Origin of the sequence: Prevotella ihumii (assembly GCF_900155655.1) — a bacterium.
Taxonomy (GTDB): Bacteria; Bacteroidota; Bacteroidia; order Bacteroidales; family Bacteroidaceae; genus Prevotella; species Prevotella ihumii.
Map to the genome: position 1 here is coordinate 1,771,836 of NZ_LT706987.1, position 230,686 is coordinate 2,002,521.

The 230,686-nt window shown below is 44.4% G+C and carries 201 protein-coding genes, 10 tRNA genes, 3 rRNA genes and 4 pseudogenes (1 of these 218 running past the window's edge); 120 read left to right on the plus strand and 98 right to left on the minus strand.

Features of this window, described 5'->3' with window-relative positions; all coding sequences use genetic code 11:
* The 5 genes and pseudogenes from CZ367_RS14520 to CZ367_RS16445 form a co-directional block, all read left to right on the plus strand.
* Positions 1–667: pseudogene (locus CZ367_RS14520) on the plus strand (hypothetical protein); the annotation flags it as partial.
* Positions 668–1,670: 1,003 nt separating this feature from the next.
* A pseudogene (locus tag CZ367_RS16750) lies at positions 1,671–1,928 on the plus strand (IS1380 family transposase); the annotation flags it as partial.
* Between the two features lie 63 nt (positions 1,929–1,991).
* The gene (locus tag CZ367_RS08075) at positions 1,992–2,288 is read left to right on the plus strand and encodes an IS66 family transposase (RefSeq protein ID WP_262500744.1); all 297 of its coding nucleotides are present in this window, start codon (positions 1,992–1,994) and stop codon (positions 2,286–2,288) included.
* Positions 2,289–2,699: 411 nt separating this feature from the next.
* A complete protein-coding gene (gene ppdK / locus CZ367_RS08080; protein WP_077196432.1) occupies positions 2,700–5,420 on the plus strand; it encodes a pyruvate, phosphate dikinase in 2,721 nt (906 codons plus the stop codon).
* Between the two features lie 217 nt (positions 5,421–5,637).
* A complete protein-coding gene (locus CZ367_RS16445) occupies positions 5,638–5,772 on the plus strand; it encodes a hypothetical protein (protein ID WP_262500727.1) in 135 nt (44 codons plus the stop codon).
* Positions 5,773–5,829: 57 nt separating this feature from the next.
* Here CZ367_RS16445 and CZ367_RS08085 read toward each other — a convergent pair whose 3' ends face one another.
* On the minus strand, positions 5,830–6,882 hold the full coding sequence (locus CZ367_RS08085; RefSeq protein ID WP_077196433.1) for a helix-turn-helix transcriptional regulator: 1,053 nt from the start codon (positions 6,880–6,882) through the stop codon (positions 5,830–5,832).
* A gap of 186 nt (positions 6,883–7,068) precedes the next feature.
* On the opposite strand from CZ367_RS08085, the gene CZ367_RS15415 reads away from it, so the two are divergent.
* A tRNA-OTHER gene (locus CZ367_RS15415) sits at positions 7,069–7,183 on the plus strand.
* Between the two features lie 463 nt (positions 7,184–7,646).
* Positions 7,647–9,914 (plus strand): TerD family protein, encoded by a 2,268-nt coding sequence (locus CZ367_RS08090; RefSeq protein WP_077196434.1) that lies wholly within the window; start codon positions 7,647–7,649, stop codon positions 9,912–9,914.
* Here CZ367_RS08090 and CZ367_RS15420 read toward each other — a convergent pair.
* Entirely contained in the window at positions 9,877–10,035 is a 159-nt protein-coding gene (locus CZ367_RS15420) for a hypothetical protein (protein WP_154669303.1), read from the minus strand. The two genes, CZ367_RS08090 and CZ367_RS15420, sit on opposite strands and share 38 nt — an antisense overlap.
* 181 nt (positions 10,036–10,216) lie before the next feature.
* Between CZ367_RS15420 and CZ367_RS08095 the strand changes: the two are divergent.
* From CZ367_RS08095 to CZ367_RS08115, 5 genes and pseudogenes are all read left to right on the plus strand, one after another.
* A pseudogene (locus CZ367_RS08095) lies at positions 10,217–10,425 on the plus strand (helix-turn-helix domain-containing protein).
* Positions 10,426–10,451: 26 nt separating this feature from the next.
* Positions 10,452–13,250, plus strand: a complete 2,799-nt coding sequence (locus tag CZ367_RS08100; RefSeq protein WP_077196435.1) for a helicase-related protein — start codon at positions 10,452–10,454, stop codon at positions 13,248–13,250.
* Between the two features lie 2,063 nt (positions 13,251–15,313).
* Complete coding sequence (locus CZ367_RS16755; protein WP_449421166.1) at positions 15,314–18,340, plus strand: Eco57I restriction-modification methylase domain-containing protein; 3,027 nt, start codon at positions 15,314–15,316, stop codon at positions 18,338–18,340.
* A 136-nt stretch (positions 18,341–18,476) separates the two neighbouring features.
* Positions 18,477–24,620: a DEAD/DEAH box helicase gene (locus CZ367_RS08110; protein WP_077196436.1), complete on the plus strand. Its 6,144-nt coding sequence runs from the start codon at positions 18,477–18,479 to the stop codon at positions 24,618–24,620.
* Position 24,621: 1 nt separating this feature from the next.
* The gene (locus CZ367_RS08115; RefSeq protein WP_077196437.1) at positions 24,622–26,724 is read left to right on the plus strand and encodes a UvrD-helicase domain-containing protein; all 2,103 of its coding nucleotides are present in this window, start codon (positions 24,622–24,624) and stop codon (positions 26,722–26,724) included.
* An 82-nt stretch (positions 26,725–26,806) separates the two neighbouring features.
* Here CZ367_RS08115 and CZ367_RS08120 read toward each other — a convergent pair whose 3' ends face one another.
* The 4 genes from CZ367_RS08120 to CZ367_RS08130 form a co-directional block, all read right to left on the minus strand.
* Entirely contained in the window at positions 26,807–27,331 is a 525-nt protein-coding gene (locus CZ367_RS08120) for a 3'-5' exonuclease (protein ID WP_077196438.1), read from the minus strand.
* A gap of 5 nt (positions 27,332–27,336) precedes the next feature.
* Positions 27,337–27,822 carry a helix-turn-helix transcriptional regulator gene (locus CZ367_RS08125; RefSeq protein WP_077196439.1) on the minus strand — a complete coding sequence of 162 codons (486 nt, stop codon included), beginning with the start codon at positions 27,820–27,822 and terminating at the stop codon, positions 27,337–27,339.
* Positions 27,823–27,949: 127 nt separating this feature from the next.
* Positions 27,950–28,108 carry a hypothetical protein gene (locus CZ367_RS14975; RefSeq protein ID WP_237581626.1) on the minus strand — a complete coding sequence of 53 codons (159 nt, stop codon included), beginning with the start codon at positions 28,106–28,108 and terminating at the stop codon, positions 27,950–27,952.
* 245 nt (positions 28,109–28,353) lie between these two features.
* Positions 28,354–28,428, minus strand: a tRNA-Arg gene (locus tag CZ367_RS08130).
* A gap of 620 nt (positions 28,429–29,048) precedes the next feature.
* Here CZ367_RS08130 and CZ367_RS15890 point away from each other — a divergent pair.
* The 3 genes from CZ367_RS15890 (at position 29,049) to CZ367_RS08140 (ending at position 29,517) form a co-directional block, all read left to right on the plus strand.
* Positions 29,049–29,207 (plus strand): hypothetical protein, encoded by a 159-nt coding sequence (locus tag CZ367_RS15890; RefSeq protein ID WP_154669304.1) that lies wholly within the window; start codon positions 29,049–29,051, stop codon positions 29,205–29,207.
* 120 nt (positions 29,208–29,327) lie between these two features.
* A tRNA-Ser gene (locus tag CZ367_RS08135) sits at positions 29,328–29,414 on the plus strand.
* A 31-nt stretch (positions 29,415–29,445) separates the two neighbouring features.
* Positions 29,446–29,517 (plus strand) — tRNA-Glu (locus CZ367_RS08140).
* Positions 29,518–29,718: 201 nt separating this feature from the next.
* Here the strand turns inward: CZ367_RS08140 and CZ367_RS08145 are convergent.
* From CZ367_RS08145 to CZ367_RS08175, 7 genes are all read right to left on the minus strand, one after another.
* On the minus strand, positions 29,719–30,162 hold the full coding sequence (locus CZ367_RS08145; RefSeq protein WP_077196440.1) for a nucleoside 2-deoxyribosyltransferase: 444 nt from the start codon (positions 30,160–30,162) through the stop codon (positions 29,719–29,721).
* A gap of 480 nt (positions 30,163–30,642) precedes the next feature.
* The gene (nqrF, locus tag CZ367_RS08150; RefSeq protein ID WP_077196441.1) at positions 30,643–31,911 is read right to left on the minus strand and encodes an NADH:ubiquinone reductase (Na(+)-transporting) subunit F; all 1,269 of its coding nucleotides are present in this window, start codon (positions 31,909–31,911) and stop codon (positions 30,643–30,645) included.
* Positions 31,912–31,916: 5 nt separating this feature from the next.
* The gene (nqrE, locus tag CZ367_RS08155; RefSeq protein WP_077196442.1) at positions 31,917–32,543 is read right to left on the minus strand and encodes an NADH:ubiquinone reductase (Na(+)-transporting) subunit E; all 627 of its coding nucleotides are present in this window, start codon (positions 32,541–32,543) and stop codon (positions 31,917–31,919) included.
* 2 nt (positions 32,544–32,545) lie between these two features.
* Positions 32,546–33,175, minus strand: a complete 630-nt coding sequence (locus CZ367_RS08160; protein WP_077196443.1) for an NADH:ubiquinone reductase (Na(+)-transporting) subunit D — start codon at positions 33,173–33,175, stop codon at positions 32,546–32,548.
* A 40-nt stretch (positions 33,176–33,215) separates the two neighbouring features.
* Positions 33,216–33,926 carry an NADH:ubiquinone reductase (Na(+)-transporting) subunit C gene (gene nqrC, locus CZ367_RS08165; protein WP_077196444.1) on the minus strand — a complete coding sequence of 237 codons (711 nt, stop codon included), beginning with the start codon at positions 33,924–33,926 and terminating at the stop codon, positions 33,216–33,218.
* Positions 33,927–33,937: 11 nt separating this feature from the next.
* Positions 33,938–35,092, minus strand: a complete 1,155-nt coding sequence (locus tag CZ367_RS08170; protein WP_077196445.1) for an NADH:ubiquinone reductase (Na(+)-transporting) subunit B — start codon at positions 35,090–35,092, stop codon at positions 33,938–33,940.
* A gap of 56 nt (positions 35,093–35,148) precedes the next feature.
* Positions 35,149–36,498, minus strand: coding sequence for a Na(+)-translocating NADH-quinone reductase subunit A (locus tag CZ367_RS08175; protein WP_077196446.1), 1,350 nt, complete (start codon positions 36,496–36,498; stop codon positions 35,149–35,151).
* Positions 36,499–36,622: 124 nt separating this feature from the next.
* On the opposite strand from CZ367_RS08175, the gene CZ367_RS08180 reads away from it, so the two are divergent.
* Complete coding sequence (locus CZ367_RS08180) at positions 36,623–41,056, plus strand: translocation/assembly module TamB domain-containing protein (protein ID WP_077196447.1); 4,434 nt, start codon at positions 36,623–36,625, stop codon at positions 41,054–41,056.
* 37 nt (positions 41,057–41,093) lie between these two features.
* Here CZ367_RS08180 and CZ367_RS15895 read toward each other — a convergent pair whose 3' ends face one another.
* The 3 genes from CZ367_RS15895 to CZ367_RS08190 are packed head-to-tail and all read right to left on the minus strand — an operon-like array spanning position 41,094 to position 45,136.
* Entirely contained in the window at positions 41,094–41,234 is a 141-nt protein-coding gene (locus tag CZ367_RS15895) for a hypothetical protein (protein ID WP_154669305.1), read from the minus strand.
* Between the two features lie 40 nt (positions 41,235–41,274).
* A complete protein-coding gene (locus CZ367_RS08185) occupies positions 41,275–43,845 on the minus strand; it encodes a DUF5686 family protein (protein WP_084793546.1) in 2,571 nt (856 codons plus the stop codon).
* Entirely contained in the window at positions 43,829–45,136 is a 1,308-nt protein-coding gene (locus CZ367_RS08190) for an inositol-3-phosphate synthase (RefSeq protein WP_077196449.1), read from the minus strand. The genes CZ367_RS08185 and CZ367_RS08190 overlap by 17 nt, the downstream gene beginning before the upstream one ends.
* A 69-nt stretch (positions 45,137–45,205) precedes the next feature.
* Here CZ367_RS08190 and CZ367_RS16450 point away from each other — a divergent pair, with 69 nt between their 5' ends.
* A complete protein-coding gene (locus CZ367_RS16450; RefSeq protein ID WP_262500728.1) occupies positions 45,206–45,331 on the plus strand; it encodes a hypothetical protein in 126 nt (41 codons plus the stop codon).
* On the opposite strand, the gene CZ367_RS08195 is transcribed toward CZ367_RS16450, so the two are convergent.
* The 4 genes from CZ367_RS08195 to CZ367_RS08210 form a co-directional block, all read right to left on the minus strand.
* A complete protein-coding gene (locus CZ367_RS08195) occupies positions 45,315–46,016 on the minus strand; it encodes an HAD family hydrolase (protein ID WP_077196450.1) in 702 nt (233 codons plus the stop codon). The two genes, CZ367_RS16450 and CZ367_RS08195, sit on opposite strands and share 17 nt — an antisense overlap.
* A 23-nt stretch (positions 46,017–46,039) precedes the next feature.
* Positions 46,040–46,993, minus strand: coding sequence for a CDP-alcohol phosphatidyltransferase family protein (locus tag CZ367_RS08200; RefSeq protein WP_077197403.1), 954 nt, complete (start codon positions 46,991–46,993; stop codon positions 46,040–46,042).
* A 68-nt stretch (positions 46,994–47,061) separates the two neighbouring features.
* Complete coding sequence (locus tag CZ367_RS08205) at positions 47,062–47,841, minus strand: ATP-grasp domain-containing protein (protein ID WP_077196451.1); 780 nt, start codon at positions 47,839–47,841, stop codon at positions 47,062–47,064.
* A 7-nt stretch (positions 47,842–47,848) separates the two neighbouring features.
* Complete coding sequence (locus CZ367_RS08210; RefSeq protein ID WP_077196452.1) at positions 47,849–48,577, minus strand: nucleotidyltransferase family protein; 729 nt, start codon at positions 48,575–48,577, stop codon at positions 47,849–47,851.
* A gap of 129 nt (positions 48,578–48,706) precedes the next feature.
* Between CZ367_RS08210 and CZ367_RS15435 the strand changes: the two genes are divergently transcribed.
* The gene (locus tag CZ367_RS15435) at positions 48,707–48,850 is read left to right on the plus strand and encodes a hypothetical protein (protein WP_154669306.1); all 144 of its coding nucleotides are present in this window, start codon (positions 48,707–48,709) and stop codon (positions 48,848–48,850) included.
* A gap of 90 nt (positions 48,851–48,940) precedes the next feature.
* Here CZ367_RS15435 and secA read toward each other — a convergent pair whose 3' ends face one another.
* Positions 48,941–52,294, minus strand: coding sequence for a preprotein translocase subunit SecA (secA, locus tag CZ367_RS08215; RefSeq protein WP_077196453.1), 3,354 nt, complete (start codon positions 52,292–52,294; stop codon positions 48,941–48,943).
* A gap of 9 nt (positions 52,295–52,303) precedes the next feature.
* On the opposite strand from secA, the gene CZ367_RS14990 reads away from it, so the two are divergent.
* Positions 52,304–52,486 (plus strand): hypothetical protein, encoded by a 183-nt coding sequence (locus CZ367_RS14990; RefSeq protein ID WP_144005960.1) that lies wholly within the window; start codon positions 52,304–52,306, stop codon positions 52,484–52,486.
* Here the strand turns inward: CZ367_RS14990 and CZ367_RS08220 are convergent.
* Positions 52,429–52,785 (minus strand): hypothetical protein, encoded by a 357-nt coding sequence (locus CZ367_RS08220; protein ID WP_077196454.1) that lies wholly within the window; start codon positions 52,783–52,785, stop codon positions 52,429–52,431. The two genes, CZ367_RS14990 and CZ367_RS08220, sit on opposite strands and share 58 nt — an antisense overlap.
* Before the next feature lie 31 nt (positions 52,786–52,816).
* On the minus strand, positions 52,817–54,127 hold the full coding sequence (locus tag CZ367_RS08225) for an Lnb N-terminal periplasmic domain-containing protein (RefSeq protein WP_237581628.1): 1,311 nt from the start codon (positions 54,125–54,127) through the stop codon (positions 52,817–52,819).
* A 311-nt stretch (positions 54,128–54,438) separates the two neighbouring features.
* On the opposite strand from CZ367_RS08225, the gene CZ367_RS08230 reads away from it, so the two are divergent.
* Complete coding sequence (locus tag CZ367_RS08230; protein ID WP_077196455.1) at positions 54,439–57,900, plus strand: SNF2-related protein; 3,462 nt, start codon at positions 54,439–54,441, stop codon at positions 57,898–57,900.
* A gap of 234 nt (positions 57,901–58,134) precedes the next feature.
* On the opposite strand, the gene CZ367_RS08235 is transcribed toward CZ367_RS08230, so the two are convergent.
* The 4 genes from CZ367_RS08235 to CZ367_RS08250 all read right to left on the minus strand — a co-directional run bounded on the left by CZ367_RS08235 (position 58,135) and on the right by CZ367_RS08250 (position 62,404).
* A complete protein-coding gene (locus CZ367_RS08235; protein WP_077196456.1) occupies positions 58,135–59,433 on the minus strand; it encodes a hypothetical protein in 1,299 nt (432 codons plus the stop codon).
* Positions 59,430–59,915, minus strand: a complete 486-nt coding sequence (locus CZ367_RS08240; RefSeq protein ID WP_077196457.1) for a T9SS type A sorting domain-containing protein — start codon at positions 59,913–59,915, stop codon at positions 59,430–59,432. Before CZ367_RS08240 ends, CZ367_RS08235 begins: the two co-directional genes overlap by 4 nt.
* Positions 59,916–60,670: 755 nt before the next feature.
* Complete coding sequence (locus tag CZ367_RS08245; RefSeq protein ID WP_077196458.1) at positions 60,671–61,180, minus strand: isoprenylcysteine carboxylmethyltransferase family protein; 510 nt, start codon at positions 61,178–61,180, stop codon at positions 60,671–60,673.
* Positions 61,181–61,372: 192 nt separating this feature from the next.
* Complete coding sequence (locus CZ367_RS08250; protein ID WP_144005961.1) at positions 61,373–62,404, minus strand: hypothetical protein; 1,032 nt, start codon at positions 62,402–62,404, stop codon at positions 61,373–61,375.
* A gap of 332 nt (positions 62,405–62,736) precedes the next feature.
* Between CZ367_RS08250 and CZ367_RS08255 the strand changes: the two genes are divergently transcribed.
* Both CZ367_RS08255 and CZ367_RS15440 read left to right on the plus strand, forming a co-directional pair.
* The gene (locus tag CZ367_RS08255; RefSeq protein WP_077196460.1) at positions 62,737–63,375 is read left to right on the plus strand and encodes an alpha-amylase; all 639 of its coding nucleotides are present in this window, start codon (positions 62,737–62,739) and stop codon (positions 63,373–63,375) included.
* A gap of 48 nt (positions 63,376–63,423) precedes the next feature.
* Positions 63,424–63,609 carry a hypothetical protein gene (locus tag CZ367_RS15440; RefSeq protein ID WP_154669307.1) on the plus strand — a complete coding sequence of 62 codons (186 nt, stop codon included), beginning with the start codon at positions 63,424–63,426 and terminating at the stop codon, positions 63,607–63,609.
* Here CZ367_RS15440 and CZ367_RS08260 read toward each other — a convergent pair.
* Positions 63,553–65,262, minus strand: coding sequence for a family 10 glycosylhydrolase (locus CZ367_RS08260; protein ID WP_077196461.1), 1,710 nt, complete (start codon positions 65,260–65,262; stop codon positions 63,553–63,555). The genes CZ367_RS15440 and CZ367_RS08260 overlap by 57 nt on opposite strands.
* Before the next feature lie 262 nt (positions 65,263–65,524).
* On the opposite strand from CZ367_RS08260, the gene CZ367_RS08265 reads away from it, so the two are divergent.
* The 7 genes from CZ367_RS08265 (at position 65,525) to CZ367_RS08295 (ending at position 69,093) form a co-directional block, all read left to right on the plus strand.
* Positions 65,525–66,019 carry an outer membrane beta-barrel protein gene (locus tag CZ367_RS08265; protein WP_077196462.1) on the plus strand — a complete coding sequence of 165 codons (495 nt, stop codon included), beginning with the start codon at positions 65,525–65,527 and terminating at the stop codon, positions 66,017–66,019.
* A gap of 27 nt (positions 66,020–66,046) precedes the next feature.
* Complete coding sequence (gene recR, locus CZ367_RS08270) at positions 66,047–66,655, plus strand: recombination mediator RecR (protein ID WP_077196463.1); 609 nt, start codon at positions 66,047–66,049, stop codon at positions 66,653–66,655.
* A gap of 9 nt (positions 66,656–66,664) precedes the next feature.
* Entirely contained in the window at positions 66,665–67,129 is a 465-nt protein-coding gene (locus CZ367_RS08275) for a hypothetical protein (RefSeq protein ID WP_077196464.1), read from the plus strand.
* Entirely contained in the window at positions 67,126–68,325 is a 1,200-nt protein-coding gene (locus tag CZ367_RS08280; protein ID WP_077196465.1) for a glycosyltransferase family 2 protein, read from the plus strand. The genes CZ367_RS08275 and CZ367_RS08280 overlap by 4 nt, the downstream gene beginning before the upstream one ends.
* A complete protein-coding gene (locus tag CZ367_RS08285; RefSeq protein WP_077196466.1) occupies positions 68,322–68,834 on the plus strand; it encodes a GNAT family N-acetyltransferase in 513 nt (170 codons plus the stop codon). The genes CZ367_RS08280 and CZ367_RS08285 overlap by 4 nt, the downstream gene beginning before the upstream one ends.
* A gap of 87 nt (positions 68,835–68,921) precedes the next feature.
* Positions 68,922–68,995 (plus strand) — tRNA-Asp (locus tag CZ367_RS08290).
* A 24-nt stretch (positions 68,996–69,019) separates the two neighbouring features.
* Positions 69,020–69,093 (plus strand) — tRNA-Asp (locus CZ367_RS08295).
* A gap of 241 nt (positions 69,094–69,334) precedes the next feature.
* On the opposite strand, the gene CZ367_RS08300 is transcribed toward CZ367_RS08295, so the two are convergent.
* The 4 genes from CZ367_RS08300 to CZ367_RS08305 all read right to left on the minus strand — a co-directional run bounded on the left by CZ367_RS08300 (position 69,335) and on the right by CZ367_RS08305 (position 72,680).
* Positions 69,335–70,117 carry an ASCH domain-containing protein gene (locus CZ367_RS08300; protein WP_077196467.1) on the minus strand — a complete coding sequence of 261 codons (783 nt, stop codon included), beginning with the start codon at positions 70,115–70,117 and terminating at the stop codon, positions 69,335–69,337.
* 662 nt (positions 70,118–70,779) lie between these two features.
* On the minus strand, positions 70,780–70,923 hold the full coding sequence (locus tag CZ367_RS15900) for a hypothetical protein (protein WP_154669308.1): 144 nt from the start codon (positions 70,921–70,923) through the stop codon (positions 70,780–70,782).
* 405 nt (positions 70,924–71,328) lie between these two features.
* Positions 71,329–71,475: a hypothetical protein gene (locus CZ367_RS15450; RefSeq protein WP_154669309.1), complete on the minus strand. Its 147-nt coding sequence runs from the start codon at positions 71,473–71,475 to the stop codon at positions 71,329–71,331.
* Between the two features lie 32 nt (positions 71,476–71,507).
* On the minus strand, positions 71,508–72,680 hold the full coding sequence (locus tag CZ367_RS08305; RefSeq protein ID WP_077196468.1) for an MFS transporter: 1,173 nt from the start codon (positions 72,678–72,680) through the stop codon (positions 71,508–71,510).
* A 57-nt stretch (positions 72,681–72,737) separates the two neighbouring features.
* Here CZ367_RS08305 and CZ367_RS16455 point away from each other — a divergent pair, with 57 nt between their 5' ends.
* Positions 72,738–72,860, plus strand: coding sequence for a hypothetical protein (locus CZ367_RS16455; protein WP_262500729.1), 123 nt, complete (start codon positions 72,738–72,740; stop codon positions 72,858–72,860).
* A 68-nt stretch (positions 72,861–72,928) separates the two neighbouring features.
* Here CZ367_RS16455 and CZ367_RS08310 read toward each other — a convergent pair whose 3' ends face one another.
* The 3 genes from CZ367_RS08310 to CZ367_RS15455 form a co-directional block, all read right to left on the minus strand.
* Complete coding sequence (locus tag CZ367_RS08310) at positions 72,929–73,318, minus strand: hypothetical protein (protein ID WP_077196469.1); 390 nt, start codon at positions 73,316–73,318, stop codon at positions 72,929–72,931.
* Positions 73,319–73,438: 120 nt separating this feature from the next.
* On the minus strand, positions 73,439–74,257 hold the full coding sequence (panB, locus tag CZ367_RS08315) for a 3-methyl-2-oxobutanoate hydroxymethyltransferase (RefSeq protein WP_077196470.1): 819 nt from the start codon (positions 74,255–74,257) through the stop codon (positions 73,439–73,441).
* Between the two features lie 34 nt (positions 74,258–74,291).
* Positions 74,292–74,453, minus strand: coding sequence for a hypothetical protein (locus CZ367_RS15455; protein WP_154669310.1), 162 nt, complete (start codon positions 74,451–74,453; stop codon positions 74,292–74,294).
* A gap of 287 nt (positions 74,454–74,740) precedes the next feature.
* Here CZ367_RS15455 and CZ367_RS08320 point away from each other — a divergent pair, with 287 nt between their 5' ends.
* The gene (locus CZ367_RS08320; protein WP_237581630.1) at positions 74,741–75,337 is read left to right on the plus strand and encodes a hypothetical protein; all 597 of its coding nucleotides are present in this window, start codon (positions 74,741–74,743) and stop codon (positions 75,335–75,337) included.
* A 152-nt stretch (positions 75,338–75,489) separates the two neighbouring features.
* Here CZ367_RS08320 and CZ367_RS08325 read toward each other — a convergent pair whose 3' ends face one another.
* Entirely contained in the window at positions 75,490–75,912 is a 423-nt protein-coding gene (locus CZ367_RS08325) for a transglycosylase SLT domain-containing protein (protein WP_077196471.1), read from the minus strand.
* A gap of 4,649 nt (positions 75,913–80,561) precedes the next feature.
* Between CZ367_RS08325 and CZ367_RS08340 the strand changes: the two genes are divergently transcribed.
* The 14 genes from CZ367_RS08340 to CZ367_RS15465 all read left to right on the plus strand — a co-directional run bounded on the left by CZ367_RS08340 (position 80,562) and on the right by CZ367_RS15465 (position 89,187).
* Positions 80,562–81,278: a hypothetical protein gene (locus CZ367_RS08340; protein ID WP_144005962.1), complete on the plus strand. Its 717-nt coding sequence runs from the start codon at positions 80,562–80,564 to the stop codon at positions 81,276–81,278.
* A 284-nt stretch (positions 81,279–81,562) separates the two neighbouring features.
* Complete coding sequence (locus CZ367_RS08345) at positions 81,563–82,222, plus strand: hypothetical protein (RefSeq protein WP_077196475.1); 660 nt, start codon at positions 81,563–81,565, stop codon at positions 82,220–82,222.
* An 87-nt stretch (positions 82,223–82,309) separates the two neighbouring features.
* On the plus strand, positions 82,310–82,972 hold the full coding sequence (locus tag CZ367_RS08350) for a ParA family protein (RefSeq protein ID WP_077196476.1): 663 nt from the start codon (positions 82,310–82,312) through the stop codon (positions 82,970–82,972).
* Positions 82,973–83,121: 149 nt separating this feature from the next.
* Positions 83,122–83,697, plus strand: coding sequence for a hypothetical protein (locus CZ367_RS08355; protein WP_077196477.1), 576 nt, complete (start codon positions 83,122–83,124; stop codon positions 83,695–83,697).
* A 64-nt stretch (positions 83,698–83,761) separates the two neighbouring features.
* Entirely contained in the window at positions 83,762–83,962 is a 201-nt protein-coding gene (locus tag CZ367_RS15905; RefSeq protein ID WP_202613119.1) for a hypothetical protein, read from the plus strand.
* Positions 83,963–84,293: 331 nt separating this feature from the next.
* A complete protein-coding gene (locus CZ367_RS08360; protein ID WP_237581632.1) occupies positions 84,294–84,719 on the plus strand; it encodes a D-Ala-D-Ala carboxypeptidase family metallohydrolase in 426 nt (141 codons plus the stop codon).
* Between the two features lie 148 nt (positions 84,720–84,867).
* Positions 84,868–85,341: an HU family DNA-binding protein gene (locus CZ367_RS08365; protein WP_077196478.1), complete on the plus strand. Its 474-nt coding sequence runs from the start codon at positions 84,868–84,870 to the stop codon at positions 85,339–85,341.
* A gap of 179 nt (positions 85,342–85,520) precedes the next feature.
* Positions 85,521–85,613, plus strand: coding sequence for a smalltalk protein (locus tag CZ367_RS15460; protein WP_154669311.1), 93 nt, complete (start codon positions 85,521–85,523; stop codon positions 85,611–85,613).
* 327 nt (positions 85,614–85,940) lie between these two features.
* Positions 85,941–86,013: transfer RNA gene (locus CZ367_RS08370), tRNA-Thr, on the plus strand.
* 75 nt (positions 86,014–86,088) lie between these two features.
* Positions 86,089–86,159, plus strand: a tRNA-Gly gene (locus CZ367_RS08375).
* A gap of 6 nt (positions 86,160–86,165) precedes the next feature.
* Positions 86,166–86,306: a hypothetical protein gene (locus CZ367_RS16265; protein WP_237581634.1), complete on the plus strand. Its 141-nt coding sequence runs from the start codon at positions 86,166–86,168 to the stop codon at positions 86,304–86,306.
* 28 nt (positions 86,307–86,334) lie between these two features.
* Positions 86,335–86,883, plus strand: coding sequence for a four helix bundle suffix domain-containing protein (locus CZ367_RS08380; protein ID WP_077196479.1), 549 nt, complete (start codon positions 86,335–86,337; stop codon positions 86,881–86,883).
* 269 nt (positions 86,884–87,152) lie between these two features.
* On the plus strand, positions 87,153–88,925 hold the full coding sequence (gene rpsA, locus CZ367_RS08385; RefSeq protein ID WP_077196480.1) for a 30S ribosomal protein S1: 1,773 nt from the start codon (positions 87,153–87,155) through the stop codon (positions 88,923–88,925).
* Between the two features lie 94 nt (positions 88,926–89,019).
* Positions 89,020–89,187, plus strand: coding sequence for a hypothetical protein (locus CZ367_RS15465; protein ID WP_161942330.1), 168 nt, complete (start codon positions 89,020–89,022; stop codon positions 89,185–89,187).
* 47 nt (positions 89,188–89,234) lie between these two features.
* Here the strand turns inward: CZ367_RS15465 and CZ367_RS08390 are convergent, their stop codons facing one another.
* A complete protein-coding gene (locus CZ367_RS08390; protein ID WP_077196481.1) occupies positions 89,235–89,732 on the minus strand; it encodes a ferritin in 498 nt (165 codons plus the stop codon).
* 197 nt (positions 89,733–89,929) lie between these two features.
* On the opposite strand from CZ367_RS08390, the gene CZ367_RS16270 reads away from it, so the two are divergent.
* A complete protein-coding gene (locus CZ367_RS16270; RefSeq protein WP_237581636.1) occupies positions 89,930–90,070 on the plus strand; it encodes a hypothetical protein in 141 nt (46 codons plus the stop codon).
* On the opposite strand, the gene CZ367_RS08395 is transcribed toward CZ367_RS16270, so the two are convergent.
* Positions 90,067–90,576 (minus strand): pyridoxamine 5'-phosphate oxidase family protein, encoded by a 510-nt coding sequence (locus CZ367_RS08395; RefSeq protein WP_077196482.1) that lies wholly within the window; start codon positions 90,574–90,576, stop codon positions 90,067–90,069. The genes CZ367_RS16270 and CZ367_RS08395 overlap by 4 nt on opposite strands.
* 15 nt (positions 90,577–90,591) lie before the next feature.
* Between CZ367_RS08395 and CZ367_RS15015 the strand changes: the two genes are divergently transcribed.
* The 6 genes from CZ367_RS15015 (at position 90,592) to CZ367_RS08420 (ending at position 95,240) form a co-directional block, all read left to right on the plus strand.
* Entirely contained in the window at positions 90,592–90,801 is a 210-nt protein-coding gene (locus CZ367_RS15015; RefSeq protein WP_144005963.1) for a hypothetical protein, read from the plus strand.
* A 296-nt stretch (positions 90,802–91,097) separates the two neighbouring features.
* Positions 91,098–91,751, plus strand: coding sequence for a rubrerythrin (rbr, locus tag CZ367_RS08400; protein WP_077196483.1), 654 nt, complete (start codon positions 91,098–91,100; stop codon positions 91,749–91,751).
* Between the two features lie 244 nt (positions 91,752–91,995).
* Positions 91,996–92,727, plus strand: a complete 732-nt coding sequence (locus CZ367_RS08405; RefSeq protein WP_077196484.1) for a (Fe-S)-binding protein — start codon at positions 91,996–91,998, stop codon at positions 92,725–92,727.
* A gap of 16 nt (positions 92,728–92,743) precedes the next feature.
* Complete coding sequence (locus CZ367_RS08410) at positions 92,744–94,141, plus strand: lactate utilization protein B (protein ID WP_077196485.1); 1,398 nt, start codon at positions 92,744–92,746, stop codon at positions 94,139–94,141.
* Between the two features lie 27 nt (positions 94,142–94,168).
* Positions 94,169–94,744: a LutC/YkgG family protein gene (locus tag CZ367_RS08415; RefSeq protein ID WP_077196486.1), complete on the plus strand. Its 576-nt coding sequence runs from the start codon at positions 94,169–94,171 to the stop codon at positions 94,742–94,744.
* Between the two features lie 61 nt (positions 94,745–94,805).
* On the plus strand, positions 94,806–95,240 hold the full coding sequence (locus tag CZ367_RS08420; protein ID WP_077196487.1) for a hypothetical protein: 435 nt from the start codon (positions 94,806–94,808) through the stop codon (positions 95,238–95,240).
* A 170-nt stretch (positions 95,241–95,410) separates the two neighbouring features.
* Here the strand turns inward: CZ367_RS08420 and CZ367_RS08425 are convergent, their stop codons facing one another.
* The 3 genes from CZ367_RS08425 to CZ367_RS08435 form a co-directional block, all read right to left on the minus strand.
* Positions 95,411–96,553 carry a cytochrome d ubiquinol oxidase subunit II gene (locus tag CZ367_RS08425; protein WP_077196488.1) on the minus strand — a complete coding sequence of 381 codons (1,143 nt, stop codon included), beginning with the start codon at positions 96,551–96,553 and terminating at the stop codon, positions 95,411–95,413.
* Positions 96,550–98,085: a cytochrome ubiquinol oxidase subunit I gene (locus CZ367_RS08430; protein WP_077196489.1), complete on the minus strand. Its 1,536-nt coding sequence runs from the start codon at positions 98,083–98,085 to the stop codon at positions 96,550–96,552. Before CZ367_RS08430 ends, CZ367_RS08425 begins: the two co-directional genes overlap by 4 nt.
* A gap of 97 nt (positions 98,086–98,182) precedes the next feature.
* Entirely contained in the window at positions 98,183–98,401 is a 219-nt protein-coding gene (locus CZ367_RS08435) for a DUF4492 domain-containing protein (protein WP_077197407.1), read from the minus strand.
* 392 nt (positions 98,402–98,793) lie between these two features.
* Here CZ367_RS08435 and CZ367_RS08445 point away from each other — a divergent pair, with 392 nt between their 5' ends.
* The 5 genes from CZ367_RS08445 (at position 98,794) to CZ367_RS08465 (ending at position 104,828) form a co-directional block, all read left to right on the plus strand.
* Positions 98,794–100,278 (plus strand): TolC family protein, encoded by a 1,485-nt coding sequence (locus tag CZ367_RS08445; protein WP_077197408.1) that lies wholly within the window; start codon positions 98,794–98,796, stop codon positions 100,276–100,278.
* 114 nt (positions 100,279–100,392) lie between these two features.
* Positions 100,393–101,379: an HlyD family secretion protein gene (locus CZ367_RS08450; RefSeq protein WP_077196491.1), complete on the plus strand. Its 987-nt coding sequence runs from the start codon at positions 100,393–100,395 to the stop codon at positions 101,377–101,379.
* A 107-nt stretch (positions 101,380–101,486) separates the two neighbouring features.
* On the plus strand, positions 101,487–102,650 hold the full coding sequence (locus CZ367_RS08455) for an ABC transporter permease (protein ID WP_077196492.1): 1,164 nt from the start codon (positions 101,487–101,489) through the stop codon (positions 102,648–102,650).
* A 119-nt stretch (positions 102,651–102,769) separates the two neighbouring features.
* Positions 102,770–104,029: an ABC transporter permease gene (locus CZ367_RS08460; protein ID WP_077196493.1), complete on the plus strand. Its 1,260-nt coding sequence runs from the start codon at positions 102,770–102,772 to the stop codon at positions 104,027–104,029.
* Between the two features lie 196 nt (positions 104,030–104,225).
* Positions 104,226–104,828, plus strand: a complete 603-nt coding sequence (locus CZ367_RS08465) for a DUF4738 domain-containing protein (RefSeq protein WP_077196494.1) — start codon at positions 104,226–104,228, stop codon at positions 104,826–104,828.
* Positions 104,829–105,318: 490 nt separating this feature from the next.
* Here CZ367_RS08465 and CZ367_RS08470 read toward each other — a convergent pair whose 3' ends face one another.
* The 4 genes from CZ367_RS08470 to CZ367_RS15030 form a co-directional block, all read right to left on the minus strand.
* Positions 105,319–108,285: a thiol protease/hemagglutinin PrtT gene (locus CZ367_RS08470; RefSeq protein WP_077196495.1), complete on the minus strand. Its 2,967-nt coding sequence runs from the start codon at positions 108,283–108,285 to the stop codon at positions 105,319–105,321.
* 45 nt (positions 108,286–108,330) lie between these two features.
* Entirely contained in the window at positions 108,331–108,483 is a 153-nt protein-coding gene (locus CZ367_RS15470) for a hypothetical protein (RefSeq protein ID WP_154669313.1), read from the minus strand.
* 10 nt (positions 108,484–108,493) lie between these two features.
* Positions 108,494–108,685 (minus strand): hypothetical protein, encoded by a 192-nt coding sequence (locus tag CZ367_RS15475; protein WP_154669314.1) that lies wholly within the window; start codon positions 108,683–108,685, stop codon positions 108,494–108,496.
* Positions 108,686–108,751: 66 nt separating this feature from the next.
* A complete protein-coding gene (locus tag CZ367_RS15030; RefSeq protein WP_144005965.1) occupies positions 108,752–109,009 on the minus strand; it encodes a hypothetical protein in 258 nt (85 codons plus the stop codon).
* 831 nt (positions 109,010–109,840) lie between these two features.
* On the opposite strand from CZ367_RS15030, the gene CZ367_RS08485 reads away from it, so the two are divergent.
* Complete coding sequence (locus CZ367_RS08485) at positions 109,841–110,347, plus strand: DMP19 family protein (RefSeq protein WP_077196498.1); 507 nt, start codon at positions 109,841–109,843, stop codon at positions 110,345–110,347.
* Entirely contained in the window at positions 110,344–110,823 is a 480-nt protein-coding gene (smpB, locus tag CZ367_RS08490) for an SsrA-binding protein SmpB (protein WP_077196499.1), read from the plus strand. The genes CZ367_RS08485 and smpB overlap by 4 nt, the downstream gene beginning before the upstream one ends.
* Here the strand turns inward: smpB and CZ367_RS15910 are convergent.
* The 3 genes from CZ367_RS15910 to CZ367_RS08500 all read right to left on the minus strand — a co-directional run bounded on the left by CZ367_RS15910 (position 110,771) and on the right by CZ367_RS08500 (position 111,892).
* Positions 110,771–110,974 (minus strand): hypothetical protein, encoded by a 204-nt coding sequence (locus CZ367_RS15910; RefSeq protein WP_144005966.1) that lies wholly within the window; start codon positions 110,972–110,974, stop codon positions 110,771–110,773. The two genes, smpB and CZ367_RS15910, sit on opposite strands and share 53 nt — an antisense overlap.
* A 73-nt stretch (positions 110,975–111,047) precedes the next feature.
* Complete coding sequence (locus tag CZ367_RS08495) at positions 111,048–111,644, minus strand: OmpH/Skp family outer membrane protein (RefSeq protein WP_077196500.1); 597 nt, start codon at positions 111,642–111,644, stop codon at positions 111,048–111,050.
* A 53-nt stretch (positions 111,645–111,697) separates the two neighbouring features.
* Entirely contained in the window at positions 111,698–111,892 is a 195-nt protein-coding gene (locus CZ367_RS08500; RefSeq protein WP_077196501.1) for a hypothetical protein, read from the minus strand.
* 78 nt (positions 111,893–111,970) lie between these two features.
* Here CZ367_RS08500 and CZ367_RS08505 point away from each other — a divergent pair, with 78 nt between their 5' ends.
* Positions 111,971–113,422, plus strand: coding sequence for an aminoacyl-histidine dipeptidase (locus tag CZ367_RS08505; RefSeq protein ID WP_077196502.1), 1,452 nt, complete (start codon positions 111,971–111,973; stop codon positions 113,420–113,422).
* Between the two features lie 191 nt (positions 113,423–113,613).
* Here the strand turns inward: CZ367_RS08505 and tnpC are convergent, their stop codons facing one another.
* The 8 genes from tnpC to CZ367_RS15485 form a co-directional block, all read right to left on the minus strand.
* Positions 113,614–115,356, minus strand: coding sequence for an IS66 family transposase (tnpC, locus tag CZ367_RS08510; protein WP_077196503.1), 1,743 nt, complete (start codon positions 115,354–115,356; stop codon positions 113,614–113,616).
* A 63-nt stretch (positions 115,357–115,419) separates the two neighbouring features.
* Positions 115,420–115,764: an IS66 family insertion sequence element accessory protein TnpB gene (gene tnpB, locus CZ367_RS08515; protein WP_077195478.1), complete on the minus strand. Its 345-nt coding sequence runs from the start codon at positions 115,762–115,764 to the stop codon at positions 115,420–115,422.
* Positions 115,765–115,812: 48 nt separating this feature from the next.
* A complete protein-coding gene (locus CZ367_RS16460; RefSeq protein WP_262500730.1) occupies positions 115,813–115,935 on the minus strand; it encodes a hypothetical protein in 123 nt (40 codons plus the stop codon).
* A 72-nt stretch (positions 115,936–116,007) separates the two neighbouring features.
* Complete coding sequence (locus tag CZ367_RS08520) at positions 116,008–116,823, minus strand: hypothetical protein (RefSeq protein WP_077196504.1); 816 nt, start codon at positions 116,821–116,823, stop codon at positions 116,008–116,010.
* Positions 116,824–117,176: 353 nt separating this feature from the next.
* Complete coding sequence (locus CZ367_RS08525) at positions 117,177–119,324, minus strand: M3 family metallopeptidase (protein ID WP_077196505.1); 2,148 nt, start codon at positions 119,322–119,324, stop codon at positions 117,177–117,179.
* 121 nt (positions 119,325–119,445) lie between these two features.
* Positions 119,446–119,607 (minus strand): hypothetical protein, encoded by a 162-nt coding sequence (locus CZ367_RS15480; RefSeq protein WP_154669315.1) that lies wholly within the window; start codon positions 119,605–119,607, stop codon positions 119,446–119,448.
* Positions 119,608–120,100: 493 nt separating this feature from the next.
* Positions 120,101–120,613 carry a hypothetical protein gene (locus tag CZ367_RS08530; RefSeq protein ID WP_077196506.1) on the minus strand — a complete coding sequence of 171 codons (513 nt, stop codon included), beginning with the start codon at positions 120,611–120,613 and terminating at the stop codon, positions 120,101–120,103.
* Positions 120,614–120,659: 46 nt separating this feature from the next.
* A complete protein-coding gene (locus CZ367_RS15485; protein ID WP_154669316.1) occupies positions 120,660–120,863 on the minus strand; it encodes a hypothetical protein in 204 nt (67 codons plus the stop codon).
* Between the two features lie 13 nt (positions 120,864–120,876).
* Here CZ367_RS15485 and CZ367_RS08535 point away from each other — a divergent pair, with 13 nt between their 5' ends.
* The 3 genes from CZ367_RS08535 to dapA all read left to right on the plus strand — a co-directional run bounded on the left by CZ367_RS08535 (position 120,877) and on the right by dapA (position 128,504).
* The gene (locus tag CZ367_RS08535; protein WP_077196507.1) at positions 120,877–126,471 is read left to right on the plus strand and encodes an alpha-2-macroglobulin family protein; all 5,595 of its coding nucleotides are present in this window, start codon (positions 120,877–120,879) and stop codon (positions 126,469–126,471) included.
* Positions 126,472–126,610: 139 nt separating this feature from the next.
* On the plus strand, positions 126,611–127,522 hold the full coding sequence (locus tag CZ367_RS08540) for a 4-hydroxy-3-methylbut-2-enyl diphosphate reductase (RefSeq protein WP_077196508.1): 912 nt from the start codon (positions 126,611–126,613) through the stop codon (positions 127,520–127,522).
* A gap of 94 nt (positions 127,523–127,616) precedes the next feature.
* A complete protein-coding gene (gene dapA, locus CZ367_RS08545; protein ID WP_077197409.1) occupies positions 127,617–128,504 on the plus strand; it encodes a 4-hydroxy-tetrahydrodipicolinate synthase in 888 nt (295 codons plus the stop codon).
* A gap of 30 nt (positions 128,505–128,534) precedes the next feature.
* Here the strand turns inward: dapA and CZ367_RS15490 are convergent, their stop codons facing one another.
* Positions 128,535–128,765, minus strand: a complete 231-nt coding sequence (locus CZ367_RS15490; protein WP_154669317.1) for a hypothetical protein — start codon at positions 128,763–128,765, stop codon at positions 128,535–128,537.
* Positions 128,766–128,948: 183 nt separating this feature from the next.
* On the opposite strand from CZ367_RS15490, the gene CZ367_RS08555 reads away from it, so the two are divergent.
* From CZ367_RS08555 to CZ367_RS15500, 4 genes are all read left to right on the plus strand, one after another.
* Positions 128,949–129,896 (plus strand): glucosaminidase domain-containing protein, encoded by a 948-nt coding sequence (locus tag CZ367_RS08555; RefSeq protein WP_077196510.1) that lies wholly within the window; start codon positions 128,949–128,951, stop codon positions 129,894–129,896.
* 61 nt (positions 129,897–129,957) lie between these two features.
* The gene (locus CZ367_RS15495) at positions 129,958–130,146 is read left to right on the plus strand and encodes a hypothetical protein (RefSeq protein ID WP_154669318.1); all 189 of its coding nucleotides are present in this window, start codon (positions 129,958–129,960) and stop codon (positions 130,144–130,146) included.
* Positions 130,147–130,194: 48 nt separating this feature from the next.
* Positions 130,195–131,847 carry a hydroxylamine reductase gene (gene hcp / locus CZ367_RS08565; RefSeq protein ID WP_077196512.1) on the plus strand — a complete coding sequence of 551 codons (1,653 nt, stop codon included), beginning with the start codon at positions 130,195–130,197 and terminating at the stop codon, positions 131,845–131,847.
* Positions 131,848–131,863: 16 nt separating this feature from the next.
* On the plus strand, positions 131,864–132,094 hold the full coding sequence (locus CZ367_RS15500) for a hypothetical protein (protein ID WP_077196513.1): 231 nt from the start codon (positions 131,864–131,866) through the stop codon (positions 132,092–132,094).
* Here CZ367_RS15500 and CZ367_RS08575 read toward each other — a convergent pair.
* Complete coding sequence (locus tag CZ367_RS08575) at positions 132,069–133,817, minus strand: phospho-sugar mutase (RefSeq protein WP_077196514.1); 1,749 nt, start codon at positions 133,815–133,817, stop codon at positions 132,069–132,071. The genes CZ367_RS15500 and CZ367_RS08575 overlap by 26 nt on opposite strands.
* Positions 133,818–134,163: 346 nt before the next feature.
* Between CZ367_RS08575 and CZ367_RS08580 the strand changes: the two genes are divergently transcribed.
* The 5 genes from CZ367_RS08580 to CZ367_RS15045 all read left to right on the plus strand — a co-directional run bounded on the left by CZ367_RS08580 (position 134,164) and on the right by CZ367_RS15045 (position 137,019).
* Positions 134,164–134,472, plus strand: a complete 309-nt coding sequence (locus tag CZ367_RS08580) for a DUF4491 family protein (RefSeq protein ID WP_077196515.1) — start codon at positions 134,164–134,166, stop codon at positions 134,470–134,472.
* Positions 134,473–134,479: 7 nt separating this feature from the next.
* A complete protein-coding gene (gene rlmH, locus CZ367_RS08585) occupies positions 134,480–134,950 on the plus strand; it encodes a 23S rRNA (pseudouridine(1915)-N(3))-methyltransferase RlmH (protein WP_077196516.1) in 471 nt (156 codons plus the stop codon).
* A 357-nt stretch (positions 134,951–135,307) separates the two neighbouring features.
* Positions 135,308–136,252 carry a cation diffusion facilitator family transporter gene (locus tag CZ367_RS08590; RefSeq protein WP_077196517.1) on the plus strand — a complete coding sequence of 315 codons (945 nt, stop codon included), beginning with the start codon at positions 135,308–135,310 and terminating at the stop codon, positions 136,250–136,252.
* A gap of 132 nt (positions 136,253–136,384) precedes the next feature.
* Positions 136,385–136,729 carry a hypothetical protein gene (locus CZ367_RS08595; RefSeq protein ID WP_077196518.1) on the plus strand — a complete coding sequence of 115 codons (345 nt, stop codon included), beginning with the start codon at positions 136,385–136,387 and terminating at the stop codon, positions 136,727–136,729.
* Positions 136,730–136,800: 71 nt separating this feature from the next.
* A complete protein-coding gene (locus CZ367_RS15045) occupies positions 136,801–137,019 on the plus strand; it encodes a hypothetical protein (RefSeq protein WP_144005968.1) in 219 nt (72 codons plus the stop codon).
* Here the strand turns inward: CZ367_RS15045 and CZ367_RS08600 are convergent.
* The 3 genes from CZ367_RS08600 to CZ367_RS08610 all read right to left on the minus strand — a co-directional run bounded on the left by CZ367_RS08600 (position 136,979) and on the right by CZ367_RS08610 (position 138,626).
* Positions 136,979–137,359 (minus strand): hypothetical protein, encoded by a 381-nt coding sequence (locus CZ367_RS08600; RefSeq protein WP_077196519.1) that lies wholly within the window; start codon positions 137,357–137,359, stop codon positions 136,979–136,981. The two genes, CZ367_RS15045 and CZ367_RS08600, sit on opposite strands and share 41 nt — an antisense overlap.
* Positions 137,360–137,370: 11 nt before the next feature.
* Positions 137,371–137,847 carry a 6,7-dimethyl-8-ribityllumazine synthase gene (gene ribH / locus CZ367_RS08605; protein ID WP_077196520.1) on the minus strand — a complete coding sequence of 159 codons (477 nt, stop codon included), beginning with the start codon at positions 137,845–137,847 and terminating at the stop codon, positions 137,371–137,373.
* A gap of 104 nt (positions 137,848–137,951) precedes the next feature.
* Positions 137,952–138,626 (minus strand): tetratricopeptide repeat protein, encoded by a 675-nt coding sequence (locus CZ367_RS08610; protein WP_077196521.1) that lies wholly within the window; start codon positions 138,624–138,626, stop codon positions 137,952–137,954.
* Between the two features lie 233 nt (positions 138,627–138,859).
* On the opposite strand from CZ367_RS08610, the gene CZ367_RS08615 reads away from it, so the two are divergent.
* Positions 138,860–139,039 (plus strand): hypothetical protein, encoded by a 180-nt coding sequence (locus CZ367_RS08615; protein WP_077196522.1) that lies wholly within the window; start codon positions 138,860–138,862, stop codon positions 139,037–139,039.
* Positions 139,040–139,079: 40 nt separating this feature from the next.
* Here the strand turns inward: CZ367_RS08615 and CZ367_RS08620 are convergent, their stop codons facing one another.
* The 4 genes from CZ367_RS08620 to rpsO all read right to left on the minus strand — a co-directional run bounded on the left by CZ367_RS08620 (position 139,080) and on the right by rpsO (position 142,849).
* A complete protein-coding gene (locus tag CZ367_RS08620) occupies positions 139,080–140,150 on the minus strand; it encodes a zinc ribbon domain-containing protein (RefSeq protein ID WP_144006026.1) in 1,071 nt (356 codons plus the stop codon).
* A 73-nt stretch (positions 140,151–140,223) separates the two neighbouring features.
* Complete coding sequence (locus CZ367_RS08625) at positions 140,224–142,137, minus strand: peptidase U32 family protein (RefSeq protein WP_077196524.1); 1,914 nt, start codon at positions 142,135–142,137, stop codon at positions 140,224–140,226.
* 180 nt (positions 142,138–142,317) lie between these two features.
* On the minus strand, positions 142,318–142,458 hold the full coding sequence (locus CZ367_RS15915; RefSeq protein ID WP_154669319.1) for a hypothetical protein: 141 nt from the start codon (positions 142,456–142,458) through the stop codon (positions 142,318–142,320).
* A gap of 115 nt (positions 142,459–142,573) precedes the next feature.
* Complete coding sequence (gene rpsO, locus CZ367_RS08635; RefSeq protein WP_077196526.1) at positions 142,574–142,849, minus strand: 30S ribosomal protein S15; 276 nt, start codon at positions 142,847–142,849, stop codon at positions 142,574–142,576.
* A 208-nt stretch (positions 142,850–143,057) separates the two neighbouring features.
* Between rpsO and typA the strand changes: the two genes are divergently transcribed.
* Positions 143,058–144,860 (plus strand): translational GTPase TypA, encoded by a 1,803-nt coding sequence (gene typA, locus CZ367_RS08640; RefSeq protein WP_077196527.1) that lies wholly within the window; start codon positions 143,058–143,060, stop codon positions 144,858–144,860.
* A 229-nt stretch (positions 144,861–145,089) separates the two neighbouring features.
* On the opposite strand, the gene CZ367_RS08645 is transcribed toward typA, so the two are convergent.
* From CZ367_RS08645 to CZ367_RS08655, 3 genes are all read right to left on the minus strand, one after another.
* A complete protein-coding gene (locus tag CZ367_RS08645) occupies positions 145,090–145,878 on the minus strand; it encodes a porin family protein (RefSeq protein ID WP_077196528.1) in 789 nt (262 codons plus the stop codon).
* A gap of 26 nt (positions 145,879–145,904) precedes the next feature.
* Positions 145,905–147,020, minus strand: a complete 1,116-nt coding sequence (locus CZ367_RS08650; RefSeq protein ID WP_077197410.1) for a PCMD domain-containing protein — start codon at positions 147,018–147,020, stop codon at positions 145,905–145,907.
* Positions 147,021–147,702: 682 nt separating this feature from the next.
* Positions 147,703–148,884 carry a penicillin-binding transpeptidase domain-containing protein gene (locus CZ367_RS08655; RefSeq protein WP_077196529.1) on the minus strand — a complete coding sequence of 394 codons (1,182 nt, stop codon included), beginning with the start codon at positions 148,882–148,884 and terminating at the stop codon, positions 147,703–147,705.
* A 43-nt stretch (positions 148,885–148,927) separates the two neighbouring features.
* Between CZ367_RS08655 and CZ367_RS15920 the strand changes: the two genes are divergently transcribed.
* The 7 genes from CZ367_RS15920 to CZ367_RS15515 all read left to right on the plus strand — a co-directional run bounded on the left by CZ367_RS15920 (position 148,928) and on the right by CZ367_RS15515 (position 155,888).
* Positions 148,928–149,107, plus strand: coding sequence for a hypothetical protein (locus CZ367_RS15920; protein WP_144005969.1), 180 nt, complete (start codon positions 148,928–148,930; stop codon positions 149,105–149,107).
* A 75-nt stretch (positions 149,108–149,182) separates the two neighbouring features.
* The gene (locus CZ367_RS16465; protein ID WP_262500731.1) at positions 149,183–149,308 is read left to right on the plus strand and encodes a hypothetical protein; all 126 of its coding nucleotides are present in this window, start codon (positions 149,183–149,185) and stop codon (positions 149,306–149,308) included.
* Positions 149,309–149,336: 28 nt separating this feature from the next.
* Positions 149,337–150,197, plus strand: coding sequence for a GLPGLI family protein (locus CZ367_RS08660; protein WP_077196530.1), 861 nt, complete (start codon positions 149,337–149,339; stop codon positions 150,195–150,197).
* 134 nt (positions 150,198–150,331) lie between these two features.
* Complete coding sequence (locus CZ367_RS08665; RefSeq protein WP_237581641.1) at positions 150,332–152,830, plus strand: carboxypeptidase-like regulatory domain-containing protein; 2,499 nt, start codon at positions 150,332–150,334, stop codon at positions 152,828–152,830.
* A gap of 175 nt (positions 152,831–153,005) precedes the next feature.
* Positions 153,006–155,489, plus strand: coding sequence for a TonB-dependent receptor (locus CZ367_RS08670; RefSeq protein ID WP_077196531.1), 2,484 nt, complete (start codon positions 153,006–153,008; stop codon positions 155,487–155,489).
* Between the two features lie 43 nt (positions 155,490–155,532).
* The gene (locus CZ367_RS15510) at positions 155,533–155,718 is read left to right on the plus strand and encodes a hypothetical protein (protein ID WP_154669320.1); all 186 of its coding nucleotides are present in this window, start codon (positions 155,533–155,535) and stop codon (positions 155,716–155,718) included.
* Positions 155,719–155,741: 23 nt separating this feature from the next.
* Positions 155,742–155,888, plus strand: coding sequence for a hypothetical protein (locus tag CZ367_RS15515; RefSeq protein WP_161942331.1), 147 nt, complete (start codon positions 155,742–155,744; stop codon positions 155,886–155,888).
* Positions 155,889–155,969: 81 nt separating this feature from the next.
* Here CZ367_RS15515 and CZ367_RS08680 read toward each other — a convergent pair whose 3' ends face one another.
* Both CZ367_RS08680 and CZ367_RS15065 read right to left on the minus strand, forming a co-directional pair.
* On the minus strand, positions 155,970–158,483 hold the full coding sequence (locus tag CZ367_RS08680; RefSeq protein ID WP_077196533.1) for a YfhO family protein: 2,514 nt from the start codon (positions 158,481–158,483) through the stop codon (positions 155,970–155,972).
* A 129-nt stretch (positions 158,484–158,612) separates the two neighbouring features.
* A complete protein-coding gene (locus CZ367_RS15065) occupies positions 158,613–158,831 on the minus strand; it encodes a PDDEXK family nuclease (protein ID WP_144005970.1) in 219 nt (72 codons plus the stop codon).
* A gap of 315 nt (positions 158,832–159,146) precedes the next feature.
* Between CZ367_RS15065 and CZ367_RS08685 the strand changes: the two genes are divergently transcribed.
* Positions 159,147–159,845 carry a 5'-methylthioadenosine/adenosylhomocysteine nucleosidase gene (locus tag CZ367_RS08685; RefSeq protein ID WP_077196534.1) on the plus strand — a complete coding sequence of 233 codons (699 nt, stop codon included), beginning with the start codon at positions 159,147–159,149 and terminating at the stop codon, positions 159,843–159,845.
* 14 nt (positions 159,846–159,859) lie between these two features.
* Positions 159,860–160,342, plus strand: coding sequence for an S-ribosylhomocysteine lyase (locus CZ367_RS08690; protein ID WP_077196535.1), 483 nt, complete (start codon positions 159,860–159,862; stop codon positions 160,340–160,342).
* A 365-nt stretch (positions 160,343–160,707) separates the two neighbouring features.
* Here the strand turns inward: CZ367_RS08690 and lipA are convergent, their stop codons facing one another.
* From lipA to htpG, 6 genes are all read right to left on the minus strand, one after another.
* Entirely contained in the window at positions 160,708–162,528 is a 1,821-nt protein-coding gene (gene lipA, locus CZ367_RS08695) for a bifunctional lipoate--protein ligase/lipoyl synthase (protein WP_077196536.1), read from the minus strand.
* A gap of 227 nt (positions 162,529–162,755) precedes the next feature.
* A complete protein-coding gene (locus CZ367_RS08700; RefSeq protein WP_077196537.1) occupies positions 162,756–164,096 on the minus strand; it encodes a bifunctional folylpolyglutamate synthase/dihydrofolate synthase in 1,341 nt (446 codons plus the stop codon).
* A gap of 12 nt (positions 164,097–164,108) precedes the next feature.
* The gene (gene dnaJ / locus CZ367_RS08705; RefSeq protein WP_077196538.1) at positions 164,109–165,266 is read right to left on the minus strand and encodes a molecular chaperone DnaJ; all 1,158 of its coding nucleotides are present in this window, start codon (positions 165,264–165,266) and stop codon (positions 164,109–164,111) included.
* Positions 165,267–165,501: 235 nt separating this feature from the next.
* Positions 165,502–166,083, minus strand: coding sequence for a nucleotide exchange factor GrpE (locus CZ367_RS08710; protein ID WP_077196539.1), 582 nt, complete (start codon positions 166,081–166,083; stop codon positions 165,502–165,504).
* Between the two features lie 165 nt (positions 166,084–166,248).
* Positions 166,249–167,871, minus strand: a complete 1,623-nt coding sequence (locus CZ367_RS08715) for an ABC-F family ATP-binding cassette domain-containing protein (protein ID WP_077196540.1) — start codon at positions 167,869–167,871, stop codon at positions 166,249–166,251.
* A 326-nt stretch (positions 167,872–168,197) separates the two neighbouring features.
* The gene (htpG, locus tag CZ367_RS08720; protein WP_077196541.1) at positions 168,198–170,252 is read right to left on the minus strand and encodes a molecular chaperone HtpG; all 2,055 of its coding nucleotides are present in this window, start codon (positions 170,250–170,252) and stop codon (positions 168,198–168,200) included.
* Between the two features lie 204 nt (positions 170,253–170,456).
* Here htpG and CZ367_RS16470 point away from each other — a divergent pair, with 204 nt between their 5' ends.
* From CZ367_RS16470 to CZ367_RS15925, 12 genes are all read left to right on the plus strand, one after another.
* The gene (locus tag CZ367_RS16470; RefSeq protein ID WP_262500732.1) at positions 170,457–170,588 is read left to right on the plus strand and encodes a hypothetical protein; all 132 of its coding nucleotides are present in this window, start codon (positions 170,457–170,459) and stop codon (positions 170,586–170,588) included.
* Positions 170,589–171,802: 1,214 nt separating this feature from the next.
* A 16S ribosomal RNA gene (locus tag CZ367_RS08725) occupies positions 171,803–173,333 on the plus strand.
* A 169-nt stretch (positions 173,334–173,502) separates the two neighbouring features.
* Positions 173,503–173,576, plus strand: a tRNA-Ile gene (locus CZ367_RS08730).
* 233 nt (positions 173,577–173,809) lie between these two features.
* A tRNA-Ala gene (locus tag CZ367_RS08735) sits at positions 173,810–173,883 on the plus strand.
* Positions 173,884–174,081: 198 nt separating this feature from the next.
* Positions 174,082–176,992 (plus strand): 23S ribosomal RNA (locus tag CZ367_RS08740).
* A 156-nt stretch (positions 176,993–177,148) separates the two neighbouring features.
* Positions 177,149–177,261, plus strand: a 5S ribosomal RNA gene (rrf, locus tag CZ367_RS08745).
* The 16S, 23S and 5S rRNA genes sit together here with 2 tRNA genes alongside, the layout of an rRNA operon.
* 219 nt (positions 177,262–177,480) lie before the next feature.
* Positions 177,481–178,254 (plus strand): polysaccharide biosynthesis/export family protein, encoded by a 774-nt coding sequence (locus tag CZ367_RS08750; protein ID WP_077196542.1) that lies wholly within the window; start codon positions 177,481–177,483, stop codon positions 178,252–178,254.
* Positions 178,255–178,308: 54 nt separating this feature from the next.
* Complete coding sequence (glmS, locus tag CZ367_RS08755) at positions 178,309–180,156, plus strand: glutamine--fructose-6-phosphate transaminase (isomerizing) (protein ID WP_077196543.1); 1,848 nt, start codon at positions 178,309–178,311, stop codon at positions 180,154–180,156.
* Between the two features lie 26 nt (positions 180,157–180,182).
* Positions 180,183–182,075, plus strand: coding sequence for an amidophosphoribosyltransferase (locus CZ367_RS08760; RefSeq protein ID WP_077196544.1), 1,893 nt, complete (start codon positions 180,183–180,185; stop codon positions 182,073–182,075).
* A gap of 341 nt (positions 182,076–182,416) precedes the next feature.
* The gene (carA, locus tag CZ367_RS08765; RefSeq protein ID WP_077196545.1) at positions 182,417–183,493 is read left to right on the plus strand and encodes a glutamine-hydrolyzing carbamoyl-phosphate synthase small subunit; all 1,077 of its coding nucleotides are present in this window, start codon (positions 182,417–182,419) and stop codon (positions 183,491–183,493) included.
* Complete coding sequence (carB, locus tag CZ367_RS08770; RefSeq protein WP_077196546.1) at positions 183,493–186,717, plus strand: carbamoyl-phosphate synthase (glutamine-hydrolyzing) large subunit; 3,225 nt, start codon at positions 183,493–183,495, stop codon at positions 186,715–186,717. The genes carA and carB overlap by 1 nt, the downstream gene beginning before the upstream one ends.
* A 71-nt stretch (positions 186,718–186,788) precedes the next feature.
* On the plus strand, positions 186,789–187,028 hold the full coding sequence (locus tag CZ367_RS15925; protein ID WP_202613122.1) for a hypothetical protein: 240 nt from the start codon (positions 186,789–186,791) through the stop codon (positions 187,026–187,028).
* A gap of 527 nt (positions 187,029–187,555) precedes the next feature.
* Here the strand turns inward: CZ367_RS15925 and CZ367_RS15070 are convergent.
* The gene (locus CZ367_RS15070; RefSeq protein ID WP_202613123.1) at positions 187,556–187,693 is read right to left on the minus strand and encodes a hypothetical protein; all 138 of its coding nucleotides are present in this window, start codon (positions 187,691–187,693) and stop codon (positions 187,556–187,558) included.
* 424 nt (positions 187,694–188,117) lie between these two features.
* Positions 188,118–188,510, minus strand: coding sequence for a hypothetical protein (locus CZ367_RS08790; RefSeq protein WP_077196550.1), 393 nt, complete (start codon positions 188,508–188,510; stop codon positions 188,118–188,120).
* A gap of 293 nt (positions 188,511–188,803) precedes the next feature.
* Here CZ367_RS08790 and CZ367_RS15520 point away from each other — a divergent pair, with 293 nt between their 5' ends.
* Together CZ367_RS15520 and CZ367_RS08795 are read left to right on the plus strand one after the other, a co-directional pair.
* A complete protein-coding gene (locus CZ367_RS15520) occupies positions 188,804–188,941 on the plus strand; it encodes a hypothetical protein (RefSeq protein WP_154669322.1) in 138 nt (45 codons plus the stop codon).
* A gap of 275 nt (positions 188,942–189,216) precedes the next feature.
* Positions 189,217–190,242 carry an IS110 family RNA-guided transposase gene (locus CZ367_RS08795; RefSeq protein WP_077196551.1) on the plus strand — a complete coding sequence of 342 codons (1,026 nt, stop codon included), beginning with the start codon at positions 189,217–189,219 and terminating at the stop codon, positions 190,240–190,242.
* A 93-nt stretch (positions 190,243–190,335) separates the two neighbouring features.
* Here CZ367_RS08795 and CZ367_RS08800 read toward each other — a convergent pair whose 3' ends face one another.
* Together CZ367_RS08800 and CZ367_RS08805 are read right to left on the minus strand one after the other, a co-directional pair.
* Positions 190,336–190,734 (minus strand): BamJ family beta-barrel-assembly machinery protein, encoded by a 399-nt coding sequence (locus CZ367_RS08800; RefSeq protein WP_077196552.1) that lies wholly within the window; start codon positions 190,732–190,734, stop codon positions 190,336–190,338.
* 45 nt (positions 190,735–190,779) lie between these two features.
* On the minus strand, positions 190,780–191,187 hold the full coding sequence (locus CZ367_RS08805) for a sugar 3,4-ketoisomerase (RefSeq protein ID WP_077196553.1): 408 nt from the start codon (positions 191,185–191,187) through the stop codon (positions 190,780–190,782).
* A gap of 14 nt (positions 191,188–191,201) precedes the next feature.
* On the opposite strand from CZ367_RS08805, the gene CZ367_RS15930 reads away from it, so the two are divergent.
* Positions 191,202–191,381 carry a hypothetical protein gene (locus tag CZ367_RS15930; protein ID WP_144005971.1) on the plus strand — a complete coding sequence of 60 codons (180 nt, stop codon included), beginning with the start codon at positions 191,202–191,204 and terminating at the stop codon, positions 191,379–191,381.
* 26 nt (positions 191,382–191,407) lie between these two features.
* On the opposite strand, the gene rfbB is transcribed toward CZ367_RS15930, so the two are convergent.
* From rfbB to CZ367_RS08830, 5 genes are all read right to left on the minus strand, one after another.
* Positions 191,408–192,556: a dTDP-glucose 4,6-dehydratase gene (gene rfbB / locus CZ367_RS08810; protein ID WP_077196554.1), complete on the minus strand. Its 1,149-nt coding sequence runs from the start codon at positions 192,554–192,556 to the stop codon at positions 191,408–191,410.
* Positions 192,557–192,583: 27 nt separating this feature from the next.
* Entirely contained in the window at positions 192,584–193,111 is a 528-nt protein-coding gene (locus CZ367_RS08815) for a metallophosphoesterase family protein (protein ID WP_077196555.1), read from the minus strand.
* 5 nt (positions 193,112–193,116) lie between these two features.
* Entirely contained in the window at positions 193,117–193,731 is a 615-nt protein-coding gene (locus CZ367_RS08820; RefSeq protein ID WP_077196556.1) for a cytidylate kinase-like family protein, read from the minus strand.
* 38 nt (positions 193,732–193,769) lie between these two features.
* Positions 193,770–195,251 carry an MATE family efflux transporter gene (locus CZ367_RS08825; protein WP_084793498.1) on the minus strand — a complete coding sequence of 494 codons (1,482 nt, stop codon included), beginning with the start codon at positions 195,249–195,251 and terminating at the stop codon, positions 193,770–193,772.
* Positions 195,252–196,224: 973 nt separating this feature from the next.
* Positions 196,225–196,830: an HAD family hydrolase gene (locus CZ367_RS08830; protein ID WP_077196557.1), complete on the minus strand. Its 606-nt coding sequence runs from the start codon at positions 196,828–196,830 to the stop codon at positions 196,225–196,227.
* 67 nt (positions 196,831–196,897) lie between these two features.
* On the opposite strand from CZ367_RS08830, the gene CZ367_RS08835 reads away from it, so the two are divergent.
* From CZ367_RS08835 to CZ367_RS08855, 5 genes are all read left to right on the plus strand, one after another.
* Complete coding sequence (locus tag CZ367_RS08835; protein ID WP_077196558.1) at positions 196,898–197,665, plus strand: RsiV family protein; 768 nt, start codon at positions 196,898–196,900, stop codon at positions 197,663–197,665.
* A gap of 10 nt (positions 197,666–197,675) precedes the next feature.
* On the plus strand, positions 197,676–198,302 hold the full coding sequence (gene rsmG, locus CZ367_RS08840; protein ID WP_077196559.1) for a 16S rRNA (guanine(527)-N(7))-methyltransferase RsmG: 627 nt from the start codon (positions 197,676–197,678) through the stop codon (positions 198,300–198,302).
* A 14-nt stretch (positions 198,303–198,316) separates the two neighbouring features.
* Positions 198,317–198,961, plus strand: a complete 645-nt coding sequence (locus tag CZ367_RS08845) for an MBL fold metallo-hydrolase (RefSeq protein WP_077196560.1) — start codon at positions 198,317–198,319, stop codon at positions 198,959–198,961.
* Positions 198,962–198,964: 3 nt separating this feature from the next.
* The gene (gene ruvC, locus CZ367_RS08850) at positions 198,965–199,546 is read left to right on the plus strand and encodes a crossover junction endodeoxyribonuclease RuvC (protein WP_077196561.1); all 582 of its coding nucleotides are present in this window, start codon (positions 198,965–198,967) and stop codon (positions 199,544–199,546) included.
* 72 nt (positions 199,547–199,618) lie between these two features.
* Positions 199,619–200,143 carry a hypothetical protein gene (locus tag CZ367_RS08855; protein ID WP_077196562.1) on the plus strand — a complete coding sequence of 175 codons (525 nt, stop codon included), beginning with the start codon at positions 199,619–199,621 and terminating at the stop codon, positions 200,141–200,143.
* A gap of 80 nt (positions 200,144–200,223) precedes the next feature.
* Here the strand turns inward: CZ367_RS08855 and CZ367_RS16475 are convergent, their stop codons facing one another.
* The 5 genes from CZ367_RS16475 to CZ367_RS08875 form a co-directional block, all read right to left on the minus strand.
* Positions 200,224–200,352: a hypothetical protein gene (locus tag CZ367_RS16475; protein ID WP_262500733.1), complete on the minus strand. Its 129-nt coding sequence runs from the start codon at positions 200,350–200,352 to the stop codon at positions 200,224–200,226.
* Positions 200,353–200,845: 493 nt separating this feature from the next.
* Positions 200,846–201,049, minus strand: a complete 204-nt coding sequence (locus CZ367_RS16275; RefSeq protein WP_077196563.1) for a hypothetical protein — start codon at positions 201,047–201,049, stop codon at positions 200,846–200,848.
* A 10-nt stretch (positions 201,050–201,059) separates the two neighbouring features.
* Complete coding sequence (locus CZ367_RS08865) at positions 201,060–202,250, minus strand: hypothetical protein (protein ID WP_077196564.1); 1,191 nt, start codon at positions 202,248–202,250, stop codon at positions 201,060–201,062.
* Entirely contained in the window at positions 202,247–204,781 is a 2,535-nt protein-coding gene (locus CZ367_RS08870; protein WP_237581644.1) for a DNA cytosine methyltransferase, read from the minus strand. Before CZ367_RS08870 ends, CZ367_RS08865 begins: the two co-directional genes overlap by 4 nt.
* 29 nt (positions 204,782–204,810) lie before the next feature.
* Complete coding sequence (locus tag CZ367_RS08875; protein ID WP_077196566.1) at positions 204,811–205,101, minus strand: helix-turn-helix domain-containing protein; 291 nt, start codon at positions 205,099–205,101, stop codon at positions 204,811–204,813.
* A 212-nt stretch (positions 205,102–205,313) separates the two neighbouring features.
* Here CZ367_RS08875 and CZ367_RS08880 point away from each other — a divergent pair, with 212 nt between their 5' ends.
* The 8 genes from CZ367_RS08880 (at position 205,314) to CZ367_RS08915 (ending at position 218,095) form a co-directional block, all read left to right on the plus strand.
* Positions 205,314–205,844, plus strand: coding sequence for a transposase (locus CZ367_RS08880; RefSeq protein WP_449421156.1), 531 nt, complete (start codon positions 205,314–205,316; stop codon positions 205,842–205,844).
* Between the two features lie 135 nt (positions 205,845–205,979).
* Positions 205,980–208,400: a TonB-dependent receptor gene (locus CZ367_RS08885; protein WP_077196567.1), complete on the plus strand. Its 2,421-nt coding sequence runs from the start codon at positions 205,980–205,982 to the stop codon at positions 208,398–208,400.
* A gap of 64 nt (positions 208,401–208,464) precedes the next feature.
* Positions 208,465–209,910 (plus strand): hypothetical protein, encoded by a 1,446-nt coding sequence (locus CZ367_RS08890; RefSeq protein ID WP_077197412.1) that lies wholly within the window; start codon positions 208,465–208,467, stop codon positions 209,908–209,910.
* Positions 209,911–210,075: 165 nt separating this feature from the next.
* The gene (locus CZ367_RS08895; protein WP_077196568.1) at positions 210,076–211,533 is read left to right on the plus strand and encodes a hypothetical protein; all 1,458 of its coding nucleotides are present in this window, start codon (positions 210,076–210,078) and stop codon (positions 211,531–211,533) included.
* 57 nt (positions 211,534–211,590) lie between these two features.
* Complete coding sequence (locus tag CZ367_RS08900) at positions 211,591–212,976, plus strand: hypothetical protein (RefSeq protein WP_077196569.1); 1,386 nt, start codon at positions 211,591–211,593, stop codon at positions 212,974–212,976.
* 131 nt (positions 212,977–213,107) lie between these two features.
* Positions 213,108–214,214, plus strand: coding sequence for a DUF4876 domain-containing protein (locus tag CZ367_RS08905; protein ID WP_077196570.1), 1,107 nt, complete (start codon positions 213,108–213,110; stop codon positions 214,212–214,214).
* Positions 214,215–214,307: 93 nt separating this feature from the next.
* Positions 214,308–215,297 carry a leucine-rich repeat domain-containing protein gene (locus tag CZ367_RS08910; protein WP_077196571.1) on the plus strand — a complete coding sequence of 330 codons (990 nt, stop codon included), beginning with the start codon at positions 214,308–214,310 and terminating at the stop codon, positions 215,295–215,297.
* A gap of 443 nt (positions 215,298–215,740) precedes the next feature.
* Positions 215,741–218,095 (plus strand): C10 family peptidase, encoded by a 2,355-nt coding sequence (locus CZ367_RS08915; protein ID WP_237581649.1) that lies wholly within the window; start codon positions 215,741–215,743, stop codon positions 218,093–218,095.
* A gap of 115 nt (positions 218,096–218,210) precedes the next feature.
* Here CZ367_RS08915 and CZ367_RS16280 read toward each other — a convergent pair.
* The 6 genes and pseudogenes from CZ367_RS16280 to CZ367_RS08940 form a co-directional block, all read right to left on the minus strand.
* Positions 218,211–218,377: pseudogene (locus tag CZ367_RS16280) on the minus strand (IS5/IS1182 family transposase); the annotation flags it as partial.
* A 25-nt stretch (positions 218,378–218,402) separates the two neighbouring features.
* Positions 218,403–218,762 carry a MarR family transcriptional regulator gene (locus tag CZ367_RS08920; RefSeq protein ID WP_077196573.1) on the minus strand — a complete coding sequence of 120 codons (360 nt, stop codon included), beginning with the start codon at positions 218,760–218,762 and terminating at the stop codon, positions 218,403–218,405.
* A 5-nt stretch (positions 218,763–218,767) separates the two neighbouring features.
* Positions 218,768–219,253 carry a thioredoxin gene (gene trxA / locus CZ367_RS08925; protein WP_077197413.1) on the minus strand — a complete coding sequence of 162 codons (486 nt, stop codon included), beginning with the start codon at positions 219,251–219,253 and terminating at the stop codon, positions 218,768–218,770.
* 406 nt (positions 219,254–219,659) lie between these two features.
* Positions 219,660–220,058, minus strand: a complete 399-nt coding sequence (locus CZ367_RS08930; protein WP_077196574.1) for a hypothetical protein — start codon at positions 220,056–220,058, stop codon at positions 219,660–219,662.
* A complete protein-coding gene (locus CZ367_RS08935; protein ID WP_144005972.1) occupies positions 220,025–220,864 on the minus strand; it encodes a tetratricopeptide repeat protein in 840 nt (279 codons plus the stop codon). The genes CZ367_RS08930 and CZ367_RS08935 overlap by 34 nt, the downstream gene beginning before the upstream one ends.
* Positions 220,824–221,153 carry a 2-amino-4-hydroxy-6-hydroxymethyldihydropteridine diphosphokinase gene (locus CZ367_RS08940; protein WP_077196576.1) on the minus strand — a complete coding sequence of 110 codons (330 nt, stop codon included), beginning with the start codon at positions 221,151–221,153 and terminating at the stop codon, positions 220,824–220,826. The genes CZ367_RS08935 and CZ367_RS08940 overlap by 41 nt, the downstream gene beginning before the upstream one ends.
* A 203-nt stretch (positions 221,154–221,356) precedes the next feature.
* On the opposite strand from CZ367_RS08940, the gene CZ367_RS08945 reads away from it, so the two are divergent.
* Both CZ367_RS08945 and CZ367_RS08950 read left to right on the plus strand, forming a co-directional pair.
* Positions 221,357–222,025 carry a DUF4230 domain-containing protein gene (locus CZ367_RS08945; RefSeq protein ID WP_077196577.1) on the plus strand — a complete coding sequence of 223 codons (669 nt, stop codon included), beginning with the start codon at positions 221,357–221,359 and terminating at the stop codon, positions 222,023–222,025.
* The gene (locus CZ367_RS08950) at positions 222,012–222,665 is read left to right on the plus strand and encodes a DUF4230 domain-containing protein (protein WP_077196578.1); all 654 of its coding nucleotides are present in this window, start codon (positions 222,012–222,014) and stop codon (positions 222,663–222,665) included. The genes CZ367_RS08945 and CZ367_RS08950 overlap by 14 nt, the downstream gene beginning before the upstream one ends.
* Positions 222,666–222,669: 4 nt before the next feature.
* Here the strand turns inward: CZ367_RS08950 and CZ367_RS15525 are convergent, their stop codons facing one another.
* Both CZ367_RS15525 and CZ367_RS08955 read right to left on the minus strand, forming a co-directional pair.
* Complete coding sequence (locus tag CZ367_RS15525) at positions 222,670–222,813, minus strand: hypothetical protein (RefSeq protein ID WP_154669323.1); 144 nt, start codon at positions 222,811–222,813, stop codon at positions 222,670–222,672.
* 86 nt (positions 222,814–222,899) lie between these two features.
* Positions 222,900–224,276, minus strand: coding sequence for a tryptophanase TnaA (locus CZ367_RS08955; protein ID WP_077196579.1), 1,377 nt, complete (start codon positions 224,274–224,276; stop codon positions 222,900–222,902).
* 559 nt (positions 224,277–224,835) lie between these two features.
* Between CZ367_RS08955 and CZ367_RS08960 the strand changes: the two genes are divergently transcribed.
* From CZ367_RS08960 to CZ367_RS08990, 7 genes are all read left to right on the plus strand, one after another.
* Entirely contained in the window at positions 224,836–225,456 is a 621-nt protein-coding gene (locus CZ367_RS08960; protein WP_077196580.1) for a TetR/AcrR family transcriptional regulator, read from the plus strand.
* 41 nt (positions 225,457–225,497) lie between these two features.
* Positions 225,498–226,244, plus strand: a complete 747-nt coding sequence (gene fabG, locus CZ367_RS08965; protein ID WP_077196581.1) for a 3-oxoacyl-[acyl-carrier-protein] reductase — start codon at positions 225,498–225,500, stop codon at positions 226,242–226,244.
* Positions 226,245–226,252: 8 nt separating this feature from the next.
* Entirely contained in the window at positions 226,253–226,921 is a 669-nt protein-coding gene (locus CZ367_RS08970; RefSeq protein WP_077196582.1) for an RluA family pseudouridine synthase, read from the plus strand.
* Between the two features lie 303 nt (positions 226,922–227,224).
* Positions 227,225–228,532, plus strand: coding sequence for a BamG family beta-barrel-assembly machinery protein (locus tag CZ367_RS08975; RefSeq protein ID WP_077196583.1), 1,308 nt, complete (start codon positions 227,225–227,227; stop codon positions 228,530–228,532).
* Between the two features lie 64 nt (positions 228,533–228,596).
* The gene (gene lptC / locus CZ367_RS08980; RefSeq protein ID WP_394334141.1) at positions 228,597–229,253 is read left to right on the plus strand and encodes an LPS export ABC transporter periplasmic protein LptC; all 657 of its coding nucleotides are present in this window, start codon (positions 228,597–228,599) and stop codon (positions 229,251–229,253) included.
* Between the two features lie 5 nt (positions 229,254–229,258).
* Positions 229,259–230,518 (plus strand): hemolysin family protein, encoded by a 1,260-nt coding sequence (locus CZ367_RS08985; RefSeq protein WP_077196585.1) that lies wholly within the window; start codon positions 229,259–229,261, stop codon positions 230,516–230,518.
* A gap of 147 nt (positions 230,519–230,665) precedes the next feature.
* Positions 230,666–230,686 carry the 5' portion of a peptidylprolyl isomerase gene (locus CZ367_RS08990; protein WP_077196586.1) on the plus strand. Its footprint extends 2,127 nt past the window's final position, so 21 of the gene's 2,148 nt are visible here — the first part of the coding sequence; it begins with the start codon at positions 230,666–230,668; its stop codon lies beyond the right edge, outside the window.

Consider the following 230,686-nt stretch of genomic DNA (forward strand, 5'->3'; position numbering starts at 1 on the left):
TGCTGATTGCTTAGAAGATATTAACACGCTCGTTGCTCAGTTTTCATTATCTCCCAAATGTACACTTCCTGGGGCAGACACCGTTGGTCGTGGTTTAAAAGAACTTAAGGAAGCAAATGTGGTTTACACTTGTGATAAATCCAAGCACGCCTATAAGTTCAATAAGGCTGAGAAATTAAACCAACGATTTCGTTAAGCCAGACGAAGCATGCAAATGAGCAAAGCGAAATTTGTACATGCTCGTGGCGAGAAATCGCACTTTGAAAAAGAACTTCTTCTGACGATGGTTAAGCATCTTGGCTTAATACACGAAGGAAGCAGCGTTGATTTGGACTTTGACCACCAGTTTATTCCTGCACACAAATACGATGCAACATATTCTTATAAAGGCGATTACGGTTACTTTCCAGGTTGGGCACACCTGCCTTTCTCCTTTCTTGAGCAGAACACCGTCTTTATGCTCGTTACAGCAATGCCGAAGAACTTCTACCTCTTTCTCATTGATAAATTGTCTCAACAAATAGAACCTCTAAAGAAAAGCAGTCGTTTGAAGAAGTTCATATTACACTTCATCAACGTACCTGCCAAATGGATTAAGACAGGAAGGAGATACGTCTTAAACCTATACACACCCAAAAAGTATTATATCAAGATTTTTAAAGAATAGCTTCAAACTCTTTACTGAATTTTATCTTCCCCATTCCCTATGGGTAAGGGAGCTTGTGTCCAATAACCAACCTATTCGTAGTAAGTTGAGCAAAAAATGACAAATCGACCTTTCTCGTAGGGTTAAATGAGACGCAAGCAAGTTTTGAAACAAACAAGGAAATTATTTGCGGAAATAAGGTTCTGTAGTTAAAACACCAAATTTCTTCTCGTAAATTTCCCCTGTGCTACTCAAAATACAAAGATAAACACTATCTTTGTGCACGTCAAGACCAGATACCGTTCTCATAAGCCTCAATATTTTGGGTTAGACATGAATTTATCACCCCAAAGATACAAAAATGTGACGTAAGAGCACGATAATAGGCGAAAGAAGGTAGTGGTCTTGACATTTTTCAATCTCGAAGGAACTGTGTGGGGAGATTTCTTTCCAGTTTTTATCTACACTGGCTTATAAATCGAGATTTTTATGTAAATTTGCCTATGATTTGGTAATGATTTTTGTTTTGTCGCAGCAAAATTACCAAAAAGGGCTGACTCCTCGAGTAGGAATCATCCCAAATTTTTATTCTTGGAAGCTTGCATACACATGCATACGCGCGTACCCGAGCTTTGAAGTTTTAGCGGACAACAATAAATAAAAATATTGCTGTCCGGTAAAACTTTTTGGTGGCTATCTGTGCTAGTAAAAATAGACTTAAATGTCTTTCCCTAGAAAAAGTTGACTCGCAAAATCAACAATTATGTGGAAGTACAATTGTGAGAAACGTAACAAGTATTACGATGAAGTAATTCGTCTTTATACCCAAGAGGGTTTGGGGCGCACAAAAATTTCTCGAATCATTCCTGTTGGAGAGACAACAATTTCAAGATNGACGATGGTTAAGCATCTTGGCTTAATACACGAAGGAAGCAGCGTTGATTTGGACTTTGACCACCAGTTTATTCCTGCACACAAATACGATGCAACATATTCTTATAAAGGCGATTACGGTTACTTTCCAGGTTGGGCACACCTGCCTTTCTCCTTTCTTGAGCAGAACACCGTCTTTATGCTCGTTACAGCAATGCCGAAGAACTTCTACCTCTTTCTCATTGATAAATTGTCTCAACAAATAGAACCTCTAAAGAAAAGCAGTCGTTTGAAGAAGTTCATATTACACTTCATCAACGTACCTGCCAAATGGATTAAGACAGGAAGGAGATACGTCTTAAACCTATACACACCCAAAAAGTATTATATCAAGATTTTTAAAGAATAGCTTCAAACTCTTTGCTGAATTTTATCTTCCCCATTCCCTGGTTTCTACGAAAGGCTCGACAGACTGCTTGAAGAAAGCACCAATCACTTACACAAGGACTTCAACGCCTTGAAAAAAGGACTCTACAAATGCCATGACTACATCTTCACCTTCCTCACCGATAAGCGAGTTCCATATGACAACAATGCCAGTGAGAGAGGCGTAAGGAACATAAAAGTCAAGCAGAAAGTAAGTGGTTGCTTCAGAACAGACGCTGGTGCTGACATCTACATGAAACTGCATTCGGTGACTGACACCGCCAAGAAAAACGGCAATTCCAAATTTGACGTACTGCTCGCCCTTGCTAATTTGCAAGGGTAAAGGCAGCATACCTATTTCTATAGGGGTACTGAGTAGTTACCAAATCATTACCTCCATTGAGGTGAAACACTCATAAATCGCTCATTTTAAGCTATTCTGAATATTTTGGCAGAATTTTTGACAAAAATGCTTGTGGGGGTAACGTAGGGGCGTATCAAGCAGCATCGTCTCTTATTATTTATATCCGTTATAAATAACACCCAAGAAAAGGCGTCACTAAAATTGCACGTTTTAAAATATTTGTGCGATAAATATTTGACTATTTATGAAGTTTTTAGTGAAAAATGTCTGTAAAAACAAGAAAATGTAATGTGTGGTTAACAATTTGTAGGGTAAAAGCTTGCAATATCATTATAAAAGAGTTATATTTGCACAAACGAATTTAGATAACAATATTTTATAATAATTTTTATGACTGAGAAAAGAGTTTATACCTTCGGAAACGGTAAAGCCGAGGGTAAAGCTGATATGAGAAATCTCTTAGGTGGCAAGGGTGCTAACCTCGCAGAAATGAACCTCATCGGCGTACCGGTTCCTCCTGGTTTTACAATTACAACAGACGTTTGTAACGAATATTTTGAGAAGGGAAAAGAAAAGGTTGTCGATTTATTGACTGCTGAAGTTAAGAAAAGCGTTGAGCACGTTGAGAAATTGATGAATTGCAAGTTTGGCGACCCAACCAACCCATTGTTGGTGAGTGTGCGTTCGGGAGCTCGTGCGTCAATGCCCGGTATGATGGATACAATCCTTAACCTTGGTTTGAATGACACCGTTGTTGAAGGTCTTGCAAAGAAGACGGGCAACGAGCGTTTCGCATACGACAGCTACCGCCGCTTTGTACAGATGTATGGCGATGTTGTATTGGGTCTGAAGCCTGTAAACAAGGAAGACATCGACCCATTCGAAGCTATTATTCAGAAGGTTAAGGCTGAAAGAGGCGTAAAGTTGGACAACGAAATGACTGTTGACGACTTGAAGAAGCTCGTAACCTTGTTCAAACAAGCTATCAAAGAACAAACAGGTAAGGACTTCCCTACCGACCCAATGGAACAGCTTTGGGGTGCTATCTGCGCTGTATTTACCTCTTGGATGAACGAGCGTGCTATCCTTTACCGCAAGATGGAGGGCATTCCACAAGAATGGGGTACAGCTGTTACGGTTCAAGCAATGGTGTTCGGAAATATGGGCGACACCTCTGCAACAGGTGTATGTTTCTCTCGTGATGCTGGTAATGGCGAAAACATCTTCAATGGCGAGTACCTCGTAAACGCACAAGGTGAAGACGTGGTAGCTGGTATCCGCACTCCACAACAGATTACACTCGAAGGTTCAAAGCGTTGGGCTAAGCAACAGGGCGTTTCTGAAGAGAAGCGTGCAGCAAAATATCCTTCAATGGAGGAAACTATGCCTGAAATTTTCGCTCAATTGAACGAAATACAAGACAAACTTGAAAAGCATTATCACGATATGCAGGATATGGAGTTCACCGTTCAAGATGGCAAACTTTGGTTCTTGCAGACCCGCAATGGTAAGCGTACAGGCACAGCAATGGTTAAGATTGCTATGGACTTGCTCGCTGAAGGCGAAATAGATGAAAAGACAGCATTGAAACGTTGTGAACCAGGCAAGTTGGACGAATTGCTCCACCCTGTATTCGATAAGGAAGCATTGGCAGAGGCTCGTGTATTGACACGTGGTTTGCCAGCATCTCCAGGTGCAGCTTGTGGCCAGATTGTATTCTTTGCTGACGATGCTGCAAAGTGGCGCGAAGATGGTCGCAATGTCGTAATGGTACGTATCGAGACTTCACCTGAAGACCTTGCAGGTATGTCAGCTGCCGAAGGTATCTTGACAGCTCGTGGCGGTATGACCTCGCACGCTGCCGTTGTGGCACGTGGTATGGGTAAGTGCTGCGTTAGTGGTGCAGGTGCTATTATGATTGACTATAAGAAGAAGACTGTTGAGATTGACGGTGTAGTACTCCACGAAGGCGACTACCTTTCTATCAATGGTTCTACTGGTGAGGTTTACTATGGTGAGGTTAAGACTAAGCCAGCTGAGGTAACAGGCGACTTTGCTAAGTTAATGGCTCTCTGCGAAAAGTACTCTAAACTCGTAGTTCGCACCAATGCTGACACCCCTCGCGATGCAGAAATAGCACGTTCATTCGGTGCTGTGGGTATCGGTCTTTGCCGTACAGAACATATGTTCTTCGAAAACGAGAAGATTAAGGCCATGCGCGAGATGATTCTTGCTGACACCGTTGAAGGTCGTGAGACGGCACTCGACAAGTTGTTGCCATACCAGAAGCAAGACTTCTACGGCATCTTGAAGTGTATGGACGGAACACCTGTCAACATTCGCTTGCTCGACCCACCTTTGCACGAATTCGTACCACACGACTTGGAAGGTCAGGAAATAATGGCTAAGGAAATGGGCGTAAGCGTTAAGTTTATCAAGCAGCGTGTCAACTCATTGTCAGAACACAACCCAATGTTGGGTCTCCGTGGTTGCCGTCTTGGTAACACTTTCCCTGAAATTACAGCTATGCAAACCAAGGCTATCCTCGGTGCAGCAGTTCAGTTGAAGAAGGAAGGTTTCAACCCAATGCCAGAAATTATGATACCACTCGTAGGTATCGTAAACGAGTTGGACGCACAGGAAGCTATTATCCGCAAAACTGCCGCAAAACTCTTCAAGAAAGAAGGCGTAGAGGTAGACTTCAAGGTGGGTACAATGATTGAAATTCCACGTGCAGCCCTCACAGCCGACTTGATTGCTAACAAGGCAGAATACTTCAGCTTCGGTACAAACGACCTTACACAGATGACCTTTGGTTATAGCCGTGACGACATCGCAAGCTTCTTGCCAAGCTACTTGGAAAAGAAAATCCTCGACGTCGATCCATTCCAAGTATTAGACCAAGACGGTGTAGGTCAGTTGATAAAGATCGCTGTTGAAAAGGGACGCAATACTCGCAAGAACCTCAAGTGCGGTATCTGTGGCGAGCACGGCGGCGAACCACATTCTGTGAAGTTCTGCCATCGTGTAGGTCTCAATTACGTCAGCTGTTCACCATTCCGTGTGCCTATCGCACGTTTGGCAGCTGCACAGGCAGCAGTGGAAGAATAAACTTTGAATGCTGAAAATTAGTGAAATACGAGGCAAGCACTTAAAAATAAAGTGCTTGCCTTTATTCTTTTCAACACGTTTTGCATGTAATAAAAGCAGTCCATAATGCCTCTGGTTTACAGATAGTTTACAATTTTCTGGAGGGTGGTTTACAATAAAAAATGTACTGTAAAATCGAGAACTATAAAGAATATAGATATTCACTAATTTCAAAAGTATGGCAATTTTAAAAGCTACAGTTAGATTTAGAAACAAAAGCGGACTTTACCCAGTATACATCCGCTTTACCCAAGTAAAACAGGTTTCTTATGTGAAAACTTCTTGGGTGGTTAATGACAAAGCTAATTTATAGAACCAGCCATAATCGATGAAGGGGAAGTCCGCTCATAGTGAGTAGACTTCCCCTTTATCATGTGGTACTATCATCTTCTTTTGCTTCGCCAATATAAGTATCATATAGATTGGCTGCCTCTCTGAGTTTATCCTTTATGTAGCAGACTGCCTGACGTGGATAGATTACCTTGATACCCGGGCCATAGCTCATGAATACAGAATACATCTCAAAGTTGATGACAACCTCAATCTGGAAGATGCAGCTGCCGTCTTCAGCATTCTTACTGAGCAATTTCTGCGAAGGGTGAAGGGGCTTTGTCTTGATATACTGCGATTGTTCTCGATTTGCCCAGAATTTTATCCGTCGTGGTGTATCTTTGATGTTTTTACTTACCCCGATTACATCATCGAAGAAGTGATCTGAATCAAAGTCAGGATTCTCGCGGAAGGGTATGTCGACAGGCTCGATGCTGACAATTCTGTCTAAAGCCAGATTGTAGAGCAGCAGATTGTTCTGCTTGCTTCCAAAAAGGAACCACCGGTTGCGGAACTCCTTCAGCAGATAGGGACAGAAAATGAACTCATGAGGTTGGCGTGCGGAGAACGACTGGTACATAATCCTGAGCGTCTGCTTGTGAGAGATGTAGTTGTACAAAGGATTGAGTAACTTTAAACCTTTCAAATCAGGCACATTGTCGAAGTGAATGATCGGCTTGCGATGATTCTTTGTGACCGACAAGTTATCCTGCAAACGGCTCACCACATCACTCACCTCAGAGAATTGATCGAAGTCCTGCAGTTGGCGAAGCATCTCAACAGCCTCTTGCATCACCTCATAATCGTTCTGGGACAGGGGCATGTCGGTAATCGAAAAGTCGGGTTCTGCATATCGGTAGTACTTATGCTCATAGACTTCAATGGGCGCGTTATAGCCTAACTTGTCTGAGCGCATCATCTGAATATCACCTTGCACGGTACGCAAGCTGACCCCTTTGCTGATACCCTCCAGGTCATAGAGCGCATCGGAGCAGGCGTCAACGAGGTCTTCAAGTGTCCAACGGCGATATTTGTTGCGAAGACAGTTGTCTATAGTCTTATAGCGGATAAGCGCATTTTTATTTGCTGGCATGGCTCTTTTGTTTGATAATCCGAGTTGTTGTTTCTTTTATGATGCAAAGATACCAAATATTTACGCAATCTATTTGCGTAGTTGTAGATAATCACATATTTTTCATAATTTTTCCGAAGTTTTTTGCAGTTACGCAAAAAGATTGCGTAGTTTGTATCTACCTTTGCATCACGATTTTGAAAGAAAGCCGCGATAGCTCAGTTGGTAGAGCATTAGAATGTGATGGAATTTCCATTAGGACTAACGCTCACATACTTCACAATGAGTGTAAGGGTCGCAGGTTCGAATCCTGCTCGCGGTACAATTGTATAGGTCTAAGACTGACATACTCCATCGCTCCCCCCTATGAGGCAGAATTTTCGCGACCCTGCCGCCGCCAGTCAATTACCTTACAAAAATAAATATAGGCCAAACGAGACATACTTCATGATGGATCGTAATTCTCTTGTTTCGTAATTGCCTATTATGGCTGGTTCTATAAATTAGCTTTGTTAGATTTTGAGCTTATTTTTGAGGTCAAAATGCAAGAGCGTGAAGGAGTGTAGCGAGCTACACGACTGAACGAACTTACATTTTGAACAAAAAAGAAGCCAAAAGATAACAAAACGTATGTCATAAAAATGTAATGACGATATGCGGTGGTAATTTATAGAACCAGCCATTGATCAGTATTAACAGGTCAAAGAGTGGCATACTTCTTAGCTCACCAGAGCAACAGTTTGATAAATTGTCTTGCCACTCCATTACCTTTAAAATTAAAAACGATGAATAAACTAATTCTCAATGCAGTAGCTCTCAGATATAGAGCTTTGTACCTTGGAATCAATCGTGAGGACATCAACATGACCTCAGAGGTTTCAGCACCAGTCATTGCTTTTGTTGCAAGACTGAAAGAAAATGGCTTCTCCGTAAGCGAAGAATTATTACATGCTCTTTGCGCAGTTTCGGCAAATGACTTGTCTGACATTACAGACACCATTAACGATATTATGGGTGTAAGCCTTAACTGGGCACCACTTGTAAAGGGATGGAATGTGCCTACCGGAGAATCACATATCGATCATCTCGTTACGCTGTTTGCTAACCTCCTTGGTGGCGAGAAAGCTGGTATAAAGGGCGAGAAGCTCGCATGCGGCTGTTTCATTCCAGAAGGAATCTTTCCATTGGAGCGATACAATGGCTGTCCCTTCTGCGGCAAACCCTTCAAAACTGCCAACTATGTATTCAAAGGACAAGGTAGCAAACTGAAAGAACTCCGTCTGTTTACCGATAAGGAGATGAAAAATGTGTTCGAGTCACTTCTTTCATCGGCTACACCGCTCGACGGCACCCAAAAGGACTCCTTGCAAAAACTGTTAACCATCTATCCCATTCCTGAGAATATTCAGATTGGCATGAAAGAAACTGCCATGCTTGTAGTGAAGTCGCTTATTGATGGAGGCAAAGCTATAGAGGCAGGTGCATTGATGACGACTCCTACAGATATTCTTCGCTATCTGTGGTTTGAGAAGACGGGCAACGTGCAGATTATCGAGCCTAAAACGCTTGTAGCGCATGCTCGCAAACTCTACTTCCACATGTGGGGACCACTCGACCGTGGTGTTGAAGCATCTACAGAAATGAAGAAGAAGCTACAGCTGAAGTACAACCGCCAGATGTGTCGTATTGTAGCTGAATGGCTGAATGGCGTGAAGCTGTCGGCAGAGCATGCAGCAGAGAATATGAATCCTAAACGCAGTATGTGGGTACGCATGATTCGTGCGCTTCGTCTTGGCGAATACGCTCGTAAACCTGGTTTTGAACGCCTCGCAAAACTGCTTGATGTATTCTATCATCAGAATTACACCACATGGCAAGGTCAGGTGGACGAAGCACGTATCAACAATGAGGCAGATGCCGTGATCGGTATGCTCAAACAACGACCCGGCATGTTTGCCCGCTGCCTGTTTGCCACTATGCTTCGTTTCGGAAAGGATAAAACATTGGCAGCCTTCGACGAGGTTGCAGACAAGCTGCCAGCACGTCTGTTACTCTCTTTAGGCAATGCAGCCGATTTCTATTTCGACATCAAGCAGACACGTATAGCTCGTCCTATTACCGGAGGCACGAAGGAGATCCCCGCCAACAAACTTCTCAATCTCTATAGCGAGGACTACCGCAAGGAGATGGCTGCGGCTGTAAACGAGTTGTACAAAGCATCTATGAAGAGACGTTATGCGGCTGTGAAGACAGCGAGCAAAACTATCTACATCGACCCCATGTTTTACCATATACCTGTCAGTGTTGGCGATAGAGCAACGACCATTCAGGACACCTCTTGTGCGTTGATGGGAACCCGTTTCGCTGTTGAAGGTGATGCTGTCCGTTTGTTCCTCCAATGGGGCAAAGGCTTGCACGCCCAGCACCTCGATATGGATTTGAGCTGTCGCATTGCCCTTGGGGACGGTAAGGTAGACGAATGCGCTTACTACCATTTGAAGGCTGTTGGAGCAAAACACTCAGGTGATATCCGTTCTATTCCTGAGATGGTGGGTACTGCCGAGTACATCGAGTTGTCCATACCTGAACTGATTCAGGCAGGAGCCAGCTATGTGACTTTCACCTGCAACGCTTACTCATGGGGAGAATTATCTCCAAATCTTGTTGTCGGCTGGATGGATTCTACCCATCCGATGAAGATTTCCGAGAAAGATGGAGTTGCCTACGACCCGTCATGCGTTCAGCATATGGTTCGCATCAACGAGAGCAACCTTGCCAAGGGATTGGTCTTCGGCATTCTTGATATAGAGAAGCGAGAGATTGTATGGCTCGAAATGCCATTCACCTATCAGACGCTGAAGGGTTGCAATAGCACTGCTGTAGAGGCATTACTCCAACGACTTGAGAACAAGCTCTCTGTCGGCGAACTCCTCTCCCTTAAAGCATCAGCTCAAGGTCTCGCCTCCGTCGAATCAACTGACGAAGCTGATGAGAGTTACACTTACGAATGGGCACTCAATCCTGCAGCAGTAGCAAATTTGTTACTTGGCTAATAAGATGAAACAAAAGTGATGGCTTTAACCCAAATCGGTCGTCAGACTGGTCGGACTGGTCTGACAAGTCGGACTGGTCTGACGACCGATTTGGGTTAAAGCCATCTCTTTTTTCGAGCAATTTATGCACGATTTACATACAAATTGGGTATATTTGCAAGGAAAAATAATCATGATACGATGGAACAACGTGTCAATAGAATAAAAGTTGTGGTGGCCGAGAAACTGTGAACTAACAAATGGTTGGCCGAGAAACAGCGAACTAACAAATGGTGGCCGAGAAACTGTGAACTAATAAATGGTTGGCAGAGAAACAGCGAACTAACAAATGGTTGGCGAGAATTTAGGCAGAGCGTACGCTACTATCTCAAAGTGGTGTACGAATACAAATCAGCCAGATCTTATCACGCTGAAAAAAATTGCACACCTTTTAGAGGTGGATATACGCAAACTTTTAGTGAGCGGAAGACCCACGTTGAAGGATTCGGATTTTACATCCGGTAATACGTAGTACGCATTAAATGAAGTAGTAGAAATATGACAAATTATTCTCCGGGACAACGCATCACGGTGCGTGGTGAGGACTTTCTGATAACAAATGTCGATCGTAACTATAACGGTGGACATTTGCTTTATGTCATGGGGGTAAGCGAATTGGTGCGCAACCATAGCTTCATCTTCGACACCGACCTTGACAACAACATTGAGGTTGTCAGCCCAATGAATGCACATTTGGTCAGTGACGCAGACCCTCGCTGGCGTAAGACGCGCCTGCTTATCGAAACCGCCTTACGTAGCAACGCTTATTTCTCTCAAAAAATAACCGTTGCCCAAGGTGGCGCTTTTGATGTAGCCGAATATCAGATGACACCTACCCTAAAGGCCTTCGAATTGCCTCGTCCCCGTCTGTTGATTGCCGATGGTGTAGGTTTGGGTAAAACCATTGAGGTGGGCATCTTCCTGGCAGAAATGATTCGCCGTGGCCGTGGCAAGCGCATATTAGTGTGTGCGTTGAAGAGCATACTGGCTCAGTTCCAGGAAGAAATTTGGAATCGCTTTGCCATACCTTTGGTTCGTCTGGACAGCCTTGGTGTGGCGAAAATTCAAAACGAAATTCCGCTAAACAAGAATCCATTCGACTACTACGACAAGACCATCATCTCTATTGATACGTTGAAAAATAACGGTCGTTTCCGTGCTTGGCTCGAAAAGACGCATTGGGATATTATTGTAATTGACGAATGTCATAAGGTAGCTAATGACAGCAGCCTTCGTGGCGATCTGGCACAGTTCTTAGCCCAGAAATGCGACTCGATGATTCTCACCTCTGCCACTCCTCATAACGGCAGTGCAGCGTCATTTGCCAACTTGATGCGAATGCTTGAGCCCATTTCCATTCCCCGTAATGGCGAATATACCAAAGAAGACATTTTGCCTTACTATGTCCGTCGTTTCAAGCATGATATAGCCGATGCACACATCCGCAGTCAATTCCAAGAACGCGAAATTCGTAAGATTGAGGTTGCGTTGACTGATGAAGAAGAGCAAATATTAAGCAAGGAGCATACCAAGTTCCGATCGCTAAAAGATGAGTGCAAAAATGATGCGCTCTTCGCATTGACTGTATTCAAGAGCTTTATGTCATCCCCTATTGCTGCCTTAGGTACACTTGAAGAGCGTTGCAAAAAAGACGATAGCGAAGATTTGGCAGAACTCACCAAGCAAGTACGCAATTTAGTAGAAAACTGCGAAGACAGCCGCTATGATGCTTTCAAGAAAGAATTGACTGGTCTTTGGAACAAAAATCCCAAAGAACGTATTGTCATCTTCACGGAGCGTATAGCTACCATGAAGTATCTGGAGGATCGTATCATGCGTGAGTTTAAGCTTAACAAAGATCAAGTAGTACGCTTTGACGGTTCACTCTCGGATACCGAACAGGAAGAAATGGTAGGCAACTTTGCCAAGGAGGACAGTAAGATACGTGTCTTTATCTCCAGTGATAGTGGTTCTCAAGGTGTCAACCTGCACTACTATTGCCACATCATGTTCAATTATGATATACCTTGGAGTCTGATTACTTTGGAGCAACGTAATGGCCGTATCGACCGTTATGGCCAGAAGCAACGTCCTATTATCTACTACTTGGTGAACCAGACCAATGATGCGGGGCTTCGATCCGACTTCACCATCATTGACAAGTTGCTTCATAAAGAACAAGAAGTACATGACACCCTTGGCGATGCTATGAGTGTGATGGAGCTCTACAAGGCTCAAGACGAAGAAAAGGCCATCGGTGATGCCCTCATGACCGGTGATACAGAAGTTGTGGAACAAACCGCTTCTCGCCGTCGTCAGCGAGGAGGATTCAAACGTGCGGACGCAGTGGTATCTACACCTGCCGTAGAACGCTTGAATGATAAAATCTTCGAGAAACGCTTCTCACTCTATGCTGATGACATGAGTTATTATCGCGACCTCTTCGCCGAATTGGAAGCTACGGGTAGTATTCATCGTGGCGATGTAACTATGGTGGAAGAGGCTACCGTACCCTACGTAGAAGTGAAGAACAACGAGGAACTTCGTGACGTGTTGTATGACATTCCCCGTGAAGCCTTCCCCGCTGATAACATTTTCCGTCTCGCTATGGACAAAGCATGGTTGAACCGCTCTATTGCTGAATCAAGAAAGAGCACGAATAGCGAATGGAGCAAGTTCCTACCGCTATACGATATTCATCCCATCATTAGCTACCTGCTCACCAAGTTTACAGCCTCATTGCCCAAGTCGCAAGCCATGGCCGTGCGTAATCCTGAATTACCCCAAGGTATGAGTTACTACTTGTTCTATGGCAGTCATGGCAATGGCCTGGGACAAAACCTTGTGAGCAAGTTCTTTGTGGTACCATTAGCTAAAGATGGAGCCCTACGTGAACGCCCTGTGTCGTTCTACGATTTCACCCAGAAGTACCCCATCACCAGCAAATTCATGCAAGGTGCTTCTGAAGCGGATATTCAGATTTTGCAGGCCAACCTCCAAAATGCGATAGATGAAGGCTTGGTGAAATACATGTATGATGCGCAAGCAAAAGTAAGTGCCGAAATGGAAAAACAGCTGAAAGCTTACAAGCATAAGCTACAAGTCTGGGCTGATACGGCTAATACGCTTTTTGCCGATGATACAGACATCACCATCACTCGTAACAATATATACAAAAAAGAGCAAGAAGAAGTACAGAAGATTACTGACCAATCCAGTCAGTTCTATCAGGACCTCTTCTCACTCGATAATGCTGAACCCTATATGCGCCTTCTGGCCGTATTCCATAATCTATAAGACCTATGGCAGACAATATAACATACCGATTTATACAAAACGTAGGCGACTACTTCCCTTCGGGCTATTTCACCGAGGACTTTGTAAATAAGGTGCAGAAATGTGCCGGTCGTACTGCCGACGAAATGAAAGAACTGAATAAGCCTTTCACAGCCCTACGTGCCCAATATGAAGACTATAAGAACTTCATCATCAATGCTCATCCTCGTGTTAAGGATGCCATTCGTCGCACCCATGAATGGCATACGGCGCTTCTGAAAGTGCTTGGCTACGATACCAATCATGCTTATCAAGAGCCCTATGTGGTCAGCGACAATGGTGAAGTAGTCGAAATGATTCCTGTACGCCATATCCTGCGGAGTGGCGACAACATAAGTATGCTCATCATGGAGATGCAGCATCTGATTTCGGTAGATGAGCAATCGCCTGCCGGACTCTTTGAACAGCAGTATGAGAGTGAACCCGATAAGAACACACGCCAGCAACGCTATTATGCCGGACAGTGGGCAGACGTGATTCCTGCTCAATACTTGAACAAGGAAAGGTATCATTTCTCTCCGGCTATCATCAACAAGGCCGTGACGCAGATCTTCCTGATGCCCGAAGAACGTCGCCCGCATTTCATCTTGATGTTGGCAGGGAATACAGTGTTCCTCTTCGACAAGGATAAATGGGCACGTGGCTCTTACCTCCAGTTCTCTATCGACGACCTTTATACGCAAGGACAGCTCAAGTCTTCACGCAACCATTATGCACTGTTCCAACTGTTAGTGGACAAGAATGCTTTGGCTGCCGATGGACAGACGGTGTTGATGGACAGTTTGATTGAGGAGAGTTACAAGAATGCCTACGAGGTGACCAAAGACTTGAAGGAAGGTGTTATCTTGGCTGTAGAATCCTTGGCCAACGAGGCGCTTTACTACATGAAGCATATCGCCCATCGACCTTTTGGCAAGAAGCACATCGAGGCAGATGGCACTGTTGTTTATGATGAGACCGATGATGATTTTGAGGCAGAAGTGAAGGACGATTGTTTGACCATCGTCTATCGTCTGCTCTTTATCCTCTTTGCTGAGAGTCGTCCTGAATTGGAGATTCTCCCCACGGGTGATGAGGTCTATAAGCGTGGCTACAGTTTCGAGGCTTTGCGCGACTTGGAACAAGTGCGCCTCATTAGCGATGAGGCACGTAATGGTTACTTCTTCGACGATAGTATAAAGCATCTGTTTGCGGTATTGTCCAAAGGTTTTCACAAGGATGACGAAGCGCACAACAAATCATTCCGTGTGCGCCCTATCGACTCACCGATGTTCAACGACGGTCGTCTGAAGCAGCTCTGTGATGTACGCATTCGCAATGTAAAGTGGCAGGAGATTATCCGTGCCCTCTCGCTCTCTCGGAGTAAAAAGTATTGCGGTCGTATCTCGTATGCCGACTTATGCGTGAAACAAATAGGTTCNCACAACAAATCATTCCGTGTGCGCCCTATCGACTCACCGATGTTCAACGACGGTCGTCTGAAGCAGCTCTGTGATGTACGCATTCGCAATGTAAAGTGGCAGGAGATTATCCGTGCCCTCTCGCTCTCTCGGAGTAAAAAGTATTGCGGTCGTATCTCGTATGCCAACTTAGGTGTCAACCAGTTAGGTTCTGTTTATGAGTCGTTGTTGGCTTATCGCGGCTTCTATGCCGAGGAAGATTATATTGAGGTATGCAAAGCCGGTGCTCCTGAAGATGGCACTTATTTGGTTCCCTATTCGCGTATGGAGGCTTTCGACATCCGTGAGGTGATTTGCGATGAAGAGACGGGCGAACCTCGCCGTTTGCCCCGAGGCACCTTCGTTTATCGACTGAATGGTCGCGACCGTCAGAAGTCTGCCAGTTACTATACGCCCGAAGTACTGACACGTAGCACCATCAAATACACCATCAAGGCTATTGTGGATGACGTACGTGAGGGCAAGCGCAAACCGACGGAACTGCTCGACTTGAAGATATTGGAACCTGCCGTGGGGGCTGCCGCCTTCCTCAACGAGGTAATCAACCAGCTGGCAGAAGCCTACATGACGTATGTGGAGAAGAAACCGGCTCCCGACCGCTATCGTGATGAGTTGCAAAAGGTGAAAGCCTACATCGCCACGCACAACGTGTATGGCGTGGACTTGAATCCTACCGCCATTGAGCTGGGTAAGCTCTCGCTTTGGCTGAATGTCATTCATAAGGACATGGAGACGCCTTTCTTTGCCAACCGTCTCACGGTGGGTAATGCTGTAATTGGTGCCTGGCTCAAAGTATATAGTCACAACGAGGTAGTGGGCAAAAAGGGAGGACATAATAAGTTGAAGGTCAATGAGTGGTGGACTAAAGCACCGCATAAGGTGAAGTTTGGTCGCACCCATGTAAAGCGCACTGTCAACGAAGTGTATCATTTCCTTCTGCCCGATAAAGCCATGTTGGCTGCCCTCGGCTTGAAGGATATGAAGAAGGGATATGCCACAGAAGCTAAAGTGATGGCCGACCGCTTAAAGGATTGGACGGCTCCTGTGGGTGAAGAACAGTTTCGTACGCTTCAGCGACTTTCTGCTAAGATAGACTTGCTGCTGCGTGAAGCCATGGAAACTCAGGTGAACATTGAGCACCTCACCAACAACCGGCGCGACATTTGGCCACATGAGGTTCCGCAAGGGGGTATGCTCTTCCGTGCCTACGAACAGGCAGAGAAGTACGCTGAGAAGGAACGCATCTTCGACACTCGTTACCGTCACGACAATGCTTACTATAAGCTGAAGCTCGTGATGGACTATTGGTGTGCCCTTTGGTTTTGGGAATACCAAGATGCTGCCGCACTGCCTACTCGTGAGGAATATTGGCGCGAGATAGAGAACTTGCTTGATGTAAGCAATGACAAACTCGACCGCAACACCCAGCGTGCTATGGCGGACGCTAACAGGGCATGCGAAGAAATAGAATCCGAATACGGCAGTGAGCGCATGACGGAGGAACAGGCCCAGATTGTGGCTAAGAGCAAAGAGGAGCTGTTGGAAAGCACCACTGCACAGACGACGCTCTTTGCTGATAAAGAGCCTGAACGATTCAAAATAGCCAAACGTTTGGCAGACCGTTACCACTTCTTCCACCCTATGTTGGAGTTTATCGAAGTGTTCTGGCTGCGTGATGGTTTCGATGTGATTTGTGGTAATCCACCTTGGTTGAAACTCCAGTTTGACGATAAGGCTGTGTTGAGCGAACGCTATCCAGAAGTGATGATACATAAGGTGTCAGCCCCAGAGGCTCGTGCCATGCAGACTCGTTTTATGGAAGATGCGTCTATGCGTCGTATCTACGAAGAAGAGCAAATGGAAGTGCAGTGTTCCAGCGTATTTATGAATGCGTTTGCCAACTATCCATTGCTCATTGGGCAGCAAACCAACCTCTATAAATGCGTATTAACCAATACTTTCGACTTGGCATCTGCCGAGAATGGATATATTGGTATTCTATGTCCTGAAAGTATCTATGATGATCCGAAGGGACAGCCGCTTCGTCGTGAAGTTTATAAACGCCTCCGTTACCACTTCCAGTATCAAAATGCATTTAATCTTTTTGCAGAGGTAGCCCATCGTGCTAAATATGGTAGCAATATTTTCAGTTCATGCAAAGAGTGCATTGGTTTTAAATCTATTAATAATTTGTTTCACCCGAATACAGTTGATGCTTGCTTTGCCCATGATGGACATGGAAAATGTGGAGGTATAAAAGATAGTAACAACGAATGGAATACAAGTGGTCATTCTAACAGAATTGTATCTTTCGGAAAAGATGAATTATTAGTATTAGCACAAACATTTGAAGATTGTAATGAATGGGAAACAGCTAAACTTGTAGGAATTCACAATAATGAAATTCTTAAAGTTCTTATAAAGTTATCTTCCTTTACAAACCATCTTTGTGATGTTAAACATATTGTTAGTGAGTGCTTTCATGAAACAGGTGCAGTAGATAATGGTTGGATTATTAGGAATACGACATTTCCTTCATGGAATAAACAAGAGATGTTATTTAATGGACCACACATAAATGTTAGTAACCCATTATATAAAACACCGCGTTCAATATGCAAAGAGAAAGCTGACTATGATATAATTGCCTTAGAGCGTATAGATGACAATTTCTCGGCAAGAACAAATTACATACCATGTACCTCCCTTGAAGAATATAATACATTGATAAAAGGCTTTCCAAAAGGTCAAGATGAAGATGGTAATACAATCTATGAAAACTGGATGGATTACTATAAAGTAGGGTTCCGTAAAATGTTAAGTCAAGCAGGAGAACGAACGTTGATATGTGCACTCTTGCCTCGCAAGAGTGCACATATCAACGGAGTAATCTCCGTTGCGTTCCGCAACGGAGATTACTCCGTGGATATGACCGCCATGTGTTCTTCTATTGTTATGGACTTCTATATGAAAACTGTAGGAGCATCTAATCTTCAATCCAGCCGTATGGATTCGTTTCCATTGGTTGTTGAAGATAAATATAGAAAAGCGTTACATGCTCGCACCCTCCGTCTCAACTGCGTCACCAATCGTTACGCTGACCTATGGTCGGAGGTTTGGGATGACTCCTATAAGCAAGAGCAATGGAGCATCAAGGACAAACGCCTTGCTCCATGGGATACCTTGACCGAGGAGTGGAACCACGACACGCCCTTACGCAACTACTTCGAGCGACGCATGGCCTTGGTAGAGATTGACGTATTGGCAGCGATGGCACTCGGATTGACCCTCGATGAACTCATCATGATGTACGAAATCCAGTTCCCCGTGCTCCAGCAAAACGAGAACGACACTTGGTACGACCGCCACGGCCGCATCGTCTTCACCTGCTCTAAAGGCTTAATTGGTGTCGGTGTAGATCGCCCCACATGGAACCGCATTCGTGAGATGCATCCCGGTGAAACCTATACCCACACCCTCACCAGCGAGCTATATGCCGGCCAAACCCTCACCTACGAAGCCCCCTTCACCTGCTGCGACCGCATCGCCGACTACCGCAACGCTTGGGCATTCTTTGAAAAGAGATTATAGCAGACGTCCGACCAATCCGACCAGTCCGACTTGTCCGACCAGTCCGACTTGTCTGACCAGTCTGACCAGTCAACTGGAAAAGGAAATCAGAGAACTGAAGAAATATTAGCCAATTCTTCTCTAAAATTAGAATAATATGTTACCACTACAACAAGCCCGCGAGGTACGCGACTCGGTTATCGAGTATATCAAAGCTACGTTCCGTTTTAAGGAGAAGGACGTGAGCGATGCGTTCTATCGCTTCATAGAAGATAAGCAGGAAGGCCTGTTTAAGGGACCTTATATATCACTGAAGACACCTTTTGTCTCAGCAACAGCAGAAGAAAGCGCAGATATACCCTTGGATATTGCACCCAACTTCGCTCCCTACAAACATCAGCTGCAGGCGTTTAGGCAGTTGACGATGAAGGATGGCCATCAGCCTGAGCCAACCTTGTTGACCACGGGTACAGGTTCGGGTAAGACGGAGTGCTTCCTTTATCCTGTACTCGACTATTGCTACCATTGCAATCAGTTTGAGCATCAGGTAGGTGTGAAAGTCATCATCATGTACCCCATGAATGCGTTGGCCAGCGACCAAGCCAAGCGTTTAGCTGAAACCATTTGGGAAGACGACCGATTGCGTGGTAAGGTTACTGCGGGTCTGTTTGTGGGTGAAGGTATCAATGCGAAGGATTACCCTCGCGATATGGGACCTGATCATATCATCGAAAACCGTGATGCAATACTCGATACCGTTCCCGACATCTTGTTGACCAACTTCAAGATGCTGGACTATGGTCTGATGCGGCAACGCTTTATGTCGCTCTGGAGAGGAAATATCGATACCGATAATAAGGCTTTGCGCTTCATAGTACTTGATGAGCTACATACTTATGATGGCGCACAAGGCACAGATGTGGCCAATTTGCTTAGACGACTGAAGCTGAAACTTTCGTTGCCTAAGCACAGCTTATGTCCTATTGGCACATCGGCTACCATTGGTAATGGCGCTGATAGTAAAATGCGCTTGTGTGAATATGCCACCAATGTGTTTGGCGAGACTTTTAGTGAAGCACATGTCATAGAAGAGCACCGCATTCCCGTGGATGAATATGTGGTACCGAGAATTGTGGGGCTTCCTGATGGACGACTGCTTAAAGATTGTGCTTTTGGCAATACCGATACTGTGGCATCCTATCTCAAACGTCTTTGTAAGATTTGGCTCAAGAAGCGTGACGCCACTCCCATTGAAGCTGGCGAGATGTTACGCCAAATGGGCATCGTTGGCGATTTGCTCCATGCTTTGGAAGATGGTGTGCATACCTTGGAAGAACTACAGAATAGGCTGGAAGACAATAAAGAATTTCGTCGCTTACGTCAGCAATATTCCGATAAGACTTGTCTGACAGCTATTGAAAACTTGTTGGCACTCATTGCTTATGCCAAGCGTCCGATGCCAAACGGGAAGTTGATACCAACACTTTATTTGCAAGTACAACTTTGGCAAAGAGAGTTGAGTGGCATTCTGCGCTATGTGCAGAAAGATCCAGCATTCACCTGGCGCGGTAGCATCAAAAACGATGAAGACCGAGTGGCCTTGCCTATGTACTTCTGTCGTGATTGTGGTGCCAGTGGATGGCTGAGTCGTAGATTGGCTACAGACGATCGTTACTGTTCGGACGTGAAGACCATCAATACTTCGTTTATGAACCGTGACAAGGAAGTAGCGTTGCTTAATACAGAGTCGAAGCGTCATGAAGCGGTAGAAGAATACATGTCAGAGGGCAGTATCAATGTGACCCACTATGTAAAGGTAAAAGACCTTACAGAAGCAAGTAGTAGCGATGAAGGTACCCTCCGTCTGCGCGTTTGCAGTAAGACGGGGAAGAATAGGAACGGTAATCAGAAATTTGCCCGCAACTGCCCAGAATGTAATGGTAATGACACAATCTGTGAGATAGGAGGTCGCACCTCTACGCTATCGAGTGTGGCTATCAGTCAGGTGCTATCAAGTGATTTTGACCATGCCGAAGCTGTAGACCGTAAAATTTTGATGTTTACCAATAGTGTGCAAGATGCAGCGCATCAAGCAGGGTTCTACGAGGCACGAACGTTCCGATTCTTGTTCCGTCAGTCTATGCAGCAGTATATCAAAACCTTGAAGGGTCCCATCAACTTGGTAGAACTTCAAAGCGGATTTAAAGCATATTGGCACACACACCTCTCTGAGGAAGAGTACTATCATCGTTTTCTTCCAGCCGATTTGGCATCTCATATTGACCTCACCTGCAACTATCGTGAAGGTGATGGCAGCTTTATGTCTAACTTCAAGGAAGAGTTTGAAACTCGTGTAGATTGGGAAATAACCAGTGAGTTTGGTTTGACAGCTCAACTCGGTCGCACACTCGAAAAGACTGGTGCTTCAGCTTCATTCTTTAAACAGGAAAAGATAGAAGAGGTATATCGTGCTATGGTGGATTGGATGAATAGCAACAATATGGAGCAGATGGCAGATAAAGAACGAGAATTCTGCCATTTCATATACGGCATTTTGCAGCGTATGCGCACGCATGGTGCGGTAGACCATCCTTATCTGGCAAAATACAGAGAGGAAGCACTGACCGGGTGGGCCTTGAACTGGAATAGAGACGGCCGCCACTTCCTAAATAAACGCTTAGGAGGAAGTATGCAGTTCCCTAAATTGGTCGGTGCTTGGTTTACAGATAAAAATGCTGATATGCTTGACATGGTCGTGCTACGCCGTGAAGGCAAGCAGAATTGGTATAGCTTATACTTCTTCAAACAATTCAACGATACAGGGATAAGCAACAATATGGGACTCTTTAATGAGTTTATGCGTCAACTGCTGGATACCATGGTAGAAGTGGGCTTGCTGAACAAACAACCTCAAGGCGGTGGCAACTATGCTATTTGCCCAGAGCAGATATGGATTAGCAACAAGGTAAAGCATATTCAATGCGAGTATTGCCAATCCAGATTGTGTGTAGCCGATGATGATGAGTTGGCAAAAGGTACCAACTGCTTGGATTACAAATGTCGCGGCACCTATTCGGACGAGACACGACCAGAGCCGAACTACTACCTGCAGGTGTATAACCGCGATATTTCCCCTCGTGTATATGCTGATGATCATACAGGCTTATTGGAGAGAAACAAGCGAGAGCAGCTTGAAATAGACTTCAAAAAGCATCCTTCGCCAAGTTCTACCAATGTGCTTGTGGCCACTTCTACCTTGGAAATGGGTATCGACATTGGCGATTTGAATGTGATGGGCAATGCAAATGTCCCACCCAAGCCCAGTAATTTCTTGCAGCGTGTAGGTCGTGCCGGACGTAAGGAAGGTTCAGCTTTGGTACTCAACTATGCGCATGCCAGCGAACCACATGATATGTATTACTATACCTACCCTGTGGAAATGATGCAAGGAGAAGTAACTACGCCAGGTTGCTTCTTAGAGGCAAAAGACATACTTCGTCGCCACTTTTTAGCGTATTGTATAGACACATGGACGAGTAGCGACGTACAAAATATGCTGCCTGCACGTATTGCCGATCTGAAGTTGACGCAAGAAGATGTATTCAGTCAAGAAGGCTTTATTGTAAACCGACTGATTACGTTTATCAAGAAGAATAAAGCTATACTTGAGTCGGAATTCAGATCCGTTTACGAGGAACGTACACAAGAAGCACTGTCACGCTTGTTTGAAACGCTCAACGATGGCACATTTTATAATCATATCATCAGTGAATTTAGTACGTTACAAGCGCGTTTGTTCCATTTGGGCAAAGAACTTGACCAATACAAAGATCAGGAAGACCAGATTCAAGCAAATGACCCTATGATCGCCCAAATAGAAAATCTGATTAAGGCTACAAATAAACAATACGCTCAGATTGTGGGTGAGAACGTGATTGAATATATGACCAATGTGGGCTTATTGCCTAACTATGCCTTTCCGGAAACAGGCGTTAAACTACAAGCCAGTGTTTATGCATCGCATGAGAAGGAAGACAAAGAGTACAAAAAGGTGGAACCAAAATCTTTTGAACTCATGCGTTCTGCTTCGCAAGGTATTAAGGAGTTGGCACCAGGAAATAATTTCTATACGCAAAAATTCAAGTTGAATATCAGTGGTATATCTACCTTCGATTGGAAAGAGGCATTGACAGAAATGCGTTTCTGCTCAAAATGCGATTGTATAGCACTAAAGGGTGAGCCTGGCTATGATTCTGCTGCTTGTCCAAAGTGTAATGACCCATCTTGGGGCGTAAACAAGCATCAACTGTTGAAGTTTACCAATTCACGAAGCATCATGCACAATAATGACGCTGCATTGGACGATTCTAATGAAGACCGTGATTCAGAAAACTACATCATCAAACGTCACTATATGTTCCACCACAATGGTGCTACTACCTCGTATGCTATGCGCAGTGTGGGGTTTGGTATTGAGTTCTGCAACAATATGGAGTTGTATGAAGTAAACTATGGGATGCAGATGCAATCTGGAGCAAAGCTTGAGGTGGACAATGATGCTACCATACCTCAGAATGGTTTTGTTACCTGTAAACATTGCGGAAAATCAACCCATCTCTTAGCTGGCGTAAGCCAGACTCAAGACTTCCATTATCGATTCTGCAATCACAAGGACATAAGCTTTGCTGATGATGTAAAGAATGAGGTATTCGAAAAGCTTTACCTATACCGTCATATGCAAACGGAGGCCATCAAGATATTGCTACCCGTGCAAATTATGGATGCAAATGCTGCTATTGAGATGTTCAAGGCCGGTATAGAACTGGGATTGAAGGCATACTATAAATCATCGCCAGAACATATACGCATTGACTCCTATAGTGAGATGAATATGGCAACGATGAGCAAAGACCATTACCTTGTGATGTATGATACCATCCCAGGCGGTACGGGCTATTTGTCGAAACTATATGACACAGAGGAATTTACCACGCTTCTGCAATATGCCTATGACAAAATTCATGAATGTACTTGTCAATGGGAGGGAAAAGATGGCTGTTACCATTGCATTCTTACCTATGGCAACCAATATAAACGCGACTCTTTCAGCCGAGAATATGCAGATAGTCTCTTTGAACAACTGATTAGTCATGCCAAATCGTGGGAAGCACTTCCTGGATCAGTAGGCACCATCTCACAGTCTGGTGTAGCAGAGGATAGCGAATTGGAATTGAAATTTGTTAATGCCCTAAAGGTCATTGCGAGAAATAACAACTGGGAATTTGAGAAAATTCCAGATGTAAATACTTATCGTTATGAACTCCGTCTCATAGATGAAGAGAACGATACGGACATTAAATATTATATCATTCCTCAGTTTGCCCTTGGTGGACCTTATGGCGTTCGCCATTATACGGTTGCCGACTTCCAAATTATCTGTATGTCGGCAAAAATTGAAGGCCAAGATATTGCACAACCAGAAAAAATGCCTATGTGGGCCATTTTCCTTGATGGTTACAGTTATCACGCCAAAGCGCCTAATATGCGATTCTATGGTGACATAGAAAAGAGAGACGGCATCCGTGCATCAACCACGCATAACCTATATTCATGGACAATGACGTGGGAGGATATTCAATTGTTTGAGCGTGGACAGGAGGATAGCCTCGGGCTTAATTCTGTAACGCGACTTATCGAACTATTGAAAAATCCTCAACAAGGTCATATCACAGAAACGGCATTTGGCTGTATTGCTGATGCTGACGGATTTATGGCTCATGGGGGTTCTTTGTACAATGGAAGTATAACGATAGATGATAGCGGCTATGATTTATTGACAGACAACTCGACCGATGAGGAAGTAGCTGCTGCATTACAAGATGGCATTCACTATGAATGGAAGCTACAATCAAACTTGCTCTCAATAGACAACGATGAGTGGACTGGCTTTTGGCGGCGATACAATCTACTTCAATTCTTCTCAAACAAAACCAATGTGGTCGTTTCTACTTCTACTTCAACAGAAGAGGTAGTAGATCGTGATGAAGTGAAGATGTATTACCCTGGCCTTGAGGACATCGTTGACCAGTTATTGGATAACAATATTTCCTTTAGCCATGAAGGAGATGTGGATTTAACAGATGATGATGGAATCGTAATAGCAAGCGCTCAAATGATTCTTAGTGAATTGAAAATCGCTATCGAACCGGTTGACGAACAATCTATTGAAACATTTATCAGTTGTGGTTATCAAGTAATTTCCGCTTCTGACTTCAATATTAACAACATAATAAATTCATAATATGAGACTATTTCTTTCTGACACATTCTATGAAGCGGTACTTTCACTGCCGAAGAAAATACAAAGTAAAGTGATAGCATTCCAAAAGAAGTTCCGTGAGAACAACGCTGCTAACGGCATTCATCTGGAACCTATTGCTCAGTTTAAGGACAATGCTTTACGCTCAGCTCGTGTGGATGATGATTATCGTGCCATTATTGGTGTATTGGGTGATGATGCTTACCATTTGCTTTATGTAGGGAAACACGAAGATGCCTATAACTGGGGAATGAGAAAACGCTTTGCTTGGAATGAGCATACGCAATCATGTCAGTTGATTACTGTAACAGAGGCTGAAGAAGTCGTATCAAAGGCCACTCCAGATTCGGCAGAGAACGCCTTTTTTAAGGATGTAACTGACGAAAAGCTACTGGCCATCGGTGTGCCTCAAGAACTATTGGGCAAAGTAAGAGCCATTCAAACACTCGATGATTTGGACCCATTAGATGACATGTTGCCGAATGATGCCTATGAGAATATTTTCAATCTAATGGATGGCGAGAACATAGACGACATCATTGCAGACATTGAGTCTGGACGTGCCAAAGCTGATGAGGATGAATTGCTTAGTGACAACAATAAACGTCGGTTTGTAGAACTGACCGATGACGATGAGTTGCAACGTATCATCGATAAAGATATGGATATATGGCAACTTTTCCTTCACCCTTCACAGCGCAAATTGGTGAATGCAGATTATAAGGGAACAATGAAGGTAAGTGGCGGTGCTGGTACAGGTAAAACGGTGGCAGCTCTACACCGTATGAAATACCTTACCTCTAACCCTAATGCCAATGTGTTGTTCACTACTTATACACGCACGCTCAAGGAAAACTTGGAAGGTTTGGTTCAGAAGATGGAAATAAATCGTAGTCGATATGTCTTGAACAATATTGATCAGGTTTTGATAGAATGCGCTCGCCAATACCATATTAAAGATGGCTTTAAAATTTTGGATTACTCTGGAGACGAGGAGTCGTTGAAGCTATGGCGAGAGGTCCTTGAAACAGAAGTTACTGGGTTTGATGAACATTTCCTTTATGATGAATACATTGATGTAATAGTCTATTTTGGAAATGCAGACGCACGTAGTTACATGATGCAGCAACGTGTTGGCCGTACCAAGGCTTTAAGCCGCAAACAGCGCATTGAGATATGGAAGCTTGTTGAAAAATATGTGGCACTGAAGCAGGAACGTAAATATGTCGATCGATTAGAGTTGTTCAATGAGACCACCAACTATCTCAACGAACACAATGTTCGTCCTTTCACGAATGTAATTGCTGACGAGTTCCAGGACTTCTCTAATCCAGAACTGAAGTTTTTACGTGCGCTGGTTGCGGAAGGGCGTAATGATTTGTTCTTAACAGGCGATCCGATGCAACGTATTTATAGTGGACGCAAAATCAATTTTAGTGCTGCTGGCATTAATGTACGTGGCGTTCGTAGCCGCCGATTGAAAATCAACTATCGTACTACCGAACCAATCAAGCGTGTGGCTGTATCAATCATTAAAGGTCAAACATACGATGACATGGATGGTGGTACCGAATCAACAAAAGGCTACGTGTCTTTAATTCATGGTGGAGAAAAGCCACAATACATTACGGTGTCCAATGCTACAGAGGAAGTTACCCAAGTGGCCGAATGGATTGAAGCATGTAAAAACGCTGGTATCTCTTTAAAGGACATTTGTATTGCTGCCCCCAGTATGGGATTGATGAAAGAGTTACAAACTCGTCTTCATACTGATGGTACTGCTTATAAAGTACTTAAAGGTACAAGTAAGCAAGGTGCAAGTGATGGCGTCTCTTTGTGTACTTTCCATTCCCTCAAAGGTTTAGAATTTAAAGCTGTTATCTTGATGGGTGTAAATGAACGCAATGTTCCATCGAAAGCCACTGAAGCATATCCGTTCAATGGTATGGATGCTTTGGAAAAGAAAGAGTACCTTTCAAGTAAGCGATCACTATTGTATGTAGCTATAACTCGTGCAAGAGGATTGGCTTACATGGTAGGATATGGTGAACCTTGTGGACTTGTTGAAAACTTAATTGAAGGATAATACATAGTCTCCCCCTCCCCTCAAAAAGGCGATGTCGCCTTTTTGAGGGTCGACTAATTATATCAATTAAATTCATACTATTCTAAATGTAAGATTGTAAAAGTTTCATTTCTCTCAAATACAGCCGTGCGCACATCTCAGCATCATCGCCAGCGCGGTGATGTGTCCCTTCAGGTATGCCAAGTTGCTCGCAAAGATAACCAAGCGTGTTACAGCCGAAATCATACACTTGTCGGGCAGTCTTCAAAGAGCACTGCCAATTAATATCTGGTAGATGCAAGTGATACAACTTGGCTGAGTGTTCGAGACAACTGCGGTCAAAAGGAGCATTATGTGCCACGAAGGTGTTAAACTCATCAAGGTACAAGCGCTCTATCTCTTCCCATACTTCGGGAAACGAAGGTGAGTTTTCTGTATCTTCCGGACGAATACCGTGGCATTGTATGTTCCAATAACTATAGAGATTTTCTTCTGGCTGCACCAACCATGAGCGCGTTTCTACCACTTCACCATTGCGCACCACGCAGATACCGACCTCGCAGATGGAAGCACGCTTCGGTGTGGCCGTTTCAAAGTCGATGGCTATAAAATTTAATCCGTCTTTCATTGTTCTTAATCTTTATAGTACAACATTAGGTTTTTGGCAAAGTTGCGCATCTCATTGCGTACCGATGCCGGCTCAAGCACCTCTATTTGGTCGGCCTGTGCCAACAGTGATTGATACAAGTCGAAGGTTGGACAAACGGTCAACTCGAAATAAGATGCTTCGTCATCTTTCAACTCCACAAGCTCGCGTTGAGATTCGTGTATTGGCAGCGTGCGTAGATAATCGGGGCCACCATAGTAGGCTTTTAGCACCAATTTTACTGGCTCTTCTTTAGAATGAATGATGCCACAACATCCACGGAAGTATTCATCAATGTCGAAATCTTCCTTCATTTGGAAAGTTGCACAAGTAGGATGGCAGTCGAGGATGCGGTCAAGGGCATAGACCATATAAACATCTTCTGGGCGATTGCCACCATCTTCTTTGTTCTTTTGGCAGTTGCGATTAGAGTAATACGGACTTCGTGCCAGTACATACCAACGACGCTTCACTACTTTAACCCAAGTTTAACACCTATCATCGTAGAATCTTGCTATTATTATACTTTTTCAGTTTTGGCTATGGACTCTGTGTCCTACAAATTTTTATTTTTCTGAATGGTGCATCTTTCAGTTTTAATTAATGAATACGAAAGTTCTTGTGATAGTTATTATCACCAAGAGAAATATATTTTCTCTCGGTTCTACTGATATAGACTCGTACTTCGACTTTTCCTTTGCCGCGTTTGGCAGCAACCTTTTTCCGATCATAGATGACCGCAACTTCCTGTTTTGCCATATTAACAACATTTTAGTGTGGATGGAGAAGAGTATTGGAAGTGGTAACACTTTCTGTGTTCTGGTAACACAAATTGGTAACACATTTTATTCCCAAGAGTTCCTTTTTGCTCCCATTACTTCCCATTAGCCACGGGATTTAAAATTAAGCATAAACTCCTCTAAATGTGCTAATTAGTCCACAAGTGGCTCGATCTAAACGCAAAAGAGGATATTGTTTCCAAAATCCTCTTTTTACATGGTTTGTGATTCCGTTGGGGTTCGAACCCAAGACCCACAGCTTAGAAGGCTGTTGCTCTAATCCAACTGAGCTACGGAACCATTAAAAATCGGGTGCAAAAGTACTGAAAATATTTGTTTTGACCAAATAAATAGGCAAATATTTGTTTTAACTAAATAGGCGGGGGCAGACGTAGAGTCAACCAGTAAGTGCAAAATTACAATATCTGTTTGAAGAACTCTCTCTCTTAGGAGTTGAAAAGTCTAACTTTTCCCTTGGTCTTCTATTCATTTTTTCTGAATACTCATATTTTAATCCTCAACCATCAATCCTTACAATCTGAAACATATATCTCTTGGGGTGCAAAACATCAACTTTGACAAAGCCAAACATATATGTTTGGGGTGGTAAAACATATATGTTTCAGAATGCAGCGATAAGTTGTTTGTTATCAAATAGTTATAATTCTTATTTTTAAATATTCGGCTCATTAGGCGATTGTTCTAATTGTCGGATAGGCAAAAAGCCATATTTCCTCCTCCTTATTTTTGTCATATAAACCCTATTTTCAGATTTAAAAATCTAAATTACCAATTTTCTTACAAAGGTGTGCCGCAATTTGGCACAAGTTCGTCTTAACTTTGCACTTGATATACGGTCTCCCCTCAGCCCCTCTACTGGGAGAAGAGTACAAATTTGCTACAATTAGCAAAGTGCAGCTTTGTCAGCCAAGTCGGACAGGTCAGACAAGTCGGACAGGTCCGACAGGTCCGACAGGTCTGACTCGTCCGACAAGTCCGACCTATCCCAAAACGACACCAAAAGAAATAAATTTGAAGATTATGATATTAAAAGAACTCTTACACAAAGTAAATTTTGATATATTCTGACGTATAAGCAGTAAAAAAAACAAGAAAAACTTTGTGCAATTAGAAAATAAATAGTACCTTTGCAGCGCATTTCTAAAATGCTTGGCAACTCGGTTAACCGAGCCCTGACTGGAAGGATGGGTGAGTGGCTGAAACCACCAGTTTGCTAAACTGACGTGCGGGTTACCGTACCGGGGGTTCGAATCCCCCTCCTTCCGCTGCCTTCGGGCTTACTTCTTAAAGCAAGAAGGTCGGTTCATCTAACGGTTAGGATACAAGATTCTCAATCTTGGCATACGAGTTCGATTCTCGTACCGACTACTCTAAAAGTTCTGCATCAATCGATGCAGATTTTTTTTATTTAAAAGTTGACTAAACTGAATTGATAAGCGGAGCCCAAAATTTTAAGTTGGATCTACCAAACAATAGGAACTTAATAAAAAACAGTGAAAACTCGCAAGAAATTTCCACCGTTTTTTAACCCAAATCGGTCGTTAGATTTCTTCGGGATTTTTTTATCTTCTATTTCAAATTAGCCAATATCTTATCTATTTCGGTATAAATTTCGTCTTCGGTTTCGTAAGGGATAACGTGGAAATACTCGTCACCGCCTAACATTGCCGACAATACACTTTTGGTGCGGTCGTAGAATATGTAGCAAGGTTTGTGAAGTGCCTCGGCGTATGCCAATTCGTAGCCAACACCCAACGATGGGCAGCTACATTCGGCAATGACAAGGTCGCACTCCCTAAGCCACGCTGTGTCACGCTCATAGATAAGAACGTCTATCTTGTGGGTTTGTGGTTTCAAACTCATATTTTGCTTGCCTATATGCTCGGTAAGCACGTTAGCCGACTGCTTGATATGCTCAATAAGTCGTTTGTACAACGCTGCATCTACTCTGCCTCCACGAATAGAAGCAGAGAAATATACTTTGGGTGCATCGATGATGTTTATAGAATCCATATTTTAAAATTTAGCGTAAATGTGTAAGCTAACTGCCTTGCAAATAATTAGTTACGAATAATTGAAATGAGCCCAAAACAATTCTTAGCACAAGAAAACTATTGTATTTCCGCTTTATGGAAAACGGCTTTTAGATTTCTTTTTCGGATGTGCTGAATTGCTTTTAGTGACGCGAATAACCGCTTGGGGTTTATTCGCGAGCTTGTTGTAGGTTGACCGTTCGTGGTTTTGTCAGACAAGTCGGACAAGTCGGACAAGTCGGACGGGTCAGACAAGTCGGACGGGTCGGACTGGTCGGACAAAACTGCAGAAAACAAAGGTAATAGCTTTTAGCTTCCCCCTTAACTCCATTAACTTCCCTCTTAGCTCCATTAACTTCCCCTTAATTCCATTAACTCTGAAAAATAACTCCAAAAAAGCCTTCTTTCAACTTCTGCAAATAGAAGTTGAAAGAAGGCTTTATAAGATTTGGTGTTATTTTTATCCGAAGTCATCGAAGCGGATAGCGTCTTTTTCTACGCCGATGCTGTCGAGATAGTCGGTGACGGTCTTGATAAGCATAGGAGGACCACAGAGGTAGTATTCGCAATCTTCTGGTGCTTCGTGGTCTTTAAGATAAGTGTCACGAATACAGTTTACAGCGAAACCTGTGTAATACTTCACACCTTGTGCATCTGCTACTGGGTCTGGCGCATCGAGCGAGAGGTGCATGTGGAAGTTAGGATATTCCTTTTCCATTTTCCAGAAGTCTTCCAAGAAGAATGCTTCGTTCAATGAACGTGCGCCATAGAAGAAGTGCATCTCACGGTCGCGAGTGTGGAGAGTCTTGAGCATATGCATAATCTGACTGCGCAGAGGTGCCATACCTGCACCACCACCAATCCATATCATTTCCTTGCCCGAAGTGAAGTTAGGTGCAAATTCACCATAAGGTCCACTCATCATAACCTTATCGCCAGGCTTCAGACTAAAGATGTAAGACGAACCGATACCTGTTGGTACGTTTTGGAAACCTACCTGTGGACGTGGCAAGAATGGTGTTGTGGCAATACGCACGGTAAGGGTGATGATGTCGCCCTCGGCAGGATAGTTTGCCATTGAGTAAGCACGCACGGTATCTTCAGGGTTGTGTGCCTTGAGCGAAAGTATATTGAACTTTTCCCAAGGACCCATATATTCCTTGCCAATGAGTTCTTTGTCGAAATCCTTATCGTAATCGATGCAATCGTACTTTGGGATACGGATTTGAGCATACGAACCTGGAACGAAATCCATGTGTTCGCCAGGAGGAAGAGCTACCTTAAACTCTTTGATAAACGAAGATACATTCTTATTAGAGATAACTTCGCACTCCCATTCTTTCACACCCATTACCGACTCTGCTACCTTGATAGAAAGGTCGCTCTTGATCTTTGCTTGGCAGCCCAATCGCCAATTCTCTTTGATTTCCTTACGTGAGAAGTGAGGGCGTTCAGAATCTAAGATTTCGCCACCACCTTCAAGCACCTGACACTTACATTGTCCGCAACTTGCTTTACCACCACAAGCCGAAGGCAAGTAAACACCATTTTCGTTGAGCGTACCCATAATGGTGTTGCCCTGTTCTACCTCAAGTTTTTTATCGCCATTTATCGTAATGGTTACCTTTCCACTTGGGCTGAGGTACTTCTTTGCCACAAGAAGAATTACCACCAAAAGAAGAATGATTACCAAAAAAACTGCTATACTATATAAAATAAATTGTGCCATTTGTATTAAATTTTAAGTCCTGAGAAACACATCATAGCCATGGCCATAAGTCCTACAGTAATAAAAGTAATGCCAAGTCCTTGCAAAGGCTTTGGAACATTTGAATATTCCATCTTTTCACGGATAGCACCCATCAGCACGATGGCAAAGAGCCAACCTATACCCGACCCCAAACCGTAGATGAACGCATCGCCCACAGAACCAATATACTGAGAGCTTGCAGGGTCTAAGCCAATGCGCTGTTGCATAAAGAGCGATGCACCCATAATAGCACAGTTTACAGCTATCAATGGAAGGAAGATACCCAACGCACCATAGAGCGAAGGTGAATACTTCTCGACAGCCATTTCTACCAACTGCACCATACCTGCAATAACGGCAATGAAGAGGATGAAGCTAAGATAAGAAAGGTCGACACCTTCCACCAAACAGTCAGGACCTAAGACCTTAGTTTGTAAAAGGTAGTTCACAGGTACAGTAACACTCAATACGAAAGTTACAGCAGCACCGAGTCCGAACGAAGTCTTAACGTTCTTAGATACAGCCAAGAACGAACACATTCCAAGGAAGAATGCGAATATCATATTGTCCACAAAGATGGACCTAAAGAATAAACTTAGTAGATGTTCCATAATTAATTCTTATTCTCTTTATAGAAATATGCACGATGAATCCAAATCACACTGCCTAAGAGTATCAAAGCCATAGCAGGCATGGCCATCATACCATTGTCGACATAACCCATATCGTAAAGTGCTTGTGGGATTACCTTGAAACCTAACAATGTGCCACGACCAAAGAGTTCGCGGAAACCGCCAACAAGGATTAAAATCATAGCATAACCCAAGCCGTTGCCGATACCATCGAGGAAACTTGGCCAAGGCTTATTGGTCATAGCAAAAGCCTCCAAACGACCCATAAGGATACAGTTGGTAATGATAAGACCCACATACACTGAAAGCTGAACGCTAACATCGTATGCAAATGCTTTCAATACTTGGCTTACGATAGTTACAAGCGCAGCTACTACAACGAGCTGCACAATGATACGAATACGATTTGGAATGGTGTTGCGAATAATCGAAACAATAACGTTAGAAAACGCTGTAATAACGGTTACCGCAAGTCCCATTACGATAGAAGGCTTCAACTGTGATGTTACTGCCAATGCAGAACAAATACCCAATACCTGTATCAAGATAGGGTGATCCATATTCAATGGATTGATGAATACCTCTTTATTTTGTTTTGAGAACAAACTCATAATCTTTTTGTTTTATAGTTATTTATTTCTCAATTACTATTTATTTGCTTGTGAGAAACTTTGTATAAGGTGCAAGTCCGCCCTTGTCCGATTGGAACATTTCTGTCACACCATTACTTGTAAGAGTAGCACCTGTTACAGCATCGACCTGTGTCTTAGGGTCGTCCACCTTCTTTGTAACAGCAAAGATTATATTTTGCTTCTGTGCATCAAAGATGTTCTTCCCCTTAAACTTGTCTTGCCAAGGTTTGCTATCCTTGATTTCAGCACCAAGACCAGCGGTTTCGCTTTCGTGGTTGAAATAAACGCCAAAGATAGTTGCCTTATCCTCGTTCAAGGCAACGAAACCATTGATAGGTCCCCAAAGACCGTTGCCATATACAGGGATAACATATTTATCCTTGCCGTCCACTTTACAGCGGAACAATGCCAACTTTCCTGCCTTAGCATCAGCACTATTGAGCTTAAAGCCAGCCTTTACGCCACCTTGTTCGCCCTTTTCTATTACCTTACCGCTTGCATCTATCACATCATCAGCAATAATAAGTTCACCCCAAAGTTTTTGTGCCTCTTCGTTGGTCATCTCACGGTCTTGGTTCAATGCAAAGAGAATTTGCTTCTGGTGGTCGAGCTGTACGTTTATATCCTGTGTAGGTTTCAATGCTTGGAACACGAATGCCAATAAGAAAGCCACTACAACTACAAGAACCACCGAATAGATGATGGTATATGAATTTGAATTAGTTTTCATCTTACGCCTCCTTACATTTTAGCACGCTTTGCACGCTTGTTAATATTAGACTGAACCACGCAATAGTCGATGAGTGGTGCAACCATATTTCCGAACAAAATCGCCAACATCATTCCTTCAGGATAACCAGGGTTCATTACACGAATGATAACAGCCATAGCTCCGATAAGGAAACCATAGAACCACTTGCCACACGCTGTGCGAGCTGAGGTTACAGGGTCGGTTGCCATAAACACTGCACCAAAGCAGAAACCACCCAACACGATGTGCTCGTACCACTGCAAAGGAGTAGCACCTGTAGACTGGAACAACAATGCCATAGCACCACCGCCAAGGAAAACGCTAAGCATAGTTTTCCAACTTGCAATGTTTGTCCAAATCAAGATGATGGCACCAATAGCGATAGCGATAACCGATGTTTCGCCCACCGAGCCTGGAATTAGGCCTACAATCATATCGTACAATGAGGCATTTGCAGCCGCACCTTGTGCTATTTCGCCCAAAGGAGTAGCCATAGTAAAGCCATCAGGAAGGGTATAACCCAAACCGAAGATCTGCTCTTTTTCCACCCAAATGGTGTCGCCAGTCATACTACCTGGGTACGAGAAGAAGAGGAAAGCACGTGCAGCAAGGGCAACATTAAAGATGTTCATACCCGTACCACCAAAGATTTCCTTTGTAAAGATTACCGCAAAAGCTACTGCCAATGCCAACATCCATAACGGAAGACTTACAGGCACGATAAGCGGAATAAGGAAACCACTTACCAAGTAGCCTTCCTGAATTTCTTCGCCTTTCCATTGCGCCCAAGCAAACTCAATGCCGAGACCCACAAGGTAAGAAACCACAATTTTAGGCAATAGGGCTATCGCACCATAAAGGAACATTCCCATAAAGGTAGCTTCGCCGAGCTTGCCGGCAGCCATCGCATTTTGATAACCGATGTTGTACATACCGAACAACATTGCAGGAATCAAGGCGATAACCACCATACTCATAATTCGTTTTGAATCGATAGCGTCGTGGATAGATGTACCGCTCTTTGATGTCTCGTGTGGGACATAAAGGAACGTATCAAAGCCATCGTAGACACTCTTGAAAGCGTGCAATTTTCCACCCTCTTCAAAGTTAGGGCGCAGCTTATCAAGATAATTTCTTAAGCTCATAAAATTATTATCACTTAATGTTTATTATTCTATTATTATATAAGGTGTAATTCGCTTTACGAATTTTCCTTTCTCAGAAGGTTCAATCCGTTGCGCACAATTTGTTGCAATGGTTGCTTAGAGCTGTCCACAAATTCTGCCAACGCAAAGTCTTCAGGGCTCACTTCGTATATACCGAGCTGTTCTTGCTTGTCAATATTTCCCGAAATGATAGCCTTAATAAGGAATTCGCCATAAATATCCATTGGCAACACCTTATCATACTCGCCGCTCATAATGATGTTGCGTTCGCCACCCTTGATACGTGCATCAAGGTCGTACTCTTTCTTACCCATCAGCCAACTGAAGTAGCTGCGTGAGGTAGAAAACTCGTTGAAGCGAGGCATAATCCAACCTGCCATCTCGTCCACATCGTCACCCTCAGGGATAGCTGTTATCTCCGAGGTGTGTGCGCCGAGGAATGCAGTGCCGCTTACGATGCTACCTGTGAGCGGATTACCATTAATAATTCGTGTATGGTTTTTCTCAGTAAGATTATTTTCAATAATTGTAGCGATAGGAGTTCCCACAAGTGCCTTCACGTATGCAGGCTCTTTCACACGGCTTCCTGCCACTGCTACAATGCGTGTAAGGTCTACCTTACCTGTATTGAACAAGCGACCAAAGAAGATTACTGCCGTTGGGTCTACCGTCCACACCACTTCCCCACGGTTCACAGGGTCAAGGTGGTTTACCTGTACACCCACGTTTCCAGCAGGACAAGGACCGTCAAACACGGTTACTTCCACGTCCTTAGCCGAAAGCAAAGCACTGCTTGTTTGTTTGCCACCCACTGACAGATACACCTTTGCCATCTTAGCAAGTGCGCTCAAACCTGTCTGAAAATCTTGTTCTTGTCCTTTGAGTTCGTACTCGAAATCGCCCTGAAGTGGCATATCTCTAAGTGCCGAAACAAAGATTGCTTTTGGAGTGGTGTCGGGAGTGGTAGCTACAGCATAAGGCAACTGGTTGATATAACCAAACAAGCCTGCTTTCAACAAGGCTTCCTTTACGCCATCTGCATTTAGTTCAGCAACATTCTTTACGCCAAAGTCCACATACGCTTGCTCGGCATCAGCCTCAACAGTAACGTAAAGAACCTTTCTACGCTCTCCTCTAACAATTTCTTTTACAGTTCCGCTTACAGGCGATGCAAACCCTAAATCCAAGAAATGCTTGTTCACAAACAATGGTTCACCCACTTTCACCTTGTCGCCTGCTTTCACAACGACTTTAGGTGTCATACCAACAAAATCGTCTGGAACTAAAGCAAAAGTTCCCACCGACTTCAAAGGCAATGTTTGTTCCTTAGCACGCCCCTTAAGGTTTATATCCAAACCCTTACGCAACTTAATTACATTTGCCATATTTTATTTAATAAATCTAACGCTAAATTTTAGACTGCAAATGTACAAAAATTTTAAGGACTTTAGAAACTTTTTAAGGTATTAATTTCATCATAAGTAGGAAAATTTGTAGTTTTGCATTGCTTTGAAGAGATTTAAGACTTTTATATTATGGCTGTTTTGGGCATTGGTAGGACTTTTTCTTACCATTGTCGTATTGAGCTATCTTCCACCTACCCAACGGTTTATAGGCGAAAAAGTAAGCCAAATCATTGCCAAAAAATTGGGTACAAAGGTCGAAATTGGGAGCGTACACATAGGCTTGCTCAACTATTTTGTTATCGATAACGTTGTTATTCTTGACCAGAAGAACAAGAATATGCTCGATGCCGCTCGTATTGCTGCAAAAGTAGACCTTATGCAGCTTATTAAGGAACAAAAGATACGCATTTCTTCGGCACAGATTTTTGGACTTCAAGCCCAACTCTACAAAGCTCAACAAGAAGGAAATACCAATTTCCAATTCGTCCTCGACTCCTTGGCTTCGCACGACAACACGAAGCAAACACCCTTAGACCTCAATATTCAATCGCTCATCATTCGCAATAGCAGCGTAAAATACGATGAGTGGTACAAACCCGTAACACGAGGAAAACTGAACACGCACCACCTTGATGTGCGAAACATATCGGGACACATCAATCTCGATTCGCTCACCGACAACGGTATTGAGGCAGAAATACGCAACCTTTCGTTTATAGAGACATCGGGCTTAGATGTTAAAAAACTCGTACTAAAACTTGTTGCCAACAAAGCGCAAGCCACTGTCAGGGACTTAAAGTTAACGTTGCCCCAATCGCAAATCAACATACCGCTATATACAGCCTCATTCGGTTCAAAACAGCAAAAGCCCAACATAGCAACGGCACAATCGGAAATCAAGGTAGAACGCTCCGTCGTAACCCTCTCCGACCTTGCCTTTCTTGCACCCGCTCTGCGCCGTTTCCACGACAAAGTGTACCTCCAAACGCACGCTAAGGGCAATGCACAGCGCATAGCCATACCTCAACTCAAGGTATTCACCGAAAAGGGCGACCTTAACATCAATCTCCAAGGCAATATTCTCAGCACCCAAAAACCCATAGCTTGGAACGCAAAGGCGAAAGCCATACACATCAACGGCAACACCTTGGAAAAACTTGCTAAGGCTCTGAAAATCAACATACCTACACAGGTATTGGGCTTAGGCAATATCCACTATACGGGAACAGCCAAAGGCCACGGCAACAACATAGCTGCACAGGGAAAACTGCTGTCGAGCATAGGCAATGCCAACGTGGCAATAGACATAAAGGGAAAGCACATAAAGGGCGAAATTCACACCAAGGGTTTCAGAATAGGCAATGTGCTAACAGCCTCAAAGTTGGGAATGATTGTGGCAGACCTTAAAGTGGAAGGCGAAACCGACCTTAGCACCATCTCGGCGCACGGCACAATACCACAATTCGACTACAACGGATATTCGTACCGCAATATAAAGGTGGACGGAAGTTTTGCGCACGACATCTTCAACGGACTACTTGCCCTAAACGACCCCAACGGATCGCTCTACATCAATGGTCGGGTAGAAAACATTCGCAGCTTCATAGCCCATCAAAAGCCAATAGCCGTGGACGCAAAGATAAACGCAAAGGGCGTAAATCTCAACAAACTAAATCTTACCAAGGCTTTGGGCAACCGCCAGTTCTCGTTCGCTTCAACACTCAAAGGAAGCGGAACATCTATCGACAACCTTATCGCTGCATTAGACCTCCGCAACTTCGCACTCTTAGGGCAAGGAAACCCTATCAACATCAACAACTTACAGCTAAAGGTGAACAACGGATTGATGGGCAAATCGATAGACCTTGCCTCCGACTTTGGTACACTCAAAATAGATGGCAAATTCGATTATCCATCACTCCCACAAAGCATTCTCAACATTCTTAGTCACTACCTGCCTACACTGCTTCCCTCGCATAGCAGTCTAAGCAAACAGAAAAGCCGAAACGCCTTTGCCCTAACTGCCAACATCAGCAATGCCAACTTGCTGAAAACCCTCTTAGGACTCAAGGTGGACATAGGCAGATATATAGACCTCACAGCTTATGTAGACGAGCCCCAACACAGATTGGAAGTGTATCTCGATGCACCACAGGTGATGTATGCCAATCAGCATATCCAAAACTTGCAAGCTACAGTAGCTACCGTCAACGATGAATTGGCTGTAAACCTCTCTGGAGCAAGGGTGGACGATGCAGGCAGACACATCACTCTAAACCTCAACGGCGAAACCCAAAATGGCGTGTTTACCGCCAAAAGCCACTTCAATGCTGAGGGCAGAAATCAGCTCTTCGGCGACATCAACTGCCAAGCTACCTTTGCACGACAGCAAGGCAAATTAGCAACACTCATACACTTCCACCCCTCAATCATCGAGATAGACACCATAAGTCTGCAAGTGCAACCATCGGACATGGTCTATGCACGTAACACATTGGACATAAAGCACTTCGAAATATCAAACAAGGATCAACACATCATCGTCAACGGACAAACAACGGGCAGTGCCAACGACTCGCTCACCGTACAACTAAAAGACCTTGATGTGCCTTACATTCTCGATATTGTCAATTTTCACAGCGTAGAGTTCGGTGGTTATGCGTCAGGAAATATCGTCCTCAAACAGGCTTTTACCAATCCACAAGCCACAGCCTCGCTCAACGTTACCGACTTCACTTTCGAAGAGGGTCATCTCGGTACGCTCTTTGTAGATGCCAACTACAAGCACAGCGAAGGCCGAATAAACATAGAGGCACACGCCGACGAGGGCGAAAACCGCACCAACGTGGGAGGCTATGTAGACCTGAAGCGCAGCTACATCTCACTACCTATCGATGCGTACAACACTAATTTAGACTTCCTCCACTCGTTCTGTGGCTCGTTTATGGACAATATCAGTCTTCGTGGCACAGGCTGGTGCAAGGTAGTAGGACCATTGAACAAAATAAATCTTGAAGGCGATGTATATGCCACAGGCAGCGCACGAGTAAAAACACTCGGCACAACTTATAATATGAACGACTGCCGTGTACGACTTATACCAAACGAAATAATATTCGACCGCGACACCATTTCCGATGATGACCAGCACATAGGTATCTTAACAGGAGCGCTGCACCATCAGGCATTGAAACATCTCACTTTCGATATTAACATTGAGGCGCAAAACCTATTGGCCTACAACTTCCCCAAACCTAACGGCAAAGACGTGTTCTGGGGAAAAGTCTATGGCACAGGCAATTGTATGATAATAGGACGTGACAACGAAATAACAATGAACGTGGATATGAAACCCAACAAAAACTCGTTCATCACTTACAATGCTGCCAAAAACTCGGTAGACGAAAACTCGTTTATACGTTGGCGCAACGTAACGCCCGACTCGCTCTTGTACAGATTTAATGAGCGTCTTTGCATCAAACCGCAAGAGCCTGAAGAAACCCACAACGACGATGCTTTCTCGTCAGACCTACATCTTAATATGTTGATCAATGCCAACCCCGACTTCACCCTCCGTGTACTGATGGACGAAGCCACAGGCGACAACATATCGCTAAACGGCAACGGCGTGATACGTTCCACCTATTATAATAAGGGGGCATTCCAACTCTTCGGCAACTACAACATCACACGAGGAATGTACGACTTCACCATTCAGAACGTCATCAAGAAGCAGTTTGCCTTCCAAAACGGCTCGTCAATAACCTTCGGAGGCGACCCATTCACGGCTGCACTCAATCTGAAAGGCATCTACTCTATAGCCTCTGTACCTATGAGCGACCTACAGATGGGACGCTCGTTCCGTGCCAACAACACACGTGTAGACTGCCTACTCAACATAGAAGGTACACCTGGTGCACCCTCGGTAACGTTTGGGCTCGACCTGCCTATGCTCTCCTCTGACGCCAAACAAATGGTACACTCGGTACTCAATTCCGAACAAGACCTCAATCAGCAAGTACTCTATCTGCTTGCCGTAGGACGATTTTACCCACAAGCGTCCAACAACGCCATACCCAACTCGCCCAACCAGCAAGGACAAGCCTCGTTGGCAATGCAAAGTATCCTCTCTGGAACGCTTTCACAGCAAATCAACACCGTCCTATCCAACGTTATAAAGGACAACCATTGGAACTTTGGCGCAAACATAGCCACAGGCAACGAAGGCTTTAGCAATGCCGAATACGAGGGCATACTATCGGGTAGCCTGCTCAACAACCGATTACTCATCAACGGACAGTTTGGCTATCGCGACAACGTAGCCACCAACACCTCATCGTTTATTGGCGACTTCGACATCAAGTACCTCCTCTTACCAAGTGGCAACATAGCCCTCAACTTCTACAATCGTGCCAACGACCGCTACTTCACCCGCAACTCGCTCAACACACAAGGCATAGGCGTGATAATGAAGAAGGACTTCACCACCATACGAGAACTCTTCCGCCTCAAACCAAAAAAGAAAAAGAAGAAGTAAGATCTTTTTTTAGGAGTTAGAAGGAGTTAGGAGGGGGTTAAGAGCCATTACCTTTATTTTCTATAGTTTTGTCAGACTGGTCAGACCTGTCGGACAAGTCGGACAAGTCGGACCTGTCGGACCTGTCGGACGCGTCTGACCAGTCCGACCAGTCCGACCCGTCCGACCCGTCCGACAAAAACTATAGAAAATAAGGGTAATGTTCTAACCTTGTGAGGTTAGAACACTACATTAAATCCGAAACGAATACCGTGCTTAGAAGCACCAGGTAAGTCGGTGTAGGTAAGACGGCGTACATAGTCTACTTCGAACATCTTGAGGATATTGTGTACACCTACAACCAATTCTAAGTAAGGTTGGTTGGTCATTATGTGTGTATCAACGGGGAATTTAAACAATGTTGGGTCGGTCGCATTTTGCTCCAACATAGGATTGTTCTTGTCGGTAAGGTTTCCCCACATACCTTTGAAAGCAACGTATTCGCGCCATTTTAGTTTCTTAATCAATGGTATGCGATTGAATATTTTTCCTTCCAAGTTCCACGCAAGGTTGAATTGTGCATAGCGGTCGTTGAGAAATTCCAAATCTTGCATCAAGTTGAATGTGCCTTGATGTTCGAAGAAAGAAGTATTCACTGGAGGTTGACAAAGCAACATATAAGGCACTTTGTTCCATTGCGCACCAGCCATTAATCGCACGTCGAACTTGCCCCAGCTGCCCAACCAGAAGCGTTTATAAATAGATGCTTCGGTGAGGTTGTATTTATAATTGCCACCCAACACATTTTTCAATCCTACGGTGTGGGTCAATGTGTATTGTGGTGCATCAAGATTTACTTTGAAACGTTGTTGTTTCGAATTGATGTAGCTTTGTCCAGGTCGATAGTCTAAACCAAATTTGAACGATGTCATACGCACCTTGTCTACCCTACTGCCGTCCATTCGCTCGTAAGTGAGGGTGGCTACGGGGATATTCTTCTCGGTGTTGAGCATTGCATTAATACCCAATCCATCCTCGGTTTCCCACGTGAAATTGATGCATTGGCGGTTGTAACGATACATTTTTTCCACCTTTACGGGCTTTATTACCATAAAGATGTTATCCTTGTTGTGCTTTAAGAAGCGGTCTGAAGGCGACTCGATGTCACGATACGACTCGAACGAGATGGTGCGCATAGGGTATTCCATTGGTTGATACTCAGGCTTTCGGAACGAGTAGATAACCTTTGCACCATAATAATGCTCTTTCGACTTTGTGCCGTAAGCGTAGTAACCATCAAAGAACCAATGCTTATTAAAGTTGGCTGTGGTGCGTGCAGCTGCTCTTAGGCGCAATCCATCTACATAGTTTTTTGATATAAAGGTGTTGACTGGACCTATATCTACTTTGCTTGGTGTTTTAGAAGAGCCCGTTTCAACAAAGTTTTCTACAAATGCTTTCACGACAAACATTACCCATTTGAAGTTCTTGGTTTCGCCCATTCGCTTGATGAAATTGCCCATATCCTTCTCGCTCTTAGTGAGTTCGGTAGTTCGATGTTGCTGCCAAAAGTCTTCGTTTCGCATCTTGGCATTTGGTTCGTAGGCGATGTCGGTTTTTCCTTTGAAGAGCTGATTGTTAATAGGATTGAAAGCATAGTTTTGCAATCCCGTAGAGCGAATAACGATGATGCGGCGGAAGAGGTCTGTAACTTGAAATTCTGCTACCATCTCGTCCTTTGTTAACACCCAATCACCATTATCCAACTTGGTAAACTCTTGTTTGAATTTCATTGCGTCTACCCAGTTTACACCTGTATTGGCTGGCAACTGCATATCGCATCGGCGCACGTGTAACGAGCTGTCGTTGAGTACATAAAGTTCGCCACGGAAGCCAAAGTCTTGTTGATTGGCAGGCATAAACTGTAGGCGTATGCACTCATCGTTGTCCACCTTTACTGTATCGTCAATATAGAAATGGTAGAACGAGATGGCTGTTGATCCAATAGGCGATGGAAAGCGCGATTGGAGCAATTCTATTTGGTCATCGTAGAGGTTGATGTCTTTGAATAAGTCCTTTACGATGGTATTCAGTGCGCCACCTGTCTGTATGAGTTGGGATATTCCTTTAGTGGATTGCCCTTTAATAATATCTTTTGTATCGTGTGGTTTTTTTCGATAAACGTGTTGTGTTACTGTTTCGTCCACGGAGAAAGGCAGTATCATTTTATTGTTGTAAGGGCAAGTTTCCACCTGTTCCCTTAGCCACGGCGACTTCTTAAACATTCCTTTTTCCAATTCTTCTTGGGTAAGGTTGTTGAGTGCCATCGTTACTTTTTGGTACTTGTCGTACTGATAGAAGTCGTGGTTTTCCAAATGCGTCTGCTTTTTGGCTGCAATTACTCTTCGCATAAGTTCCACTGCTGGGTTATCCTTTCTTGAATACTTATGGCGACGCTTCGCCTTTACAACAACTCCTTCCAATTGCTTTGTATCGTTGATGAGTGTGATAAGCAATGGGTTAGGTGTCTTCTCTGTTATCTTTACCTTACGTGTTTTATAGCCTACTGCGCTCACTTCTAAGACTTCACCATTGCGGCGAACGATGGTAAATTCTCCATCTATATTGCTCGAAGTGGCTATCTTTGAAGCTCTGTATCGTGCGTTGGCAAAGGCTACGCTGTCGCCTTTTTGTGCGTCTACCACTATACAGCGCAAATTCTGTGCATTGGCAGCAATTGCCAATACACAGAACATGAATATGGTAACTATACAACGTGCAGTTTGGTTTTCTTTAATCAATTTCTTCATCAGCTTCATAACCGCCCATCTCACGAATAGCATTCTTGAGCATTGTGTATTGCTCGAAGAGGTTGTTTACTGCTTCTTCGCCCTGTGTGAAGTCGTGCATAGGGCTTTTGAGATAAAAACTTAGGAAACGTTGTATGCCGTAACGTCCGTCACGAGCTGCAAGGTCGCTCAGCAAAGCAAGGTCGAGCAAGAGCGGTGCAGCAAGAATAGAGTCGCGACAAAGGAAGTTTATCTTTATCTGCATAGGGTATCCCATCCAACCAAAGATGTCAATGTTGTCCCATCCCTCTTTGTCGTCGTTGCGTGGAGGATAGTAGTTGATGCGCACTTTGTGGTAGATGTTGCCATAAAGGTCGGGTTGGTCGTCTGCCTTGCAGATGGTTTCGAGGGTTGATAGCTTGCTCACTTCCTTTGTGCGGAAGTTGTCTGGCTCGTCAAGCACCAATCCGTCACGATTGCCAAGAATATTGGTTGAGAACCAACCAGCCAATCCCAACGAACGAGTCTTGATGATAGGAGCGAAGCCCGACTTCACCAAGGTTTGTCCTGTCTTAAAGTCCTTACCCGCAATAGGCATCTTTGTTTGTTCTGCCAACTCCCACATAGCGGGAATGTCTACAGTTGTGTTAGGCGCACCCATAATGAATGGGCAACCTTCTACCAATGCTGCGTAAGCATAACACATAGATGGTGCAATGTGTTCGCGGTCGTCGTCTTTCATAGCCTTTTCAAGTTGAGCCAATGTCCTGTGATATTGCTCATCGTAAGGCACATAGATTTCGGTTGATGCAGCCCAAAGCACTACCACACGTGACACATTCTTCTCTTTCTTAAAGTTCTGAATGTCTTTGCGCAATGCTTCTACCATCTCCCAGCGAGTTTTGCAATCCTTTACGTTGTCGCCGTCCAATCGTTTTGCATAGTTCTTGTCAAAAGCAGCCTTTAAGGGCTTGATAGCTTCCAATTCGTCACGTACGGGCTCTATATCCTTAGCTTTCAGCACTTCTGCATATACAGCAGCCTGATAAGCGTTTTGAGGATATACGTCCCAAGTTCCAAACTCGATGTCGTTCAAGTCGGCAATAGGTACGATGTCTTTGTAGTGTAGGTACTTTTTATCAGCACCCTTGCCTACACGAATTTTATCGTACTGTGTCATCGAGCCAATTGGCTTAGCCAATCCCTTGCGTGCCATAAGCACACCAGTCATAAATGTAGTTGCTACGGCACCACATCCTACGACCATAATTCCAAGTTTGCCCTCTGCTGGGGCAACTCCTTCCTGTTTCATTTTCTTACAGTTTTGAGTTTTATTTCTTTGATAACGTTTTATTTCTTATATTATTGCATCTTTCAACAGATGATAGCGTTCTTAAACCCCAATCGGTCGTCAGACCAGTCGGACCAGTCAGACCAGTCGGACCAGTCGGACGTGTCAGACGTGTCCGACTGGTCCGACTTTATTCCAACTAAGTTAGTTCTGTGAGCAATTTTATCACCTTGTCTGCCACACAAGTAGTAGGTTCTTCGTTGGTCCACCCTTTGCCTTTTAGCCATATTGTGTTACAGCCTATGGAGTGTGCAGGCACAATATCCTTATCGTAACTATCGCCTACTACGGCTACTTCATTGGCTTTCATTCCCAAGGCTTGCACGCCGAGGACGAATATCTGTGGGTCGGGCTTGCGAACCTTTACCACAGCACTTTCTATTACCTTATCGAACAGCTCGTTGAGTTCGAACTCTTCCAACACTACGTTCATATTGCCATAGAAGTTGGATACCAATACCAATGGATATTTCTCTTTCAGTTTCAGCAATACTTCTTTGCTTTTGGCTATGATTGTTTTCACTTCGTCGTAGAGTTGTTGTAACACAGCACTGCGCAAACTTGCCAATACAAAGTTTGAGTTTACCAATACGCCTTGCTCGTTGAGATACATAAACTGTAGCCAAAGTTTCTGTTCTAATGTTTCGTAGAATGTGTAGTCGGGCATAATGATGGGTTTCTTTCCCATTGTGCGTTCAGCGTAGACGTATGCTTCTCTGAACATCTCTTCTGTTACGGGCACTTTTTGCTCTTGGTAGGCTTGCCACATCTTCCTACCCCAATGGCAACCTGCGGTATCTATAGTTCCGCCGAAATCGAATATGTATCCTTTAATCTTCATGTTGGTAATTGCATATATTGTTTTTAATCCATCAGTTGCGCTCTCATACGCTTGCACAAGTCTTCGTGTCGCTTGTGCATATACATATAGATAAGGTTGTAAACAACGATTTCTATTAGGAAGTATAGCCAAGGTATATTGGCAAGGCAGGTGATGTAGATAAGTATAGCTCTCGAATTGAAAGAGAGAAAATTGGTTATCGGCATCAGTGGTTTGCTACCTCTTAGAAACTCCTTTTTCCATTCGTCAGATATATTTTCTATGCTGCTATACTTCTCGTTCAATGTTCTGCGCAAGGCTTGAAATTCGGGTGTGCGATGCTCTTGCGACTTGCAATAGTGCTGATAATTGTAATGGAAAGCTCTGTCCCAAAACACACCTTTCTTTCCTTTCAATTCTTCCACCTTTGCGTGTTCGGCAGCGTAAGAGTCGAGTTCAGACCCCTCTTTGCCTTTTAAGAAGAAAAGATGTATCTGGCGATAATAGTCGCTCAGCGAACTCTGTGGCGAGTGGCTCACTACTCCTGCAATGGCAGCAAGTGCCAATCCGTAGAATCCCCATACCTCCATCGTGCCTGGCATAGGTTGATACCAGATGCGTAAGGCAATGGCAAGATAGATGGAAAAGAACCAAGTGTCGCCTGCAAAGCCGTCTAAACAGCGTCCTATGATAGACTTCTGATTGGTCAATCGTGCCAATTGTCCGTCGGTAGAGTCACAAAAGTTTGCCAACATCAATAGCAATACACCTGCAAGGTTGTACCAAATGTTGGTGAAATAGAACATTACGCCTGCTCCCACACCCAAAAAGATGGAAAGAATGGTAATCGTGTTAGGCGTTACGCCCATTTTATGCCATATCAGTGCGAACGCCAAGCCTATGGGTCGTGTGAAATACACATCAATCCATTCCTCGGTGTCGTTCGACTTCATCGAGTCTTTTAATAATTCTTTAAAACTTTTATCTGCTATGTTCATAATTTGTTGTTGTTTGTCGGACGGGTCGGACGGGTCGGACGGGTCCGACAATTTAGAAAAACCTTTCTTCAGCCTTTTAGCAATCCTCTTATGGCTGCTGCTGCCTCGTCTCTGCACCGTGAGAAGCTGGGCCAATCGTTAAAGTCGATGATGTAGTGATGGCCTTCCTTGTCGATAATGGCATCGCCACCATAAACCCTCACGCCTGTGCGTTGTGCCAATTGTTCGGCATCGGCTATGAGTTGCTCCTTATTATATAGGTAGTGGTGCGACTTGCCATTGCGAAGTTCGTCACCAAACTTTGTTTCGCCATCGTCGGTAGGGTAGCAAGTAAAGAAAAACCCTGAACCCTCTACACCGTAAAACTTAACCAAGTCGCCTTCAATGTGCGCTTGTACAACGATGTCGGTAATGCCTCTTTCTGCAAAAAGAGCCTTCTGACGGGCTAAGGCTTCAGCATTTTCGCAATAGCACACATCGCTTTTCTCTTGTGCTGCTGCATCTCCACGTTTCACCCAATAGCCCTTTGTGCCTTCGGTGGGCGGCATCGGAATGTGGTGAGCCTGCATCAATGCGGTAAACCTACTGCGCTGACAATGCGCTATGGCTTCGGCTTCGTTCACAATCTTTCCGTATCTGTTGCGTTCGGCTTTGAGGAGTGCAAGCGTTTCAGGCAGTCGTCCCATATTCAAGACAAAGTCGCACGCCGTTAAGTCCTCGGCTTTTAGACAACTTTCCTTCACTATTCTTCCCCCCAAGGGCGCAAGCACAGCTTGCAGTATCGCCTTGTCCTTCTCTACCGAGTTGGGCGAGAAACGTTCGTCACGTTGTATTCCTAATACCTTCATCAGCCTGTTAGTCTGTCGCTTTTACAAAGGCTTCGGCTTTTGCGATGTCTCCAATGTGGTCTATATCCAATACTTTCGAGAACGGATAAGCCTTTACTTTCCACTCATCAGCGAGCAATGCACGTTGGAAGTTGCGCATACGACTTTCGCCCTTCTCTATACAGCGATTGAGCGTTGCAAGCGTGTTAGGCGTAAGTCCATAGATGCCGCCCGAAATGTAGGTGCATTGCGCCTCGTTTGTATCGTAAAAGCCCGTTACGTTGAGCATCTCATCTATGCCTACGTACAACGGTTTTTCGTCGTCTATATAGTCGGTTACGCCCATTAGTGCATCTTCACCCTTATCTATAGCTTTGTGGAAAGCGGCTACATATTCAGCAAATTCTGCTTCACGAAAGATGGTGTCTACCGTGGTCAGCACAAAGGGCGAATTGGCCAAGTAGCTACTCAACTCGTAAAAGCTGTGCATCGAACTGGCGGTAGACTTGCGAATAATGCGTAGCGGGATGTGTTTTCCGTTCAATCCATTCTTGGCTATCGTCTTCAGATGGGTGTTTACCTCCTCCATCTCTTCATTACAAATCACCACCACTTCGGTAGCGTTGTTGTGAAGAAACACATTGATGAGGCGGTCTATAAGTACCTCGTTGTTTATCTTTACCAATGGCTTAGGTTCTTTTACGCCTTCTTTTGCTAAGCGTGAGCCTTCGCCAGCTGCAATGATTGCATATTTCATTTTTATCAGTTATTCAAAGGGAAAAAACCTTTTGTTTGAATGGCTTTATCAGCAAAATGCTAATAATTCTGCAATATGCAAAGATACAAATAATTTGTAGAAACTTTCAGAAAGCCGAATGTTTTTTTTATGGTTGAGCGGTTAAACCCAAATCGGTCGTCAGACCAGTCGGACGTGTCAGACCAGTCGGACTGGTCGGACTGGTCGGACAAGTCTGACACGTCGGACTGGTCTGACGACCGATTTGGGTTAAAGGGAGTTAAGGCAGGCTAATAGAAAAATCGTAGGCTATCTTTGCTAAGCATTGATAGTCTACGATTTATAATTATAGAATACTGAGCGTACTAAGTCTCTCTTTTTCCTTTATAGATTGCGTCCGTGGCAATTCTTAAACTTCTTACCGCTTCCACAAGGACAAGGGTCGTTAGGACGTGGCATCTTGTCTGCATGATAAGGCACACGCTGTGGCTGTTGTGCGCTCTCACGTGTATCGTGGCGTGCTGCTGCCATCTGGTTTGGGTCTACCAACTCCTCCTTCTGTGCTTCGTATTGTGGGGTGTGCTCCTCTGGTGCTGCCTCTTGAATTTCTTCAGCTGGCTGCATTTCAGGGATTTGACCACGCATCAACACACTTGCAGTGCGATTGTTCATGTCGTTAATCATATTGTCCCAAAGCTTCACCGACTCAAGTTTGAAGATGAGCAATGGGTCTTTCTGCTCGTATGACGCATTCTGTACAGAGTGACGGAGGTCGTCCAACTGACGGAGGTTTTCCTTCCAGTCGTCATCAATGAGGTGGAGGAGGATAACCTTCTCAAACTGTTTCACTACCGACTTTGCCTCTGACTCGTAAGCCTCTTTCAAGTCGCAAGGTATATTGTACACACGCTTTCCATCGGTAATTGGCACCATAATGCGCTCGTACATAGCACCTTGATTTTCGTATATCTCCTTGATAATAGGCCAAGCTACGTTCTTAATCTTATCGGTTTTACGTTCAAAGTTTTCAACAGCACCTTGGAAAGCACGTTCTGCTAATTCGTTCTTATCGCCCGAAATGAGTTCTTCCTCGGTAAATGGACATTCCATAGCCAATACCTTGAGGAACTCTTCCTTGCAACCTTCGTAATCGTTGTTTTCAACGATGTTGATACATCTATCCCAAATGATGTTAGAAATGTCCATACCGATGCGCTCGCCCATCAATGCGTGGCGACGCTTTTCGTAGATTACGGTGCGTTGCTTGTTCATCACATCATCGTACTCTAACAGACGCTTACGCACACCGAAGTTGTTTTCTTCTACCTTCTTTTGTGCACGCTCGATGCTGTTAGAAATCATTGAACTTTCGATACGTTCACCCTCTTCAAAACCAAGTTTGTCCATCACCTTTGCAATACGTTCTGAACCGAAGAGACGCATCAACTTGTCTTCCAACGAAACATAGAATACAGACGAACCAGGGTCACCTTGACGACCTGCACGACCACGCAACTGACGGTCTACACGGCGACTTTCGTGACGCTCGGTACCTATGATAGCCAAACCACCTGCTGCCTTTACTTCGGCAGAGAGTTTGATGTCGGTACCACGACCCGCCATATTGGTTGCAATGGTTACAGCACCCTTGCCATCAATAGAACGACCTGCGTCTGCCACAATCTGCGCTTCCTTGAGGTGTTGCTTAGCGTTCAATACTTGATGTGGTATCTTGCGCATATTGAGCATCTTGCTCAACAACTCACTGATTTCTACCGATGTAGTACCTACGAGTACAGGACGACCGCTATTGCGCATTTCTTCTACCTCGTCAATCACGGCAGCATACTTTTCACGAGCGGTCTTGTACACACGGTCTTCCAAGTCCTTACGGAGGATAGGACGGTTGGTAGGAATTTCTACAACGTCCAATTTATAGATGTCCCAGAACTCGCCAGCCTCGGTAGAAGCTGTACCCGTCATACCTGCCAACTTGTGGTACATACGGAAGTAGTTCTGAAGGGTAATGGTTGCAAAGGTCTGTGTAGCCGCTTCCACCTTTACGTGTTCTTTAGCTTCTACAGCTTGATGCAAACCATCGCTCCATCGGCGACCTTCCATAATACGACCTGTCTGTTCGTCTACAATCTTCACTTCACCATCAAGCACCACATATTCGTCGTCCTTATTGAACATGGTGTAAGCCTTGAGCAACTGCTGAAGGGTATGTACACGTTCGCTTTGCACACCATAGTTTGCCATCAAGTCGTCTTTCTTGTCGATGTATGCTTGTTCGTCTATCTGCTTTTCGTCCTTGGCTTTTTCCAAGAGCGACAATTCGGTGGTAATATCGGGCAATACAAAGAGCTTATCGTCGTTCACCTCGTTAGCCAACCACGCTGCACCCTTATCGGTAAGGTCGGAAGAGTTCATCTTCTCATCGGTAACGAAATACAATGGTTCGATAGCCTTTGGCATTTCGCGGTTGTTGTTCTGCATATAGAACTCCTCGGTGCGCAACATTCCCGACTTGATGCCTTCTTCTGAAAGGAACTTTATCAAAGCCTTATTCTTTGGCAAAGCCTTGAACGAGCGGTAGAGAGCCAAGAAACCTTCTTCCAACATTGCTTCACGTTCCTTTTGGTCGGTGAGTTTTCCTGCATCAGCTATCTTGCGACGAGCTTCAGAGAGCAATTCGGTAGCCTGTTTGCGTTGTACTTCGAAGAGTTTTTGCACCAATGGTTGATATTCTTCAAACATTTGGTCGTCGCCCTTTGGCACAGGGCCTGAAATAATCAATGGGGTACGAGCATCGTCTACCAATACCGAGTCGACCTCATCGACGATAGCATAGTTGTGCTGACGCTGTACAAGGTCGGCAGGCGATACTGCCATATTGTCGCGAAGGTAGTCGAAACCAAACTCGTTGTTTGTACCGAAGGTAATATCAGCTTGGTAAGCACGGCGACGCTCAGGCGAGTTAGGTTGGTGTTTGTCGATACAGTCTACCGAAAGTCCGTTAAACTCGTAGAGAGGTCCCATCCATTCAGAGTCACGCTTAGCAAGATAGTCGTTCACTGTTACCACGTGTACACCATTGCCTGTCAAGGCGTTAAGGAATACAGGCAAGGTAGCCACGAGGGTTTTACCTTCACCCGTTGCCATTTCGGCAATCTTACCTTGGTGCAACACTGTACCACCGAAGAGCTGCACATCGTAGTGTACCATTTCCCATTTTAGGTCGTTTCCACCTGCTGTCCAATGGTTGTGATAGATAGCCTTGTCGCCATCAATGGTAATAAAGTCTTTGCGTGGGTCGGCAGCCAATTCACGGTCGAAATCGGTTGCTGTAACGATGGTTTCCTCGTTTTCAGCAAAGCGGCGTGCGGTATCTTTTACGATAGAGAAAGCCGTAGGCATTACCTCGTTCAAGGCTACCTCGTAATTGTCTAAAGCCTCTTTCTCAAGTTTGTCAATCTTTGAGAATATCTCCTCACGTTCGTCAATAGGAGTTTCTTCAATGGTTTCACGAAGTTTTGCTATTTCTTCACGTTGTGTCTTGCCTGCATCTTGTACAAACTGTTGTATCTCTTTGGTCTTAGCACGCAATTCGTCGTTGCTCAATGCCTTTATTTCAGGATAAGTAGCTTTCACTTTTTCAACGAAGGGTTGAATAAGTTTCATATCACGTGTAGACTTGTCTCCGAAGAGTGCTTTAAGTATTTTGTTAAAATTCATTGTTGTTTTTTGTTGTTTTTGTCGGACGGGTCGGACAAGTCGGACAGGTCGGACGGGTCGGACTGGTCGGACTGGTCCGACAATTCTAAGTTCTTGATTGTTAATTCTCTGTATATTGCGCCATGTGTTGTGGCTTATGCGCTTGGCGCACGAATAACAATCGCCGAACAGAGGGAAGGGTTCGGAAGATAATCTTGAGGAGTGATGATAATCTGACTTGTCGGACGGGTCGGACAGGTCTGACAGGTCTGACTGCTTAGATAGAGCTGACTGTAAAAGCAAGGCTCTTGTTTGTCCTCTTTATGTATCTGCTTGTAGGCTTCAATCACTGAAAGTACTTCAGTTTCAGCCTCTTTTAGGTCTAATCTGTGGCATATCTCCTCGATGGTAGCATTGCTCAATGCAGCCTTAATCGCATACTGATAAGTCTGCGATTCTACACCGGTAGCTGCTAAAACAACGAGCAGGGCTGTAATGTATTTGTTCATCATAGGGGGATATACCTTATTTTATATAATTACTTTATTTTATATAATTACTTTTATTGGCTTTCGCTTTCCTTATTACGTAGCGATGCACATACACATTGATGAGCAAGAATAATGCCACAATGTACATCGGTATGGGCAAATGCTGTGTAAAGGTGATGATAAAACCAGAGAATAGCGATATTTCGTAAACTACCCACCACCAATCGCTCTCCATTTTTCGGGTTCGTTTCACTGCTCGATAAGCAAACACGAGCGATAACGGGTTGAAAAAGAAGAGCATAGCATTCTTGTCAACGCAAGGGTGCTTTGAGAATACCATTGCTAAAAACAGCAAACCCATCGTACCTGTGAGGAGCATCAACGCCAATTCCCACTGCCAAAACAGTCGGCATAGCTTTATCTCTACTGCCATGATGGCTGCCATCACTACTGCCACAACGACCGATACAGCCAAGGGAGAGAGCGGAAAACCGCCTTCGTCCACAATGGGTTGCGGACTGATAAGGGTGCGTGTCTCCTTTACCAATGCTGCGTTATTATGGGTGGCTAAGGCAAAGTGTTTGCGCAGATTATCGGGGAGAAACAGCGTCTGTTCTTTTGTTTCCACAGGCGCATCGGCTCCCTTTCCTAAGAGCAAATCCTCGCCGAAGCGTGTCCACGGATAGTCTTTGTTCCATTGGTGTATCATTTCACGATAGGTGGGCAGTGGGTCTTGCTTATCGCTCCACGCAAACGAGGGGGCAAGTTTCACGTTGTTGGCAATGATGTGGTAAGCACGTGTGGTGCAGTTGTCGTAGAAGAAGTTGTAGCGATACACCACGTTTTCGGGACGTAGGTTGTGCGTTAACGCCTTGTATATCTTATACTTCTCCTCCTTCGTGAGGTTCAACACCTGTTCGGTAACGCCTCGTCCCTCGTAATCGTACTGTGCAAGAAAGTGTTCCATCGGTAGGGTTGCCACACGATAGTCGGTGAGTCCAAAGATGAAACGGAGTGAGAAGTTGGGCTGATTAGAGTCGAACACGCCATAATTAATAGCGATGTCATTGCCGTTCTGCATGTCGTTGTAACGCAAGGCAGTATGCCCAAACTGTGCCCATGACGCTTGCCCAGGCGAACAGGTAAGGAGCGAAATCTCTACCGAGTCGGAATAAGTAAGGGGTTGCGCATTTGTCGCTATCGAAATGAGCGACAGCAACACCAAGGTTATATTATGTAGAAACAGCTTCTTCATTAACGCTGCAAAGATACTTAAAAAGCGTGAACCCACAAAGAAAGCAAGGGTTATTTGTGCGCAATGCGTATAAAAATGTCCCCTCTTGCAATTGTTCTGTTTTTCCATACATACCTCTTCCGCCACCGAGACACCTATCTTATAAAATCAAAACATATATGTTTGAGGTGGTCGGACGAGTCGGACGAGTCGGACAAGTCGGACTGGTCGGACTGGTCGGACTGGTCGGACAAAACTATAGAAAATAAAGGTAATTTATAGAACCAGCCATATCAAAAACAAAAAAACTTGTAATAAATGTGCTTGGTTTAGATCTTATTCAGTACTTTTGTAAATAAATTACAAATATTAGCATTACAATGATTTTCAAACTCACTGAGATCTTGCAAGAAATTAGTATGAGATAAATTCTCAAAATTATGGCAGAGAAATTTGGAAAGACATGGTGGGGCGATGCATGGTTGCAATCGCTCACGCACATAGACTATGCTAACCGCATACCGAGAGGAGCTCGATACGCACGTAACGGTTCGGTTAAGGAAATAAAGGTTAAAAAGAATGTGATAGCAGCTAAGGTGCAAGGCTCAAGACGCACACCATACAAAGAAACTATCACTATACCGGAATTCAGCGACAAGGAGAAATCGCTGTTAATAGATGCTCTTGTGGCTTACCCTGGTATCATCAGCAATTTGCTTGACCGCAAACTGGACGCAGAAGTACTCGACATCGCAAAGAAATGCGGTGTGAAGATTTTCCCTTCGCGTTGGAATGATCTGAAGATGCACTGCAGTTGTCCCGACTGGGCTGTGCCATGCAAGCACCTGGCTGCTATTGTCTACATGATGAGCAAGGAGATTGACAACAATCCGTTCCTTGTGTTCGAAATGCATGGCCTTGACATCATTAACGAATTGGAGGCACGTGGCATCTATGCCAACAAAGCAAAGGAGACGGTAGAATTGCCGTTGATTGATGATGTGGCAGGTTTGCAGCCCAAACCGGCAAAGATAGCCTTGGCGGACTCCTTCAAACGAATCGATTTCAGCAAGTTGGAAGACCGCACAGAAATTCTGCTTCGTTTGCTTCCTGACAATCCATCGTTCTCCACGCATGGCAATTTCAAGCAGGTGTATGCCTCTACCATAGGCAAAGCGCAAAGAAAACTTGAGCGACTGATGACAGGCAAACTGTCTGCTAATGATGTTTTTGATGCAGGCAAGCATCATTTTGAATTGACGCTTGACAGCGAGATGCCGTTGGACTTAGGCGACGAGCATCTTGATTCGTATGCCATTGCTCTGCTTGGAATGAATGCAGATTTCCTGCCCGATTACAACCGTAGCGTGATTGCCAACCATCAAGCTATGCATGCCGCCATACACTTATTAAAGATAGGTAGTATAGCACCATGTATAGCAAGGAATTCGAAGAACTTCAACAGTATATCGTGGATGCCTGCCGAGATTGATTCGCAAGCGAAACGCATTGTAGAGCAGCTGACAGAAATCGTGCCAGCCGACTTGATTTGCCTGTCAGACAGAAAGACTATGCTTTATCCGCAGAATCCGGCCCGTTTGCTTATTTCTCAGTATCTCGACTTGCTGATGGAGCGATTGACAGCCGATTTTGATGACGATGATATAGAGCTCATATTCTTCAACCGTCGCACGGTGAAGTTTGATGCTATTGGCCAGAAAGAAACACCAGGAGCTATCAAATCATGGTGCGACCATCTGCAGATAACGCAGACACGCTGGCAACCGGTTTTCAATATCGCGGAGGATGAAGAGAATGAACTATTCCAACTCTCACTTGCCGTACACGATCGTGAGTATGCCGCTGAAATGCCTATTCCATTAAGTGATATCCTTCGGCTGAAGAAGTACGAGAAGTCTCGCTTCGAAATGCTTCGTTCATTCTCTTTGCTTTCGGTATTGATGCCTAACGTGAACTCTTATATCAATAAAGGAGCAAAGCAAGTGATTGAGTACGACTACCAGTCGTTTGTGCCATTCCTACAGGAAGTGATACCAACCATACAAATGCTTGACATTAAGGTATTTATGCCGAAATCACTAACCACCCTGCTCCGTCCGAAACCAACCATCCGAGTGTCAGCAAAGAATGATGGCAAGTCTATGTTCGGTCTTGCCGACTTGCTGCAGTTCTCGTGGCAGATTGCCCTTGGAGACAATGTGTTGCCGATAGAGGAGTTCGATAATTTGATGGTTCGTGCTGGCACGCTGCTTAAGTTCAAAGGGCAGTTTGTCTATACCTCTGCCGAGGACATGAAGCGTCTGTATGATATCATCATGAAGGGTGATCAACTGAGTGACGGGCGACTGCTGCAAGCTGTCCTTTCTGGCGAATATGAGTCGGCTCCGGTTCTGCTTACGAATGAGGTGAAAGCACTCATCAAGGAACTGACCAAGCAGGATATCATTCCAGCCCCATCCACGCTGAATGCTACACTTCGCCCTTATCAGGAACGTGGATACTCATGGCTCTACAGCAACATGCGCATCGGTTTCGGCTCGATACTTGCCGACGATATGGGTCTTGGTAAGACGCTGCAAACCATCTCTTTGCTACTCAAGCTGAAAGAAGATGGTGCATTAGAGGAGAAACGTGTGCTCATCGTAGTGCCAACAGGATTGCTTACCAACTGGCAAGCAGAAATCTCACGCTTTGCCCCACAACTCACATGCGAGGTCTATCATGGAAATGCCCGTTCGCTGAAGTCGTTCTCATCGGATATTCTTCTGACAACCTACGGCATGGTGCGCACAGATGCTACAAAATTAAAGAAACAGCCTTGGCGAGTGATGGTAATTGATGAAGCACAGAATATCAAAAACCAGAACACGCAACAGACAAAAGCCATATCTTCTATTGCAGCCGATACGCATATCGCCCTCAGTGGTACACCTGTAGAGAACCGTCTATCGGAGTTCTGGAGCATAATGAACTACGCCAACCACGGTTATCTGGACACCATCAAGGACTTCAACGAGCGATTTGCCAAACCAATCCAACAGGATGGTGACATGGCATGTGCTGAGCGTTTCCGTCGTGTGACAGCTCCGTTTATGATGCGACGAATGAAGACAGACAAATCGATAATCAGCGACCTGCCAGATAAGATAGAGATGAACGACTATGTTTCGCTCAATCCTGATCAAGCTGCACTCTATCAGTCAACGCTCAACGAGGCGATGGCGGTTATCGAAGGTATGAGTACGGATGATAACAAGGAACTCTTCAAGCGCCAAGCTCTCATCTTGCAGATGATTCTTGCACTCAAGCAAATATGCAACCATCCTGCCCAGTATCTCAAGAATGGCGATGAACGTGCAGAACTATCGGGCAAGACGGAAATGCTACTCGATAACATCCAGAGCATTGTGGATGCAGGCGAGAAGGTTCTGGTGTTCACACAGTTCAAAGAGATGGGCGATATGCTCGTGAAGTTCATCACGAAGCGCACAGGGCGCGAACCTATGTTCTACCATGGCGGTTGCAGCGTGAAGCAACGTAGCGATATGGTAGACCGTTTCCAGAACGGTAAGCAGGACAAGGTATTCATCCTCTCACTCAAAGCAGCCGGCACAGGTCTCAACCTCACAGCAGCATCACACGTCATTCACTACGACCTGTGGTGGAATCCGGCTGTAGAAGCACAAGCCACCGACCGCGCCTACCGTATAGGTCAGAACAAGAATGTTATGGTGCATCGTTTCATCACCAAAGGCACATTCGAGGAAAAAATCGACCGAATGATACAAGAGAAGAAGCACCTTGCCGACATGACCGTAGCAAGTGGCGAAAGCTGGATTGGCAAACTCAGTAACAAGGAATTGCGAGCGTTGTTTGAGTAGAATATTCGAACGAAATAGAGGTCATCAGCCCAGTCAGACAAGTCGGACAAGTCCGACTGGTCTAACGACCGATTTGGGTTAAATGAGACGCAAACAAGTTTTGAAACAAACAAGGAAAATTGTTTGCGGAAATAAGGTATAAACAAAAGAAAGCGTGTAAAGTAAACCATATTAAGCCAACTTTTCCAATAACTTGGCACACGTCGTTTACTTTACACGCTTGTCTGTTTTATGTTACTTCTGAATCATCTGGAAAGCAGATTGCTTCTTTCCAACCTTTATCAAAGGCATCTGTGTTACGCCTTTAGATGTTCCTTGTACGATGCGGGTAGGAGCAACCTTGCTGTCAGCTTCGCCAGCTGGGGTAGTAAATTCTACCTTTTCGAGTGGTCCCCATTCGTCATTGGCATTCTTAGCCAAAGAGCAAGCATAGTACGTTGTAGATGGAGTTGCGTTCCAAGTTGCGTTATCAACACCGTATTGGTTCCAATATGGATCCTTTTCATGGTCTTCCTTCAACAGTTTTTTAACGCCTTCCTCGCCCATTTCAGGCTTATCGTATGCATTCTTTTCAATGATAATGTCTCTGTGTAGTGAACATTCGCTGTTTGGAGTGTAGATTACACGTTGGTAGTAACTGTCGCCACTCTTTTCAAACTCCTTGATTTCGATATTTACTTTAGCAACGCCAGTGCCACCAAGTTTCTTTGTTGTAACTGGAATAACAACCATATCGGCATAGGTTTCTTCTGAGTCCCACGCTTGCACATAGATTTCGTACTTGGTGTCAGGTTGCAAACCAGTCCATTCGTGTGTGTATTCGTCAGTGCATTTTACACCCCACTGCTTAATCATGTCGCCCATATTGCTTAGTCCCATCATTGAACCGAACTGCTCGAACTGCTCTTTAGCCTTGCCTTCAACAAAGATACAAACTGCATAGCCCTTAGCGTCTGTATTGGCTGTGAACTTGGCTTTAACGGTTGTAGATGTTGCTTCTACGATTTCGCCCGTTACCTTAGGATTTCCTACGAGTGGTTTCTTAGGAGTTGTAAATTCTGCTTTCGACATATTGCAAGCCACACCGTACTTGTCGAAGCCAATCGTAATAATGGTGTAAGGTGTATTATCCTTGAATGGTTGGTCGAAACCAGTCATCTGTGCGTTCGTGAAATCGTCTTGCATCATAGTCTGATTGGTTCTCTCAAAGTAAGTGGCAGCAATATCGTCGGTAGTTATCTTGCTTGAAACAGACTGTGGGATACAAGCAATTTTATACGATTTACATTCTGGTGTCTTCTTTACTGCCACCCAAAGCGTATCGCCGGTAGGACCACTCTTGTAGTCTTTAAAGGTTACATCGGCTGCAACTCTGCCTTCAACGGTTGCAAAGAAAACGTTATCAATGCGATCGACCATAAACGCCTTGTGAGCGCTGCTCTTTTCCAATACTATCAATCGGTTAGGTTCTGTCTGTGCAAACGCTGTCAGACTAAAGATTGCCATAAGGCAAAGTAATATGTTCTTTTTCATTGTTTTACGAATTTAAAGGTTGTGTTTTTAACTTTGATAATAAATACGCCATGTTGCAGGCTTGAAGCATCGATGCCTTCGCCGTCGGCAACTTTCGTGCGCAACATTGCTCGACCCTTCAGGTCGTAGATGGCAACATCTGTTTGTTCGGCATTTAAGCCGTTGATGTAAAGCATATCGCCACGCTGTGAAATCTTGATTTCTCCCGTTTCGGTGTTGCCTACTTTACCGATTCCGTCTGTTGTCTTAACAAACCTAATGTCTTTAATGGCAGATAACTTCCACACAGGTTCTACTGTAAAAGCACTTCCAATGATGTGCATTCCGTCAGCAGCGAAGGTTATCTTCTGAATGTCTGTTAGGGCATACTTGCCAACAGCACCCGATTGTGGTGTAACCACGAGCTGCGTCTGGGCATGAACTTGTGAGAAGCCCATCGTCATTATGGCTGTTCCGACAATTGAGAATAGTCTTTTCTTCATAATGATTTGATATTTAAGTTAATGTTTAAATTATAATAATAGCAGATTTCCCAATTCTCTATTCTGTGATTTTCTGGATTTCATCTATAATTCCTTATATACGGAAAGCGTTCACACACTATCGTATCAAGGCATCATTCGATTGTAAAGATACAAGTAAATTCGGAAAAACTTAATTTCTCTTAAGATTTTTATACTAAATTAACAATGTTACAGACTCTTTATAAAAAGGAATAATACAGTGAGTTCACGATAAGAATTGCGCCCATATCTTATTTACAAGATTCTTAAATAGGGTTTACTGAATAATTTATAATCTTTTGATATACAATAAATTATATCGTTTTACCTTTGGTTGTTTAACCTAAATGCTTTGAGCGTAATGTAGAGAATGTACTTATTTTGACACATCCCTACACGCCCCTTGCACGCTGCACAATTTTAGTAAATTGTTGTTTTGTCGGACAGGTCGGACTTGTCGGACGGGTCAGACAAGTCGGACGGGTCGGACGGGTCAGACCTGTCCGACAAAACAACCTGCTGCAAACCACAGCAAATACGTGCTCCCCTCCCCCATCGGAGGGGTTTGGGGAGGCGCTTAGCATACAATAAAAGCCGCTTAGCATACAATAAAAGCCGCTTAGCGATGATTGCTAAGCGGCTTTTGTTTTTTTAATGACGATATGCGGTGGTAATTTAAAGAACTAGCCTTTATAGAACCAGCCTTTATAGAACCACCTTTATAGAACCAGCCTTTAAATCATTCCCTTCATAGCCTGTTCTTCTTGACGAATACGCACAAAAAGTGGAATAAGATATATCGGCAAACCTATGCAGAGCGTGTACCAAGCATGGCAAAGCAAGGCTGTACCGATAAGTTCGGGAATGATGTTTAAGAAATAATTTGGGTGGCGCACATTGCGGAACAAGAAGCTGCGGTCAATGCGCTGATTCTTTAAAATATAGAGTTTCACTGTCCAAATGTCGCGAAGTTTATAAATAACGTAGAACAAAACAACATAGGCAAAAGCCATAACGCCCACGCCAGCCATAGAAACATTATCAAACATCGCAGCCGAAGCGTAACATTCATAGATAGCCGCAGCATAATAAGCTATGTGTGCCAAGGTTAATAAAGCAGAGTTGGCGTGTCCATACTCCACAGCCCCAAGCCCCTTGATGCGTTTCTCGTTACGAATGGAAAAGAAAAGTGTGGTTAATCGCAAGCAAAAAAATGCCCCAATAATCATAAAAATTTCGTTCATACCTTAATTCCGCAACACTATTATAAATTAAACTTTTGAAGTACCTGATCAACAAAAAGCGCTTGCTTTGGCAAGTGCCAGAGCCGAGCGGCTCAGGATTTTGCTATGTCAGAATTTTCACTTATCTTAGTGTTGCAAAAAAAATAAGCAAAAATCTGACATGAGCTAATTCTTTAGAACCACCCTAAAGAACTATTGCACCAAGAGCTTTTTACCGTTTACAATGTAAATGCCACGTGGCAGGTCAGAGCGTTTTTCTACAAATACACGTTGTCCTGACAGCGTATAGATTTTATTCTCGCTGGTGCGTTTTGCAGCGGTATCTATCTGCTGTATGCCTGTGGTTACCTTCACTTGCTCAATAAGCATTGCAGACGAAAAGGTTTCGTCATAGTAAGGATCATCTGCCCCATCAAAGGTTTTATTCTTTGCATCCAACAACCAATAGCCCTGTACCTCTGCACCAGAGCTGGCGCGTGTGCCTCTTTTAGATTTAATATAGAACTTACCGAAAAGATTAAGGAAATTCCCAGATTTTACATGTTTCCCGTTACCAGCCTTTTGTAAATCAAGTCCGTTGGCTGCCTCATCCAAATTTTCTGTCACACCATTAGGCGCATAACCTGTAAGCCAATCGGGAGCAGGTGTCTTGGTAGGATAACTCAACCACTTGTCATCTATGGTCTTGAAAGCAATTTTTCCATCCGACAAGACATGCGCCGTGAAGCATGCCGACTCGTCGGGAAGATCTCCTAATTTAAATTCGCGTGTAGACACCTTACCGTCCGAATAGTCGAGCAAAAATGCGTGTTGGTCGTAGTCATAGAATTTAAGGGTGTAGCGTTTGCCATGCGCTGGCTTTTCTACATCAGTATCATCTATATATTCTTGTCTGGCTTTCTTTAAGTCGTCTTGCGTGTATTTTTCTGGTGTATCGTAGATTTTTTGTAAGTTAATACGACTTTTGGCAGTTAGCTTTGGAAATCCTAAACCTTTATTGTCCAACAATTGCTTTATGATTCCTAACTCTAATTTTGATATTTCGTTATTGTTCGTTGTTGAACGAGTCGCCACTGCATCGTAGGTGTTGTTTGCAGGATTAGATTTTACTTCCACGTTTGTTGTCTTTTGAATACGCATACCGTTATCGGCTGAAAATGCGGTATTTCGTCCAATTGTAAGACATAGAATAATAGCGCAAAATAATTGTAATTTTGTGTTCATAAATAAAAAAAATGTTGTTATTAATTGATTAATTTATTCAAATACTCCGCAAAAGTAGCTATTTTTTTCCAAAGTTCTGCAAACTAAAATAAAATCTTGACATAAATCAACGCGTCCTTAATCCCAAATCGGTCGTTAGACATTGCCTTTTTATGCCTTCTTCATAAATTTACGTTATTTATGCTTTTTTTCAAATATCGTTGAGTTTTTTTCTCCACAATTTTCATACCTTTGCGCCACTTTTTTTGTGGTCGCAGACAACTCGCAATGTTGTATGTGAATTGTTGTGGTCACTTCATTAAATAATTAAACAAAAACCAAAAGAAAAAACAATGATGAAAATTTATCACAAAATTCTTATGTTATTAGTGGTGCTTTGTGCGCAGGTGAATATGATGATGGCTCAAGAAGTCAAGCCTGAGGTTGTGCCAGATGTTTGGGGCACTTATGAGGGTGAGGCCACCACGGAGTTGTTCAACCGTACGTCTGAAACGAAGACTCCAAGTGGTAAGAAAAAAATGGTCATAGAGATAAGCAAGGGTGAACGTTTGTTCACTGTTTTTACCTTAAAAGACGTTACGATTGGCCAATATAATTTCTCGTCAATACCTTTCAAAGATTGCTTTCTGTTGCCTAACAACAACAAATGGAATATAGATGCATATAACAATCTTGATGACGAGGTGACGACCAAGGACAAAAAGTACAAAGTATGGTTATCAGGCAGTATTGATAAGGAAAAGAGTTTTGTGGATAAGGACGGCAACTTGGAACTTAGTTTTTTCTTGTCTTTTAAGGAAGACTCGCATATTCAATATGAATTTAAAGGAAAAAAGAAATCAAACCCCACGGGCATCGACCATGTGAACGCAGACAAGAAAACACCAGTGGTGTTCGATTTGCAGGGGCGCCGCGTGAGCAAGGTTGGCAAAGGCGTGTATATCGTGAATGGTAAGAAAGTGGTGTTTTGATGCCTCGATACGCTGTTTGAACGGTGATAAACCTGAATGATAAAAACGGTGCTGGCTAGAGGGGGTATTGCAGTAGTTAGCGAGGTGGTTTTGTCGGACTGGTCGGACTGGTCCGACTTGTCAGACTTGTCCGACTGGTCCGACTGGTCAGACAGGTCAGACAGGTCGGACAAGGCTTTACCCTCTCTTCACGATGAAATACCCCACACGATGGGTAACGTTGCGCTTGGCTGAACGGGCATACAAAACGTAAGTACCGTTGGGAAGAGCGCTGATATTCAGATCGTTGTAGTGCTTAGAGGTGGGGTATATCTTGCGCAAGGAGGTGGATTGGAGGGTGCTGATGGTGAAATATTTTACGTCCATCGTTTGCACCCACGTGGGCAGTGTTAGCACAGTGTTGTTGTGCGCCATTAGCTTGGTGTCGATGGCTGTAGGTTTGGTTTCGATGCGTTGTAAGGGTGCGCTCTCGTTGCCATAGCGATCCATTGCCGTGATGGCATAATGGTAGTGTTGCGAAGGGCGATGGGTGAAGGTAGTGCCTGTGTATCGAGCTGCCACAAGATTGCGAGGATTGGTGATGTCGACAGGCGAAGTGGTGCTCATATATATATTATAATAAGGTGAGTTGCCCTTCCACGATACGTTTACTGTGCCGTTGCCAAGGGGTTGAGCCAAGGTGTTATCGGCTGTGGCAAAGCGAGGAGCAGCAGGAGGGGTAGCCCTTTGCCACGTGAGGGCTGGCGTGAGGGCTGGTAGGGCATTGAAAGCCTGTTCGAAATAATAGATACCTTGATAGTTGTCGGTGAGAAAACGTGAGCGGAAGTGAGCGTGCCCCATTCCCAACTGCCTACTGACGTACATTTGGCGCACTATCTCGTCCAAACGCCAATTGCCCTCACGAGGGTCGAGAAAGTAGGTACCAAGACCTGTGACGATGTCCTTTCCCGAAGCGTTTTCCATCCAGTCGGCACAGAAAGGATAGTAGTTGTCGTCGCGGAAATACTGCATAGGGTACAACTGATCCATCAATCCTGTTCGCACCCACATTTGGGCATCTTGCGATACACGGTCGCGAGCGTTGAAATTCTTTGACGAGTAGCGACTAAGGTCAGAATACTTGCCGATAGGCGAACACGAAATCTTGACCCACGGCTTGATGGCCTTCACCTTGTCGTGAATGTTTTGTACAATGCGAGTGATGTTGGCACGGCGTGCATCGGGTGTATCGCCATTTTTGTACGACGGCCTGCGCCACCCATCGGGATAACGTATGTAGTCGAGGTTGATGCCATCGATGTCGTACTTTCGGGTTATCTCTGCACAAATATCGCCCAAGTAAGGCGCAACCTTTGGGTCTGACGGACTAAGGTAAGCGCCTGACGAGAAGCTCTTTATGCTAAATCCCTTTTGCTTTAAGCGTCGGCATCCCAACGAGTTTTTTGCTCCCACGGGCATTGCTGCCACCCAAGCGTGCACCTCCATTCCGCGGCGGTGACACTCGGCTATGGCAAACCTCAGTGGGTCGTACCCATAGCCAGGGTCTTTGCCTTCTGTGCCTGTGATACATCTGTCCCACGGCTCTATGTCCGAAGGGTAAATGGTAGCCGCTCTGACACGCGTTTGTAGCAATACGGTGTTGATATTGGCAGCCGCATAAAGGTTGAGAATATTGACTAATTCTTGCTTCTGTTGGGCTATCGTTGCTTCGGATGTGGCGTAGGTTTTAGGCCAGTCGAGGTTGGCTAAGGTGGTGAGCCATACGGCACGTGTCTCACGTTTGGGCGACAAGGGGTGTTGGGGGCTTAGAAGGTCGTAGTTGACCTGTGCAAACGCATGGAGAGCGATGCAACTAAAGAGTGCTAATATTATGTTTTTTTTATTCATTCCTAAAGCTATAAATGTAGGTTTTATTGTCCTCAAATAGGTCAATTTAGGCACAAAGATAGACAATTATTTTTGTATTTCAAATAAATCAAGTACCTTTGTAAATCATTAAGCCTAAAATGGGTCATTGGATTAAGAATATATCTTTGTGAGAAATATTTTAGGCTTATGAGCTATTTTAACAAGCCAATTGGCGGTTCAAAACTACGCTTTTAGCTTGTCTACTAATAATACGAGAATTAACAATAACAAAGAAATATTTATGAAAAAGAAGTTAGTTTTACTCGTTATGAGTATGATGATGGCGATAGGTGTTCAGGCACAGTTCCAACAGGGCAAAGGCTATGTAGGCGCATCGCTCACGGGGCTCGACTTGCATTATAACGGCAAAGACGGATTTAATATCGGCATTGAGGGCAAGGCTGGCTATTTGGCTTGGGACAACATAATGCTCTTGGCACAGGTAAGCGCGGTACACAATGGTTCGGAAACCGTAGCCGACCACATCTCAGTGGGCGCAAGTGGTCGCTATTACATCACCCAGAACGGACTTTACCTTGGCGCAGGCTGCAAGTTTATACACGCTAACCACAGCTACAACGACCTGATGCCGGGAATAGAGGTGGGCTATGCCTTCTTTATCAATCGTTCGGTAACTATCGAGCCTGCCATCTATTACGACCAGTCGTTTAAGAGTGCAGACTATTCTACCATCGGTCTAAAGGTGGGTGTGGGTGTGTACCTCTTTGACGATTAAGGCGATAACCTACACGCACACAGCATCATGCAGCAATTTCCGTCCCAACTTCTTGAGAAAGCAGTAGGCGAATTTACCAAACTACCTGGGGTGGGACGCAAAACCGCCCTAAGGTATGTGTTGCACCTGTTGAGAGAGGAAAAAGACGAGGTAGACCTGTTTACCAACACGCTGTCGAGCCTGCGACACGACATAAAATATTGCAAAACGTGTCATAACATTTCCGATACCGACCTCTGCACCATCTGTGCCAATCCACGCCGCGACACCACTAAGGTGTGTGTGGTGGAGAATATTCAAGACGTGTTGGCGATAGAGAGCACACAGCAGTACAACGGACTTTACCACGTGCTTGGTGGGGTCATCTCGCCTATCGATGGCATAGGACCTAACGACCTTGAGGTAGACTCGCTTGTAGCACGTGTACAAGCAGGAGGAATTGACGAAATAATACTCGCCTTGGCAAGTACAATGGAGGGCGATACAACCAACTTTTATATCACACGAAAACTGAAAGATACCAACGTCAAAATATCGGTTATCGCACGCGGAATATCCGTAGGCGATGAATTGGAATACACCGACGAAGTGACCTTGGGACGAAGCATCATAGACCGAACACCTATAGAACGCTAAACCAACAGCATGAAACAAACCATACGAACCTTGGCTACAGCTCTTTGGGGCTTTCTTACCTTATATATAGGCATCGTGGCAGCGTACGAAACCGACCTTCTGCACAGTGGGGTATTCTTTCAGCACGCCTCACTTATCTATGCACAGTTTGCCATGCAGCTGCTCACCCTTGCAGCCATTCCCTTAGCCTTGTATATGTTTCGTTTTGGAGGGGTGCATCGTCAGCTCACCAAGGGGGGTGATGCCTCGGCTCGCAACCTAAAATTATGGGGTTTGGCGCGTATGATGTTGCTCTGTATTCCGATGATTATCAATGTTTTGCTCTATTACTTGTATGCCAAGGAGGTAAGTTTTTTCTATCTCTCGGTTATCCTTCTCCTAAGTTTGGTGTTCATCTATCCAAGTCGTGGACGATGCGAACGAGAATGTAACGCACACCCCGAAACCGAAAATAAGAAAGACGTAGCGGAATGAAACTCAGTGTTATTATTGTAAGCTACAACGTGAAATACTACCTTGAGCAATGTCTGCTCAGCGTAGAACGTGCCATTGAGGGAATAGATGCCGAAATTATCGTGGTAGACAACGCCTCGAAAGATGGGTCGGTAGACTATATCCAAGCTCGTTTTCCACACATCACCTGCATTTCGTCGCTCCACAATCTTGGTTTTGCATGTGCCAACAACCTCGCCATACGCCAGTGTAAGGGCGAATATGTACTGCTGCTCAATCCCGATACATTCGTAGCCGAAGACACAATACGCCAGTCGGTTAGCTTTATGGACACACATCCCAAGGCTGGCGGATTGGGCGTAGAAATGCTCAATACCGATGGCAGTCGTGCTATGGAGAGCCGACGCGGATTTCCATCGCCTTTGGTAGCCTTCTACAAGATGATAGGTCTGTGCAAGCACTTCCCCACTCACCCCCGCTTCGGACATTATTATATGAGCAATATGCCGTGGGACGAGGCTGGACACATCGAGGTGATAAGCGGTGCTTACTGTATGTTGCGCCACGAAGCCTTGGACAAGGTAGGACTGTTGGACGAAGACTTCTTTATGTACGGCGAAGACATCGACTTGAGCTATCGTGTGCTAAAGGGAGGTTACGAAAACTGGTATCTGCCTGCTAAAATACTGCATTACAAGGGCGAAAGTACCAAGAAGTCGAGCTACAGATACGTGCACGTGTTTTATGATGCTATGCTCATCTTCTTTCGCAAGCACTATGGCGGAACAAGTTTTCTGCTCAGTGTGCCCATCAAGGCTGCCATCTATCTGCACGCCACTGTTTCGCTTGTACGAATGTTGACCAACAAGGCAACAAAGATGATCGGACTGCTCCACCCCAAACGCAACAATTGCCCCAACTACATATTTATTGGCAACAGCGAGGCAATGAACGAGTGCGAACAAATAGCCAAAAAGCGTGGCATAACGGCACAAATAGTGGTGGGAAACAGCAAAACAATGCCGCAAGGACATTACGAATGGCAAGAAACGATAAACCAAAATAAACAAAACTACATCGTCTACGACCTCGGCGCATACACCTTTAGCCAAGTGCTCAACCTCTTTGCACAGCAGCCCAACCACAACGTGCTAATAGGTACGTACAACCCTCAAACTCACTGCATTATAACCGCACACGACATTCTAACAAAATGAACACCCCTCGCCATATCAGCCTAAGAGCAATGGAGCCCGAAGACCTTGAAACGCTCTACAACATAGAGAACGACGAAGCAAACTGGGCAATGAGCGCAACCAATGTGCCTTATAGTCGCTATACCTTGCGCCAATACATAGCCAATGCCTCCAACGACATTTATGCCGATGGACAGGTGAGACTAATGATAGAAAATGAGGACAAACAAGTGGTGGGCATAATAGACCTTGTAAACTTCGACCCCACGCACCAACGCGCCGAGTTGGGCATCATTATCGCCACACCCTTTCGCCAACAAGGTTATGGCAAAGCAGCATTACAACACCTCATACAAACCGCAAAAGCGAAAATACACCTGAACCAAATATATGCCTATGTGGCAGCCGACAACCAAAGCTCAATAAACTGTTTAAAATCAGTAGGATTTCAACAAACCACAGCTTTGAGACAATGGTTCTACTATAAAAATAAATACGTAGATGCTTACGTAATGCAACTTTTTTTATAAAAAATGCCAAACATATTTGGTCAAAACAAATAAAATACCTATCTTTGCACTCGCTAAACAGAAATGATAGTAACGAACACTATTTTTGGTGCGTTAGTTCAGTTGGTTAGAATGCCTGCCTGTCACGCAGGAGGTCACGAGTTCGAGTCTCGTACGCACCGCACTATCACTTCTCGCAGCACCTTGGTGCGTTAGTTCAGTTGGTTAGAATGCCTGCCTGTCACGCAGGAGGTCACGAGTTCGAGTCTCGTACGCACCGCTGAAAATACCTTGACATTGCGTCAAGGTATTTTTTTATCCCTTAGCTGGCCCATAAGTTTAGGGATAGGGTCTTGTAATTTCGTCCGACCCGTCCGACCTGTCCGACCTGTCCGACCCGTCCGACTCGTCCGACTTGTCCGACCCGTCCGACCCGTCAGACTCGTCCGACCAACAGCGGCTCAGTAAGAATAGATCCTCAACCGCCTGTCTTATCTTTCTTGTCTATATTTACGCTACAACTACTCGTCAATCACACCATTCTTCAGACCGAACCCTATATCAAAGTATTCTATCTCGTCCGCATCCCAATTGTACATCATCATCTTTGTGGTGCCGTCAGGCTCTATCCAACTTTGATAGCCCATATCTTCCACTTCGAAGGTCATCTTGCGTGTTGGGGTTTCGATGCGAACACGTGATATAGGTTTGAAGGCATACTCGCCCTCTTTTAGCTCTTCTTCGGGTTTCTGTACAAGGTTGCACACCTCCGCTGTAGCGCATAGGTTTATCTGTCCTACTTCAAGCACAATCTCCAAATTTTCTTCTGTCAAAGGTACGATGAGCGTTTCGCCCTCCAATCGTGGCGCACGGCGTTGATACTTGTGTGCAGGTGGTAGGTGGTTTTCGTCTATTTCGGGCGTGTCAAAGAGGTTGAGCTTGCCTTTCACACCTCGTATAGGTTCGTCAAAGATGTACGCATCCTTGATGTGCCACTGGTGTTCTACAGGTTCTGCCCACAACGATGGGGCGTCGTAGCTGTCGCCATCTACAGTTACATATCCTATGATGGCAGAGTAGTCCATATCCTTGTATTCGGGCAGATTGCCAAACATCTGTTCGTTATCAATAATATTGAATTGTTGAAAAAGCAATTGGTCGGGAAACTTCTTTGTTACCTTCGCTTGCGAGGCGTGTATCAATATGCGACCCTTATGGTTGGGTGCCCACGTGCGATTTTCTATGTCTTTCAGTCCGCTCACTAATAGTGTTGCCCAAGGTTGTCTTACTGATAATGTCTTCATAATTTGGTCCTCCTTATTAAAAGTTATTGTTTAACCTTAATTCCGCAACACTATTATAAATTAAACTTTTCAAGTACCTGATCAACAAAAAGCTCTTGCTTTGGCAAGCGGCAGAGCCGAGCGGCTCAGGACTTTGCCCTGTCAGTATTTTCACTTGTCTTAGTGTTGCAAAAAACAAGAGAATCCGACGATAGATATGGCAAAGATACAAATTAAATCTGAGAGCCTCACTCCTTTTGGAGAATTATTTTCGGTTCATGGAGCTATTTGACTCCACATTATCCCCAATCGGTCGTTAGCCTGCAAAGACGAAGAAAAGCATAACAGCTAAACGCTTTAAAAAGCCTTTGCGGGCTAATGACCTCTAAGTTTGCAGAAGAATGCGACGCAGTCGCATAAACATTAAATAATCAAGGTAAAACTATGATTGCTAAAGACAGTTTCGTACCTTTGTTGTAAAAAGGTAGAATCGGTCTGTCGAAGAGGTAAACCAGCTAACGACCCAGCTAAAAGCTATAAATCGTTTCGGACCTCATCGACATAGTTGCAAAGACCAGATAGAAAGTTATCGACACGAAGCCTATTTAGAGTTCCAGTCCATACAACTATCGACCAATTCTACTTAATAAAATTGTACAAATATATGAAGAATTTNAGGATTATCAAGGAGTGAGAAATGCCGTGTGAAAAGCAGAATTGTAGGACACATCAGATCTGTCAGACCAGTCAGACCAGTCGGACACGTCAGACACGTCAGACCTGTCAGACAAGTCGGACCAGTCCGACAAGTCCGACAAGTCCGACAACTCCCCACCCCTCCGCCAACAAATTCCGCATCATTCCCCATCAATAAAAATAATCTTTTATGCAATAAATATTGTAAAATACTTGATGTAAATCAAGTAAAGATGCACAAAACAACATTTTGAGCCAAAAAACTTGCATAATAATTAATGAAATTGTAATTTTACCGAGAACAAAGCAATAAAATAGAAAGAAGCTGAAAAAAGAGGTAAAGTCATACTTTTGCGTAGAAAGATTTAGCGTAATGAGTAATGCGATTCAGGTAGGATGAAATTATAAATTAAACATTTTTGATTTTATTATTCCCCCGAAAGGGGAAAAAGATTGGATTTTTCAGGAGAAACACGTAAAGGCTGTCTGTCGACAGTTAGAAAAATTTATTTTTTATAATGGTGATTTAAGATGCGCTACTCGTGAGGGTAGCGCATTCTTTTTTGTGTGGGGGGGGCGGAGTAGTCGGACGATAAACGATATTTTCTTAGGTGGATAGTTGTTAAAAAGTCGGACCAGTCGGACGGGTCGGACAGGTCCGACAGGTCCGACAGGTCCGACAAACTCTGACAAATTCTGACAAAGCCCTACACCTTTACTGCCCTTTCCACACCGACAACCCCAAGGCGCAAAGCGAAAACCCAAAGCCTACAAGGCATACGCCCGTCCACCCTAACAATTGCCAAGCTTGAGCGGCAAGGAAGGTAGCGGCACAACCGCCCACAAAATAGATGGTCATAAAAATGGTGTTGGCACGATTGGTGGCGTTGGGCAACTGCTGAATACAGCCCGACTGATTGCTAAGTTGGAGAAACTGGGTGCCTATATCGAGCACAATAATCGCCACGGCTAAACCCCAATACGACGACCGAAAAACGAAAGCTACGACCCACGCAACCAACTGAATACAAACGCCTGCCAACGAGATGCGACGAATACCAAAGCGAGGAATAAATCGACCCACGCCCGAAGCGTTGAGTGCACCCACAACACCGCAAAGCCCTAAAACACCTACCATATCGCTACCGCCACAAAGGGGAGGCGAAGCCACATAGAAAGCCAAACAAGCCCACACGGAGAGCATACTGCCAAAGGCAAAGGCGGCTCGGAAAGAATAGAAACGTATGCGACTGTTGGTGCGGAAAATAGTGTAAACGGAACGTAAAAGATGGGCGTATGTACCCGAAAAATGGGTTCCCATATTGGGCAACATTCGCAGAATAACGCCACAGCCTATGAGCATCATAGCGGCAGCAATGAGGTACATGGCACGCCAGCCCAACCACTCGCCTACAAATCCGCTTACCACACGTGCGCCAAGGATACCTGTAAGCAGCCCTGAAAGCACGTAGCCCATATTGCGCGACTTGCGTTCGGGTTTGGAGTATTCGTTGGCAATGGGGATAAAGATTTGGGGCGTTACGGAGCAACAGCCCAACAACAGGGAGGCTGCCCACAGCAAGAAAACGTTAGTGGAAAGGGCAAAGGTTACTGCGCCAAGAAAAGCACCGCACATACAAAGGACGATGATGCGGCGGCGGTTGACCATATCGCCCGACGGAATGATAAACATTAAGCCCAACACATAACCTATCTGGGTGAGAACGGTGATGAGATTGGTAAGCAGTGCGCTGACGTGGAGCTCGCAACTGATGACGGCTAACAACGACTGATTGTAATAAAGGTTGGCAACGGTAACACCTGCCATTATCGCCATAGTGAGGATAATGGGGCGAGGTATGCCTAAATGTTCTTTGAGTTGGTACATTGAGTTTGAGGAGTTAGAGGAGGTTATGAGGAGTTATGAGGAGGTTATGAGGAGGTTATGAGGAAGTTAGAACAAATGTTATGTTGGCGCAGTTGGGGGGATTTGTCGGACAAGTCGGACTGGTCAGACGCGTCCGACTGGTCCGACCAGTCCGACCAGTCCGACAACCCCCCAACATAGCATTTGGCTTTAACTCCGAGCGAGGAACGAGCATTATCTCCCCCTAACTCTTAAAAAAAATCAATAGCTTACTCTACCTTCTCAACCTTGGGTGCACCTATTTCGGGAAGTTCTTTTGTTACAGGTACTGGATCTTCCTTGACTGTAGATGGTGGGGTAGACGGCAAGACGATGGGGTCGGGTTCGGGCACATTGTCTATGGCTGCTGGCTTGACGGGCTCAACATATTCTACCTTCTTGTTTACCTTCACTTCCACGTCCTTTGCCTCTTCCTTGGTCAGAACGGGTATCTTGCTTGTGGTATCGATACCCACCACTGCGCCCTGCATATCTACAGCATACTTGCGTGGGGGTGCCATCTCACGGGTTTCCATAAGAATAGCCAATAGCACCGAACCGAAGAATAACACTGCTGCACAGATAGATACGGGCAACTTGTAGGTTTTTTTTTGATTCATCGTTGGGGTCTCCTTTCTTTCTTTTTTGAGTCGTTTGTAGGCTCTGAGTTGATACTATTCCGCTGCGTTGGGGAGTTGGGGTACGTTTTTCCGAAGAGCTTCTAATGGGCGCTACCAGAGTTAGTACGACTCATCGGCGTTGGGGAAAGTGCTGTCTTTTACACAACTTACATATTGGGTTACGCCATCGGTAATGCACTGTTGGGCATCGGCAAAACGGCGTAAGAATTTGGGTTTGAAATCGTGCGAAAAGCCTAAGGCATCGGCATATACCAACACTTGTCCGTCGGTGCCATTGCCTGCGCCTATGCCTATGGTGGCTGCCTTGACCTCGTGCGACACACGGGCAGCAAGGGCGGCAGGCACTTTTTCTAAAACAAGGGCAAAAACGCCAGCTTCGTCCAAGGCTTTGGCATCGGCCATGAGGCGTTCGGCTTCGGCTTCGTCCTTGGCACGCAAACCGTATCCGCCAAAAACGTGCACGCTCTGGGGGGTGAGCCCTAAATGGCCTACAACGGGAATACCTGCTGAAATGATGCCGCAGACGGTGTCTACAATGTCTCGACCGCCTTCCAATTTTACAGCGTCTACCCCACTCTCTTTCACTATCCGAATGGCGTTGCGCACACCCTCGTCACGGCTCACCTGATAGCTGCCAAAGGGCATATCGCACACCACAAGGGCGTGACGAGTGGCACGGGCTACAGCCTTAGCGTGGTAAATCATTTCGTCTACGGTGATGGGCAAGGTATCGTCGTTGCCGCACATCACGTTAGAGGCTGAGTCGCCAATGAGCAGACTGTCGATGCCTGCTTGGTCGATGATGGTGGCTGTGGTGTAGTCGTAAGCCGTCATCATTGCTATCTTTTCGCCTGCTGCCTTCAGCTCAAGGAAGGTGTTGGCAGTGATTTTCTTTTTGCTTGTTGTAAGGTATCCCATAATATATATAAGGTGGAAAAACGTGTTCGCCCCCCTAATTTTTATGCAAAAGTAAGGAAAAAAATAGGAAGACCGAAATTTTAACCTCTATTTTGTTGGTTTGAGGGAGAAGGCTGGGGGATAGGTCGGACTGGTCGGACAAGTCAGACAAGTCGGACAGGTCAGACAAGTCCGACAGGTCCGACAAGTCCGACAAAACAACAATTTACTAAAATTCTGCAGCGTGCAAGGGGCTCGATTGATGAGCTTGCGAATAAATCGAGCCCCCTTACCCCCCCTCAACATTTGGCGTTAACTCCTCTAACTCCCCTTAACTCCTTATAACTCCGAAAAAATAACTCCTAAAAAAACAGAGCCCATCACCTTACAATTATTTAACAATACTTTCGCTTAGAGTGAACATATATTGCACAACAAGGTCTTAATTTTGTAGCATTACCCCCCGATAGGCAGGCAGAGTTCGTTAAGATTTGAGAACTTATTGTGATCCTTTTCGGGAATGAAATCGCCCTAAAGGGTGGTTTTCGCAGCACGTTTGGCCTTTGTGCTGCAACTGTTACTCTAACGGTCAGACTGCCGTTTGTGGGTGGAAACCAATGCCTTAGCCCACCCTTTGGCAAGGAAGACCAATTTGCTAACCTTATTAAGATGAACGAAATGATAGTAGACAAGAAGAAAGAAATGGGCAACCAACGTTTTTCGCCCAATGATGTAATCAGGATGAAGTCGATGATTATTGACGACTTTGCCACATTGCTCCGTCAGTCGCCCGAAGATGGGTGGCACTGGGAGGGTACTAAATGCGACCTTATAGAGCTTGCCCACGCGGTATGGGAGACGGGCAAGATATTGGACGAACGTTGCCAACCTATAGGCTTCCACGAATTGGTGCGCCGCATCTTTACCGTGCTCAACATCGTACCGCCTAAACATCCATCAGGAGTGTTGGAAAAGGTGAGACAACGTAAAAACATACGTGTCAGTCCGATACACGAGCGTTATATGTTGCTCTACACCGTGCAGCACATTCCCGACCCACTAAAGCTGGACATAAAAAGACGACATAGACACAAAATGTAGGCCTCCCCCAACCCCTCCGATGGGAGGGGAGCGCATACTTGCTATTCTTAGCTATCTTTGGTTTTGTCAGACCCGTCAGACCCGTCCGACTTGTCAGACCAGTCCGACCAGTCCGACAAAACCACAAATAGCCGCAGGGCACAGCCCCTCTTTTACAAATGCTTCTTCACTCTCCGATAATACCCATTGGTACCTCGCACAGAATACCCCGTGCCACCATTCCACATACGAATGGCGTGCGAAACATTGTTTTCAGGATTGTGTTCCGACTGAATAAGCACAAACATCTCGCGCGACTTCTTTGGGCAAAATCTATCGTTCAAAGTGTAACGCTTCTTGCTGCCACGGCGCTTCAAAATATTGTTACATTCGCGTACCAAAATGGGCGAAATCTGTAACACACCAGCGTGCTTGCCGTTCACCGCACGTGGATTTCCATTACTCTCTACCTTAATAATAGCGTCCATCACAGGACTCCAATCATAATTGCTTCTCATTGTGGCTGCCACCGATTCCATCGTGAGCATTGCCGAAACCATTAAAATACAAATTCGTAATCGTCGTAAAATTATCATTATTTAAAGTTTTCCGAAGCAGCAATCCCCTATTTTTCACACCATAAACCCATAACCTTCCTCACAAACGAAGAAGGCCAAAGCCCATATCTACAAAAAAAGGAGAAGCATTAAGCCTTACAGCATACAAACACAACAGCCTAATATACAGCACGTTCTACGCCCAAACCCAACTACAACTTGGGGATTAAAACAGCACATAACGCACCTCTGCTTCATATTATACGGCTGCAAAAGTACAAAAAACAAACCAATAAAAACTACCTAAAAACCTTTCTTAACTTTTAGCCCATGCGCAAACGCTTGCACAAAACAACCTAAAAAACGATGTAAGAAAATGCAAACCTTCTAAATAAATGGCTCCTTCAAAGCTGTTTAAACCCAAATACTATGTTGGGGTAACGTAGGGGCTCGGTTATTCGCAAACTCATCAGCACGTCACCGAGTTCTGCTATAAAGTCGCTACACCCCTCCATTGTAAAAGATACACAGCTTATCGATAGTTATTGGCAAATAAAGTCAGTTTGGTCAGACCTGTCCGACTCGTCCGACTCGTCCGACAGGTCAGACTTGTCCGACAGGTCAGACAAGTCCGACTAATCCCCCCAAAAAACCTCCGCGCAACCACCGAAAAAATAGAACAACTCAAAATTCTTCCCTATTTGTCAGCAGAAGCAACATAACACACTGATAATAAACACGTTATAACCTACACGCAAAACATATACCTTTGACCTACCAAAACATATATGTTTTACCCTCCCAAAGTTCAACTTTCACCACCCAAAACATATATCTCTTGCCGTTCCACCATCTATCTATAAAATATGTAACAGGCATAAAAGGAAAAATAGAACAATATATACATTCCGCTTAAAGCTATTTTTCACCCTCTTTTGTCTCCAAATCCTCGCCCATAATCCTCAATTTTCCTCCTCATCACACTCGTTTTACCACTTCTTTACGCCATATTTCGCTCCCCCACTCTATCATTTTTCACTCAATTTCCTACCTTTTCCCACACGCTTTTCGCTGATTTTTCAACATGCAAAAGCAATATTTGTTATTTTTATAATTCTATTTTTATATATTAATATTATAAATGATTAAATAAAAAACGATGGTCTACGCCCCCCAAAAAGCCCCTCCCTGTTGCAAAATATAGGTTACAGCCACTCCAAACTCTCTCCGCTGAGAAGGGAGCAAGTATTTGCTACACCTTAGCTTTCTGTGGTTTTGTCGGACTCGTCCGACCTGTCCGACCCGTCCGACCTGTCTGACCTGTCCGACCCGTCCGACCTGTCTGACCAATAGCCACCCACCCCCCCCTAAACGTAGTTTAGGGTAACCCCACACGCTGCTCTTCCCGCTCCCCCTCCCATCAGAAGGGTTTGGGGGAAGCTGTAGACCACATTTTGGTTGACCGTAGACCACATTTTGGTTGGCCGTAGACCCTCCTTCTTACTTATTTGTCGCACTATGAAAACATAAGCATCGGAAAACTATTTCCCTAAAAGTCGCACTCATTTTTATTACCCTCACAACTCATTAAAAATCAACCATATACAAGCATACAAAAAAGCGAAGAAAAACAAACTAACGCCTCTATATGCAGCGGCAACATAGCTCTAAAAAACAAAAACAACCCCATTTTAGCACCAAAAACAATACAAAAAGCTATCCAAAAACCACCCTAAAAGCCCCAAACTTCCCCTTTTGTCGAACCAAAACTCCTTTTTTGTCGAACATCAACCCCCACTCACTACTAATATGTCAACCCTACCTTACTAAAACGTCGACAGTGGTTTCCCTATCTGTCGTTGCTAACTTCCATATATGTCGTTTCTTGTCGTTGCAATATCCTCATTATAAACCATTTAGCGCACCACTAAATAAGTCTTAATAATGATTCTTCTAACGATATTCTAAATTTGAGATGGTTTAATATTTTAAGTTTTTTCTTTTTACCTTATTGCTTGTGTTGATGATTCTTACTAATTTGTCGTTGCGATGCTCCCTTTTTGTCGCATCTTTATTCATCATCTGCTTTTCGGCTGTTGGTTTTGGCGTTACGGTGGTTTTATCCTGAATACGTTATTCGTGCACAATGCTTTTCTGACCCTTGGTGGCGTGAGGGCGAGTGCTCATTATGTTGGGCGTTGGTGGGTGTGCTTTGGCTCGCATAACTTGTTGCTTCGTCTCTTGTGGCGTGTTTTCTGTGGGCTATGCAGGTTATATTTTCGCCTTCTCGGTGCCTATTGCGCTTGCTTTGCGGTTGTTTTACGCCCTTTCGAGCCAGGTTTAAATGTGTGCAAGAGCGTGTAGGAGATCGATTCATCGAGTTCCGCTCATCAAAAGTTATTCCGTTTTGCTGTTAGTAGTAGTAAGCGGAACTCGATGAATCGAGCCCCTACACGCCCCAACATTGGTTTTAATCGCCCTACAAACATTTTCTGACCTCCTATGACTTCCATTAATGCGTTGATTATCAGAACTTATAATCTGTATATATTCTTGCAAGTAAACCGAAATTTCCTAACCTTGCACGATACACTAAACTTGAGATGCCTAAAAAACGGAATGAATTTTTCGCGAAATGGCAGCGGCTATACGGCGAACTAACCAAGGGTATTATGCCCTTTTTGGGGTTTTTGGGTGGCTTTACTTTCGTGTTCCTTTTTGGTGATGGGTGTAGTTTCACCGCCTTGTGCGCTATTCTTCGCCTCCGTTCTACCCTCCCCTATCGCCCAAAGCATCTATGTGAAAGGTATATTTATGAATTTGAGAAGCATATTATTTCATTTCTTATTTTCTTTTCTTTTCCCTCTTTCGTCCTCACTTCATTGTTTCGTGTGCTCAATCCGCCTTGTTTTAAGCCTCATTTTTCTCCTTTTTGGGCTTTTTTCTGCCTTTTTCACCCCTTATTTTCTTTAACTTTACACTTTTTTGTCGCACTTTGGCTTTTCTGCCTGCGTGCTCTGCTCTCGAAACCACCTTTATATAAGGTAGAAAACAGGCTTTTAGTTTTCTTTCCTCATTTGTCGCACATTCTCTTCGGTTGTCTTTGTTTTTTCTATCTTCCTAATTTGTCGCAACAGCTTTATATTGTGCATTTTACAAACCTTACTATTTTGTCGCCCTAATACTACCCCTTTCCTGCTTTTAGTTGGGTTTTAAGCGTGTTTTATGCCCCCTTTTGTGCGACAAATATGGAAACTTTTTAGCTCAAATATCCCCTCTTCTATTCTTCTAAACCATTGATAAAGAGCGCGTAACGAAGTTTGGTTAATGTAGATGCATAAAAAGCGAGTAAACTTGTCACTTTTTTGTCGCCGTATGCCTTTAATGAATCCATTATACTTGCTGTTTTTCAGCTACTTACACCTATATTTTGAGTGCAATAAACTCACTTCCCTATTTGTCGCACATAGTCTCCGGCTTAAATTCCTTCCTTATTTGTCGCATTTATTCTCGCCCATCCCCTACCCTACAGCTTAATTTGTGGGAATAGCTGCGCAATGTTTTTCCTTCTTTTGTTGGCTGGTTTGCGTCTTTTTGCGCTCCTTTCCTTCCCCTTATGCGCTGCCTTGGCATCTTTTCTGTTGCGTTAGTATTTTTCCTAATTTGTCGCCTTAATTCTTCGGTTTGCTTATCTATACTTCTATACTTTAATACTATTAGTTGAAAAGATAAGTTTTTAAACACGCAAATATAAATAACCATAAATATATAAACACATAACAATGTGATAAAGTAAAAATATGATTACTCTGTTATTTGTAAATATATCTTTATGCTTTGAAGTCTGTATATTTTTGCCTTCAATTATAAAAGAATAAAGGTTTATATATAAATATCTGTTTATTAGTTTATTAGTTGAAAAAGATAAATATATAAAAACGTAAAACTTTATTTCTATATTCTTTTATATATTTGTCTAAAAGTATAAATGTTGATATTTCTCGGTTTTTAATTTGCTCTTCTTTGTTTTTAGCTTAAATATCGTGTGGCTCCCCTGTGCTTTCTGCTGTGCTATCTTTGCCGTTGGTGTATGCGTTTTATGGCTTTTGCACGCCAAACGGCAGATAAATATTTGTTTATTTGTTTGTTTTGTTATAAAAACAGATAAATATATAAAAACACAAATATAAGTTCGTTTATTTGTTTTTTCGAATAAAAACATTAAAACATTTTGCAGTTTAAATGTTTTATCGTATTTTTGTGATACTAAATGGGATACATATAGGGTTTTATATATAAATATAAAAGTATTCGTACGTGAATGTTTGTATGTAAAACACGTATTGAACCCCTTTGGAAATTGAATTTCGAGAGAATTAATACAAATATATAAAAATAGAAACATATTAATAAAATAAAACGTAATGATGTTTCTATCTTTGTATGTTGCAATATAAATACGTGAGACCGATGCAACGAACGGACTTAAAAGACCGATAGGTTATAAAAAGAACATAATGCAGAAGTCTGTAAAACGAGAGGGGGACTGTGCAAAAAGTGTGCAGCGAAACCGAAAAGAGCGAAGATAAACCGCTGTGGAGATGACGACAAATATCTGGCGCGGAGAAGGCAAATATCCGAGGAGATAAAAGTAAGCATCTACGGGGATGAAAACAAATAAAAAAGAGATGAAGACATTTAAAATAACAAGCAGAGCAAGCGAGGTGCTCAACTGGGCGTTAGGCTTGGGTGTGGTGATGGCAGTGCTCAATTTTTTTGATGTGATGCCTACAGAAGTTTCCACCACGGCAGCCGACGGACTCAGCGAGGTGAACAAAGTAGTGGGCGATACGTTTATGAACAATGCGCTCAATGTGGGTATAGGACTGATCCAAGTTACGCTGTTGGGCGTGCTGCTGAAGGCAGTAAATAGAAAAATAAAATATCGCTACGTGGTAGCATTGATGGTGATGGTGGTGCAATTGGCGTTGGGCGTTGTGGTAGCTGCTATCCCTGCGGGCAACACAATGATGGCAAATGGCGCATACGAAATGACAAATTTTGGAGCTTTCAAGGCGGTTTTGCCCGTCTATATCAATTTTTTTGTCTATTGCGCAGGTGCGTTCCTTGGCTATGGGCTGATAAAAGAGCGAGGCAATGTACGTCGATACGGTTGGGTATTGATATTTTTCCCTGTTTTGTCGTACATCTTGGGCGACGTCTACACCTATCTATATAATAATGTAGGCGGACTCACCTTCCAAACCCTCAATACCTATCACACCATCGCTCTCGTAGGACAGCTCCTTTTGTGGGTAGGGCAGATGTATTGTTTGCGCACCACAATGAGCAAAGATGCCGAAATAGAAGATGGTGACAGCACAGACGTTAATCAGTTTCAGTAGAAATAACAAAACGTTTATATATTGATATGGCTTTAAGTTTGAATGTAAGAATGTAAATATATAAAATTATAAAACATTATTTCTATAAACTGTAAAACGGATATAATCAACGTGTTACGATGAAAGTTTGCCGAATAGGGTAGGAGAGTGAGGTGATAAAATACAGAACTTTAAATATATAAAAATATAATTGAAGACGACGAAACATTGCTTCTCTGACTTTAAACGACAGATGAAAAGAAGTATAAAACAAAAACGTAAGAAAATAAATATATAAAAATATAATGCAAAAAAACTTTGATTTTACGACCACACGAGGCGAACGTTCGGTGCTCAACATACTATTGGTAGTGTTCTCGTTTGCGATGCTTTTCGAACTAATGGCTGTGCTGTATCAAGAGTTTGGAATGATGTCGGCGTGGATAAGTACAGCCGCTATCAACGTTATCGACAGCATTAGTCTTGTTTCGGAAGCGCTCTCGGTGCTGTGTATGGCAGGGCTTTTTGCTGTGTTGTATCGAGCTATGAAGCGTGCCGATGCTGCTTTCCCCACCTTTTGGCGTCGTGCCAATTTCGGCGGAGTAGTGTTTGGCTTTGTGGTGGTGAGCCTTTGCAGGGTTATCAGTTTGTGTGCCGATATTGACGAGAATACCCCTTGGTTCGACTGGATCGAAACCATTGGCAGTTGCTGTGCGGGCGTTAGTTTTGCAGCCATCTTAGGGCTGTTGATGAAACGATGCAGCAAGCGCATTTCTCGCTTGGGCTATTACGCCTTTGCTATGCTGTGTGCAGTGTTAGGTTGGTTGGCTTTGAGCTTTGTTGCTACCTTTATGGGGTGGGCAGAAGGACTATTTTTTGCGTTCAATGTGCTGACCTTTGTTAGCTTTTGGGGTTTCTTTTACCTCTTTTACGCTGTGGCACGAGGCAGCAAGATGCCGATATAACGCCCCCAATCCCCTTTGTCTATGGATTTTAAAGATAGATGTATGAATATAAATATATAAAATTGTAAATAGAAGAAAAGATATATAATGAAGAATTTAAAAATTGTTTTTGCAAATCAGAAAGGTGGAGTAGGCAAGAGCACACTCTGCATTATGTTTGCCAACTATTTGGCTTGGAAGCGCAAGCCCGTGTGTATTATCGATACCGACTTACAGAAGTCTATCTTGATGCAACGCCAGAAAGACGCCCAACTATTTGAAGGAGTAGAAGAACCCTACAGCGTTCAAGATTTTGACGTGAACGAGCCCGAACTGATGGAGCAGTTGATGGAGTCGGCTTCGCAAGTGGAAGGCTATGTGCTGTTCGACTCCCCAGGTAATGTATCCGAAGACGGACTTGTGCCCCTTTTTGCCAATGCCGACTACATTGTGTGCCCTTACGAGTACGAGGATAAGACTTTAGACTCAACGGGTGTGTTTGTTCAGGTGGTCAACGCCATCAAGGAACACAATCCCGAGATGCACGCCAAGATATTCTTTGTACCCAACCGCATCGACCCTCGCATTGGTACGACCGACGAGCAGCGTATGTGGAGCGAAACCAACGAGATATTCCAGCAGATAGGCAGGGTAACGCCCGTGGTGAATAGTCGTGCAACGCTGAAGCGCATCAATACTTTCGAACTGCTTGCCACCCAGCGTGAGGCTGTAAAGAGTGCGTTCGAATATATGATAAAGCGAATGAAGTAAGTCTAATGTATTGCTTCTCTGTACTCCCGTGCGCTATATAATTAAGGTGTTAAGCGGTATTTTCCAAAGCTGTTGCATCGCAAAATAGGGTGGGAGAGCAGACCGAAAAGCAACTAAAACGAATATAAATAAATTAAACAAAATAGATTATGGCAAAGAAAAAAACCAGTGTAGCATTGCCAAGTGGTATTAAAAATTTGGTGCATCAAGCCCAAGGATTAGAAAATCAAACCCCAGCAGCCACTTCTGCCACAAAGACCGAGAACAACCCAACCGACAAGACCACCGCGCCAACCCCTTATGCGCCTGTTGCTGAAGCCTCGCCTGCCGAAGGCGTTGCTGCCGAACCTGCTGTGGCTCGATTGGCAGTCCAACAAGCCGAAAACCCTGTCCCTCGCGATGGCAAAGACCGCTCTGCACCTGCTGCAAAAAAACTGCCTAAGGCTGAAGGCAAGGCATTGGCGAAGGAATACACCCTTGGCAAGGTGGACGATGAGCAGAGCTGGCAGATGTTCTTAGACCTTGCTAAGGAGTACAAACTGCGCGACTCCAAGCTCGCCACAGTGTATATTGATGAAGACCTCAAGAGCGTTTTAGACCGATTGAAGTCGGCAGGCTCTATCAAAATGCCTTCTACCGCCATTCTTAGTAGCATTGTGGCACGCTTTATCTTCGACCACGAGAAAGAGATAAAGAATGCTATTTATGGCGAAAGCTTGCTGTAGAAAGTCTCCCCCCGACTCTTCCGTTGGGCGGGGAGCGCAGACGTTACCCCCATAAGCATTTGTTTTGTCGGACCAGTCGGACGGGTCGGACGGGTCGGACGGGTCGGACCTGTCTGACAAGTCCGACTGGTCTGACTGGTCCGACTGGTCTGAAAAGGCTAACAAAAACTGCCCTGCGCTGTCAACAAGAACTATGGGCGAGCCAAAGTTCAACTGTGAGGGGGTGAAACATATATGTTTGGGGGCATCAAAGTTGAACTTTTAGAAGGCTATTCGTAAGACTTTGATGATGAGATAGATACGCGCTTTGTTTTTGATTGATTAATCGTTGAGAAATATTGGTTAGACCCTCCGTTTCTCGTTGTATAATCTTCTATCCCTCACAGAGTACCCCATAAAGGCTTGACAAGGGCTGCGGAATGTTGTAACTTTGCACTTGTAAACGAGAGATGCGGTAGCGAACTGAAAAAAGACACGCTCCGTGTGAATGATTACTAACCTTGCCCCTTGTGAGCGGAAAGGAATTGCGTATTCGTAACCAATCGGGGGCAGAACAATCACCTTTTTATATATATAGCGAGACAATGCAAACAACAATGAACTACGAACAACGGCTTTCGCCCCACTTCACCTTGGGCGAATTTCTAAGGTCGGGCACGGCCATTCGCCACAACATACGCAATGTGCCCTCGGCTCACCCTCAAGACGGACTGACCAACGACGAACTAATAGCCAATCTTACTCGCCTCTGCACCGAGGTTTTAGAACCACTGAGGCGTAGGGTAGGGCGGGTAACCATAACGAGCGGATACCGCTGTAAAGAACTCAACGCACGTGTAGGCGGTGTGCCAAAGTCGCATCATCTACAAGGATTGGCTGCCGACATCTATGTGTCAAGCACGGCTATGGCAGAACGTTATGCACAGCTGTTGCGCCTGTACACGCCTTGCGACGAACTGATAATAGAACCCGTGGGCGACAGACGAAAACGATGGGTACACGTGAGTGTGAAGCAAAAATAAAAATCTAATGACTATATGCGGTGGTAATTTATAGAACCAACCAACAATCATAACCGTGGGGTGGGGAGCACTCAACCGAATATTCCTCTGCCCCGAAGAGAAACAAATTAATCCAACCAATTTATTAACTTTTTAAACACTATTTATTATGTCAGTAAAGTACAAAATTTATCAAGACAATCGCAAAAACATCAAGAACAAGGGCTATTGGTATGCACGTTCAGTGACCACGGGTCAAGTAGGAATCAAGGAAATGGCAGATCGCATCAGCGACCGCTGTACCGTAACCGAGTCGGACATCTTGGCTGTGCTCTCAGCATTGGTCACCGAGATGGAGTACGAATTGAAGAACGGCTATTGTGTCAAGTTGGACGGTTTTGGCTCGTTCAAGCTCGCTTTGCGCTCGCACGGTGTTGCCCAGATTAAGGACTTTTCGGCTACGAAGCACATCCACAGTCCACACGTGTTGTTCCGCCCAGAGTATCACATCGGAGCAGATAAGGTGCGCCTCCAAACCTTCCTCCAAGGAGTAAAGGTAGAGGAAATGCCAACCTACGAGGGTGTAGATAAGGGAGATAAGGGAGGTAAGGGCGAGAAGCCTGGACCAGTGGAAAATCCTTAATAAGGAGTTAGCGCCAAATGTTATGTTGGTGTAGCTTTGTCGGACTGGTCGGACTGGTCAGACTGGTCAGACTGGTCAGACTGGTCCGACACGTCCGACTTGTCCGACCAATCTCCCAAATAGGGAAGCTACCGAGGGCGACCATTTTGTTTAACTATTAAAATTTAACGTATATGCTTATGAAACGTGAAACTTGGAAACTTCTTCTTCAGATGCTTGTTAGCATTCTCACCGCAGTGGGTACAACGCTCGGTGTAACCTCTTGTATGTAAAATTCTTTTTTCAAAACCTCTTTGTTTAGAAGTTAGGAAGCTCAAAGCAAGCGTGTTAGCCCTTTGTGCTCCTAACTTCTAAGTTTTTATTTTTCAAAATCTGTGCTATAAATTTCTATATATTGTTTTTTTGTTTTACCTTTGCAGCGTGGGAGAGCCTCCCCCCGAGCCCTCCGTTGGGAGGGGAGCACAGATTTGCTGGAGGTGGGGTGTGGTTTTGTCGGACGGGTCGGACGAGGTCGGACAAGTCGGACGGGTCGGACAAGGTCGGACGAGGTTCGAAAAGGCTGCTAAGGTCTGAGGAAGGACATTGAGTTCCTACATTTTGCCGATATGGCTCAGTTGGTAGAGCAACGCATTCGTAATGCGTAGGTCCCCGGTTCGAGTCCGGGTATCGGCTCATCGGGCATTAGGTTTGTCTTTGTGTGCCCACGGCTTTTTTGTACATCTATAAAAGGCTGCAAACCACTATTAAGCGGAATTAGCACATCGGTAGTGCACGGGCTTCCCAAGCCTGGGAGGCGGGTTCGATTCCCGTATTCCGCTCAAAGAATGTTGAGGAGTTTGTCGGACAAGTCGGACAAGTCGGACCTGTCGGACGCGTCCGACAAGTCTGACCAGTCCGACCAGTCCGACTGGTCCGACAGGTCTGACAGGTCTGAAAAATTCCCACAAAAAATAATAATCCTTTAATAATAACTTTAACAATCACATCAGCGTTATGGCACCATTTTTAAAAGCTAAAGGGGGTTATCGCCAACTAAGAGCCTATCAGGTGGCAGAAATAATCTACGACATAACGTTTTATTTTACACAACATTACTTAGAAAAGGGCGACCGCACCATAGACCAAATGGTACAAGCAGCACGCTCGGGAAAACAAAATATTGCTGAAGGAAGCGAAGCAGCTACCACATCTAAACAAACAGAAATAAAACTTACCAATGTGGCAAAAGCAAGTTTGGAAGAACTCCTCATCGACTATGAAGACTATCTAAGAGTAAGAAGCAAACCACAATGGGACAATAATCACCCACGATTTCACAGTATGGCAAATTATGCTCGCAGCGAACAAATAGCAAAAGAATATTTTGCCTTATTGCCTAAAATGAATGATGAAGAAATAGCCAACCTCTGTATAACGCTCATCAATCAGGCTACCTATCTATTGAGGCGACTCATCGAAAAGCAACAAGAGATGTTTCTTAAAGAAGGAGGCATAAGAGAACAAATGACACAAGCAAGACTAAAAACAAGAGGGCAGCAATAACAACGGCGGAAGTTAGCAGCTTTGTCAGACTTTGTCAGACTGGTCCGACCTGTCTGACGCGTCCGACCCGTCCGACCAGTCCGACTTGTCCGACTTGTCCGACAATCCTTAAAAGAAAGTCTTTGCAATCTTTTTTCTTAAAAACTTGCTCATATTCAGATTATTATTCGTAACTTTGCAGCCGCTTTGGGGGCATTGTACCCTGACGCACGAGAGAGTATTAACATAAAGTCAAACTTTATTAATTATTAATTTTTTTAAAAACATTTATGGCAAACTTTAAAGACGTCAATCCATTGTCAGACTTCAATTGGGACGAATTTGAAAACGGCACAAGCGTAGACGTAAGCAAAGACGAGCTTACAAAGGCTTACGACGAAACCCTTAACAAGATTCAGGAACACCAAGTAGTGGAAGGTACTGTAATCGCTCACGACAAGAAAGAAGTAATCGTTAACATCGGTTACAAGAGCGATGGTATCATTCCTGCATCTGAGTTCCGTTACAACCCAGATTTGAAGGACGGCGACAAAGTAGAGGTTTACGTTGAAAACCAAGAGGACAAGGGCGGTCAGCTCGTTCTCTCACACAAAAAGGCACGCCTACAAAAGAGCTGGGTTAACATCAACGCAGCATTGGAAGAAGACGCAGTTATTCAGGGTTACATCAAGAGCCGCACTAAGGGTGGTATGATTGTTGATGTATTCGGTATCGAAGCCTTCCTCCCAGGTAGCCAGATTGACGTTCATCCTATACGCGACTACGATATATTCGTTGGCAAGACAATGGAATTTAAGGTGGTGAAGATCAACCAAGAGTTCCGCAACGTAGTTGTATCACACAAGGCACTCATCGAACAAGAGCTCGAAGCACAACGCAAAGAAATCATCTCTCACTTGGAGAAGGGTCAAATCCTCGAAGGTGTGGTTAAGAACATCACATCTTACGGTGTATTCGTTGACCTCGGTGGTGTTGACGGACTTATCCACATCACAGACCTCTCTTGGGGACGCATCAACGACCCACACGAAGTGGTTGCATTGGACGAAAAAATTCAGGTGGTTATCCTCGACTTCGACGAAGAGAAGAAGCGCATTGCCCTCGGCTTGAAGCAGCTCGCTGCACACCCATGGGATGCACTCGATGAAAACATCAAGGTGGGCGACCACATCAAGGGTAAGGTTGTCGTTATGGCAGACTACGGCGCATTCGTTGAAGTACAGCCAGGCGTAGAAGGTCTTATCCACGTATCTGAAATGAGCTGGAGCCAGCACTTGCGTTCAGCACAAGAATTTATGAAGGTAGGCGACGAGGTAGAAGCAGTAGTACTTACACTCGACCGTCAGGAACGCAAGATGTCACTCGGTATCAAGCAGCTCCGCGAAGACCCATGGGAAGCTATCGAAAGCAAGTACCCTGTAGGTTCTAAGCACACAGCTAAGGTTCGCAACTTCACCAACTTCGGTATCTTCGTAGAACTCGAAGAAGGCGTTGACGGCTTGATCCACATTTCTGACCTCTCTTGGACTAAGAAGGTGAAGCACCCATCTGAATTTACACAGGCTGGTGCTGAAATCGATGTAGTGGTACTCGAAATCGACAAGGAAAACCGCCGCTTGAGCCTCGGTCACAAGCAGTTGGAAAGCAATCCTTGGGACGAATACGAAACCATCTACACTCCAGGTTCTACACACGTAGGTAAGATTACCGAAGTTATGGACAAGGGTGCAGTTATCACATTGAACGAAGGCGGTGAAGGTTTCGCTACTCCTAAGCACCTCGTTAAGGCTGACGGCTCACAAGCACAGCTTGGCGAAGAACTCGAATTCGTAGTAATCGAATTTGTTAAGGAAACAAAGCGCATCATTCTTTCACACTCTCGCACATTCGAAGAAGTGAAGGAAGAACATCCACGTCGTCAGCGTGGTGGCAACCGCAAGGCAGCTGAACAAGCACAGGTGAACAACATCGCTGCTGGTACATCACTCGGCGACCTCGATGTTCTTGCTGACCTCAAGAAGAAGATGGAAGAAGGCAAGTAAAAGATTGTAACTTTTCTATCAAAGTCATAACACACAGAAGGCTGAATCCCGACACATTGGGGTTCAGCCTTCTTCCTTTTAGCAATAAGGGTTGTTGTCTGTGGTTTTGTCTGACCCGTCCGACCTGTCTGACCTGTCTGACCTGTCTGACTGGTCTGACTGGTCCGACTGGTCCGACTGGTCCGACCCGTCCGACAAATTCCCCAAACTACACGCCCCACAAGCATTTGGGTTTAAACGACAAAGGCGAGCCTACCCTTAACGGATAGCTCGCCCTATGGTTTTATTATTGTTCTGTATCTGTTAGGATTAGCCTTGCATTGCAGCCAATTTGCGGTCGATGTGCGAATCTGCGTGCATAGCGTGTGTAGACTGCTGATTGAAGAGAACAAGAATGTCGTTTACGCTCTTTTCTTCTTCTACTTGTTCGTCTATGTATTTAGCGATGAAGTTTTGAGAAGCGCGGTCTTTTTCCTCGTCAGCTACGTCAGCCAACTTGTTAATCATCTCTGTTACATCCATTTCGTGCTTTAGTGTAGCTTCGAATGCAGCCTTAGGGCTTTCCCATTCTGTGTCAACCGCTTCAATAGCCGCTATCTTCACCTCGCCACCACGTGAGAAAACGTAGTTTGCCATATCTATAGCGTGTTCTCTTTCTTCCTCAGCCTGTTTGAACATCCATCCTGCAAAACCTTTCCAACCTTCTTTACGAAACCAGAATGCCATACTCAAATAAATGTTTGCCGACCATAGTTCAGCAATAATCTGCTTATTGAAAGCATCTTGCATCGTCTTACTAATATTCATATTGTCTATATTTAAAATGTATTATACTTTGGCTCAGTGGCCTATCTTTCTGTTGCAAATGTAACGCTTTATTTTGATATTTGCAAATAGTATGTGGAATTTGTACAAAATATTTTGATGAGGCTATGAAATGGTAGGAATGAGGGAAACCCAAATAATCTCACCTCGGCTTTTTGTGGCTTTATGGTTTTGTGGTTTTGTCGGACTGGTCGGACAAGTCGGACTGGTCGGACGAGTCGGACTGGTCGGACAAGTCGGACGTGTCGGACAAGTCTGACGTGTCGGACAAGTCTGACCAGTCGGACCAGTCCGACAAAGCTACAATACCCCCCCACTAAATATTTCTGAAGCCCGCTTCATTGGGTTTCACGGATTTGCGTTTGCCGCTCATCTCGCTGATGTCAAGGCGAATAATCTTTACCCGATGAAAACTTTTGTGGGCATATTTGTCGCCTATGTCTTTATAGTCGGCAGAGAACTTATCTATAATAAGGTGCAGGGCGTCCATTCGTTCTTCTTCGGACAAATGAGTGTGGGCTACACCTTTTAGTATAATGCTCTCATACTCGGTGGTAAACTTGCTTGGAAGCAGATTTACCTTGCCTACGATGCAGAACGACACACGTGGATTGGACTCCAAAGCCTGAAGTTTGCGGCCTTCGGGTGCACAGTGCAAGTACAAACTATCAGCTCCGTCCCATACATAATTGATAGGAATGCCATAGCCGCTCTCGTCAGCCACCATACTTAATATGCCGTATTCGCTTGTTCGGAGCAATTCTGTGGCACGTTCTTCGTCCATTAGGCGGTCGCTACGGCGCACATTTTCGTTGTTATATTTCATTTTTTCGTTGTTTAATTGTTACGTTTCTTTCAGTTTAACCCAAGTCGGACGTCCGACCCGTCCGACCAGTCCGACTTGTCCGACAAGTCCGACCCGTCCGACTCGGCTAATGCCCGATTTGGGTTTCAACACCGTCTTCGTTTGTTTACGATGTTTAGCTCACCTATTTTTATTCAAACCGTTCTACAAATGTACGTTATTAATACCAAAGCGCCAACTATTTAGCCCGTTTTTCGGTTTTTTTCTTATTTATCTTTTGTCTAATTTTACTTGTTTTCTTCATTTTTGGGCACAATTATTATGCTCTATAAGATATAAATAGTATTTTTGCAACATCTAAATGATTTTTGGATTAATTCCAACTATCGAGCGAAAAGTCTGTAATCTACAATGTTGACAGATGAGCCAGCAGTGCAAAAACATTACAAGTTTGCCTCCAATTCTTAGCAAAATGAATATTCAGGAAGTATAAATTTAGGAGGGCAGACTAAGGAAATAAAATATACAAAAACAAGAACATTATGAAGAAGAAATTTATTTGTACCGTTTGTGGTTACATTCACGAAGGCGACGCAGCTCCAGCAGAATGCCCAGTATGCCACGTTAAGGCTGAAAAGTTCAACGAATTTGATGGTGCTAAACTTAAGGGAACAAAAACCGAGGCTAACCTTATGGCAGCTTTTGCAGGCGAAAGTCAGGCACACACCAAGTATCAATACTATGCTTCTAAGGCTAAGAAGGACGGTTACGAGCAGATAGCAGCTTTCTTTGAAGAGACTGCTATCAACGAGAAAGAGCACGCTAAGATTTGGTTCAAGTTCTTGCACGATGGCGATATTCCATCTACAGCTCAAAACTTGTCAGACGCTGCTGCTGGCGAAAACTACGAATGGACCGATATGTACGACAAGATGGCGCAGGAAGCTATGGAAGAAGGTTTCCCAGAACTGGCTGTTAAGTTCCGTACCGTAGGTGCTATCGAGAAGAAGCACGAAGAGCGTTACCGCAAGTTGTTGAAGAACGTTGAAGACAAGGTAGTGTTCTCTAAGGACGGTTCAGCTATTTGGCAGTGCCGCAACTGTGGTCACATTGTTGTAGGCAAGAACGCTCCAGAGGTATGCCCAGTATGTGTACACCCTAAGAGCTATTTCCAAGTAGCACCTGAAAACTACTAATGCTCTGAATAGCTTATACTTAGAAGATACAAAAGATAGATAAGCGATAAAGAGCGAACTCACAATGTGGGTTTGCTCTTTTTTTTGTTTTATCAGTTTTTGTCTTATCTTTTTCCGCCATTTGGTGCTGCCTTTTGATTTTGAAAAATATATCTGAAAAAACCCATTTTATTGGTCTTTAAGTTTGCACGTTACAATATTTTTCTGTACTTTTGTTTGTATAGATAACAAATAACAAAACATTATGAAAGTAGGTTTATTCATTCCCTGCTATGTAGATACCCTGTACCCAGAGGTGGGCGTAGCAACTTACCGACTTCTACGCAAACTAAAGGTAGATGTAACGTACCCCGAACGCCAAACTTGCTGTGGTCAGCCAATGGCAAACGGCGGATTTCAGCGTATGTCAGGCGACTTAGCAGAACATTTTGAAGATGTATTCAAGGATTACGACTGTATAGTGACACCGAGCGTGTCTTGTTCCTCATTCGTAAAAGACCATCACCCCGAACTGCACAAACACGAATGTTCCACACCCGAAAAGACGATGGAATTGGTGGAATTTCTACACGATGTGCTCAAAATAAAGGAACTCCCAGGCGAATTTCCTCACGTGGTGTCGGTGCACAATTCGTGCCACGGCGTGCGTGTGTTGCGCCTTAGTGCCCCAACCGAAGAGCATACCAAGCCTTACAACAAGATAGTGGAACTGCTCAAGCTGAAGAAGGGCATTACCGTACACGAGCCCGAACGCTCGGACGAATGTTGCGGATTTGGCGGAATGTTTACTATGGAAGAACCCGAAGTGAGCGCACGAATGGGCGATGACAAGGTGAAGCGTCACATCGCAACAGGAGCAGAGATTATTACAGGTGCCGACTCGTCGTGCTTGATGCACATGAGAGGTGTGGCAGGTAAGCAGAAATACGATGTAAAATTTATGCACGTTGCCGAGATATTGGCTGCAGGCGTATAAAATAAGGAGGAACGATATGTCGACAAGTCATTCAAAGAAAGCAGCACAGTTTCTTTCAAATCCCGAAAACGTTACCCGACACGACAAAACCTTTTGGGGATTGCGCCAAAAGCGTGATATTCAGGCACATCAGCTACCCGAATGGGAGAGCCTACGCGAACACGCCAGCCAAATAAAAGAGCACACGCTCACCCATTTGGCTGACTATTTGGAGCAATTCTCCGACAATTTGGAACGCAATGGCGTGGTGGTGCATTGGGCAAAGGACGCACAAGAATTTAACGAAATAGCCTATGGCATCTTAGAAACCCACAAGGTAAGGAAGCTTGTAAAGTCGAAATCGATGCTCACCGAAGAGTGTGAGATGAACGACTACCTCATAAAGCATGGCATAGATGTAGTGGAAACCGACCTCGGCGAACGCATCTTGCAACTGATGAACCTCAAGCCTTCGCACATCGTTGTACCCGCAGCGCACATCTCACGACACGATGTGGGCAAGATATTCGAGGACTTGGGAATATCCAAAGAGATTGGCAATCACGACCCTACCTACCTTACCCAATGCGCACGCTACAGTCTTCGCCAAGCGTTTCTCGAAGCCGAAGCAGGTATGACAGGGTGCAACTTTGGTGTGGCGTCTACGGGCGACTGCGTGGTGTGTACCAATGAGGGCAATGCCGATATGAGCACCTCTTGCCCCAAGCTACACATCGTGTCAATGGGCATCGATAAGGTAATCCCCGACTTAGACTCCTTGGCTGTGTTCCAGCGTCTTTTGTGCCGTTGTGGTACAGGTCAGCCCTCTACCTCCTACACCTCGCACTATCGCAAGCCCCGTCCCGACGGCAAGATGCACGTCATCTTGGTAGACAACGGCCGAAGCGACATCATTGCCAACCCTAACCATTGGACCACCGCAAAGTGTATTCGTTGCGGAGCGTGTATGAACACCTGTCCTGTGTATCGCCGCTCTATGGGCTACTCGTATAGCTACTTCATACCAGGACCGATAGGCGTCAACCTGGGAATGTTGCGCAATCCTAAACTCCATAGCGGCAACGTTTCGGCTTGCTCGTTGTGCCTCAGTTGCGACCACGTTTGCCCAGTAAAGGTAAACCCAGGAAGTCAGATTTACACTTGGCGACAAGAGTTAGAGCAGTTTGGCACAGAAAACAAAGAAAAACGCTATATGGCTGAGGCTATGCGCCGTGTATATGGCAGTTATACCATTTACGACGCAATGGTAAAAAAAGCATCATTGGTGAATTATGTGCCACAAAAGCTGATGGACATCAAGCTAAATCCGTGGGCAGTGGGGCACACTATGCCACATATCCCTAAGAAGTCGTTCCACGAAATCTATCGCCAAGCGATGAAAGAGTTGGACGAAGAAAAAAAGAAGAAAGGATAGATTTTACCTACAAAAACGTAGCAAACAATGAAGAAAGAACAATTATTCGACAAACTGCGCCAAGGTGTTACCCGCCAGTTTGATATGCCCACCCAGCCCGTAGATGGCATTGTGTATCCCGATGTTGTACAACAGTTTATCGAGATGTCTAAAACCGTGGGTAGCAAGGTGATAGAAGCCAAAACCACCGATGACCTTAACCACATTATTCGCAATGCCTACCCCGAAGCAAAGGTATTTGCGTCAAGTGTGAAAGGCATCAAAGCCGACCTCAATCCCGACACCGTCAGCACCCCTGCTGAGCTAAATGGTACCGACGTAGGCATCGTTCAAGGCGAAATAGGTGTGGCAGAAAATGGCTGTATATGGGTGCCGCAGACGATGAAAGAGCGTGTGGTGTGTTTCATCTCCGAAGAGCTGGTAATACTTATCCAACGTCAGCACATTGTCAACAATATGCACGAAGCCTACAAGCGCATCGAAATGCCCGAAAAAGGTTATGGTGTATTCATCTCAGGACCGAGCAAAACAGCCGATATTGAGCAAGCCTTGGTGATGGGCGCACAGGCTGCCCGTGGCGTTACGGTGGTTATTGTAGGGTGAAACGTATGCACAGGAAAGTTTTTTTTTCGATTTGCAGTATAACATCTAAAAGTATGGCGATATGGCAAAAAACAATTTCTTAAAAGTTTTTGTTGTTATATCTTTTTCTGGCTTCATATCATGCGCTAATGGTAGTTCTAATGGTCAAGAAAATAACAATAGTGTAAGGACAAGAACATATTCTTCAAAAACTGAAGAAGCAAAAGCCTTGGCACTGCCTATAGATAAAGTCAGTAGCACGTCTAAAAAGATTAAGGATAGACGTGCAGCAGCTGTTATTCTTTCAAATTACGTGTCAATTAAAGATAGCTTATACGTATTAGAAATATCTAAAGAAGATGCACAGAAATTGGGAGTAGATACTGACCTGTATATGAGTGTTCTGCAAGAATTAAAGCGAACAAATAAAATGATAAAAGAAGCTCGACAACGAGGAGAAAACATTACATTACCCGATGTAAAAGAAGAACATAAAAAGTTTATGAACTCACATTAAGCCTGGTCGGACTTGTCGGACTGGTCGGACTGGTCGGACTTGTCTGACCCGTCCGACTTGTCTGACTGGTCTGACTTGTCCGACCAAGACAAAAATGCCAAATGGTGAGCTGTGAGCTACCATTTGGCATTTCTGTTTAATATTAAAAGGTTTTTACACCCTATTAAGGATTAGTAAGCGTGGTCGTCCTGTTCAAGCTCTTCGCTGTCCAACTTCTTTAGGTCGATGCTACGCCAAGCATAGCAGATGTAGGCAAAGACAAAAGGAATCGCTAATGAGGCATAGAACATAGCGTTGAGGGTAAACTCTGACGAACAGCTGTTCTGAAGGGTAAGCGAGCTTTGGAGGTCGGCAGTAGATGGGTAGTAAGCTGTGTTGTTGTAGCCTACGATGAGGAACAACACGATAACTACCAAGACAACACCAATACCTGCAGGCCAAATGCCCTTAATGTAGTCTTTCTGCAACAGTGTACGACCAATGCCAAAGAGCAACAATACCACACCGAGAAGCAATACCACGGCTAAGTACCACATATCCAAGAGGTTGTTGAGATACTTCATAGGTTCCATAACGATAGTGCCGTCGGCTGCCACTGCATAACCATCGCTGACCAAGGTACGCACAAAGAAAGTGAGGAAGAACACAAGGAACAACACGCTATTGATGAGCAACTGAGGACGAACACGTGAACGGATAGCCTCGTTTGCCACATTGTTATTAATATAGAGCGTGCCGAGCACACGTGCAAGGAATACCACAGCGATACCAAAAATTACGACCCAAGGGTTCAACAGCACATCGAGACCACGTGAAGCGTTAGCCCAATGAGAGATAACGGGTTGCATTTCGTTCACAATGTTGGCCTTCTCTACAATAAAGTTTGAACCTGTAAAGAAGGTTGCCACAGCTCCACCAATGAGCAACGGACCAATGATACCATTGATTATCAAGCAAGTTTGGAAGGTTTTCACACCCAACAAGTTGCCTGCCTTGTTCTGAAACTCGTAACTTACGGCTTGGATAATGAACGAGAAAAGAATAACCACCCACACCCAATAAGCACTACCGAAGCTGGTGCTATAAAACAAGGGGAACGATGCAAAGAACGCACCACCAAAGGTAACGAGTGTTGTGAAAGTAAATTCCCACTTGCGCCCTGTAGAATTAACCACCAATCGGCGTTCGATGTCCGACTTGCCCAATTGGAATATCATAGAGTTAGCACCCTGAACAAACATCAGGAACACCAACAAGGCTCCTAATACGGCGATGAGAAACCACCAGTAATGTTGCAAAAATTCGTATGTCATAGTTGTGGTCCTTTCTTTATTTGTTTACACATAATGCTGATTTCTACGCAAAGCATCGTGGTGAAGAGCACCAAGAAGAGGAAGAAGGTAAGGGCTATGTTGCTGCTTGAGAGGTCGCTCACGGCTGCCCACGTTGGCAACATATCTTGAATAGTCCAAGGCTGACGACCAAATTCGGCTACAAGCCATCCGCTTTCGCTGGCAATATAAGCCAAAGGAATGAGCGCAAAACCTACCCACTGCAACCAACGAGGTTGGGCAATGTCTTTCTTATAAACGAAGAAGAGAATAACGCCAAAGACAAGAATAAACAAGCTACCCAAGCCCACCATAATGCGGAAAGCCCAGAAATTGATACCAATAGGAGGTACGGTTTGGTCGGCATTCTTGATATAGCCATAACCGAAGTACTTCATATTGTCTTTCAGTATCGCCTTGTTTGCTTCGGTTTTTTCGCCTCCACGATAAGCCTTTAGTGCCTCGATGGCTTTCTTACCACGTTCCATCTTTTCGGTCAATGGAGGTTCTACCGTGCCATCGTCCTTGGTATAGCCCTCTATAATGTTCTTCACGCCAGGCACATAGCCGTGTATATCGCGTGTGGCAAGGAACGAAAGGACGTTAGGAATAGCTATTCGCATCGGTGGTTCAGCCTCGTTCATATAGTCGGGCTGCGAGAAAGGATTGACAAGGGCTACAGCTGTAAGTCCTTGATCTTTACCGCCTTCATAGAGCGCCTCCATTGCAGCAAGCTTCATAGGCTGATGCTGAGCTACAAGGTATGCAGAGGTGTCGCCTGTAAATGCAGCGAGCAACGATGCCACCAAACCTACGCTTGCACCAACCTTAAGACTCTGCTTAGCAAAGTCGATGTGGCGTTTGCGCAACAAGTACCAACAGCATATGCCTACACAGAAGGCTGCACCAAGAATCCACGACGAAGTAACGGTGTGAAAAAACTTGTTTACCGCCATCGGACTAAGGGCTACATCAAGGAACGATACCATTTCGTTGCGCATGGTGTTAGGATTAAATTCGCAACCGATAGGGTACTGCATCCACGCATTGGCTACCAAAATCCACCAAGCCGAGATGGTTGCGCCAAGACCCGTAAGCCAAGTAGACGCAAGATGGAAACCTGCCGAAACCTTCTTCCATCCGAAGAACATCACAGCTACGAACGTACTTTCCATAAAGAAAGCCACAACACCCTCGATGGCAAGCGGTGCACCAAAGATGTCGCCTACAAACCAAGAGTAGTTGCTCCAGTTGGTTCCAAACTCAAATTCGAGAATGATACCTGTGGCAACACCCATAGCAAAATTGATACCGAAAAGCATCTGCCAAAACTTAGCAGTGGTTTTCCAAAACTCTTTACGCGTGCGGTAATAGCACGTTTCCATAATGCCCATAATGACAGCCAAACCGAGCGTGAGTGGCACAAACAGCCAGTGATAAATGGCTGTAAGCGCAAACTGGGCACGCGACCAGTTGACTACATCGACATCAATGGATAACAATAAATTCTCCATAAAAAAAACTTGTATTGATTGTTAGAAAATGATTATACTGATTTTTTACTCGTCAAGGATTTATCCTAAACTTTATATTGACCGAAGTCGCTATTCCTTACTTCCTATTCAACATCTGCGTTCCCACAAATTCTGCCTCGTGCCCCTTCGTGGAATGGGTCTTGAGATAGTTAGGGAAGAAGAACAACTTTAAGACAAAAAACATAATAAACAGCTTGATAATAATCACTGCCCATAGGGTTTTGCCCAAGGTCATACTCCTGAATCCATCGTAATATAAATCGAAAGCTCGATACCAAAAACCTTGCTTGTTCACCATAAAATAATTTTTTGCGATTTGTACTAATTACAATTAGTGCTGCAAATTTAAATAAAATATTTGAAATTTGTCCTCTTTTACTCAAAAAATCGTATAAATCTATTAAATTAAGAAGAATAGAACAATATCATTTGGCAATGTTCGCAAAATCTTTTACTTTTGCATACAATTGTATAAAACGTGGACAACAGCTGTTCCACCTTATATATAAAAAAAGAAACAAGTGGGGCGAGGCAGCTAAAAAGCCAATCATTAGGCTTAGTCGAACAGAATTGCCCATCAAGCAAGACAGGGCTTTGCACGCAATTTAGAGCAAGCCGTTGCACTTGAAAAAACAACCAATTTGCTAAAAAAGCCCAAGCAAAACTCGCCCAATAACAATGTTTAAGATGAAGAAAACTTTTCTTTTTGCAATACTTATCACCATGGTTACTTGTGCTTGTGCGCAAGGCGCTATGTCGTTGGAACAATGTAGAGCATTGGCATTGCAAAACAACAGACAACTAAAAATTTCGAAGATGACAGCCGATGTGGCAGAAAATGTACACAAAGCTGCCAAAACCAAGTATCTGCCACGCATTACAGGTGTGGCAGGATACGAACACTTGTCGCGCGAGATGTCTATCCTAAACGATAAGCAGAAGGACGCTTTATCGAACATTGGTACAGACGCAGCAAAGAAGATTGGAGGAAATATAGAACAAAACATCACCTCGCTCGTGAGCCAAGGGCTTATTAGCGTGGAAGCAGCCCAACAGTTGGGCGAATTGCTCAACAACATCACCCTCCCACTATCGCAAGCAGGCAACAACATAGGCAACGAAATACGCAAATCGTTTCGAACCAACTCCAAAAATATGTATGCCGCTGGCATTATGGTAACCCAACCTATCTATATGGGAGGGGGCATAAAGGCTGCCAACGACATTGCAGCCATTGGCGAAAAGATGGCAGCTAACGACATTGAGATGAAACGCCAATTGGTGATCTTTGCCGTGGACAACGCTTATTGGCTTGCCGTATCGCTCAAAAAGAAGGAACGGTTGGCAATACAATATCGCGACCTTACCGACCATCTGCACGCCAACGTACTGAAAATGTACGACGCTGGAGTGGCAACAAAGGCTGACGGACTAAAGGTAGCCGTAGCCGTAAACACTGCCAACCTTACCATTGCCGAACTGCAAAATGGTATTTCGTTGGCAAAAATGGCTCTTTGCCAACTTTGCGGACTGCCCTTAGATGGCAGCATCACCCTTGATGATGAGGAAAAAGACGAGCTCACAGCCTTCCAACCCACCGATTCCAACCCTCAAGACACCGCCTTCAACGCCCGACCAGAGGTGCGACTGCTGCAAAACACTGTGGACATCACAATGCAAAACACCAAACTTATCCGTGCTTTGTATCGTCCCCACGTGGCTCTCACAGCAGGTTATACGGTAACAAATCCCAATACTTTCAACGGGTTCGAACAAAAGTTTAAAGACCTTTGGAGCATTGGCATTGCCGTACACGTGCCCATTTGGAATTGGGGAGAAAGCAAATACAAGGTGAGAGCTTCGCAAACAGCCACAGCCATAGCACGTATGGAACTGAGCGATGTGAGGAACAAAATACAATTGGAGGTGGAACAAAACAACTTCCGACTAAAGAACGCCAACGAACGATTGGCAACAGCAAAGAAGAATATGGAGTCGGCAGACGAAAATCTACGCATTGCCGACATCGGATTTAAGGAGGGCGTGATGACCGTAACCGACGTAATGACAGCCCAAACAGCGTGGTTGGCAGCCCAAACAGCCATCATTGATGCCGAAATAGCCGTGCGCACAGCTCACATAGGACTACAAAAGGCATTGGGAAAGATGTAAAACGAAGGTCGTCAACCCTACAGACGAGCGCCCCAAAAGCCCAAGAAGGAACGTTGCGGCACACACATAGGGGGATAAAATATTGATAAACAGAAGAAAAAAACAATACAATATATGTCAGCTAAATCACAGCACAACAACATCTTATTGGCACTATTAGGCTTCATAGCCGTAGTAGTGCTTGTAGCCGTTATAGGGTATTTCACCCTTGACAGGGAAGAAGAAGTAATACAAGGCGAAGTGGAGGTAAGCGAATATCGTGTGGCTTGCAAACTGCCAGGTCGTGTAACCGAGCTTCGTGTACAAGAAGGCGACTTTGTACGCAAGGGTGACGTGCTTGCCGTGCTCACCATTCCCGAAGCCAACGCCCAAGAAAAGGTGATGGAAGCCACTGCCACAGCTACCGAAGCATTGAGCGACTTAGCCGAAGCCCCTAACCGTAAGGAAATCATAACAACGGCTTATCAGGTGTATCAGCAAGCCCTTACAGCCAACGAGATAGCACAGAAAACGTATAGAAGACTAAATCGTCTGTACCAAGAGGGCGTTATTTCGGCACAAAAGCGCGACGAAGCCGAAGCAGCCATACAAACCACAACAGCGGGCGTAGAAGTGGCGCGCGCGCAATACGAATTGGCACAGAGTGGGGCACGCAAAGAATCGAAGCGTGCCGCACAGAAACAAGCCCAAGCAGCGCGCTCGGCAGTAGACGTGGTGAAGTCGGTATTGAAAGAAACCGTACAGCGTGCCACAGCCGATGGCGAGGTTTCGACCATCTACCCTAAGGAGGGCGAACTGGTAGGATTGGGCAGTCCGATAATGTCTATCGCAATGGTCAACGACATTTGGGCTACCTTCAACGTGCGTGAAGACCAACTGAAAGGGCTCAAGGTGGGCACAACCGTAAAAGCATACGTGCCTGCTTTCGAAAAAGAGATAGAACTAAGGGTTACATCGCTCAAAGACCAAGGCACATACGCTGTATGGAAAGCCACCAAAACCAATGGGCAGTACGACCTAAAGACGTTCCAAGTAAAGGCGAAACCGCTAAAGAAGGTAGAAGGGTTGCGCCCAGGTATGTCGCTCATTCTAAAGCTGTAAGGCGCAGCACATAGGCAAGAGGCAACCTACTGCACACGCCTCAAGAGCCTATAAACGATGCACTCAAAGCCCAATAATACCCCAAAGTAAAGAAAAAGAATAGATCTATGTTCCGACGCATTATAAACATAGCCGCCCGAGAGATGGGACAAATCGTCCGCACACCCATCTATTGGTTCTGTATGGTAATCTTTCCGATTGTCATCATTTTCTTTTTCACATCGCTATTGGAAGAGGGGCAGCCACACAACCTACCTTGTGGCGTGGTAGATGCCGATAACACAACTACCACACGTGCACTGATACGCACCTTAGACGCGTACCAAAGCACAGCCATTGTGGCACACTACCCCACAGAAACCGAAGCCCGCAAAGCCATACAGCGTAACGAGATATACGGTTTCTTGTACATTCCCAAAGGCACAACCCAACAATTGGTTTCCAAACGCCAACCCACCATCTCCTTATATTATAGTTCGGTGTCGTTGGCAGCAGGTTCTTTGCTCTTCAAAGACCTGAAAGTGGCGACCACACTTGCCTCAGCGGCTATGGGGTCGGCTAAGTTGCAGATGTTGGGCAAGACCGAACACGAGATAAAAGCCTTTCTCCAACCCATTGCCATTGATGCCCATACGATGGGCAATCCGTGGTTGAGCTACAACATCTACCTCAGTGCGATAATGATTCCAGGCATTTTGTTGCTCTTCATTCTCCTCATCACCGCCTATTCTATTGGTACAGAGCTGAAGTTTGGTCGCTCTAAAGAGTGGATGCAAATGGCAGGAAAGAACATTCATATTGCCCTTATAGGCAAGCTCTTACCCCAATTCCTTATCTTCTTCACCATCTTTGTGGGCTACGAGTGGTATGTGTATGGCTACTTAGCCTTCCCTCACCCTGGCGGTCTGCCCACTATGCTTTTCCTTGCTCTGCTCTCTGTGGTGTCGGCGCAAGGTTTTGGTGTGTTCTTCTTCGGACTGATGCCCTCATTGCGTATGTCTATGAGTCTCTGTTCGTTGTGGGGAATGATAGGTTTTTCGGTGTGTGGAGCAACCTACCCTGTGTTTGCGATGGATAAGATAATAGAAGCCTTGGCGCAACTCTTCCCCCTCCGCCATTATTTTATGATTTATCAAGCCTCCATCTTCAATGGTTATCCGCTTATCAATGTGTGGTGGAACGTGGTAGTCCTCGTGGCTTTCGCTGCCCTACCCATACTCACGGTGCGCAATATTCGCAAAGCTATGTTATCGTATGTCTATATCCCATAAATAGCAGCGTATCGCCCTCGTCCGCCCTGTCCGACCCGTCCGACCCTTCCGACAAGTCCGACAAGTCTGACCAGTCCGACCAGTCCGACCCCACCCAACTAAAAAGAAAAAAAACGCTTATGTTCAAGAGAATAAACCCCATAGACCTCATCACCTCCATCTTTTACATTTGGTGGTTGGAGATGAAAAACACTATCAAGGACGAAGGTGTACTCATCTTCTTCATTGTAGTGCCCTTGCTTTATCCCTTGCTCTATTCGTGGATTTACAACAACGAGGTAGTGCGCAATGTACCTGTGGTAGTGGTAGACAAGTCGCACACAGCCTCGTCACGCCAGTTTATCACCCAATTCGACGCCTCGCCCGATGTCCGCACAGCCTATTTTGCCAACAGTGTAGCCGAAGCCAAACAGATAGTGGAAGCACAGAAGGCCAACGGCATACTCTATTTTCCCGAAGATTACGAACGCTCGCTCTATCGTGGCGAACAAGCACACGTCAGCATATTTTGCGACATGAGTCTGATGCTCACCTACAAAGCCATTTACCAAACGGCAATGCTCACATCGCTCAACCTCAATAAAAACATTCAAAAACCCAAAAGCTTTAGTTTTACCCAACGAGATGAGGAACTCAACACCGAACCCATTCACGTTGAAGAGCACGCCATATTCAACACCACGGGGGGATACGGCAATGCTATTCTGCCAGGCGTACTTATCCTCATCATTCAGCAAACCCTCTTGCTCGGTATAGGTTTGTCGGCAGGTACAGCTCGCGAAAACAATCGCTATCAAGACCTTGTACCTATATCCAAACACTACAATGGCATACTGAAAATAGTACTCGGCAAGTCGATGTGCTACTTTATGATTTATTGTGTCATCACGGCTTACATCACCCTTGCCGTGCCTCGCATCTACAGTTTCACCTCCTTTGTGCACCCTACCGACCTCATTGCCTTAATGGTGCCTTATCTGCTTGCCGTTATCTTCTTCGGAATGACCCTCTCGTGCCTTGTGCGCTATCGTGAGAACATCATTCTTTTGGTCGTGTTCACCTCCGTCCCCTTCCTCTTCCTCACAGGACTAAGTTGGCCTCAAAGCAATATTTCAGGCATTTGGCAAGGCTTTTCGTGGCTCATTCCCAGCACCTTTGGTGTGCGTGGCTTTCTCCGCATTTCATCTATGGGCGCATCACTTCCCGACATCGAGCCCGAATACCAAGCGCTGTGGATACAAACCATCGTCTATTTTATCATTACCTGCCTTGTGTATCGCTATCAGATAATCAATGCACGCAAACACGCCATAGCACACATCAACGGCATACAAGAAAAAATACGCAACGAAAGACAAAAGCGATTAGCGGAATCTTAAGGCTTGGCAGGATTTGCGGACTTGTCAGACCCGTCCGACCCGTCCGACCCGTCCGACCCGTCTGACAAGTCTGACCCGTCTGACAAGTCCGACCAGTCCGACCAGTCCGCCCCCCCCCAAAAAAAAACAATTTCCCCCTACTTTTTGTTTCCTAAAAGAAAAATCATTACTTTTGCAACATCAATATTTATAGTATATGAAACAAAAAATACGCCCTATACTCCTTATCTTTCTTTTCTGCCTCGGTATTACATCGTGCAAGAAAGAAAAGAAAACAGACACCATCATCACAAAGATTACCCCAAAACCCAAAATATCGAACAAGCCACAACAGCAAACCGACTTTAAATATCACAAGGTGGTGGAATGGATTGGCAACAAGTACACCATATTTATAGAACGTCGTGCCGACAAGTCGCTCCCAATGGTAAAAGATGCCGACGGTCGCAAATACTACGACAATAAGATGTACCTCAAAATAGTGCGTGCCGATGGTTCGGAGTTTTTCGCACGCACATTCACCAAGGACGATTTCCGTGCTTACACCAACAACGACTATGGACGCAATGGCGCCCTCATCGGCTTTATGTTTGATAAGGTGGAAGGCAATGCCCTCCGCTTTGGCGCAAGTGTAGGCTCGCCCGACCCTAATAGCGACGAGTTTATCCCCATTGATGTGGTTATCAACAACTTTGGACACTTTAGCGTAAGCACCCCCGAAGCCTTAGACACCATAGACGACAATCAGCCTAAGCCGAAGAAAGATATGATAGAGTCGGCAGAGGAGGACGGAATGTAAAAATCTCCCCCCAACCCCTCCGTTAGGATTACTCTTTATACACATCTCTGTTTAACCCAAATTTCGTTCCTTCTATTAAACCCAAATCGGTCATTAGCCCGCAAAGGCTTTTTAAAGCGTTTAGCTGTTCTTTTCGCAATATTTTTGTTAAACAGAGATGTGTATAAAGCGTAGCCGTTAGGAGGGGATCACGTATTTGCTGTGGTTTGCAGCAGGTTGTTTTGTCGGACAGGTCCGACCAGTCCGACCAGTCCGACTTGTCCGAAAAAACCCTTTGCGAGCTAATGACCGATTTGGGTTAAAGGGAGAGTTAAAGGAATAAGGGCTATACCTTGCGGCATAGCCCTTATCTGATGGGGTTGGTTTTATGCGAGTTATAAAACTCTTAACGTTGTTGTAAGACTTTTTTACGTTGTTGTAAGACTTTTTTTTACGTTGTTGTAAGACTTTTTTTTACGTTGTTATAAAAACCATTTGCGTTCTTATTTGTTTACTTCAAAACCACCTTCTTACTTACTGTGCCTTCAGCAGTGGTAAGGCGTACTACATAGATGCCATCGTTGAGGTTGAGCACAAGGTTGGTAGCCATAGGCTTTGTGCCATATACCTTAGCACCTGCGAGGGTGTAGATGTCTATGTGGCGAATGTCGTTGAGGTTGTCGAAGTGGAGGGTCTTGCCGTCAAGGCTGAATGTTGCAGCGTTGGCAGTAGTGTTAACTTCCTCAATACCTGTAGGTTCGCCAAGTGTAACTTCTATGATGCCCTTGCCTGCTACAGCTTTGTAGTTTTTGCCGTCAGCGTATTCGACGTAGAGGAGGTATTTGCCAGGTGCAGTTGTTTCTTTTGGTTTGATAGCGAAGGTTTCTGTAAGTCTCTGACCTGCTGTGAGGGTCTTGCCAAACCACATTTTAACAAATTCGCCATTTTTACGTGTTGCAGGAACGAGGCGCAAGCCGAGCTTAATGTTCTTGACGTCTTTGACAGCCTTGAGTGTGAGCTTTGTACCTTTGTACCTTACCCCAGGTTTCATCACAGGATTGGTTACAGAGAGTTCTTCGCAAACCAAAGGAATGTCGGTATTCTCCTTGATTTCTACGATACATTCTTCGCCAAGGTTTTCCATTGCTACTTCAGTGTTGTTGTTGATGTAGTAAGGAAGGAGGCGATACTTGCCAGGTGCAAGGTTGACACGTACGTTGTAGAAATTGGTGATAAATTCTTTCATCTTGAATTGTCTATCCATTTGGATAAAGTTGATTATCTCCTTGGTTTCTACGTTTTCAGCCTTGAGCAATAGACCTGTTGTCCCTGCAAGACCATAGTTGCGAATAGGTTGGCTGATGACAATCATTTCGCCTTGTTTCACTTCCTTCTTGCCTGTGATTTCTAAGTAAGCAAAGTTGCCCAACTGGCGAATGATAGGTGAGGTAGCTTCGCCCAATACTTCGAGTACGGTTTCTCCTACCTTTTCATCGTTGAATGGTTGTGCGAGGAAGTTGTCTGTCTTGTATTCCTTTGTCTTCGAGTTGCGAGTTACATCACGGTCGTAAGCCTTCACCTTGTACTTGCCTTGTGGCATTTCTGCAGGAAGGTCGCAAAGGATAAAGAATTCTTTTTCGCTATTGTCGTACACTTGGTTGGTCTTGAAGTCGTCCTCGTGCACATAGTACACCTTTGATGGGTCGTCCACCGATGTAAATTTGAGCCATACGTGCTGTACGTAGTAGTCTTGGCTGTTGTTCTTGATGTGTATCTTGAACAGTCCGCTACCCTTTGCGTAGAGTGGTCCGTCGGTAGTAATTTTGCTAAGCAATGTTACGTCAGGTGTTGGTTGGTGCTGCTTTATCTTGGTTATCTTGTGGTTCACAACAGTAGCTTCGCCATAATTAGGGAGGTTCTTTGATGTGCGTACAATTTGCCATTCGGTGTCGCCTGTGGCCTTTGCTGCAAACATCACCTTGTAGTCTGAACCATCTGCAGCGTGTGGCACGTCAGATGGGGCACCCTTTACAAAGACGAGTGGCATATCTATTTTCATATTTTGGTCTACCCCTTTGAGTTTCAAAGGTTGCTTCTTCAATATGTCTACAATGTTGTTGTTCTTGTCTACAAGCACACTTGCTAATTCGCCGTTAAAGTCGTATGCCTCGTTGTATTTTAAGGTTGTCATACAGTCTACTATCTTTTTGTAATCGAAGTAGTTAGCCACGCTGCGTGTCATACAATAGAGTGGGTAGACATACTTTGGCGAGGTAGCAGTTGGACGCTGAATACCTGTTATGATTTCTTGTTGTAGGTTGTATCCACCACCATTAGCACCGATGCCAAGGTCTTGAGGGTTGAGCGCACTTACATTGAAGTAGCCGTTGCTCCTGCCATACCAACCCCAGTTGATGTGTACATAGTCTTTATCATCGTAACCGTCGCATACAAAGGCGTGTCCACCCAATCCGTCTTCGTTAGATGCGCTGTAGAACACTGGGCGATGAGCGTCCAATTCGGCTTTGATGAGTTTCATCCACTCTGGCGTGGTGTAGTAGTCGCGAGCGATGTAGTTGATACCCTTATCGTATCCAAAATATTCGATGAGTGCTTTTCTAACGAATTGAGATAGAGTGCCGCTGCCCTTGTTGTCGAACGACATATAAACCGATGTTGCCACGTTCTGGCTTAGGGTTGCCACTTGCTTGTTTTGTTCCTTGTCAGCATTGTTTTGCTCCATATATTGAGGCATCTTGCTCCAATCGTAGTGTGATGCGCTGAAGTCTACAGTGATAGGATTGCCAAGTCCTATATCCTTTCCGTCTCGGCTCATCTTTGGTTTGTAGGTCAGTGTACCCTTACCTTGTTCAGGATATTGGTGGAAGCGCATTATCTGTGCCATTGCGGTAGCCACACAGCCTACGTAGTAGTTGCGAGTAATGGTTTGGGTCTTGCCTGTGTGGTCTTTCTCTACCATTGTGTAGGTAGGAAACTGTGTGTTGAATGGAGCGTCCTGTCCCCACTGTATATTGCCCAAGAGTGGTGCTACAACCACCTTGCCCTGTGTTGGGTAAGCATCTTCTTTTGGTCCTGTGGGAGCTTTCTTTGCTGCGTTTTCTACTGCACGTGCAAACATCTTAAACATAGCTACAACGTTGGCAGGTGCACCTTCGAGGCTGAACGAGCCTTTGTCGCTGTAACCTAATACTTGGCCTACAGCGTCATCGCCCGAAACAATAACGAATCCGCCATTGTTTTCAGCGTTATAAACATAAAATGGTGCAAAGTCAGGTGTAGTGTTTTGCGCCATAAACTTTTTGGGCATCGCTGCAAAATGAGCCTTTATGCCACGATGAGCTTTTGTTGCTAAGAATTGCTGAGCAATCTGTTGTGCTTGCGATTTAGATACTTTGTCGGCGTAGATGTGTCCCGACATCATAGCACATAGCAGCAAAAGGGATACTGATTTCTTCATAGTGTGCTTATTAAATTTGAATAATAGGTTTTATTTCATTCAATCTCAATTCTGTAGGTGATTTCTCCGATTGTTAAATGTGTTTTTGAGGTCTATGCGATAGGTGATGTCTATGCGATAGGTGATGTCTATGCGATAGGTGATGTCTATGCGATAGATGGGTTTGGTATTACAGATGAGTTCAGATTTAGACCGCAAATATAGTATATTATTGCTGAATGGAGGTTATGTTATGTGATTTTTTCTTAGAATTAATGTTTTTTAATAGTTTAAGTATTGGGGTAGGAGGTGCTGTGGTTTTGTCTGACCAGTCCGACCCGTCCGACCCGTCCGACAGGTCTGACCAGTCTGACCAGTCCGACCAGTCTGACCAGTCCGACAGGTCCGACCAGTCCGACAACCCCCAAAAGCCCTCCCCTGAGCCCAGCAGTGGAGGACTTGATTTGTTGGTTTTTAAAAGCCTTGATTACTTTCCAAAGAGGAATTTATCTAATTTTTCTGTTGCAGCATCTACGATATTGAGCATTGTCTCAAAAATGCTGTTTACGCTTTTTACTTCTCTTTCCTCTATATTACTTGCGTTATACTTCTTCTTCTTACAATCCATATCGATTGTAACTACGCTTGAGTAGGGCGATGCCGAAATAATCATTCGTCCTTTAGACGTTTTGTTTCTAAGTTTTACCATAGGGCTTTCTAATTTTGTTTTTGTGTCGTTGTTCATTTCTTTTTCACCATTCGCACTCGATAAGTCTATCCTTTATACATCTTAGGTATTCAAGGCTGAGGCCTTGTATTTTGTAATACGCTCTACGCTTGTATATTTATGTACTTACGTGTTTTAGCTTTGAATTTACAATACAAATATAAGTTGTTTTTTCAGAAATATGCTATTCTAAGTGAGGTTTTAGCATAAAATTAATATAATTTTAGATTTTAGAGCGCATAATTGCATAAGTATTTGTTTTTATATCAAAATTGGTTGATTTCGGATTGAAACTCAAGAAATGCAAATTTGCATATTTGCGAACAAAAAGGCGAAAGGTTGGAAAATATTTTTTCGAATGTAAGTTTTCTTTATGTATAAATAAAACGTGTTTATGCAGAAGTAAGACTAATTTATACATAAAAAAGAAAGCGATGACCTTCTCAGGTGACCGCCTCAAATCTTCAATAGGTATTAGCCATTTAAGGTAAAAAGATTGTTTTCAGGATAACGATTGCAAAGATAAGCACTTTTTCTGTATCTTCCAAATGTTTTTCCTTACTTTTTGTCACTTTATTTGCTGTGTACGATAACAGCGTGCAATTATTTTTCCAAGCTTTTCTTTGCTTATTTTTACTTTTTAGGTTGAGGCTGTTATTCTTTGTTCCTATCGGGCTAACGACCGATTTGGGTTTATGTTTTTGTATCTCGTTGTGCAAATGTACAACTTAATTTTTCAATTTATTTCTACAATTCATTTTTTTTACTTAACTTTGTCAATCCATACCCCCTCTTTATAAGCATTATAGCACGAAGGAAGGGGGCAGCAGTTTTTTATATCGCATTACAATGATAGAAGTAAAAGTAAAAGAAGAGAAAGTGCGCACGGCAGCCAATACAGATATGGACGCCTTTGTGCAAGTATTTGTAGATGCCATTCACGAAGCCATAGGCGGACAGCTTACCAATGAGAACCTTGGCGCGCTATCGCCCGACCAGATTACGCTCCTTGGGTGGAGCTATCTGCACACCGAGGTGATGGACGGAGGCTATGTGCAGCTCATTCACAACGGCTACGGAGCTTTCTTTTTCAAAAATCCCTTCGCTGTGGCAATGCGCAATTGGGGGCTTACAGACCTCTATTCGCACATTCGTAAGGCGAAGCGATACTACGAGAAATATCGTAATGAGATAGAGTGTGAGATGTCGGACGACGACTTTATGGCACTGTACGAGCAAATGCCAGAGTTTGACGAATTGGACGATGATTTTATCGTAAACGAAGAACAATGGATGGCAAAGGTAGCCGAATACGTTGACGACCATATTGAAGATTTTGTAGTGATAGAACAATGAATAAGGACGAAATAGCGTTGAGAAAGAAGTCGCCTGTGCAGATACGCAATAAGAAGGCTTCGTTCGAATATTTTTTTGTAGATACCTACACGGCAGGCATCGTACTTACGGGTACTGAAATCAAGTCGATACGTGCAGGAAAAGCCTCGTTGGTAGACTCGTTTTGCTTTATCAACAAGGGCGAAATGTGGCTACAGGGTATGAATATATCGCCTTATTTCTATGGTTCGTACAGCAATCACGAGGCAAAGCGTACCCGCAAGTTGTTATTGAGCAAGCGCGAGATACGCCGATTGGAAGAAGACGCCAAGTCGCCAGGCTACACCATCGTGCCCACCCTTGTTTTTATAGACCAGAACGGTAGAGCCAAGGTAGACATAGCCTTGTGTCGTGGTAAGAAGGAGTACGACAAACGCGAAACACTCAAGGCAAAGGAAGACCGCCGAGAGATGGACCGAGCGCTGAAACGCTATTAACCCCGTCCGACTTGTCCGACCAGTCCGACTTGTCCGACTTGTCTGACCCGTCTGACCAGTCTGACCAGTCCGACCAGTCCGACCAATCCCCCCATATTGGGCAGATGCAAAAAAAAAGAAGACAAGACTCACGTCTTATCTTCTCTCTCAATAACTCACGGGGCCGCTGCCCCACATTTCAATCTTTTAACTGATTCCTTTTTATTATTAACTTATGTCTTCTATTATTTCTTCATACCTTTGTAAGCCTTGTTCATTCCCTTTACTACCTCGTTGGTAATGTTGCAAGCTGGGTCAGCATAGAGAATGTTGTCGCCGCTCTTAGCAAGAATCATCACATACTTGTTGTCCTTGTTGAACTCTTTCAAGTAGTTGTGAACGCTGTCAGACAAAGCTTTGTTGTATTTAGCCACCTCTGCTTGATACTCGTTGCCAAGTCGTTGTTGCAATGCGTCAGCATCAGCAGCCTGCTTTTGTATGCCTGCTTGTATCTGCTGAGCCTGTTCCTGGGTGTACTTGTTGGCTTGAATATTCTGTTGGAAGTTGGCTGCAGCTGCCTGAATAGACTTCTGTTTGCCTGCCAATGTCTTCTGAATATTGCTTTCTTTAGCCTGCATTATCTTTGTCACCTCTTTCCAATAGGTGTATTGGCTCATAATCGAGTCAATCTCTACGTATGCCACTTTCTTGCTGTCCGATGATGCAGCAGTGGTAGCTGTTGCCTTGGTTGGTGCTGTGTCGTTAGCCTTTGGCTGGTTGTTGCACGCTGCAAAACTCATAGCAATGGCTGCAATAGCCAATGTTCCGAAAATCTTTTTCATATTTTTATTTTGTCGTTTTTAATTCTTATGTTTCTCCGCCACCTTATTATATATTAATAAGCGCGGTTTTGTGCTCGTGCTTCCTTGTCTTGGTCTATCACGCAATGAATACCTTTCTTTCGCAAGTATTCGCTGTCGTGAATGTGCTGCGACTTAAAAGAAGCCCCTTTCTGCAGAATGACTCTTACAGAGAGCAAGACCACTGCAATAGCAATTATTAACACACTGAGCAATAATGTTTGTATCATTTTTATTAACTTTGCAATGTAAATACCTTTGCAAAGGTAACATAAATCGAAGGAATAAAAAAGAAAATACTATTAAAAATGGCAAACATTGAATTAAAACCTGCTTGTGTATTCGAGCAGTTCGCTAAAATCAATCAAATTCCACGTCCTTCCAAGCACGAAGAGAAGATGATTGAGTTCCTCGTAGCGTTTGGCAAGAGCCACAACTTGGACACTAAAGTTGACAAAACTGGTAACGTTCTCATTACCAAGCCTGCAACAAAGGGTATGGAAAACGTGCCTACCGTAATTCTTCAGAGCCACATCGATATGGTGTGCGACAAGTTGGTGGACGTTAAGTTCGATTTCCACAAAGACCCTATCCAGACTTACATCGACGGCGAATGGCTCACAGCTAAAGGCACAACCCTCGGCGCTGACGACGGTATAGGTGTGGCATACGAGTTGGCAATTCTCGAAGCAACCGACATTGAGCACGGCAAGATAGAATGTTTGTTCACCGTAGACGAAGAAACAGGTCTTACAGGTGCGTTTGGCTTGGAGCCAGGGTGGATGACAGGTAAGTATCTCATCAATATAGACTCTGAAGACGAGGGGCAAATCTTTGTAAGTTGTGCAGGTGGTATCACTACCGACAGCGTATTCCGTTACAAGCGCGAAGAAGCTCCAGCAGGCTACTTCTTTATGGAAGCAAGCGTGAAGGGCTTTACAGGTGGCCACTCTGGCGACGACATCAACAAGAAGCGTGCCAATGCAATAAAGGTGCTCGGTCGTTTCCTCTATATGGAGCAAAGCAAGATGGACTTGCGCATAGCTCATTGGAACTCAGGCAAGATGGATAACGCTATTCCTCGCGATGGTAAGGTGGTATTTGCGGTACCTGCCGATAAGAAGGAAGAAGTGATGGCAGACTGGAACATCTATACCAAGGGTGTAGAAGAAGAGTATCACGTGTCAGACCCTAACGCTGTTTGGGGAATGGAAAGCACCGATGCTTGCCCTGTGGTAGAGAAGGAAGTGGCTTGCCGATTGGTTATGGCTATTCAGGCGGTAGACAATGGTCCGTTGGCCAACTGCCAAGACGAGGCTTTGGCTTATATGGTGGAAACATCAAGCAATGTGGCTGTGGTTTGCACCGAGGACGAGGCTATCACCGTAGTAGCATCTCAACGTTCTAACGTTTCAAGCGCGCTCACCAATATAGCAAACACCATCAAGGCTTGTTTCGAACTTGCAGGTGCAGAGGTTTGTCAGCACGACCAATACCCAGGTTGGAAGATGAACCCAAATTCTAAACTCGTAGCTGTTGCCGTGGAAGAATACAAGAAGCTCTTCGGTAAAGAACCTGAAGTATTGGGTATTCACGCAGGTTTGGAATGTGGATTGATTTCAGAGAAATATCCTAAAGTAGATATGATGAGCTTCGGTCCTACACTCCGCTTTGTTCACACTCCAGAGGAGCGACTCCTTATCCCAACCGCTCAGATGGTATGGGATCACTTGCTCGCTATCTTGAAGAATATCAAGTAATTACCCCCGAAAACATACTCATAAAACAAAGGGTGTACCCATCGTGGGTGCACCCTTTTTCTTTGCCTCCTTTGTTGTTTTATTGGGTTAAACCCAAATCGGTCGTCGGACCAGTGTAAGCATCCAATATTAGCCGCCTTTCACACCAACAAATAACCCTTATATGTCTGGCAGCATATAAGGGTTATTTGTTATTTGAAGTTTGAAGGTAGCATTTTCGTGAGTTCCTCCTCCGTCATGTCGAGCAGGGGCCTTGAAAGAACTTCCTTCATCCATTTGTATGGCTCTATGTCTGCTTCCCTGCAACACGCCATAAAGGTATAGAAGACGGCGTTGTTCTCTGCTCCCTCATTGTTACCACAGAACAGGTAGTTCTTTCTTCCAAGCGTGATGGGCCTGATGGCCTGTTCCATGAGGTTGTTGTCTATGTTGAAGCGTCCGTCCTGCACATACCTGCCAATGCGTATCCATACGGCGAAGGCATAACGCAGTGCCTTCTCCATAGCTTCGCCTGGGGTGTACTGTTTGTGTACATCCAACATATAGGTCTCCAAATACTTAAGAATAGGGTAAGCTTTAGCCTTTCGTTCTGTTTCCACTTCCTCGGGTGGTGCTTTCTTGTGTTTGAGGTTTTCCTCCAACTCATAAAGCGTGGCTATCGTTTCGATGATATGGGCGGCGTTCTTATCGTCAGCCGCCAGATGTTCGAACTTACGTCTCACGTGTGCCATACATCCTAACAGCACGATGCCCTGAACGTTCTCAAACCTGCTGTAGACCTCATACCCATCAGACTGTATGGCACCCTGGTAGCCCTTGAAGAGCTCATCTGCCACAGCGCCCGACCGCGACCCGTCCTTCCAATGGAAGAACACTCCCTGGGAGTGCATGGCGTCACGCACGCCCCACAGGTATCCCTTGCGCGTCTTTCCCTTGCGGTCGGCAACCTGTACGCTGGTCTCGTCAACTTGAAGATAAGGACTTTGCAGGATCTGTCTTACTTGAAGTTTGTAAAGTGGATAAAGTGCATCGGCGGCATCGTGAACCCAGCTGTTGACGGTTGAGGTGGGGAGGTTCACGCCCAGTTCCTTCCATCTTTCACATTGCCTATACTCGGGCTGGTGATAGGCGAACTTGGCGGTGATGATCTCGGCGAGCAGGGAAGCGTCGGCAAAACAATCCACCGCTTGCTTTTTCAAGGGGGCTTCCAGGATGTCGACCTTCGCATCCGTTGGCCGGGCTTCCTTCAGGCGGCAGATGACACGATCTTCTACCCTGACATAAAAGGATGAGGGACGCAGACACAGATGCTCACTTCTGTCATGTCCGATGATGACCATGCGCTCAGCGTCATAACCCTCTGGATATATCTCCGTCACCTGTCGCTCTATATTCTCGGGAACATAGGAGGCGTAGGCCCTACCCTTTCTGGAAGGACGGCTCACACGGCGTGATGACCTGCGTTGCCCGGCCTGCTGTTTTATCTCCTTGATGATGGGAAGGGCTTCCACCTGAGCCAGGGAACCCTCTTTGGCCCACTGTTCGTCAAAAAGCGTACCCGCCCAGCCACTTGCACTCTCAGGCAGGCGTTTCTCGCTGCGCCTGCCAAATACCATACGCTCAAGTTCAAGAATGCGACGGGACTTTCGTTCCAGCTCAGCATCCTTAATCTTAAGCTCAGCATCCTTATCCTTGAGCTCAGCATCCTTATCCTTGAGCTCAGCATCCTTATCCTTGAGCTCAGCATCCTTATCCTTGAGCTCAGCCTCCTTATCCTTGAGTTGAGTATCCTTGTTCTTAAGCTCAGCATCCTTGTTCTTGAGTTGAGTATCCTTGTTCTTAAGCTCAGCATCCCTTTGCTCAAGAAGTTTAACAACAGCTTCCCGAGTGAGAGAATGGTAGTCAGATGTCATTGTGCAATAAGGCATATCCATCACATTATCAGTTCTTTATACGATGTAAAATTACAAAAAATATCTGACACTGGCAAGAAAATACTAAGATTTATTGTATCTTTTTCTTCGGTAGCAATTAGGATTTATACCTTCAATATAGAGTACCAATTCGTCCCAGCGAAGTTCATAAAATCCAGCTCTCGCCCGTATGATTTTAGGACTTAGGCAACCCTGTGCCATCTGTTTATGATACACGACAAAACCACAGCGTTCCCAGTGCAGCAATTTAATTCGGTTACGGGCTCGATTGTAGAAAACGTAGACAACACCATCAGAAGGATTGAAGTCATTGCTGCGTACCAATTGGGACAGGCGAAGAATACCCTGACGCATGTCCACAGGAGTGCAACAAACCCGAAAAACATTTGTTTCATTGAGTACAAACATAAGTTTTTCGGGCAAAGGTAGTAAAGCAAGAATGTTACACAAAGGCGGCTAATATTGGATGCTTACGGACCAGTCAGACGGGTCGGACTTGTCGGACGGGTCGGACTTGTCGGACTTGTCGGACTTGTCGGACGGGTCGGACTTGGCGGAGGGAGACAAAAAAAGACACACCCCACAATGTGAGATGTGTCTTATTTTAATCAGCTGTATTAGCTGTTTGTTTGTGTGTATCGGGGAAGAAAATTACTTACCGATAATCTTTGTTGCCTTCTGTGCACCATTGCTGTATTCTACCTTTTGGATAGAAACGCCGTTAGCTGGCTTAGCAATCTGACGACCAGAGAGGTCGAAGTACTTAACGCCTACAACTTCGTTATTGGTATCAGCCTGAACGCCTTGGATAGCTGCAGCTGTAACTGCCTGTGTAGCTTCTTCGTCGTATTCGTAAACTGTTTGAAATTCAAAATAACCAAGGACACCAGGCTTGCTCATTAGACTAACAGCCAAGATTCTTACGTTATCTTTATCATGTGAAGTTTCAAGCAGGGCGAGTGAATTACCGTCAAGTTCATAAGAAAACTCTGTATCGTCTTCATCAATAACATAACCTTCCTTACCTTCGTCGTTGGTACCTACCTTGGCGATACAAGCCATAACACCCTCTGCAGGACCTTTATCGTCAGCATCCCACCAAATAATACATTGCTGTGTAGGGAATGTAAGTTTATTTCCATTCTTGGTACCTTTTATCCAATAACTAGATCCCACAGTAGATACACAGTTCTTCATATAAACGTCTGTTCCGTTAGGATCGATAACTACTTGACGGTCTAAATCTTTACGAGATTCCAATTTGAGACCACCCAGCTTTGTACAATCGACTGGGACCAGTTTCTTTGCTTTCGAATCGAAATAAACCCATGTGCCTGCTACTGGACGATAGAGCTTTAATTCGCCTGCTGGTTTTTCTTTGATAAGACCTTCTGGTTTTTCAACATCTTGTGCCATTGCACCGAGGCTGAACACTACTGCGAGTGCTGCGAGTAAAGTTTTTTTCATAATTGATAATATTTAAGTTTAAATTTTAGGTAGATTGTCTACCGTTATGACTATTTTCAGTATTTTAGGTTAGGTTTATCTTTCGATAACCTATGATTTTGTTACTTTATTAAGTAAAATTGTTGTTGGTTGCAAATATATAAAATATTTTTTAAACAGAAAACTTTTTCTTTAATTATTTTAAAAAAAAAGAAAAAAGGCTCTTCCCAACCAAAAAAATGGTGGGAAGAGCCCAAGTTTTTGCTTTGATAGTTATCTATTTGTTTTGTCGGACGGGTCGGACGGGTCGGACGGGTCGGACTGGTCGGACAAGTCGGACTGGTCGGACAGGTCGGACGAAACTTTATGGCGTTTTACAAGCCGCGAGCCTTGAGCAATCCTGAAGCGTCGGGAGCTTTAAGACCTGTGAAAGCTGAAAATATTTGCATCAAGTCTTTGGTGTTACCGCTGCTAAGAATGTTGGCACGGAATGAGTCGCCCACCTTGCGGGTCAATGCGCCGTGCTTAGCAAAGTAGTCTGCCACGTTTACAGCCAATACTTCTGACCATAGGTAGCTGTAGTAGCCTGCTGCATAACCGCCGCCCCATACGTGGTTGAAGTAAGAGGTAGAGTAGCGTGGTGGTATCTGACTGTTGAGCAAACCTACTTCTTTGAGGGCTTTAGCTTCAAAATCTTTTGCGCCTTCGGCTGTAGGAATGTCCTTTGAGCTGAGACAGTGCCAAGCAAGGTCGACACAGGTAGCAGCGAGGTTTTCACCAAGGGCATAGGCTGCTTGGAAGTTGAGCGAACCGATCATCTTGTCGCGGAGGTCGGCAGGCATTGGCTGGTGGGTTTTGTAATGCTTTGCGTAGTTGTTGAACACTTCAGGTATGCTTGCAAACGACTCGTTAAACTGTGATGGCATCTCTACAAAGTCGCGTGCTACTGATGTTCCGCTAAGGGTGTTGTAGTAGCAGTCTGACAACATTCCGTGGAGGGCGTGTCCAAACTCGTGGAACATTGTTGTTACCTCGTCCCAGCTTATGAGTGTTGGTTTGCCTTCGGGTGCTTTGGCGTAGTTGCACACATTATATATAAGAGGTAGCTGTCCGCGCAATTGGCTCTGCTTGAAGAATGGGCTCATCCATGCACCGCCTCGCTTGGTAGGACGGCGGAAGTAGTCGCAATAGAACAAGGCGAGCTGCTTGCCGTTGGCATCTATCACGTCGAACACCTTCATGTCAGGGTGATAGGTAGGTATGTCTTTGCGTTCCTTAAAGGTAAGTCCGTAAACCTTGTTGGCTGCATAGAATATACCGTTTACGAGTACGGTGTCGATGTTGAAGTAAGGTTTCACCTCATCTTCAGAGAAGCTGTACTGGTCCTTCTTCATCTTTGCCGAATAGTAGAAGCGGTCGTAAGGCTGGAGCTTGAAGTCGGCTCCCTGTGTTTTGCGCGCATACGCCTCTATCGCCTTTGTTTCTGCCTCAGCTTTAGGTTGATATTCCTTGATGAGCTGCTTTAGGAAAGCGTAGGCATTGTCGGTGTTTTTTGCCATTGCGTTGCTCAATGAGTAGTTGGCATAGTTGTTATAGCCCATCAGTTCTGCCTTTTCGGCACGTAGTTTTGCTATTTCTACAACCAATGGATAGGCGTTGTACTGCCCTGTGCCGTCTGTGCGATGGATAGAAGCGTTGTACACACGTTCGCGCAAGGCACGATTGTCAAGGTTGGCAAGGATAGGCTGCTGTGTGGTATTGGTAATGACGATGCAGTAAGGAGCTTTTCCGCCACGGCTTTCAGCGTCTTTCTTACATTGTGCTATGTCGGCCTGACTTAGTCCTGCAAGGTCGTTCACGTTGTTTACCCATATAGTTTGTGCAATAGCAGCCTTTGGAAGCATATTGCCAAAGTCTTGTTGTAGCACAGCCAATCGCTTGTTGATTTCCTCCATCCGCTTCATTTTAGCAGGTTCGAGCAATGCGCCTGAGCGTACAAAGCCTTTGTATATTTCTTCCAAGAGCTTCTTGTCTTCGCCTTGGAGCGATGATAGTTCGTGGTCGTACACGTATTTTACACGTTGGAAGAACTTCTGATTGAAGTTCAACTCGTTTTCAAAGTCGGTGAGCAAAGGTATAGCCTCCTTCTCTATCGCCTCTATCTCTGGTGTCTTGTGCGCTTCGGCTATGGCACTGAAAATGCTTGTGGCACGTGCCAATAGTTTGCCGCTTTCCTCGTACGCCAAGATGGTGTTCTTGAAGGTAGGCTTAGCCTTGTTGTCTACTATCTTTTTTATCTCTGCACGCTGTTCGGCTATACCTGCCTTGATGGCTGGCATATAGTGTTCTGCCTTGATACGGCTGAAGTCTGGTGCGCCAAATGGCAATGTGCTTGCCTGCATTAACGGATTGGTGTACACTGATTTGATGGTTTGTACAGGTTTGCCCACAAAGGCATTTCCCGTAATTGCCCCACACGCCAAAGTAGCGATAAGGACTGTTTTCTTTAAGTTGGATTTCATGACTTTATTTTTGTATGATTCTTATTAGATGTATAGTAGTAGAGCGAGCCTAAAACGCCTTTAGCCCACAAAGCAACAAAATTAAGATAAAAATTTGAATAGCGTGTAAGTTTTGCTACTTTTAACAAAATGAGGGGAATGGGTAGGAATAGTCGGACTGGTCGGACCAGTCGGACCAGTCGGACGCGTCTGACAAGTCTGACCAGTCTGACCAGTCTGACCAGTCCGACCAGTCCGACCAAATTCCTTTTTCGGGCTTATGGCTTGGGTTTAATTCTCCCAATGGGTTTTGCTGTTGTGCGGATTTAACATTTTAATTGCCCAATAGAATTGTTTGATATTTCTTATTATGTATTCTAAATCCCCGTTATTGATAGTATAGAAAGCCAAAGTTCATCTTTGACAAGGGCAAACATATATGTTTTACCCCCTCAACATTGATGTTTGGCAAAGCTAAAGTTCAACTTTTGCCTTCTGAAATACCACTTAATAGTACTTTTCTTGTTCATATTCTTCTTTTATTCGTTCTATATTTCCGTAATCTAAGCAGTATATTCTTGCACACTTTTTTCTGTTTACTCATTACCCATTATCAGTCAGCAATTTACAATTGCACACCCATTTATGCCGCTTTTGTGTATCACGCTTCTTTTCAACGCATATACGCGAATTATGACCCTTGTATTTAACACTTATCCGAAGCAAAACGGAAAAATAGAAACATCCTATAAAGCGTAGTCCCAATGGAGGGGGAGGCCTTAGTTCGTAGGGAGGCTTTAGTTCGTAGGGAGGCTTTCTATGCATGCTTCGCCTACGCTTTCGTTCTCACTAATGGCTTTTACATATCCGTATGCAGCCAGATGGGGTAGGGTGAGCAGTAGGGTGTAAAGCTCTTCTTGGCTGTCTATTGCACCTATGTGGCGGTGGGTATGCGTGCAAACTATTATTCTGTTTTTCGTGTTTTTGTCGGCTATGGCATACCCTACAAATAGTTCTGTGTCAGGTGTTTGGGTAGATTGTTTTTCTGTCAAGTCATCACGCTCCGTTTCTTTCAAATGGCTCAATGGCTTTTCGGCTGTAGTGAGCACATAGTGCAGATAGCCCACCCTACACAATAGTTCGTTACCATCGTATAATGTGGCAAGCTCGTCACTGTTTATCGGTTTTGTTTTCGGTTCACCTATGATTTCCGTCCTCCGCTTTTTGGCACGTTGGGTATGTTTGGCGTATGCCACAACGACGAGGGCTGTGAACACGATGAGGAGAATGTTGATAACAAGTAGGTTCATACGGCAAAGATACATATTCTCTCTTTAAAAAAACATAATTTATTTGCTATATTATATAAAAAGGTAGGAATGTGAGATGAAATTCTGTATATTTGCATTTTAAAGGGGAGGGGTCGGACCTGTCGGACGGGTCTGACAAGTCGGACGGGTCTGACTCGTCCGACAGGTCTGACCAATCGAAGTAATCTGCGAAATCGGACTCGTCCGACCCGTCCGACCCGTCCGACAAAGCTACTCTAAATTCTAACAAATAATATATCGGTATGCGAAAACTAATAACTATTTTGATATTAATGCTTATGGCACCTTTAGGAATTTGGGCGCAAAGCTATGATGCGTTGTGGAAACAAGTAGACGAAGCAGAAGCGAAAGACTTGCCCAAGACACAGATTGGTGTGTTGAAAAAGATTGTGGCTAAAGCTGCGAAAGACAAGTCGTATGGCAACCTCTTGGCTGCCGAACTATTGACCTCAAGTTTGTGGACACAAATATCGCCCGACTCTGTAGAGATAGAAACCAAGCGACTGAACGCCCTCTGCGCCAAAGCCGAGCGTACCGACCCCGTGTTGGCAGCTGTGTACAATTGTGCCTTGGGCAGGTTGTTCGATACAGACAATGACAACCCCGATAAAACAAAAAACTATTACGACAAAGCCATTGCCCAACCTCGGCTCTTGGCAACGCAAAAGATAGATGCCTATGTGCCCTTGATACAGAAAGGCAAGGACGATGCCCTCTTCGGCAACGACCTTCTGCACGTAATAGCCCTTGAAACACAACGTTACGAGGAGGCAAAAACCTATTATGATAAGGTGGGAAATCGTGAGGCAGCGTTCTATATGGCATTGATGAAATGGAACCAAAATCCGAAAGAAGCTACTGCCGAAACGCTTATTAAGACATACGGCGACCTGCCTATCTGCGGCGCTTTGGCTATAAAATTATACCACCTCAAAACAAGCAGCAGCAACTTTACCCCCTCACAACGTATTGCCTACATCGACAACGCATTGAGCCGTTGGCCCTCGTGGCAAGGTATGAAGATGCTTCGTAATGAGCGTTCCCAATTGTGCGCACCTATGTTTGATGCGTATATAGATAAGGAAGTGGGGCTGCCCAATCGTACAAACACAATAAAACAAATACATATAAGAAACATTGCCGACCTGCGCCTTACCATCACCCGCACCACCCTTGATGGCACTATGACAATAGGAGGAGGCGAAAAACATTTGGCACGTATAAAGCAAAGTTGCCTACCCGAGACGGCAAAAACCATTGTGCGCCAATACCCAGGTCATCAGCCTTGGGAAATAGTAGACGACTCTATTGCGCTGCCTCCTTTGGAAAAGGGTGTTTACCTCTTCGAGTTTGCATCTTCATCTAAAGACATCAAACCGCAATACGAGTTGTATTATGTTAGCAATCTGTATGTTATAAGTGAAGAACAACCCAACCATAAAATTCGCTATGCGGTGGTAACTGCCGATACAGGTCAGCCTGTGCCAGGAGCAAAGCTAAGGCTCACCCCCAAAGGGCGTTACGGAAACCCCAACAAGGTAGAAACCCTTACCACCAACGACAAAGGCGAGGCATGCTATACGTATGCCGAAAGCGAGCCCGACTACATCTATGCCTACACCAATGACGATAAGGCGTGCCGTGAAAACAGTCTTTGGAACTCGTTTCTGTTCTCCAAATCTTCGGACGGAAACAATGTTTGCAACCTCTTCACCGACCGCAGCATTTATCGTCCCGGGCAAACCGTTCACGCATCGTTGGTGTACTACCATAGAGATAATAAGCACTTGATAACTAAGGCTTTGCCTAACGAACGACTTACTGTAAAATTGCGCAATGCCAACTATGATATTGTGACCGAAAAAGAGGTAACAACCGACGAGATGGGTACAGCCGCTGTCGACTTCGACTTGTCTAAGGACGGACTGACGGGCAACTTTAGTCTTGTGGTTGACAACCTCGGAACGACCTCGTTCCAAGTGGAAGAATACAAGCGACCAACGTTCCAAGTGGAGTTTGACAAGTACGAACAGCGTTATGCCGTAGGCGACACCATCAAGGTACGTGGTAAGGCCAAGAGTTTTGCAGGCGTTCCTGTGCAAGGAGCAAAGGTGGAATACACCGTAAATCGCCGTATGGCAGAGTGGTATTGGGGATATAGTAACGACATTGAAGAGCTAAGCGATGGCGAAGTAGTAACCAACGAGAAGGGCGAGTTCGAGATAGAAGTGCCGTTGATTTTCCCTGAGAAAGGCGAATTTGAAGACGAGTCATACGCCAACCGCAGTCGCTTCTTCCGTTTCGTTGTGGACGCAAAAGTAACCGACCAAGCGGGCGAAACTCGTGAAGGCAGCACAAGTCTGCCATTGGGCGACAAGGCTACTGCCCTCACTTGCTCGTTGCCCGACAGAATGTTGCGCAACAATTTGCCTACCTTCTTGTTTGGCTATCGCAATGCAGCGGGTGCGCCTATCGAAGGCAAGGTGCGCTATGCCATTGCGCCTTATAAAAAGGACAACAAAGCCTTTGGCAAGTATCAGGAAGTGGCAGCCAATAGCGAGTTGAAGTTGAAAAATCTGAACTCGGGACATTATCAGTTGCACGCCATTTGTGGTACGGATACCCTTACACAAGCGTTTGTTGTATTCTCAATGGACGACAAGCAACCTGTGTACGAAACCCACGACTGGTTCTATGTGAGCGACCACCAGTTCCCACAAGATGGCAGTCCTGTATATGTGCAGGTAGGTTCGTCAGATGCCAATCAGCACATTTTGTACACCATCTGTTCGGGCAATACCGTCTTGGAGTCGGGAACTATCGACCAAAGCAACGCCCTTACCACACGAAAGTTTACTTATAAAACGGAGTACGGCGAAGGCATCACCCTTACTTTTGCGTGGGTAAAAGAAGGCAAGATCTATGCCCATTCGGCAGATATTAGACGCCCTGAACCTGAAAAGAAACTTAACGTAAAGTGGACTACCTTCCGCAATCGCCTTACCCCGGGGCAAGACGAAGAGTGGACATTATCGATTACTCACCCTAACGGAAAGGCAGCCAAGGCACAACTCATGGCTACGCTCTACGATAAGCGCTTGGACGAAATATTGAAGCACCGTTGGTCGCTCGCTCCACGTTTCTATTCGGCTACACCATCGTTGAATTGGAGAGGGTTCGAGTTTGACGATTTCTCAGCAGGTTATGAGAAATTGTATAGTTACCGTACAGTGCCTTCGTTGTCATTTGCCGAGTTCGACAACCGCTTTGTAGACAATTTCGGTCCAATACTTTATTTTGACCGCAGTACACGTGGGTATGATGCCAATGTACTCACAGCTATGCCAATGGCAGAAGCTGCTTCGGCAAAGCGAGAAGTTATGGTACGTGGCGCAAAACAACCATTGTTGGCAAAGACTACAGTCGAGTTAGAAACAAGCTCACGTGTTGAACTTTATGGCGCACGATCTAATGGCGACATCATCACAGCTGAAGACGAAAAGCAGCAAACATCAAAACTACAACTGCGTGAGAACCTTAACGAGACTGCATTCTTCTATCCACGTCTTGCCACAGAGACCGACGGCACCGTGAAAGTGAAGTTCACACTGCCCGAAAGTCTTACCACGTGGCACTTTATGGGTATTGCACACGATGCAGACCTCAACACAGGCTTCATAGAAAGCGACATTGTGGCACAAAAAACAGTGATGATTCAGCCCAATATGCCACGCTTTGTGCGTATGGGCGATGCACCGACGGTGGCTTCACGCCTTATCAATACAGCCGACAAGCAAGTGAAAGGTACGGCAACCATCGAGATTGTAGACCCTGAAACCGAACAGGTGGTTTACACCCAAAGCAAAGATTACACCCTTGAACCCAAAGCCACATCATCGGTCAACTTCTCTCTTGCCTCTCTCTTTGCAGACGATAGCGCACAACAGCTCGCTGCCGACAGACAAATGGTCATCGTTCGCGTGTTTGCAAAGGGCGCAGACTATTCTGATGGAGAACAGCAGTATCTTGCCGTATTGCCTAACAGATCGTACGTTGTGAACACTTATCCGTTTACACAGAATGAAGCAGGGGTGAAAACAGTAGACCTTGGTCGCCTTTTCCCAAAGAATACCACGGCAAAGCGGCTCACAGTGGAATATACCAACAATCCTAACTGGCTGATGATACAAGCCTTGCCATACGTGGGCAACGCAAACGAGATGAACGCCATTAGTCTGGTAACAGCCTATTATGCCAACTCGTTGGCAAACAAGGTGATAAATACGTCGCCAAAGATTAGACAAACCATCGAAAAGTGGCGCAACGAAAAGGGCAGCGAAACATCTATGATGTCGGCATTGCAGAAGAATGAAGACCTCAAAACCCTTGTTCTCAACGAAACGCCTTGGGTTATGGAGGCTAAAAACGAGACTGAACAGAAGCAACAATTGGTGCGCTACTTTGACAAAAACCAACTCCGCAACAATTTAGCCCAATCCTTGAAGGGTTTACAGCAATTGCAAAATCCTGATGGGTCGTTCTCGTGGTGGAAGGGAATGCGTGGCAGCTTCTATATGACCGTGGCTGTGGTGAAGAACCTTACACGTCTGAACACGCTAATGGGGGAAAACGATGCCCAAACACAAAGCATCATCACATCGGCTTTCCGCTTCTTGGATCGTGAGACGGCAGCGCGTGTGGCAGATCTTAAACGTTTGGAAAAGAAAGGCTATAAGCATCTTGCGCCTTCTGACGACCTTTGCGACTACTTGTACAGCAACGCATTGGCTAAACGTGGAACAACGGCAGATATAACCTACCTTATCAACCTCTTAACAAAGAAGCCTGTCGACCTTACCATCTATGGCAAGGCGAACACAGCCGTAATTCTGCAACAGTATAACCAAACCAAGAAGGCTGCGGAATACCTCCAAAGCATCAAGGAATATATGGTTTATAAGGAAGAAATGGGGCGTTATTTCGACACAAAGCACGCTTATTACAGCTGGCGAAACTATAAAATTCCAACGCAGGTGGCAGCCATCGAAGCCTTTAAAACCATCGATCCGACCGACAAGCAAACCCTTCAGGAGATGCAACGCTGGTTGTTGCAGGAGAAACGCACACAGGCTTGGGATACGCCAGTAAATGCAGTAGATGCCATTTGGGCATTTATGGACAATGGCAAATGGACAATGGACAACGGTGAACCAAACGTATTGAAACTTGATGGTGTGCCCATGGAAACTCCGCAAGCCACCGCAGGCATAGGATACATCAAGGTGAGCCAATCCATAGAGCCGACCGCTCAAGACAAAGCAGCAGGCAAGGACGCTATGCCACGCACATTCAGTGTAGAAAAGACCAGCACAGGCACAAGCTGGGGGGCGGTTTATGCACAGTTCTTCCAACCTGCAACCGAGATAGAGGCTGCCAATTCGGGGCTAAAGGTGAAGCGTGAACTGCTACTTGTCAATCATAACAAGGAGCGCGCCGAAGGTAGAACGCTACAAGTGGGCGACAAGGTGCTTGTTCGTTTAACCATCACAGCCGATAGAGACTACGACTTTGTGCAAGTAGTGGACAAGCGTGCTGCCTGTCTCGAACCTGTGGAACAGCTTAGTGGGTATCAGTGGGGCGGCTACTACATCTCTCCAAAAGACAACACCACCAACTACTACTTCGACCTTATGGCGAAGGGTACGCACGTGGTAGAAACTGAATACTTCGTAGACCGCACGGGCATTTACCAAACAGGTACTTGCACCGCTCAATGTGCATACGCACCAGAATACACAGGGCGTGAAGGCGCAAAGAAGATTGAGGTGAAGGAGTAGAAAGCGTTAAAGGAGTTAGGAGTTAGAGCAAAGGTATTGGCTCTAACTCCTTTAACTCCTCCTAACTCTCCTTAACCCCCAAGGGAAGCTCCCCTTAGCGTCTGAAAAACTCCCCCAATTATCAACAACAAAAACAACAATGCTTCAAATAGAAATAGACAACGGCAGTGGCTTCTGCTTTGGTGTGACTACCGCCATAAAGAAAGCCGAAGAAGAATTAGAAAAAGGCACAAAACTCTATTGCTTGGGCGACATCGTACACAACAGTATGGAGGTGGAACGACTGACCCAACGTGGACTTATCACCATCAATCACGACCAACTGCGAGCGCTGCACAATGCCACCGTATTGCTTCGTGCACACGGCGAACCACCCGAAACTTACGAACTTGCTAAGCGCAACAACATAGAGATAATAGATGCCACCTGCCCCGTAGTATTGGCTTTGCAGCGAAGAATAAAAAACCAATACGAAAAGAGCATAGCGACTGACGAGACACTCGACCTTACCCACGACCAACAGGCAGCCGACCGACAAATTGTTATCTTTGGCAAGAATGGGCACGCCGAGGTGTTAGGACTTGTAGGGCAGACCCGCAGCAAAGCCATTGTGATAGAGAAGTTTGACGATGTGAAACGGTTAGACTTTCAGCGCGACATCTACCTCTATTCGCAAACCACGAAGAGCCTTAACGAGTTTCATCGCATCATAGCCTACATACAAGAAAACATTTCGCCCAATGCTACCTTCCGCAGCTTCGACACCATCTGCCGACAAGTGGCAAACCGTATGCCCAACATCTCAACCTTTGCTTCACGACACGACGTAATCGTCTTCGTGGCAGGTCGAAAGAGCTCTAACGGCAAGGTGCTTTTTCACGAATGTTTGAGCGTCAATCCCAACTCGTACCAAGTGGAGAGCGCAGCCGAAATAGATATGCAATGGTTCCAAGGCAAGACCACTGTGGGAATCTGTGGTGCCACCAGCACCCCCAAATGGCTAATGGAAGAGTGTAGAGACGCCATACTGAAAAGCGATAAAAACTCATAGTTTTACAACTTTTTCACAAAGATATGGCACGTAGATTTTGTAAGTTAAAGATTAATGCTTAAATTTGCAGATAAACAAAAATGCACATACAGCTATGCAGAATATATTTCACGGATTGGGTATAGCACTCGTTACTCCATTCACAGCTAATGGAGAGGTAGACTATGAGGCCTTAGAACGACTAATAGAATATCAGTTGGAAAACGGCGCAGACTTCCTCACCATACTTGCTACAACGAGCGAAAGCCCTTGCCTGTCGGCGGAAGAGAAAGACAAGATAACACAAACCATCATCGCTATCGTAAAGGGGCGTGTGCCTATACTGAAATATTGCGGCGGAAACAATACCGCAGCAGTGATAGAAGAGATACGCACAACCGACTGGCACGGCATAGACGGCATACTCAGCATCTGTCCTTATTATAATAAGCCAAGCCAAGAAGGACTTTATCAGCACTTCAAAGCCATTGCCGAGGTGAGTCCGCTGCCCGTCATTCTCTACAACGTTCCAGGACGAACGGGCGTGAATATGACTGCCGAAACCACAGTGCGCATTGCCAACGACTTCCCTAACGTAATAGCTATAAAAGAGGCTTCGGGCTGTTTGGAGCAGGTAGACGAAATCATAAAAAACAAGCCTAAGCACTTCTCTGTGATAAGTGGCGACGATGCACTCACCTTCCCCATGATAGCCAGCGGTGCAGTGGGCGTTATCTCCGTTATAGGCAATGCCTTACCCAAGGAGTTCTCAAAGATGATACGCCTCGAATTTAATGGCGAATACGAGGCAGCTGTGAAAATCCATCATCAGTTCACCGAGCTTTACAAACTCCTCTTTGTAGATGGCAATCCAGCAGGTTGCAAAGCCTTACTCAACGAGTTAGGACTCATTGACAACGTTCTCCGCCTACCCCTTGTGCCCACACGCATAGAAACAAAGAAACGCATACACGATATATTGACAAAAATGAGACTTCACTAACGCTGAAGTCTCATTTTTGTTTATCTATTCTCACATCTTTCTATCCTTCTCCTCTCTTGCTCCCTCTTTTTCCAAATTCTTTCTCATACTTTTACGCTTTATACCGATTTGGGTTAAAGATTCATTCTTGTCAGACGAGTCGGACGGGTCGGACAGGTCGGACGAGTCGGACAGGTCGGACTGGTCGGACAAGTCGGACTGGTCTGACAAAGCAACCTTATGCCCAAATCGCTTATTAGAAGAAAACAAAAAACAGCTCATAAGCTTCAAAAATAATAGCGAAAACACCCAAACTGTTCTAACCACCGATAGGGGCTTCATTGCATTATTTATCCTCTACGGGCAAAGGAATACACGCTAAGAATCAATGTTTTTCGTGCTTTTTCTTTGTATTTTCGGCTAAAAACTTTATATTTGCAGCTGTATCACCCACGAGTTTGATAAATGAAGCGAATAATCCTCATATTTTTTACCCTCATCTCCTTTGTCTGTATTGCCATTGGTGGACCTACCTACAAGTGGAATCAGGCTTTCCAAAACTACTTCGATAAATACAAATCGCTTGCCATTCGCGAAATGGTGCGCTACCATATCCCTGCCAGCATTACCTTAGCCCAAGGCGTATTGGAAAGCAGCGCAGGGCAAAGCCGATTGGCAACCTTGGCGAACAACCATTTTGGCATAAAATGCCACGGGTGGACAGGTCGCACCATATCGCACGATGACGACCTCCGAGGTGAATGTTTCCGCGCTTACGACTCAGTGTTGGAAAGTTATGAAGACCACTCTAAGTTTCTCACCTCACGAGCTCACTATCGCAACCTATTCTCGCTCGAGCTCACCGACTATAAGGGTTGGGCGCACGGACTAAAGCGATCAGGCTATGCCACAAGTTCTACCTATGCGCCAAAGCTCATCGCCATTATAGAGCTTTACCGACTATACGAATATGATGACCCATCGCTTTACAAGCCAGAGATAGCTCCGCACCCTACTAAGCCTATAGAGATACCACTGCCAAAAATTGATGTTAAGGACGCTCCTAAGTTTCATAAAGTGCGAGCTTTCAACAACAATTACTACATCGTGGCAAACAATGGCGACACCTTTAAGGCGATAGCAAAAGAGTTTGACACCCACGCATCAAAGTTGGCTAAATACAACGAACGTGACAAAAAAGAAATCTTGCGCGAGGGCGACATCGTATGGTTTAAGAAAAAACAAAAGCGAGCACCTAAGAAGTATCGCAATGCACCCCACACGGTACGCCAAAACGAAAGTTTATACATCATAGCCCAACTCTACGGCATACGACTTAAAAATTTGGCTAAGATGAACAAGAATGCCGTAATTCGAGGCATAAAGGTGGGCGACCAAATAAGAATTTATTAAGGCTGGTTCTATAAACCCAAATCGGACGTCAGACCAGTCGGACCAGTCAGACCAGTCGGACGTGTCAGACGTGTCAGACGTGTCCGACTGGTCAGACAAGTCAGACAAGTCAGACTGGTCTGACTGGTCCGACTGGTCTGACGTCCGATTTGGGTTTAAAGAACCAGCTTTAAGAAACTTTCCTTTTTTAACTATCATTAACCATCATAGAGTAACAATTGTTACCTTCTGCCCATTGTGGAAAGCCTAACTTTGCAGCCATAAAAACAAAACAAACAGAACAAAAAGAAATAAGATTATGGCAGAGAACAAGATGTTTTGTTTCCAATGTCAGGAAACAGCGAAGGGAACAGGTTGTACTATTCAAGGGGTATGTGGTAAGAAAGCCGACACAGCACGTTGGCAAGACCTTATAGTCGGTGTGAGTCGTGGTATTGCTACCATTGCACACACACTGCGCACAGCAGGCATAGAAACCGAACAAAAGGTGGGCGACTACCTTACAGAGGCACTCTTTATCACGATTACGAATGCAAACTTTGACAATCAAGCTATACTAAATAAGGTAGACGAGGGTGTGGCTATTAAGCGTGAATTGATAACCCTTGCCAAGGCTAACAACGTGGCGTTGCCTCCTTATCAAGAAGTACAATGGGGTGGCGAAAAGGCTGATTATGAGGCTGAAGGCAATCGACAAAATATTCTACGTACTGAGAATGAGGACATTCGGTCGTTGAAAGAACTCACCATATTGGGGCTAAAAGGCATGGCGGCTTACTACGAGCACGCTGCACACTTGAGCCATCGCGACCCTAAGCTCATTGCTTTCTTAGAAAAAGCCCTTGCCGTAGTTACCAATCCTGAGGCTGATATGGACACATTGCTTGCTCTTGTTTTGGAAACAGGTGAGAAAGGTGTGGCGGCTATGGCACTCTTGGACGGGGCAAACACCTCGGCTTATGGCAATCCTGAAGTAACAAAGGTGAACATTGGCGTAGGTACGAACCCTGGTATTCTTATTTCGGGACACGACTTAAAGGACATTGAGCAGCTTCTTATTCAGACCGAGGGCACGGGAATAGACATCTATACCCACGGCGAAATGTTGCCTGCGCACTACTATCCACACCTTAAAAAGTACAAGCACTTGGTGGCAAACTATGGCAATGCGTGGTGGCAACAGAAAGAAGAGTTTGCTAAGTTTAATGGTCCTATCGTCTTTACCACCAATTGCATTGTTCCTCCACGCCCAGGAGCTAACTATGCCGACCGTGTATTTACCACCAATGCAGCGGGTTACCCAGGGTGGAAGCACATCAAGGCTGATGCGAATGGCGTGAAAGACTTCTCTGAAGTAATTGCTATTGCGAAAACTTGTCAAGCTCCTGAAGCCCTTGAACAAGGCCACATTGTAGGTGGATTTGCTCACGGACAGGTGTTTGCATTGGCAGACCAAGTAGTTGAGGCGGTAAAGACAGGTGCTATCCGTAAGTTTATTGTAATGAGCGGTTGCGATGGTCGACAGAAAGACCGCAGTTACTACACCGAGTTTGCAGAACAGTTGCCACACGACACCGTAATTCTTACATCGGGTTGCGCTAAGTTCCGCTACAACAAGTTGCAGTTGGGCGACATCAACGGCATTCCACGTGTGTTGGACGCAGGTCAGTGCAACGACTCTTACTCTTGGGCAGTGGTGGCATTGAAGTTGAAAGAAATATTTGGTGCAAACGACATCAACGACCTTCCTATCGAATTCAACATAGCTTGGTACGAACAAAAGGCAGTTATCGTATTGTTGGCATTGCTCTCATTGGGCATTAAAAATATCCATATTGGCCCAACGCTTCCTGCCTTTGTTTCGCCAAACGTATTGAAAGTATTGGTAGAAACCTTTGGCCTCGGTGGCAATACCACTGTGGAGGAAGATTTGAAGAAGATGGTGGGTTAAGCCAACTTTTGCAGTTTTGTCGGACAAGTCGGACAAGTCGGACAAGTCGGACCTGTCGGACGCGTCTGACCTGTCCGACCAGTCTGACCAGTCTGACCAGTCTGACCAGTCCGACCAGTCCGACAAAGCTGAAAACCACGCCTTTTCCTTGAAAACAATAAAGGGGCTCGACAAACACTGTCGAGCCCCTTTAGTTATTGGGTTAGTTTTGAGGGTTTTGCTTATGCAATTCCTAAATCCTTCTTGATGGCCTCTACTTGTTTTTCAGCCTTAGCCACACACGCCTTGTATTGGTCGGCAGAAGTCATATTGTCCTTGATTTCGAGATAGAACTTAATCTTAGGTTCTGTACCCGATGGACGCACGCTCACCTTGTTTCCGTTTTCGCAGAACCACTGCAATACGTTGCTCGTTGCAGGCATATCGAGCTTAGCGATGTTGCCTTGAGCATCTACCTGTTCGAGCTTTAAGAAGTCTTTAGAAAGCACAATCTTTTTGCCAGCCAAAGTGGTAGGAGGGTTGTTGCGGAAGTTCACCATCATTTGTTGAATTTCCTCTGCACCGCTCTTTCCGGGGCGTTCTACATTGATGGTATGTTCGAACGAGAAGCCGTATTCAAGATAGATGTCCATTACAAGGTCGTACAAGGTCTTGCCGTTATCCTTAGCGTATGCGCAGATTTCAGCCAAGAGTGTACAACCACTTACAGCATCCTTGTCGCGGCAGAAGTCTTCAGCCATGAATCCATAACTCTCTTCGCCACCACCGATAAACTGCTGCTTGCCTTCAGAGATAGCCACCTCACGTGCAATCCACTTGAAACCTGTGTAGCAGTCGCGCATTTCTACGTTTTGCTTCTTTGCCACTTCAGCAATTGTCTCTGTGGTTACGATGGTTTTCACGATAAAGTCAGAAGGGTTCATCTTGCCCACTGCCTTGCGATTGGTGATGATGTACCAAAGGTAAATCAAGCAAGTTTGGTTGCCATTGATAAGAATCCAGTCGCCATTGCTGTCCTTGCAAGCCATTCCCACACGGTCTGCATCAGGGTCTGAAGCCATCAAGATATCGGCATCGAGACGCTTTGCTTCACGCAAACCGAGGGTCAATGCCTCTGCTATTTCAGGGTTTGGACGGTCTACGGTAGGGAAGTTGCCGTCTTTTACCATCTGTTCTTCTACGCAATGAATGTTGTCGAAGCCCCAATCGCGTAATGCACGAGGTATCATCACACGACCTGCACCGTGCAATGGGGTGTAAACTATCTTGAGGTCGTGCTGACGCTTGATAACCTCAGGGTCGATACATACAGTGCGAACAGCGTCCAAGTAAGCCTTGTCTACCTCTTCGCCAATGATTTCGATGAGAGCTGGATTGCCTTCAAACTTTACGTCATCAATCTTAACCTTGTTCACCTCGTCGATAATTCCCTTATCGTGAGGAGCTAATACCTGTGCACCGTCTTCCCAATAAGCCTTGTAACCGTTGTATTCACGTGGGTTGTGGCTCGCTGTGATATTCACACCTGCCTGCGCCTTGAAGTGGCGGATGGCAAACGAGCACTCAGGAGTTGGGCGGAGATCTTCAAAGAGGTACACCTTAATATTATTAGCCGAGAAGATATTTGCCACAGTTTCGGCAAACGTGCGCGAATTGTTGCGGCAGTCGTGACATACCACAACCGAGATTTGAGCCTTGTCTTTAAAGTTGATTTTCAAATAGTTGGCAAAGCCTTGTGTCGCCATACCCACAGTATAGCGGTTCATTCGGTTCGAGCCCACGCCCATAATACCGCGCAAGCCACCTGTGCCAAACTCTAAGTCTTTGTAGAAGCTTTCGGTCAATTCGGTTTTGTCTTCATTGTCTATCATTGCTTTTACAGCCTTCTGAGTTTCTTCGTCATAGGCTGGGGCTAACCACTGTTTCGCCTTCTCTGTGTACTCAGAGATAAGTTGTTCGTTATTCTGCATATTTTTTATAATTTATATTCCTACCGCAAATATAGTGAAATTATTTTAGAACATAGTCCATAATTCGGTATTTTTTTGTATTTTTGCACATCTTAATGCAAAACGTATGCAGCAAAGGCATACTTTTATTTTACGTTTAGGTGGGTTCTATTCATTCTCTTTGCTTTATTTCGAGTTTATTTTTGAGAAGAAAGCGAAAGTTGAAGAAGGAGTAATGTAGGCATTACGACTGATAAAACTTATCGCTTTAATCTGAAAAGAAACCGAAAGTGAGTGATATGAGGCGCCTCATTAATTCATTAATAAATTTCAGTGGGAATAAGTAAAACCCATCTTAAGTCATATCATGCAAATATATTTTGAAGGGATAATTCTTGCCGTATGCACATTTCTTATCATTGGTATTCTACATCCAGTGGTGATAAAAACCGAATATTATTTTGGCACACGTCCGTGGTATTTGTGGCTCATTTCGGGTTTAGCGTGCTGTATAGGTGCATTGTTTGTGGCTGACATATTCTGGTCTGCCATTCTTGGTGTTACAGGTGCATCGTTGTTATGGGGCATTGGCGAACTTTTTGAGCAGAAGAAACGAGTGGAGAAAGGTTGGTTTCCGATGAACCCAAAGCGCAAGGACGAATACAAGAAGATGTAGGCAGCAGATGAAAGTGACACTCCTTTTGGTGGGCAAAACCCAAGACAAAAACTTTGTGAAAGGTATCGAAGAATATGTTTCGCGCATAGTTCACTATCTGCCCTTTACCATTACGACTATCCCCGAACTGAAGAATACAAAGAGTTTGACCGAAAGTCAACAGAAAGAACGTGAAGGCGAACGGATACTAAAGGAGATACAACCCTCGGACACAGTGGTGCTCTTAGACGAACACGGTAAAGAGTTTCGCAGCATAGCGTACGCATCGTGGTTGCAAAAGCAGCAAAACACGGCTCGTGGATTGGTATTTGTCATAGGTGGCCCATACGGCTTTTCTAAGGCTGTGTACGACCGTGCGAACGAGAAAATATCAATGTCGAAGATGACTTTTTCACATCAGATGGTGCGACTTATCTTCGTTGAACAGCTCTATCGGGCGTGCACAATTATAAAAGGTGAACCTTATCATCACGAATAAACCCAAATCGGTCATTAGCCCGCAAAGGCTTTTTAAAGCGTTTAGCTGTTATGCTTTTCTTCGTCTTTGCACCTTATTTTGGCTCTTTTCGTTTGTTTTTTTCAGTTGTTTAGCTCGCTAAACGTCTTCAAAAACAACCAAAAATAGCTCAAAATAAGCTCGCAAATCTCGAAGAAGTCTAACGACCGATTTGGGTAAATGTGCAGAAAAACGCAAAGAAATATGGCAAGAAATAAAGAAAATTAGTATCTTTGCTCGCTACAAATGAAGAATAAGAACAAAACGAATACACCGAAAGGAACAAAAAGAATACGCTGAAAGGAACAAAACGAATAAGTAGAAGCGAATAAAAACAATATGACTGACGATAAAAACACGAAACATAAGAGCGGAATGATGAGCGTAATAGCTGCTTTGGGCGCAAATATTTTGGTTGCCATCTCAAAGTTTGTGGGTTATGCGCTCTCTGGTTCGGCAGCAATGCTCAACGAGTCGATACACAGCGTTGTAGACTGTGGCAATCAGGTATTACTTCTTGTGGGCGACAAAAAAGCTAAACAAGCCGCTTCAGCGCATCACCCTTTCGGACAAGGTCGTGCTAAATACTTTTTTAGCACCATCGTTGCAATGATGTTGTTCTTCGGTGGCGGTGCATTGGGTATAATGGAAGCGGCTGAAAAGCTGTTTCACCCTGGACATTCGGTAGAGAATATGGGCTTGGTACTTGCCATTTTAGCTTTCGGTCTCATCATCGAATTGTCCAGTTTGCGTGTGGCTTTCAAGGAGATAGCCGAACTTAACACCGAGCATTTGCCCCTCTTTAAGTTTCTTACAGAGAGTCGCCACAGCGAAATACTTATCATTTTTGCCGAAGATACCTGTGCTGTTATCGGTCTATTGCTTGCCATTAGCGGCACATTGATGAGTCATTTCACGGGCAATCCGTTCTACGATGCCTTTTCTGGTCTGCTCATTGGCGTACTGTTGTGTGTAGCTGCCATCTTCTTGGCACGCGAGTTTTACAGTCTCATCATTGGCGAGCCGGCTACCGAGAAAGACACGGCAGTGTTTCGTAAGGCTTTCGAACGTGAGGAAATCAGCCGACTTATCAATCTTAAAACCGTGCACCTTAGTCCTAAAGACATCTTGCTAACGGCAAAAGTAGAGATAGCCGAAACGCATCGTTTGCAGGCTTCGGAGCTGATAAACGACATAGAACGCACCATACGAAGTCAATTTGAGCATTACAAAATATATATCTATATCGAAACAGACACCTATCGCATCGATTACGACAAGTAGCATACGCGTGCAAAACCCTCGTGCTATAAGGCGCAACACAATGCGCTATGCGTCACGATAGATTGATATTTGCTTTGCTTACACGCTAAACTAAGCGCACTATTCACCATCTAAAGACATTAAAATACAGATATGACGTTTACATTTTTCGACCTTATTTATTGTTGTGGAGAGAAGGACGGCAGCTATACCGATGGCATTTCGGCACTTGTTTTGCCCATTGGTTTAGCACTTTCGTTCCCTTTTGTTTTCTTTGGAGATATATGGATTTATCTACCAATAGCTATTATTTGGAAGCTTTTATATATGGTTGTGCGCCACTATTACAATACCAAAAATCGGCGTGTGGTAGTGCTCCGTGCTTTCAAACGTTCACGTCTTGACAACAATAGTTCAGCCTTTTTTATCATCATCCTTTATTGGATGGTCATTCCCCTCTTGGTCTATATGCTTTGCGAGATGTTCCGTCCAGCGTAAAAACATTAAGAAACAATCGCCCCTACTTCAAATTTTCTTGCTATAAAAGCAAAAGAATGAAGTAGGGGCGATTGCTATTCTATATCTTTAACCCAAATCGGTCGTCGGACTTGTCGGACTGGTCTGACTTGTCTGACACGTCGGACGGGTCGGACGACCGATTTGGGTTTAAAAATCTTAGTTTTTTCGTTGCTTATACCGTGGCTGCATCTTTGTGTGTGGGCGTGCTGACTGTTGTTCAGTTATCCCTTAGCGCACAATTGTTGCATAATCCTTATCGAACGACTTAGGGTGGCGACCGATAAGAATAACGTTGAGCAGGCAGTTGGCAAGGATTTCTTCCTTCGATAGGTCTACCTTTGGACCTATCTTCACTTCCTTTCCGAGGAGTACATCCCACGGTCCGTTGAAGTTGGAATCGTCAGCTCCGAAAAACATTTCGTTGGTGTCAGGGTCTTCCATCAACTGATACATAATGTACTTTTTTGAAGCTACGGGGCGTGTTTCCAACAATATTTCGTAAGCGTGCTTAAACTCTGCGCGCTGCTTACGTGCATTGGGAAACATCAGTCCGATGTGGGGATAAACCTCTTCAAACTCGTAAGCTTGAATATATTCGTGTAGTTTCATAATGCTAATGCTTAGAATTTTGCCATTTTGATTGCCACTACCGCACATTCGTCGCCCTTGTTGCCGTGCTTTCCACCACAGCGGTCGAGTGCCTGTTGGAGGTCGTTGGTGGTGAGCAGTCCGAAGATGACAGGACATTCAGACAAAGCGTTGAGGCGTGCAATGCCGTAGGTTACGCCCTCGCAGATGTAGTCGAAGTGTGGAGTTTCGCCACGGATAACGCTTCCCAAGACAATGATGGCATCGTAACTGCCGTTGAGTGTCATTTGGTGAGCACCGTAAACAAGTTCGAAACTTCCAGGTACGGTTTTCACGTGAATATTTTCGGGGATAGCTCCGTGCTTCTCAAGCGTTTTTACAGCTCCGTCGAGGAGTGCGCCTGTTATTTCTGGGTTCCATTCCGATACCACAATTCCGAAGCACATATTCGATGCGTCGGGAACGCTATTGAGGTCGTAATCTGATAAATTATGTAATGCTGTTGCCATTTTTATTGATGAATTAAAGCAGAGAGCATTGGTGCGAACACGCCTTTGTGGGCTTTCCGCTTCCAATCCTCTCTGCTTTTACGTTTTATATATGCGAGTTTTGCTTAGTTGCTTGCTCGTTGGATATACTTGTCAATTTCCTGTGAGATAGGTGAATTTACGTAGTCTTTCTTGATTTGCTCGTAAATCTTGAGTGCTTCGTCCTTCTTGTTCATACTTTCGAGTATGATACCTGCCTTCTTCAAAGCCAAAGGAGCGATGCTGAGGTTGATGTTGTCCAGCGCCTTTTTGTTGGCCATATCAGCCGCCTTCTTAAAGCTTTCTACAGCCTTATCGTTTTGGTTGTTGTTGGCATAGATGTCGCCAAGCGCCATCTGCGATGCAGGACTGATAATCTGGTCGTCAGAAGTAGAGAATTTTTCAACGTTTTCCAAAGCCTTAGCCCAGTTAGGTTTAGCTTGGTGTGCATAGCAAAGACCTACATAGAGGTTAGCTAAGTTGCCCGCATCTGTGCCGCTGTAATCGCTCTGAATTTTGGTAAATCCTTTCAAAGCTTGGTCGTACTGCTGTGCGTTGAACAAGTTTTGAACCTTAGCCAATTCTGTGTTAGCCTCGTTTTCACGTGGTTCTGACACGTAGTTCTTGTAAAGAAAAATGCCTGCCAATACTACGACGATTGCTACAAGAGCAATGATAGCTGGCTTTCCGTACTTGATGAAGAACGCTTCCGAATTGTTGAGGGTTTCCTCGTAAGTGCCCTCTACTTTTTTGTTTGCCATTGTTATTTTATCTTTTTTATTATTTTCGTTTCCGTTGGCTGTGGTCTGTTGCCCGTATGCGAGCCGTTAGCCTTGCCTAAGGCTTGTGCACATTATGGATATACAGACTACAAAGCGTGGCAAAATTACTGAAAATCTCTTGAATATTGAAATTTATTGCTCACTTTTTTGCAAATTAGGAGGAATTAATGGGAGTTAGGGGAGTTGTTGTTTAGGAGTTAAAGCCAAATGTTGTGTGGGGTGCTGCTTTGTCGGACTTGTCGGACTTGTCGGACTTGTCGGACGAGTCGGACAGGTCGGACGGGTCAGACGGGTCAGACGGGTCTGACGAGTCGGACTTGTCGGACGAGTCGGACGGGTCGGACAGGTCAGACTATTCTACCAAAAGAGCTATTGTTCTGTTTGTTGGTTAGCGGAATGTGGGCAATGGTGAATTTTCGGTTGGAATATTCCTTACTCATTCATCACGCCACAATTTGGGCAACGTCCTTTTCGGTGCAGTCGTGCTCCACAATTGCCACACTCGAAGGTATCGCTATGGCGGCGACGCCACACCCTAACGGCATAATAAATGTACACCAAGAGGAGCACATAGCCTATATAATATAAGGTGAGAACAGAAAAGATGATGTAGTTGACCGCACATACAGCAGCCAATCCGCAGAGATAGAGCACGGCATCGCTCGACCGTAATAGGCGGCGTACATCGTCTAAGGCAGCTATGGCGAGTATCACCATTGCCCATACCAATACCAAGAAGATGTTGAGCAATAGGGGTTGAGAGAACGGGTTGAGCGAGGGGTAGAAGTAGAACTCGCGCCACGTTTCGCTTGCAAACAGTTGTATGGAAGCGTAGAAGGTGGCTGATGAGGCTACAGTGAGTGCCAAGAGGGTGGGGTAGAACGAGTTGATGTCGTTGAAGTGCACGATATTTGCCTTGCGTTTCCGTATTTTTCGTAGCAAGTAACTTACCGAAATCAACGAGATAACCACCAAGAAAAACAGCGTGTGGGTATTGGAAAAGAGCGAAATAAACTGAGAGATGGGGTCGTCCGGGTCAACCTTTTTCAGCAATTGTCGTTCACGTACCCACCCAAAGGTGTAATCTTCCGTAGCGATATGCACCCATACGGAGTCGATAGTGTCGTTGGGCAAAATTCTGATGTCTGCCACTACCAACGACTTACCCTTGGCGATGGGGAACGAGTCGGTCTTCAAATGGTTTACCGCCTCTTCGGGTTGTTGCTTTAAGAGCATAAGGGTATCTTCGCGCACAACGAAGTTGAACCCCTGGGAGTAGTGGTGCTTCACTCTGAAAGCGAAGGCGTCCATTGTGTTGGTGCTGCCGTGCCACGTGTTGTGGTCGTTGGCTTGCTGCTGAAACACCAACGAGTCTTTGGTAGGGAGTATGCGGCGTGAGATTTGAGCCTCCTGAATACTATCGGGCAAACGGAAGGTGGAAGGCGTTTTCTTGTGATAACACCCCATGTTTCCTATTGTTATGGTGAGCAATAGCAATGCCATTCCGATAGCGGAAGTCCACTTTCGGAATGTTCTTGTTTTTGTTTCCTTGTTTGATAGTAGGCTCATATTCAGCTTATTCTGCGTAAATATTCATTTGACAATGCTTGCAATCAAACTCCAAACGGAACTTGCGCTTGTCGCCCAATTCCAAGTAGAGTGGCTCTTTCCACGTGGGTTTCTTGCCTCCGTTTATTACGCAATAACCCAAGGAGAAGCGTATGCAGTGGCGGCATTGCATCACCAAGGCTTCATTGTGTTCGGCTTTCAATGCCTTAGTATCTGTACACTCGAAAGCTGGTTGTGGCTTTGCCATTCCTTGTTGCTCGTAGAAGGCGTATGCGTGGCGATTGGCTATATTATAAAGGTAGGGGAAACGCTCGTATTGCTTTGGATTGACGTATGCAATGCCTGTCTGTGCGGTGGTTTCGGACTTGTTTTCTACCTTTGTGCGTGTAGCTTTTCCTAAGTCTATCTGTTCCAATTGCTCTATCGCTGTGCGTCTCAGTTCGGCAAGCACACTACTTGGCACAAACCATTGTGCAGCCTTGGGATCTATTTCTACCTCGTTGCATTCGTAAATGGTATTGCCCAACTTGGTGAGCTGTCGGCAGATGTTGTCGCTTTGTGGCTTTTGTGCCGCTTGATGGTTGAAACCGATGGTGGCAGTGGTGCATATTTCGGGTTTCTCTCTCAATGCTATTGTGAGCGAAAAACCCTCCTCGGTGGTGTCGAATACCATTGTTACAGGGAGTTTGCGTACAGCCGACTGTCCTGAAAGTTCTTTCTCGAAGGCTTGGTCTTGGTTTCGGTAAAGGCTCATTCCTGCCTTCAGTGCGTGCGGCATTTTGTAGGGATAGAGCCTATTGCCCACAGCTCGGTTCACACGAAATCCCTCTAACACTTCCTTTCGACCCTCTTCGGTGGCTTGATGGTTGATGAAACAGAGTCCGTCACCATTGGCGAAGCTCGCTGTGCTCGACACATTAAACGAGTCGTGGCGTATCTCCTTCACTCGTCCCACATACTCCCCTAAGGCTTTTGGGGTATTGGGTGAGAAGATGTTGGGTTGGCGTCCTTTTAAGAAATAGTTGGTGTAGCCACGATTGAAGGTCTTGTTGAGGTCGGGCGTAAAGTTACATTCCACTTGTCCCAACGAGGCTCGGCAAAACTCATTCTTATGTCGTGCAATGATGTCATTTAACCGCTTGTTGTACGCCGATACTACGTTTTTCACATAGTTGATGTCCTTTAGTCTGCCCTCTATTTTGAACGAGCACGCTCCAGAGCGCATCAGCACTTCAAGATTGTCTATCTGACTCATATCTTTGAGCGAAAGCAGGTAGCGTTGCTGCTCTATCATTCGTCCGTCAGCGTCCTTTAGGTCGAATGCCATACGACAAAATTGCGAACACGCTCCACGGTTGGCAGACCGTCCAAAACAATGTTGCGAAGCATAGCAAATACCGCTGTAACTTACGCACAATGCCCCGTGTACAAAGGCTTCAAGCTCGACATTGGGTACAGCCTTGTGTATCTCTTCTATCTCTTTGACGGAGAGTTCGCGCGCCAAAACTACACGTTCGAACCCTTGGGCTGCAAGCCACGCCACCTTTTCTTTGGTTCGGCTGTCGCATTGGGTGCTGGCGTGGAGGGTGATAGTGGTTTTTATTTGTTCCTTACATAGCTTCAGCAAGCCCATATCCTGTATCAACAATGCGTCAACCTTGGCTTTTTCTAATGCCTTGACCAATGCTATCATATCGTCTACCTCGTCTTCGTACACGATGGTGTTGAGTGTAACGTGAACCTTTGCACCGAACCGATGCGCATATTGGCACAGCTCGGCAATGTCTTCCACGCTATTGCCTGCCGACTGTCGTGCGCCAAATTTTGCAGCTCCGATGTACACTGCATCTGCTCCGTGGTCGATGGCGGCAATGCCACATTCTAAGTTTTTGGCAGGTGCCAATAGTTCTATTGTTCGCATTCTTCTGATGTCTTTGTTGTGTGGGCTTTCTCTCTCAAAGCGAAAATGCAGGTGTTTTCTGAAAAGTTTTTACCTTCTTAAAATTCATAGCATCAACCGCTTTGGGGTATTCCTCCACAAAATTAAATAAAAAAATATGAAAACGAGCATTAAGCGTCTTATTTCTTGCTGATAAGCTGCTTACATCTCTCGGAAGTGAGGTAAGTCGGACAGGTCGGACAGGTCGGACCAGTCTGACTTGTCCGACTTGTCCGACTTGTCTGACTTGTCCGACGCGTCCGACCTGTCCGACAAAAACCAAAGACATCCCACGTGCTGCAAATATGTGCTCCCCCTCCCCACGGAGGGGTCGGGGGGAGGCCTAAAAACGAGAAGTCCCCACAGCCTTGACGGCTATGGGGACAACTGCTATTAATGTGTTTTCTCTCTCTTTTTCTTATTTACGGAGACCGAGTGCCTTGATAATTGCACGATAACGCTCAATGTCACGATCGTACAAGTAGTCGAGCAATGCACGACGCTTACCTACAAGGCGAGTCAACGAACGAGTTGTAACGTGGTCCTTGCGGTTCTTCTTTACGTGCTCTGTGAGGTGCTTGATGCGGAATGTGAACAATGCAATCTGGCTTTCTGCTGAACCTGTGTCTGTGCTCTTTTGCTCACGACCGAACGCTGTGAAGATTTCCTGCTTCTTTTCTTTTGGTAAATACATTTTGTTTTGTTGATTAATGATGTTGTGCAATTACATCTTTCGATTGTCTGCGGTCGCCTTAATCAGAGCGAGGGACAACCTCAAATGCATCGGATTTTCCGAAACTGCGCTGCAAAGTTACAACATTTCTTTTAATCTACCATAATTTTCGAATTATTATTTGTACTTTTGCATCGAAAAAAAACAAGAAATATCATAAGATAAATAAATGCAAGATATTCGTAACATCGCAGTAATTGCGCACGTAGACCACGGTAAAACAACGTTGGTAGACAAAATGATGCTCGCTGGAAAGCTTTTCCGTGACGGACAAAACAACAGCGACGAGGTATTAGACGCTAATGACTTGGAGCGTGAACGCGGGATAACCATTCTCAGTAAAAACGTAAGTATCAATTGGAAAGATACTAAAATCAATATTCTTGATACACCCGGTCACTCCGACTTCGGTGGTGAGGTAGAGCGTGTACTCAATATGGCAGACGGCTGTTTGTTGCTTGTGGACGCTTTCGAAGGCCCTATGCCACAGACTCGCTTTGTGCTGCAGAAGGCTTTGCAAATAGGTTTGAAACCTATGGTGGTAATCAATAAGGTAGACAAACCCAACTGTCGACCTGAAGAGGTGTACGAAATGGTGTTCGACTTGATGTGCGACCTTAACGCAACGGACGACCAATTGGATTTCCCAGTAGTATATGGTTCGGCTAAAAATGGTTGGATGAGCGAGTCGTGGAACAAGCCTACCGACAACATTGAGTACCTCTTAGACCTTATTATAGAGCGTATTCCTGCGCCACGTATGCTTGAAGGTACACCACAGTTGCTCATTACATCGTTAGACTATTCGAGCTATACGGGACGAATTGCCGTAGGGCGGGTGCATCGTGGTACGTTGAAAGACGGACAAAACATTACCATCTGCCATCGTGATGGAACGAAGGAACGCACCAAGATAAAGGAGCTTCACACCTTTGAAGGTATGACCCACCGCAAAACCGATGCTGTAAGTTCGGGCGACATCTGTGCCGTTATTGGTTTGGAACGTTTCGAGATTGGCGATACCATTGCCGATTGGGAAAACCCTGAACCACTGCCTCCTATCGCTGTGGACGAACCTACAATGAGTATGCTCTTCACCATCAACGACTCGCCTTTCTTTGGTAAAGAAGGTAAATTCTGCACCTCTCGCCACATCAACGACCGCTTAGAAAAGGAATTGGAAAAGAACCTTGCCCTCCGTGTGAGCAATGTAGACGGGTCGATGGACAAGTGGATTGTGAGCGGACGTGGTGTGCTTCATCTCTCTGTGTTGGTAGAAACAATGCGCCGTGAGGGCTACGAGCTGCAAGTGGGTCAACCTCAGGTAATTTATAAAGAGATAGATGGGGTGCGTTGCGAGCCGATAGAAGAACTTACAATCAATGTTCCAACCGACTTTTCAAGCAAAATGATTGATATGGTGACACGTCGCAAGGGCGAACTCTTGGGTATGGATACCGAGGGCGACCGTGTGAACATCACCTTCGAGATACCTTCACGAGGCATAATGGGATTGCGTACCAATGTGCTTACAGCCAGTCAGGGCGAGGCTATTATGGCGCATCGCTTTAAGGATTATCAGCCTTTCAAGGGCGAATTGGTACGTCGCATCAATGGTTCGATGTTGGCAATGGAAACAGGAACAGCCTTTGCCTACTCTATCGACAAACTTCAAGACCGCGGAAAGTTCTTTATCGACCCGGGAGAAGAGGTTTATGGCGGACAAGTAGTGGGCGAGCACGTTCACGACAACGACCTTGTTATCAACGTTACCAAGGCTAAGCAGCTCACCAACGTACGTGCATCGGGTTCGGACGATAAGGCACGTGTGATACCAAAGGTGGAAATGAGCCTTGAAGAGTGCATCGAATACATCAAGGCAGACGAATACATCGAAGTAACACCTAAGAATATTCGTATGCGCAAGATAATTCTCGACCATATGGAACGCAAACGTATGAATAAGGAATAAGAATTTTTGAGCAATATAAAGCGGACATTATCAGCTGCGTCTGATAATGTCCGCTTTCTTTTTACTTTAACCCAAATCGGTCGTTAGACCAGTCAGACCAGTCAGACCAATCGGACCAGTCAGACCAGTCAGACCTGTCGGACCAGTCAGACGTGTCCGACAAGTCCGACTGGTCCGACGACCGATTTTGGTTAAAATTAAACAGAGGTGTGTATAAAGCGTAGTCCTTTTAGAATGTATATCCAAATCCTACGTTCATATAGATGGGATACATATTGAATGTAATTGTTTTAAAACTCTTATGAAAGATGTTGTTGAAACCCCACGTAAGGTCGGCATTGAGCGTGAAATGGCGATAAGCTCTCCACGTACCGCCCACCTGTGCACCCCATAACACGTGGCGCAGGTCTGTGCTGAAGTCGTAAGCTGCCACTTTGCCGTTTGTAAAGGCTATTTTCTCGCCCGTAGGATTATTTTCTCGCAAGTAACCATCGGTAACGTGACCGCTAAATTCACCATCTAATTTGACCGACACAAACACACCTGCACGCACTTTCCACGCTGTACCCCAACGATAGTTTGCCATAAGGGGAACGGTGAGCAACGTACTGTTGTATTTTGTTTTCACATAACCCGTCCAATAACCTGCCACTCGACTGCCATCGTCTATAATTTCCATACTGTATCCTTTGGTCTGTGCACCCGTTATCATACCCTTTTCTTCAAACTTCAGACCTGAAGAGATACCCCATTTCAAGTCCTCGTCCAACCATTTAGTAGCCATTCCTTCCAACGAAGCATTAAGACGCGGACTGTAACTTTCTATTTTTCTTATCTCTCTCGGCATAGAGAGCGGAGCAGCACCACCGATGTTTACACCTGCTTTCACCTCAAACTCCCACCCGTTGTGTTTTGCTTGTTCCAATGTTATGTTGCCTTCTTCCTGTGCTGATGCTGTAAGTGTAACCATTGCACAAACCACTGCACCGACTGTTCTCAATATATTGTTGTGTTTCATTTTCACCTTATTATATTAATGTAACCTTACTCGTAAAACAATTCCATTTCGTCTATCCACAACGTGCTGCCCACAGCTCCATTGAATGTAGCTCCATCTTTGCTCGACGACATAATAATGGCGAGGTTGTATTTGCCCTCTTTTAGCTTTTGCGCATCCACTTTCCCACCATTCACTGGCTCGAACTTGATGTTGAAACGTGTCCACTCCATCGTTTCTTTTTTCTCATTAAGGCGAGCCATCAGCACAATGTTAGGACTTGTAAGTGAGTTTGTTCCGTCAAGATAAGGCACGTCTTTTGTTACCTCATAGAACACCGCATAGATGTCAAAATCGTCTTTCTTACCCTTTATTTCGTTTAGGTTCTTGTCCGTAAACACATTGCCTGCCTTATACTTGTAGTAGCCCACAATGCTTTGAGGCACTTTGCGGAAAGGCTGTCCGAAGTGAGTAGACTTAGCCATATTTGTGATGTCGATTTCGAATGTACCCATAAACAAGTTGCCTGCAGCTATCGGCGCATTCATACCCTTGCCCAAAGCACCTGTGCTGACGGTGGTGAGCTTGGCACATTTTCCCACATAGCCTCCCTCTACCTGACTTGTAGGATAGCTTTCGGCTGGTGCGCCGTTGGCAGTAATCATATATCCCGCATTGCCACTTCCCCACATCATTTCCGTGCCGTCTATGGTAGTGTCGTAGAAGATATGAAACAACTTCTTTGCTGTTGCGTTTTTATCTCCTTCGTCTTTGTATTCATACCATTTCATATTCTCAAAATGGTAGTTTGTAGCCACATCATCGCTCACAAACGACACCTTATAGGTCTTCTTCCATTGGCGGTCTTGCGAAGTTACGGTGTAAAGCTGAGGTTTGGAGAAATCAAGTTTTGTACCACTTGCTGGCACTATGGTTGCCCCTTCGGTGAGTGTAAATTCGGGTGCAAGGTGGGTAACGTCGTCCCAGCCATTTACATAAACCTTTATTTCCGTATTGGTAATGATAGGCGCACGCAAAGGTGTTATCCCCTCAATCTTTATTGCCGTGATGTCGGCTTCTTGATTGGGAGCTTCTTCCTTGATACACGATGCGAATGAGAGTGCCAACACAAGGGTTAGCAACGTGGTTTTAAGTTGTTTCATATCTTTTCGTTCGGTTGTTGAGTGCATTTGTTATGTGTTTGGATATTTTGCACCACGAATTAATAATGATGCAAATGTACAAAAAAAAGGTTGAATAGGCGAGAAAGGTGCGTCAAGACCATTACATTTCTGTTGCTCTTTTTGGTTTATCGGAAGAATAAGACAAACAGTTTGATAAAAGTGCTTTTTTGTAATAGATTGTTAATCAAACGGTTATAGAAAAATGAGCGAATATGATTCAAGACTCCGCTTTGACAATCTAAAACATCGATGTTTTACAATCTTAATCGAAATGTGTATAAAGAGTAGACTCCTCCCAACAGAGAAAGTGGGGATTTTGTTTTTTGTTCTAAACATCGGGCGCAAGCAAAACATATAACGCTAACCGTGTCAAAGTTCAACTTTGAGCGTGTAATACATATATGTTTTAAGTGGTCAAAGTTCAACTTTGGCAGTCCAAGATGTATAGCGTTGATTATCAACTATTTAGAATTGTTCTTTTTAGGAATAAGCCGTTTAAAGGAGTTAGGAGGAGAAAAAAATAGAAGTTAGGCAGAGTTAAACCCCAAATCATTAGACCAGTTTAGGACTTGTTTTTCTATTTACCGAAACTTATGAGATGTCTTTTTGCCTTATTTTGGGTTTAATGACGATATGCGGTGGTAATTTATAGAACCAGCCTTTATTGTAGTGCCATTCTGCTTTTTATTATTTTTCCTGCCATTGGTGCTGCCACATCAGCTCCAAAGCCTGCATTCTCTATGAATACGGCAATGGCTATTTTAGGATTGTTCATCGGTGCAAAACCTATAAAGGCAGAATGGTCTTTGCCTGTGTTTTCCACTGTGCCTGTCTTGCCACAGATGCTGTAAGCAGGGGTATTGAGCGATGAGGCTGTGCCCTTGAGAACAGCATTGCGCATACCCTGAACAACGAAGGGATAAACCCACGGTGCAACGGCTGTTTGACGCTTGGTAGTAAAACGTTCGGGCAGGGGATTGTCGGGCGTGCCACGATGGGTATGAGGCGTATAGAAGTAGCCACGATTGGCCACCGATGTAGCCAATACGCAGAGTTGCAGTGGGGTTGCGGTTATATCGCCTTGTCCCATTCCTGCCCAAATGATGGTACGAGGCGTCCACCCACTGGCGTATCTCCGACTGAGATAAGCCGAATGGGCTACCAATCCGCCCTTTTCGCCCTCCATATCTATGCCTGTCGGACCGCCCAATCCCATACTTACCATATAGTTTCGCCAGGTGTCTATGGCTTTTTCCTTTGTGCCATACTTCTGTATGTTGCCAATCATCGCATTAAAACCCTTTAGAAACCACGTGTTGCACGAGTAAGCCAAGGCGTACGAAAGGGGTAGGGGCGAAGGGTGTTTGTGGCAGCCCACACGCAGTTTTCCGTCCGTGTAAGCTCCGTGGCAAGCCACCTTCATTGTCTGATTTACGATGCCTTCCGACATTAGCGTAAGCGCTTGTGCCACCTTGAAGGTAGACCCTGGCGCATAGGCTGTAGCTATGGCGAGTTTAGGGTCTGCACCCGTGGGCGAGTTGGTAGCCAAGCAGAGCACTTCGCCTGTTGATGGTTCTATGGCAACGATGCTGCCTTTGTAGCCTTTGAGGAGCGACTCAGCCAATTCCTGCAATTTAGGGTTGATAGTAGACGGCAGTTCGCTCATCGCTATGCGCTTGGTTGCTGGTGCTGTCTTTTTGGCGGTTGCAGTTGGTTTTTTCGCAGTTGTAGATGTTGTTTTGTCGGGGTATAAACGTTCCATTTCGCCGTGATACTCTTGCGCCGATGCAGTGAATACGGCTGTGAGTTGTAAGACAATGAATAGTTTTCTAAGTGTTGTCATATTATTTGAATGATAAAAATAGACTGCAAAATTACACAATAAAATGAAGAAACCGCTGTGCTATAATGTTTTTTATGAGGCGTTAAGGTTCTATGGGTGGGTTTTGTCAGACTTGTCGGACCCGTCCGACCCGTCCGACCCGTCCGACCCGTCCGACAGGTCCGACAGGTCTGACAAGTCCGACAAGTCTGACCAGTCCGACCAATACCCCCAAAACTGTTGAAAAAAAACACATATTCTTTCTTTTTTCGGTTTTTCTTTTTACCTTTGTGGCAAATAATAACTAAAACTTGAAACAATGCGCAACAGCAAAGGCGTGGAATTGCGTGTAGTAGAGGGTGGCACTCAAGTTAAGTTGGGCAAAGCACAAAGCGATGCTATGAAGGAGAAACGCTCTAAGGTTCACCCCCCAAAACCCTATTGAACGAATAAAATAAACCAAATAAGATGTTATGAAAGCAAAGCTACTTTTTACATTTGCACTTGCATTGGCTGTAATGACAGTAAATGCTGCACCAAAGCAACCAAAGACGAACGGAAACAAAGCCATAGACAAGCTGAAGTACACCATCTCTTACTCGGTAAAGAGCGTGAGGGACACTTTGAAGGTCGACTCCTTGGGCAAGTACACCTACGAAACAGACGATATGCGCTTGGAAGTAGGCGAAAAGGTGAGTTATTTTTACAGTCAGACACGCAAGGCGTATGGGGAAGCAGTAGCCCTGAATATAAAGTTAGGAACTACAAATTCCTCTAAGCTTCCATCGAGCAATATGGAGATGCTGTTCTACCGCAATTACCCTGAAGGTAAAACTACTTATTGCGAAGAAACCCTTGGCGACCCTTTCCGCATCGTTGAACCATTGGAAATTCCTACGTGGGAAATGGTTGCTGACAGCACAAAACGCATCTTGGATTACGATTGTCAAATGGCAAGATGTGCATTCAAGGGGCGTGTTTGGACAGCTTGGTTTGCCCCCGATGTACCTTTGGACAATGGTCCTTGGAAGCTGAACGGACTCCCAGGGTTGGTACTCCGTGCTTACGATAGCCGTATGCAGTTCGTCTTCGATTGCGTAGGAATGAAGCAAGAAGACGGCACAAAAGACATCTGTTATGATACCTCGTTAGACACTTATTCGTCTGCAACGATGAAAGAGTTTGTAGAGTATCAAGCCAAAGCCGTACCTGCTGACATCTTTGCTGACGAAGGAGTAGTAATAGAAGTTCCTGAAGAGATGAAAGCACAGCTTAAGGCTGCAATGGCAAAACCTCTGCCCTATAATCCTTTAGAATTGTTTAAGAAGAAGTAAAACTTAAAATCTTGGTTAATGGAATTAGTCGGACAAGTCGGACGGGTCGGACGGGTCTGACTTGTCCGACCAGTCCGACTTGTCTGACCAGTCCGACTTGTCCGACCAGTCTGATAATTCTCCCCAAAAAAGCAATGAAACGACACCTTTCTCTCTTTCTCTTCGCCCTCGTGGCAGTTCTTCCCCTTGCTGCGCAAGACCGCATTATGGGTGTTATGCTCGACTCGCTTACCCATCGTCCCATCGTGAAAGCCAACGTAATGTTGCTCCGAGGTGGCAAGACGCTTACCTTTGCACGAACCAACGACAAAGGACAATTTAGCTTTGCCAAGCCTGCTGCACCCCTTACCGAACTTGAACTTCAAGCCACAGCAATGGGATATGGGAAGAAGCGAATTAAGGTGAAGGCATTGACCAACAACACGATAGAACTATCGGAGAAAGCCTTTGAAATGAAGGAAATCACAGTCAAGGCTGGTCCCATCACAGGGCGTAAGGATACGATAACGTTCGACCTCACTCGCTTTGCCAACGAACGCGACAACTCGTTGAAAGATGTGCTCAAAAAGCTCCCAGGGGTGAATGTTGCAAAAGATGGAGAGATAAGTGTGAACGGTAAAAAGATAAGTAGATTTACCGTGGAAGGACTCGACCTGAGTGATGGGCGATACAACAAACTGACCGAAAACGTAAAGGCAAAGGACGTGAAAAAGGCAGAAGTGATAGAGCACGACCAACCTGTAAAAGCCTTGCGTGATAAGGTTTTCACCGACAACGTTGCAATGAACGTTGTGCTGAAAGACTCTGCACGCGACCAACTGTCTGTTACGCTGCGTCCTTACTTTGCCACCAACAGTCCGACCCACGTGGCAGGCGCTGCCACAGCGATGCAGATAGGCAAGCGAAGACAGAAGATGTACGATGTCGTTTACAACCGCATTGGCGACGATGTGGCAAGTTTGTCGAGCCGTTTCGTCCTCGATTTTATGTCGCCGCAACCAGCTTCGCTGCCTACGTGGTACAGCGTTCCTTCGCTTCAAGCCCCCATTTCGGAAGACCGATTGCGCTTCAACACCTCGCAAAGTTATATGATAAGCCATCTCATGAAGTCGAAAAGCGATGCCGAAACTCGTATTTCAGCCGATTACTACCGAAATGTGCTGCGCCAACACACCAAAAACACCTCGCTTTACTACCTTAAGCAAGTGCCTACGGAGGTGAGCGAAGACCAATTCTATACCCTTAAAGAAGACCGACTGAACCTTAGTATAGACCGAAAAATAAACGAAGATACCCGTTATGGCTCAATGCGCTTTGCCATAAATGCAGCCCAAGGAGACGGACTATCGATGTTGCAAAGTACGGGACACGACAACACAGCCCAGCGAGTGCGCAATCCTGAACTGAATATCAAGGCATTGATAACCCAAACCCATACGTTAGAACGTGGTACGCTGTCGTGGCAAAGCATTGTAGACTACCACCATTCGCGCAACGACCTTTATCTTGATGCCGACCACGAAAAACTTTCAAACAATCTTTATCACACCGATAACGAAGCCACCTATCGCACTACAAGCAACTATTTTACACGTACTTACAACTTAGGCATTAAGGCTACCCACCTTAACGTGCGTCGTGGCGATACCGAACTCACCTTTTACAGTTCGCCTCGCTTCAACTATCGTCGTGGCAAATGGCAACTGAATTTCACTCAAGGATTGCGCCTGAAGCATCTTGCCCACGAACAAAAGTGGCTCTTTCACGCATCGCCCTCGCTTTACGCCTCGTACAAAAAGAGTAGCAAGACCGAAACCACAGCATCGTTAAGTTATGCTTCAACGAGCAACGGAGTAGAAACCTTTGCCCTTGACAGTTATCGCACCAACTATCGCACGTTCCACGTTTCGCCCTCGTTCGTACCCACCTCACGCTCGCTCAACTTCAGTTTTACGCATAGTTATAAGCGCGTGATACGCGAGTTTTTTGCCAAGTTCAACCTCACTGCAAACCGTTCGTGGGGCAACTCGGTAGTAGATATGCAGATACAAAACGGCAACTATTTGATGTCTTACCTGCAACATAACACAAAGAATAGCAGTACTTTTGGTTCGGTATGGTTGTCGAAAGGCTTTTCAACGATTCATCTTAAAACCTCGTGCAACCTGTATGCAGCGTGGAGCGAAGGCGAACAATACACCGCAGGGCGTGTAGTGGGCTTTCGTTATCGTTCACTCTCGGTCGAGCCTTCTCTCTTTTTCTCGCCCTCGTGGATGCAGATTTCGTATGACGGGAGTTTCTCTTTGAGCAAATCCCAATCGGACAATGCCGATATGAAGAGCCGTTTCAATTGGAAACAAGTCTTGTCGCTCACCTCTACCATACGCAAAATAGACCTCACGTTGTCGGGCATTTACTATCATAACCAATTAGAAACCCACTCGCTCAACACCTTCCTTGCCGATGCAATGGCTGTGTGGCGACTGAAGAATGTACGCTTTACAGCCAAAGTACGCAACCTCTTTGACAAACGAAGCTATGTGGTAACAAATTACAGCGGTGTAGGAATTTTCACCAATCACTACGAGTTGCGCCCACGCGAGTTTGTGCTTTCGTGTGAGTTTGGGTTGTGATGTTGTTCTTGTCGATTGTATCGAATAAGTCGAATCTCTTGAATAAATCGAGCAAATCGAACAATTCCAACCTTAACCTCTTTATAATCATCACAAATAAGGATTGACAATACAGATAATTATCCTTAACTTTGCATCGTCAAAATGAAATAACGTAAAGTGACATAGATATAAAATGAAGAAAATTATATATCCGCTATTGTGCGCATCAATGTTTGCTACGGCTGCTAATGCCGATACAGCGGTGAACGACACAATAGAGTGTGTGTACGAAATGAACGAAGTGTATGTGTATAAGCCCAAAGAGCATTTTGCACTAAGCCAACAGCCATTGAGCAGTACATCGTTCAACCAAGGTCAACTGAAAAATCTTAATGTCAATTCGTTGCAACAACTTTCGGCTTACGTACCATCGTTTACAATGCCTGTGTATGGAAGTCGACTCACTTCGGCTATGTATATCCGTGGTATAGGTTCGCGCGTCAATTCGCCTGCAGTAGGACTTTATGTTGACGGTATGCCGATACAAAGCAAGAGTGCTATGAACTTCCACGTGTACGATGCTGAACGCATAGATGTGTTGCGTGGGCCACAAGGTACACTCTACGGAATGAATAGTGAGGGCGGACTGATACGCTTCTTCAGCAAACACCCTATGACATACAAGGGTACAGACTTGAAATTGTCGGTGGGCAACAAGTTTACACGCACAGCCGAAGTGGCACATTACGGACAAGTGAACGATAAGTTGGCTTTCTCCGTAGCTGGTTTCTACAACGGACAGAATGGCTTCTTGCACAACAAGTTTAATGGCGAGCGTGCCGATGCGTTTAACGAATTTGGTGGAAAAGGTCGCTTCGTATGGACACCTACCGACCGACTGACCTTCGACTTCATAGCCGACTATCAGTATATGCGCCAAAACGGCTTTGCTTACGGACAGATTGTAACCCCTGAACAGATAGCTACAGCCAACATCATGTCGCCCTACTACGGACTAAAGGCAGGCACACAAGACCCTAACCAAAACCGACAGAGCAACTATCGTCGCAATATGCTCAATACGGGATTGGGTATCAAGTACTTGGGCAATGGGTTTGCACTACACAGTATGACCACTTGGCAGTTCTTAAAAGACTATATGATGATGGATATAGACTATCTGCCAATGGACTTTATACACATTGAACAGCGTCAGCACCAGAACTCGCTCACACAAGAGCTTGCCATCAAGAGCCGTAACGATAAGGCTTGGCAATGGACTTTTGGAGCGTTTGGCTCGTACCAATGGTTGAAAACCAATGCACCTGTGATGTTCGATAAGGATATGAACAAAGTAATGTCGAAAGCCATTACCCAATACGCATACACAGGTATGCTCGCTGCTATGGCTAAGCGCATTGCAGCTCGCCTCATTGCTGCAGGTGTACCTGCCGAACAAGCTGCCGAACAGGCTAAAATAGCTGCTGCAGCTGCTATTCTGAAGGCTGGAGGCGTAAACATAACAATGGATATGGGCACCATACCAGGGCTGTTTCACACCCCAACGCTCAATCTTGGCGTGTATCACGAAAGCAATATCGACCTCACATCACGCCTCAGAGCTACCCTCGGTTTGCGTTACGACTACTCTAATGTAGAAATAGACTATGCCACATCGGCACGCATAATGATGAACCAAAAGGTGATGGGGCAGGAAGTAAACTCGGTTATCTCCTCAATGCTTGCACACAAGGAGCGCAATCACTTCGGTCAGTTGTTGCCAAAGGTAGGCTTAACTTATCGTTTCGACGACTTGGGTAGCAGCGTTTATGCTACTTGGTCGAAGGGGTACCGTGCAGGTGGATACAATATTCAGATGTTCTCAGACATTCTTCAGACCGAACTTTCGGCTGCATCACGCACAGCACGTGGCAGTCTTGACATAGCACACGATGAGGCTGCATACGAACGCATAGCACGCACCATAGAGTATGAGCCCGAAACAAGCTTCAACTACGAAGTGGGTACACACCTAAAGTTGAACGGTGGTAAACTGAACATCGACTTGGCAGGATTTTATATGCAAATCCATAATCAACAACTCTCTGTGATGGCAGGTAACTATGGTTTCGGCCGTATGATGACCAATGCTGGCAAGAGCCACTCGTGCGGTGTGGAAGCATCGGTACGTGGCGAAGCGTTGAACAACAAGCTGTCGTATGCCGTGAGCTATGGTTTTACCTCAGCACAGTTTGACGAGTATGCCGACTCTACTGCCCTTGGAAAGATGGACTATAAGGACAAGCGAGTGCCATTTATCCCACAACACACCTTGGGAGCAACAGCCGACTACCTCATAGCTGTATCGCCTGATGCACTGCTCGACCCTACCAACAAGTTTCACCTTCGAAGTGTAACCGTAGGACTTAACCTCGCTGCACAGGGCAATACCTATTGGGACGAAGCCAACACCTTGTCGCAAAACTTCTATGCTACACTTGGTGCACACGCTGATGGCGACTTCGGACCAATGCACATCAATCTGTGGATACGCAATCTTACCGATACGAGGTATAACACCTTTGCGGTACAGAGCGGAGCTACAGGACAGAAGTTTGCCTTTGCACAATTGGGCAACCCATTCCAAATGGGCGTAGACTTCACCTTCCACTTCTAATGATGAGAATTTAATAAAAAAATAAGATTGATACTGTTAGAAAATGAAAACCGCCAAACTCGATGAGAGTGAGGCGGTTTTGTGTTTTTCAAAAGATAAATCTATAGGTTATTCAACTGTTTTAGTACAAACTCTGAGTCAAAAGGGCTATGTTTTTGTAACTTTGAAACCAAAAAGAGAGAAAGAATTTAACCCAAATGTTTGTGGGGGTAACGTAGGGGCTCGGTGAACCGAGCCCCTACGCCTTGCTGTTTGTACTTTTTGTCGGACTTGTCGGACTTGTCGGACGCGTCCGACTTGTCTGACTGGTCCGACTGGTCCGACTGGTCCGACCCGTCCGACTTGTCCGACCAACCCGATAAAAAAAGCGAACCAAACACCCACTACTGCGATGAGTAGGGGAGTGTTCGGCTCGCTTTTGCTATGTGGGGTTAGCCCTTCTTAGCTTGCTATTGCAGAGGCGTGGGGCTACTTTGGTATTTATTCTGCTGCTTTCTTGCTTCGTTTCCATTCCACTACTCCTGCGCCAATGACGGCAATAAGGAGAATGGCGAGGGCTATGTAAGCTATGGTTTCGGTAGTGGCGATGCTTGTTGGGTGGAAGTCTAACACCACTTCGTGCTTGCCTGCTTTCACGTTCAATGCACGGAGAATGTAGTTTACACGACCCAATTCTACAGGCTTACCATCTATCGTAGCTGTCCACCCTGGATAATAAATCTCGGAGAATACCACAATACCGCCCTTAGCCGAAGTGATGGTGTAGCGAAGGTTGTTAGGCTCATACTTTGTAAGTTCTACCTTGGATGTGCTGTCGTTGGCTTGGGTTTGTCCTAAGATGGCTTCAAACTTCTTGTCTGCCACAGCTTCGTGGCTCACATCTATCTTGCCCACAGCTGCATATTCGGCGTTGGCATCGTCAACGTAAGTTATGCGGTCTACAAACCACCCATTGCCTTGAGCGTAAGGGTTAGTCAAAGGCGCTGTGCCATTGCCTTGGAGCGGCATAACAAAATACTTGGCATTCAGCATATTGAGCACAGGGAACGCCTTGCGCCCGTCTACGGCTGCCATATCGCCTCCCTTGCTGCCAATCTCTTGCATTGCAGCCTGCATCTGTGGCGCAATATACTTGTCTATCATTTCCTGATAGCGACGCAACTTGGCAGGGTGATAGCCTCCGATGCTTTTATGGAAGTAAGAAGTGTTGTTTTCGTTGAACGCACCTGAAGCAAAATTGAGTACACGATAGTCCAAAGCCTTGTCTGCCAATATTTGTTGGTCGGTTTGCGAGGGTTGCATAGGTGTATCACGCTCACTCTTAGGCACAAACATATCGTCGTTGAGATAGCGTTTGTCCACCTGCCAAAGGTCTATCAAGCACAAAATGGCAATTGCTGCTACAAGGTATTCGGGCTTTATCTTCTGTATCTTGAATGTGAAAAGCAATGCCACACCTATTATAATAATGATAACCGAACGCCAAGCATCACTGCTTACCATAGCCGAACGCATTGTGGCAATGCTTGAAACCATCATATTTTGCACGTCAGGCGTAATGCCTTGGATACCACCAAGCATCTGTTGTTCTTGTTCGCTTACGAATGGTCCCATCATACTTGGCATCAGTGCCATTAAGGCTGCCACTCCCGCGGTCAGACCAAGGCTGATGTAAACGTATTTCACCTGCTTTGTCAGCACCGTTGGTTCGTCTATGATGCGCTTTAGGGCGAGTGCAGCAAGTAGAGGTATGGTAAATTCGGCAATGACAAGAATACTTGCTACGGTGCGGAACTTAGCATACATCGGTACGTAGTCTAAGAAGAAGTTGGTGAAACCCATAAAGTTGTGTCCCCAAGAGAGCAATACCGAAAGTATGGTAACTCCAAACAAAGCCCACTTGAGCGGTCCTTTCACCAAGAAAAGGCTCAAAACAAAGAGGAACATGACGAACGCTCCCACATACACAGGTCCGCTTGTCATAGGCTGTGTACCAAAGTATTGCGGCATACCCTCGTAAAGTTGGGGTATCATTTGTTGCACCTCACCGTTCGCATTGGCCATTGCCGTTTCGTTCTGTGCCAATGGTACGCTTGCACCACCCTTAGCATTAGGCACAAGGAGGGTAAGGGTTTCGTCTATGCCGTAGCTCCATTGGGTGATGTAGTCACGGTCAAGTCCGCTACTGGTTTGGTTGGCTGCATTGGCTTTTGTCAGTTCGCTCTTGCCACGCATACTCTCTTTTTGGTACTCCCACGTGTGGTAGAGATTTGAAATATTGATGAGAATACCTATTGTAGCTGCCACAGCCAAGATGCCCGATGCCTTGAGGAAATGCGCCACCTGCTTTTTGCGAAGCGCATCTACCAAGTAGGCAACCACCATAAACAACACGATGAAAAGATAGTAATAGGTCATTTGTACGTGGTTGGCTTTCACTTCGAACGCTGTAAATATAGCCGTTACCACGAAGCCCCATAGGTATTTGCCCCTATAAGCCAATACCACACCTGCAATCATTGGTGGAAGATAAGCCAAAGCCATAACTTTCCACAAGTGACCTGCAGCAATGATGATTAAGAAATAAGACGAGAAAGCCCACAATATACTGCCCAAAGCGGCTAACGACTGACGGAAGTCGAAGGCTCTCAAAAGGATGTAAAAGCCTAAGAGATAAGCAAAAAGAAACCAAACATAGTCGGGCAGCCACAAGTGATAAGCGTTTATGGCTTGCGAGAGTCCGTTGGTAGAATTGTAAGTAGGCGACATCTGGTAGGTAGGCATACCCCCAAACACGGCATTTGTCCATCGTGTCACCTCTCCCGTTCGGTTTTTATACGCTGTTTGTTCCTGACCTAAGCCCACAGCCGCTTCCGAGTCGTGCTGGAAAAGTATCTTTCCTTGCGACACAGGCACAAAGAAATAAGCAAAGGCAATAACTGCAAAGAGTGCCACAACAAGCACATCGGGCAGCAATTTCTTAAAAGTAGTCATATATTATTTCTAATTGATTTTCTATGAAGTGCGTGCAAACTTACACATTTTTTTCGTATTATAAATAGGTATTCTTCAAAAAAAGCATCTATTTGCCTTGTTTGAACAAAGATTATGGGTGTAAAATCGTCAAGCTGTCGTTGGGATGAGCAAGTTATGATTTACATTTATATCCTCGGGCAGCAATACCTTGTTTAAGAAGAAAGTCTGCATTATTTCAGCTTTAGAGCGTCTGTTTGTCTTTATCTCTTCGGCTAAATACAGCATCATTTCGGCTGTTAGTCCTACACCATTAACACCCGTCGACTTGGCTAAGTCATTAAGATTAAAACTTATATCTCCCTTTATCCCAAATCGTCATTAGCCCGCAAAGGCTTTTTAAAGCGTTTAGATGTTATGCTTTTCTTCGTCTTTGCACCTTATTTTGGCTCTTTTCGTTTGTTTTTTCAGTTGTTTAGCTTGCTAAACGTCTTCAAAAACAACCAAAAACAGCTCAAAATAAGCTCGCAAATCTCGAAGAAGTCTAACGACCGATTTGGGATGATGCAAACTTACATAAAAAAAATGGAATATCCATCCCCGATTTCAAAAAGATAGTTTGCGAAAGCCAAAAAACTCATAACTTACAACTGCCTACCAATAACTTTTTCGTATCTTTGCAGCATGAAAATAGGAATAATTGTGGCAATGGATAAAGAGTTTACGCAGCTCAAATCCATTCTCGAACAGGAAGTTGCAGAATGTTGCAACCATAAGGACTTTGTGTTAGGACGAGTGGGCGACAAAGAAATAGTGCTGCAAAAGTGTGGCATAGGTAAGGTAAATTCGGCTGTGGGTGCAGTGGAAATGATAAACAACTACAAGCCCGACCTTATCATCTCAAGTGGTTGTGCAGGTGGAGCTGATACCTCGCTCAACGTGATGGACGTGGTTGTGGCAACCGAATGTGTGTACCACGACGCCTACTGTGGCAGCAATGCCGAATATGGACAAATCATCGGTATGCCTGCACGATACGTATCGCCTACCCACTTGATAGAAAAAGCCCTCTCGCTGAACAACAATAGGGCTGAAGGCAACTTCACCATCAAGGCTGGAGTTACGGTAAGTGGCGACTACTTTGTAGACTCGAAGGAGAAGATGCAGCAGATTGTGGAACTCTTCCCCGAAGCTACTGCCGTAGATATGGAGAGCTGTTCCATCGCTCAGGTGTGCCACATCTATGGCGTACCTTTTGTTTCGTTCCGTGTCATCAGCGACATACCGCTCAAAGACACCGATGCAAGTATGTATTACGACTTTTGGAACAGAATAGCCGAAGGCAGTTTTGAGATTACAAAACACTTCCTTAACACACTTTAAACGTACAAACAGCAATGGAAAAGATACCTTCATTTACCATAGACCACGAACAATTGTTGCGTGGTATCTACGTTAGCCGACAGGACAGTGTAGGCAACGAAACCATAACCACATTCGACATCAGAATGAAAGAGCCCAACCGTGAGCCTGCACTCCACATTGGTGCGCTTCACACCATAGAACATCTTGCAGCAACTTACCTGCGTAACGATGAGGAATGGAAAGACCGTGTTATCTATTGGGGGCCAATGGGTTGCTTAACAGGCAACTACCTCATTCTGCGTGGCGACCTAAAGTCGGCAGACATTGTAGACCTTATGCGTCGCACCTTCGAGTTTGTGGCTTTGTTCGAGGGCGAAATCCCAGGTGCAGCACCCAAAGATTGTGGCAACTACCTCTTGCACGACCTGCCAATGGCACGATGGGAAAGCCGTAAATACGTGGACGAGGTGTTGAACAAGATTACACCTGAGAACCTGAATTACCCAACGAAGTAAGGGGAATGGGGTAAGGGGTAATTCTTAGAAGGGGAGTTATCGCTCGTTCCTCGATTTGGGGTTAATGTGCTCAAGGGGCGTGTAGGAACTCGATAAATCGAGCCCCTACGTTACCCCCCACAAGCATTTGGCGATAAATCCCTTTAACGCCTCTAACTTCTTGATAAAAGAAACAAATTTTAAGGCTGGTTCTATAAATTAGCTTTGTTACATTTTGACCTCAAAAAGAAGCCAAAAGATAACAAAACGTATTTCATAAAATTTTAATGACGATATGCGGTGGTAATTTATAGAACTAGCCTTAAGTTAATCGAGTATAACGAGTAAGTCGGGCAGACCGATGAACAACAGCGCATTTCGTGGGGTTACGATTCGGCAGCGTGATAAGACGACCTTACCAATGGACCGCTCACAACGTGCTTGAAACCTTTTTCTAAGGCTATTTTCTTGTATTCGTTAAATTCTTGTGGGGTGATGTAGGCTTCCACGGGCAAGTGTTGTGCCGTAGGTTGGAGGTACTGTCCTAAGGTGAGACGGCGACACCCTGTGGCAAGAATATCGTCCATTGTTTGCAATATTTCCTCACGTGTTTCGCCCAAACCGAGCATAAAGCCTGTTTTGGCCTCGATGCCACAACGGGTTATCTCTGCAAGCACAGCCAAACTGCGGTCGTATTTTGCCACGCTGCGCACCGATGGAGTGAGGCGTCGCACGGTTTCCATATTGTGTCCGCATACGTGAGGGCGTGTTTTCAGCACTTTCTGTATCAGTTCAGCCTTGCCCATAAAGTCGGGTATGAGCAATTCTATCTTTGTATCGGGATTGAGCGCTTGAATGGTTTCGATGGTTTTCACCCAGTGGTCTGCACCATAGTCGGGCAAGTCGTCTCGGTCTACTGAGGTTATCACGGCATACCTTAGATTGAGTGCCTTGATCGATTCTGCCACGTGTTGAGGCTCGTTGGGGTTGAGCGCATTAGGTCTGCCACTCAATGTATTGCAAAAACGGCACTTGCGGGTACATATTTCGCCGCCTATCATAAGGGTGGCTGTGCGTGCTGCCCAACATTCTGTGCGATTGGGACATAGACCGCTGGTGCAAATGGTGTTGAGGTGATGGCGAGCAAGGATACCCGCTGTTTCGCCTGACGACTTCTTGGAGGTGAGGTCTATTTTGAGCCAGTCGGGCTTCATCACGTGTGGCGGACGACCGAAGAGTAGGCGGAGAAACTGGTCGAGGGCTAAATTGCGCACCACCGCACCAAGGTCCACTGTCATCAGTCGTTCTTTCACGGCTTCGCGAGTAAAGGCAACACCCTTGAGGAGGTCGAGCAATTCGCAGTCAATATCGCCAAGGAGGAAGTAGTCGCCCATAAGGTTGATATGTTCTATTATACCATTTTTTAGTTCTATGGCAGCTTCTAAAGTTCCTACATCTGCAAATCGTTTTTTGCGTGTTTCGGTGTATTTGGGGTTCTTTCCGTAAACAAATTTGTCCGAAGCCAATTCCTTTTCTATTGCTTCTATGCCCTGCATATCCGTTTCGGTTAGCACACGCACCTCGTCGCCACACATATATTTGTGCACGTAAGCCATAAACTCGTCTATACTCAATGACGTGAAGTCGCCTACGTTCGTAACTCGCTGTCGTACAGAGGATACCCCCTTGCTTTCCAACTTCTCTTTGGCAGGGGTAAGTGCTTTTGATAGGTGCTCTAATTGGGTACTGAAGAGAAGCGAATTGTGCAGTACGCTGCGCCCTTTTAGTCGGTAGAACGCACTTCCTGCTACCTTCTTGCCTTCTACTAAGATGTCGTTTCGACCTGAAAGTTCGGCATTGATGTTAAGACTGCACAATATGTCGGCAATGCGCTGCATATAGGCTGTGAAGGCAGCATTGACGTTTTCGGCAAACGAGATGTAAGAGAATTGCATACAGCCTTGGTCGGCATAAATGCAACCGCCACCGCTTTTGCGGCGAAAGATGTCTATATTGTTCGCTTTGCAGTAGTCTATTTCTACCTCATTGTCTATCAGTTGGTTGCGACCAAGCATTACCGTGGGTTCTACACGCCATATCAGAAAATAATCATCGTCTGTGTAGGTGCGTGCCACATATTCCTCTACGGCAAAGTAGAAGGGCAGTTGGTTGGCTTTTTCTCGTTCGGGAAGTATTAAATATTTCATTTTCTTGTGTGCATTTCTGTAGATTTAAATAGGTTTTTACCTCTCTTCAGCAAGCGCACTATGGGTGTATAACGGCTGTTAGTCAGAAGTTTGGGCAGAAAACCATTTGCCCACAAAATTACAAAAATAATTTGATTGACGAAAAAATTTGTATTTATATTGCATACATAACAAAACAAAAATCCCTTAAAATCAAAAGCCTTCAGCCTGTCTTTTGTGCTGAAACCTTACGATTTTAACCCAACTCGGTCGTTAGACGAGTCGGACGGGTCGGACCGACCAATTTGGGATAATGTGAGCAAATCGGCAACAATGTAGCTCGAACCGCCTACAAATACGAAATCGTCCTCGTTGGCATCGGCTAATGCCTGCTGGTATGCGGTCTGTACATCGGCAAAAGGCTTGCCACGAAGTCCAAATTTGTAAGCTACGTCCATTACTTTTTCCACAGAGAAGGCACGTTTAGTGGACGGCTTTGTCCAATAGTATGTGGCATCATCGGGGAGGAGCTTCATTACAGCTTCTATGTCTTTATCGTCTACCATTCCGAAAACGATGCGCAATGTGCGACACTGCTGACTTCTGATTTGTTTGGATAGCTCTTGCCAACCTGCCTCATTGTGTCCTGTGTCGCAAACTACGGTCGGACGGCTCTGTATGTGCTGCCAACGCCCCATTAGTCCTGTAGTTTCGGTTACGTTCTCAAAACCCTTGGCTATGCTGTCTATGTTTCTGATAATCTGTTGATTGAGCAATTGAGTTGCAGCAGTCAATATCGTGTTGGTATTCTTGTCTTGATATGCGCCACCAAGTTCGCCTTTGATTTCGCCAAAGAGTCGGGTTTGGTATTTGCGACCTCCATCGGGAAGAGCTGAAGACGAAAGTAGAGAGGGTATATCTTCGGCAAATACTATCATTGCGTCCATCTCTTGCGCCTTTGCAGCAAATACCACACGGGTGTCGTTGGTAGCTTCGCCAATGATAACAGGTGTGTTTTGCTTGATGATGCCTGCCTTTTCGTAAGCAATCTTGGGCAGTGTGTCGCCAAGAAATTGTGTGTGGTCTAACGAAATGTTGGTGATGATAGACATCGTAGGATTGATGATGTTGGTGCAATCCAATCTTCCACCCAATCCCACTTCAACAATAGCAAAGTCTACCTTTTGTTCTGCAAAGTATTTGAATGCCATTGCAGTGGTTAATTCGAAAAAAGAGGGGTGTAAAGGTTCGAAAAATGAACGATGTTGGGCTACAAAATCAATAACATATTCTTCAGAAATCATCTCCCCATTCACCCTTATTCGCTCACGGAAGTCTACCAAATGCGGGCTTGTGTATAGACCTACTTTATACCCATCGGCCTGTAATATGGCTGCCAAGGTATGCGAACACGAACCCTTACCATTGCTTCCTGCAATGTGAATGGAGCGGAAATTCTGGTGTGGGTGTCCAAAGTAAGCATCCAATTGGTGTGTGTTAGACAGTCCCTCCTTATATGCAGAAGCACCCACGTGTTCGAAAACAGGGGTGCTATTGAATAGATAATCTATTGTTTCTTTGTAAGTCATTGCTTTTGATACTTAACTAAACAATTTCTTAAAATTGTCGAAGATAGAGCGCTTGGTTGATGAGTCGCCCTTGAAATTGTCGCTTTCACGGAACTCTTCGATGGCTTTTCGCTCACTCTTAGAGAGTTCCTTAGGCACGTAAATACTGATTTGGACAATCAAATCGCCCATTCCGCTGCCATAACCTTGCACGGCTGGCAATCCTTTACCACGTAGGCGGAGCGTCTTGCCTGGCTGTGTACCGGGTTCAATCTTTATCTTTACCGCACTGCCGTCAATGGTTGGGATTTCCACCTGTCCACCGAGCACTGCTGTTGGGAAGTCGAGTAAGAGATTGTAAATCACGTTCTGACCATCGCGTACAAAGGTATCGTTGTCTTCCTCTTCGATGTAAACCTGAATATTGCCTGCAATACCATTGTGCTTAGCTGCATTTCCTTTCCCAGGAACGTTCACAACCATACCTTCAGCAACGCCTGCAGGAATATTGATTTCTACAACTTCTTCGCCTTTCACAACGCCCTCGCCGTGGCAATGGGTACACTTCTCTTTGATAATCTTTCCCTCGCCGCCACACACGTGACAAGTGGTTTGGGTTTGCATCATACCAAAAATACTTTGTTGGGTACGAATTTCAACACCGCTACCACCGCAATTTGGACACACCTCTGTACCGCTATTGCCCTCTGCTCCTGTGCCGTGACAATGGTCGCAAGTGATGTCTTTGCGCACCTTGAACTTCTTGGTAACGCCTGTTGCCACCTCTTGAAGCGATAGTTTCACCTTGAGTCTAAGATCGGCACCTCGATATTTGGGAGCTTGACGACCGCCCCCACCGAAGCCACCAAAGCCACCGCTGTGTCCGCCAAATACATCTCCAAACATAGAGAAGATGTCGTCCATAGAGAAGCCACCTCCACCGAATGGATTTCCACCACCGAAGCCTTGCGGACCATCAAAGCCGAATTGGTCGTATTGCTGACGCTTTTGTGGGTCGTTCAGTACGCTGTAAGCCTCTGCAGCTTCCTTAAATTTCTCCTCAGCCTTCGCATCATCAGGGTTGCGGTCTGGGTGATACTTAATAGCGAGCTTTCTGTATGCCTTTTTTATTTCGTCGTCCGATGCGTTCTTATCCACACCGAGCACTTCGTAGTAATCTCTTTTTGCCATATTATAAATGGTGGGTTCTATTCATTCCCACTGAAATGTATTAATAATTAAATGGGTTTTTCATTTTACTCACTTTCGGTTTCTTTTCAGATTAAAGCGTCAGCTTTATCAGTCGTAATGCCCGCATTACTCTTTCTTCAACTTACACTTCCCTCTCGAAAATAAACTCGAAATTAAGTAAAGAGAATCAATAGAACCCACCATTATTGTAGAATAAGTAGGACTAACCTATCTTTTACTGTCCTACTGCCACCTTTGCGTGGCGTATCACCTTGTCGTTGAGGGTATAACCCGTTTGTACGCAGTCGATAATCTTTCCTTTTTTGTCGTCGCCCATACCAGGTACCATTGCGATAGCCTCGTGGAAATCGACATTAAAGTCTTGGTCTTCGGTTTCTATTTTACGTATTCCAAGCCCTTCTAAAGTCTTGATAAACTTCTTAAAAATGAGGTCGAATCCTTCCTTTATTGCCGCAGCTTCCTCGGTATTGTCTGCCAAAGCACGCTCAAAATCGTCCAAGATAGGGAGAATTGCTGTAATGCTTTTTTCGCCACCATTTAGAATAAGCTCTGCTTTTTCTTTTAGGGTGCGCTTCTTATAGTTCTCAAATTCAGCGTAAAGACGTATATATTTATCTTTCCATTCTTCGGCTTCGTCTTTTTCTTCATTCGTCTCCTTAGCAGCTTCAGCACCGTCTTCTTGTGCTTCTTCAGCCTTTTCAGCGTCTTGTGCTTCGTTTTCGTTTGTTTCTTCGTTCAAAGCCTCAGTCTTTACGTCTTCTTCTTCAATCTCTACCTTTTTGTTATTCTTACTCATAATTTTCAGTTTTTTGTTCTAATCTAAGGTATGCAAAATGTGTGCCAAAGCAAGGTCTTTGCACACAGAGGTTAGATGATGCGAACAAATAAATGATGTGATGCAACTCAATAAAAAGAGAGAAAGCAAGCTCGCAATGCGCATCTTGCTCCTCTCTCATCTATTTTATTCCCCGTACATCTTTATCTTTTGTTCCTTAATCTGCGCATTGTGTATATATTCATCGTAGCTCATTAGCTTATCAATAGTTCCCTTTGGTGTAAGTTCGATGATGCGGTTTGCCACTGTCCCGATAAACTCGTGGTCGTGCGAACTAAAGAGAATATTGCCCTTGAAGCTCACCAAATTGTTATTGAAAGCCTGAATACTTTCAAGGTCGAGGTGGTTGGTAGGTGTGTCAAGGATTAAGCAGTTAGCATTCTGAAGCTGCATACGTGCTATCATACAACGCATTTTCTCACCTCCCGAAAGTATGTTCACCTTCTTTTCTACCTCTTCTTGCTTAAACAACATTCTGCCCAAGAAGCCCTTCATTGCCACTTCGTTACCAGGACCAAATTGTGAAAGCCAGTCTACAAGGTTCATATCGCAATCGAAGTATGAAGTATTGTCCAATGGGAGATAAGCTGTGGTTATCGTAATGCCCCAATTGTAAGTACCAGCCTGTGCCTCACGTTCGCCATTGATAATGTTGAAGAGGGCAGTCATCGCCTTTGCATTGCGTGAGAGGAACACCACCTTCTCACCCTTTTCAACGTTGAAGTTTACGTGGTCGAACAATACTGTTCCGTCAGCGTCCACAGCCTTGAGGTCTTGCACTTCAAGTATCTGATTACCTGGCTCTCTTTCCATTTGGAAGATGATACCAGGGTATTTACGACTTGATGGGCGAATTTCTTCCACATTAAGTTTTTCCAACATCTTTTTGCGCGATGTGGTTTGCTTACTCTTTGCCACATTGGCAGAGAAACGACGAATAAACTCTTCCAACTGTTGCTTCTTTTCCTCTGCCTTCATCTTTTGGTTTTGAGCCTGACGAAGTGCGAGCTGCGAACTCTCATACCAGAACGAGTAGTTACCTGCAAAGACAGTTACCTTGCCAAAGTCGATGTCGATGGTCTGTGTACTTACCGAGTCGAGGAAGTGACGGTCGTGCGAAACTACAAGTACAGTCTGTGTATCTTCTATTTCGCCAAGATACTCTTCCAACCATTCTACGGTTTCCAAGTCCAAGTCGTTGGTAGGCTCGTCGAGCAAGAGGTTTTCAGGTTTACCGAACAATGCCTTTGCCAACATTACACGTACCTTTTCGGTATTAGAAAGTTCGCCTACCAACTTCTGGTGTGCATCTTCCTTTACGCCCAAATTCTGTAATAGTTGTGCGGCTTCGCTTTCAGCTTCCCAACCATTCATTTCGGCAAACTTTAGCTCTAAGTCAGCAGCGCGATTGCCATCTTCTTCTGTCATTTCAAGTTTAGAATATAGCTCCTCACGCTCTTTCATATTCTTCCAAAGAGGTTCGTGTCCCATCAGTACGGTATCCATCACCTTGAACTCGTCATACTTAAAGTGATCCTGCTCCAACACAGAGAGGCGTTCGCCAGGACCCAACTCTATTGTACCCTTGTTGGGCTCTAAGTCGCCCGAAATGGCACGGAGCAAAGTAGACTTACCAGCACCATTTGCGCCAATAACTCCGTAGATGTTTCCTGGGGTGAATTTGATGTTTACGTCCTTGTAAAGAACTCGTTTACCGAATTGTACGGCAATGTTTGAAAGTGTAATCATTGTCTGTTTTTAAACCTATTATCTTATTTTGTCTGCAAAGTTACAATAATAATGTGAGATAAGCAAAGGAGCACGACCTATTGTAGTGGGTAGCAACACAAAACCGCATTATTCGCCCTGTACATCAGCCTATTTCACTATCGAAACACGCTTTGCAAGGCAAATAATGCAGCTTTGAAAATCTCTTATGGCTGGTTCTATAAATTAGCTTTGTTAGATTTTGAGCTTATTTTTGAGCAAAAAAGAAGCCAAAAGATAACAAAACGTATTTCATAAAAAATTAATGACGATACGCAGTGGTAATTTATAGAACCAGCCTTATGAGATTATTTGATAAGACCCACCGAACGTTTGATAAACTTGTCTAAGGCTTCGCCCTTCAACATACCATTCTGAAGCAAAGCAAGGTCGATAAGCTGATGAATGGCATCGTTGCCCTTCGCATAGTTGGCTATAACGTTTTGCTTCTCGTCACGCTGTTTGCTGATAGCGTCTTCGGTTTGCTTCAGGTCGTCTTTTTCAGCCTGTGTCACTTCTTCAGGCTTCTTTTTGCCCTGTTCCTGACGCAATATAGTCTCACGAGCCTCCAATCCCTTTATCTCGCTAAGAATAGGTTTCAGTGCATCGGCAGTGTTCTTTTCGCCCTCTTCCAACACTTTCTTTATCAATGCGTGGTCGGCGTTCAACACCAAAGTATAGGTATCTGGCATTTGTGCGTAGAAGCCCATACCTTGCTGATAACGACTCATTTCCTTCATACGGCGCATATACTCGTTTTGAGTAATAAGCACAGGGTGAGCCGTTTCGCCCAAGGCTTGCACATCTACCATAAATTCGGCTTTCTCCACTTTTGGCATTTGCGACTGGAATGATGCTGACAAAATGTCACGCTGTGTGTCCTCCAACTTCATTTCAGGCGTATTTTCTTTGGCGATAATGCGGTCGATAACGTCCGAATCTACACGTACAAAGCGCGATTTCTCAAACTTCTGTTCCAACATCGATATAGCAGGCACATCCAATTGGTCGTCTGCCAACAACACCGAGTAGCCCTTATTCTTAGCTGCCTCTATATAGCTGTATTGCTCGTCCTTTTGGGTTGCGTAAAGGTAAATCAAGTTGCCGTCCTTATCGGTTTGATTGTCCTTTATCAAGGTGTGATACTCGTCAAAGGTAAAGTATTTGCCCTCAACATCGGTAAAGAGTGAGAAATCCTTAGCACGGTCGTAGAAATCGTTTTCAGACAGCATACCATAGTTTACAAAGAGTTTCAAGTCGTTCCACTTTTCTTCATACTCTTTGCGGTTCTCCTTAAAGATGCTGTTCAGGCGGTCTGCCACCTTCTTTGTGATATATTGCGAAATCTTCTTCACATTCGCATCACTCTGCAAATAGCTACGGCTTACGTTCAGCGGAATATCTGGCGAGTCTATCACACCGTGGAGCAATGTAAGAAACTCTGGCACAATGCCTTCCACCTGGTCTGTTACGAATACTTGATTGCAGAACAACTGTATCTTGTTGCGCTGAAGCTCAATGTTGTTTTTCACACGTGGGAAATACAATATACCTGTCAGATTGAACGGATAGTCCACATTGAGGTGTATCCAGAACAGCGGTTCATCGTTCATTGGGAACAACGAGCGATAGAAGCTCTTGTAGTCCTCATCTTTCAGCCCCGAAGGGGTCTTTGTCCACAAAGGTGCTACGCTGTTTACAATGAAATCTTCCTCTGTTTCAACGCTTTTGCCGTCTTTCCATTCGGTTTGCTTACCAAAGGCAATAGGCACAGCCATAAACTTGCAATACTTGTTTAATAGCTCTTGAATTTTAGCCTTCTGCAAAAACTCCTTACATTCGTCGTCAATGTGCAACACGATGTCCGAGCCACGACCGTCCTTCTCTACCTCTTCTATGCTAAACGCTGGACTGCCATCACAGCTCCATTTCACAGCCTGCGCACCCTCCTTGTAGCTTTTTGTAATGATGTCTACCTTCTTTGCCACCATAAAAGCAGAGTAGAAACCAAGACCGAAGTGTCCAATAATAGCTTCAGCCTTGTCCTTATATTTATCAAGGAAGTCGGTTACGCCCGAAAAAGCTATCTGATTGATATATTTGTCTATCTCTTCAGCTGTCATACCTATACCATTATCGCTAATGGTCAGTGTGCCAGCCGCTTCGTCCAATTTTACACTTACTTTTAGCTCACCCATTTCGCCTTTAAAGTCGCCCGTAACGCCCAATGTGCGAAGTTTTTGAGTAGCATCTACTGCATTTGAAACCAACTCACGAAGGAAAATTTCGTGGTCAGAATAAAGGAATTTCTTGATTACAGGAAAGATATTTTCCGTTGTAACGCCAATTTTGCCTGTCTGCATAGTCATATCGTTTATTTTGTTTAATATTGTTTCTTTGCCGATACAATTGCAAACTCTGTGCCAAAACCAACCTATGAATAGGAAAATTATAAGGTTGGTTCTATAAATTAGCTTTGTTGCATTTTGATCTTATTTTTGAGGTCAAAATGTAAGTTCGTTCAGTCGTGTAGCTCGCTACACGACTGAACGAACTTACATTTATTTTTGTTAAACCCAAATCGGTCGTCCGCCCCGTCCGCCCCGTCCGCCCCGTCTGACCCGTCCGACTCGTCCGACTGGTCCGACTGGTCCGACTGGTCCGACCCGTCCGACTGGTCTAATGACGATTTGCCTTAATCTGTTTCTCCCTTTCTTTGTTCTCTTCTTTTGCATTACGAAGTGGAATTGTTAAATACACCTGCCATATTTCTCGTATTTGCGTTCGTTAATCGTTTTGTACACAAATATGAGAATTATACACGTGCAATCGTAAATCATTCATTATCAATGTGGTAGGATAATATTAAGCCAATTGTGCAAAACAATTATCTTCTTAATGTGTAATAATCGAACGAATAAAAGGTAGGAACGAACAGATTTCACCCCCCCTTATTCTATATTCGGATAGCCAAAGTTCAATGCCCATCACCCCAAAGTTCAACTTTAGCACTCCAAAACCTATATCTCTGACATTCCCAAAGTTCAACTTTCACAAGCTGAAACACCTGTTCTTCTCTTTTAGATCACTTAATACACGTTTACGAACAATTCTATTTAGCTGTTTTAAATGTTAAATCTCACTTTCGTCAACTTTTATTTGGTACACTATTTGCTTTCCATCTCTCCAAAACATTAGGAAAACGTGTAAATCCCATTTCTTTTCTTATTTTCTTCTCTTTTTATCAAGTTTTTTAGTGCCATAAATGCGTGAAGTAAAATTTGTAGACAAATCTCTTTTTTGCAACCGCTTTTTCTTTACAGGCTGGCTCTATCAATTAGCTTTGTTAGATTTTGAGCTTATTTTTGAGGTCAAAATGCAAGATCGTGAAGGAGTGTAGCGAGCTACACGACTGAACGAACTTACATTTTGAACCGAAAAGAAGCCAAAAGATAACAAAACGTATTTCATAAAAATTTAATGACTATATGCGGTGGTAATTTATAGAACCAGCCTACACCTTATTTATTATATTAAAAACCTTTGAAAATGTAATAAAATAAGAAAAATACAACTTTTTTTAAAAAAAGTCATAGAAATATTTGGAGCGTAACGATTTTTGCTATAACTTTGCACTCGCTTTCACATCAAACGTGTGACTGCAACAAAAGAAAAGAGTTCTTTGAATAGATTTACATAGACAGAAAATAGTAGTACAAGAAGCGTCTACTGAATTAATTTTTAGTAGATGGGTAAAAGAAACGAACCGTTCAATTCTGAAGTTGCTTTGTGACTTCATTTTGAAATTAATAGGTGTTTAAACTTGATACTTCGAATTTAGGATATTCGTTCTGAACAGATTCAACTTATCGCTTTTTTCTTTTTAAGGATAGAGTGATATAAAATACATTTTACAATGGAGAGTTTGATCCTGGCTCAGGATGAACGCTAGCTATAGGCTTAACACATGCAAGTCGAGGGGAAACGGCATAGAAAGCTTGCTTTTTATGGACGTCGACCGGCGCACGGGTGAGTATCGCGTATCCAACCTGCCCTTTACTTGGGGATAACCCGTTGAAAGACGGACTAATACCCAATATAATCCTTTGATGGCATCTGACGAGGATGAAAGATTTATCGGTATTGGATGGGGATGCGTCTGATTAGCTTGTTGGTGAGGTAACGGCTCACCAAGGCTTCGATCAGTAGGGGTTCTGAGAGGAAGGTCCCCCACATTGGAACTGAGACACGGTCCAAACTCCTACGGGAGGCAGCAGTGAGGAATATTGGTCAATGGACGAGAGTCTGAACCAGCCAAGTAGCGTGCAGGATGACGGCCCTATGGGTTGTAAACTGCTTTTGTTGGGGAATAACTGACATTACGTGTAATGTTTTGTATGTACCCTTCGAATAAGGACCGGCTAATTCCGTGCCAGCAGCCGCGGTAATACGGAAGGTCCAGGCGTTATCCGGATTTATTGGGTTTAAAGGGAGTGTAGGCGGTTTTTTAAGCGTGTTGTGAAATGTAGATGCTCAACATCTGAATTGCAGCGCGAACTGGAAGACTTGAGTGCACACAACGTAGGCGGAATTCATGGTGTAGCGGTGAAATGCTTAGATATTATGAAGAACTCCGATTGCGAAGGCAGCTTACGGGAGTGTAACTGACGCTTAAGCTCGAAGGTGCGGGTATCGAACAGGATTAGATACCCTGGTAGTCCGCACAGTAAACGATGGATGCCCGCTGTTAGCACCTGGTGTTAGCGGCTAAGCGAAAGCATTAAGCATCCCACCTGGGGAGTACGCCGGCAACGGTGAAACTCAAAGGAATTGACGGGGGCCCGCACAAGCGGAGGAACATGTGGTTTAATTCGATGATACGCGAGGAACCTTACCCGGGCTTGAATTGCCAGCGCACGATACAGAGATGTTGAGGTCCTTCGGGACGCTGGTGAAGGTGCTGCATGGTTGTCGTCAGCTCGTGCCGTGAGGTGTCGGCTTAAGTGCCATAACGAGCGCAACCCCTTTTCTTAGTTGCCATCAGGTAATGCTGGGCACTCTAGGGATACTGCCACCGTAAGGTGTGAGGAAGGTGGGGATGACGTCAAATCAGCACGGCCCTTACGTCCGGGGCTACACACGTGTTACAATGGCCGGTACAGAATGTTGGTTGTGCGTAAGTACGATCTAATCTTTAAAGCCGGTCCCAGTTCGGACTGAGGTCTGCAACCCGACCTCACGAAGCTGGATTCGCTAGTAATCGCGCATCAGCCATGGCGCGGTGAATACGTTCCCGGGCCTTGTACACACCGCCCGTCAAGCCATGAAAGCCGGGGGTGCCTGAAGTTCGTAACCGCAAGGAGCGACCTAGGGCAAAACTGGTAATTGGGGCTAAGTCGTAACAAGGTAGCCGTACCGGAAGGTGCGGCTGGAACACCTCCTTTCTGGAGTAACGTTTATCCTTGAGGTATTGCTAAGAGTATGAACATTTTATGATTTCATTATTTGATATTGAATTTGTTTGTTTCTCTTCTTGTACTCATAATTCTGTTTCTATTAGATATAAGCGAATAAAGGAAGCCAAGGTAGAAGCCGTAGGGCTTTACCCAACTCAGTCCTATAGCTCAGTTGGTTAGAGCGCCACACTGATAATGTGGAGGTCGGCAGTTCAAGTCTGCCTGGGACTACACATCGCTGAAAGCAATGTGTAAAAGGCATGTTCAAGTCTGCCTGGGACTACACATCGCTGAAAGCAATGTGTAAAAGGCATGTTCAAGTCTGCCTGGGACTACACATCGCTGAAAGCAATGTGTAAAAGGCATGTTCAAGTCTGCCTGGGACTACTTCTTAAAATAAAGATTACACCTTATATAATATATACGAGCTGTATTCTTTTTCAATTATTCACTTACAATCCCTTGGGGGATTAGCTCAGCTGGCTAGAGCACCTGCCTTGCACGCAGGGGGTCAACGGTTCGAATCCGTTATTCTCCACTTCGTTGATGCGACCTTTTTAGGTCAACACTCGACATAGTTCTTTGACATATTGACACAAGCAAAAACTGTAAAGTAAAACTACAAAGTTCAAGATTTCTTTTTTTTAAGAAGTCTTATTTAATATGATTTCGAAATACAGCTGAAAGTATGAGCATCATTATGCATCGGTAGCAATGCTGATGTATCAATGGCGAATAGAAAGTAATTAAGGGCGAATGGCGGATGCCTTGGCTCATGGAGGCGATGAAGGACGTGATAAGCTGCGATAAGCTTCGGGTAAGTGCAAATAACTTTTGATCCGAGGATTTCCGAATGGGACAACCTAACATATTGAAGGTATGTTATTCATAATTTATTTATGAAGGCTAACGCAGGGAACTGAAACATCTTAGTACCTGTAGGAAGAGAAAATAATTTAATGATTCCCCCAGTAGTGGCGAGCGACCGGGGAAGAGCCCAAACCACAGACGTAGCAATGCGTCTTTGGGGTTGTAGGACCACGTTGTGGTACTTAGCGAGTGAGGAGAAATGTTTGGAAAGACATTCCATAGTGGGTGATAGACCCGTATCCGAAGCTTAATAAGACTTAGTGGTATCCTGAGTAACGCGGAACACGTGTAATTCTGCGCGAATCTGCCGGGACCATCCGGTAAGGCTAAATACTCCCATGAGACCGATAGTGAATTAGTACCGTGAGGGAAAGGTGAAAAGCACTCCTATTAGGAGAGTGAAATAGTTCCTGAAACCATTCGCCTACAAGCGGTCGGAGCATTATTTTAATGTGACGGCGTGCCTTTTGCATAATGAACCTACGAGTTACCATGTCTGGCAAGGTTAAGAGTTTCATTCTCCGAGCCGTAGTGAAAGCGAGCCTGAATAGGGCGTTTAGTCAGATGGGGTAGACGCGAAACCAAGTGATCTACACTTGACCAGGTTGAAGTTCCGGTAACACGGAATGGAGGACCGCACGGATAAGCGTTGAAAAGCTTCCCGATGAGTTGAGTGTAGGAGTGAAAGGCCAATCAAACTTGGAGATAGCTCGTACTCCCCGAAAGGCATTTAGGTGCCGCGTGCAATGTTCTCCATAAGAGGTAGAGCGACCGATAGGTCAAGAGGGCTTCACCGCCTATCGAGACCTGACGAACTCCGAATGCTTATGGACAGGAGTTGCGCAGTAAGGGGGCGGGTGCTAAGGTCCGTCCCCGAGAGGAGAAGAATCCTGACCGCCATCTAAGGTCCCCAAATTCTGTACTAAGTTAGTCTAACGAAGTTTGGTCCCCGTGACAGCTAGGATGTTGGCTTGGAAGCAGCCATTCATTCAAAGAGTGCGTAACAGCTCACTAGTCGAGGGTCCGGGCATGGATAATAATCGGGTATAAGTCAGATACCGAAGATGCGGGATAGTATTGTATATAAAAAGTATCGGTAGGGGAGCATTCCATATGCGTTGAATGGTGTATGTAAATTATCCTGGAGCGTATGGAAAAGCAAATGTAGGTATAAGTAACGATAAAGGAGGTGAGATTCCTCCTCGCCGTAAGACTAAGGTTTCCCAGGCGATGCCAATCAGCCTGGGGTTAGTCGGGTCCTAAGTTTCAGCCGAATGGCGATAGCGATGGCAGACACGGTTAATATTCCGTGACTTGCGTATTCAGTGATGTGGAGACGGAGTCGTGACACTGTCGCGCCCTGACGGAAATGGGCGTTAAAAGTTTTAGGTATTGATAGGTGTAGGCAAATCCGCACCTTGAGCTGATGACTAATAGTACAGCATCCTCTTCGGAGGGAGCTGATAGCACAGGTAATCATACTTCCAAGAAAATCCGCTAAACTTAATGTTTACGCAACCCGTACCGCAAACGGACACACGTAGTCGGGTAGAATATACTAAGGCGTTGAGAGATTCATGGTTAAGGAACTAGGCAAATTGACCCCGTAACTTCGGGATAAGGGGTCCTCATATTTAACTATATGAGGCGCAGAGAATCGGTCCAGGCAACTGTTTAACAAAAACACAGGGCTGTGCAAACTCGAAAGATGACGTATACAGTCTGACACCTGCCCGGTGCTGGAAGGTTAAGAGGAGAGCTTAGGCTTACGCCGAAGGTTTGAATTGAAGCCCCAGTAAACGGCGGCCGTAACTATAACGGTCCTAAGGTAGCGAAATTCCTTGTCGGGTAAGTTCCGACCTGCACGAATGGTGTAATGATCTGGACGCTGTCTCAACCATGAGCTCAGTGAAATTGTAGTATCGGTGAAGATGCCGATTACCCGCGATGGGACGAAAAGACCCCGTGAACCTTTACTACAGCTTAGCATTGATCTTGGTCATCCGATGTGTAGGATAGGCCGGAGGCTTTGAAGCGGGCACGCCAGTGTTTGTGGAGCCTTCCTTGAAATACGGCCCTTTGGCTGTCTGAGGTCTAACTCGATATTTTCGAGGACATTGTTTGGTGGGTAGTTTGACTGGGGTGGTCGCCTCCAAAAGCGTAACGGAGGCTTCCAAAGGTGCCCTCAGGTCGATTGGTAACCGACCTTATAGAGTGCAATGGCATAAGGGCGCTTGACTGGGAGGCAGACATGCCGAGCAGGCAGGAAACTGGGGCATAGTGATCCGGTGCAAGTGTATGGAAACTGCATCGCTCAAAGGATAAAAGGTACTCCGGGGATAACAGGCTGATCCCCCCCAAGAGCTCATATCGACGGGGTGGTTTGGCACCTCGATGTCGGCTCGTCACATCCTGGGGCTGGAGAAGGTCCCAAGGGTTGGGCTGTTCGCCCATTAAAGTGGCACGCGAGCTGGGTTCAGAACGTCGTGAGACAGTTCGGTCTCTATCTATCGTGGGCGTTGGAGTTTTGCGTGGTGCCGTCACTAGTACGAGAGGACCGTGATGGACAGACCTCCGGTTTACCAGTTGTGCCGCCAGGTGCACCGCTGGGTATCTGAGTCTGGTATGGATAAGCGCTGAAAGCATCTAAGTGCGAAGCCTTCCGCAAGATTAGAACTCCTTATAAGGGTCGTCATAGACGATGACGTTGATAGGGTGTAGGTGTAAAGATGGTGACATCAAAGCCGAGCACTACTAATTGCCCAAAACTTTCATTCGTATGGTTATGCTTTGAGTTGTATGGTGTTGCTTTTTAGTAATATCATTTTAATAGACATCTTGAATATGTTTTATGATACATTTTGCTTGTGAAGATTGTCACCTTCTACGGTGCTGCTCGAATTGATTATTGAGTAGTAGCTGATATGATTTAATTAGGTGGTTATTGCGTTGGGGTTCCACCTCTTCCCATTTCGAACAGAGAAGTTAAGCCCAATTGCGCCGATGGTACTGCAATGCAATGTGGGAGAGTAGGTAGCTGCCTTTTTTTGATAAGAGAGCTTTAAGAAGAAATTCTTGAAGCTCTCTTTTTTTGCTATTTATATTATTGTACGTGCGTACCTTTTATATATAGCATAGCTGTGTTGCCTCTGCTGTTTTTCTCAAATATTTCGTCAAAAGTTATGTTTTCGCTTGTTATTGTCGGAAAATAGTAGTATTTTTGCACTCGGAAAAATATTGAAATAACGTTATTGCTCCTATAAATATGAAAAAATTACTTTTACCAATCATAGCCTTAGTTATGATTTTATCAATGGTAGGCTGTGGCTCAAGTAAGAATGTTACTTACTGGCAGAACATAGACTCTATTAGTTTGGCGGCTTCAAAAGGGTTGTATGATGCACGTATTATGCCAAAGGACGAACTTACTATTTTGGTTCAAACAACTGACCCATTAACCTCAGAACCATTCAATTTAAGATTAAATGGACAGCAAAATCAAATACAAAATAAAGGTTATTTAGTTGATAATGATGGCTATATAAACTTCCCAATTGTCGGAAAAATACACGTTGCGGGGCTTACTAAAACTGAGTGTGAAGACTTAGTAAAGAGTAAAATACAGCCTTATTTGTCACGCACTGAAAATCCTTTGGTTTCTGTGCGTATGAGCAGTTACAGAATTACAGTTATCGGTGAGGTAGGTAGCCCTGGGGTTATTCCTGTGTCAACTGAAAAAATCAATATTGTAGAAGCTTTGGCACAAGCTGGCGATATGACTGTTTATGGAAAGCGTGACAATATCTTGCTTATTCGTGAAGACCAGCAAGGCGAGAAGCATAAGGTGCGTTTGAATATGAATGATGCGAATATCATTAATTCACCTTATTACTACTTACAGCAAAACGACATTATATATGTTGAACCACATAAGGTGAAGGCTCGTAATACCTTCTTCGGTAGTAATACAAGTATATGGTTCTCTGTACTTGGTATTGCAACTTCTATTACAGGTTTGCTCATTAATATATTGAGGTAAGTGTGATAAAAGAGGTAGAAATAGATTATTTCAGAATAAAGACATTAGACAAATATGTGTGGTATAGTTGGATACATTGGGACAAAGCGAGAGGCTTATCCTATTTTGATTAAAGGCTTAAAAAGATTAGAATATAGAGGGTATGACAGCTCAGGCGTAGCACTTATCAATAGTGATAAGAGTTTGAGTGTATATAAGGCAAAAGGTAAAGTTTCTGAATTGGAAGCTTATTGTGCTGATAAGAATATTGATGGAACTGTGGGTATAGCACATACACGTTGGGCAACTCACGGTGAACCTTCGTCTACCAATGCCCACCCACACTATTCTGAATCGAAAAACTTGGCTATCATTCACAATGGTATCATTGAAAACTATGCCGAGATTAAGAAGAACTTGATAGATAAAGGCTTGAAGTTCCAATCTGAGACCGATACAGAAGTATTGGTTCAGTTGATTGAGTATATTCAAACAAAGAAAGACTTAGACCTATTGACAGCTGTACAGGTTGCGCTTCATCAAGTGATTGGTGCATACGCCATTGCTATTTTGGACAAGCGTCACCCTGATACGCTCATTGCAGCTCGCAAACAAAGTCCGTTAGTTATTGGTATTGGCGACGGCGAGTTCTTTGTAGGTTCAGATGCAAGTCCAATTATCGAGTTTACCGATCAGGTGGTTTATCTTGAAGATGGAAATATTGCTGTGATGAAGCTCGGTGAGGAATTGAAGGTGGTAAGCATTTTGAACGAAGAATTGTCGCTCAACGTGAAGACCGTAGATATGAACCTTGGCGAAATAGAAAAAGGTGGTTATCCTCACTTTATGTTGAAGGAAATCTTCGAGCAGCCCAATTGTCTTATAAACTGTATGCGAGGACGTATCAATATTGATAGCGATAGAGTTACGTTGAGTGCCATTATTGATAATCGTGATAAGCTGCTTTTAGCAAAACGCATTGTTATCGTGGCTTGTGGTACAAGTTGGCACGCAGGATTGATAGGTAAGCAGTTATTGGAAACCTTCTGCCGTATTCCTGTAGAAGTGGAATATGCCAGCGAATTTAGATACCGTAACCCTGTTGTAACCAAAGACGATGTTATGATAGCTCTTTCGCAGAGTGGCGAAACCGCTGATACCTTGGCTGCAATCGAGTTGGCAAAAGAAAATGGAGCATTTATCTATGGTATCTGCAATGCCATAGGTTCAAGTATTCCTCGTGCAACCCATACAGGTACATATATACACGTAGGGCCTGAAATAGGTGTGGCTTCTACTAAGGCTTTCACGGGTCAGGTGACGGTGCTCACAATGTTGGCACTCACGTTGGCCGATGCTCGTGGCACAATCAAGCACAGCGACTATGTGAAGGTTGTGAAAGAACTCACCGTTATCCCAGAAAAGATAAAAGAAGTATTGAAGGTAAACGAACAAGTGGCAGACCTTGCACGAACCTTTACTTATGCACAAAATTTCCTCTATTTGGGTCGTGGATACAGTTTTCCTGTGGCGTTGGAAGGTGCATTGAAACTAAAAGAAATCTCTTATATTCACGCTGAAGGTTATCCTGCTGCTGAAATGAAGCATGGTCCTATCGCATTAATCGACTCTGATATGCCTGTTGTTGTTATTGCTACACACAATGGAATGTATGAGAAGGTGCGCAGCAACATTCAAGAGATTAAGGCGCGCAATGGTAGGGTGATAGCCATTGTGTCGAAAGGCGATACCTCTATTGCTAAGATAGCCGACTCGGTAATCGAGCTGCCCGATACGTTGGAATGTTTAGAACCGCTGTTGGCAACTATTCCACTCCAACTTTTGGCTTATCACGTGGCTGTTTGCAAGGGTAAAGATGTAGACCAACCACGCAACTTAGCAAAGTCGGTAACTGTAGAATAAAAGAAATAAAAATAGTACCTTGATAAATGGAAAATAATATACATGAAGATTGCGGTGTAGCGATGATACGACTACTTAAGCCGCTCAGTTATTTTCAGGAAAAATATGGCACTTGGATGTATGCCCTCAATAAGATGTATCTTATGATGGAGAAGCAGCACAACCGAGGTCAAGAAGGCGCAGGCATTGCGAGCGTAAAGCTCAATATCCAACCTGGAACAGAATATATGTTCCGTGAACGTGCTGAAGGAAAGAACGCTGTAACCGAAATTTTTGCTAATATTCACAAACAATATAAGGACTACACACCAGAACAATTGGCTGATGTCAACTTTGCTGAAGATAATTTGCCTTTCGCAGGTCAGTTGTATATGGGGCATCTCCGTTATTCTACTACGGGAAAGAGCGGACTCTCATACGTCCACCCTTTCCTTCGCCGCAACAACTGGAGGGCTAAGAATCTCTCTATGTGTGGCAACTTTAATATGACCAATATCAACGAAATATTCGATATTGTTACCAAACAAGGTCAGTATCCACGCAAATACAGCGATACTTACTTGTTGTTAGAATTGATGGGACACCGCTTAGACCGAGAAGTAGAGCGTAATTTCGTGATAGCTAAGCAACAAGGATTAGAGAAATTCGACATCACCCACTACATTGAAGACCACGTAGAAATGAAGAATATGTTGCAAACAACGATGCAACACTTCGATGGTGGTTATGTTATTTGTGGTATCACAGGTTCGGGTGAATGGTTCTCAATGCGCGACCCTTGGGGCATACGTCCTGCATTCTATTATAAGAGCGATGAGTTTGTGGCTTTGGCAAGCGAGCGTCCTGTATTGCAGACCACTTTCGACCTCCAATGTGAGGATATTCAAGAGTTAAAACCTGGTCAGTCTATTATTGTAAATAAGGCTGGCGAATGTTCATTGCATCAAATTATACCACAAAAAGGCGATGCAGCTTGCTCGTTCGAACGTATTTATTTTTCACGTGGTTCAGACCGTGACATTTATAAGGAACGTAAGAAATTGGGCGAACAACTTACCGAACGAGTTTTGAAATCGGTAGACTACGATTTTAATCACACCGTACTTTCTTTTATTCCAAACACAGCTGAAGTGGCGTTCTATGGTTTGTTCCAAGGGTTTAAGGCGTGGCTGAATGCTCGTAAGGTAGAACAAATCAAGGCTTTGGGACATCAACCCACTGAAGAAGAGCTATTGGAGATATTCAATCAGGCCGTGCGCTCAGAGAAAGTAGCTTGGAAAGACATCAAGCTTCGCACTTTTATTACCGAAGGCAATTCGCGTAACGATCTTGCTTCGCACGTTTACGACATCAGTTACGAATGTATCACCCCACACGAAGACAATCTTGTGATAATCGACGACTCTATTGTGCGTGGTACAACGTTGAAAGAAAGTATCCTGCGTATTCTTGACCGACTCCATCCTAAGAAGATTGTTATCGTATCGAGTGCGCCTCAGATACGCTATCCCGACTATTACGGCATTGATATGCCTCGCTTGGAAGAATTTTGTGTGTTCCGTGCAACTATCGAGTTGATAAAGGAACGCAATATGGAATCGTTGCTTGCCGAGGTATATGCTGCGTGCAAGAAAGAGCTTGAAAAGCCTAAGGGGGCAGAATTGACCAATGCTGTTTGTAAGATTTACGACCCATTCACCGTGGAAGAAATCAACGCAAAGATAGTAGAAATGCTTCGTCCCGAGGGTATGACAACGCCTGTTGAATTGGTTTATCAGAGTATTGAGGGCTTGCATAAAGCCATTCCTCATCATAAGGGCGATTGGTATTTTACGGGCAAATTCCCCACCGACGGCGGTATGCGTCTCGTGAATAAAGCTTTTGTCAGCTATTACGAACACGTTTATTTTGATAAGTGATACACATCAAAGCATGTCTGCTTTTCATTAAGCAGCATGCTTTCTTTGTATAACGAGGTTGCTAAATTCGGTTTACCCCAAATCGGTCGTTAGAATGAGAATGTATTTTGCGGTTATTTTGCGATTTATTTTGCATATATCAAAGGAGCATAGCGGGCTATGTGACTGCAGATAGAGGTAAAATAAAGCCAAAATAAGACAAAAGACATCTCATAAGTTTCAAAAAGAATAAAGTAAGCACCTAAACTGGTCTAATGACCGATTTGGGTTTACGCCGGTAACGATGTGCATTCTATTTTATAAAATTGCAATATATCAAATTCAAACATAAACATTTAATAATGAGAGATGTAACTTTAGTATTGAGTGACGGAACTAAGTTTCGTGGAAAATCATTCGGATATGATGCTCCCGTGGCTGGCGAAGTAGTGTTCAACACTGCTATGATGGGCTATCCTGAGAGCTTAACCGACCCTTCCTATGCTGGTCAAATGCTTGTAATGACTTTTCCCCTCGTAGGCAACTATGGTGTACCACCTTTTACCATTGAGAAAAATCAAATCCCTTCATTTATGGAGAGCGACAAAATCTATGCAAGTGCATTGATAGTGTCAGACTACACCGAAGATTATTCTCATTGGAATGCTGTAGAAAGTTTGGCAGCGTGGTTGAAACGTGAGCACATTCCAGGGATAACAGGCATTGACACACGCGAGCTAACCAAGGTATTGCGCGCGCACGGTGTGATGATGGGACAAATCATCTTTGATGATGAACCCAACAACATTCCTGAAGCCAACTATGAAGGTGTAAACTTTGTGGATAAGGTTTCTACAAAGGAAATTATTCGTTACAACGAAGGCGCAGGCAAACGAGTAGTATTGGTAGATTGTGGCGTGAAAGCCAATATCTTACGCGAGTTGGTAGACCGAAAGATAGAGATTATCCGTGTGCCTTGGAACTACGACTACACCTCCTTAGAATACGATGGACTCTTCCTTGCCAACGGCCCTGGCGACCCTGATATGTGCAACGATGCAGTAGAAATTATTCGCAAGCAGATGAGCCAAAGCACAAAACCTATTTGTGGTATCTGTATGGGTAATCAGTTGCTGGCTAAGGCAGCAGGTGCAAAGATATATAAGTTGAAGTACGGACACCGTGGACACAACCAACCTGTGCGAATGGTGGGTACAAACAAGTGCTACGTTACTTCTCAAAACCACGGCTATGCTGTAGATGGCGGCACATTGGGCAAAGATTGGGAAGAACTCTTTGTGAATATGAACGATGGCAGTAACGAAGGCATTCGCCACAAGGAAAATCCTTGGTTCAGCTCACAGTTCCACCCAGAGGCAAGCTCAGGTCCAGTAGACACAGAATTTATGTTTGACAAATTTGTAGAAACACTGAAATAATGAAAGACGAATCAATAAAGAAAGTCCTGCTCCTTGGTTCAGGCGCATTAAAGATAGGTGAAGCTGGTGAATTTGACTATTCAGGTTCGCAAGCACTCAAGGCATTACGTGAAGAAGGTGTTTCTACCGTTCTCATCAATCCTAATATCGCTACCGTTCAGACTTCTGAAGGCGTAGCCGACCAGATATATTACCTCCCTGTACAACCTTATTTTGTAGAGCGTGTTATCCAAAAAGAAAAACCTGATGGCATTCTTTTGGCATTCGGTGGACAAACTGCGCTCAATTGTGGTGTAGAACTCGACCGCCTCGGTATTCTTGAAAAGTACAATGTCAAGGTACTTGGTACACCCGTATCGGCTATTATGAACACCGAAGACCGCGAACTCTTTGTACAGCAGTTAGACGAAATTGATATAAAGACCATCAAGAGCGAGGCTTGCGAGAAAATAGAAGATGCACGCAAGGCAGCAGCCGAATTGGGCTACCCTGTCATTATTCGTGCGGCTTACGCTTTGGGTGGACTTGGTAGTGGTTTTGCCGACAACGAAGAAGAGCTAAACAAACTTTGCGAAAAAGCCTTTGCTTTCTCTCCACAAGTATTGGTAGAAAAGAGCTTGAAAGGGTGGAAAGAAATAGAATACGAAGTAGTGCGCGACCAATACGACAACTGTATTACGGTCTGCAATATGGAAAACTTCGACCCATTGGGCATCCACACAGGCGAGTCTATTGTTATTGCTCCTTCACAAACTTTGACCAACAGCGAGTATCACAAACTTCGCAAATTGGCTATCAAGATTGTACGCCACATCGGTATTGTGGGCGAATGTAATGTGCAGTACGCTTTCGACCCTAAGAGCGAAGACTATCGTGTTATCGAAGTCAATGCCCGTCTTTCTCGTTCGTCAGCCTTGGCAAGTAAGGCTACGGGTTATCCTTTGGCGTTTGTTGCTGCCAAGTTGGGTATGGGTTACGGCTTGTTCGAGTTGAAAAACTCTGTTACCAAGACCACTTCAGCCTTCTTCGAACCAGCTTTAGACTATGTAGTTTGTAAAATTCCACGTTGGGACTTGAGCAAGTTCCGTGGCGTAGACAAGGAGTTGGGTTCAAGTATGAAGTCGGTAGGCGAGGTCATGGCGATTGGTCGCAACTTTGAAGAAGCCATTCAGAAGGGTCTCCGTATGATAGGGCAAGGTATGCACGGCTTTGTGGAAAACAAGGAGTTGGAAATTGCCAACATCGATGCTGCCCTCCGTGAACCTACCGATAAGCGTATCTTTGTCATCTCTAAGGCAATGCACAAGGGTTATACCATCGACCAAATCCACGAACTCACCAAGATTGACCATTGGTTCCTTCATAAGCTCAAGCACATCATTGATATTGACGAAGAACTAAAGCGTCACAATATCAATACGTTGGGTAAAGACCTCCTCCGCACTGCTAAGGTGTATGGATTTACCGATTTCCAGATAGCTCGTGCCGTAGGTTTAGAGGCAGAAACAGCCAATATGCACAAGGCAATGCTCCTTGTTCGCCAATTGCGTAAGGGTTATGGCATTCTCCCTGTGGTGAAACAGATAGATACCCTGGCAGCCGAATATCCAGCCCAAACCAACTATCTCTATGTTACTTACGCTGGTGTCAACTCTGATATTACTTTCTCTAACGACCGCAAGAGCGTTATTGTTCTCGGTTCGGGTGCTTATCGCATCGGTAGTTCGGTAGAGTTCGACTGGTGTGGCGTGCAGGCATTGGAAACCATTCGCAAACAGGGGTATCGCTCAATAATGATAAATTATAACCCTGAAACCGTGTCGACCGACTATGATATGTGCGACCGTCTCTACTTCGACGAACTTACCTTCGAACGTGTGATGGACATCATTGATATGGAAACTCCTCACGGCGTAATCGTTTCTACGGGCGGACAAATTCCTAACAACCTTGCTGTTCATCTTGATGCACAGAATGTCAACATCTTAGGAACAAAGGCTAAGGACATCGACAATGCTGAAGATCGTGCTAAATTCTCAGCTATGCTTAACGAAATAGGGGTGAACCAACCTGAATGGCGTGCTTTGACCAGTATGGACGACATTGCCGAATTTGTCGACCGTGTGGGCTTCCCTGTTCTTGTTCGTCCTTCTTACGTGCTTTCGGGTGCAGCTATGAACGTATGTTCTAACCCTGACGAATTGGAACGCTTCCTCAAGTTGGCTGCCAACGTAAGCGAAGACCACCCTGTTGTGGTAAGCAAGTTTATCGAAAATGCGAAGGAAATAGAAATGGACGCTGTGGCACGTGATGGCGAGATAATGGCTTACGCTATATCAGAACACATCGAGTTTGCAGGTGTTCACTCGGGCGATGCCACTATCCAGTTCCCACCACAGAAACTCTACGTTGAAACCGTTCGCCGTGTCAAGCGCATTAGTCGTCAGATAGCTAAGGCATTACACATCAACGGACCGTTCAACATTCAGTTTATGGCGCGCGACAACGATATTCTTGTTATCGAGTGTAACCTCCGTGCCAGCCGTTCGTTCCCATTTGTGAGCAAGGTATTGAAACTCAACCTCATCGACTTGGCTACCAAGGTGATGCTCAATATTCCTGTGGAGAAACCTAATAAAAACCTCTTCGACCTCGACTATGTAGGTATCAAGGCTTCTCAATTCTCGTTCAATCGCTTGCAGAAAGCCGACCCAGTACTCGGTGTCGATATGAGTTCTACGGGCGAAGTGGGTTGCTTGGGCGACGATACCTCAACCGCATTGCTCAAGAGTATGCTCTCTGTGGGACATCGCATTCCTGAAAAAAACATTCTCCTCTCAACAGGTGGAGCAAAGCAAAAGGCAGAAATGCTCGATGCTGCTAAGATGTTGAAGGCACACGGCTACAACATCTTTGCCACAGGTGGCACATCTAAATTCTTGGAAGAAAACGGCATTGCCAACACACTTGTCTACTGGCCATCAGACGAGGGCAAGCAACCACAAGCCTTAGACCTCCTTCACGATAAGAAAATAGATATGGTGGTAAATATTCCTAAAGACCTTTCACCACGTGAGTTGACCAATGGTTACAAGATACGTCGTGCCTCAATCGACCTCAATGTACCTTTGCTCACCAACTCTCGCCTTGCAAGTGCTTTCATCACAGCCTTCTGCAACGTCAAACTTGACGACATCGATATTAAGGCGTGGGGCGAATACTAATCCGCTAATGCTTTTTGTAAAATCCTACAAGGGCTTACACCGTGCAAATAGTGTAAGCCCTTTTTGTTGTTTTGTCAGACTGGTCAGACTGGTCGGACTGGTCGGACTTGTCTGACTTGTCCGACTTGTCCGACACGTCTGACTTGCCTGCCCAATTCTACAAAATTCTGCTTATTCTTCCCTTGTTTTCCCGAATAGTACAGTGCAGGTTGCTCGTTGTTCTTAAACCCAAATCAGTCATTAGGAATTCTCTTTGCCGTACGATACAGAGAAATCCTAATGACGATGTGAGTTTATTGGCATTTCGATAGCTTCTTATGGAAAGGGACGTTAGAAGACGCCCCGAGCGAATCTGATAATTGCTACGTACAACGCTTTCTTGCGTAGCATATATTTTAGAGATACCCCGATGGAGGGTGTCGTGAACAAATTTCTTATGAACAAGACTGTCTGTTACCATATTTACCTTTTTAAGTGCAAATATAATAACAGACTGTTTTAGTGCAAAGGATAGCTTTTCTTAGTGATAGGTATTATTTCATTAGATACTCGTAAAGGGGAATCCCTATTATAGGAGTAAAACAACAGCAAAGCCCCAAGTAGATACATTTTGCAAGAAGCGGTGCGCCACGGGTAACAAAGGGCATTGCAATAAAAGTAATAAGGAATGAAATAATTTCGATTATCAACATATCTGTCATTGTTTTTAAAAGTCTTATGTTTATTATGAAAGCAAAGATAATAAATAAGTTTTGAACGTGCAAGTTTTTAAATAGCAACACGTTTCACAGCGTATTGCCATTTCGTCTAAAAAAACTATTAATTTATCTCTCTCGCATCATCCATTTAAATTGAAGCCTATTGCACCAGGACGATTGCAAAAATTATAATGAGCTTGGCGTATGGCTTCAAATACTTGTTCTTTATAGATATTTGCGCCTGGGTCAAAGTCGCGTGCCTTTATGGCAGCTTTCATCGAGTGTAACTTCGTCTTCAGATAAATGTTTTGCCATAAAATAAAATTGTCTGTTATTACCTTTTGCATACAAAGGTAATAAAAGACAATAAAACAGGAAAGGACAAAACTGTCTGTCTATCTGCTGAAAGCAAAGAGAAAAACGGGGATTCCTACGAGGGGTGTAAAGAGCATGCAGCAACCAATGTAAATAAGGCAAGCTCTCCAACACCAATCGTCAGCCTTTATAAAGAATGGCATTGTTATCAGCGTTATGATTATTTCGAGAATTGTCCACATAGTTTTTGTTTTTAGTTGGATTTCATCCTTCGTTTTCTCGCCATGGCATAACTCGAGCAAGCTCGGTTCTGCTCATTTGGCTTAACGAAAACGTTCCTGCGACAAAGATAAGCAATATCCTTGGAACGCACAAGTAACAGTTTGGTTATTTTTTTTCTATGGCATGGGACAATTGATGATGCAGAGCGTTGCGAACCTCATCGGTAAACCCATAGCGTAGCTCTGGGAATACGTGTTTGTAAAGAATAGGCCATACAAGTTTATTATAAAGATTAGACTTTCCTTGTGATCTTTTCCCTTTAGGTTTTCGATATTGAATATCAAGAAAACGAAGGTGCAAAGGAATAAACAAACGTAATTCATACGAACCATCAGAGATTTGCTTTGAAGAAGCTCCGCTTTGAGCAAAGCGTTGAAGTTCGCCTGAACGTACCTGAAAGACAGAAACGGCTGGTCTCCATGCTGCATAGAGACGATTGACAGCATCTGTCATTGTGTCGTGAACAAATTTCTTATGAACAAGACTGTCTGTTACCATATTTACCTTTTTTAAGTGCAAATATAATAACAGACAGTTTTAGTGCAAAGGACAGTTTTTCTTAGTGATAGATATTATTTCATTAGATGTTTGTAAAGGGGAATTCCTATTATAGGAGTAAAAAAACTGCAAAGCCCCAAGTAGAGAACTTTTAACATCCAAGAATCGCCACGGGTAACAAAGGGCATTGCAAGGAGGGTTATAAGGTATGAAATAATTTCGATTATCAACATATCTGTTATTGTTCTTAAAAGTCTTATTTTTATTATGAAAGCAAAGATAACAAATAAGTTTTGAACGTGCAAGCTTTTAACCTCAATCGGTCGTTAGACCAGTCGGACGTGTCCGACAAGTCCGACTGGTCCGACAAGTCAGACAAGTCCGACCAGTCCGACCAGTCCGACTGGTCAGACTGGTCTAACGACCTCTAAGTTTGCAGAAGAATGCGACGCAGTCGCATAAACATTAAATAATCAAGGTAAAACTATGATTGCTAAAGACAGTTTCGTACCTTTGTTGTAAAAAGGTAGAATCGGTCTGTCGAAGAGGTAAACCAGCTAACGACCCAGCTAAAAGCTATAAATCGTTTCGGACCTCATCGACATAGTTGCAAAGACCAGATAGAAAGTTATCGACACGAAGCCTATTTAGAGTTCTAGTCCATACAACTATCGACCAATTCTACTTAATAAAATTGTACAAATATATGAAGAATTTATTTATCGGAGTTGATTTTTCGAAAGAAAAAGTTGATGTGGCTATCATTTTTGCAGACGGTCTGACAGAAACGGCCCCAAGAGTGTTCAACGAGTTCAAGACAACAGTGTCTGGCTACAAGCAACTGGTCAAGTGGGTGGAGAAGAATTCCTACGGCATCGATCCTTCCCTGTGGCTCTTCTGCGGTGAAAATACTGGCGACTACAGCAAAGGACTATGCAACTTCCTCTACGGCAAAGGCTACGACATGTGGCTTGAGAACGCCAAGAGCATCAAGGACGCATCAGGTCTCAGACGATTGAAGTCTGACCGCGCCGACGCCTCGATGATTGCAGAATACGCTATGAGAAATCACGACAAAGCCGTTATGTACGAGCCACTTAGCGAGTCACTTGCACAACTACGAGAGCTGTTTCTGTATCGTCAAATGGTGGTACGCCATAGATGCAGCTTTCAGGTGCGTAGAGGCGAGAAGAAGCTCACTATGGAGAAATCGCCTATCAAGACGATGATCTCGCAGAGCGGAAGGCATATCCTGTCAGAACTCAACAAGGAAGTAGAGAAGATAGACAAGCGAATCGCCGAGCTCATTAAGTCGGACGAAGAGCTCACCGAGGTGTTCACAATCGTGACCTCGGTGCCTGGCATAGGAACGCAGAACGCTGTCTGTCTGATGGTGTATACAGACAACTTCCGTCGTTTCAACTACGACTCGCGCAAGATTGCCTGCTATTACGGCTTAGCCCCATTCGGAAAAGACTCTGGCACCAGTGTGCATTCTGATCCGCATGTACATTATATGGCGAACCGCCAGATAAAGGCCATGCTGACACAAGCTGCACTGGCTGCCGTCAAATTCAATCCCGTTATGGCGAGGTACTATATGCGCCTCGTGGAACGCGGAAAGAAGAAGCAAGTTGCATTGAACAATGTCAAGAACAAACTTGTGCATTTGGTCACTGCAATGGTTAGAAACCGCCAAACATTCACCCCTGATTATAAAATCTCAGCATAAATTGAAAATAATGGTCAAAACATTTGGATTTTAACATAGAAAGCGATTTGGGTTAAAAAAATGGAACTCGGTAAACCGATCCCCTACACCTTGTTAGCCCACTTGTAGGAGCTCGATGTCAAAAATGAGGGTTGAACCGCCAGGGATACCAGGTTCGGAGAATTTGCCATACCCCAATTCGGCAGGTATGTACACCTCCCATCGGTCGCCTACGTGCATCTCTTGCATTGCAATAATCCAACCCTCTATAAGGTCGGACAGGCGTATTGCCAAGGGTGCGCCACCACGTGAGGAGTCGAATTGTTTGCCGTTGATGGTTCGCCCTGTGTAGTGTGCGGTAATGATGCTTCGGCGTTTGGGTTGTGGGCTGTTGGCATCGCCTTGGGCTATCACCTTATAATATACGCCACGCGCAAGAGGCTTAACGCCCTCTTCTTTTGCTTTGGCTTCTATCCATTCTTTGTTTTTCTTGATGTATTCTTGTTTTGCCATTTCTATGGTATGGAGGTTAAAATGCTGTGTGTGCGCGGCTTGTTCTTACTTAGATAGCTGTTCGAGAAACTTGATGTATTCGTCGTAATTGCGAATATAGTCGTCCTCGTCGAAGGGGTCTTCAGCCAATACAAGGCAGAGTGCGCCCGATGAGAAATCCTCAAGGGTTCGCCATGTGTTGGTATCTACCAACAATCCTTGATAAGGGTGGTTGAGTAGGTACGATTTCTTTTCTTTTCCGTTGTCGAGGGTTACGGTGAAAGAGCCATTGGCAGCAATGATAAATTCGCGACAATGCTTGTGCGAGTGTCCGCCACGGTTTTCTCCTCCTGGCACATCGTACACCCAATATACACGTGCGATGTGGAATGGAATGTCTTTCATTCCCTCCGTAACCGTCAAATTGCCACGATGGTCTAACCGTTTGGGTAAGTCTATTAATTTTCCTATCATAAGTTTTAAGGGGTTTGAGGTGGTTAAGGCGGACAGGGGCGGACACGTCTGACAGGTCTGACAGGTCTGACAGGTCTGACTGGTCGGACAAGTCGGACTGGTCGGACAAGTCTGACAAAACCACAGATAGCGAGGTATCAAATCTGTTTCAAAAGCAGCTTTCTTTTAGCAATATTTTTTGTTATAAAGAGTAGTCCTGTTGGAGGGGTTAGGGGAATCTTTATCTATTTCCGTACATTTCTTCGTAATACTTTTGGTAGTCGCCGCTTGTAACCTCTTCTATCCACGCTTGATTTTCAAGGTTCCACTTGATGGTCTTCACGATACCATCGGCAAACATTGTTTCGGGATACCAGCCGAGTTCGTTCTTTATCTTTGTAGGGTCGATGGCATAGCGTGCATCGTGTCCAAGGCGGTCGGCAACGTGTGTGATGAGGTCGTTATTAATCCACGAAATATCGATGTCGCCATTGGCATCCTTAACTTGCTTTTTCAGCACCTTGCGTAGGTCTTTGTCGGCTTCCATCATATCGTGAATGGTCTTGATGGTGAGCTTTACGATGTCGATATTCTTCATTTCGTTGTGACCACCTACGTTGTAAACCTCTCCTACACGCCCTTCACGCACTACCATATCGATAGCCTTGCAGTGGTCTTCTACGTACAACCAGTCGCGAACATTGAGTCCTTCGCCATATACAGGGAGAGGCTTTCCTGAAAGAATGTTATTGATAATCAGCGGAATGAGCTTCTCAGGGAAGTGGTAAGGTCCATAGTTGTTAGAGCATCGTGTGATGCTTATTGGCATGTGGAAGGTGTCGTGATAAGCCATTACAAACATATCGGCACTGGTCTTACTGGCAGAATAAGGGCTGTGAGGACAAAGCGGTGTGGTTTCGGTGAAATAGCCTTCAGCTCCGAGCGAACCATACACCTCGTCAGTAGACACTTGGTGGTAGCGTTTGCCTTCTTTCCACGTAGGATAACCCTTTTCGTCTTTGCCCGTTACCCACGCACGGCGAGCAGCGTCCATTAGGTTTTGTGTACCGAGAATGTTGACGTTGAGGAAGAGTTGAGGGTCTTCGATAGAGCGGTCGACGTGACTTTCGGCAGCAAAATTTACGAGGTAGTCGATGTCGTGTTCTGCAAAGAGGCGGTCTATAAGTTCACGGTCGCGAATGTCGCCTTTCACAAAGATGCAACGCTTGTTGTCAATATCGTCTTTGATAGTTCCAAGATTGCCTGCGTAGGTTAATGCGTCAAGAACAATAATCTTGATGTCTTCGTTTACATACTTCTTGTTAAGTAGATACTTGATGTAGTTTGCACCGATAAAACCTGCGGCACCTGTTACGAGATAAGTTTTCATACCTTAGTTTTTTATTATCGTTTTTGATTATTCTTTTTTATTGTTTGCTTGTTCTTTATTAGAATTGTTTAATGTAATAACTTCACAATCGCTCATTTTATTGCCTTCGATGGTCAATCTTACGATGGTTCGTTCTTTGTGAAAGCCTTGCAAGCCTGCTGCCCCTGGGTTGATGTGGAGGAGATTGAGACTTTTATCGAACATCACTTTTAGGATATGCGAGTGTCCGTCTACAAAGAGGTTGGGCGGTGAATAGAGCAATTTGTTACGCACCGAGTAATCGTAATTACCAGGATAACCACCTATGTGCTTGAGCATTACATCTACCTCCTCGCACTTAAAGCGTAGTGTTTCGGGGTAGCGAGCACGTAGGTCGTAGCCGTCGCAATTGCCGTGTACAGCACGAAAGATGGGGCGAAGTGCCTCAAACTTGTCTGCTACTTCCAACGAACCAATGTCGCCAGCGTGCCATATTTCATCACAATTGCCTAAATAATGAGCGTATCGTTCGTCCCAGTAGGCGTGTGTGTCGCTTATGATTCCTATTTTTTTCATATAGGTCAGCCCTCAATAAACTTTGCTATCAACTCTATCGTGGCTTCCGTTCCCAATACACTTGTGTCTATGCAGAGATGGTAACTTTCGGCGTGTCCCCACGTTTTGCCTGTGTAGTAGTTGTAGTATTTTGCACGTTCGTCCTCTTTCTTTTCTATGTATTTGCGGGCTTCCTCTATGGTGCAACCTTGTCGTTGGGCGATGTTCTTAGCACGAAATTCCATATCTGCCGTAATGAAAATATTGATAGCATTAGGGTTGTCGCGAAGTATATAGTCGGCTGTGCGACCCACAAACACGCATCGTTCGTTTTCTTCAGCCAATCTTCGTATTACATCGCTTTGGAACTGATAAAGTCCTTCTTGCGAAAAATCGTTTTCATAGAAGTCGTTGTTGCCCAAGAGGGGGAGATGGATATGAAAGTGCGACTTAAGAAAGCCTTTCTGTTCATCGTTCTCTTCAAAGAATTTTTCTGAGAAACCGCTCTCTTTGGCAGCAAGGTTGAGGATTTCTTTATCGTAAAATCCACAATCAAATCGTTCTGCAAGTGCCTTTGCAATGCAGCGTCCGCCTGAGCCCAATTGGCGCCCAACGTTAATGATTAGCTTTTTTTTGTTCATAGTTGTTATGTTTTTTGGAAGTAGTGGGGGAGTGGGCGTTAGTCAGACAAGTCGGACGTGTCGGACCTGTCGGACCTGTCCGACTTGTCCGACTTGTCTGACCTGTCTGACTTGTCCGACTTGTCCGACTGGTCCGACCTGTCCGACAAAGCCCCCTTGTCTGCCAAAGCCCCCTTGTCTGCCTTAAACTTTCTCATCAGTACTGCAAAAATCGTAACTGCCACAATTACCGACAAGGCGTCGCTTATGGGCATAGAAGCCCAAACACCGTCTATCTTATAAAGTTTTGGGAGCACTACGAGCATAGGTAGCAAGAAAAGCAATTGACGAGAGAGTGAGAGGAAAATACTTATTTTTACCTTTCCTATACATTGGAAGAAGTTGGTGATAACCATCTGGCAGCCAATGAAAGGAAACATTATCATTATGACGTGAATGGCTTCTACGCCACGTTTTATCAGCTCGGGGTCTTTGGTAAACAATCGGGCGCAATAGTAAGGCGCAAACATTGCCAAAGTCCACCCTGTTAGCATAATACACGTTGCAGTGATGATGGCGATTTTAACTGCTTTCATCATTCTGTCGAACTGCTGCGAACCATAGTTATATCCTGCTATGGGCTGCATACCTTGGTTCAGTCCGATGACAAACATCACAAAAATCATTGCAATGCTATTGGCAATACCGAATGCCCCCACAGCCATATCGCCTCCAAAGTGTACCAACTGATTGTTTAAGAATATCACAATCACACACGCACACGCATTCATCAAGAAGGGTGAGATGCCTATGGAGATGATATTCTTTACCAATGAGGATTTTAGCTTGTAAATGCCACGCTTGAGGTGCAAAAGTTCGTCCTTGTTCGCAAAAAGTTTCATCTGCCAACATAAGGCTAAGGCTTGCGAAATGATGGTAGCCGAGGCTGCACCACGTATGCCCCAATTCCACCAAAGAATGAATACTACGTCTAAAAGAATGTTCATCGCCACGGTAAAGATAGTGGCATACATTGCCATCTTGGGTTTCGATGCGGCTCGCAACACAGCATTCATTCCGAAGTACATGTGCGAAATCACGTTGCCTGCTAAGATTACTTGCATAAAACTACGAGCATACGGCAGTGTAGCATCGCTTGCACCAAAGAAACGCAATATAGGGTCGAGGAAGAGCAGGCAAATGCCTCCGAAGGCTAAACCAATAATGAGGCTGAGCGTAATGGTATTGCCAAGAATGTTTTCTGCTGTTTCGTAATCCTTCTGCCCCAATTTTACGCTAATCGTGGTAGATGCTCCCACGCCCACAGCTGCCCCAAAAGCGGCTGCAAGGTTCATAAAGGGGAAGGTGATGGCAAGTCCAGAGATAGCCATTGGCCCTACCACCTGACCAATAAACACGCGGTCGATGATATTATAGAGCGAAGCTGCCGTCATTGCTATGATGGCAGGCAAGGCATATTGTGCTAATAGTTTGCCTATAGGCTTTGTGCCCAGCTCTAATGTTGCTTTCTTATTGTTCATTGATCTTTTGTCTATCTATTTGCAAAAATACTAATTTTTTCTGATACACCTTAATTATATAATTGATTTGTGTGTAGCCATAGCGAATAATTTTGTGGGTTGTAAGTTACGAAGAGTGGAATAGGCGAGGTAAAAAACAGCAAAGTGCAGAACCGAAGTTCTGCACTTTGTAGTTCGAAGAGCAAGCTTGTGGCTTGTTCTTGTATGCTTGATTGTAAGGTTCGCGCCTCACGGCGTTTCCCTTAAATCTTGCATCATTGTTATCCGTTCAACTTTCTTTTTTATTACCTTAGACTAATTTTCCTATTTCCTGAACAATCAATGTTCTACCTTAAAATAAAATAACTAAAAACCTAAATCTATTACTATTAACCTAAACAATCTAATAACCTTTATGTCTTTTGACGATGCAAAGGTACAACGCTTTGAAGTTTCTGCCATAATTATTTTTTGTTTTTTCTGTTATAAACCCCTTTTATTGACGCATATCAATTGTGTTGTGTGCGAGCACATTCAGACCTTTTGGTCGCTATTTTCCGATGAAAGGTTACATAATTTAATGTTTAGTATAATTTATTTTCCAAAAGTTCACTCATTTTCAATATTTCTTTGTATTTTTGTACCCCATACTGTTCATTTTAGCTTGTATAATCTTTATTCAATCTTGAGTTGCAGTATCTTCGTAGAAGTGCAGTGATGCACAATGCTGCATTGGTTATAGAATTTTGACTATAACTTGCACACAAAATATGTCTTATCTGAATAATTAATGGTGTGGCGCATATAGAGATTTGCTCTGTATGCGCCTTTTGTTTTGGTAAAGATACAAAAATAGCGTATGCCAATTGACATACGCTATTTGTTTTAACCCAAATCGGTGGTAATTTATAGAACCAGCCTAAACTTCAAACCATAAATAGAGTGGAAACCAGGGTCGGTATTCTGCAATGCCATTGTTGTCCGACAAGTCCGACTAATACGCTGTAAAATCCTCTATCACCTCATCAGTGTACTCCTTCATTGCCTCAATAGTGTTGGTTGTAGCCACACCCACAACACGCATATTGGCTGCTAAACCCGACTTCATTCCGTTAAAACTGTCTTCAAACACCACACACTCTTTAGGTTCTACCCCAAGTCGTGCTGCTGCCGTAAGATAACCATCGGGGGCAGGCTTGCTCGCACGGAAATCTTCTGCCGTAAAAATACCATCGAAAAGCTCCTTAAACGATGGGTGCTGACGATAAACCTGTTCCATTTTGGCACGATTAGAACTCGTTACGACAGCGGTACGAATACCCTCGCTGCGCAACTTACCAACATACGCCTCCACGCCAGCCACATACTCGTAACTCATCTTCTCCTCGTACTCGTTCAATCGTCGGGTTATCTCCGCCTGTTGCCCCTCGTCAGGAAAATATTTGGCATAGATTTGCCCCAAGGTTTGCCCCTTAATTTTCAGTTCCAAACCCTCGCTATCGGGGTAAAACTCACGAAAGATGCCACCCCAAAATATGGTGTACTTAGGCTCGGTATCAAACACAACGCCATCTAAATCAAACAAACAAGCTTTTATCATTTTCGGTTTATTATATATAATGTAACGCAAAGTTACAAAAGTTTTTCGTAACTTTGCCCCATTCATTATGAGAAAGAGCAGATTATACCCCATTATAGCCGTTCTCGCCATCATTCTTCTTGGCGTGGCTTGCACATCTAAACCCAAAGCCCCGAAGCCTCTTGCTGTGGCTACGGCGCACGTGGTGGCAGACACGGTGGTACATTTCAATAAAGAAGCAGCCTGCACCGTGCATATCGACTTTGCCTATCTTAAAGGCGCACAATATGCTACAGCCAACGACTCCCTCCTGCGTATGGGCACCTTACAGCCCAACTACTTTGCCGCAAGTTACGAGCCACTCACCCCAGAGGTAGTAGTGCGTGAGACGATGCGTCGCTATGTGGCTGAATATATGGAGATTGCACGATGGCTAAAGGATAGGGAAAAGCAATACAGCGAACTGAATTGGGCGTTGAACATCACAACAAAGATACTCCCAAGCAAGGGCAAAAACATTCTTTATTGTTCGGAAATAGCCATCACGACAGGCAAAGTGAGCAACCATACTAAGCTCTTTTTCAATATCGACCCCAAGACGGGCAAGCGCATAACCCTAAAAGACGAGTACGGCAACGACTACCAAACCACACTAACAAAGCAGATTGTGGAGCAGTTGGCAGACCGATTAGACCCTGACGAAGACGATACAAAGGCACTCCAACAGAAAGGCTACTTTGTAAACATTGCGCCCTACGCTACCCAAAACTTCATTCTCACCGACGATTCCACCACCTTTGTATATCAGGCAGGCGAAATCAGCGAGAAGGAAGTACGCATCAGCATCGAAAATTAAGCAACCCAATATGATAGAACTCATCACAAAATATTTTCCTCACCTAACAGTGCGACAGCAAGAACAGTTTGCTGCGCTGTACGACTTATATGTGGACTGGAACTCGAAAATCAATGTCATCTCACGCAAAGATATTGACAATCTCTACCTACACCACGTGTTACACTCGTTGGCGATTGCCAAATTTATTGGTTTCAAGCCCGATACCAACATTTTAGACTTTGGCACAGGTGGCGGCTTCCCTGGTATTCCGTTGGCAATAATGTTTCCCGAAGCCAACTTTAAGATGATAGACGGAACGGGCAAAAAAATAAAGGTGGCTACCGAAATTTCTACCGCCATAGGATTAGAAAACGTGCTTCCGCAACACCTACGTGGCGAACAGGAAAAGGGCAAGTTCGACTTTATCGTGTCGCGTGCCGTAATGCCGCTGCCCGACTTGATGCGCATTGTACGCAAAAACATAGCCAAGGACCAGCACAACGCCATCGCAAATGGTGTTATCGTGCTGAAAGGGGGCAACCTTGATCAAGAAACAAGCCCTTACAGAAAGATTGTAGAACAGCGAGAACTCACCGAATGGTTTACCGAAGAATGGTTCAAAGAGAAGTATTTGGTGTACGTTCCTGTAGGATAAACGAAAAGAAATATATGCTCAACATTAAAACTTTTGTCTGCAATATGATAGAAGAAAACACGTATCTCGTTTGGGACGAAACCAAAGAGTGTGTTATCATAGACTGCGGAACATACTATGCCGACGAGCGAAAAGAACTTGTCGACACCATACGCACCGAAGGTTTGCGCCCCGTACACCTCCTTGCAACACACGGACACTTAGACCACAACTTCGGCATCAATACCATAGCCGAGGAATATGGGTTGAACCCCAAAGCATCAGAAAAAGATGCACCAATGATGGCAGCACTGAAAGAGCAGGGCGCAACCCTCTTCGGAATGACCATCGACTACGAGTTCCCCACCGTAACCCACTTCCTAAAAGAAAAAGAGGAGGTGCGTTTCGGTTCGCACACCTTCACCGTACTGCCCACCCCTGGGCATACACAGGGTTCTGTAACCTTCTACTGCAAGGACGAAGAAGTGGCCTTCACGGGCGACACCCTTTTCCGTGGCAGCGTAGGACGTACCGACTTCCCAGGCGGTAGTATGTTTCAGCTCATCAGTTCGCTGCGCGAGTTGGCACAACTGCCCGATACTACACGCATCTATGCAGGCCACGGCGAGCCTACAACCATAGGCTACGAGCTGGCACACAACCCCTATATGGACCGATAACCGATGGCAAAAAAGCTCACACCACAGCCCACAAAAATTATTCTTGGCATCGATCCCGGTACCAACGTGATGGGTTACGGCGTAATACGCACACAAGGCAACAAAGCCGAAATGGTGGTGATGGGCGTGATAGATATGCGCAAAGAGAGCGACCCCTACCTGCGTTTGGGCAAAATTTACGAGCGTGTAACAGGCATCATTGAGGAATATTTGCCCGACGAAATGGCAATCGAAGCCCCATTCTTTGGTAAGAATATTCAGTCGATGCTCAAACTTGGGCGAGCGCAAGGCGTAGCCATAGCCGCCGCCATACAGCGCGATGTGCCTATACACGAGTATGCACCGCTGAAAATAAAGATGGCAATAACGGGTAGTGGGTCGGCATCTAAAGCGCAAGTAGCCAATATGTTGCAACGATTGCTCCACTTAGACGAAACCGAGATGCCCCGCTTTATGGACGCCACCGACGCCCTCGGTGCAGCCTACTGCCACTTTTTGCAGGCAGGTCGCCCCGACAGCACAGCCAAGCATTATGGGTCGTGGAAAGACTTTGCACAGAAAAATCAAAGTAGAATAAGTAAATAAACGTATGCAACAATTAAACCAAAGCAGCGTTATATAATCAAAAAGAACAACAAACTCAAAAAAATACGAATTATGAGAAAAATTAAAAGCATAGTAGTAATCGCCCTTGCAATGATGATGTCAGCAGCAAGTGCCAACGCACAAACCACCGAACGTGTACACGAACAGATTTACAAGTCGGCTTATATGATAGCCGTTGACACCAAAGAAGACTCGGAGCTTCGCAAAGTGGCATCGTTCAAGGTAGACGCCATATCATATCTCAAGAGCAAAGCCCTCATTGCTTTCTCTGAAAACTCGAAAAATCTCAAGGCTGAAGATGTGGCTCATATCAATGCCCAGTTGGACTCGATGGCTTACTATATGCACGAATACGTCAATCTCTTTGTAAAAGAGTATGCTAAGGCTGTACACACCAATTCGCAAGACCGCATTCTAAAGATATTCCGCGACGCAAGTATCGACAACCCTCTATACAAGGACAACGACAAGGAGCTTACCCTTGCTTACTACAACCGTGCCGACTACCCCACACAATTCTCGCTTGATACCAATTGGGTGAACGCATTGGCAGCTGTAAAGAAAAAGCTAAAGTAACTTAATTGTATTAGTAATTGTCAGGCTCTTCAGACTTATTTACTTTGTCTGAAGATCTTGACAATGTCTTAAGGCTGGTTCTATAAATTAGCCCAGTCAGACCAGTCGGACCAGTCGGACGTGTCGGACGTGTCAGACCAGTCCGACTTGTCCGACAAGTCCGACTGGTCCGACTGGGCTAACGACCGATTTGGGTTTAATTCTCCCAATGGGTTTTGCTGTTATGTTGATTTAACATTTTAATTCCCTAAATAGAATTATCCGATATTTCTTATTATCTATTCTAAATCCCTTTTATTGATATTATAGAAAGCCAAAGTTCAACTTTGCCAATGCTAAACCTATATGTTTTACCACCTCAACATTGATGTTTGGCAAAGCTAAAGTTCAACTTTTGCCTTCTGAAATACCACTTAATAGCACTTTTCTTGTTCACATTCTTCTTTTATTCGTTCTATATTTCCGTAATCTAAGCAGTATATTCTTGCACACTTTTTCCTGTTTACTCATTACTCATTATCTATCAACAGTTTACAATTGCACACCCATTTGTGCCACTTTTGTGTATCGCGCTTCTTTTTAACGCAGATACGAGAATTATGACCCTTGTATTTAACACTTATCCGAAGTAAAACGAAAAAATAGAAAAAGATAAAAGAGAAATACATCATCTATCGAATAAGGTAACAATTGGTATAGTAGCTAAAAAAAAATAATTCCGCCAACGGGTTCCTTATATAAGGATCTTAAATGGTTAAGAAAATCGTCTGCAAAGTATACAAAAGGTTGTTCTTCATTAGAGTATGCATTTTCAAGAAATTCTCCAATAGGCATCACTTCTGTATCACTTTGATGTGATATTTTTATTCGAAATGAATACATCCCCCAATTTAATTTATGTGACATATTGCTTTTATTAGTAATTATATATTTGAATAAGACTTGATTTGATGTCTTTAAATTGGAGATTTGTACTAAGGTGGGTAGCAAGCCCTGTATTAATGACATAGACAAATGACTCTTTTCGATAATATTTCTCACCTACTGCTTTTAATGAAGTTTCAACAGTATCAGCCTTGGCTAAAAGGCAGGTAAGTTGATAATCTCGATTTATCTGCTGTGTCCTATTACTGGGATGTGCTAATGTGTAATGCTGAGTGGCTGTCAGTTTTATTAAATTCTCTAAATAGTGAGCCAGTTGCGGAAACTGAGATTTTGGAAAAATATGATGAATTTGTGTTGCTTCACCATTTCCCCATTGGTCATGAACTTCGCTTTCTATTTGTATTTTCCGCAACAGTTTCATTGCTTTTTGAACATAATAAGCATTGTATGCTTCTTGCTGCTCAACATCTTGTTGCTCTTGTGCCTCCTGCCTAGTGATAGATTTATCTTTATTCAGGTCTCTCCAATTCTTGCGATTGTACATTAAATCAGAGAATGTAAAGACATATTTAGACATGTGTCCTTTTTCTGTTCCATTAATCTGATTTTCGACAGCATATACATTCAATATCTTACTAAAGATACGATGCGCTTCAACTTCTGTATTTATAGCAGTATGACCAATCACAAAACGGTCATATCTACTTTTTAGCTCTTGGAAGTCTGCATTTGTAGCTTTTCCCTGCAAACACTTTTCTTTGAATGCTTCAAAATATCGGATAATTCCACTATCCGAAAGAACCTTTTGCAGATAGCAATAGAGGAAATTATATGTGTTTCTTTCTCTTTGCGCTATATAGTCAAGAATATCCAAATTAGCAACACGATAATAATTTGTTCCAGATCGCTTTTCTATCTCCAACACATGGGCATAAGCAAGCATTCGGAGAGGCTGTTGTATAAACTTATCATACTCATGACGAGCTTTTGGATTAGTAGGCAATGGCTTGTTAAAAATAGCTCTTGCATTCTTTATAAAGTATTGAGCATCCCAAATATTTGACACCGCAAACTCTTTGTCAATATCTATTGTATTGATAATACTGTCAGCAATGAAGCAAACGACATCAGGAGCGCACTTTTGATCCATAAAACGTGCATCTTGGGATTTACGAACATCTAAATCAAAGTTACTAAGATACTTTATTATATTTTCTCTCATTTCATCTGTCCTTTAAGTTTTCCAAAAAAGAAAACAGAGTTGTTGTCAATATTAAGTGAACGTGTACCTAAATTTCTTGCTATTGCATAGAATTTAGTAAATTTATCTGTAGCATAAAACGACAGGTCTTCTTTTGTTATAACCTCATCATTATTTGTCAAAGTAAGAATTGCAACAGAACCATCCGCAATGCACCCTTTGGGGAGAAAGCATGCTCGTGGGTTATATGTCAAGTTTGGGAGCAGGACACAATTTGTTTTGTTCAGAAACTTACTAACATCCAGCCTTTCTATATTATCTACATAACTGTCATATCCTGGAATATCAATAATTTGATTATCACCAATATTCCTTGACTTGAGAACTCTTACCTGCCCATTCCCTTTTGTCAAAGACTTGGTTATAACTCTATCTCTATATGCTTTGAACACATTAAACTCCATTTTATCTGCAACTTTATCAAAATCTTCGTTACGATATATTATCCAATAAGGAAACTTTGTATCCATAAGGTAGGATTGCTGCTGTACTACAACTTTTTCCGTAATGTAAGATTCGATAATAGTTTGAGCAGGCTTTCGCTGTGTTTCAACAACAAAGTTTATAGTTTCAATCTTAACATTCTTGAATCCTTTTTCCCCAAAATCAATGATATGAGAAACTCTTTTTTTGCTCATTAGTTGACGAGTTTTATTAAACTCAGGAGCATTTATCAGACTTTTAGGTACAATTAATGATACTACCTTTCCGATTCTCATAGACTTTTCTATAAAAAAAGAAAATATGTTATTTGTATCAGTATTGTAGGCTCCAGCTTTATAGACAGATAGTAACTCTTTTTCCTTTGTCAGTTTTTTATAAGGAGGATTTCCAACAACCACATCATACTTCTTCTCAAAACAATAAGTAAGAAAGTCTGCATGAATGTAGTTTATGTGTACATTATTAGGAATATTTACATGATTGACTAGAGCCTTAAGCACTTCAAGGCTTTCATTATCAATATCTACAACATCAATGTTTACAGAGGAAACGTCCGCATACTTTTGAATAAGCATAGGAATAAAATTACCTACACCAACAGAGGGTTCCAAAACATTGATTTCTGTAAAACCTTTCGCTTCCGGTAAGTTCTCAACTACCGAAAAACAAATATCCTGTCGAGTATAATATGCTGCGTTATTATTTCTATTAGCATTTGCTAATTCTGCAATTTTTGATAGTTCACAGAAACGGTACCTTGTAGATTTATTGATAAAATCTACAAGATTTATTTGATTATCAAGATGCTTCCGCTCTATCAAATTCTTAATATCTTGCTCTGCCATATTGATACGACAGGATTCTTTGGATATTTTATGCGCTATCTGTCTAAATATGATGGTAGGAACAGCTTCACCCAAATTTTGCCTTATATTCATTTCTTCCTTTTTGAGGAATGCTTCTTTTTCTTTTATTGACAATTTGTTCAGCTCGTCAAAAGGAATATAACTCCATTGAAAAGATGTAGGAACCGACATCATAAGCATCACTTCACGAATACTAAAAACCCGATTATCCACTGGATGAACAGTATTTTGACTTGCCATAATATCATTACGAGTATGAATACATGGTGCAACTTTATCCCAACATTGACGTGTATATTTGTCTCCATTTTTCTGAGCATTATAAACTACAACCCCATTTTTTATAGTATGGGGAATCTTGGTTATGTCAGTATTGTCAAAAGCTGATTGTCCTTCCTTTATATCGGCAATCCATGCTTCCATTCTTGGAGAGTATTTCCTAAAATTGTGATAAATATCTGTTTGAGAAATCTCCCCCATAGTTCTTAATGGTGGTAAACCACCTATTATCTGCCGTAAGGTTCGCTCAGGCTGTCTATCGGGAAAAACATCATAAGGAGTAATTTCTTTTAAATCTTTTCTTGCTCCAATGACTAAAGTCCGTGTTCTGCTTGACGGATTACCATAATCCTTAAAGTTCACAACCTTAAACAGCACATTATACAAACCTCCAAGATTTAGCTCTATCGCATTTCTAATCGTCTTATCTTGACCATCGACATCTGTGCAAATGGATGTGAGAAATGCACGTACATTTTCGAATATGAAAAATTTTGGTTGTATTTCGCTAACCATTTTTATAGATTCGACAACCAAAGAATTTCTTTTCAGTTCGTCTTTCTTCTTGTGATTTGCCACAGACATGCCTTGACATGGTGGTGTCGCGACGATTACATCTAAATCTTTTATATTAAAATTTCGTTTCCACAATTCCAATTCCTCAAACACTCGTCCTTGTGTTTCTTTTTGGGTCATATCGCCACAAATATATCCACTATCGTAAGCACATTTTTGATTGTATTTTTGTATCTTTAGCCTACGTTCAAGTAATTCTACTGTAGCAATACAATAGAAATTCTCTTGTTTAAAGCCATAACATCCTACGCCAGCACTGCTGAACAAACTGATATAGGTTTTCAGTCCATACGGAGAACGACTTTCTGCAACTATTGTAGATTCCAAATTTATTGGATTATATTTCTTTTGCAACATCACACTATACCCTTTAAGTTTTCTTTGACAACAGATAAAACATTTATAGCGACTTGTTTCTCTGGAGCCACAATATCGGAGACTTTATCGGCAAGCCATAAGACTATCAAGTCTTCTTGCTTAACATGAAATAGCCCAGACAGGATGCACACCTGTTCTCTTTTAGCTTTTCTTTCTCCTTTTTCTATCTTGCAATAAGTCGCAGTATCAATATCAAGTGCTGCTGCCAAATGGCGTTGTGGCAACTTATATTGCATACGCAACTCTTTTATTCGTTCAGAAAATAGCATATTACTTACTTGTGTCTTGACATTATTTGGCAAATTTACGATTTTTATTTGAGTAATCTGTGATTTTTCTTATTTATTTTAAGTACAATACTCTGTTAATAATCACATAATTGTTTGAAAATGAGCGAGTTAATTAATAAAACATAACTAAATAAACTTGGCTAAGTGTCTGGTTTTCAGTACCCTTATAGTTTGTTCAAGACTTAAAAAGTATGACATTTTCAGAACCACTTAGCCAATATGAGGAGATTCTCAAGGATGCAATTCGTGCATCAATGAAAGAATCTGGTGTAAAGTTAGCAAAAACTTTCCAGACTCTGCTCATCGAGATACTGACTTTATACATAATCCTACCCAGAAAGATAAACTTCACACAGATGGCTCGCTACGGCAAGCACGGCGAGCAGACCTATCGTCAGAATTTCAATCGCAAGAAGAAAGACTGCATCGATTGGCTTCTGTTGAACCTGTCTCTTGCAAGGCGTGTGTTGGACATGGATGGCTTACTTGCCATTGCCATAGACCCATGCTATATTAGCAAGGTAGGGAAGAAGACTCCTCATATCGGACGGTTCTGGTCGGGATGTGCAGGGGCGGTGAAGCACGGACTTGAAATCATGGGCGTCGGCTTGCTGGATGTTGCCAACAACAAGTGCATGATGCTGCGTGCCCATCAGACAATAGGGAACTCTGCGCTGAAGATGAGGAACAAGACACTCGTCGGCACCATCTGCTTTTTCTAAAAGTAGGTAGCCCGTAAAAAGAAGCAGCAAGAAAATACCTATCTTTGGGTATGTACATTTTTTTTCGGTATCGAGAAATTGAAATACCTTTGCACTCGAAAGATTTTTTATAATAATAATTTTTAAAATACTAAAATGTCGAAAAAAGAACAACGAACGCAAAAGATTCTATCGGCTCGAGACTCCCTTTTCAAGGGATGCTTGCTAATGCTGATGATGCTGTTTCTAAGCATCTCTGCCACAAAGGCATACAACGGCACGAACGCAAGCACAGATGAAGTCGAGGAAGGTATCGTGACTCTTCAAGTTACAGATGCGCTAACGGGCGAACCCATATTAGGAGCCGTTGTAAAAGATAGCAACGGTAAGACATACGTCACCAACGACTCGGGTACCTGCGCTATAAAGTTAGGCAACAGCGGCAAGAGGGTGAAAATCACTGTCACATTCGTAGGTTACAAGAGTTATGTTTCTTATGTATCAACTCAAACACGCACACTGAACATCAAGTTAACGGAAGACGTACAGCAATTAAGTGGAGTAACGGTGACAGCTAAAAAGAGACACACCGACATCCTGCAGCAAGCCAAGACTTTGGATCAAAGTATACTTGAAAAAGGTGGTGCCACCTCGTTGGCAAAAATGTTAGAGACCATTCCTGGTGTGAGCTCTATCAGTGCTGGTAGTACGGTGGCTAAACCTGTTATTCAAGGTATGCACAGCAGCCGTATTCTATTGATGAACAATGGAGTGAAATTGGAGAGCCAGAGTTGGGGTAACGACCATGCGCCAGAAATTGACTATACAGGTGCCAGCATGGTAGAGGTTGTAAAGGGTGCCGAATGTATTCGTTATGGTTTTGGTGCCATGGGTGGTGTGGTATTGCTCAACGATGCGCCCCTACCTTATGGGCATACCAAGCCTATCGTGAAAGGAGTTGCCAACATCGGCTATGATACCAATGCCCGAGGAATAAGCGGTTCGGGAAGCATTGAAACAGGTTGGAAGAATTTCGGTATGCGCCTGCACGGCAACTATACTCGTGGTGGTGATTACCGTACGCCCGAATACATCATGAACAACACGGGCTACAATAACATCAGCATGTCTGCCATGGGTGGTTTTGAGAACAAGCGCATCACGGCAACCGTGCTTACAAGTTTGTTCTACCAACGTTCTGGTATCTATTATGGCAGCCAAATATCCGACTTGGCACAACTACAAGAACGATTCCGCATTGGTCGTCCAACAGAGTCGTCATTGCAACCATTCAGTTATGAAATTGGCATACCCTTCCAGCAATCACAACACTTCACGCTGAAGGGCGAGGTGAAATATCGTATCAACCCAAAGCAATCGCTGGATCTGAACTTGTCGTTCCAAGAAAATTTGCGACAGGAGTATGAGAACCGTATGAAAAAGGAGTGGAGCGCCATCCCGATGCAAGACCTTATATTGAAAACATACAAGGCCGACTTGTCATATCGTGCTTCATGGAAGCCTTACAAAATGTCCACCTTGGCAGGTGTAGCAAACACATACCAAATAAACTACAACTTCCCAGGCACCAAGAATCCTGCCTTTGTACCAAACTTTGCCGCTCTCACTATGGGTGGTTTCCTGTTGCAAAAGGCTACTTTCTTTGAAAAATTGCAATGCGAATTGGGTTTGCGTTACGACTTTAGAGTAATGAGCGTGAGCGGTTACACCACGCTGAACAAGTACGACTATTACGATGACTTCAAGGTTTACAGCAACTTCACCTCGAGCTTTGCTACTCACTATCAGTTTAACGACAACTGGGACATACGTGCGAACATCGGTTGGTCGTGGCGTCCACCAGACATCAACGAGCTTTATGCCGTCGGACTTCAAGAAGGTTCTTATTGGGTAGTGGGCAATAGAAACCTAAAGAGTGAGCGTGGTTGGAAGTCTATCTTAGGCGCAAGGTATCGCAACACATGGGTATCTGTAGAGCCAAGCATGTTCTACCAACGCATTAACAGTTATATATACGACCATATTGGCTATGGGGCTAATCGTTTTCATAATAGCCCAAGCGGAAAATATGCCAAGTTTATGTATGATCAGGACGATGTGAGACTGTATGGTGGCGATATAGAAGCTACCGTAAATCCCATTAAAGGACTCAGTGTCGTAGCAAAGGGCGAATGGATATTTGCACGCAACATAACACGAAACGACTGGTTGCCTTTCATGCCATCAGACAAGTATGGACTGTCAGCCAGCTACGAACATACCTTCGGTGCAGAGAAAAAGATAAAGGCATCGTACTCTATCTCTGGCAACTATGTCACAAAACAAGAACGTTTCGACCCCAACAAGGATTTAGTGGCAGTATCGCCCGATCCCTACTTCTTGCTTGGCCTCACAGCAGATGTTGCCTTCAAGCTGCCCAGCAACAGGGAAATAAAGGTAATGTTGGCAGGCGATAACATTCTCAATACATTATATAAGGAATATACAGACCGATTTAGATATTATGCGCACGAACGTGGTATGAACTACTCTTTGCGCACAATCATTAAATTTTAAGAAAATGAAGTTACAATATAAGACAATAATGCGTTCAACTATTTTAGCTGTAGGATGCTGCTGCATGCTTGCCGCATGTTCTACCAATGATGTTGATGATTTTTTGAAAAAAGTAGTAAAAGCTCCTCCTGCTTCTATCGAGTACAATGGCAAGGGACACTCACAGATATATGCAGTAAGTGCCGTACTTAGAATGGGGTTCAAAGGTGGTGACATAAAAGTTGGAAACTTTGGTGCCGACAACAGTATAGACAACACATACAAACAAGACTCGTACAACATGATAAGCGTGAACACGGATAAACCGACAGATTATCCGCTCATGCAACAAATTGAGATAAGTAAGGGCGACAATGGACAAATGCAAATTACCAGCCAGCGCGACCATTTTGATGTAATTGCGTCAGATGACGTTTATTACGGACTTGAGCTTACATATTATGGAGCCAACCACCAACAAATAAACGGTGAGTTCATACAGTTCTATTACAAGAAAAACGGCGACCCAGACCTCGACAATTCTACATTGGTACAACACCAACACTTCTTTACCATTGGCAACGAAGTATTGGAACACAGTTGCACTATAGATGGTAAAACCATATCCAAGAACAGTAAGCAGGGTTTTTATCCACACACGCTGGGCAAGAACCCAACATACTACCCAGAGCTTACCTTTGAGATGGATGGCGACAAGCTAAAGCCTTGTGACATTACCACGACCAGCGCACTGCTTGCACCTGAAAGTGGGAACAAATCAGATAGTATGCCGTTTGACAGCGCGCTGATAGACAAAGCGATAAATATATTCCCTACGCTGAAAAAAAATCAAGCCACATGGACAGAAAATGGCTTTAAATTCTTTCAAACACTCACCATGCCACATGCGGCAGAATTTGCTAGCAAGTTGTTTAAATACCAATACCGAGATACCGACCCATTTGAGAAACAATTGGGATATGAGTATCAAGAAGGTAGCGGTGACGGTGGTGTTGTAGCAGATGGTACAAACGCACTGAGACAAAGACAAGGCGATTTCGTGGAATTGCTGCACCAATGCAGGAAAATAGGTACAGGTCCAAACAATTTGGACAGAATGGGATTCAAGGGAGTTCTACAGTTTAGACAAGCCAACACCGAATTTGCTATGCAAATAAGCCTATGCAACATCGTATCACAAATGGATAAATCAAAGAATGCTATTTGGCCCAAATATGGAAATGATAGTCCAGATGATGACTCAAAGACTTGTTCTGAAATTCCTACACTCGGATTTGGAGGAGGTAGAGGACTTTATAATTTTAATGAGATAAAATCAGAATGGAGCAATCACGACATTGACATTCCTTTAACATTCCGTGTCATTGCAGACATGAGAGATGGAGACGAGAAGTTCGTGGAAGATTTCAAAAAGTTCTATCCGCACATGGATACCAATGAAATCAAGAATTATTTCTTCAATCCTCAATATTTGCTGTCAAGGAATCGTAAGAATATATTCGTCATGTAGACTTCAGCTAAATGGAAGGCATTTGCGCATCATCATTCCTCACATGGCTGACACGTTCTCCTAACTAAGGAAAACTTACATACACGGCTAAGAGGAGAAAGAGTATTTAGCAAAGTGCCAATTATACTGGACTATCTAATCAAGACATTTACATAAAATAATAAAATGAAAAAATATAGTTTTTGTTTCGTTCTTATATTGATACTATGTACATCATGTGATGATTTCATCTTTGGTAACATGAATATCAATTACAACGAAAACCCACTTGAACACAAAGAAGTGCCACACAGCGGTGCAGATGCCATGGTTGACAGCTTGAAGAAAAAAGCTCCCTTTGGTGATGCCATGAGCAATCCCGACCAAGATGGCGCATTCAACAACTGGGCTCGCTGCTTAGTCATGTTCAAAGAGGGACACTCACACGGAGATGAAAAATTTCATGGCAATTATGTTTACCCAGCAGCGCCATGGAGACAAGAGGAATTTGTCATAGTAGAAAACAACTCACAACAGTTTCCTACTGTAAAGGTGGAATGGGAAAAGAGTATTCAAACTGTTTTTGAAAAGAAGTTAGACAAGCCTACTCCCCAGCAGCCTTACATTCGCCTTATAGGTGGAGATAAAAACCTTTGGGGTATATGCTTGTACTTCTTGGATAAAGATGGAAAGTTGCTTAATGATGAGATATACAAGCACTCTGATGAGTATCAAATATTCTTTACCATCAGCGACGTGGACGATAAAGGCAACCCATACAAGATCGAAGACTGTAGAGGTACATGGGAAGTTGGCGAAAATGGGAAAGATGGCAAAGTAGATGAGCATCCTGTCGCATCACCTTATTTCGAAGGAGTAGATAAGGACGAAAATTTAGGTAACGATCTCTTTATGCGTAGACAAAATGCAACCAAGAATTTGTTTGAATATTCCTACCGTGACACATGGAATCAGAATGCCATGGCTGACGGTATGCGCGAGTTTTACAACATTAGATTGCTGCCACCCCTTGATGCCACCGATGCTAATTCATGCGTTTCCTATGACAAGGACTGTGTAGGACTAAAAGGACACATCAACTTTTACTATGAGGCCAACGAGCCTACCTCTAACTTTAGGTCTGAAATAGATGGACGATATGGGACTGGAGAGAACAAAGATACATGGCCTTTCATGGTAAAAGGCTTTTCTGGTGAGTCGGTAGCATACAGCCGTCCTTCATACATATTGCCCTACTTCTATCTTTCCGTAAGAGTTATGAAATGTCAAAAGGGAAAGAAGGCATATATTCCTAAGGCTACCATTGCCAACAAGGAGCTGGACTATGCTGGATATTGGGACTGGATGAAGAGCGAAAAAGCCTGCGCACCATTCTATAACCCTTTCTGGCAATCGAAGAATACGACCCTTGAGGTTCCTGAATGGAAAGAGCTTATACGCTTTAATATACCAATCAAGGTGTATTGCAATAGGTTCGATTCCGATCCGACAAACGCATCACCAGCAGAACCATATTATTTCTACTTAGGTAGAGAGATTGGATTGACAGGAAAACAGGCATACGAAGCAAGCCAAAATGTTAAGACGCATGGCTTTGGCGCATTTGGTAACTGGTTCCTCTAATTCATACAATTATTATAAACAACAAAAAATATCAGAACAAATAAACAAAACAAGGATATGAAAAAAATAAATTATATCTTGATATTAGCCTTTATGGCTTTATCATCTCTATTCACAGCATGTCAGAGAAATGGAGATATGCCAGATGGTACTGATGCTAATTCAACAGTGGATCATCTCATTTTCAAAGAAGTTTTTTACATTGGTTACTGCACTTATAGGGATTTGTCTTCCATGGGCTTCAAAAGCCAATATAGCAGATACGAGGACGCCAACTATCTGGTGATATGCAATCCTACCCATAAACCAATATCACTTGAGAATATGGCAATTGCTTGTCATGTTGTCGACCCAAGTATCCAATATTCATTCCAAAAAGACGGTAATGGAGATTTCACAAAGCGATACTATGGCATTGGAGGAATGTCGTACTTCCCCAACGACCCTGTGACAAAAAAGCCACATGTCATACAGCCAGGTGACAGTGTCATCATCGTGAATTATGCGTGCGACCACCAGAAGAAATTCCTTGCCGAGAATGAGACCACAGCAGAAGAGGCAAAGAAAAATTACTATGGCTGGGAGGCTCTGCCCGACTACAGCAAACTTCCAAAGGACAAGACCTTTGAATTGTGCAACCAGCATTCACCGAAAAACGGAATGTGCGACCCTAACGACAAATTTGACAACAAGGATATTCCAAACATGCGTGACCTTGTTTTGTGGACTGAACTACCATTTAAGGGGCCAAGCCAGAGTATGCGCATGGCTTTAGTGAAGCTCCCTGATGGCGATGCAACCAAACCTCATGCCAAGGACGAAAACGGATTTTATCCTGACGAATCGCCACGCTCTCGCTACAATTGGTATCGACTATATGATTTGTATGGAACCGAGCAGGACCAAATTAATGACGAGACAGATCCAGTGAAGAAAAGAGAACTGGAAAAGAACAGAAAATACCCAACGGCATACTACCATATGATATATAACACAACAGGTATGGGCGGCATCAATGCTATTGAGCTGAATTACAATTGGGTTGTCGACTTCCTTACTATTTGCCCTTCGACAGAAAAGAAAATGGACTTGCTGACAGGTCCAAGCTCTGTAACTGTGTATGATGCAACAGGACACCCCGTAATGGAAGGATCAGAAGAAAAGAAAGAAAAAGTATGGTGGTACGACAGAGGAACAGCAAGTGTCTGCAATAGGATATTTGGAATTAACGACTTCTCTAATCCCTCTTTCGATCCCTCACAATTACAAGGCGCACTGATTCGTCGCACCAATGGAAAAGGATTTGTAGCCGAAATGAGTTCTGCGCTGAACTTCACGAAAGGTGTACCATCATTGTGCAGACGCGACAGCAAGGGAAAACCGTTAGATATGACTGCATACTGGAAGGTTAATTCCATCAATGCACGTACCAAGAAGAATTAAGAGTTGAAACGTACAAGAATAACTAAAGGCAGGTTCTATAAATTACCACCGCATATCGTCATTAAATTTTTATGAAGCTAATTTATAGAACCAGCCTAAACAAAAATCATTGATATAAAGAAGACAAACAAATGAAGAAGATGATGCTATGCGCATTGGCAACAATTGCGCTTTTCACAAACTGTGCACGTGACGGACAACCTGAAGAAAAGGAACATACCGCTGAGACAGAAAGCACGGACCTGATTATAAAAGACATTTATTATGCTGGAGACTTCGTGGAGACACCTTACGGCAACAAATCTGAAGAAACGGATGACAAGTTTATTGCCGTCTACAACCCTACCGACCATGACATAAGTCTTGAGAATATGGCTTTGGCACTATGTCAATACAACGCTGTAGACAAGGTCAACTTTGAAAAGCCTAATAGCGATTATAGACAGAAAGCATTTGGTGTTTCCAACATGATTGGTTTCCCAAAAGATAAAAGTGGCATGCCATACACCGTAAAAGCAGGCAAAACTATTGTTATTGCCATGAGAGCCATCAATCATGCGGAAGGATACAAGAAGTATTTGAAAGAGTATGGAGAAGATCCAACCAAATACAAAGGTGTAGAAAAACTGATCGACCTTTCCAAAGCCGACTTTGAATGGGGACAGAATGGTAACGAAAACGTTCCACACATGACGTTCCTCTATTGTAAGGAAAACGACAAAGAACAGGAAAAACGAATGAAAGAGGACAAATCGAAAGTCGGAGTATGGGATGAAGACGACGATGAGTATGTACCTTTCGAATTTCAGCGAAACTTCACCATTGCGCTGATACGTTTGGCAGAACCTATTGAGAAGATAAAAGAGAATATGAACAATGCCAAAGTAAATGAAGTGTTGCTAAGAGAAATCGAAGATCCGATGGCAAAATATGGACGCTATGTCATGTGGAACGAGAGTGGACATCACTCACATTCACAAATTTTTATGTTCTTACCGAACCAATGGGTTGTTGACGCCGTAAATGTAAGGTTCAAAGGAGCTACTACTGAAAAAAGTTTCCCGATATCGGGTACACTGGACAAAGGTTGGAATGGCGTTTACGAAAAGGCTGATGATAAGATAGACGTTGGTGCAGGCAAGATGATTACTCGACGTTTTAATGGAAAAAGATTTTCCGATACAAACAACTCATCGGTTGACTTTGAGGTCAAGAAGGTGGTTGTACCTGCGAAATAAGAAGGCATGGGCATTATAAATGCCTGCCTTCTCTTACTAAACTTCATAAAAATAGGTTTTACCTAAATATGTTTAATTTAATGTTTTTATAGTATGAGAAAAATTTATACGTTAACAATGAGCCTGTTGGTTTGCATAGGTGCACTGGCAGGTAACAATGGCACTATTGGTGACAATTTGCAATGGTCGTTTGCCGATGGCACACTTACCATTAGCGGAAAAGGAGAGATGCAACACGCAGAAGGTAACTCTGTTTATGCATGGGGTGGTGAAAATCCGCAAGTAAATCGCAACGACATCAAAAAGGTTGTAGTACAAGAAGACGTTACGTCTCTTGCTGAATATATATGTTGGGACTTTGCAAACCTTCAAGAAGTAACGCTACCTAAGTCGTTGACCAAGTTAGGGAAACAATGTTTCAAACATTGTACTGCGCTCAAATCCATAACATTACCAGACAACATCTCCATGATTGACGAGAGTGCTTTTGAGGAATGTAATGCTTTGGAAACCGTTACTTTTCCGAAGAATCTAAAAGAGATAAAGGCAAAAGCATTCCACACCTGCAATCTTAAGAAGGTAGACCTTTCGCAAACACAAGTAGAATCAATTGGCATGGGGGCTTTTGCCCATAATGCCAAATGCACAGAGGTGTACTTGCCAAAGACACTCAAAACGTTCTTTGGTACCGATGAGGGTGCTTTTGGTGACTGCAGCAGTCTAAAGAAAGCGGTGTGCCTTGCCGTCAATCCACCCCAAACCCTTGACGGAGGTGAAGACTTTATCAACGGAGGCATCAAAATGGATCCTGTTGATTATGTAAACATTTTCACTGGCTTTGATGACGAGTTTGTTTTGGAAGTACCAGCAGGAAGCGAGGAGAAATACAGAAACGCAAACGGCTGGAAAAATGTAGCCAACAACATTACTACTGGCATTCGCGGCGTCAAGGCAGCCCAGGCAAAAGTTGGCGTGTACGACATCACCGGCAAGAGATATATGAATCATACAGATGCACAAACACTCAACACATTGCAACGTGGCATTTATATCATCAATGGGAAAAAAGTGTTAGTTAAATAACACACTCATTTATCCCCACCCATAGAATGTATTAAAGGTGTACCTAAGAAAAACGTGCATAGAGACAACAAATTCCGTGCACCATAAAACAAAAGTTATTCTATACATACTGGGGGTGGGGATTTTTTATTTTATCAAATTTACCTTAGGCTCTAATCTCGTGTTACAAAAAAACACAAGATAAAAAAGACTATTGCTGTCCGTTAAACCCAAATCGGTCGTTAGAATGAGAATGTATTTTTTTGAGCTTATTTTGTGATTTATTTTGCATATATCAAAGGAGCATAGCGGGCTATGTAACTCAGATATAGGCAAAATAAAGCCAAAATAAGGCAAAAAGACATCTCATAAGTTTCGGTAAATAGATAGACAAGCCCTAAACTGGTCTAATGACCTTTACGGTGGTAATTTATAGAACCACCCTTTATACTAATAAATTAAATATGAGGAAAATTTTTACATCTTTAGTGTTGCTATGCGCAACAACCTTGGCTTTTTCCGCCCCTGTTGGCAGACAACAAGCCCGACAAGCTGCATTGGCTTTTGTCAAGAGCCATGCAAGTACTAACTCCCAGGGCGTTACACGAGCTTCACAAGCCGCACCCTCGCTCAACGAGGTGGCAAGTACCAATGCCTACTACATTTTCAACGTAGGCAAGGGACAGGGCTTCGTCATCGCCTCTGCTGACGACCGCACGGCTGACGTGTTAGGTTATGCAGAAGAGGGAACATACGACGAGCAGCAATGTCCGGCATCGCTCAAGATGCTCTTGGCACAATATCGACAGGAGGTGCGCATGCTGAACAACATACCTGCCACCACAAAGCCTGCCACCACGCGCACCAGCAGAGAGCTGCAGCCCATTGAACCGTTGCTGAAAACCACATGGAGCCAGTATGGTCCCTACAACCAACAAACGCCCCTACACAAAGACAAGCACTGTGTCACGGGATGTGTTGCCACGGCAGCAGCCCAAATTATGGCCTACTACCAGTATCCTAAGAAGGCTCCCGCCTTGCCTGCCTACAAGACTCTGTCGGCTCATCTGCAAGTTCCCGAACTTGCCGAGAGTACCTTCGAGTGGAACGACATACTGCCTTCGTACCGCATTTCCACCACCCAGCAGCAGCAAGACGCTGTGGCTAAGCTGATGAGATATGTGGGACAGGCGGTGTACATGGATTATACCGCTGATGATTCGGGCGCCGATTCCTACAACGTGATATTGTTCCTTACCCGAATGTTTGGTTACGCCAAGGACATGCACCGTGTTTTCAGAGACCGTTATACCTGTGAGGAATGGTACAACCTGATATACAATGAGTTGAAAGCCAAACGACCCGTTTATTATTTTGCCGAAGATGTGGTGTACAACTATGGTCACGCCTTTGTCTGCGATGGCTACAAGGAAGGCGACTACTTTCACATCAACTGGGGCTGGGGAGGTCAATTCAATGGCTACTATCGCCTGTCGGTTCTTTCGCCACGCGAATATGGATTTAAGCAACTGCCCAGTATCTACACGCGCGAGCAAGGAGCTATCATCGGATTCAGACCAAGCGAAGGTGCTGATGTATTTCCCAAAGTTGTGGACGTCAAAGAGATGACTCCCCTACAAGATCAAAGTCGCTCGAACAGCAGCGATGACTTCACGGATTTTGACATCACCATGAAATGCGTGAACAATTACGGCGAAGCCTTTGATGCCGATTGCGGCTTAGGCTTTTGGCAGGGAGGTAGATTGATAAACGCCGTACAGCTGTTCAGCTCAACGTTCAAGCGCGACGGCAAGATACAAAAGGAAGAAGCGAACTTCAAGATACCGCACACCCTCGCCAACGGAAAGTACACCGTGCTACCCGTTTACCGCATACAAGGCGAAAGCGACTGGAAAGCCTGTGGCGGCATTGGAGACATGGCGCAGGAGATAGAGATTACCGACACGGAACTGAAGACCTCCACTGCCAAGCCTGTTCTGGAGGTGAAGAAAGTGGACGTGAAAGGTAGCAAGGAGGCAGGACGTCCCTTGTTCGTAACCCTTACCATAGAGAACAAGGGCGACGAGTTGTACGACACCTTCGACATGCTCTTCACGTATGACTATGTAGCTTCTACCACCACCTTCCTGCCAGCACGACAGACGACAGACGTGGTGTTTGAGCTTTATCCAAAGAAGGCTGGAGAGTTCGACTACTCCTTCGAATGCAAATCGGGTGCTACTATCAGCTCTAAAGGAAAAATTACCATTACTGAACCTAAGTCGCAAAACCTTCCTTCGGTTAAGGTGAAAATCGAACAAAGTGAAGAAAACGCTTTCCAAGCTCCTGCTATGAGGGGGAAACTCATTGTCACCAACAGCGAGAGTGCAGACTATTGCGGCGGTTTCGACATTGAGCTGCGTTGCAGAAAAGGCAATACAGACGAGGCTTACTTTGAAAACAAAATCTCACTGGCAGACATCATTCCCGCCAACAGCACGAAGGAAATACCATTCTCGATAGACAACGTTGTCGCTGGGGCGCAATATGCCATTTACGTAGATGGCTATAAGGTCGAGAAAGAAGAAGACTACGTACAGGGTGGAATGATATACGTACCTAAATGGGAGCGTATTCTCAAGACACCGTTCTACATGGCAAAAGCCGCACCAGCAGCAATCACTGTTCCGCACATCAGCCATGAGCCGATGCTCATTTACAACCTGCAAGGTGTGGTGGTAGGCAAAGGCGAGCAACAGTTCGAGTCACTGCCAAAGGGCATTTACATCATCGGTGGCAAGAAAGTAGTTAAGCGATAACCACCATCCTCATCAGCCCATTCATCTTTTCGACAAGGCACAGAAACTTTCTCGTGACCTTTTCGGAGTTGAATGGGCTCTTGTATGTCCTTACGTGGACAGCAGTTCTAAAAAAGTAGGCATTCTCCAAGAATTGCTCCAAGACGCTCTCATCTGAAACATTACAAAGGTGTTTCAAGATGAGGAGAACCATCATCAGACGGATGGGTTGGCCATACGGCCATTGCCCTTGCTGTAAAGAGGGCCAAAAAACTGCTCAAAAGCATCCCACTCGATTAGATTTGGTGGGCATTATTACTTTTTTTCTTTACGTTTTCAGCAATATCTGTAAGTTTTGTGGCACTTCAAAGCTGTTACAATTCACTTCACTGAGTTGTTTTTCGCCTAATTGGGTGAGTGCAAAGCGTTGACAGCGGCTGTCGTGTTTGCAAGTTTTGCGTTCTATAAATCCTTTTTTCTCCAACGATGCTATCACCTTTGAGGTATTCGAACGTGTGAGATTCATTTCATCAGCAAGCTCTCCAGAAAGCATATTTGCCTTCTGTGAGAGTATGCACATTGCCATTACCTCATTGATATTTAGATTGAACGTTTGTTCCATCTGTAGTTCAAATGTGGCAATGGCTCTGTATATGTTTCTTATTTTATTGATGCAATGGTTGTCCATTTATCCTATTTTAGAAGTACATCTTTGATTATTTTTTCCAAGTCGGCTTTTCCTTTACCGCCTACAGAGATGGTTGGGTCGCCTGTTTTAGGGATGAAAAGTAGGGTAGGGATAGAGCGTATGCCAAAGAGGGCTGCCAATTCTTCGTTCTTATCTACGTCTACCTTATAAATATCTACCTTGCCATCATATTCGTTTGCCAATTCTTCCATTATCGGTGCTATGGCTTTGCAAGGTCCACACCATGTGGCGTAAAAGTCGATAATGGCTGGTCGTTCGCCTTTGAAGTCCCATTTCTGTGGGTTTGCTTCGTAGTCCATCACCTTATTTTTAAACATTGCTGTGTTCATTTCTGTAACTTTCATTTCTTTTGTCTCCTTTTTTTGATTTGTTTCTGTGTTCTGTTTGTTTACCTGTGTTGGTTTGCTCTTAGCGCAACCGCCCATTACGAGGGAGAAGAACGCCAATGCGAATAATGCTATTTTCTTCATTTTCGTTTCTATTTTATGTTTGTTACCCTTTTGTTTCATTTGGTTTAAAATGGTTTCTTGTGGAAACTATGCAAATGTATAGATAAGTATTTGGGTAATGAAATTTCCGATAGAAAATATTTATTTGTATAACTTTGTTTAACTAAGCATAAGTCGCTTTTAATGTTTCTTTACCTTAAACCCAAATTGGTCGTCAGACCAGTCAGACCAGTCAGACTTGTCGGACTTGTCTGACTGGTCCGACTGGTCCGACTGGTCTGACTGGTCTGACGACCGATTTGGTTTAAGGGCTTAATTGCGGATTTGAGGATAACCATTTTCTAAACGTGCAAAGTTTTTGTTTGAAATTTGCTCGTTATCGTTGGAAAAATATAGTAAACCGTTATAACAGTCGTATATTTATGTATCAATCACTATTTGGCGTTGCGTCTTGGTGTTGTTGCGAATTGTTTTCCCATTCTTCCCACTCCTTCATTGCCTCTTTCCAATCTGTAGTTTGGTCTGTGGCTACCGTTTCTTGCTGTTGGTCAGCTTGGTCGCGTGCTTTGTCTCTTGCTCGTTTGGCTTTTAAGTTTTCTATGGTAGCCTCGTCAAGTATCTGTATTGCACCTCTGTTGATGGCATCTGCCAATTCGGCTTCGCCAAAGGCTTTCCCTGGCTCGTTAAAGTCGGAGATGTTAAATTCATAACCTACTCTTAAGTCGTGTCTTACAAGTTTTTGTTTGGCTCTGTTGCCTGCGTTTTTAAGGCGCAAGAGCTTTGCTATTTCTTTTATTTCTTTGTCCGAAAACTTTGTTCTTCCCATCTTATATTTTTGTTGTGTGCTGTGTTTGATTGTGTTTGTTGGTTGTTTTCCTTTTGCGGTTGCTGGGTTTCTATGGGTGGAAACTGCTCAAGGATAATCGAGTCTAAGGGTATCTCTATGGTGTGTTGCCGTATGCTATCCTCGCGTGCTTTGGCAAGAGCTATGCTGTCAGCCCTTAGTTTCTCGTCTATTTTGGCTTGACATCCTGCGCGCATCTTTGTTGCCTGTGCCCATCGTGCCTCTACATTGTCTACGTTTCTATATTTTTGATAGAAGAGTTGAGCTGCTGCAAAATAGTTGCGTGCCATTTCCCATTTTTCTGCAAACATATAACACAGTCCGAGCCGATAGTTTATTTCTGCTTTTTCACGGTCGTAACACAGTGCGAGTGCAAATTCGTAGTGTGGCGTTGCCTCTTTGTATTGTTGCATAAGAAAGTGGCTCTCGGCTGCCGCAAAGTGATATACCGAGCGTTCGTGAGGTGCCAATACAGCAAGTGCAGGTAAGGCTTCGTCTAAGTATTGCGCTGCCTTTTTGTATTCCCACTCGTGATAGTAGCACAATCCGATGTATGCCCTAAATCTTTCGTTCAGTTTGTATTGCTTGTCCAAGCGTTGGAAGATAAGCAATGCTTCGTGATACTTTGCCGACGTGAAATATTCTATCGCCTTGTCTAATAACACAGGGTCGGGGTCTTGCTGTTGTGCCCTTATTGGCAACGCTGTACTAAGGAGCATCGCCAACGCTATGAGCCCTTTTCTTAGTTTATGGCATCCACACGATGCGTTTAATTTGTTGTTTGCCATACCTTATTATATCTATATCAATGATTACTCGCCCTTGTTGGTGGTTTTGGTGCGAGTCTCCCATCTCGTGTTCAATGCTTTTGAGTTGGCGTGTGAGTTGTTCCAAGGATATAGCTTCATTCATTGTCGCCAAGCAATTGAGATACTTGTCCGACACCACCCCCACAGGTTCTGTCCATTGTTCGTTAGTGAACGCAATGTGTGGAAACAATAGTTTCAGTCTGTTTTTTGCCTCACTAATGTTTCTTTGTTGATTGATATTTGCGCCCAAGGATAATACTATTTCCATAATCTGTTTGCAAAGATAATTGGAAGTGGGCAGAAATCCAAAACATTGTTTGGAATATTTTCTTCCGAACAACCCCAACAACGACTGCCCAAACCACTGATACGCTGCCTTTGAGCGTTAAAAGACTGTAAAAAACAACCAACAAGTGGAGCAAAGGACGTAGAATTTGCGTAAATTTGTAGAAAAGACAAACAGAAAAAGGTATGAAACAACTACTCTTCTTCGCCCTTCTTCTGCTCGCCCTATCTACAGCGTGCACCAAGAAGAGCCCCACACCCACACAAGCCCAAACCATAGATACACTGCCAATGGTGGTAATGCGCATACAGCAAGCCTCACGCCTATACACAGCCGAATATCGTATTCATAAAATCGTAACCCACACCGACAAAGTATCGATTAAGGCTGCCTTTCTGAAGAAGGATTTCAGCATCAATCTGCCTGCCACCGACCGCCGTGTAGCTATACCGATGGACGCCACTGTAAAGGCATACGTCGACTTCACCCATTTTACCGCTCACAACGTGCACATCGATGGTGAACGCATTACCATTACTCTGCCCAATCCGCGGATAGTGCTCACCCAAACGAAGATAAACCACAAGGAGGTGAAACAGTTTGTAGACCTTACCCGAAGTCGTTTTACCGATGAGGAACTAACAAGTTATGAACGCCAAGGGCGCAAGCAAATTATAGCCTCCTTGAGTCAAATGCCTATCATAGAAGATGCCCAACGAAGTGCTGCCCGACAGCTCGTCCCGATGCTCCAAAGCCTTGGATATAAGGAGGAAAACATCACTATAACATTTAATGAAACCGCATCGCAAAACAACATACTAAGATATTTGGAGGTGAAAAATGGAAACAAATAACAACAATACGCCCACACCCAAAAGCGAAAACCCCTTAGTGAGCATTGTCAAACTGTTGAGTCGCACTACGCTCACCATCATCGGCATTGTTTTCGTCCTCGTCATTGGCGGGGTAATGGCATTGCGCTATATGAATAAGGAGAACACCCTAACCATAGAAACCAACAAGGCGATAGACATTACGCCCCAACAGATACAAAGTATTCAGGAGATAGGGCAGTGGGAATTTCTTTCCATCAGCGACGAAGAAATGGTAGATACGATGAGGAATAGTTTTCTCAAAGATGGTCATCTCACACGCATCTACTACGGCACACTGCGCATTGGTATCGACTTGCATCAGGCTAAACCCAAATGGCTGCGAGTAGAAAACGACACCATCGTGGTGGCAACGTTGCCCAAAATACAACTCTTAGACCGCAACTTTATAGACGAGGCACGCACCACATCGTTCTATGAGGTGGGCGAATGGACAGCCCAAGACCGCGAAGCCCTATACAATCGTGCTTATCGCAAGATGATGGTGCGCTGCGTTACGCCCCAAAACATCGCCACAGCCCAGCAAACCGCCAAGGAACAATTCACCAAAATGTTCCAAGCTATGGGCTATCGCAATGTGAGGGTAGAGTTTGAAAAGTAAGGTTCTACGGCCTCCCCCGCCCCCCCCCCACCCCCTCCGTTGGGCACCCTTGGCACGCTGTGGTTTTGTCGGACAAGTCGGACCCGTCGGACCCGTCTGACCCGTCCGACTCGTCCGACCCGTCCGACTCGTCTGACCAATAGCCCAAAACTGTCCCAACATAGCATTTAAAAACCCCACACTGCAATCCAAAGACGCTGTGTGGGGTAAAATGTATATAAACGACGGAAAATATTATCCTAATCTCTTAAGTTTTACGGTGAAGTGGCGCATCAGCGGAGCTTCCCATTCTATTTCAAGACCACGTGTGATAGTGGTACGGCGGTCGAGCACATTCTTCAATGCAGCCGCAATCACGTCCATGTGGTTATCGGTATATACACGACGAGGAATACAAAGGCGAACGAGGTCGAGACCACCGAAACGATTTTCACGTGTTACAGGGTCACGGTCGGCAAGCATATAACCTATTTCGCACGCACGAATACCTGCTTCAAGATAGATTTCGCACGTAAGAGTTTGTGCAGGGAACTCCTCTTTTGGAATACAATCCACTACCTTACTTGCATCTACAAAGATAGCGTGACCACCTGCAGGACGCTGGTAAGGAATGCCATACTCGTCAAGTTTCTTTGCCAAATATTCCACTTGGTGGATACGTGTTTGCAACATATCAAACTCTGTGTTCTCGTCCAATCCCACTGCCAATGCGTTAAGGTCGCGACCATTCATACCACCGTATGTGATATAGCCTTCGAAAGGAATACAGAAGAGCTTAGCTCCTTCAAACCACTCCTTGTTGTTGGTAGCGATGAAGCCACCCATATTTACGATACCGTCTTTCTTTGCCGACATCGTCATTGCATCAGCCTCGGCATACATTTCGAGTGCTATCTCCTTGATAGTCTTGTCCGCATAACCTTCCTCACGTGTCTTAATGAAGTAAGCATTTTCGGCAAAGCGAGCAGAGTCCATCACCACAGGCACACCATACTTATGGCAAAGTGCAGTGGTCTCCTTGATGTTTTTCATACTAACAGGCTGACCGCCAACCGTGTTGTTGGTAACGGTAAGCACCATGAAAGGCACGTTGCCCTTGTTTTCTTCCAACACTTTCTCCAACTTCTTCAAGCACACATTGCCTTTGAATGGCACTTCCAATTGGGTATTCTTTGCATCGTCTGTTGTTACGTCAATAGCTTTTGCCTTACGACTTTCGATGTGCCCCTTAGTGGTATCAAAGTGAGCGTTACCAGGAATTACCATTCCTTCCTTCACTAACAATGAGAACAGCACATTCTCGGCTGCACGTCCTTGGTGTGTAGGGATAACATACTTCATGCCAAAGATGCGCTTCACTACACTTTCAAACTTATAGAACGATGATGCACCTGCATAACTTTCGTCGCCCAACATCATTGCCGACCATTGGCGGTCAGACATTGCGCCTGTGCCCGAGTCGGTGAGAAGGTCGATATATACCTGCTCCGACTTTAGTTGAAATACATTATAGTGAGCCTCTTTCAGCCATTGTTCACGTTCTTCACGTGTGCTTTTACGAATGGGTTCTACCATCTTAATCTTCCACGATTCTGCAAAAGGTAATTCCATATTTTCTTCTTTTAAGTGTTAATGTTATAATAATTTAGTTCAAGCTTTTTCTGCCTGTTTAGTTGCAATCGCAAAGATAAGAAGAAAGTTTGTAAGTGGCAAATATGTTTTAGTGAAAAATTGTTATTTAAAAGCTTATTCAATTTTATCGAATAAATCGAATTCATCAAACTTGTTCGATTTGTCCGACTTGCCTGAAAGGTCTACACTTTGCCGTGCCAAACATATATATTTTAGGTTGCAAAACATCAACTTTGGCAGTGTCAAACATATATGTTTTAGGGGGTAAAACATATATGTTTTGGAACGCTTTTACAAATCATTGTGAGTCAGTAAGTTATGATGATGAAAAGCCAACGTTTGCCTATAACACCTATTGTCCTATTCTTCCTCTTGCCCAATTTTCCACCACTAAAATCCCCTAAACGAACAGAAGGGAAAAGAGAAGATAATCTGTCTAAAATATAAGAATTATTTGGCGGTTTACCAATTTTTATCTACTTTTGCACATAGCATTTATGATGTGCAATTTAATCAAATAACGACAAAGGAGATTTAAATGTCCATTTCAAAAACAAGACAAAAGCTAATAGATGTGGCAAGGCAACTCTTTGCTAAAAAAGGCATTGCCAATACCACAATGAACGATATAGCCGAGGCATCGGGCAAGGGCAGACGCACGCTCTACACCTATTTTAAAAGCAAAGACGATGTGTATTATGCGGTGATAGAGTGCGAGTTGGAGCGATTGTCCGACAAATTGGACGAGGTGGCAATGAAGAAAATTCCACCCCACGAGAAAATCATCGAGCTCATTTACACCCACCTTAGTATGATAAAAGAAACGGTGATGAGAAACGGAAACCTCAGAGCCGAATTTTTTAGAAACATCTGGATGGTGGAGCGAGTTCGCAAAAACTTTGACGAAGACGAAATAGAACTCTTCCGCAATGTGTACCGCGAGGCTAAGGACAATGGTGATTTTGACATCGACAGCGTGGAACTCGTGGCAGACATCACCCACTATTGCATCAAAGGATTGGAAGTGCCGTTCATCTATGGACGATTGGGACACGGACTAACCGAAGAAACCAGCCGACCATTGGTGGCAAAGGTGGTGTACGGAGCTTTGGGCAACAAACTGCACAAGCCGTATGCCGAAACCAAAGAAGAGCCATAACGAAATATCAATAATATATATACATAAAACAAAAGAAGAAAATGGGATTATTATCAGGAAAGACAGCACTCATCACAGGTGCTGCACGTGGTATCGGAAAAGCTATCGCAGTGAAGTTTGCACAAGAAGGTGCTAACATCGCATTTACCGACCTCGTAATCGACGAAAACGGACAGGCTACAGAAAAAGAAATAGAAGCATACGGCGTAAAATGTAAGGGTTATGCAAGCAACGCTGCCGACTTTGCACAGTCGGAAGAGGTTGTAAAGCAGGTGAAAGAAGAGTTTGGCGCAATAGATATTCTTATCAACAACGCTGGTATAACAAAGGACGGACTGATGCTTCGTATGACTGAGGCACAGTGGGATGCAGTGATTGGTGTCAACCTCAAGAGTGCGTTCAACTTTATTCACGCCTGTGTGCCTGTTATGATGCGTCAGCGTGGCGGCAGCATTATCAATATGGCAAGTGTTGTGGGTGTACACGGCAACGCTGGTCAAGCCAACTATGCTGCATCTAAGGCAGGTATGATAGCTTTGGCTAAGAGTGTGGCACAGGAAATGGGTCCTAAGGGTATCCGTGCTAACGCTATTGCTCCTGGTTTTATCGATACCGCAATGACACAACAACTTTCTGAAGACATTCGCAAGGAATGGACTTCTAAAATTCCATTGCGCCGTGGCGGTACAACAGAAGACATTGCTAACACAGCCCTCTTCCTCGCTTCCGACCTCTCAAGCTATGTGTCTGGTCAGGTAATTCAGGTTGATGGCGGTATGAATATGTAATAGCAACAATGCAGGTAATCTACGAAGACAACCATATCATCATCGTTTACAAAGAGAGCGGTGAGATAGTGCAGGGTGACAAGTCGGGCGACCGTCCGCTTTCCGATGATGTGAAAGCGTGGATAAAGGAAAAATATGCTAAACCTGGGAATGTGTTCCTCGGTGTGGCACATCGCTTGGATCGTCCTGTGGCTGGACTCGTAGTATTTGCAAAAACCTCTAAAGCCCTCTCCCGACTGAACGATATGTTTCGAAAGGGAGAGGTGCATAAAACTTATTGGGCAATGGTGCAAAACCCACCACACGAGCCCGAAGCCTTGCTTACCGATTGGATTGTGCGCAACGAACGACAAAATAAGTCGTATGCCTACGACCACGAGGTGGCGAACGCTAAAAAGTCGATGCTGCGTTATCGCACCATTGGCGCAACAGACCGCTACACCTTATTAGAAATAGAACTGCTTACGGGGCGTCATCATCAGATACGTTGCCAATTGGCAAACATTGGTTGTCCTATCAAAGGCGACTTGAAATATGGCGCACGTCGTTCTAATCCCGATGGCAGCATATCGCTCGTTAGCCATCGTGTAGCCTTTATTCACCCTGTATCTAAAGAAAAGATAGACATAACCTCGCCCCTGCCTATGGATAGGGTGTGGGATAGCTTTAGAGAATAGGCGACACCGAGCGCCCCCCCTGTTGGGGCTACTCATTATACACATCTACATATCTGCTGAGGTTTAGTGAATTAATAGTTTAGTCTGACCAGTCTGACCAGTCCGACCAGTCCGACCAGTCCGACCCGTCCGACTTGTCTGACAAAACTATAGTTGGTCAAGGCGATGGCTTTAACTCCTCTTAACTCCTAAAAAAATAACTCCTCCTAACTCCTTATTAAATGTAAAATCGCTCACACTTTTACGGCAATATCATTTTTTTTCGCTAACTTTGCGCTGTTTATATGCATAAATAACAAACGAATGAAGAAAATACTTACAGCTGCGCTTATGCTTGCCATATCTATCGGCGCAATGGCACAAAGCGGAACAAACTCGCCATACAGCCAATTTGGCTTGGGAACATTGGCTTCTGAAGCTACAGGATTTAATAAAGGTATGAATGGCTTGGCGTACGGATTTCACGAACGCAACCAAATAAACCATCAAAATCCTGCTTCCTATTCGGCGTTAGACTCGCTATCGTTTATCTTCGATGCTGGAGTGAGCCTACAACTTACCCAGTTTGAAGAGAATGGCAAGAAGGTGAACGCTAAGAATGGTAGCATAGAATATATTGTTGGAGCTTTCCGTGCGTGGCGACACGTAGGCGTAAGTTTTGGTGTAATGCCAATCTCTAACATCGGCTATAAGTATAGCAACACAGCCAATATCAACGCTTTTCCTAACCCTCACACCAAGGAAACCACATATTCTAACACCTTTAATGGCGAAGGTGGATTGCGTCAAGTGTATCTTGGTGCAGCGTGGGAACCTGTAAAAGGGCTCTCGTTGGGTGCCAATATTGCCTATATGTGGGGAACGTTGGAACGCAGCGTGACCAACACTTACAGCGATGTGTATGTAAACACGATAGCTAAAAAATACACCAGCGATGTGAAAAGTTACAAGGCTGACTTCGGTTTGCAGTACACACAACGCTTGAGCAAGAAAGATGAGCTGACCTTGGGTCTTACTTATGCGCTCGGACACAAACTCAACGGAACGGCAAACGTAGACGTTATGTCGACCAACTCGCAAACCAACGTGAAAGACACCACAAAGTTTGCTATTGATAAGGCTTTAGAACTGCCCCATAGCTTTGGTGTGGGTGTGATGTACAGCCACAACAACCAACTGAAAGTGGGTTTCGACTACGAGTTACAGCAGTGGAAAAAGCTACAATTCCCAGAGTTTAGCATCAACAACAACGTGTCGAAATACCAGTTGGTAGACGGATTGTTTACCGACCGTCATCGCTTCACCCTTGGAGGCGACTACTGTAAGAGTGGCAAAAATCACAACCTCTTCCATAAAATGCACTATCGTGCAGGTGTGAGCTACACCACACCTTACGTTAAGATAAATGGTCAAGACGGTCCACGCGAAATATCGGCATCGTTGGGTTTGGGCATTCCTGTCGTAAACCGATACAACAACCGCAGTATGCTGAACATCAGTGCCGAATGGGTGAACCGCTCGGCAACAGGACTGATAAAGGAGAACTCGTTCCGCATCAATGTAGGGCTTACCTTCAACGAGCGATGGTTTGCTAAGTTTAAGGTTGACTAATCCGAAAGTTCTCCTCTGAACCAACATCATGCAACCCTATTTTTGCTTTATATATATAAATAAGGTGAAAGATACCATACTAAAGTTTGCTTACACAGTAGTAGCCGTCGCCCTAACGATGGCTACACTCGTGGCTTGTCAGGAAAACAAAGGGCACACCGCACCTGCCATCAACGACCGCGACTCGGCTTCGGTGATGACAACCTACGGCGTAAACACCCTTATTTCTGATTCGGGCGTGATAAAATATCGCCTTGTAGCCGAAGAATGGGAGGTGAACGAGGTGAAGAAACCTTCGCGATGGATATTCAATAAAGGTGTGCTACTGACCCAATTCGACTTGAAAAAACACATTGTGGGTTATATCCAATGCGACTCGGCTACCTATTTCGACAAAGAAAGACGATGGGCATTGCGAGGCAGAGTGCGTATTGTTACGGCTCAAGGCTTAGAGTTTCATAGCAGCGAACTCTATTGGGACGAGCAAAACCACTTGATTTGGTCGCACAAATACTCACACCTCAAAACCCCTGAAAAGGAGTTGGAGGGAAACTGGTTCAGAAGCAACGAGGATATGAGTGAATACGAAATACGCCAAGCAAAGGGGTGGAACATCTTTAAAGACCACGAATTTGGAGGCGCACCCGCTGCTCCAATGGAGTTGCAACCCATTGACACCCTTCCGCACAACGACCTGAAGGGAACGATAACTAATAGATAAGAAACTTGGAAATAGACTTAATAATAGGAATAGTTATTGCGCTTATGTTGTCTGCATTCTTCTCAGGAATGGAGATAGCTTTCGTTTCGAGCAACCGTCTCTTAGCCGAAATGGACAAAGAGAAGAACGGCATTGCCCAACGCTGTCTGCAAGTGTTCTATCATAATCCTAATGGCTTTGTGTCGACAATGCTCGTTGGCAACAACATCGTATTGGTTTTGTATGGTATTCTTTTTGCTGAAATCTTCAACAAAACCATCTTCGCAAGTTTCGACCCTGCCACACAGGTGCTTTTAGACACCCTTTGTTCCACCGTAATTGTAATTTTTACGGGCGAATTTATCCCTAAAACGCTGTTTAAGAGCAGTCCCAACACGCTGCTAACCTTCTTTGCGCCCTTAGCATACGTGTTTTTTATTATTCTTTGGCCTATCAGTCGCTTCTCTACCTTTGTTTCTCGTCTGCTGTTGCGCATTATTGGCGTGCGAATGAGCGAAGAAAAGAATGATGGAACATTCACCAAAGTAGACTTAGACTACCTGCTACAAAGCTCCATCGACAATGCCAAAGACGAAGGAATGTTGGAAGAAGAGGTGAAGATATTTCAAAACGCATTAGACTTTACCGATACTAAGGTGCGCGATTGTATGGTGCCTCGCACAGAGATAAATGCAGTGGACGAAAACTGTAGCATCAACGATTTACAACAGAAATTTATAGAGAGTGGCAACTCGAAACTCATTGTTTACAAGGAAGATATAGACCACATACAAGGCTATATACACTCTTCGGAAATGTTTAAGAACCCCCAAGAGTGGAACGCACATATCCGTGAGTTGCCCTTTGTTCCAGAGACAATGACCGCACAACGCCTTATGCAAATATTTTTGCAGCAGAAAAAGAGCATCAGCGTTGTAGTAGACGAGTTTGGCGGAACAAGCGGTATTGTGTCGTTGGAAGACATTGTGGAAGAGATATTTGGCGATATAGAAGACGAACACGACAACGCTAAGTACATCGCCAAACAACTTAACGACAACGAGTATCTGCTTTCGGCACGCTTAGAGATAGAAAAGGTGAACGAAATGTTCAACCTTGAATTGCCCGAAAGCGATGAGTATATGACCATTAGCGGACTGATACTACACGAATATCAAAGCTTTCCAAAGCTAAACGAAATCGTGAAAACAGGCAACTTCGACTTTAAGATTATTAAAAATACAATGACAAAAATCGAACTTGTAAGGCTAAAAGTTAATTCATAGCACAATTTCTTCGCAAATTATTACTATAATTATCTTTTTCTTTGTATTTTTGTAGTCAATTTTCCAAGGTGGGCTCAATAAATAGCTTGCTTTCAGAAGCAAACCTTGCACTAATAAAGAAATAATAATAATAAAATAAATAAAAAAATGGCAGCATTAGGAAAAATT

Coding starts and splice junctions, on each gene's coding strand:
- ppdK (WP_077196432.1), top strand. CDS start 2,700: ATGACTGAGAAAAGAGTTTATACCTTCGGAAACGGTAAAGCCGAGGGT.
- CZ367_RS16445 (WP_262500727.1), top strand. CDS start 5,638: ATGGCAATTTTAAAAGCTACAGTTAGATTTAGAAACAAAAGCGGACTT.
- CZ367_RS08085 (WP_077196433.1), bottom strand. CDS start 6,882: ATGCCAGCAAATAAAAATGCGCTTATCCGCTATAAGACTATAGACAAC.
- CZ367_RS08090 (WP_077196434.1), top strand. CDS start 7,647: ATGAATAAACTAATTCTCAATGCAGTAGCTCTCAGATATAGAGCTTTG.
- CZ367_RS08100 (WP_077196435.1), top strand. CDS start 10,452: ATGACAAATTATTCTCCGGGACAACGCATCACGGTGCGTGGTGAGGAC.
- CZ367_RS16755 (WP_449421166.1), top strand. CDS start 15,314: ATGACGTATGTGGAGAAGAAACCGGCTCCCGACCGCTATCGTGATGAG.
- CZ367_RS08110 (WP_077196436.1), top strand. CDS start 18,477: ATGTTACCACTACAACAAGCCCGCGAGGTACGCGACTCGGTTATCGAG.
- CZ367_RS08115 (WP_077196437.1), top strand. CDS start 24,622: ATGAGACTATTTCTTTCTGACACATTCTATGAAGCGGTACTTTCACTG.
- CZ367_RS08120 (WP_077196438.1), bottom strand. CDS start 27,331: ATGAAAGACGGATTAAATTTTATAGCCATCGACTTTGAAACGGCCACA.
- CZ367_RS14975 (WP_237581626.1), bottom strand. CDS start 28,108: ATGGCAAAACAGGAAGTTGCGGTCATCTATGATCGGAAAAAGGTTGCT.
- CZ367_RS08145 (WP_077196440.1), bottom strand. CDS start 30,162: ATGGATTCTATAAACATCATCGATGCACCCAAAGTATATTTCTCTGCT.
- nqrF (WP_077196441.1), bottom strand. CDS start 31,911: ATGGCACAATTTATTTTATATAGTATAGCAGTTTTTTTGGTAATCATT.
- nqrE (WP_077196442.1), bottom strand. CDS start 32,543: ATGGAACATCTACTAAGTTTATTCTTTAGGTCCATCTTTGTGGACAAT.
- CZ367_RS08160 (WP_077196443.1), bottom strand. CDS start 33,175: ATGAGTTTGTTCTCAAAACAAAATAAAGAGGTATTCATCAATCCATTG.
- nqrC (WP_077196444.1), bottom strand. CDS start 33,926: ATGAAAACTAATTCAAATTCATATACCATCATCTATTCGGTGGTTCTT.
- CZ367_RS08170 (WP_077196445.1), bottom strand. CDS start 35,092: ATGAGCTTAAGAAATTATCTTGATAAGCTGCGCCCTAACTTTGAAGAG.
- CZ367_RS08175 (WP_077196446.1), bottom strand. CDS start 36,498: ATGGCAAATGTAATTAAGTTGCGTAAGGGTTTGGATATAAACCTTAAG.
- CZ367_RS08185 (WP_084793546.1), bottom strand. CDS start 43,845: ATGAAGAAATTGATTAAAGAAAACCAAACTGCACGTTGTATAGTTACC.
- CZ367_RS08190 (WP_077196449.1), bottom strand. CDS start 45,136: ATGAAACAGGAAGGAGTTGCCCCAGCAGAGGGCAAACTTGGAATTATG.
- CZ367_RS16450 (WP_262500728.1), top strand. CDS start 45,206: ATGATAGCGTTCTTAAACCCCAATCGGTCGTCAGACCAGTCGGACCAG.
- CZ367_RS08195 (WP_077196450.1), bottom strand. CDS start 46,016: ATGAAGATTAAAGGATACATATTCGATTTCGGCGGAACTATAGATACC.
- CZ367_RS08200 (WP_077197403.1), bottom strand. CDS start 46,993: ATGAACATAGCAGATAAAAGTTTTAAAGAATTATTAAAAGACTCGATG.
- CZ367_RS08205 (WP_077196451.1), bottom strand. CDS start 47,841: ATGAAGGTATTAGGAATACAACGTGACGAACGTTTCTCGCCCAACTCG.
- CZ367_RS08210 (WP_077196452.1), bottom strand. CDS start 48,577: ATGAAATATGCAATCATTGCAGCTGGCGAAGGCTCACGCTTAGCAAAA.
- CZ367_RS15435 (WP_154669306.1), top strand. CDS start 48,707: ATGGTTGAGCGGTTAAACCCAAATCGGTCGTCAGACCAGTCGGACGTG.
- secA (WP_077196453.1), bottom strand. CDS start 52,294: ATGAATTTTAACAAAATACTTAAAGCACTCTTCGGAGACAAGTCTACA.
- CZ367_RS08220 (WP_077196454.1), bottom strand. CDS start 52,785: ATGATGAACAAATACATTACAGCCCTGCTCGTTGTTTTAGCAGCTACC.
- CZ367_RS08225 (WP_237581628.1), bottom strand. CDS start 54,127: ATGGAAAAACAGAACAATTGCAAGAGGGGACATTTTTATACGCATTGC.
- CZ367_RS08230 (WP_077196455.1), top strand. CDS start 54,439: ATGGCAGAGAAATTTGGAAAGACATGGTGGGGCGATGCATGGTTGCAA.
- CZ367_RS08235 (WP_077196456.1), bottom strand. CDS start 59,433: ATGAAAAAGAACATATTACTTTGCCTTATGGCAATCTTTAGTCTGACA.
- CZ367_RS08240 (WP_077196457.1), bottom strand. CDS start 59,915: ATGAAGAAAAGACTATTCTCAATTGTCGGAACAGCCATAATGACGATG.
- CZ367_RS08245 (WP_077196458.1), bottom strand. CDS start 61,180: ATGAACGAAATTTTTATGATTATTGGGGCATTTTTTTGCTTGCGATTA.
- CZ367_RS08250 (WP_144005961.1), bottom strand. CDS start 62,404: ATGAACACAAAATTACAATTATTTTGCGCTATTATTCTATGTCTTACA.
- CZ367_RS08255 (WP_077196460.1), top strand. CDS start 62,737: ATGATGAAAATTTATCACAAAATTCTTATGTTATTAGTGGTGCTTTGT.
- CZ367_RS08260 (WP_077196461.1), bottom strand. CDS start 65,262: ATGAATAAAAAAAACATAATATTAGCACTCTTTAGTTGCATCGCTCTC.
- CZ367_RS08265 (WP_077196462.1), top strand. CDS start 65,525: ATGAAAAAGAAGTTAGTTTTACTCGTTATGAGTATGATGATGGCGATA.
- recR (WP_077196463.1), top strand. CDS start 66,047: ATGCAGCAATTTCCGTCCCAACTTCTTGAGAAAGCAGTAGGCGAATTT.
- CZ367_RS08275 (WP_077196464.1), top strand. CDS start 66,665: ATGAAACAAACCATACGAACCTTGGCTACAGCTCTTTGGGGCTTTCTT.
- CZ367_RS08280 (WP_077196465.1), top strand. CDS start 67,126: ATGAAACTCAGTGTTATTATTGTAAGCTACAACGTGAAATACTACCTT.
- CZ367_RS08285 (WP_077196466.1), top strand. CDS start 68,322: ATGAACACCCCTCGCCATATCAGCCTAAGAGCAATGGAGCCCGAAGAC.
- CZ367_RS08300 (WP_077196467.1), bottom strand. CDS start 70,117: ATGAAGACATTATCAGTAAGACAACCTTGGGCAACACTATTAGTGAGC.
- CZ367_RS08305 (WP_077196468.1), bottom strand. CDS start 72,680: ATGTACCAACTCAAAGAACATTTAGGCATACCTCGCCCCATTATCCTC.
- CZ367_RS16455 (WP_262500729.1), top strand. CDS start 72,738: ATGAGGAAGTTAGAACAAATGTTATGTTGGCGCAGTTGGGGGGATTTG.
- CZ367_RS08310 (WP_077196469.1), bottom strand. CDS start 73,318: ATGAATCAAAAAAAAACCTACAAGTTGCCCGTATCTATCTGTGCAGCA.
- panB (WP_077196470.1), bottom strand. CDS start 74,257: ATGGGATACCTTACAACAAGCAAAAAGAAAATCACTGCCAACACCTTC.
- CZ367_RS08325 (WP_077196471.1), bottom strand. CDS start 75,912: ATGATAATTTTACGACGATTACGAATTTGTATTTTAATGGTTTCGGCA.
- CZ367_RS08340 (WP_144005962.1), top strand. CDS start 80,562: ATGAAGACATTTAAAATAACAAGCAGAGCAAGCGAGGTGCTCAACTGG.
- CZ367_RS08345 (WP_077196475.1), top strand. CDS start 81,563: ATGCAAAAAAACTTTGATTTTACGACCACACGAGGCGAACGTTCGGTG.
- CZ367_RS08350 (WP_077196476.1), top strand. CDS start 82,310: ATGAAGAATTTAAAAATTGTTTTTGCAAATCAGAAAGGTGGAGTAGGC.
- CZ367_RS08355 (WP_077196477.1), top strand. CDS start 83,122: ATGGCAAAGAAAAAAACCAGTGTAGCATTGCCAAGTGGTATTAAAAAT.
- CZ367_RS08360 (WP_237581632.1), top strand. CDS start 84,294: ATGAACTACGAACAACGGCTTTCGCCCCACTTCACCTTGGGCGAATTT.
- CZ367_RS08365 (WP_077196478.1), top strand. CDS start 84,868: ATGTCAGTAAAGTACAAAATTTATCAAGACAATCGCAAAAACATCAAG.
- CZ367_RS15460 (WP_154669311.1), top strand. CDS start 85,521: ATGAAACGTGAAACTTGGAAACTTCTTCTTCAGATGCTTGTTAGCATT.
- CZ367_RS16265 (WP_237581634.1), top strand. CDS start 86,166: ATGTTGAGGAGTTTGTCGGACAAGTCGGACAAGTCGGACCTGTCGGAC.
- CZ367_RS08380 (WP_077196479.1), top strand. CDS start 86,335: ATGGCACCATTTTTAAAAGCTAAAGGGGGTTATCGCCAACTAAGAGCC.
- rpsA (WP_077196480.1), top strand. CDS start 87,153: ATGGCAAACTTTAAAGACGTCAATCCATTGTCAGACTTCAATTGGGAC.
- CZ367_RS08390 (WP_077196481.1), bottom strand. CDS start 89,732: ATGAATATTAGTAAGACGATGCAAGATGCTTTCAATAAGCAGATTATT.
- CZ367_RS08395 (WP_077196482.1), bottom strand. CDS start 90,576: ATGAAATATAACAACGAAAATGTGCGCCGTAGCGACCGCCTAATGGAC.
- rbr (WP_077196483.1), top strand. CDS start 91,098: ATGAAGAAGAAATTTATTTGTACCGTTTGTGGTTACATTCACGAAGGC.
- CZ367_RS08405 (WP_077196484.1), top strand. CDS start 91,996: ATGAAAGTAGGTTTATTCATTCCCTGCTATGTAGATACCCTGTACCCA.
- CZ367_RS08410 (WP_077196485.1), top strand. CDS start 92,744: ATGTCGACAAGTCATTCAAAGAAAGCAGCACAGTTTCTTTCAAATCCC.
- CZ367_RS08415 (WP_077196486.1), top strand. CDS start 94,169: ATGAAGAAAGAACAATTATTCGACAAACTGCGCCAAGGTGTTACCCGC.
- CZ367_RS08420 (WP_077196487.1), top strand. CDS start 94,806: ATGGCAAAAAACAATTTCTTAAAAGTTTTTGTTGTTATATCTTTTTCT.
- CZ367_RS08425 (WP_077196488.1), bottom strand. CDS start 96,553: ATGACATACGAATTTTTGCAACATTACTGGTGGTTTCTCATCGCCGTA.
- CZ367_RS08430 (WP_077196489.1), bottom strand. CDS start 98,085: ATGGAGAATTTATTGTTATCCATTGATGTCGATGTAGTCAACTGGTCG.
- CZ367_RS08445 (WP_077197408.1), top strand. CDS start 98,794: ATGAAGAAAACTTTTCTTTTTGCAATACTTATCACCATGGTTACTTGT.
- CZ367_RS08450 (WP_077196491.1), top strand. CDS start 100,393: ATGTCAGCTAAATCACAGCACAACAACATCTTATTGGCACTATTAGGC.
- CZ367_RS08455 (WP_077196492.1), top strand. CDS start 101,487: ATGTTCCGACGCATTATAAACATAGCCGCCCGAGAGATGGGACAAATC.
- CZ367_RS08460 (WP_077196493.1), top strand. CDS start 102,770: ATGTTCAAGAGAATAAACCCCATAGACCTCATCACCTCCATCTTTTAC.
- CZ367_RS08465 (WP_077196494.1), top strand. CDS start 104,226: ATGAAACAAAAAATACGCCCTATACTCCTTATCTTTCTTTTCTGCCTC.
- CZ367_RS08470 (WP_077196495.1), bottom strand. CDS start 108,285: ATGAAGAAATCAGTATCCCTTTTGCTGCTATGTGCTATGATGTCGGGA.
- CZ367_RS15030 (WP_144005965.1), bottom strand. CDS start 109,009: ATGAACAACGACACAAAAACAAAATTAGAAAGCCCTATGGTAAAACTT.
- CZ367_RS08485 (WP_077196498.1), top strand. CDS start 109,841: ATGATAGAAGTAAAAGTAAAAGAAGAGAAAGTGCGCACGGCAGCCAAT.
- smpB (WP_077196499.1), top strand. CDS start 110,344: ATGAATAAGGACGAAATAGCGTTGAGAAAGAAGTCGCCTGTGCAGATA.
- CZ367_RS08495 (WP_077196500.1), bottom strand. CDS start 111,644: ATGAAAAAGATTTTCGGAACATTGGCTATTGCAGCCATTGCTATGAGT.
- CZ367_RS08500 (WP_077196501.1), bottom strand. CDS start 111,892: ATGATACAAACATTATTGCTCAGTGTGTTAATAATTGCTATTGCAGTG.
- CZ367_RS08505 (WP_077196502.1), top strand. CDS start 111,971: ATGGCAAACATTGAATTAAAACCTGCTTGTGTATTCGAGCAGTTCGCT.
- tnpC (WP_077196503.1), bottom strand. CDS start 115,356: ATGGATATGCCTTATTGCACAATGACATCTGACTACCATTCTCTCACT.
- tnpB (WP_077195478.1), bottom strand. CDS start 115,764: ATGTTTGTACTCAATGAAACAAATGTTTTTCGGGTTTGTTGCACTCCT.
- CZ367_RS08520 (WP_077196504.1), bottom strand. CDS start 116,823: ATGAAAAAAACTTTACTCGCAGCACTCGCAGTAGTGTTCAGCCTCGGT.
- CZ367_RS08525 (WP_077196505.1), bottom strand. CDS start 119,324: ATGAAATCCAACTTAAAGAAAACAGTCCTTATCGCTACTTTGGCGTGT.
- CZ367_RS08530 (WP_077196506.1), bottom strand. CDS start 120,613: ATGAACCTACTTGTTATCAACATTCTCCTCATCGTGTTCACAGCCCTC.
- CZ367_RS08535 (WP_077196507.1), top strand. CDS start 120,877: ATGCGAAAACTAATAACTATTTTGATATTAATGCTTATGGCACCTTTA.
- CZ367_RS08540 (WP_077196508.1), top strand. CDS start 126,611: ATGCTTCAAATAGAAATAGACAACGGCAGTGGCTTCTGCTTTGGTGTG.
- dapA (WP_077197409.1), top strand. CDS start 127,617: ATGCAGAATATATTTCACGGATTGGGTATAGCACTCGTTACTCCATTC.
- CZ367_RS15490 (WP_154669317.1), bottom strand. CDS start 128,765: ATGAGCTGTTTTTTGTTTTCTTCTAATAAGCGATTTGGGCATAAGGTT.
- CZ367_RS08555 (WP_077196510.1), top strand. CDS start 128,949: ATGAAGCGAATAATCCTCATATTTTTTACCCTCATCTCCTTTGTCTGT.
- hcp (WP_077196512.1), top strand. CDS start 130,195: ATGGCAGAGAACAAGATGTTTTGTTTCCAATGTCAGGAAACAGCGAAG.
- CZ367_RS08575 (WP_077196514.1), bottom strand. CDS start 133,817: ATGCAGAATAACGAACAACTTATCTCTGAGTACACAGAGAAGGCGAAA.
- CZ367_RS08580 (WP_077196515.1), top strand. CDS start 134,164: ATGCAAATATATTTTGAAGGGATAATTCTTGCCGTATGCACATTTCTT.
- rlmH (WP_077196516.1), top strand. CDS start 134,480: ATGAAAGTGACACTCCTTTTGGTGGGCAAAACCCAAGACAAAAACTTT.
- CZ367_RS08590 (WP_077196517.1), top strand. CDS start 135,308: ATGACTGACGATAAAAACACGAAACATAAGAGCGGAATGATGAGCGTA.
- CZ367_RS08595 (WP_077196518.1), top strand. CDS start 136,385: ATGACGTTTACATTTTTCGACCTTATTTATTGTTGTGGAGAGAAGGAC.
- CZ367_RS08600 (WP_077196519.1), bottom strand. CDS start 137,359: ATGAAACTACACGAATATATTCAAGCTTACGAGTTTGAAGAGGTTTAT.
- ribH (WP_077196520.1), bottom strand. CDS start 137,847: ATGGCAACAGCATTACATAATTTATCAGATTACGACCTCAATAGCGTT.
- CZ367_RS08610 (WP_077196521.1), bottom strand. CDS start 138,626: ATGGCAAACAAAAAAGTAGAGGGCACTTACGAGGAAACCCTCAACAAT.
- CZ367_RS08620 (WP_144006026.1), bottom strand. CDS start 140,150: ATGGCATTGCTATTGCTCACCATAACAATAGGAAACATGGGGTGTTAT.
- CZ367_RS08625 (WP_077196524.1), bottom strand. CDS start 142,137: ATGCGAACAATAGAACTATTGGCACCTGCCAAAAACTTAGAATGTGGC.
- rpsO (WP_077196526.1), bottom strand. CDS start 142,849: ATGTATTTACCAAAAGAAAAGAAGCAGGAAATCTTCACAGCGTTCGGT.
- typA (WP_077196527.1), top strand. CDS start 143,058: ATGCAAGATATTCGTAACATCGCAGTAATTGCGCACGTAGACCACGGT.
- CZ367_RS08645 (WP_077196528.1), bottom strand. CDS start 145,878: ATGAAACACAACAATATATTGAGAACAGTCGGTGCAGTGGTTTGTGCA.
- CZ367_RS08650 (WP_077197410.1), bottom strand. CDS start 147,020: ATGAAACAACTTAAAACCACGTTGCTAACCCTTGTGTTGGCACTCTCA.
- CZ367_RS08655 (WP_077196529.1), bottom strand. CDS start 148,884: ATGACAACACTTAGAAAACTATTCATTGTCTTACAACTCACAGCCGTA.
- CZ367_RS15920 (WP_144005969.1), top strand. CDS start 148,928: ATGAAGAAACCGCTGTGCTATAATGTTTTTTATGAGGCGTTAAGGTTC.
- CZ367_RS16465 (WP_262500731.1), top strand. CDS start 149,183: ATGCGCAACAGCAAAGGCGTGGAATTGCGTGTAGTAGAGGGTGGCACT.
- CZ367_RS08660 (WP_077196530.1), top strand. CDS start 149,337: ATGAAAGCAAAGCTACTTTTTACATTTGCACTTGCATTGGCTGTAATG.
- CZ367_RS08665 (WP_237581641.1), top strand. CDS start 150,332: ATGAAACGACACCTTTCTCTCTTTCTCTTCGCCCTCGTGGCAGTTCTT.
- CZ367_RS08670 (WP_077196531.1), top strand. CDS start 153,006: ATGAAGAAAATTATATATCCGCTATTGTGCGCATCAATGTTTGCTACG.
- CZ367_RS15510 (WP_154669320.1), top strand. CDS start 155,533: ATGAAAACCGCCAAACTCGATGAGAGTGAGGCGGTTTTGTGTTTTTCA.
- CZ367_RS08680 (WP_077196533.1), bottom strand. CDS start 158,483: ATGACTACTTTTAAGAAATTGCTGCCCGATGTGCTTGTTGTGGCACTC.
- CZ367_RS08685 (WP_077196534.1), top strand. CDS start 159,147: ATGAAAATAGGAATAATTGTGGCAATGGATAAAGAGTTTACGCAGCTC.
- CZ367_RS08690 (WP_077196535.1), top strand. CDS start 159,860: ATGGAAAAGATACCTTCATTTACCATAGACCACGAACAATTGTTGCGT.
- lipA (WP_077196536.1), bottom strand. CDS start 162,528: ATGAAATATTTAATACTTCCCGAACGAGAAAAAGCCAACCAACTGCCC.
- CZ367_RS08700 (WP_077196537.1), bottom strand. CDS start 164,096: ATGACTTACAAAGAAACAATAGATTATCTATTCAATAGCACCCCTGTT.
- dnaJ (WP_077196538.1), bottom strand. CDS start 165,266: ATGGCAAAAAGAGATTACTACGAAGTGCTCGGTGTGGATAAGAACGCA.
- CZ367_RS08710 (WP_077196539.1), bottom strand. CDS start 166,083: ATGAGTAAGAATAACAAAAAGGTAGAGATTGAAGAAGAAGACGTAAAG.
- CZ367_RS08715 (WP_077196540.1), bottom strand. CDS start 167,871: ATGATTACACTTTCAAACATTGCCGTACAATTCGGTAAACGAGTTCTT.
- htpG (WP_077196541.1), bottom strand. CDS start 170,252: ATGCAGACAGGCAAAATTGGCGTTACAACGGAAAATATCTTTCCTGTA.
- CZ367_RS08750 (WP_077196542.1), top strand. CDS start 177,481: ATGAAAAAATTACTTTTACCAATCATAGCCTTAGTTATGATTTTATCA.
- glmS (WP_077196543.1), top strand. CDS start 178,309: ATGTGTGGTATAGTTGGATACATTGGGACAAAGCGAGAGGCTTATCCT.
- CZ367_RS08760 (WP_077196544.1), top strand. CDS start 180,183: ATGGAAAATAATATACATGAAGATTGCGGTGTAGCGATGATACGACTA.
- carA (WP_077196545.1), top strand. CDS start 182,417: ATGAGAGATGTAACTTTAGTATTGAGTGACGGAACTAAGTTTCGTGGA.
- carB (WP_077196546.1), top strand. CDS start 183,493: ATGAAAGACGAATCAATAAAGAAAGTCCTGCTCCTTGGTTCAGGCGCA.
- CZ367_RS15070 (WP_202613123.1), bottom strand. CDS start 187,693: ATGAAAGCTGCCATAAAGGCACGCGACTTTGACCCAGGCGCAAATATC.
- CZ367_RS08790 (WP_077196550.1), bottom strand. CDS start 188,510: ATGGTAACAGACAGTCTTGTTCATAAGAAATTTGTTCACGACACAATG.
- CZ367_RS08795 (WP_077196551.1), top strand. CDS start 189,217: ATGAAGAATTTATTTATCGGAGTTGATTTTTCGAAAGAAAAAGTTGAT.
- CZ367_RS08800 (WP_077196552.1), bottom strand. CDS start 190,734: ATGGCAAAACAAGAATACATCAAGAAAAACAAAGAATGGATAGAAGCC.
- CZ367_RS08805 (WP_077196553.1), bottom strand. CDS start 191,187: ATGATAGGAAAATTAATAGACTTACCCAAACGGTTAGACCATCGTGGC.
- rfbB (WP_077196554.1), bottom strand. CDS start 192,556: ATGAAAACTTATCTCGTAACAGGTGCCGCAGGTTTTATCGGTGCAAAC.
- CZ367_RS08815 (WP_077196555.1), bottom strand. CDS start 193,111: ATGAAAAAAATAGGAATCATAAGCGACACACACGCCTACTGGGACGAA.
- CZ367_RS08820 (WP_077196556.1), bottom strand. CDS start 193,731: ATGAACAAAAAAAAGCTAATCATTAACGTTGGGCGCCAATTGGGCTCA.
- CZ367_RS08825 (WP_084793498.1), bottom strand. CDS start 195,251: ATGAACAATAAGAAAGCAACATTAGAGCTGGGCACAAAGCCTATAGGC.
- CZ367_RS08830 (WP_077196557.1), bottom strand. CDS start 196,830: ATGATAAAAGCTTGTTTGTTTGATTTAGATGGCGTTGTGTTTGATACC.
- CZ367_RS08835 (WP_077196558.1), top strand. CDS start 196,898: ATGAGAAAGAGCAGATTATACCCCATTATAGCCGTTCTCGCCATCATT.
- rsmG (WP_077196559.1), top strand. CDS start 197,676: ATGATAGAACTCATCACAAAATATTTTCCTCACCTAACAGTGCGACAG.
- CZ367_RS08845 (WP_077196560.1), top strand. CDS start 198,317: ATGCTCAACATTAAAACTTTTGTCTGCAATATGATAGAAGAAAACACG.
- ruvC (WP_077196561.1), top strand. CDS start 198,965: ATGGCAAAAAAGCTCACACCACAGCCCACAAAAATTATTCTTGGCATC.
- CZ367_RS08855 (WP_077196562.1), top strand. CDS start 199,619: ATGAGAAAAATTAAAAGCATAGTAGTAATCGCCCTTGCAATGATGATG.
- CZ367_RS16275 (WP_077196563.1), bottom strand. CDS start 201,049: ATGTCACATAAATTAAATTGGGGGATGTATTCATTTCGAATAAAAATA.
- CZ367_RS08865 (WP_077196564.1), bottom strand. CDS start 202,250: ATGAGAGAAAATATAATAAAGTATCTTAGTAACTTTGATTTAGATGTT.
- CZ367_RS08875 (WP_077196566.1), bottom strand. CDS start 205,101: ATGCTATTTTCTGAACGAATAAAAGAGTTGCGTATGCAATATAAGTTG.
- CZ367_RS08880 (WP_449421156.1), top strand. CDS start 205,314: ATGACATTTTCAGAACCACTTAGCCAATATGAGGAGATTCTCAAGGAT.
- CZ367_RS08885 (WP_077196567.1), top strand. CDS start 205,980: ATGTCGAAAAAAGAACAACGAACGCAAAAGATTCTATCGGCTCGAGAC.
- CZ367_RS08890 (WP_077197412.1), top strand. CDS start 208,465: ATGCTTGCCGCATGTTCTACCAATGATGTTGATGATTTTTTGAAAAAA.
- CZ367_RS08895 (WP_077196568.1), top strand. CDS start 210,076: ATGAAAAAATATAGTTTTTGTTTCGTTCTTATATTGATACTATGTACA.
- CZ367_RS08900 (WP_077196569.1), top strand. CDS start 211,591: ATGAAAAAAATAAATTATATCTTGATATTAGCCTTTATGGCTTTATCA.
- CZ367_RS08905 (WP_077196570.1), top strand. CDS start 213,108: ATGAAGAAGATGATGCTATGCGCATTGGCAACAATTGCGCTTTTCACA.
- CZ367_RS08910 (WP_077196571.1), top strand. CDS start 214,308: ATGAGAAAAATTTATACGTTAACAATGAGCCTGTTGGTTTGCATAGGT.
- CZ367_RS08915 (WP_237581649.1), top strand. CDS start 215,741: ATGAGGAAAATTTTTACATCTTTAGTGTTGCTATGCGCAACAACCTTG.
- CZ367_RS08920 (WP_077196573.1), bottom strand. CDS start 218,762: ATGGACAACCATTGCATCAATAAAATAAGAAACATATACAGAGCCATT.
- trxA (WP_077197413.1), bottom strand. CDS start 219,253: ATGAAGAAAATAGCATTATTCGCATTGGCGTTCTTCTCCCTCGTAATG.
- CZ367_RS08930 (WP_077196574.1), bottom strand. CDS start 220,058: ATGGGAAGAACAAAGTTTTCGGACAAAGAAATAAAAGAAATAGCAAAG.
- CZ367_RS08935 (WP_144005972.1), bottom strand. CDS start 220,864: ATGGCAAACAACAAATTAAACGCATCGTGTGGATGCCATAAACTAAGA.
- CZ367_RS08940 (WP_077196576.1), bottom strand. CDS start 221,153: ATGGAAATAGTATTATCCTTGGGCGCAAATATCAATCAACAAAGAAAC.
- CZ367_RS08945 (WP_077196577.1), top strand. CDS start 221,357: ATGAAACAACTACTCTTCTTCGCCCTTCTTCTGCTCGCCCTATCTACA.
- CZ367_RS08950 (WP_077196578.1), top strand. CDS start 222,012: ATGGAAACAAATAACAACAATACGCCCACACCCAAAAGCGAAAACCCC.
- CZ367_RS08955 (WP_077196579.1), bottom strand. CDS start 224,276: ATGGAATTACCTTTTGCAGAATCGTGGAAGATTAAGATGGTAGAACCC.
- CZ367_RS08960 (WP_077196580.1), top strand. CDS start 224,836: ATGTCCATTTCAAAAACAAGACAAAAGCTAATAGATGTGGCAAGGCAA.
- fabG (WP_077196581.1), top strand. CDS start 225,498: ATGGGATTATTATCAGGAAAGACAGCACTCATCACAGGTGCTGCACGT.
- CZ367_RS08970 (WP_077196582.1), top strand. CDS start 226,253: ATGCAGGTAATCTACGAAGACAACCATATCATCATCGTTTACAAAGAG.
- CZ367_RS08975 (WP_077196583.1), top strand. CDS start 227,225: ATGAAGAAAATACTTACAGCTGCGCTTATGCTTGCCATATCTATCGGC.